We start from the raw sequence: 230,686 nt of genomic DNA on the forward strand, positions 1-230,686 counted from the left end.
CTCAGATCAAAGACATTGTTGCGCTGGTAGAACGCTCGAACGCCACCCGTGCGGCGGTAGTGCTGCGTCTGCTATCGCGTGATCGTTCCATCGCGGTTTTCGATGCCTTGGACGCTGCTCATCAGGCCGACGTGATTGGCGCGCTGGGCAATAAAGACGTCTATTCCTTCTTCGACGAGCTGGACCCGGATGACAGGGTTTCGCTGATCGACGAGCTGCCAGCGGAAATTGCCGACCGGCTGCTGAAGAACCTGGATAAAACCGAACGCGATGTCACCGGCGTCATCTTGGGCTACCCCAAGGGATCGATTGGCCGCCGCATGTCGCCAGAGGTGCCCGAAATCCATGAGGATATGACGGTAAATGAGGCCATGACGCTGCTGCGCAAAGAGGCTGATGACCTGGAAACGCTGTATTCCATTCCGGTGACGCGCCGGGACCGCCGCCTGGTGGGCGTGACTTCTTTGCGTGAGCTGTTCTTGGCGCATGGGGATCGCAAGGTGAAGTCTGTGATGGCGGATCCGATTTTTGCCCATGCGAACGACGACGCCGAGGAAACCGCGCGTTGGTTCTTGCCATTGGACTTGCTGGCGATGCCGATTGTCGATCACACTGACCGCCTGGTGGGCATTCTGACCTTCGACGATGCGCAGGACATCGTGGAGGAAGAAGACAGCGAGGACTCTGCCCGTGCCGGTGGTGCTGAGCCTCTGCAGCAGCCGTACATGTCAACGCCACTGGTGAAAATCATGCGTTCGCGTATCGTCTGGCTGCTGGTGCTGGCTGTGTCTGCGTTGCTGACAGTGCAGGTGTTGGATGCTTTTGAAGGCACGCTGGAAAAAGCCGTGGTGCTGTCGCTGTTTATTCCGCTGCTGACCGGTACTGGCGGTAACACGGGTAACCAGGCTGCGACGACGGTGACCCGTGCGTTGGCGCTGGGCGATGTGCGGAAACGCGATATCGCCCAGGTTATGTGGCGTGAGCTGCGTGTGGGCCTGATGCTTGGTATTACCCTGGGTACTTTGGGCTTGGTCTTGGCGACGCTGGTTTATGGCTCGGATATTGGATTCGTGATCGGCCTGACGCTGTTGAGTGTATGTGCGATGTCGGCGACCGTCGGTGGTGCGATGCCGATCGTCGCCAAGACCGTCGGTGCGGACCCAGCGGTATTTTCTAACCCGTTCATTTCGACGTTCTGCGATGCGACGGGCCTGATTATCTATTTCTTGATTGCGAAAACCATTTTGGGGATTTAGGCGTTGCTCATGGGTTAGGATTTAGGCACCCTAGCCCGTATGTCATAGATCAAGAAATGGACTCGTATGAGTACTCCTCACATACACGAGAGCACCTCGAAGGCCGAAGGCCAGGACTCCGAGGTTCGTGAGCGCCGCGAAACCACCCGCCAGTACACCGGCTTGCTCGTCGGTATTGCGCTGTCGGTTCTGGTGTATTTGATTTTTCCGTCGAATGCGGTGGAAACGCTGAGCCAATCCGCTGGTGCGGACCCGGAAGTTGATTACAATCTGCAGTCGTTGCGGTTGGTAGCCGCGGTAACGGTGCTGATGGGCAGCTGGTGGATGACAGAGGCCATTCCGTTGGCCGCGACCGCGATGGTTCCGCTCGTGGTGTTCCCACTGTTCCAGGTTGGCGAGTTTTCTGACGTCGCCACGCCTTATGCTTCGGCGACGATCTTCCTGTTCTTGGGCGGATTTTTGTTGGCCCTGGGGTTGCAACGCTGGAACGTGCACCGTCGCATCGCGCTCATGGTGGTGTTGTTGGTAGGCACCTCGCCGAAACGGCTGATTTTGGGCTTCATGATCGCGACCGGATTTTTGTCCATGTGGGTGTCCAATACCGCCACGGCCGTCGTCATGTTGCCGATTGGTATGTCGGTGCTGCAGCTGACCGCAGACGTGGTTGGCGGCATGCGCAAGCAGGCGAAATTCGCGACTGCATTGATGTTGGCCATTGCGTATTCGGCCTCGATCGGTTCGCTGGGCACCTTGATTGGTACTCCGCCGAACGCGCTGCTGGCTGGTTATATGAGCGAGGCGCACGGCTACACCATCGGGTTTGCGCAGTGGATGATGGTCGGTATGCCGATCGCGGTGGTTTTCGTGTTCATCGCCTGGGCGGTGCTGGTGACGGTATTCAAGCCGGAGATGACGGAAATTCCTGGTGGCCGTGAGCTGATCAAAAAAGAGCTGCACGAGATGGGTAAGTGGACCGGCCCGCAGATCAGCGTCAGCATCATCTTTGTGTTGGCTGCGGTGTCGTGGATTCTCGTGCCGCTGATTTTGGATCAGTGGCTAGAAATTGAAACCGGTTACGAGGATGCCATCGTCGGTATCGCTGCAGGCCTGCTGATGTTTGCTCTTCCGGCAGATAAAAAGGGCACCCGCCTGATGGATTGGAAAACCGCCAACGAGCTGCCGTGGGATGTGCTGTTGCTGTTCGGTGGTGGCCTGGCGCTGTCGTCCATGTTTACCAAGACGGGGCTGTCGCTGTGGATCGGTGAGATTGCCAAGGGGCTGGGCTCGTTGCCGCTGTTCCTGTTGATTTTCGCGGTCGCTGGGCTGGTGCTGGTCCTGACGGAGTTCACTTCCAATACGGCGACCGCGGCGACGTTCCTGCCGATCATGGGTGGTGTTGCCGTCGGCATTGGCCTGACCGCAAACGCCGAGCACAACGTGTTAGTGCTGGCCATCCCGGTTGCGTTGGCTGCTACGTGTGCGTTCATGCTGCCGGTGGCCACCCCGCCAAACGCAATCGCTTTTGGTTCCGGTTACGTGCGCATCGGCGACATGATCAAGGGCGGTGTATGGCTGAACGTCGTGGCCGTGATCTTGACGACGCTGGTGGTCTACTTCGTGGCCATTCCCGTCTTCGATATCGTGCTGTAGTTGTGCGGTAGTTGCGCCCTAGCCGGGCTCGAGCCGTGCTCTAGTTGTGCGGTAGTTGTTCGTGTTTATGTGTTCTGTGCTGGCGATTTGGCAAAAACTGGGATGGTTAGTAGAGTATATTCTCGTTGCACAGGAGAGCAATCGAAAGATTTTCTCAAAGTGTAGCGGGAAGCGCCCGTAGCTCAACGGATAGAGCATCTGACTACGGATCAGAAGGTTGGGGGTTCGAATCCCTCCGGGCGCACACAGAAAAACCCGGATTATCACTATAGCGTGGTGATAATCCGGGTTTTCGTCTGCCTTTCTTCAGGGGGGTAATTTCGGATTTTCGTTTAACTGTTGCGACGATAATCCGCAATAGAAGTGCGGGTTTTAGCGCGGGTTATTTATTTATGCTTTGTTGACTATCTTGCAAGGCTACGATAATTTGCTTTATGTCAGGTTAATCTAAGAAACCTGTGATGAACATTATGATAATTTGCCGGAACTCACAGTGAGAGTTCAGGAGGAGACCGATTAATGACTAAGACGACCGCGAAATTAGTGAAAACTATTGCGACTGTCTGTGCCGCCGGATTGGTAGTGGCAGGGTGCAGCAGCGCTGATGAGGCAAACACTACCGGTGAGTCCAATACGAGCGCTGATTCTGCTGCTTCTGCAGAAGGCAAATTTACCGTCACCGATAACAACGGTGAGGTAGAGCTGGACGCCATGCCAGAAAAAATTGTTGTCTTGGACTATTCCGTCCTGGACGTGATTGATTCTCTGGGCAAGGGCGATTCTGTCGTGCTCACTCCTACCAACAACAATCCACCAGCGTTTGCAGAAGAATATGCTGATACTGCAGAGGCCGGCGGAATGAGTGAGCCGGACTTGGAAGCTATCGCTTCTGCTGAGCCAGATGTCATTTTGATGGGTGCGCGTACTGCTCGCGAACCATCCCTGGTGGAAGAGCTGGGCAAGATTGCTCCTGCTTTGGACTACTCCACCGACTACACCGAGGGCAGCTTGGACCTGAACCTGGAGACCGCCCATAACTTGGCTGGTCTGTTCGGTGAGGACGTGCAGAAAGAAGCGGACGAAAAGATCGAGGCTATCCAGAAGCGTGCCGACGAACTGAAGGAGAAAGTTGAGGCTGAAGACCTGAACGCTCTGATCCTGATGACGAACGGTGGCGAGACCCACGCTTTCGCTCCGGGGTCCCGTTTCGGCGCGATTCACAATGCATTCGGCTTCAAAGAAGCTGCAGAAGTAAAGATGGATGGTCGCTACGGTGAGGTCGTCTCCTTCGAATACATTGCGGACGCTGACCCGGACTACATCTTCGTCATTGACCGTGACGCAGCCCGTGGTTCTGATGAAGCTACCGCCGAGGCAACCCTAGATAACCCACTGGTTCAGGGCACCAAGGCAGCGCAGAACGACAATATCGTCTACCTGTCGCCTGAACTGTGGTACTTGATGGGCGGTGGCATCAACAACGTTGACGCCATGATCGACGAAGTCGAAGCAGCGCTCTAGTATTTCCTGATGAAACTTTTGCACCGTTGGTGGGCTATGCCCCTGGCCATAGGCATTCTCATTGCCTTGGCAGGGGCTAGTATCATGATTGGCGCCGCTGACTTTGACTGGGAGCTACTACGCCAATCACGCTTGCCTCGCACAGCCGCAGTCCTGCTGGCTGGGTCTGCGCTAGCGATGGCTGGTTTGCTGATGCAATTGCTGACACAAAACCGCTTTGTGGAACCATCGACTGTCGGCACCACAGAATCAGCCGCGCTTGGTTTGCTGTTGATCACTATCTTTGCGCCAGCCTCGCCTATTTTTGTCAAAATGGCGGTCGCTTGTGTGGCTGCTATCGCCGGTACAGCGTTGTTCATTTTCACAATCGGTCGCCTGCGCCACCGCAAGGGCTTCATCGTGCCGTTGGTCGGCATCATGATCGGTACCGTTATCGGTGCGATCTCGACGTTTATTGCCCTGGACGTGGATCTCATTCAGTCTCTTAATGCCTGGCAATTAGGCTCTTTCGCCGGCACAATCGTTGGACGTTGGGAGCTGCTGATGTTGGTCGCGGTGATGCTGGTGATCTCTTATTTCGTCGCCGATCGGTTCACCTTGTTGGGGCTGGGTAAAAGCTACGCCATTAACGCTGGCATTAACTTCAAACGCACAGAAACTCTCGGGCTGGTTATTGTGGCGATTACCGCGGCGATCGTTGTTACGGTAATTGGTTCTTTGCCATTTTTGGGTTTGGTGGTGCCCAACATAGTCTCACTGTATTTCGGGGATAATGCGCGACGCTCCCTGCCATGGGTGATGATCCTTGGCGCCGGTTTTACTTTGGTCTGTGATCTGGCCGGACGCCTGCTGCGCTATCCATTTGAAATTCCGGTGGGTACGGTCGTCGGCGTCGTCGGTGGTGCGATCTTCTTGGTCATTTTGCTCCGGAGGCATCAGCATGCACGCTAACCACAAACGAACACTGACTTTGTCTATCCTGCTTGTTCTAGCGCTGGCGAGTTTGGGGCTGTTCCTGGCTTGGGATTTGCCGAAAGCTTGGCAGTGGGCCCTAGAACGCCGCGCCTACATCGCTGGTGGGCTCATCGTCGTCGCTACCTCCATCGGCTTGTCGACGGTGTTGTTTCAGACTATTACCGCCAACCGAATTTTAACTCCATCATTGATGGGCTTTGATGCCCTTTACATCCTGCTGCAAACCGCGTTGGTGTATTTTTTTGGGCTCAGCACGCTTTCGCCGTGGGAAGCACGGGGGCTATTCGCGGTGGAAGTTGGCATCATGGTTGGCTTTGCCATCCTGCTGTATGCACTGATGTTCCGCGGCGGTCGTACCAGCTTGGATCTATTGTTACTAGTGGGCATTGTCTTCGGAGTCTTTTTCCGTAGCGTGTCTTCGCTGCTGCAGCGGCTGATTGATCCGGGTTTGCATGCTGCGCTGCAAGATAGATTTTTCGCGAATTTTAGCTACGTCGACAAGAATTTGTTGTGGGTGACCACCGCGCTCACCATTGGTTGCGCGGCTGTGATGTGGCGCAAACGCCGCATTTACGACACGCTGTTGCTGGGCCGAGATATTTCGCTCAACCTGGGAATCAATTACCGACGCGAAGTCATTATCACTTTGGTGTTGATCGCGGTGCTGGTGTCTAGTTCAACGGCGCTCGTCGGCCCGGTTTTATTTTTTGGTTTGCTGGTTGCGCACCTGTCGTACCAGCTGATGCGCACTGATCGCCACGCGTGGACGCTTCCAGGTGCCGTGTTGATTGGTATCACCGCGTTACTAGCCGGCCAGTTTATCTTGGGCCAAGTCTTTGCGTTTAACACCGCGCTGTCGATTATCATCGAACTCTTCGGTGGCCTGGCCTTCTTATACTTGTTGCTCCGGAAAGGTGGAATCAACAAATGATCCGCATCGAAGAAGTCACCAAACGCTACGACGAGCACACCGTCGTCGATAATATTTCCACCACGATCCCGCGTGGTAAATTCACCTCGGTAATTGGGCCGAATGGTGCGGGTAAGTCCACTTTGCTGCAGATGATCGCTCGCCTGGAACCAATTACCGAAGGTGCGGTGTTGATTGATGATCTGGACGTATCCACCACTCCAGGTCCAGAGTTGGCACGGACTATGGCGATCCTGCGACAGGAAAACCACCTGGTGGTACGCCTGACGGTACGCGAGCTGGTGGAATTTGGGCGTTTCCCTCACACGCAAGGCCGACTGACTGCAGACGATAAAAAATACGTCGATGACGCCATTGAACAGATGGGCCTGGAGCACATGGCCGATCATGCGTTGGATGAGTTATCCGGTGGACAGCGACAACGGGCTTTCGTCGCCATGGTGTTAGCGCAGGATACTGACTATATTCTGCTGGATGAGCCGCTGAATAACTTGGATATGCGTTACGCAGTGTCCATGATGAAAATGCTGCGTAAAGCGTGCGATGAGCAGGGGAAAACCATCGTGGTGGTGATCCATGACATTAATTTTGCGGCGGCGTATTCGGATCACATTATTGCGCTGAAGCATGGTCAACTTGTGCATGCGGGATCGCCGGGTGAGATCATGAATAAAGAAGTCATGCGCTCTATTTACGACATGGATATGCAAATCGAACTGTTTAACCAGAACCCGGTGGCTATCTATTTCCGCTAAACTTGGGACAGGTTCACGAGTAAAACCGGCTGTGAGGAGCATATATGTTATCCAAGCAAGATGCAGGCATCATTATTGATGAATTGCGCCAAGAAAAGGGCTTGAGCTGGTCAGAGCTCGCCGAGCGCGCCGAGTGCCCGAATGTCTGGCTAGTTTCTGCTGTGTTGGGTATGCACCCAGTGCCAGAAGAGGTTGCGGAGTTTTTACGCAAAGAACTCGAGCTTGACGACGAGCTGGTTAAGGCTTTGCGCAGGCAACCAACCCGCGTTCCGGAGCGTGAAATCGCCACGGACCCGACCATTTATCGTTTCCATGAACTCATCGACGTCTACGGCCCGGCCTTGAAGGCGCTGATTCATGATGAATTCGGCGACGGAATTATGAGCGCGATCAATTGCAGTCTTGATTTCAAGCGCGTGGAACACCCTGGTGGTGACCGCGTACACATCACCATCGACGGCAAGTACCTGCCGTATGACTGGGTACAGTCGGATAAGCAGTAGATGTTAGTTTCTGCTGCGGGCTGGAATCTTTAGCAAGCCCGCCCGCGGTCCTGGCGCATCGGTAAAATTTTCCTAGAGGTGCCCGTGCGAAAGGACTCAGCAATGCACACTGACAGCACACATTCTGATAGTAACGTTCCCGGCCACCACAATTCTGCGCACCATGCGCCGTCGGCTGCTGCGATGGAGGATCGTTATGCCAGTAATGAGCGCGTGTGGTCTGGGGATCCGAATGCGGCGCTGCTGAACGCGGTTGCAGGCATGGGGCTGGATGTTGCGAGCCCGCGCACCGCGTTGGATATCGGCTGCGGCGAAGGCGCGGATGCCGTGTGGTTAGCGCAGCAGGGCTGGCAGGTAACCGCCATTGATCATGCCCCCACTGCCGTGCGCCGCGCGCAAGAATTGGCGGTTGACAACGACGTACAAATCAACGCGCAAGCGGTGAGTTTCCAGGACTTCGACCGGGCCATGTTTGACTTGGTCATCTGCTTTTTCGGCCAGCTTAGCGACGACGATGTGCCCAAGCTGGAATCGTTGGTCGCGCCGGGTGGTTGGCTGATTTTTGCGCACCACGATATGGAATCCGAGAAGTACCTGATGCCGGCGAGCCTGAAAGAGCAGCTCACGGAGTTGGAGCTTGTCGACGACTACGTATTTGAAAAGAACCTCGAATGTGGCGGCGGGGCGCACCATCATCGTGATCTGGTGTTGCGCGCGCGACGGCGCTAAAACGTGAAGCAGGATACACTGCAGAGCATGCGAGTATTTTCCCAACCTGAACGGCTCCTGTTTGCTGCTAGCTCGACGATTGCCACCGCTGCCGCGGCTAGCGAGCGGCACGGGTTGTTGCGGGTTTTTAAACCGCTAATCGGGGTTTCGCTAGCGGGTACCGTGGTGCGCGGCTGGAGGCGTCGGCAAGCAACGGACAATGTGCTTTTGCTAGGCGCTGTGGCGGGGTCTACCTGCGGTGATGTGATTCTGCAGAGCCCGAAGGCTTTGGGGGAGGATGCGAAAGCCTCTGGGAACAGCCTGAATTCCGCGGCTTTGGCTTTTGGAGTGGCGCATGTGTGCTATCAGGTGAGTGCGTGGCGGCAGGGGGCACGTGCGCATCCGGGGATGCTGGCCGTGCACGGCGCAGGGCTGGTGGGTTTAGCGAGCCAGGCTGCCCGGCATGATCCACGCGTGCTGCCCGCGGCTGCCGGGTACGGTGGCTTGGTTGCGATGACCTCAGTGTTGGGCACGTCCGGGTTGTTGGCGGCGCGAAATAAAAATTCCCGCTTTGCCGCTGGCTCTGTACTGTTTTTAGTTAGTGATGCGCTGATTCTGCTGCGCCGGATGTACCTGCAGCGCAACCTACCCCGCGCAATTGCGGAGATTGGCGTGATGTCGACTTACACGGTTGCCCAGCGTTTGCTTGTCGACGGCCTCGATTCGAGCCAATAAATCCCGGCCGAAACAAGGAAACTGTACCGGGGTTTTCAGAGCTGCTGGTAGTAAAAACCGGTGGGGGTAGTAGGTGCTGGGAAAGCTATTCCCGCACAAGCCGCCACCGCAGCCTAACCTAGGGCCTTGCTGTATTCCAGGGCCTGCGGGAATAGCTGGTTGTTCTCCTTGTGCACGTGTAGGTGCAGGTCGCTGCGGAATTTCGCCAGGCGTTCATTCATCATCTGGTACGACGGGCAGGCATCGTTGGGCGAGGTGAAATCGTCGGTGAGTTCCGCGATGGTGCGCATGAGCGTGCCAGCGGCGTCATGCTCGGACATGAGTGCGCGTAGTTCGTGGTCCAGGTTGGTGGCTGCGGTGCCGGTGCGTTCCATGGCGGAAATTGCGGGGAAGACGAAGCGTTCTTCGCGGCTGAGGTGCTCGGACATTTCCTCGACGACGGTGTCGAAGAATTCTTTTACTTTTGCCAGTTCTGGGTGTGCATCGCCGTGCACGCGAGCAACTTTATGCACGAGCTCCTGCAATTCCGGCATTTCGAGCCAGCAGTAGGAGTGGTGGATGTCGACGATGTCGTGCGCTTGTGCAGACAGCACCCGGGCGTTGGCATGCTGTGTAGCCTCATCGCTGTGCTTGCCGACGCCTGCCGCTGTGGCTGGATTAGCTTGGGTGGCTGGATTGGCAGGGTTGGCGTCGGCATGAGCCTGCTGGTTGGTTGGTAGCTGGGTATCCTGCAGCGTGCTGATGAGGTGCTCGACGGGGATTTCTGCATCCTGGGCTGCTTGCTGCAGGGTGCGGTGGCCGTTGCAGCAGAAATCGATGCGGAATTTTTCGAAAATCTGCGAGTAGCCATAGTCGGTGTTGACGATCTCGCGCAGGGTGGTCTCGGGGCGAAATTCCAGCGTGTTCATGGTTTCAATTTTACTCTGGTGGCCCGGGGCCGTCGCTGTGATTTTATGCGGCTTCAATTTCTTCACGGCTTTGTGAGGGGGTCGGGCATTGCGTTTTACCGTGTAGCGAGCAGCTCGAAAACGGAATTCCACTCTTTGCTAATTTTTGCGGCAGACTTTCGGAAGTCGGCTAGGGACGGTGCAGGATCGTGAGATCCCTGAGTCGGCATTTTCGGGGAAGGTTTGCCAGATTGAATATGGTTGGCAAACTCATCATGAATCGTTTGTATGCTCATCACTCTGTTACCTGGCTCCTCACGGTTCAGTGTAACCCTTGTCGCCTGCCAAGCTGCGGCTTCCGCGCTTTCTGAACCCTCTAAGGTTGTTGCTCCTTGTGCCCTTGCGTGTCGTTTCGGCGTGGGCGTTGCGAAACCATTACTAACCATTACTTAGGTACTTAGGTCAAACGCTAGTAAAGATCCAGAATGGGAGTGCTGGAATGTGCTTAATATCGAAAACTTATTCGTTTAATTCTTCGCCGTCATCTAATAATCATCACAAAACAATACGGAAAATAAGTAGCGTAGGGCGGGTAAAATAAGTAGCGTAAGTCCCGGAAAATTCGACCGATAGAATGCGGAAAATAAGTAGGATTAAGCAGTGGATTATTTATTTCGAGCGATTGACCAGCAATTAGATGCTTTATTGCCGTTTGCGTCGGCGGTGGCGATTGATGGCCCGAAGGGTGTAGGGAAAACGGAGACTGCACGTCGTCGCGCAGAAACAGAAATTCGGTTAGATACGACGACTGGCCGCGAGCGCCTCAGGGCAGATCCAGGGTTCCACTCGTTCGACGAAGGCACGATTCTACTTGATGAATGGCAAAAGCATCCCGAAAGCTGGGATTATGTCCGCCGCGCAGTCGATGATGGGGCTGGGGCCGGAAGGTTTTTATTGACGGGGTCGGCGACGCCGCAAATAGGAGTTGATACGCACAGCGGGGCAGGGCGGATTCTGAGTGTACGCATGCGCCCGCTTGCGCTCTTTGAACGGGAGGGTATGAATCCGTCTGTGAAATTATCCGAACTCTTCGAATCTCGCGCGCTAATATCGGGGGAAAGCACGCTTTCGCTGAGCGATTACATTGAACACATTGCCTGTAGCGGGTTTCCTGGAATTTATCGAGCTCCAGAAATCGTGCGTAATGAATATTTGGATTCTTATATTGAGCGAATTGTTGACCGTGATCTTCCCGATCAGGGTTATACAGCGCGAAACCGCGATGGCTTGTTGCGCTGGTTGACGGCGTATGCCGCTGCGAGTTCTACTACCACTGGGTATTCAGAAATTCTTGATGCAGCTACGCCGGGTGAAGGGAAGAAACCGGCTAAGTCCACGACCATGACCTACCGGGAAAAGCTCTCGGAGATCTGGATGCTTGATCCAGTCAAAGCCTGGTCGCCGCAGCGTGGGGCTTTTGCAGGATTGGCGCGAGCACCAAAACATCAGCTTGCAGACCCCGCCTTGGCGATGCGGTTGTTGCGGATACCGCGCGCGAAGCTGAATACTTCGCGGTTTGCGCATTTTTTGGGGCCTTTGTTTGAATCCTTGGCCACGTTATCCGTTCGGGTTGCTGCCGAATCGCAATTTGGAAGCATTGCGCACTGTCGTACGGCAAAAGGTGATCACGAAGTAGACCTGATCGTGCAAAACCAGGATGGTGATGTCATCGCCATTGAGGTGAAGCTAGCTGCGCATATCAATGACGATGATGTGGAGCACCTGCATTGGCTCAAGAAGAAACTAAGTGAAGACCTGGTGGATATGGTTGTACTAAACACCGGTGATCATGCTTATCGACGTGACGATGGGGTCGCTGTCATCCCATTGGATCTGTTTGGTGCATAAAAATCTTCACCAGCTTCAGCATGGGCCCCAGCACCAACCTTGGCCGGTTCGGCGGCGTTATCCAGTGCGGCATCATCCAGTGAGGCGGCGTCATCCAGCGAGTCGTCATCCTGAGCATCGTCATTCAGCAGATCGTTGACACCGCTTTCGGCGGCATCCCATACATCCATATCTTGGATGCCGGCGCGCTTGGCGACGACCGTCGCAGCCAGAATCTGACCGGTGACGTTCAGTGCGGTACGACCCATATCGACGATTGGTTCGACGGCTAGCAGCAAGCCCACGCCAGCCAGCGGCAGGCCTAGCGTCGACAAGGTCAGTGTCAGCATGACGGTGGCGCCGGTGGTGCCTGCGGTGGCTGCGGAACCAATGACGGAAACGAAGATGATCAGCAGGTACTGGGTGAAGTCCAGGTCAATGCCGTAGAACTGGGCAACGAAGATCGCGGCGACGGCAGGGTAGACCGAAGCGCAGCCGTCCATCTTGGTGGTAGCACCCAGCGGAATGGCGAAGGAAGCGTACTCGCGGGGAACACCGATGGCGCGTTCGCTGAAGCGTTGCGTTGCTGGCATGACGCCCATCGAGGAACGGGTGACAAAGCCCAGGGAAATAACTGGCCAGATGCGCTTGTAAAAACCAAGGACCGGGATGTTGTGCGCCTTCATGACGGCCGGGTAGACCACCAGGAAGACTAAGGCCAGGCCGATGTAGACGGCCAACACGAATTTGCCCAGTGAGCCCATTGCGTCCCAGCCGTAGGTGGCTACGGCTTTACCAATTAACGCAGCGGTGCCGATGGGGGCCAGGCGGATGATCCACCACAGCACTACCTGGATGACCTTCAAGAAGGATTCGGTAAACCGCAAAAATGGATCCGCGGCCTTGCCTGCTTTCACCGCGGCGATACCAATGGCCAGGGAAATTACTAGCAGCTGCAGGGCGCCGAAGCTCAAGGAGACTTCGCCGTCGCTGACGGAAGCATTCAAACCGATAAAGTTCTGGGGCAATAGTTGCTCGAAGAAGGCCGTCCACGAACCCATGCTGGATGGGTCTTGCGCCTGGGAGGCATCGACGCTGGTGCCGATGCCTGGTTTCGTGACTAGAGCGACGACGATGCCGACGATAACGGAGAAAAACGCGGTGATTGCGAACCAGAGCAGCGTGGAAAATGCGAGCGATGCTGCGTTGGCTACTTTCCGTAGGTTCGCCACAGAGGTGACCACTGCAGCGAAGATCAGTGGTGGCACCATGACTTTCAGCAACTGCACGTAGGCGCTGCCGACGCTGCTAAGGGTGCTGGTCAGCCAGCCCGGGTTCTCCGGGTCGGTGTCCATGTTGGAGGCGACTAATCCTAAGATCACGCCGATGATCAAACCGGCGATGACTTGTGCGCCGAAGCCGGTGGCCCAGCTGGGCAGCTTGTGCTTGCTTTCTGCGTGCTCGGGCGCGCTTGTCGACGCCTGCGCGGAGTTTTTGTGTGCCATAAGTGTTCCTTATCGCGTGGGTTTGTAGGGCTAAATTTCGTTCATTATGAACAGATCGGTCTATTCTTGGTGAACCATTCTGTTCAAGAATGTTCCCTTGACTGTACTCCCCCTAGTTTTCGGGGCGCAACACGACGTGAAAATATATTCTTATGCAAACGCAGAAGGGCGCGTGAGCTGCTGTGATGGTGCACACAATGGATCTGGTGATGTGGTGTGTGGGAGGGCTTCGCGGGTGGTTTTGATTCTGTGATGCCAAGGCTTGCCTTGCTGGATTTTTGGACTTGTGCAGAATACATTGAACGCATGTCTCGTTTTAGCCCCCTCAACTGGCCTGTTGTGCGCCAGATTCGCGGCGGAGACCCTTTTGGTAGGGACGTCAACACGCAGTCGCAAAAGAGTAAAGACAAGCGTGGCCGCATTGAGGAGGCGGACCGCGTCGTACAGTCCGTCTGCCCGTACTGTGCGGTGGGGTGCTCACAGCGCATTTACGTGAAAGACGATCGTGTTATCCAGGTGGAAGGCGACCCGGATTCGCCGATTTCCCGTGGCCGGTTGTGCCCGAAGGGCTCGGCTTCTGAGCAGCTGATTAACTCTGCATCGCGGTTAACCAAGATCAAATACCGTGCACCCTATTCCACCGAATGGCAGGAATTGGATGAAGATACCGCGATGGACATGATCGCGGATCGTTACCTGGAAGCCCGCCGTAACGGCTGGCAGGATATCGACGACGAAGGTCGCCGGCTCAACCGCACCATGGGCATCGCCGGGCTGGGCGGTGCGACGCTGGATAATGAAGAAAATTACCTGATCAAAAAGCTTTTTACCGCTACTGGAGCGATCCAGGTAGAAAACCAGGCGCGCATATGACACTCCGCCACAGTTCCTAGTTTAGGAACTTCCTTTGGCCGCGGCGGTGCTACACAACCGCTGCAGGATATGGCGAACGCCGACTGCATTGTCATCGAGGGTTCGAACATGGCGGAATGCCACCCGGTGGGTTTCCAGTGGGTAGTAGAAGCGAAAAAGCGGGGCGCCCGCATCATCCACGTCGACCCGCGCTACACGCGCACCTCGGCTTTTGCGAACCGCCACATCGGTATTCGCGGCGGCACTGACGTTGTGCTCTTGGGTGCATTGATCAAGTACATGCTGGACAATGACCTGTACTTCCACGATTACGTGGTGGCATATACCAATGCGCCGATGTTGGTTTCTGAGGATTACCAAGACACCGAGGATCTCGACGGACTGTTTTCTGGTTTCGACCCAGAAACCGGGAAATACCTCACCGATACGTGGCAGTACGAGCAGAAAGGCGACGGCTCGTCCTGGAACGTGGAACGCGACGACACCCTGCAGCATCCGCGCAGCGTGTTCCAGATTCTGAAACGCCACTTCGCGCGCTACACTCCGGAGCTGGTGGAAGAAACCTGCGGCATCTCGCAGGAAGATTTCTACTACCTGGCTAATTCGATCGCGGACAACTCCAAGCCGGATCGCACTACGTGTTTCGCTTATGCACTGGGCTTTACCCAACACACACTGGGCGCGCAGTTCATCCGCACCGCTGCAATTTTGCAGCTGCTGATGGGTAACGTGGGCCGCCCGGGTGCGGGCATCATGGCCTTGCGTGGGCATGCCTCGATCCAGGGTTCGACGGACATCCCGACGCTGTTCCATTCCCTGCCGGGCTACTTGCCGATGCCCAGCGTCGACAAGCAAAGCTGGCAGGAATACTGTGACGAGATTCGGGAGGAGTCGCAGAAGGGCTTCTGGCAGCTGGGCGAAAGCTACGCCGTTTCGCTGATGAAGTCCTACTGGGGCGATGCGGCAACGGCCGAGAACAACTGGGGCTATGACTTGATGCCGCGGATTTCCGGTGCGCACTCTACGTATCAGACGCTGGAGGCAATGCTGGAAGGCGCGGTGGAAGGCTACCTGGTCTTTGGGCAGAACCCGGCGGTGGCGCAATCCAACGGTGGTATGCAACGCCGTGGTTTGGCCGCGTTGAAGTGGCTGGTCGTGCGCGATTTTCAGGAGATTGAGACGGCGTCGTTCTGGAAGGATGCGCCAGAGATCAAAACTGGTGAGCTGAAAACCGAGGAGATCGGCACCGAGGTCTTCTTGTTCCCGGCCGCCACGCACGCGGAAAAGGCCGGTACGTTCACGCAAACCCAGCGCATGTTGCAGTGGCGGTTTAAAGCCGCGCCTTCGCCGGGTGATGCCAAGAGCGATTTGTGGTTCTTCTACCAGCTGGGCAAGAAGATCAAACAGCGCTTGGCGGATTCGACGGACCCGCGGGACCTGCCAGTGCAGAAACTCACCTGGGATTACGTGGAAACCGAGGAGGGTGAGCCAAACCCAGAGGACGTGCTCAAAGAGATCAACGGCTACTACCTGGATGGGCCGCACAAGGGCGAGTTGTTGCCGAGCTACACGGAGATGAAAGCCGACGGCACCACCTCTGGCGGCTGTTGGATTTATACCGGCGTGTACAAAAACGGCATTAACCATTCGCAGAAGAAGGTCCCGGGACGCGAGCAAAACGAGGTCGCGTTGGATTGGGGCTGGGTCTGGCCGTCGAACCGCCGCATCTTGTACAACCGTGCCTCGGCGCGACCGGACGGAACCCCCTGGTCAGAGCGCAAGAAGTACGTGTGGTGGGACAAGGACGCTGGCAAGTGGGTTGGCGACGACGTGCCGGATTTCCCGGTGGACAAAGCCCCGGACTACAAGGCGCCTGCCGACGCCGTGGGCCCGGATGCGCTGGATGGCACCGATGCCTTCATCATGCAGTCCGACGGGCGCGGCTGGTTGTTCGCGCCTAGTGGTCTGTCGGATGGGCCCTTGCCGACGCACTACGAACCGCACGAATCGCCGGTGGGAAATATCCTCTACACCCAGCAGCAATCGCCGACACGTATGCCAATCAAGCGTGCAGATAACCTCTCGCGTCCGGAACCGGGCAAGCCAGGCTCCGAGGTATTCCCGTTCGTCTTCTCTACCTACCGGTTGACAGAGATGTATACCTCGGGTGCCATGACGCGTCGCTTGCCGTACCTCGCGGAGCTACAACCGGGCTTGTTCTGCGAAGTGGATAAGGACCTGGCTGCCAAGCGCGGGCTAGAAAATGGTGAGTGGGCGACGATCATCTCACCACGTGGTGTGATCGAAGCACAGGTGCTGGTCACCGATCGCATGCAGATGCTGCAGATCAACGGCGAGGAATTCCACCAGATTGGTTTGCCGTTCCACTACGGCGAATCCGATACCACAGCCGTTGCTGGCGACGGCGCCAATGACCTGCTGGGCCTGACGCTGGAGCCGAACGTGTTCATTCAGAACTCCAAGATCGGTGCTTGCGATATCCAACCGGGCCGACGCCCCCGCGGGCAGGCGCGCCGGGATTTGCTGGTGGAATACCAGCAGCGCGCGCAGCTGACCGTGGACAGCGGCAACGAGTTGCTCACTGGCGAAGACGGCAGTGTTTCTGATGCCGCTTCGCGGCAGCAACGTCTGGATGCCGTCGGCAAGTCTGAGTATGGGCCGGAGAATCGCGCCGGTAAGGATAACTCTGACCAGCATAGCGTCGGCAAGGATAGCGCCGACAGTCACAGCCCCGATGAGAGCGAAGAAGGGAAGTAAAGGACTATGCTTCTGACCGAAAACGCCTCCTCGCATGGTTATGACGACTATCAGCGCATGGCATTTTTCACCGATACCTCGGTGTGCATTGGCTGCAAGGCCTGTGAGGTTGCCTGCAAAGAGTGGAACCGCAACCCCGTGGAAGGCTACGAGGTCACGGGTGATTCCTATGACAACACCGGCGCGCTGGGGGCGAATACCTGGCGGCACGTGGCGTTTGTGGAGCAGAACAACGACCGCATTGAGCAGTCCCGCGCAGAGGGCAAGAAGCTGATTTCGCTGGGCATGCCGACGATCGGTGGACAGGACGGGAACGGCGGCGCCACAACAGAGACCACCCCGCCGGATACGGATTCTTTCCGTTGGCTGATGTCCTCGGATGTGTGCAAGCACTGCACCAACGCCGGTTGCCTGGACGTGTGCCCGACGGGTGCGCTGTTTCGTACGGAGTTCGGCACCGTTGTCGTGCAAGATGATGTGTGCAATGGCTGCGGCACGTGTGTGGCTGGGTGCCCATTTGGTGTTATTGAGCGCCGCGACGACGGCGGAGTCACGCTCAAGCAAGACAAAACCGCCACCGTGGACTACCAGGATAATTCGCACGCCGGGGTGAATGTGCTGGCGAAGTTGAAGCAGCGTGGGCTGCAGGGCCCGAACAAGATCGACCACACCCCGGGCAAGTCCATGCCGATTAAAAATATTGGCGTCGCCCAGAAATGCACCATGTGCTATGACCGGCTGAAAGTCGGCGAGCAACCAGCCTGTTCGAAGACCTGCCCGACGGATTCCATTCAGTTCGGTACCTACGAGGACATGCTGGCTGCGGCGAAACAACGCGTGCGCGTGCTGCACGAACAGGGGCTGACCGAGGCCCGCCTGTATGGCGCGAATAGTGACGATGGCGTGGGCGGCACAGGTTCGATTTTCTTGTTGCTGGATTCTCCCGAGGTCTATGGTTTGCCGCCAGACCCGCGCGTGCCGACGGCGGATTTGCCGCAGATGTATAAAACCGCCGTGAAGGCCATCGGTGGCATGGCGCTGGCCGTGGCTGGTGCGTTTGTTATGGGAGGTCGGAAGTGAGCAATTTCGACGAATACCGCCCACCGCAGGGTGCACGACCGAACCGCTACCGCAAGTTCGATGGCACAAAGCCGAAGAAGAAGCGCAAGCGGCCAGGTGCGGGTGCACAGGACGGTTCCAAAGAAGAGCGGATGGCAGAAGACTTCGAGTTTTCTTCCTACTACGGCAAACCCGTCGTCAAGGCTCCGCCGTGGGAGTGGCCAATTGGTGTCTATTTGTTCCTCGGTGGTGTCAGTGGCGGCTCCGGCATGCTGGCGGCGGGCGCGCAAGCCACCGGCAACAAGCCGTTGTTGCGCACAACTCGCTTGACGACGCTATCTGCTGCCTCGCTCGGTTCCGTGTTTTTGATTCTGGACTTGGGCCGGCCGGAACGCGCGTTGAATATGTTCCGCGTGTTCAAGGTGACCTCGCCGATGTCTGTGGGCTCGTGGATTTTGATGAGCTTCGCCAGTGCTTCGGCGATCCCGGCGCTGGTGGAAATTGATGAGCTGGCTGGTCGTCGTGGTCTGCCGTTGCCGAAGTTCGCGCGCACTGCGCTGCGGAAACTCGCTGGGCCAGCCGGTGCGGCCACGGGTGTTTTGGGCGGCCCGCTGGCTGGTTATACGGCGGTGTTGTTGTCGAATACCTCGAACCCGGTGTGGAACGACATGAAAAACCATCTGCCGTATGTGTTTGTGTCCTCGGCCTCGGCGGCGGCGTCGGGGTGCGCGATGGTCACCACGCCAGTGGATAGCGCGGGCCCGGCCCGCGCGTTGGCCATGGGTGCGGCTGTGAGTGATCTGGTGGCCACAAAGGTGTTGGAAAACGGCATGGAACCGGAACCGCGCGAGGCCTTGCACCACGGCAAGTCCGGCAAGCTCATGAAAGCTTCGGAATACCTCATCGCCGCTGGTGGTGTGGGTGCTGCGGTGTCGGCGGTGACGAAATCCCGCGCGGTCTCGGTGCTTTCGGGCCTGTCGTTGTTGGCTGGTTCTGCCTGCACGCGCTTCGGGGTGTTGGATGCTGGTCTGGAGGCAGTGAAAGATCCGTCCACCACCATTGGGCCACAGAAGCGTCGTGCGCAGCGCCGCCGTGAGCAGCAGGGCTTAGCTGGCGACGTGGTGACGCCGGATTAGCGTACCTGTGGTGACACTGGATTAGCGTGCCCGCGGTGCCGTCGGATTAAAGGTGGTGCCGCCGGATTAAAGCAGGCCTAGCGTACCGAGATATACGCGGTGTTCTCGCCGGTGCCGCTACCACCGTTGAGTTCCACGGTGCCTTCCACAGTGGGTTCCACGGTGCGTTCTACAGTGCGGCCAATAACCGGGTAACCAGGCACTTCGCCGATGACCAGCAAGCCGCCGGAGGTTTGGGCGTCGGCCAGGAAGATCAAGTCTTCTTCCGAAATCGCCTCCGATTCCACCGACAAGTGCGGGCGCACCCAATCCAGGTTGCGGCGCGAACCGCCGGGAATGAAGCCGTCGGCAAGCGCTTCCTTGGCGCCGTCGATGGCAGGAACCGCGGAAAAGTCGAGTTCCGCGGCCACCCCGGATGCCCGGCACATTTTGTACAAGTGGCCCAGCAAACCGAAGCCGGTGACATCGGTGGCCGCCCGCGCGCCCGCCGCCAGCGCGGCCTGCGAAGCTTCGCGGTTGAGGGTGGTCATGGAAGCAACAGCCGCCTGGGATACCTCCCCGGTGGCTTTGTGCTTGTTATTCAGAATTCCGACGCCGATCGGCTTGGTCAGCGTGATGGGCAAACCGGGGTGGGCGGCGTCGTTACGCATGAGTTTTTCTGGTGCGACAATGCCGGTGGCAGCCATGCCGTACATGGGTTCGGGTGCGGTGATCGAGTGCCCACCGGTAACAGAAATGCCTGCTTGGGTGGCCACATCCATACCGCCGCGCAGGACTTCGCGCAGCACATCCAGGCCGAGTATGTCGTTGGGCCAACCCACCAGGTTGATCGCGGTCACCGGGGTGCCGCCCATGGCGTAGACGTCGGAAAGCGCATTGGCGGCTGCTACCCGGCCCCAGTCATAAGGGTCGTTGAGCATGGGGGTGAAAAAGTCCGCGGTAGAGATCACGGCTAGCCCGTCCTGGATTTTTACGGCCGCGGCATCGTCACCGTCGTCCAGTCCGACCAGCACGTTGGGGTCGGCTTTGCCGATCAGGCCCGCGACGGCTGATTCCAACTCCCCGGCCGGGATCTTGCAGGCGCAGCCACCGCCGGCGGCAAACGAGGTGAGGTTAACGGGCGTAGACGGTGCCCCGGACTTGTTCGCGTTGGTTGCAGAATTATTGGGTTCGGTTACTTCACTCATAGGCCCATATTACGTGGGACTATGACGTTGCTTGGTGCGTGCGAGCGATCTGTAGACTAGCCGACGGAGGCGTATGCGTTCCTGGTGGGCGCCCCGGTCTTCAAAACCGGTGAGGCCGAGCATCTCGGTCTGGCAGGTTCGATTCCTGTCCGTCTCCGCCACTAGTTTTGCCACAACGCAGGCAAGTTTACCGCCCCGCAAGGAGGTCGCCACGGTGCCTGATTCTTTAACGCCTGACAACGATCCCCGCCGGAATATCCCGAAGATGGATCAACTGTTGCAGCTTCCCGCCGTCGAATCGGCACGTGAGAAGCTCGCGGAGCACACCATCCGCGCGGCCATAAAAAACATTCTTGCCGACGCCCGCCGCGGGGCCATTGCCGCCGATTCCATCGAAGAGCGCATCACCGAGAACCTACGCGCGCAGCAACCGTTTGCCCTGCGCCCGGTCATTAATGCCACCGGGGTGATCATCCACACCAACCTGGGCCGCGCCCCGCTGCCACCGGCTGCCGTGAAAGCGCTGCAGGCTGCGGCGTCGTACACAGACGTGGAAATGGATCTGGCCAGCGGTAAGCGATCGAAAAACCGCGGGGCCGGAGCTACCCAGGCGTTGCTGGATGCGTGCCCGGCGGCGGAGGACGCGCTGATTGTGAACAACGGTGCTTCCGCGTTGTTGCTGGCGACGGCGGCGCTGGCGCCGAACCAAGAGGTGATTATTTCCCGCGGCGAGCTGATCGAGATCGGCGCCGGCTTCCGTTTGCCGGAGCTCATCGAATCCACCGCGACGCGTCTGCGCGAGGTGGGCGCGACCAATCGCACACACCTGGCTGATTACGAAAACGCGATCACCGCGGATACTGGTGCGATTTTAAAAGTGCACCCGTCGAATTTCCGCATGGAAGGATTCACGGCTGCGGTGGGCGTCGACAAGCTGCGCCAGCTCGCGCGCACCCACGGCAAGTATTTGCTTGTGGATCTGGGTTCGGGCCTGCTCACGCATGATCCAGCGTTGCCGGAGGAGCCGGATATTCATAGTCAGCTGGCTGCCGGGGCGGATGTGGTGATTGCTAGTGGCGATAAGCTGCTTGGCGGCCCGCAGGCTGGCATTGTGCTGGGGAGTGCCGAGGCGATTGCGAAAATGAAAAAGCATCCGTTGGCGCGGGCGGTGCGCATTGATAAGTTGCGCCTGAATGCCTTGCAAGCAGCGGTAACGACGCCTTCGAATGCCGTGCAGGATGCGTTGCATATTGATCCGCAGCGTTATCGCGAGCGCACACAGGCGCTTGCCGACGTCACTGGTGGCCGCGTGCTGGCCCATGACGGGCGCGTCGGCGGTGGGGGAGCGCCGGAGTATCCGCTGCCTGGTGTGGCGGTGGCTCTGCCGGAGTCGCTGGCTGCGCCGTTGCGGCAGGCTAGCCCGCCGGTGCTCGCGCGGGTGCATGATGGCCAGTGTGTGGTGGATGTGCGCTGCGTGCCGGAAGAACAGGATGAGCTGCTGGTCCAGACCATTCGGGGCGTGCAGGTTCAGCAGGTTCAGCACGCCAGCCAGGAGGCGAACTAAATGCACGTCGTTGCCACCGCCGGGCACGTTGACCACGGCAAATCTGCTTTGGTGCGTGCCCTGACGGATATGGACCCGGACCGCTGGGCGGAAGAAAAACGCCGCGGCCTGACCATTGATCTGGGCTTTGTGTGGACCACCTTGCCTTCGGGCACGGATCTGGCGTTCGTCGATGTGCCGGGGCACGAGAAGTTCCTGGGCAATATGCTCGCCGGCGTGGGCCCCGCACCGGTGGTTATTTTTGTGGTTGCTGCGGATGAAGGTTGGCAGGAGCAGTCGACGGATCACCGCGATGCCGTGTGCGCGCTGGATATTCGGCATGGGTTGATCGCCCTGACCCGTGCTGATCGCGCCGATGCCGCCCGTCGCGCCGAGGTCACCGCCCAGGTGCGCCATGAGCTCGCGGGCACCGCGCTTGCCGACGCACCCCTGGTTGAGGTTTCCGCCCATACCGGCGAGGGCATCGCGCAGATGCGGCAGGTGTTGGATGAGGTGCTGGCCAAGGTGCCTGCCCCGGATCTGCAGGCTCGGGTGCGTGTGTGGATCGACCGCGCGTTTTCCGTGAAAGGCGCTGGCACCGTGGTCACGGGCACGTTGGCGGCGGGCACGCTGCGGGTGGGTGATAAGTTGCAGCTGGCCAGCCCGGACGGCACTCGCGCGGTGGAAGTGCGCGGTTTGCACAGCGAAAATACGGCCCACCAGGTGCTGGAGCCGACTTCGCGGGCGGCGGTGAATCTGCGCGGGATCAGCGCCGATGCTATCCACCGCGGCCACAGCTTGCTCAGCTCGGATGCGTGGGAGTTGGTGGAACAGATCGATGTGCGCCGCACCTTTGGCCAGGATTTTTATGAGTTGCCGCAGAATATCGTCGTTCACATTGGCACTGCTGGGCTGGAGGCGCACGTGCGGCCGTTGTCCGCGGATTATGCGCGCTTGAGTTTGGCGTACCCGTTGCCGCTGCAGTTGTTGGATCGCTTCGTGGTGCGCAGCCCGGGCGGGCGGCATGTGAGTGCCGGGGTGCAGGTTATTGATGTGTACCCGCCGGAGCTGAACCGCCGTGGTGCGGCGCGTCGGCGTGCAGAAGAGTTGGCCCTGCTTGCCGACGTCAGCCCCAGCGATGCCACCACTACTGCCGCGGCCAGCCCGAGCCATGCCACCAGCACTCCCGCGCCCAGCCCGAGTCCGTTCACCGATCCCACCGCCTATGTGCAGCGCGTCGGTTACGTGCCCGTCGGCAAGCTGCAGCGCGCCGGGTTTGCCGTGGATGATCCGGCCGCCCCGCCGCAGGGCATTATTGCTTTCCGGCAGTGGTGGATTGCCGCTCGGCAGATCACGCGCTGGAAGAATCAGTTGCTGGTCGCGCTGGACAAGCATGCGCAGGATAATCCGCTGGCTGCAGGCATGTCGCGCAAGGCTGCGATGGATGCGCTGGACTTGCAGGAGGATGCGCTGTTAGGCATCGCGGTGGCCGCCGCCAAGGTGGAACAAACCGACGGTGTGCTTCGTGTGCCGGGGCACAAGGTGGATCTGGGGGCGGCCGAGGCGTCGGTGGCCAAGTTGGAGGCCTGGCTTGCCGACGACCCGTTTGCCGCACCGGAGGCGGATGAGCTGCAGGAACTCCGGTTGGGGGCCAAGCAGCTGGCCGCGGCGGAAAATGCGGGGCGATTGTTACGGCTTGGCCAGGGGATTATTGTGTTGCCGAGTGCGCCGCAGGAGGCGAAAAAGCGTATCGCGCAGTTAGAGCAACCGTTTACGCTGTCGGCGGCTCGGAAAGCTTTGGGCACGACGCGCCGGGTGGCGATTCCGCTGCTGGAGTATCTCGATGAGCAGGGTATTACCCGCCGCCTGGATGGTGGCTTGCGGGAGCTGCGGTAGTGTGTGCTCGGCCGAATTTCAAGCTACTGTAAAGCTACTCTAAAGTACTCTAACACTAGATGTTAGAGTAGAAAACCCCCGTGACCAGCCGAAACGGTCTACTATTAAATCTACTCTAAAGTTACTCTAACATTGTTAGAGTAGAAACTTAATAGCTCGCGATCCATACCACTCGTACGCACGTCTATTCCTCAATTGCGGCGAAGAATTCATTTTCTGTCATCACGGTCAATGTCGCGCCTTTTCCACGAGCGTTCGGGCTTTCACCATTTTGCTGGAGCCATCTATGCCCGGTCGCCACGTTGCCGTGGTGCTTGCGTTAGTGCGAAGGTCTTTACGAGCTGTTCCAGCGGCATCTCCAGGTATCGCAGCATCGCGAGGAACAGTTCGCCGGTAACCCGCGCGTCCTCGGAGGCGTCGTGGTGCGCGAAGGCCAGGCCGGGGCAGTAGTCGTGGATTAGGCTTTCGAGCCCGTTGGTTCCAGCAGGGCGTTGCAGCAGGTATCGGGCCATGCACAGCGTGCAAAGCCGAGGATTTATAAAATCGGGTAGATTCCCCAGTTCTGTGTGTGCTCGCCAGACGGAATAATCAAAAGCCATGTTGTGCGCAACGATGGGGTTCGTGCCGACGAATTCCTGGATGTCGTTGGCCAGTTCCCGCATGGTTGGGGCATCTGCGACGTCGGTTTCTCTAATGCCGTGTACCGAGATGTTGATGGGCTGGAAGTGCTCGTATCCAGGGTCTGGTTTGATGAGTGAGCTGTAGCGTTCAAGTGTTTCGCCGTGGTCGTTCATTCGCACGAGGCCGATCTGGCATGCGGACGCACGCATCTCGTTGGCGGTTTCGAAATCGAGGACAGTGAATTCGGTAGGAAGCGACATAGGAATAGTATGCACAGCTTAAGCTGTTTTGTCTGGGGAATTCACAGAAAATTTTCTCCATAGTAGCACTGCCGGTAGCTAAAAACTTCGATTTTTCATTGCAGTAATTTCGTTCCATATCGCGAAGATCTTGTTGAGCGAATTTGATGTATCACCGACGACGATGCGTCGGAATAAATAGGGAACAAAAAGACTTCAGCGAGCGCCGTGGTATGTTACCTAAAAAATTGGTCGATTTGTTGCCCCGAATTGGTGACAAGATCGTGACGCGTGGAGGTAAGCGGCGGAATGTCGGGTGTGCTGAAAGTTGTAGTTGGCCTGCTGGTAGGAATTGTTCTGACGGTGGGAGCTCTCTTTGGTCTCAATAAGATGAGCTTGTTGGAGGAGCCGACCCGCTCCATTACTTCGACTGGTATCGGTGGCACCCTCGAGGACATTTCGGAAATGGCCGTTGAGCAGTACTCGTATTCCGCCGTTGGCCGCTTCGAGGAGGACGGTTGGAGGGCATTGGGGCTGAGAGTCCCGTTGACGGGAAAGCATTTTCTTATTGCCTACGACGGCGTGGTGAAGGCAGGGGTCAAGAACATTGAGAAGTCGGATGTGAGCATCGACGACGTCACCAGCACCGTAACCATCAAGGTTTCTAAGGCGGAGATCCTCTCAAATGAAATTGAGCCCTCGTCCGTGACGGTATATGACCAGTCATTCAACCCTTTGAATCAGGTCAGGGTGGAAAATTATGCGGAGTTCTTGGACGGCGAAGAAAAGCGAGCTGAGGAGAAGGCTAAGCAGAATGGCTTGTTGGATCGGGCGCAGCAGCGTGTGACCGACTTGGTTAAGGCCCAGGCCGAGGCGTTTCTGGCTGGTTCGGACAAGGACGGCTACGAGGTGCAAGTGATAATTGCTTAAGGCACAGAGGTGGTGAGGTGTGTTTGAATTTCTTCATCGTTAGCTAGCTTCTTATTCCCGGAATATGGTCAGGCAGGGACCAAAACAAGCCATACCGAAGCCAGCGGCTAGTTCCACTGCCATAAAGCAGAAAGATCGTAAATAAATATAACCTGCCTCAGTATGGGGCTAGGAGTATGAATCCTGGGTTCCTCCGGGCGGAACTGCTAACAACGTAATGGGGAAGTCCTAGTTCTACCCGGAAAATACTATGGAAAAAGAAACCTGCAGATCACGGGGGTATTCTTTCAAGATAGATTGTTACTCATGTAAGAAGTCGGATTCGGCTGCCCAGAAAGGCAAATACCGCATAAGCTTCTTTCCTGCTTTAGGATCCTTGGGGACGATTTGTCCAGCTTCCAATGTTAGGGAAATGAGGGTTGATGCTCTGTTACTTTGCTTATTGCTCAATCCAAACCGTTCTCTAACGGATTGATTGCTCGTATCTTTATTACTTACACGCTGAAGACATGCATGCAAATAAACTGCTCTGATTTTCTCTTTGTCATCCATATCAGTTAATGGTTTTGGAGACGATAGTGTTACGGTAGTGTGCGGCTGGGTGATTTGTATGGATGGAGCTGGAAGTTGGTGGAACTCAATTGCTGCTGCGATTCTATCCCAGCCGCTTCCTCTCTCCTCACAAATGCGACAACGGCGCATCATGGCTGCGAGTCTTTCATTGCGCGAACGAGGCGGTGCATCGACAAACCGGTTTACATCGATAAGTGGTGTGCCAGGGTTTGTGATTTCAATCCTATCGGCATAGATTTCGATGATAGGTCCCGTACCAGTGATTGAAAAATCTTGATGAATTAATGCATTAGCTACAATTTCTCGAATGGCTACCGGCGGATATTGGCTTACGGTTTTCCGTAAGGCAGTTTCTATGTGCTCATTTGATGGAAGCTGATTTTGGATAAACTCTAAGAGCCCTTCGAAACCTGATGCATACCCCTTTATTCCAATTTGTTCCTTCTCAGCATCGATTTTATTGCTTCCGTTGTATTTGATTACGCGGGGAGCTTTCCGTGTGAGAAACTCAAAATTTCGAAGATCCCGAGCAAATAACAACGCGCCAAGATTGGTGATGGAGAAAAGTCCATCTGGTTGTTGAGAAATCAATTTGTCATGTAGAAAATCTTCTACTATTACACTCAATGTTGTTTCATCGGATCGACCCTGCAAGCGATAATAAGAAGATACGTCGAGCATACTAATAGCGTCTGTAGCAGGTAGACCTGTTAAAGCTTGCTGCAATTCATAAGGGGCGCGGTCGAGCATTTTGTAAAAGCGAATCTCTTCCGCGGGGTGATCTTGAAATTTTTTTAGGTGGCTCCCAATCCGAACCCATGAGATGCCTTTGAATCGAATAGCGTTGGACGATGCTGCTGAAATTTGGAGTATGGCGACTTTGGATCCGTCGATTTGCGTATATTTAAAACTGAATTCTGGAGCTGGTGTCAAAAAGGTTGCCAGCCACGGTTGGAGTGCTTGATTTCCTTTCGCGACGATCTCTTCGTGGTTGAAAGACGTTCCTACAATTTTGTGAGATGCATCTTCGATTCCCCAGATCAAATATGCGTAATCTTCTTGGGCTAGAGTCGCAGCATTAGCAAGTCCGGAAATGTACTGTCCGATTTTTTCTGGATCGCTTAGGTTTTGTTTGAACTCTAACCACGACTTTTCATATCGATTGTTGATGAGCCGTTCTACTAAAGATGTGAGCTTCTGGTCATCATGGGATCGGGATGTTGGCATTTCACACATGTAGAATTCCTTCTTCGTGCATTATAGAAAAATCAAATATATTAAGATAATCTTGAGTAATGTGCAAATAAAATCTCCTGTCGTTGACGGAATGAATTTATTTTACGAGGGGATCCGAATGCCTTATCGACTTCCTTGTCGAGGGCATCGTGGGCCTTAAGTAAAGCCGGATCCATGGCGAGCGGGTTGTAGTGGTCGGCAAGTGATCTCTCAGGATGTAGTTCGCGTGCTTTGAGAATTTTCTGGCCGGCTGTGATGATTCGTTGTTTACTAGTGATGTCGAGGTCCGGTACTGGAAAAGTATTCCAGGACAAAGTGCTGGAGAATCGTAGGTCTGATTTAAGCCGTCCCCCTACCGTTTGTTGCCATGTCAAGAACATTGATGACGAAATTAGCGCAAAGCTAAGTCCAGAAGGGTCACTAATAGTGAATGCGCTGTCACTGGTTATTGTTTCAGCAGATAATTGTGCTGCGGTGAAAAAATAACGGTTTTCACTTACTACGCGGGGAACGCAAAGATATTCTGATGTTGGCCGGTGCTTATTCCCTCGAAATAAATGCGGCGTATTGCGGTGTTTATAAGCATCACCACTTGGAGTGCTCGACTCACGAAATTCTTTGCATGCGGTAACACGGTCGTGGAGAAGCTTTGATTTTTGAAGATCAGAAGGGTCGAAGCTCTCGTCGGCCATCCACAAGCACCAGCGGTCAAGTCCTCGAATGAGTTCTTTTGAACCACGGAATGGACGAAGATATTTTGTGGCTACCGCATCATTCGCAAATTCAGCATAGTCTTCAGCCTCAACGATTAAATTGCCGCCGTCAATGGGCATTGTTCCAAAGCTCGCTTTCGGAAGCCCAGAAATGGATTTGCTGCTTTTTGTTACTAATACATTTGGACCATCGACTAAATAAGCGTTGATTGCACGGTCAACCGGTACTGTGATTGCTTCACCGCGAGATTCTGGGTAGTCCCATAGACGTGGCTTTACATCCGTATTGCGGCTGAATCCGACGATCACACAATGCACAGCAGCCTTGCCAGGGGCTTCTGAATCCCAGCTAAACGTACGGTGGGCAAACTTGATGCGCCAATGATCTCGGAAGATCGGGCCGAACAGAGCAGGAACCGGCTGGCCTTGTGTAATCGAATTCGTGGTTACGTAGGCGAACTCGCCGTGGCGCGTCTGTAGTACGTTTAGTGCTTGTGCGTGCCAGCCGGTGACGTAATCCAGGTAACCATCAAAGTCATCTTTCCAGACTGTTTTAAGATCTGCTCGTTGGGACTTCGTCTTTGTCTGGTGCCCAATAAACGGCGGGTTACCAAAGATATAGGTCTGACCACTGGTTTCTGGCAGAATCTCTGCCCAATCCAACTGCAAGGCGTTGCCGTGGTGAATGTGCGCGGTGATATTAATCGGCAAGCGTTCTGGAGCCAGACCGATGGCGTCGGCAAGCTCCCGGTTCGCCTGATGATCCACTAAGAACATGGCAGTCTCGGCAATCTTCGCCGGCCACCAGTTGATCTCAAAACCATAGAACTGGTCAATGGAAAGCTTCTGCTCCCACGAAATATCAAAAGTCATGCTGCCCGCGCTGCCCTCACGCTCACGGATAGCAACAATCATCTCCGTTTCAATCTTGCGTAACTCGCGGTAGGCCACAATCAGGAAGTTTCCGGAACCACACGCCGGGTCGCAGTAGATGTTGTTCGCCAGACTATCGCGGAATTCCCGCAGCTTCTTCACGCTCGCGGACTTCGAATTGATCAAACGGCGAGCCTCCGCGCGCAACTCATCCAGGAACAACGGCTCGATCGTCTTCAGAATATTCTTCTCACTGGTGTAATGCTCACCAGAATGCCGACGCGCTTCCTTCGACTTCACCAACTGGAACAAAGAACCGAAAATGGCGGGGCTTATTTGAGACCAATCAAACGAGCAAGCATCGACAAGCACTTGGTGCATCTGCTCATCGAAGTATTCCTTAGGCACATCACCAGCAAACAAACCACCGTTGACATACGGGAACTTCGCCAGATGCTCCGGCAAACGACGCGGACGCTGCGACTCCGGCTTATTCAACACATCATTAAACAACGTGTTCAGATCACCAGAAAGCTCACCGACGCCATTGGCATTAATCACCAAATCCGCGAACAAGCCCGGCTGCCACAAGCCCGCATTATCGCCGAAAAGCAAGAACAGCAGCCGCGTCAGATACATTGAGGTCTGTTCGACGCGCTCGTCTTCATCCTCCGGGTTTGTCGGGGCAGCATCGCCGACTGCCTCATCCACATCATCGTCGTTGAGCGCACGGAACAAGTTCGCCATGATCTCCGAAGCCGCAATGGAGGCGCGCTCTTGCTCGCGGTGGCTAACCGACTCATAGCCAGCCAGGAACATGAACTTCTCGGCATGATCTAGCAACTCATCCAAGCTGATGGTGACATCGAAACGTTCATCTTGTTCGCCCAAGCGGTTCAGCCGGATCTGCTCAAAATTCGTGCACATGATGTAGCGCGGCCACTGGTGCTCCTTGATGGTGCCGCCGCGTAGATAATCCAGCGCCTGCTGGTGGGCAGCATCCAGATCCACATCCAGCGACTTTGCCTCACCAATCAACTTGTTGGGCATAAAGAAATCAATACGGCCGTGCCCGCCGGTGCTGCTGCGCTTAGCAGTCTGCTCAAAAACATTGAGGTAGGTGGCGTTAATACCGAAGCAGGAAAAGAAATCTGTCCAATACTGCTGGGCGTATTTCTGCTCTGTGCCGGACTCATTGGTTTCGCGCCAGGCGGCGATTCGTTCGCGCCAGCGCACCACAAATTGCGAAAGGTTGTGGCGGATGGTTGAGCGTTCCAGGCGTTGCGTGGTGGATGTGGCGCGAGTCATTACTCCATTATCGCAAAGCTGGTGGGGTAGCGCAGGTTTAGCTCGGGTTAGGTGTGCTGTGAGCTGTCAGGGCCTGCGGCGTCGTCAAGGGGCACATTCGCGTCCCAGCTTCGGCTGATCGCTGTGACAATGCCCGGGGTGTTCTGCTGGAACAACGTGATCGCGGTATATGGATCATCCGCGCCACCGGGGTGGCGTGGGGTCTGAATGACAACCCATGTGGTGTAGAATCAAAATTGAATGGGAGTGATTCAGATGTCAGTTGTGAATATTGAGATCGGCCAACGGATCGTCGAGGCACGCAAGGTTGTAGGTGTGTCGCAGCGCGAGTTGGCCAAAGAGACCGGCCTGTCGCAGCCGACGATCCAGCGGATCGAGAAGGGTGAGCGGGCTGCGTCGAGGCTGGAACTCGTGCTCATCGCAGACGGTTGTGGTGTGCTGGTCGACGACCTGCTTGGCACGAACAGTATCGCTGACGAGGTGCGCTGTGCCGGGCGCACCGACGAGGATGGATCGAAGGAGCTTGCCGACTACCTGATCTACGCATTCGGAGTTTCACGTCGTCTCGACCAGCTGGGCATTCCGGAGTTTGTATGAGTAACGAGGCCATCGGACGGGCAGCCGCCGAGAGATTCCGCAAAGAGCACTCCCTCGGCTCAGAACCAATTACGAATCTGGTCAGGCTCATTGAGCGCAAGGTGGGAATCGGTGTCGCCTACGTCAGGTCTTCGGCTGCTGGTCACGGCATGACGATGCTTCTGGATGATATGCACCTCATGGCGGTGGGCTGCACGAGGCATCCTATGCGACTTCGCTCCACCCTTGCTCATGAGCTTGGTCATCATCAGCTCGACACTATTGACAGCATGACAGATGGTGCCGACTGGGCTCGGCGTAGCCCCGAAGAGATCCAAGCGGACGCCTTCGCCCGCCATCTGCTAGTTCCACTGAGTGGCGTGGCGGACATGGTCAAAGGTGAGGAAGTCACGCTCGCAACTCTTTCTGACATCGTGCAGACTTACCTCGCCTCTCCCCACATGGTTGCCATCCAGATGCGCGACGCTGGTGTGATCAATGCCGACACCTACAAGCAATGGGGCCAGATTACTGCTGGTGCGATTGCTGCTCAGTTCGGCTGGCGCCCCGATTACCAGGCGCTAGTCGAGCAGTCGAGCAAGCCTCGTGGTCCGCAGAGCCTCATGACACGGGCCATAGAGGGCTACCGCCAGGGGAGCGTGGCCTCCTCGACTATCGCTAAGCTCAGCGGCGATCCCAATGCCTCAGTCACGAAGGCAGCCCTGGCTGAGGAGGGAATCACTCCTGTCGAGGCGCCAGCCGTGTCGGCGCCCCGCCCTAAAGACACAGGTGAGCGGCTCACCTCTGAGGAGCTGTCGGCGCTTATGGGCGGCGCGGAGTAATGCACATCCTTGACACCGGACCGATTTTCAAGTTCCTTACCACCGACTGCGTTCCCGAGTTGCTTTGCGCTCTGGGACATAACAAGATTCACGTGCCTGAGGCAGTAGCGCTGGAGATATTGGATACTCCCACCCGGCATAGGCAGTTTGAGCGCGCACGTGAGGTCTGGCCCCGGTTCCCAGAACGCTTCAGGGAGATTATCCCGGACGATGCCACCGACGAACTCAGACAGTGCTGTCAAGCTGTCCTGGGAATGGAGTTCGAGGAAATGTACGCTGAACCCAAGGATCGTGGAGAACACATGGCGATCCTCCATGGCGTCCTCCGCGCTCGTGCGGGTGAACAAGTCATCCTCGTGTGCGACGAGACAGCCGGTACCAATGTCATCAAGAAACAGGCAAAGGTGCTCACCCAGGCGCAACGCAGAGGTCACTTTTCGCCTGGCGGGAGCATTCAGCACGCTGACACGATCCAGCTGCTGTGGTGGGCAATCGAGGGCGGCGGCTTCGACGGCAGCCGCGAGCAATTTCTCACCAAGTACAAGGCGATGGCTGCCTTGGATTCATCAATGCCGTTTACTGCGAAGGAAGTGGGGCTCACCAAGAGCCCACCATGGCCACCGGACGCGAAGCACTAATGTTAAAGACTTTCGTGGCGTGATCGGCAGTTTGTCGACATTGCAGCGGGCCGCCGCTGATCCCCAAGAGCGACTCACGCAGTCAGCGCAATGTCGCAGTGCAGCACCAGGTGGGGTCGGAACGCTACGAGTTCGACTCGTGCCTTCCGAGTTGCGCAACCTGTACTTCTTCATGCTGGGCTTACTGAGCGCACTGCCGAGCAATATGCCACGACACGCCCAGCTTCTGTGCGACAGCTTAGCACGCGGGGTACATCGAAAGGTTCTCTGCCAGAACGGTCTTCTACGAGACGAACCATTTAATCCTTGGCATCCTGGGGCATCCTGGGTAATCTTCTTGGGCAAGTTCGAAGATTTTCCCATCTACTCAGACGGAACAAAACTTGGGGCGTTCAGCCGAAACTTTAGCTCATTCCCGGCACTCCTTCTGGCATACGCCAAAGTTTTCTGCCGATAGGTGTGATTCTTGTTTCGGGTTTGATTTTTACGATGAAGTTTTCATCGCTTTCTGTTCGCGGCACGTAGGCAAACCCTGGCGTGTTCACCAGCCCAGGTACGGCTGGATAGCCGGGGTCGCAGTCGATCACGGTGTTGAAGTTTTGCAGCTTCCTTAGGACGCTGCGAACCCCGCGCAAAGTGGTTTCACGCACAGCTGTTGGATCAAGATTGAATGTTCCTATAGACCTCAACGTTGTGTAAAGGTGATTCTCGTAAAAGTCTGGCTTGATCGGCCACGGAAAATTCTCGGTAACAATCGTCCTCAACGGCTGGTGTCCAGCCTGTTTGGCCAGTTTGTGAATGTACTGTCGGGTCACCCCGTACTCGCGCGCCAGCTCGGTCTGTGTCATGCCCTGGGCAAGGCAATACCTGACTGTTGCTGGGTCTATGATGCTCATGTCTTTTCCTCTCAGTTTAATCTGTGTGCTTAGGCGGCGATTCGTTCGCGCCAGCGCACCACAAACTGCGAGAGATTGTGGCGGATGGTTGAGCGTTCTAGGCGTTGCGTGGTGGATGTGGCGCGAGTCATTACTCCATTATCGCAAAGCTGGTGGGGTAACCCAGGTTTAGCTCAGGTTAGGTGTGCCGTGAGCTGTCAGGGCCTGCGGTGTCGTAAAAATTGGTCTGCGCGTGTTCGCGGAGCAGCTGCATATCGCGCGCACTGAGCTGGTCTTGGGCTTCTTCCAGGATGGTGGCGACGTGCTGTTCTGCGCTTTGTGCAATCGCAGGATCTTTCGCGTTAGCACGGATGTGGTGGGCCAGATTCACGAGAGCCTCTGCCACAATCCGGAAGCCCAGGGCATGCGGGCGCACGTGGTCAAATGGCATATCGACGATCTCCTGGATAGTCACCGGGCGCAGATACACGCGGGGCGCGCCGGCGTCGTCAAGCAACACATTCGCGTCCTCGCTTCGGCTGACCGCTGTGACAATGCCCGGGGTGATCTGCTGGAACACCGTGATCGCGGTATACGGATCATCCGTGCCACCCGCCATCGCACGCAAAGCCAACTCCACCAACTGCTGCTGCGCAAAACGCAAATCCTGCTCCGTGGTGCGGGAAGCACTGAGGTGCACGTGATCGCGCAAAGCCTTGGCGACGGCGTCGGCACGCTGCTCCGGCCACACCTGAGCCAGCGGTGCACCTTTCACCATGTGATCGCCCGGCCGCGCCAGCAGGCTGACATTCACGTTGCAGCTTTCGGCATCGCGACGCAACATGTCGTAATCGATGCGAGTCAAAAACCCACTCTGATGTGCGGCAACCAGCCCGCCACCTTCCGTGGGCGCCGGGAAGCACTCCACACCGTCGTCGTCTGGATCATGCCAGGTGTTTTTAATCGTGCGTTCAAAATCCTTACACGCCTGGGTGCTGATAGTTTCGATCTGCACCGAACTGGCGATGTGATGGATAAACCAGACAAAAACGAAAACATCGATAACGCCGAAAATAATCGCGGCATTGACCGCCATGTGCGGGATGAAGGATTCGTCATCACCATAGTCAGCGGACTTGATGGTGCGCAACACGAGCAACGTATAAACAAACGTTGCGGTGAGAACCCCCAGCACAATTTGGTTATTGCGGTTACGCATAAAATTGCGCACCAAACGCGGGCCATACGTCGTCGACGCAGTACTGATTACCGAAATGGTGATAGAGAAGGCCGTGCCCGCCACACCCAGGAACGCGGCGACGGCAGAAAGCAGCGAACGCGCGCCGTCGGCACCAGTGGCGAACAACAGATCATGCAGGAAACCCGGCAGCTCATAGTCAATGTGGTCCAAGCTGACGAGCATCTGCGAAAGAACAATGGCCGCCGTGACAAACAAGGCCGGGACGAACCAGAATTGTTCTGGGATCGCGCGTACAAATGCCAGTATTTTACCCACTCGTCAAGGCCTTTTCTTTGGTTGTTATCTGGTCTGTTTTTCCCCGCCTGGCCGTGCATTTTCGGCGATGACGTCTGCTGCTGGGAAGACGGCATGGGCTTTCGCAGCATCCTCAGTTTCTTTTCAGCATGATACGGGATCTTCCCGTCTACTCAGATGGAACAAAACCTGGGGCGCTTCACCCCTAGAAACGACCGAAGAAAAATGAGGACCGGCCCTGGACTGCTACGAAGAGCAGCGGAACCGGTCTTGATAGTACAAGCCTATGTGATTGAGTCGTGCTTAAGCAACGTCTCCGAGATCAAACCAAGCTTCAAGACTTTCCCGGGGCATAGATTCAGCTCACGAAGGCTCGAGAATTACCGCAGCTCACGTGGCTGCTGGTTCAGGTGGCGCGGGCCATCGGCTTCCAGCACCACAATATCCTCCAGGCGCATGCCCCACTTGCCCTCGACATAAATGCCGGGCTCGATGGAAAACGTGAAGCCTTCCTGCACCTGCTGCTTATTACCCTCCAGGTAGAACGGATCCTCGTGCGTCGACAAGCCAATGCCGTGGCCTAAGCGGTGGCTGAAGTTCTCGCCATAGCCGGCCTCTGTGATGATCTCGCGGGCAGCACGGTCAATCGACTCCGCCGTCGCTCCCGGTTTCGCGGCCTCGCGGGCAGCATGGAACGCGCGGGTGACAACCTCATAGGCATCGCGGAATTCCTGCGGGGCCTTGTCGACGGCGCCATCGACCACATACGTGCGGGTGGAATCCGAGCGGTAGCCATCGCCAAAGGCACCGCCCAGGTCGACGACTACCGGCTCGCCCGTGCGCAGCACGCGATCCGAGAACGAGTGGTGCGGGTTCGCGCCGTTTTCACCACAACCGACGATGATGAAATCAATGCTGTGGTGCTCGCGCAAGATCAGATCATGCAGCTTATCAGCCACTTCGCGCTCGGTGACGCCATCGCGCAGCAACGCCGGAACCTGCTCGTGCACGCGGTCAATCGCGGCCGCTGCGGCTGCTAGCTGCGAGATTTCCTCCTCGCCCTTGGCTAACAGCAACTGGCTCATCGCATCCGAACCCAATTCGATGCTGTGATTCGGCAACGCAGCATCCAGGCGCAGAACGTGATCAGCCGTCATGGCATTGGCCACCGCTACGGCCTTGTGCTCGCTGTTTTCTTCCAACAGTTTGCGGGTGATCTCATACGGGGACTGCCCGTCGCGCCAGGCCTCGAAGCGGAAACCGAGCTCGTCCAGGTTTTCCTGCTGCAGCGTCAGCACGTCGGTCTCCGGGCACACAGCCACCGGATCTTTGCCCGCACGCAGCACCAGGAAGGTGGCGCGCTCGTGGGAACTAAACGTGGAACCAGTCAGGTACTGGAACTCTGGCCCCGGGCTGACCAGGAAACCGGCCAAGTTCTGCTCGGCGACGATTTTTTCCGCTTTGGCTAGGCGCGCGCGGAAATGATCCGCGGTGACGGGGATATAAGTGCTGTTAGCAGCAGCGTGAGCGGTGGCGTCAGCAGCAGAGTCAGCGGCGGTGGAATTATTGTGAGACGACAAAACCTAGGCCTTTCGATTCGTGGTGTTTTCTCGTTATCTATGAACGGGTTTTCCCGCCAGAATAACAGCGAATCGGGCCTAGGCTTCTGGTGTGTGAGGAGTATAAAACTCCCGGCAGGTGCCAGTTGAGAGCTAGTTGAGAGTTAGCCGAGCGCTAGTCGAGTGCTAACTGAGAGCCTCGAATTTGCCGATGGCATGCACCTTCTTCGGATCTGAACCCTTAGTTACCTGTGCGTTCCAGGTAGCTGGGGTGTTGGTCGCCGGGGCGTTGGTAGCGGATCCTGGTTGGGCGCCTTCGCCGCGGAAGGTGTAATACGCGATGCGGGCTGGCAGGATCACTGGCTTCTGGAATTCCACAGTGTAGCGCAGCGCGCCGGGCAGTTCACCTTCCAAACCAGCGACCATCTTCGCGGCAGTCCACATGCCGTGGGCAATCGGGGCCGGGAAACCGAAAGCCTTCGCGCCGATCCTGGACACGTGCAGCGGGTTTTTATCGCCCGAGGCTTCCGCATAATCGTCAATGGTGTCTCGGTCCACCTTCCAGTTCACCGTGGCGGTCTCGTCGGCAACGTCCAGCCGCTCCAGCAGGGAGCCGGAATCCTCGCCGCGGGTGCGCACCTCATTCGGCGTCTGCGCAGAAAACTTCGCACCCATGCCCAAAAACGTCGAAGTCTGACGCCAAACCAGCTCACCGTCGACAGAGACCTCACTGATGAAATCCACCAACAAGCCCTTACGGTGCGGGCGCAGGTTTTCCGCGTGCACGCGCAGGGGCAGTTCGTCGTCAATGCGCAGCGGGCGGGTCTGCTCAATCTCGTTGGTCAGATGCACCATACCGGCCGCCCGGCACGGGAAGTCCGGCGCCAGCATCACCTGCAAAAACAGCGGGAAGGACAGCACGAACGGGTAAGTAATCGGCAGTTCGCTGCTATAGCGCAGGCCAGTCGCGCGGGTATAGGCGGCCAGGTGCTCGCGGTCTACAGTGAAATTCGCGACCTCAAACGCCGCCTGCGGGTCACCAGTGGCGTGGCGCTTGGTGCCCAACACCGGCAGAGTGTCCTTGACGACGCCGCGCAGCAGCTTCGACATATCGGGGACTTCGGCCAGCTTGGTGTAGTTGCGGGAATTTTGTGCAGTCATAAACAAGACCCTTCCTATTCCTCTATGCCTTCCTAGGCGCCCATCATGTTCTGGCCGCACACGCGCACGGTATTGCCATTGACCGCGCGGGAACCAGAGCTAGCGAAAAACGCGACTGTTTCTGCCACGTCCACCGGCTGGCCACCCTGGCTCAAGGAACTGATACGACGGCCGATCTCCCGCGGGCCGGTAGGCATGGCGGCAGTCATCGCGGTTTCGATGAAGCCCGGGGCCACGGCGTTGACGGTGCCGCCAGCGGCAGCCATTTTCTCGGCCAAGGCGTCGACAAGCCCGATCATGCCGGCCTTGGTGGTGGCGTAGTTGGTCTGGCCACGGTTACCGGAAATACCCGCCATCGACGAGATGCCGACGATATTGGCATCGGCTGCCAGGCCGCCATTGTTCAGCATCTGCTCGGTGATGCGTACCGGGGCCACCAGGTTGATGTTTTGCACCATCTGCCACTGGCCTTCGTTCATGTTTGCCAGCAGCTTATCGCGGGTGACACCAGCGTTGTGCACGATGATGTCCACGGCTTTGCCGTAGCGCTGCTGCGCGTGCTCGGTGATGACTTCGGCGGCGTTATCTGCGGTGACATCCAGTGGCAGGGCAGTGCCTTTCACCTTGTTGGCAACCTCGGCCAATGCCTCGCCTGCAGGTGGGATGTCGATGCAGATGACGTCGGCCCCATCGCGGCCCAGCACCTCGGCAATGGTGGCACCGATACCGCGGGCGGCGCCGGTAACTACTGCCAGCTGGCCAGCCAGCGGGCGTTCCCAGTCCACGTTCTCGTTCTCGGTGGCAGAAACGCGAATGACCTGGCCGGAGACGAACGCGGACTTGCCAGACAGCAAGAAACGCAGCGTGGATTCCAGTGCAGTGATAGGCGCGCCGGGCTCAACGTAGACCAGCTGGCCGGTAGCGCCCTTGCGCAGTTCCTTAGAAATGGAACGGGAGAAACCTTCCAGCGAACGCGCGACGATGCGGGCGTCACCTTCCAGGTCATCCGGGTTATTACCGATAACGACGACGCGGCCCGAAGCGCCGAGCTTACGCATCTGCGGGTGGAAGAAATCGTAGAGTTCGTGCAGCTGTTCCGGGCGGGTGATGCCGGTGGCGTCGAAGACGATGGCGGCGCGCTTGGAATCCGCCTCGGCGTCGAGAAGCTGGTAGTCCACCTGCAACAAGGAACGGATGTCGTCGGCAAGATCGCCGCCACCTACCACTACGGGACCATCCAGGAAGGGCTCGCCAGGGGTGTAGCGGCGGAGCTTGGTGCCCTGGGGGATGCCGAGTTTTGCGCCAAAGTCTGAGTTAATGACGCGTTCCAACATGGATTTTTTCGCCATTATGGGCCTCCTGTAGGGGGTAGAGACGAATTGTACGAATGGTTATGCGTGATTAAGGTTACACGAAATTGTGTAAAGTGAATCCCGGCACCCTATCCTAGGGTCACGGAAAAACTGCAGCAAGCAGACTGTTTTCTGAGACAAAACAAGGGAGAAAATTATGACCCAGCGCCGAAAAGTCGCGATCTTGGGCGGCAACCGCATCCCGTTCGCCCGCTCGAACAAGGAATACTCCTCCGCATCCAACCAAGACATGCTCACCGCAGCCCTCAACGGCCTGGTAGCACGCTATGGACTGCAGGATGAGCGGGTCGGTCAAGTCACCGCAGGCGCCGTCCTGAAACACTCCCGGGACTTCAGCCTGACACGCGAATGCGTATTAGGCTCCCCGCTTGATTCGCAGACCCCAGGCACGGACATCCAGATGGCCTGCGGCACCGGCATCGCAGCAGCCGTACACGTGGCCGACGCCATCGCAGCCGGACGCATCGAATCCGGCATTGCTGGTGGCGTCGATACCACCTCCGACGCACCACTGGCCGTCGGTGACCGCCTGCGCCGCACCCTGCTGGAACTGTCCCGCGCCAAAACCACCACCCAGCGCCTGAAACTGATCGGCTCCATCCGCCCGAAAGACCTGGCACCAGAAACCCCACGCAACTCCGAGCCACGCACCGGTCTATCGATGGGTGAGCATGCCGCAATCACCGCCCGGAAATTCGGCATTTCCCGCCAGGCACAAGATCAACTGGCTGTGGAATCACACCAGAAACTGGCGAAGGCCTACGACGAAGGCTTCTTCGACGACCTCATCACCCCATTTTTGGGTGTCACGCGCGATACCAACCTGCGCCCAGACTCCACAGTCGACAAGCTGGCCAAGCTCAAGCCAGTATTCGGCAAAAAAGACGCCGAACGGCACGGTGCCCAAGCCACGATGACGGCTGGTAACTCCACCACGCTGACCGACGGCGCCTCCGTCGCCCTGCTGTCCAGTGAAGAATGGGCACAGCAGCACAACATCCCCGTCCGCGCATACCTGGTGGACTCCGAAGTAGCCGCTGTGGACTTCGTGCATGGCGACGACGGCCTGCTGATGGCACCGACCTACGCCGTGCCCCGCCTACTGGAGCGCAACGGCCTGAGCCTGCAGGACTTCGACTTCTACGAAATCCACGAAGCTTTCGCCTCCCAGGTGCTGGCAACCCTTTCCGCGTGGGAAGACGAAGACTACTGCCGCGAAAAACTCGGTTTGGACCAGCCACTGGGTGCTATCGACCGCGACAAGCTCAACGTCAAAGGATCCTCACTGGCAGCCGGACACCCATTCGCAGCTACCGGTGCACGCATCCTGGCAACCGTCGCCAAGACCCTGGAAGAAAACGGTGGCGGCCGCGCGCTCGTATCTGTCTGCGCCGCTGGTGGACAGGGCATTACCGCGATCGTTGAGCGTTAAACGCTGAATGCTTAGCGCTGAGTGCTGAGCGCTGAACCAGCGTGAGAACAACTTGAGTAAGACCCTCCTGGAAGGAGAACCCCCATGAACCGCATCGCAGAATTTGCCAAGAACCTGGGCAAAGACTCGGGCAAAGATTCGGGCAATGGAGTTAAAGGCAACGGTGTTAAAGACAACGGCTCTGCCAACGTCGGCAAAAACGCCGGTAAAGGCACTGACCTGGAGACCAACTCGGCCAAGGGTACCCCGGAGCCATCCTCGCCACGCACCCTGCCGACGGAACCAGACCATGCCGCCGCCGGAGAATTGCAGAAGCTTCTCGACGGTAAGGCTGCCCCCTACCGTAAAGCCGTGCGCGAGACTTTGGAAGAAAAAGACCTCAAGCTCGACCTCAACGGTGGCATCGATGCGGTGCGTGACCGCATGTATGACCACATCAAGTTCCTGGTGGAATCCGGCGAATCCCGCCACTCTTTTTCTAAGGAAAACGGTGGTTCCGGCAACGCGTTGGCTGCGGTGTCTGGAATTGAGACCATTGGTTCAGTTAACCCATCGCTGACCATCAAATCGGGTGTGCAGTGGGGCCTGTGGGGCGGTGCTGTCGACAACCTGGGTAGCGAGCGCCACCGCCACTACATCGAAAAGATCCAAAACGCGGAGCTACTCGGCTGCTACGCCATGACCGAACGCGGCCACGGTTCCAATGTGCAAGAGCTGGAAACCACCGCAACCTATGACCCAGACACCCACGAATTCATCATCAACAGCCCAACTGACTCGGCCCGCAAGGTCTACATCGGCAACGCGGGCCGTGACGGCCGCATGGCTGCTGTATTCGCGCAGCTCTACACCCCAGGCGAAGAAGAATCCCACGGCGTGCACTGCCTGATCGTGCCCATCCGTGACGAGGACGGCAACCCGCTCGACGGCGTCGAAATCGGTGACCACGGCCGCAAGGGCGGCCTGCTGGGTGTGGACAACGGCACCCTGCTGTTCAACAACGTGCGCGTGCCACGCGAAAACCTACTGAACCGCTTCGGCGACGTGGAAGAAGACGGCACTTACGTATCTGCTATTGAATCGCGGAATCGCCGTTTCTTCACCATGCTGGGCACGCTGATCCGCGGCCGCATCACCGTCGGTGGCGCAGGCCTGGCAGCCACCCGCACCGCCAGCGACATCGCCATCCGCTACGCCAACCGCCGTCGCCAGTTCGAAGGTGGCGAAAAGGGCGTCGAAAAGCGACTGATTGATTACCGTCAACACCGTCGCCGTTTGCTCATCCCGCTGGCGCGCACCTACGCGCTGACGCTGCTGCAAAACCGCATTCTGGAACGTTACGACGACATGCTGAATAAGCAGGCGAGCGGTCAGTGGTCGGTGACTGACCCCACCGAGGAACAGCTGTTTGCCTCCCGCGAGATGGAATCGCTGGCTGCCGCCGTCAAGGCCGCATCCACCGAGCACGCGAACAAGACGCTGCAAGAAATGCGCGAAGCCTGCGGTGGTGCCGGATATATGTCCGAAAACCTGCTGACCACCCTGCGTGCCGACGCCGACATTTACTCCACCTTCGAAGGCGACAACACGGTGTTGATCCAAATGGTGGGCAAACACCTGCTGACCGCTTTCGGCCGCGATATGCAGGACCTTTCCCCATGGGACATGGTCAAATACGGCGTGGAAACTGCTGCCGATACCGTCCGCCGCCGCACCGGCATCCGCTCCGGCGTGCAGTCCGTCATCGATCTGGTCTCCAACCGCGACGAGGACTCGCTGTTCGACGCCGGTTACCAGGTTAAGCTCATCGAAGACCGCGAGCAGGCCGTGCTGCGCTCGCTGGTGCGTCGCATCGCCCCGGCCCGCAAGGCAGACCGTGCTGAGGCCGCTGAGATCGTCGACAAGACCCAGGACCACCTGATTGCTGTGTCCTGGGCGCACGTCGATTCGCTGCTGATGCGCACCATGGTGGAAGCCGAACTGGAACTGCCAGAAGGCTCTGCTGCACGTCAGGTATTTGAGCAGGTACGCAGCTTGTTCTTCTTCGACCTGCTGATCAAGCACGCCGGTTGGTACCAGGAGCACAACATGCTGCCATCCGGCCGCGTGAAAGCCGCCCGCGCCGCCATCAACGACCTGGTCGATTCCCTGGGCCCATGGTCACAGGTGCTTTCTGAGGCCTTCGCGACGCCGAAGAGCGCATGGAATGTGCCAATGCTGAACGACGGTGGCGTCGACGGCGGCAACAACAGCGTTTCGGCTTAAAGGGGCTTGGGCCAGCGCGGCCTAAAAAATCTCCATCCGGCCGCCGGTAGATTCCGTTTGCCGGAGCTGGTTCACCCAGCCCGGTGAACCCGGATGGAACCGCAACACCGGGCGGGAAGAAATCTTCACCGGCGACACCGACTCACGGCGCGCGCCAGTGCGTGCCTCCAAACGACGCCGCGCCCGGTTGCCCGCCACAGCCAGCTCACGGATCGACGGCGGATCCTGCGACAGCGTGTCGTGCGCCTCGGCCAATAACTCGATGGCTTCTTCCAACGCCTCGCACAGCGCCACGGAGTTGGTTTCGCACATTGCCTGAATCAACTCCGGGTTCGTTCCCGCCACGCGCGTGGCGTCTTTAAAGGAACCAGCCGCCAACGACTGCGCCAAAATCCCGCCATTATCGCCGGTCACCGACAACGCCAACGCCATCAAATGCGGCAAATGCGAGACCCGGGCGACGGCGTGATCATGATTGACCACTCGTGCCGGGATGGCTTCGGCGCCGGTGGCGGAGGCCATGCGCACGACGTCGGTAAACAGCTCAATCCAGCCCGCATCAATGGGCTGGCCATTTTTTTGTTGCTGATCAGCGTAGTCATAGGTAATTGCCCAGGTGGCGCGCTCAAACAAACCCTTGCGGGAGGCATTCCACCCCGACTCCGAGGTTCCCGCCATCGGGTGCCCGCCGACGTAGCGCGCCTCCATGCCGCGCTTGCGGATCTCCGCATACACCTCCCACTTCACACTCACGACATCGCTGATGCCGCAGCTGGGAGCGTATTCCGCGATCTGATCCAACACCGCACCCACTGCAAACATGGGCACCGCGACGACGATCAGTGCGTTTTCTTCCTCCGCCCGGCGCAGCACCTGCGGCAAATCGTCAGAGACGTCATAGCCTTCCGAGACCGCTTTGCGTGCGCCGGACGTCGAGCGGTTATAACCGAAAGCAGTATCGCCAGCTGCGACTAAATCGCGCAGCAAAGAACCTCCGATCAGCCCGAGACCGACTAAACACACTGGACGCGAAATTCTGGAGGATAACACGGTATCAATTTTGCCAGAATGCGACTAGTCTCACGAGGTATGAACCAGCAAGATTTTGGACCGAGCTTTTCCGTCGTCGTCACCACCGTCGATGGCGCCTGGACTGTGCGCAGCTACGCGGATGATTTCGACGACATCGACACGTCCATCACGCAGGTGCGCAATCTGCGTTCGGAATCGGCTGCTTTCGCGATGCTCTGCGTTGACGACGACTACTTCGTGCTGGTCCGCCCCACGCCCGGCGGGGTGCGCCTGTTGCTTTCCGACGCCACGATGGCCGTCGACGACGACTTCGCTGCCTCTGTGCTGGACCGCATGGACATCGACGTGCCGGATATCGACGTTGACGAACTCGACGAGATCGAAGGCTGGGCCGACGGCGACTTCGCGATCCTCGCTGACCTCGGCATTTCCGAGCAGATGCTGGAAGTCATGACCGACAACCTGGACGAGTCCCCCAGCGATCAGCTGGTGCGCATCGCTGAAGAGCTCGGCTTCGACGAAGAATTCCTGGACGTCACCGGGCTGGATTAGAGGGCCAATTTCGTGCTTGACGACGCAGCGGCGGACGCAGCGCAGCGCCCAATGCGCCGGGTACCTGGCGACGCATCGCCGCGCCGGGTGCTTGACGACGCAGCGGTGCGCTCAGAGCCTGGCGGCGCACCGCCACCCCGAGTGCTCCCGGAACAGTCCGCGCTCACGCGCGCCCGTTCCCGCATGGAGCACGCTCTTGCAGTCGCGCGCGACACCCCGGCCGGGGACATCCCCGTCGGGGCAGTCGTGTTTGGCCCAAGCGGCACACCGATCGCGGCGGCCACCAACCGTCGGCAAGCGGACAATGACCCCACCGCGCACGCCGAAGTACTGGCGCTGCGTGCGGCGGCGGAAAAACTCGGGCGCTGGCGTTTAGAGGACTGCGAGCTCGTGGTCACCCTGGAACCCTGCGTGATGTGCGCGGGAGCTGCGGTGGTCGCGCGGGTGGGCAGCATCGTGTTTGGCGCGTGGGAACCGAAAACCGGGGCATGCGGGTCATACGTGGATGCGGTGCGCGCGCCAGGGGCTTTGTACGTGCCAGAGGTGCGTGGCGGGGTGGCAGAGCACGAAAGTCAGCGGCTAATTCACAGCTTCTTTTCAGACTTGCGGCGGTGATCTCCGGTACAGTGGTTCGTGTTAGCTTCACAAACGTTTCCTAGGAGGGAAAATATAATGGCTGATGCAGAAAGCTTCCTGGACAAGGCTAAGGCTAAGGGCAAAGAGATCGTTGGCGAGGTTCTCGACAACGATCAGATGAAGAACGAAGGCAAAGGCGAGGCTGCAGCTGCTGAGGCTAAAGGCACCGTTAACGACGCCAAGGACCAGGTCGAAGACAAGGCTGGCGACCTGAAGGACAAGGCTTCCGAGACCCTCGGCAAGCTGACTGACGACAAGTAAATCGTCTGCTTAAAACACCCGGTTAGCTGTGCTGGCCGGGGTTTCCGCCCGTTCGCGTGCGGTGCATTGTGCACCGTGTGCGGCGGGCGGTTTTTGCGTGTGCGGTGGGGCGGGAGGGTTTGCGTCTGTGCCGCACTTGGCGGTGCGGGCGTAGATGCGTGTCGACGGCTGCGCTGGAGTCCGGGTTCGGTGCTGAAGCTGGATTTGGGGTCTGTTTTGGTGCATTTTTGCAAATAGTGGTCGGTTTGGGGCCTGTTTTGACCGACTATTTGTAAAAATGCACCAAGATTCCTATTTGCCAGCCGTCAACCCGCCGCGGCAACTCGGCCGTCAACCCGCCTACACGCCCCACCCGGCCCAGATTTGGACACAGACCGCGGTCTGTTCTATTCTTATCGACGGTGGCGTGTCCGAGCGGCCGAAGGTGAACGCCTCGAAAGCGTTTGTTGGGTAACCCCCAACCGCGGGTTCGAATCCCGCCGCCACCGCCATTTTTCGAGCAGATCCTTAAACCAAGGGTCTGCTTTTTTAATATCGACAACAGTGCTCGCTAGCAGCATTGGCTTGATCATGACGGTGGCATGTGCACACCAACACCTGCGTACAACGCCATGTTCGAAACCGCAACGCGCTAGCAGCAGCGCACAAGATGAGGCAAGACGAGGTAAGGCGAACAACGTGGCAAAGTTTTTGTACCGGCTGGGATTATTCTCGTTTCGCCATAGCTGGAGCGTGATCATCGCCTGGATCGTGATCCTGGCGGCCTCCGTCGGCGCGGCATTGAGCCTGTCCGGTTCGTTCACCGGTGATTTCGAAATCGATGACACCCCGACGATCGACACCACCAAGCGCGTCGTCGAGCTGTTCCCGGAAGACGGAAACCCGGCCGCCGCAGCCACGGTGAACCTGGTCTTCCAAGCCCCGGACGGCGAAAAGCTCAGCGATCCGGACAACACTGCCGCGATTGACGAGGTCATCGCCAGCCTGGAAGAAAACCTGGTCATCGAGAACGAGCTGCGCTTCGGCAACCCGGTCACGCTCTCCCCGGAGCTGGTGGAAACCGTCGAGCGTATGGGCGTCGAGCAGGGTCTGCCGGAGGAAACTGCCCGCCTGGACGCGGAACATCTGCGCCTGCTGAACGACGATGAAACCATCGGCTGGACTACCTTCCGCTTCGATGCACCGAACGCCTATGAGGTGCAGCCGGAACAGTACGACGCCGTCTACCAGGCCATGGATATTGGCCGCGACGCTGGCTTGACGGTGGAAGCTTCTGGCGAAGGTTTTGGTGACCCGATCGAGATCGAGTTGTCCAACGAGTGGATCGGTTTGTCCATCGCGTTCCTGGTGTTGGTGGTGACTTTTGGTTCGCTGATCGCGGCGATTCTGCCGATTATCACCGCGATTGTGGCTGTGGGCATTGGTGCTTTGTGGGTCATCACGGCCACCGGGTTTGTTGAGTTAAATGACATGACTCCGGTGTTGGCGCTCATGGTTGGCCTGGCTGTCGGCATTGATTACGCACTGTTTGTGATGTCGCGCTACCGCAGCGAGCAGCAGCGCCTACCGAATGACAAGGCCATCGCCCTGGCTTGTGGCACCGCGGGTTCGTCGGTGGTTTTCGCGGGCCTGACCAACTTCATCGCGCTGGCCATGCTGTGGGTTGCACAGATCGAGTTTCTTACCGCGATGGGCTTGGCCGCGGCAGCGACCGTCGCGCTGGCTACCGTCGTCCCGTTGACCCTGCTACCAGCAATTTTGGGCTTGCTTGGCGATCGCGCCTTCGGTTTCGCACTCCCCGGTATTGCAGGCCGCCCGCGTCGTAACGGCAAGAAAAAGCAGGGCCCGACGATGGGCCGACGCTGGGTGGGGTTTGTGCAGCGTTTCCCGGCGCTGTTGTTGCTGCTGGTTGTGCTTGGTTTGGGTGCGGCTGCTACTCCGTTGACGCGCTTGGAGCTCGCGTTGCCGAACGACACCACTGGTAACCCGGAAACCACGCAGCGCAAGGCGGCGGATTTGAAGGCGGAGGGGTTTGGTCCGGGCACGAATGGCCCGTTGTTGGCGCTTGTCGACGCCCACACGGTCAACGAGGACGCTGTCGCGTTGCGGTCGCTGATCGAGTTGCAGGGGGACGAAGCTGCCGCTGAAGGGACCGTCACCGACGAAGAAACCACCGACGAAGAAACCACCGAAGGCGCAGCCCGAGAAACCGAAGCTCCGCTGACCCGCGAGGACAAAGCCGCCCGCGCGAGCTACCTGTACACCGTCAATCAGATCAACACGCTCTCCGCTGTCGACCATGCCCAGTTGGTTGCGCTTGCCGACGACGGCCGCGCCGCCCAGATCCTGGTCACCCCGAAAACCGGCCCGGCTGATCCCGCCACCGTCGACTTGGTGGAAAACCTGAACCGCATCAACGCGGAGGTCGAACGCGCCACGGGTGTCAGCGTCGGCCTGACGGGCCTGACCGCGGTGCAGGTGGATATCACCGAGCGCCTGGCTCAGGTCATGCCGGTGTATCTGGCGGTAGTCGTCGGCGTGGCTGTGCTCTTGTTGATCATGGTCTTCCGGTCCCTGCTGGTGCCGCTGGTCGCTGGGGCCGGGTTCCTGCTTTCGGTGGGCGCGGCTTTCGGCGTCACGGTGCTGTTTTGGCAGGAAGGCCTGGGCGGATTCGTCGACGCTCCGGGGCCGTTGATCTCGTTTATGCCGATCTTCCTCATTGGCCTGACTTTCGGGCTGGCCATGGATTATCAGATCTTTTTGGTTACCCGCATGCGGGAGGCGTTCGCCGCGACGCACGGGGATGGTCTGCAGAAATTCGCTCGCCACGACCCGGATGCGCGCGATTACAACCAGATCGACTATTCCACCATCGCTGGGTTTAGCCAGGGCGCGCGCGTCGTCACGGCGGCAGCTGTCATTATGATCGCGGTGTTCGTTGGTTTCATCGGCCAGCCGCTGCCGTTTATCAGCATTTTTGGTTTTGCGTTGGGTGTGGCGGTGCTTTTCGACGCCTTCTTCATCCGCATGACGTTTGTGCCCGCCGCGATGTTCTTGATGGGGCGCGGTAACTGGTGGTGGCCGCGTTGGCTGGACAAGGTGACCCCGCACCTGGATGTGGAAGGCAGCAGCCTGGAAGATGACGACGAGGTAGCGGCGCTGGATCGGGAAGAGCAACAGAGTGAGCATGCGATGCGCAACGAGCAACCCAGCAAGCATCGCACAATAAATTAAACACAGCACGATAAGTTAAGCGCAGCACGGCACATTAGCCGCAGCACGATAAACTAGCGGCTATGACCGATCTGAGTTTCACCGTCAACACCCACCTGGATCTAGCGGGAATGCAAGGCCGCACGGGCACGATCACCACCCCGCATGGCCCGATTAATACCCCGGCGTTTATCCCGGTGGCCACCAAGGCGACGGTGAAAACGCTGAGCCCGGAACAAATTCGGCTCACCGGTGCGCAGGCGATCCTGTCCAACGCGTACCACCTGTACCTGCAGCCGGGCCATGACATTGTCGACGAGGCTGGCGGCGTCGCCAAGTTTGAAAGCTGGCATGGGCCCACCTACACGGATTCCGGTGGGTTTCAGGTGATGAGCCTGGGCGTGGGGCATAAAAAGACCATCAAGATGGATTATGAGCAGGAGATGGCGGAGTTCACCCCGCGGAAGGTGAATAAGGACTCGTTGGCGATTGTCGACGAGGACGGCGTGAATTTCCGCAGCGTGTTGGACGGTTCGCGGCACCGGTTTACTCCGGAGAAGTCGCTGCAGATCCAGCACGGTTTGGGCGCGGATATCATGTTTGCGTTCGACGAGCTGACCACGCTGGTGGATACCCGCGCTTACCAGGAAGAATCTGTGGCGCGCACGCACCGCTGGGCGGAGCGGTGCTTGGCAGAACACGACCGGTTGACGCGGGAGCGTGCGCACCGGCCGAAGCAGTCGCTGTGGGGCGTGATCCAGGGGGCACAACATGAGGATCTGCGCAGGCAGGCCACCCGGGGGCTGGTGTCGTTATCACAGGAGGCCGAGGCTGCCGGTCGGCGTGGTTTCGGTGGCTATGGCATTGGTGGCGCGTTGGATAAGGGCATGCTGGGCACGATCGTCGGCTGGGTCTGTGAGGAGCTTCCCGACGATAAACCTCGCCACCTGCTGGGCATTTCCGAACCGGACGACGTGTTTTGGGCAATTGAAAACGGTGCGGATACCTTCGATTGCGTCTCGCCGACGCGCCTGGGCCGCCGCGGTGGTGTCTACACGCTGGATGGTCGGATGAACCTGAAAAACAAGCGCTTTGAGCGTGACTTTTCTGGTGTCGATGAGGAATTCGGCGGCTATGTGTCGCAGAATTACTCGCGCGCGTATATCCGGCATTTGCTCAAGGCCAAGGAGTTTCTGGCGGGCACGTTGTGCACGATCCACAACCTAGAATTCATGATTCGCCTGGTTGATAACATCCGGCAATCGATCGACGGCGGCTATTACCGCGAGTACCGCGATGAATTCCTTGGCCGGTACTATGCACACACCAAATAGGGGCCGCTACGCGCCGTCGCCCACCGGGGATCTGCACTTTGGCAACCTGCGCACCGCGGTGGCGGCGTGGTTGTTTGCGCGTGCCGACGGGCTGGGCTTTGTGGTGCGCGTCGATGATTTAGATTCGCAGCGGTGCCGGGAACACTTCGTCGACAGTCAGTTGGCGGATCTGCAGGCGATCGGCCTGGACTGGGATGATCGCGGTGCGGAATTGCGGCAGTCGGATCGGCAGGCGGCTTATGCCACAGCCGTCGACAAGCTGGCAGGCCAAGGGTTGGTGTATGAGTGTTATTGCTCGCGCAAGGAGATCCAGCAGGCCGCGTCCGCGCCGCACCAGCTTCCGGGAGAGTACCCGGGTACGTGCCGGGATTTGAGCGAGGCGCAGCGCGCGAAAAAACGTGAGGAACTTGCTGGTCAGGGTCGGGTTCCGGCGTTGCGGCTGCGTGCGGGGTGTAGCGAGTTCAGCATCACCGACCGGTTGCACGGCGAATACACCGGCCGGGTGGATGATTTTATTGTGCGTCGTGGTGGCAATGCGGCGCAGGCGCGTGATTATGCCTATAACCTGGCGGTTGTGGTCGATGATGCGCACCAACAGGTCACGCAGGTGGTGCGAGGGAATGATTTGTTGTCGTCTGCGCCGCGGCAGGCGTATCTGGCGCAGCTGTTAGGCCTGGCCGCGCCCGAGTATGTGCACGTGGGCTTGGTGGTTAACGCCGACGGGCAGCGGTTGGCGAAGCGCGATGGCCCGATTTCTTTGCGCACCATGCCTGCCGCTCGAGTCGTCGGAGAGATTTTCGCATCCATTGGCTGCGCTGGTGCGACGTCGTTGCACGAAGCTCTCGAGAGTTTCTGCCCGGAAGCGCTTGCCGACGACTACGTGTGGGCGGGAGGCTAGCAGCGCTAGTTCTCTAAAACTTCATCGTGTTTAAGAAGCATGGAGCTGAGCACGCCCAAGTGCTCAAATTGCGCCTGGAATGCATGAGCATGCCCGAGAGCGCAGACAAACTCGGCTGCTCAGTCGGCACCGTCCACTGCTACGTCACCGAAGCGACAAGTCGGAAAGCTCCCCCGAGATCGCCAACTGTTGCCCGGCTGGCGACACACGCCAACCATTATTTCAAGATTTTGCTGCTCGTCTCGCTACAGCTTCCCGCCCCAATATATAAGTAGCTCCTACGAACCCGAAAAACGCGATAACCCAAAGAAGGGTCGTAAAGCCTGAGCTGGGCAACGAAGTTGCCAGGAGTAGCAAAGCGGAACTCAATAGTGCAATTAGAATACTGAAGCGTCCTGGGTTTAGTTCCTACCTCAGCTAAGGAAGGATTGAACTATGCCTAGAAAGTATTCCGTCGAGTTCAAGGAGAAGGCGGTCCATCAGATCATAGAAATGATCCGCCTGGAGTCTTGCTCACTGCAACGTGCCTACACAGAGGTCGGTGAGCTGCTTGGAGTATCTCACCACACATTGCGGACTTGGTACCGTGACAGTGCTTCAGTACGTGATATTTCTGACGCGTCAGGCGGCGAAACAATGGAAGAAGAACGTGGGGCGTCTGCGCCGAGAAAATCGCGAACTGAAACGCGCAAACGGGATTGTCAAGACTGCTTCGGCTTTTTCGCATCGGAACTCGACCGACCCTAAGACCACATGATCTCCTACATCGACGCGTACAAAGATCAGTTTGGGGCCCGGGGCCATCTGCAGAGTCCTTAAACAAGCAGATCGTGGATTCATTACTTCACGCGGCTACCGCAAAGCCACCACACGCGCCCGCAGCGCAAGAGCCTTAAGCGATAGCCTGCTCATCCGAAGAGATACAGCGTGTGCATGCGGAACAATTTCTCGGGCTACGGCATCCGCACAATGTGGCACGCGATTGAGTCGTAAAGGCTTTTATATCGACCGTGACAAAACCGCACGCCTGATGAAGCTAGCAGGTGTTTCCGGCCGCAGACGCGGACGGACCCCCGTGACAACGATCATCCCGAAGACACCGGATCATCGCCCGGACCTGGTACAACGAGACTTCTGCGCACAAGCACCAGGCAGGCTTTGGGTTGCCGACATTACCTACGTTCGCACTCTGTCAGGATTCGCCTATACCGCGTGTGTCGTAGACGTCTACAGCCGAAAAATTGTTGGTGTTGCTACACGCTCGACGATGCGTACCGATGCGCTGCCCATGAAGGCTTTGGAGCATGCGTTAACGACTGCAGGGCGAAACCATGGAAACCAGCTGATTCACCACAGCGATCGGGGCAGCCAGTACGTGTCGTGGGAGTATTCGACCGCGCTAGCGGAATCCGGAATTCGGCCGAGTGTAGGAACAGCCGGCGATTCTTATGACAATGCTCTAGCTGAGACCGTCAACGGTCTCTACAAGGCGGAACTGATTCATGCTCAAGGCCCGTGGACATCGGCGGGGGAAGTCGAATTGGCCACCTTGCGGTGGGTGCATTGGTGGAACACTAAGCGGCTTCACGAAGCATTGGACTACGCCACCCCACAAGAAGTCGAAACCGAGTACTATCTTACCCAGCCCATCAACACAGGGTCGTAAAAAAGCGGAACTAAACCCAGGACGCTTCAGAAAGGCGCGCGGCTACGTCATGCACCCCAAAATTGAAGCCTGCACTGGTTCTAGCGCGCCAGGTAAAGCCACCAGAAGTGAGCGCAAGGCACTAGCCGCCATGGGGCGCAGAGGCGGTAAGAAAGCCGCAGAGCGCTGGAAAACAAACCCTGACGGTAAATATGCGCGGGGCCGACGTAAGGCACTCATCAAAGCTAATCAGCGTCGTTCAGCAGGAGGGCGCAGTCAGGGCATTATAGGAGCGCCGCATACTTTGACGATACTTTCTCTCAGACAGGGAAATACCCAACTGTGGCTGAGGCTGCGTCTGAGTTCGCAGTTTCAAACAGGACGGTGCAGTGTACAGCTTTCCAAAGCTGGAATCACTCTCCCCCTCAGGACGCAAAAGGTAACAAGCCATAGGTAATAGACGGTTCCCTGCCGTTAGGTAGTTAGATAAAACTCGTTAAGCACTATCTTGAAGCGTACTGGAGACAGAAGCCCTCTATTTGACGTGTTAAATCTGATAAAATCCGGTTCGTCAACTCGGATGAGTGACGAACCGGAGCGAATGTAATATTTTACTTATTTGCAAATAAAACTCGAAGGCCTTTTCCTTGGAGCTTTGGATTATTTTCCATTCGCTTTTTTAGACCAAGGGCATAACCAATGCTGCCCCCAGCAAAAACGACAATTGCGATGATCCACAGTGGCATGAGGTTCTCCTTTTAGCAGTGGGTAGACACCCATGTCCAGAATACTTGAAGTGTCCCAGGTTTTGTTCCGTTTGAGTAGATGGGGAAATCTGGAACATGCCCAGAAAATTTGACCAGGATGCGAAGGACCGTGTGGTCCGTCTCGTGGAAGATCGCATCGTGGCGGAAAATATGTCGATGCAAGCTGCGTGCCAGGCAGTAGCCCCAAAGCTGGGAGTTTCATGGCACACGGCTCGTCAATGGACTTAAGCCTGCTCGCCGTTCGGGAACCATCCCAGAACCTGTGGGTGAAGATTTGGCCGCCGAAAACGCAAGGCTACGCCGTGAAAACCAAGAGCTGCGAGATACCAACGAGTTGTTGAAGGCTGCCTCGGCTTTTTTCGCGTCGGAACTCGACCCGAAACGTCGGAAATGATCCGGTTCATCGATGAATACCGGGATCGTTTCTCTGCCCGAGTTCATCTGTACGACGTTGAAGAACAATCGCGAAGGTGGCTTCATTACCTCGCGTGGTTATCGCCAGTCCAAAGCTCGTGGGCAAAGCGCTCGTCGCCTTCGTGATGCTGGTCTGGTTGAACGTATTAGTGCTGTTCATCAAGCTAATTACGGTGTCTACGGTGTGCGCAAAATGTGGCATGCTCTTCGCCGTGAAGGAATCGATATCGGCCGTGAACATACCGCCCGGCTGATGCGTTTGGCTGGTGTTTCTGGTAAAGGTAAAGGCCGGTCACCGGTGACCACTCGTAGGTCAAAGACGGTGGATACGCACCCGGATTTGGTGCAACGTGAATTCAACGCCGAAGCACCGAATAAGTTGTGGGTGGCCGATATTACTTACGTGCGCACGAAGAAAGGTTTTGTCTACACCGCGTTTGTCACCGACGTGTACTCCAGGCGGATCGTTGGGTGGGCGCTATCGGATTCGATGCGCACCGAGGCTTTGCCGCTGCAAGCTCTCAACCAGGCGATAGTGTGTGCTGAAGAAACGACAGGTTTGGTGCACCATTCGGATCACGGGTCGCAGTATGTCAGCGTGGTCTACAACGAGCGACTTTCCCAGCACGGCATTACAGCTTCCACCGGCAGTGTTGGTGACTGGTATGACAATGCATTGGCTGAAAACGTGAACGGCCCCTCACAAAAACGAACTGATCCATACTCGCAGGTGGGATGACGTTATCGAGGTAGAAAACGCGACATTCGAGTGGGTGTCATGGTGGAACGAGACAAGGCTCCACCAGAGCTTGGGGTACCGCACCCCGGTTGAGGTTGAAGACGCGTTGTGGGAACAAGATGCGTCTCGGGAAATAATAGAGAATAGGGTAAATGCCTAGGAACGAAACTTAGGACACTTCACAGCGTTACACAGGTAGACTCTCCAGGCGGTAACGATTCCAGGAGCTCGGGATTCCGCAACCGGCCCATGTTCATCCTGTTCCTCAAACCCGAGCACCTCATTGCGATTCAAAACAGTCACTCCATTTGGGCTATTAATGGTGATCGTGTTCGCCGCAGCATCTTCCGTCAGGGTCGTAACACCATCAGGGCCACTGATTGTCGTCACATCCCCCTCTGTAGTGATAGTGGTTTCTTCGACATTCGCACCGATTTCTTCGGTAGCTTCCATTGTCGATTCGGCAGCCCCAGCCGAATGCGCTCCTCCGAGCGCAATGCTCAGAACAAGCACAATTCCCGTCACCCTCTTGGACACCTGAGTCTTCTGCAGGTGCAGGTTTTCCGGGGCGTAATCCTGCTTGCACGAAGCTCTCGAGAGTTTCTGCCCGGAAGCGCTTGCCGACGACTACGTGTGGGCGCCAGCATGCTAGCAGTGCCAGCGCGCTAGCGCTCCAGCACGGCTGTGCCGCTCATCGGGCGTTACTTACCCAATTGCGCCGCGTAGACCTTCGCGAGCGTCGCCAAGCTGGCATATAGGGTGGCGTCGTCACGATCGATCAGCCACAACTGCGCGGTGCCGAACAGCGCGCCGAGAATATTTTCAGCCAACATATCCGCTGGCTGCGCCCAGGTTTTCCCGGTGGCTGTGGCGAGGTAGTCCAGGATGCTGCCGATCAGTTCGCGATAGCTGGCGTTGGACTCTTGCATGATGACCCGCAGCTGCTCATCGCGGGCGCACATCAGCGCGAGTTCTTGCTGCGCGGCTTCTTCCCATGGGTCGCCGATCAAGTTATCGGCGTAGCTGGCAAAAGCGGCGTGCAGGATACCTTCTGGGGAAACGGCCTGCTCTGCCGGGCTGGCCGCTTGTTTCGGGGTTGCGGCTGAACCGGTGGCCTGCTCTGCCGGGCTTGCCGCATGTTCCGGGGTGTTGGCTTCCGGGGCGGCGAAGCGTCGAAAAGCGGCCGTGGAACGATCAATATCGTCCCGGACCACGGCACGGATCAGCTCGTCTTTCGAGTGGAAAGCGTAGTGTACCGAGCCATGCGGCACCCCGGCTTCCTTAGCGACGGCGCGCGTCGTCAAGCCGAAGGCCCCATCGCGGGCCATGACGGTGTGGGCGACGGCGGTGAGTTCGCGGCGGCGTTGCTCGGCGGGGATGCGTTTGCGGGACTGCTGGGAGTCAGAGTTGGGGCTAGAGCTGGCACTAGCGTTGGATTCGGTGTTCGGGTGTGTGCTGCTCATCGTGGTGAAATCTCCTGCGGGTGGTGGACGGATTCCTCGATGCGTCGGGAATATTCGCGGATGCCCCACCAGCCGGCGGCTGCCGCGCCCAGCGCGATGAGTGTGCCAGCGCCAGTGGCGACATTCATGCCGGTCAGGTAGGCGTCGTTGGCGGCGTCGATGAGCTGGCGTGCCTGGTCGGCGGGCAGGCTAGCGGCGATCTCGTGTGCCCCGCCGAGGGTATCGCGGGCACTGACGGCCTGTGCGCCCTCCAACCCATGCTCATCGGCATGCAGGTTCCGCGCATATACTCCCAGCCCCAGGGTGCCGAGCAGCGCGGTACCCATCGCGCCACCGAATTCGTAACCGGTTTCCGAAATCGCCGAGGCCGCCGAGGCGCGCGCCGGGGGAGCGGTGCTGAGCACCACCTCGTTGGTCAGCGTTTCCGAGAAGCCGATGCCGAAACCAACCGCGGCTGCCGCAGCCACGACCAGCAGCATCGTCGATCCGGTGTCCAAGAACGATGCCAGACCGAAACCAAACGCGGTGATCGCAGAACCAATGGTGATGACCTTCCGGATGGAGACCCGCTTGGCGACGGACGGTGAAACGAAGGTTCCGGCCATCGTCGCCACGGCCAGCGGCAGCATCCACAGGCCCGCGCTCATGGAGCTATGGCCTTTGACCAGCATGAGGTACTGCGGATAGAAGAACGTGAGCCCCAGTAGTGCGAGGGTGGCTAGCATGTTGACGGTGATCGCGGCGGCGAATCCGGGGCGCGCGAAAAGTTCCAGGTCGATCATCGGGTTGGATATACGACGCTGGCGGCGGATGAATAGCGCGATGAAAGTGATACCCGCGACTAACGCGACGACGCTCGCTACCGATGGTTGTTTGATCAGAGTTTTCAGCGCGTAGACGACCGGGAGCAGACCGGCGATGGACAGCGCAGCCGAAGGGTAGTCGAATTTCTGCGGGTTTGGGTCGCGTGATTCTGGCAGCAGGTACCACGCGGCGGGCAGGAATAGTGCCATGACCGGGGCGTTAATCAGGAATACTGAGCCCCACCAGAAGTGTTCCAGCAGCAGACCGCCGAGCACCGGGCCGAGCGCGCCACCGCCACCGAAGGCGGCTGCCCATACGGCGATGGCTAGGCGTCGTTCGTGCGCGTCGTCGAAGATGGTGCGGATTAGCCCCAGTGTCGACGGCATGAGGGTTGCCGCGGAGGCACCCAGAGCGGCGCGGGCGAGAATCAGCAGCTCCGGGTTGGGGGCGAATGCCGTCGCCAGGGAGGCCAAACCGAATGCGGGGGCACCGATCATGAGCATGCGTTTGCGGCCGAAGCGGTCGCCAAGCGAGCCTGCTAGCACCAAGAGCCCTGCCAGCAGGAAGCTGTAGATGTCGATGATCCACAGCATTTGTGCGGAAGTTGGGCCGAGGCCTGCGCTGATGGCGGGCACGGCGATGCTGATGACGCTCATGTCGATGCTCAGCAGCAGCACCGGGCCGACGAGTGTGGCCAGCGCGAACCAACGTGCCGCGGGGGATTGCATCGCTGTCATGGGTTTTCAGCACCGCCTTGAGAACTAGATGTGTGATTTCGGATCCTGAGCAGGTGCACAGGACTATTTGGCCGGGTGGCCAAGTCGACTTCCGCTAGTCTGCCATAAACTTGGCCGTCTGGCCAATAGTGGGGCGTGAATATACAACGTGATTTATGCGACAGGCTGTCTTATAGTTGCTTAGCAGTTATCTCGGAATTTGTTGAAAAATGCTGGGAACGGCAAAACAGCAAAGAGAACACACCCCAGAATTGAAGAACAGTTACAAGGAGAGCGGCGATGGCGGACAATGATGCCGAAGGTGCAGGCACGAAAGCCAAACGCATCCTGCGGGAGGTGACGTACCCGCACAATATTCACCCCGCGATGGTGCCGGGCGTGTCCGTGGAGGATCAAAAGATCCGCTATCGCGTCGACAAGCCCATGCTCACAGTGGTGGGCGGCTTGGTCGTAGCGTTCATCCTGTGGGGCGTGCTGGCGCCGGAGCAGGTTTTTGATGTCTCCTCCATGGCTCTGGATTGGATCATGACCAACCTGGGTTGGGTGTTCACCATGATCGCCGTGGTGCTGTTCTTTGTGCTGCTGGTGCTCGCGTTCTCCAAATACGGCCGCATCCCGCTGGGGTTGGACGATGAGAAGCCGGAATATTCCACGCTGTCCTGGGCAGCGATGCTGTTTGCGGCTGGCATTGGCATCGGCATTATTTTCTTCGGGCCGTATGAGCCGCTCAGCCACTATTTATCCCCACGGCCGGGCGCGTATGAGGCCGCCAGCGAAGAAGCAATCAAGGGTGCAATGGTGCAGTCGACGCTGCACTGGGGCGCGAGTGCCTGGGCGATTTACGGAATCGTCGGCTTGTGCGTCGCCTATGTTTCTTTCCGACGCGGCCGCGTACCGCTGATGAGCTCGATCATGCTGCCGCTGCTGGGCAATAGGTCGACGGATTCGCTGCCAGCGCGCATTATTGATGGTTTGGCGATCATTGCCACGCTGTTCGGTACCGCCGCCACATTGGGTATTGGATCTTTGCAGATCGCCAGCGGGTTTGAGGTGGTTTCTGGCTGGTCGACGGCTGGTAATACGGTGGCGCTGATCATCATCATGGTGCTGACCATCGCGACGATCGCCTCGGCGGTCTCCGGCGTGGCCAAGGGAATTCGTGTGCTGTCGAATATCAACTTGGTGCTCTCGATCGGCATCGCGGTGTTTTTCTTTGTCGTTGGTCCGACCGCGTTTTTGATGAATGCATTGCCAGCGGTGATGATCGAGTATTTCGCATCATTTGGCGACTCGATGTCCGCGCACATGGGCGAAGGCGAAGAAATGCAGGCGTTCTTGTCCGCGTGGACCACGTTCTATTGGGCGTGGTGGATTTCCTGGGCGCCATTCGTGGGGGTGTTCGTCGCCAAGATTTCGCGTGGGCGCACCATCCGCCAGTTTGTGCTGGGTGTGCTGTTTATTCCGTCGACCATCATCATGACGGCGTTTGCTGTGCTGGGTGGTACGACGATTTGGCTGCAAAACCGTGATCATTCGATCGCGCCTGATGGCACGGCTGATTCGATGCCGGCACCAGAAGAGATTTTCTTTGTGGTGCTAGACCAGTTGCCGGGCGCGCACATTATTGCGCCGATCATCATCGTGGTGCTGATTATTTTCTTCGTGACGACGGCCGATTCCGCGTCGTTGGTGAACTCGCAGCTATCGCAAAAAGGTAACCCTAACCCGAACCCGTGGATTACGACGTTCTGGGTTTTGTGCATGGCTGGTATCGCCGTGGTGATTTTGCTTTCGGGCGGACAGGACGCGCTACGCGGTATGCAGAATCTGGTGGTGGTTACGGCATTACCGTTCGCGTTCATTTTGATTTTGATGTCAGTGGCATTGTTTAAAGAGCTGCGGAATGACCCATTTACCGTGCGCCGGATTTATGGTGACCGCTTGGTGGCGAATTCGGTAAAACAAGGCGTGTCGAAATACGGCGACAACTTTGCGTTGGCGATTGAGGAGTGCCCACCGGATAGCGATTATTCTGCTGGTGGTAACTGGGATTCGCATGCCGCCGAGAATGTTGGTTGGTACACGCGCACCGACGAGCAGGGCCGCGCCATTGAGTACGACTACGAGACTGGCGAGTACTTGGAGGATATGGAGCCTTACGACGCCACCGAACGCGCCGCTCGGGGGATAGCCGAGCAGGTTGCGGTGGCTGATGAGGACGCTGACGACGCTGGTGATGCTGGTGAGGGCGCTGACGACGCTGGTGGCGCTGATGACGCTGGTGGCGCGAAGTCTGGAAACTCTAGCGGGTCTTAACGCCCATAGTGGTATCTGCAGGACGCAATGCGAACTTCATCGCCGAAAATTTTATAAACTAGCCGGTGCTCATCTGTGATTCTCCGAGACCAATAGCCCTGAAATCCGTGTTTGAGTGGTTCTGGTTTGCCGATACCGGAGTTTCCATTTCGTTGAATCTCTTTGATTAATCTGTTGATGCGTTTGAGCACCTTCCGGTCTTCAGTCTGCCACCAGGTGTAATCCTCCCAGGCTGATTCAGTCCAGACTAGTTTCATTCGAGTAAATCCCGTTGAGTGCCTTCGCCATTTTCGAGCTGTTCAATTGAGGCTAGTAGTCGGCGAGCATTAGCCGGGCTTTTGAGTAGGTATGCGGTTTCTTTTAATGATTCATAATCATCAAGGGAGACGACCACTACCGGCTCGTGTCCTGCGCGTGTAATGATGACTTCTTCACGGTCATCAGTCACGGTATCAAGCATCTCTGCATAGTGTGCTCGTGAGTCGGAATAAGACATGGTTTTCATAGGTGCCTCGCTCTTTCATCCATCTGTACAGAAAATTGTACGCTGGTGCTTTTCTGGCTGCAATCTGTGTGCTCCTAGAATGAAGCGAGTGACCGAATCGCCGCACCTGCACCATGAACCCCCCCCGCATCGCAGCGGGAAAGCGCTGGGCAGTCAACAACTCCGCCGAACCTGCCGCCAGCTGGGCCGAGCTGGGCTGCTGCGGTGATGGGAAGTGCCTCGCTTGCGCAGGTCGTAGAGATCTACTGGGGTGCCAGCGGTGCCGGACATCCCGCCGCGGTGGCGTGGTATTTCATCGCGACTGCCATGCTGGTGTGGATTATCGCGGGGTTTGTACGGCACCGTAACCCGCAGTTTGTGCCCGAACACCTTCCGGCGTGGGCGATGACGGCGATGGGGATTCTTGCGTTGTCGATGGCGACGTCTGTGGTGCTCGGCTGGTGGTGGTTACACGCCGTCTACTGGGCAATTGGCACGGTGCCGGCTTTCGTGGTTTCGATTCGTTATCTGTCCCACCTAGTGCATTTGCCCAGGGCTGAGTATTCTTCGGTGAATTTCACGTGGTCATTGCCGTTGCTCGCGCCGGTGGTGAACGCGGCGTCGGCGGGAATGCTCGCCCGGCACATCACCGATGCCGGTGGTAACGGCACGCTATCGTTTCTTGTGCACGCTATCGGCGTAGTCGGTTTGTTGCTGGTGTTGGTTACAGCTGTGCCGTTGTTGGTGGCGATTTATAGTGGGTTGAGGCTGAAGAAATTAAAAATACCGCCGAATTTCACCACTATTTATTGGATCCCTCTCGGGTTGGTCGGTCAGGCTACGGCCGCGGCGCAGTTGCTGGGGCGCAGCGAACCGTGGGGCAGTATTGCCTACGGTTTTGGCGTGGTCACCATGGCGATCGGCATTCCCGTTGTGATTATTGCGGCTTCGAAACACTGGCCACAAGTATTCCGTAATTCCATGGCGTATAACCCGACCTGGTGGTCCTGCGTGTTCCCGTTGGGAACTGTGGTCTCGGGGCTAAACCAAATGCATAACGCCAGCGGGCAAGTCGTGTGGATTGGCATCGGTAACGTGCTGTTGTTGCTGCTCATTGCGCACTGGTGCTGGGCGTTTTTCGGTGGTGTGCGGTATGTTCAGCAGCGGCGCGGCTAGTTCGAAGTGCCCGGGCCTGTGGACTAATTACTTTTGCCCCACTTGCCACCGCCGCAGACCAACCCATCCCAGCCCCAACACGACCAGCACCACGAACCCGCCGGAAGCCACCGCTGCCGCGCTATAAAAATTCACAAACACTGAGGCCACAGCTAATACCCCGATCGCCCCGATGCGCCCGACGACGCCCACCAGCGAGGTCACCGCGCCGATGCGTTCGACTGACGACGCCCGCCGCACCCCGAAGGCGGAATAGTTGGCAAAAACGATCAGCAAAAATGCCAGCGCCCCGTAAAACACCAGGTATACCCAGCCGTCGACAAGATACGACAGCCACGCCAAGCCCGGGAACGCCACTACGCAGGTAACCACGAGCGCGCGGCGCCGGAACAGCACCTCCGGGCGAATAAAAGACGCCCCAAACGCCATTCCAATAAACAGCAAATATAAAAACAGCAGGTTCGACTCCCCGAAGCCCTTTTCCAAACCGACGGCCTGCCACAATTGAAAATGCAACTGTAAAAACGCCTGAGCGACCACCGCAAGCAGCAAAAACTGCCGCAACGCCGCCGAATTCCGCATCTCCTCCACGGTCGCACGCGCGTGTGATCTCAACTCCTGCCACAGCCTGTGCGCACCGCCAATCCGTGTGGCATCATGCTTGTCGACGTTCGCTGCGGTTTCATTCCCGCCGACGCTCGCTCCGGCTTCATTCCCGCCGACGGTTGCTACCTTGTGCTGCTCCGGGATCCGGAAGAACAACGCGATCGTGACGACGGAAATCACCGTGGCTCCAACAGAAATGAAATAAATATTCGCGCCCACCGACAAATACAGCAGCGCGCCGATGGTGCTGCCGATCATCATGCCGAGGTACGCGCTTTGCCCTTCTTTGCGCACCAACCAGGAAATGCGTGATTCAACATGATCCGGCGTAGTGGGGCCCGCGGCGCTTTGCGTATCCGGCGCATCCACCGTGCTTGCTGATACGCCTTGCCGGTTTTTCGCATTGTTGATCAGCGCGGCATCCAGGGTGCCGGATTCTAAGGCCGTCGCCAAGCCATAAATGATCCAGGCCAGCAACATCAACGGAAAGCCGTGCCCGAAAATCACCAGCAGGAAGAATATGCAAAACACCAGTCGGGAAATAAAATACAGCGTGCGGCGGCTGATCATGTCTGCGATGGAGCCCGAGGGGAATTCAAAAAGCAATACCGCGACGCTAAAACCAGCCTGGACCAGCAAGATCTGCGACAGGCTTAATCCCTTGTCCAGCAGCAACGGCGTCAAAATCGCGTGCGGGACCGTCAGCGCGAGGTTCATGAGCAACTCGGCGGCAAAAAATGGCGTGGCGACGTCGGCAAGAACGCGCAGCTGCTCCCCGGACTGCATGCGCCCCTGCTGGCTGGTTTTTGGTCGTTCCACGGTGGTCCTTATCGCTGAGTTTTGCCTATCTTGATCATCTGATTGACAAAACAATAGCACTGTGACCGGGGCAAACAATAGTTGATGAAAATTGGACCCCGACCTTACTGTGATGTAGGTCGCGTCTAGAATGGGGTAAGTGACTGAATCGCCGCACTTGCACCACGAACCGCCCGCGCCGCGACCGAAACGCGCTGCACTGAGCCTGCCGCCCGCTGGCCCCGGGTGGGCGGCGTCTGTGATGGGTACGGCGGCGCTCGCACTGGGCGTCGAAGCCTACTGGGGAGCTAGCGCCGTCGGTCACGCAGCGGCGGTGGCCTGGTATTTCGTTGCGACGGCCATGCTGGCTTGGGTGATTGTCGGATTTGTGCGACACCATAACCCACCGTTTGTGGCAGAACACCTCCCGGCCTGGGCGATGACCGCCATGGGGGTGCTTTCGCTGGCGATGGCTACCTCGGCGGTTCTTGGCTGGTGGTGGTTGCACACCGTCTACTGGATTTTTGGTACTGTGCTCGCTTTCGTGGTGACTGTCCGGTACCTGGTTTATTTGCCATCTGCACAGTATTCGGCGGCGAACTTCACTTGGGCGTTACCGCTGCTTGCGCCTGCGGTGGCCGGAGCCCCGGCGGGAACCCTTTCCCAGCACCTCACCGATACCGGTGGTAACGGCACACTATCGTTTCTTGTGCATGCTATCGGCGTGGTGGGGCTGTTGATGCCGCTGATTACAGCGGTCCCGGTGCTGGTAGCGGTGTATATTGGCCTGGCCCGACAGAAATTAAAAATGCCGCTGAACTTCACCACCATTTATTGGATTCCCCTCGGCGTGATTGGTCAGACCACAGCCGGTGCGCAGTTGCTAGGGCGCAGCGCACCCTGGGACCATTTTGCCTATGTATCCGGTGTGGTGATCATGGTGATCGGCATACCGGTACTGCTCATCGCGGCCTCGAAACACTGGCCGCAAGTATTCCACAATTCCATGGCATATAACCCCACCTGGTGGTCCTGCGTATTTCCGGTTGGAACGGTGGTCTCGGGATTGAATCAACTGACCAACGCCAGCGGCCATAACGCCTGGATGATCGTCGGCACCCCAATGCTGCTCTTACTCATTGCGCACTGGTGCTGGGCGTTTTTCGGTGGTGTGCTGTATGTGCAGCAGCGGCGCGGGTAGCCCAGGGAATCTAGCCGACGTTTCTGCCACCTTTATTTCACAACCCCTACTTCACATCGCGCTTCTGGTTGGCGAGAAAGCCCAAGCCACACAGCACGACCAGCCAGCCAACCAACACTGCGGCGCCAGCCCAGCCGGTGTGGATGTAGTCGTAGAAAGCAAAACCGGTGGTCAACGAGCCAAAGGTGGTGTTAGGCAGCAGTTGGGCGACTGGGCGTAGGAATTCGTAGATCATCGCGGCAGAGCCCAGCAGTTGCTCAACGATCAGCATCCAGACGATCGGTAGTCCGACCGCCGCGATCTGCGAACGCACTAGCGCGGCCAAACCAACCGCAGCCACGGCATACAACGGGTAACCAATGAGCACAGCCCACAGGATGCTGGTGGCTCCACTGGAATCTAGGTGCAAACCAAAAATTGGCGCGACCACGAGCGATATCCCGATAGAAACCGCGAGCAACACCAGCACAAACACCCCGGTGACCAGCATTTTTGCCGCTAACCAGTTCCAACGTTGCGGTTGGGTCAAAAATGCCTGCCCGTGCATGCCGTGCGCCAGATCGCGTGAGGTCGATGCCGCAGCATAGATAATCGCGAGCATCTGAAACAGGTCCCCGGCAATCAGCAGGTCATTCCAATAAAAATCCGTTGTGGAATCCGAGGCGAACAGCCCCATCAACACGACGGGGCCAGCAATCGAACCCACCAGCAGGATCGCGTAGACCCACGTGCTGCGCAGACTCGTTAGTTTTGCAATTTCTGAGCGGACTACATTCATGGTTTAAGCGCCTTTCCGGGTGGAATATTCTTGGGCATCGGCGGTAGCAGTCAAGAAACGCTGCTCCAGGTTCTGCGATTCGGTGCGCAGGCCAATAATCGGGATTTGGTGTTCGGCAGACAGCTTGCCGACGAGCCGGCGGATTTCAATTTCCTCCGTATTTTCCGGAACCTCCAGCGCCAACGCGCCAGTATCCCGCGTCGACACGTCCAACCCGGCTGATTGCAAACGCTGCGTGAGCTTGTCGACGTCGTCGGCACCGGCTTCCACCACCACTTTGGTGCCGCCGCGCAGGAATTCCTCCATGCTGTATTCGCCGATCATTTCACCGCGACCAATCACCACTAGGCGGTCGGCGGTTTGCTCCATCTCGGAAAGCAAGTGCGAGGAAACCAGCACCGCGCGTCCTTCGCTGGCCAGGTGGCGGATGGTGTGCCGCATCCAGCTCACCCCTTCTGGGTCCAGGCCGTTGACTGGCTCGTCGAGGATCAGGTGCTTTGGATCACCCAACAGTGCGCCGGCCAAACCGAGGCGTTGTTTCATGCCCAGCGAGTATCCGCCGATCTTTTTGTTTGCGGCATCAGAAAGGCCCACGAGTTCCAGGCATTCGTCGACACGGGCAGCAGAGATTCCCGCGCCGTAGGCCAGCACCCGCAAATGCGCGCGCCCGCTGCGGCCCGGGTTAAACCAGGTGGCTTCCAGCAAAGCGCCGACCTGCGCGGGTTTGTTGCGCACCCGGGAAAACTCCGTGCCATCCACAAAGGCCTGCCCGCTGCTGGGCTTATCCAACCCGAGAATGCAGCGCATAGACGTCGACTTGCCGGAACCGTTGGGGCCCAAAAAGCCCGTGACCGCCCCGTCGGGGACCTGGAACGTCAAATCTTTGATGGCGGTTTTCGCGCCATACTTTTTGGTTAGTTGTTCAACTGTGATCATGCCACCAGTATGGCAGCAGGCGACGGCGGTGTATATAGTGCTGTGGGTGGAAATTCGTGCCTCATACCGGAGTATGAGGTTGTGCTTTGTGGGGCAGTGCGGTGCGTGCGGCCCAGGCACCCAGGGGCGGCCTCCAGGGCGGCCAGCCTAACCCAGCCCATGATGCACGGCATAGAGCACCGCTTGCACCCGGTCGCGCGAGTTGGTTTTCCGCAAAATGTGCGTGACATGGGTTTTTACCGTCGGCATGGAGACGAACAGCTCCTGCGAAATTTCCTGGTTCGACAGCCCACGGGCCATCAACTGCAAGATTTCTGTCTCGCGCGGGGTAAGCGGTTCTGTTGTAGCGTTGTCGCTTGCAGAGTTGTCGCTGGAGCGGTGCTGCTTGTCGACGCCCACACTGGCCGCGCCCCCAGCGTTGCCAGAGCGCATACTGCGCAACAGGCGGGCGGTGGCTTTCGGAGAGATGATCGCTGTGGATTCATCCACGGTACGCACTGCCTGCAGCAGATCTTCCGGTTCGCTGTCTTTCAGCAGGTATCCGCTGGCTCCGGCTTCGATTGCGCCGACAATATAATCGTCGTTTTCAAACGTCGTCAAGACGATGATGCGCGTATCCGGGTGAATTTTTAAAATTTCACGGGTTGCGGTGATGCCATCGGTGTCCGGCATTTGAATATCCATCAACACCACGTCCACCGGATCGTTCGCTGCCTGGTTAATAGCCACCGTGCCGTTGTCGGCTTGCCAGGCCACCGTGATGTCGTCCTGCGACTCCAGCACCATGGCAAATCCGGTGCGCACCAGCAGCTGATCGTCGGCAAGCCCGACTGTGATGGGGCGCGTCGTGTCCATGTTCATCCTTTGGCCGCTCATGTTGGAATCTCCACCGTGACGTTGAAACCGCCTTCATAATACTGCGAGTTGCCCCAGCGCGCGGTGCCACCATGGATGCGGGCGCGCTCACGCATGCCCTGCAAACCACGACCGGTAGAATCCACGGCCTCATACACACCGGTTCCTGGAGCATTGTCGACGCTCACGCGTACCGACGAAGCCGCAGACCAGTCGACTTCCAGGCGCGCGTCGGTGGGCCCGGCATGCTTCATGATGTTGGTCAGTGCCTCCTGCACGATGCGATACACCGTCAATCCACGGGCAGGGTCTAACTGCCGACGGGTGCCGGTTTCGTGCCAATCGATATGCACGCCGCCGCGCTGGGCCTCGTGCAACAATTCTTCGATGCGTTCCAGACCCGGCGACGAGGATGTCTCGCGGGTGTCGTCGTCACGCAAAACACTGAGCAACTGGCGCATTTGCGTCAATGCGTCCCGGCCGGTGTGCGAAATGGTGGTTAAAGCCTGCAGTGCGGCTTCGGGGTTATGGCGCGCGGCGTAGCGCCCGCCGTCGGCCTGCGCGATAACTGCGGTGAGCGAGTGGGCGACAATATCGTGCATCTCGCGTGCGATGCGGGTGCGTTCGGTAACAGCGGCGAGCTCCGCGCGGGCGTGGAGTTCTTCTAAGCGCAGGCGTCGACGGCGGCTACGCAGCCCCAATTGCCAACACAGCGCGATGGAAAGGAGGGTGATGAAGATGAGCGCGGAATACAAAACAAAAAACTGTTGCAGGCCAAGGGGGCTATCCAGCCCGAGAATCTGGTGTAGGAAGAAATAGCTGCGCACCGTGGACAGCACCAGCGTGCCGACGGCGCCGAGCAGCAGCAACGTCACCCAGAGTTTGCGGCGCACCGGCAGGTAGGCGGCGATGAAATATGCTTGCCAACAGACCACCGCATAGCCCAGCAACGAAAACCCATTGGTGGCAACCGCCAGTACGGTCAGTGTTGCCGCCAATAGCATCAGGGCTGGCTCCGGGCGGCGTCGCTGCCACAACAAACCCACCCAGAGCACCGCGGTGATAGCTGCGGTGAGCGCACCCGGAGGCCGGGGAGTAAGACCGGGATCGAAATCAACGTCTGCGAGTGACAGCAGCACCAGCAGAGGTGTTTGCACCAGTACTTGGCGCCACAAAGATTTATCCCGCATGAGGCTCATGCTGCCAGTCTAGAGCCGTGGCGCTTATCTAGACCCCTGGCGTGTACCTAGCGCATGAGTTTGGCGAAGCGCCGCAGGTAGTCAGCGACGAAGTCGCGGGTTTTGTCGTTGTTGAACGCGCCGGCGTCGTCAAGCAAGTTCGGTGATTGTCCCAGGAAGACCTCTGGCTGGCCTGGGGTGGGCATGTCGAAATAGGAGAGTGCCAGGCGCAGGTTCTTTTGCGAGCTGTAGCCGCCCATGCGCCCGACGGAGTGGCTGATGATGCCAGCCGGGAGGTGTTTCCAGGCGACATCTGAGTTTGGTTTGGAGCCGATGTCGATGGCGTTTTTCAGGCACGCCGGGATGGTGCGGTTGTTTTCGGAGGTCACGAACAAGATGCCGTCGGAGGCCTTGATGGTCTCACGGAATTCGGTGTAGGAGTCTGGGGTCTGCACATCAGTGACTTCTGGGTCGTCGTAGTCGAAGTTGTACAGCGGCAGGTGCCCAATTTCGACGATGCTGCCGGTGCAGTCTGCTGGTAGTAATTCGATGGCTTGTTTGGCGATTTTGCGCGCGAATGATCCGCCGCGCAGACTGCCGACCAGCACCGTGACGCATCGTTTATCGCTTGTCGACGGTACCTGGTTGCTTTTGGTTACTGGGGTGCTGTCAGTTGCTTGGTTGCTCATACGCAACATCCTTTCTATATGCCTAGTAGGCTGGCTAGCAATCAGAAGCTAGAACTTAATGAACAATTAAGTTCAGTAGCATGAAGTTTAACAAAGTTTGCGTGAACCAATCCCGCTTGCAAGGAAGGAGCCTGTGATGTCGCAAGCAGTCGACAAAGAATGCGCCTGGCTGGAAGCAATTAGTGTGTTCCAACAACTGCGCAAAGGTAATTACCAAGCTGGGGTGGATGCGCTCTGCCCGCAGAAAGCTGGGGCTGCAGGGGTCACCGGGAATTCCGGGGATCCTGGAAGTGAGCAGCAAGAAATAGCCCACGGCCTTATGCGGATGCTGGCGATCTTGCTGCGTGGCGAAGACCAGCAAAAACTCGACGACTTCGTGGACGTTGCGCTGGGAATGGCGCCGCCACCGCGGGGCTAATAGGTTAATTGGGGGTCTTCGCCCCGTCGCTGCGCTGATAAGCCATCCCATCGCCGGTGATCCTGTTTTGGTGCATTTTTACAAATAGGCCCGCTGAATGAACTGGCCCCCGAAAGTTGGACTGGTTTAATTCTAGGCAGTGACAGGCTTTAGGGTCTGGTTCCGGTACTGCATCGGAGTCAGCCCCTTGAGTCGTTGTTGGATGCGTTCGGTGTTGTACCACTGGATGTACTCGTCGATCGCCTGGTTGAACTCTGCGACGGTGTCGAAGACTTCTCCGTGGTACATCTCGGTTTTCAGGTGCCCGAAGAAGTTTTCCATCACCGCGTTGTCGTAACAGTTGGCTTTACGCGACATTGACTGAACACCACCGTTGCCACGAATCAGGTTGCGCCAGGACGAATGCTGGTACTGGAAACCTTGATCGGTGTGCATCATCCACCCAGGCTCAGGCGCACACGTTTTAATCGTCTTAGTTAAAGAATCGGCGGTAAACGCTGTCGACGGTGATGTAGCCACGGTGTGGGCAACGATTGAACGGTCGAACAGATCCATCACCGGTGACAGGTAGACCTTGCGGCCTGCAACCCTGAACTCGGTGACGTCGCTGACAAAGACAGTATTTGGCTTATCGGGGGTGAACTTGCGCTCAAGTGTGTTCTCGGCAATGTGGCTGGTCGTCCCGTTATAGGAAACATATGGCCTGCGCTGGCGGACCTTGGCTCGAAGCCCCATCTCGCACATGAGTTTGTAGACGAGCTTGTGATTGACCACCCACCCCTGGTTGCGCAGGTCAAGTAGCACTCGTCGGTAGCCGTAGCGATGCTTGTTACGCTCAAAGCTTTCCCGGATCGCGTCTTTGAGCGCAGCATGCTTATCCGGCTCGCTGAGTCGTTTCTGGTGGTAGAAGAACGTTGATCTCGGCATGCCTGCCGCATCCAAAAGGTATTGCAGACGATGCCGTGACTTGAGAATGACAATCGCCTGGACCTTCAAGCGTGTCCCTGATTCCTCAAGTCCTGCAATTTTTTTAAGTACGCATTTTCTGCCTGTAGCTTCTCCACCTCGCGGCGTAGCCGATCTTCCTCGGTGAGCGGTGTCGAGCTGGCGCTGCCTTTGGCTCGTCCCTTCGGTTTCGGCTGCAACGCTTGATCACCACCTGCACGCCAAGCCCTTACCCAATGAGTGACAAGTTGATCCGATGACAAACCAAATTCCCTAGCCAGGTCCATCGTGGACTGGCCGCCAATGAACCGATCGACAACTTCCTTTTTCGTCTCGAAGGAAAACTGCTGCTTTGTTGGTTTTTCCACAAGACATAGTCTGCCATGCAGCTGGAAACGACGTTCAAGCTTTCGCACTGGATTATGACTAACACCAAGCCGATTTGCCGCCGCCGCATAACCCAACCCCTGTTCAAACAAATCAACGAGCTGCTGGCGTTGAGATTCACTCAAAGAACTGCGTGGGTGCTGTTGCAAAGTTGGGGCAGTAGGAAGACCGGCGTGGAATAATCAGGTCCATGGGCATCTTCTCCGGTCGGCAGTTCCCTCGTGAAATCATCCTGTGGGCGGTGCGGTGGTACTGCCGCTACGGCGTGAGCTATCGCGACCTCGAAGAGATGATGACCGAGCGGGGAGTGCCGGTCGATCACACCACGATCTACCGCTGGGTCCAGAAATATGCTCCTGAGCTGGATAAGAAGACCCGGTGGTATCGGCAAGTTCCTGACTGGCAGGCCAGGTCCTGGCGGGTGGATGAGACCTATATCCGGGTCGGGGGAAAGTGGTGCTACCTCTATCGGGCAATCACCGCAGGTGGCCAGACCCTGGACTTCTACCTCTCACCAAAACGCAACGTCGCGGCAGCGAAGCGTTTCCTGGCGAAGACGCTGCGGTCGAATAAATCGGCAGGCTATCCGCGGGTGATCAGCACCGACAAGGCCCCCTCACTCGCCAGGGCAATCTCTGAGCTGAAGGCGGAAGGCGTCTGTCCATCGACGGTCGAGCATCGTCGGGTGAAATACCTCAACAACGTCATTGAAGGCGATCATGGCCGGTTAAAGCGGATCCTGGGGCCGAAAGGAGCATTCAAAAACCAAACGTCTGCCTACCGGACGTTGAAAGGGATGGAAGCGATGCACTCATTGCGGAAGGGGCAGGGCACGATGTTTGCCTATGGTCACCCGAATCCGGATGCAGTGATTGTTAGCCGGGTATTCGAGACGGCCTGACAACACAGGCACATAGCGTTGATCACACAATAAAAACGGAGCTTTCTTGGCTCCCGCCCCAAGTTGCAACAGCACCTTTAAATGGATATAATTAGACCCATGTTGATTTCAGGTACCGCTTTCTTGCGGTTGCGCACCAACCGCTAAGGCGGTTTCCTACCCCGTAGGTTAAAAACCGCTCCGGTCCTTTAGCCGGGCGGCTATTTGTCATGCCCGGCTCCCTTTCAAATCCAAGGAGCACACCTGATGTCTGCATACGGACACGGCCGTCACGAGCATGGCCAAAATTTTCTCACCAACCACAAGATCATCAACTCCATCATCGACCTTGTGAAACAAACCTCCGGCCCCATCATTGAGATCGGACCAGGAAGCGGTGCCCTCACTCACCCGATGGCCCACTTGGGGAGGGCGATAACGGCAGTTGAAGTGGACGCAAAACTAGCTGCCAAAATCACACAAGAAACCTCCTCGGCGGCGGTCGAAGTGGTCCATGATGATTTCCTTAACTTCCGGTTACCCGCCACTCCCTGCGTCATTGTGGGAAACATTCCCTTTCACCTCACCACTGCCATTCTTCGAAAGTTGCTGCATGCGCCAGCATGGACTGACGCTGTACTCCTCATGCAGTGGGAAGTCGCTCGCCGCCGGGCCGGGGTAGGCGCAAGCACGATGATGACGGCTCAGTGGTCCCCATGGTTCACATTTCACCTGGGTTCTCGGGTACCAAGGCCTGCTTTCCGGCCACAGCCAAACGTTGACGGGGGGATCTTAGTGATCCGCCGGGTGGGTGACCCGAAGATTCCGATAGAGCAGCGCAAAGCCTTTCAGGCGATGGTGCACACCGTTTTCACTGCCCGGGGACGCGGGATAGGGGAAATTCTCCGAAGGGCAGGGTTGTTTTCATCACGTTCAGAAACACAATCATGGTTGCGCTCGCGAGGAATCGACCCCGCGACCCTACCTCCCAGATTGCACACCAACGACTGGATCGATCTCTTCCAGGTGACTGGTTCCTCTCTACCTCACCATCGACCCATTTCACCATCGGGAAGTAGTCAACGACCTCCTCAACGGAAAAACCGAAGCCGGCGGCGTTAATCCCCACCAAAACCGAAATCCACCAGTAGTACTAAAAGGGCTCTTCCGGTTTTAGAGTGCATTGATTAGTTCGCCGGGGGTTCGGGCGTGGCACAAGATATTGGGGTCCTTGGCTTTGTAGGAAAAAGGTATCTAATCCATCCGTACAAAACTAAGGACCTACTGTGCAGCCTAACGGAAATGTCATCGTCGATACCATCTGCCGCACCGCAAAACTAGGAACTACTATCACCGGTGCCACAGAAAACGGTGACGTCACTGTTATTGAAGCCGAACCCGTCGAGCCGATCAATGAATGCCCTACCTGCGGGCAGCCTGGAGTATTCCGCGACCACGTCATCCGCAGCCTGGTCGATCTGCCCATCGTCGGCCACCCAACAACTTCATGTGCGCCTTCCACGCTACCGGTGCACCAACAAGCGTTGCTTGCAGAAGATCTTCCGTGCTGGCCTTGCCTGCACGCCCGACAATTCAAAGACCACGGACCAGGTGACCCACTGGATCCTGCAACGACTCTGCCTAAATCGGATGAGCGTTGCCGCTGCACCCAAGTCATTAGGCCTGGGGTGGGATATGAAGTGTCCCAGGTTTTGTTCCGTTTGATGAAACCCGTTTTTGAAACAACGTACGGAGCACAACGCACGCCGATGCCAAAGCTTCCGCAACATCGACTACCTCATCAAACCCACGACAGTGGGATTCACACCCTCAATCCCCACGCGTGCAATCTTCGCACCTCAAAGATTGAAAAATGAAAGAAACCGGAGGTAACATACCCTTTCGAGTTTGTTACTTCCGGTGGTGCAGTTTGTTCAACTGCTCACTGTGCCCGGGGCGGTGTCTGATTCCATGACATCGTTCCGCTCTGTCTCACGACATCCTTCCGCCCCTCAAGGCTCTGATGTGCCACAACATCGTTCCGCTGTTCCCACACAACCACCCCAACAGGCAAAATGAGGACACACGCACCACCTTAGGATGTAGCGAGACATACTTCCGCCCAAAATAGAACATGGGCAAGAAACACACTTCCAACAAAGTCATCGTCGAAACCATCCTCGCGACCGGCATGAGTCATAAAGATGCCGCCGCACTCTTTAACGTCAGCACCCGCTGGATCCGCGAACTACTCCACCGCTATCGAGAAGGTGGCTACCAAGCACTACAACCACGCTCCCGGGCCCCGCACTCCAACCCCAGACAGGTACCAGAGAGCACAGTCAAAACCATCCTCGAAATCCGACAACACCTTGAAAACACCGGTCAAGACAACGGCGCCCACACCATCCGATGGCATCTTCAACAACAAAAAATAACCCCACTACCAGCAGCATCGACTATCCACCGCATACTCAAACGCCACGGCTACGTCATCGAACAACCTCACAAAAGGCCACGCAGTTCCTGGAAACGATTCGAAGCAGACCAACCAAACGAAACCTGGCAACTCGACTACAGCCACTGCTACCTCAACAACAACCAACGCGTAGCCATCCTGACCATCATCGACGACCACTCACGCTTTGTCATCGCTTGCAAAGCCTTCGAACACGAAACCGGCACCAACGTCATCGACACCTTCATATCCGCAGGTAACAAACATGGATTCCCCAAATCCACCCTCACCGACAACGGCAGCGTGTTCACCACAAAGCTCTACAGAAAAGCCGACACTCGCAACGGCTTCGAACAGCTACTCCTCCAAATGGGCATCCAACAAAAGAATGGAACTCCATACCATCCCCAAACCCAAGGAAAAGTCGAGCGCTTCCACCAAACACTCCAAAAAGCCCTGCACGCAAGGCCATTCGCCCACAACATCGGCGAGCTAAACCAACAACTCGATGACATCATCGACTACTACAACAACCACCGACCCCACCGAGCACTCAACAGACAAACACCAGCACAGGCCTACAACCGACTACCCAAAGCCCAACCACTCGACATCCCCATTGGCACCGACAATCGCCTACGGCGAGACAAAGTCGACAACGACGGAAAAGTAACCCTTCGCTGGGCCGGCAACATGCGCAAACTCTACGTCGGAAGAAAACACCGCACCAAAGAAATCATGCTCATCTGCATCAACAACGACATCACCGCCATTAACCCCCACACAGGCGAAATCTGGGGCCGATACCACTTAGACAAAACCAAAAAATACCACCGCAACCAACTCGGTGAAATCTAGAAAACGAACCCCCAAAACGAAGAAAATCTCGAGACACCGAAATAGGAACGATGTCTCGAGACTTCACATTGGCGGAGGATGTGGGATTTGAACCCACGAGGGTCGTGAAACCCGCACGCGTTCCAGGCGTGTGACATAGGCCGCTAGTCGAATCCTCCAGCGAGAACTAAGTCTAACAGTAGATTGCTAGAAAGCAAAACCGGGAGGAATTCAGGCAACTTCAGCGCTTTCACCTGCGAGTTTTCTGGGCCTTGTAAGCTTTCCTCGCCTTGCGAGTTTTCCCCGCCTTGCGGTTTCGCAGCTGCCACCACAGCACGAGCAACCAGGCGCCGAACCAACCGGCATGCCACCCCCACGGCAGTGGTTCTGGCTCTGCACCGGTTTCCGTGATCACACCGTCGGCATAGACCACCCCAATGCCCAAGCTGCGCAGGCGCTCGCGATCGCCGTCCTGCCACGCCTGTTGCGCCAGGATATAGCGCCGCGATGGCTTGTCGACGAGCGCGCCGTCGACCTCTAGCTCCCCGGAATAGACCACCGGCAAGGCCTTCGTGTACGGGTTGATGCTCACCCAACCCGGCGCAGAAACCACCGTCGGGGCATCCGGTAAAAATACCGTGCGGCCGTCGGCACGCTGCAATAAATCTTGATCCAACCCGGCGGTGACCTCCCGCGGGGCCAGCACCGAGACCTCAGCAGGAGCATCGACGACCTGCAGCACAGCACACAAGAGAGCCAGATATGCCCACAACCGCGGTACGCCAGCAGCGGCGCAGCAATACGCGGGAATCGCCAACATCACCAGCTTCTGCGAATCCCGCAACACGCCCGGATCAACCGCAGACAACAGCTCCGGGGCCAGCCAGCCCACCATCGCGCCCCCGAGGCCCAACACCGCCAACGCCAGCACCGCACGCGGCACCGCGCGACGGCCTAGCCACAGCACGGCAAACAACACCACCCCGAAAATCGCAAAACCTGCCGACCTCGACGCCGGAACTGCCTGCCCATTCCATATTCCCCCCAAGCCCAGCAGCGAACCTAGCGTGCCGATGTAGGTTTCTGCCCGCGGGCCAAAGGCGAAATAACTACTCGTGGCCGCATGCGGGATATCCTGCAACGATGGCACCAGCCACGGCAGGCTGGCCAAGCCTGCACCCACCAGGGTGAGCACGCGCGAATGCCAGCCACGCACGACGAACAACGCAGTGAGCGTGGTAAACAGTGCGCCGGTAGGCGTGAGAGAGGACAGCAGCACCGCCACCAACACCCAGACCACACGGGTGCGCAGAGCCACGATGACCGGCAGCAGCCAGGCTGCCAACACCAACGACCACTGTCCTTGCAATAAGCGCTCGACGACGAACGGGTTGGCCACCGCGATGGTCATTGCCGTCAGCTGCGCGGGCAGTGAGGCAGAACGCTCGTGTGCCAATAGCGCCCCGGCATACGCAGCGGCCGCCGCGCCACCGATCAGCAAGACCCGAACTATCCATGAGACCGGAAACAACACCCCGAGGATCGCCAGCACGCCATCTTGTGGGGCATTGCGCGCGGGCAGATCCCCAAAACCAAAGGCCGAGGGCGACAGGGCTGGTGAATCCAGCACGAGCATATCCCGCCAGGCTAGTTCGCCAGCTGCAAAAAATGGCCAGGTGAGAGCGCCAACCAGCAGGCTGGCCCACAACCCGAGGATCAGCAGGCGTGTGTTCATGTGCTAACTGGCGCTGGGATCGGTGTCTGTGTGGTTGGTGCCAGGGCGGCTCGTGTCGGCGTCGTCGGTGGTGGAGTGCTCGGTGCCGGGGTGGCCGGTGCCGGACTGGTTAGCGTGGGCGCGTTTCTGGCTGTGCCGGTGCCGCCAGATCATCCACACCGCAGCTGCCAGCAAGGCGATGCCGAGGGCAGTGGTCAGAAAACCAATGGCCTCCCAACGTTCCACCACGCGCACTGTCTTGCTGGCCAGGTCTTGTGCTTCCTCGCGGGAGGCGGAATCATATTTCGCGTGCGTGGACAACACGGTGCGCTCCGGGGCTGGCTGCGCCGGGGTGCCATCGGCAGCGAGAAAGACTTCGTAGTGTTCATCGCGGTTCACGATCTGCCCAGTGATCGGTTCTACCCACACCAAGCGGTCCACAGAATAATAGGGGCGCATGGTCACGGTATCTGTGGCGGAAAGATCGCCGGTGACGCGCTCGTCGGCAAGCTCGTCGGCGGTATAAAAATCTGTGGAGGGGCCGGTGATCTCCATGGCGTCGAAAAGCTGCGCGGCTGGCTCGTCGAGGATTTTCGGTGACAGTGCCGAGACCGGGGTGGGTGGGCTGAGCAAATCCTGCGGCTGCGAATACGCGCGCAGCAAGGAATTGTGCAGCGGGTGGGCCGTAATGGTGTGGCGGTATTCGTAAAACTCCGCGGTGGCATCGCCTTCTTCATCTCCGCCCTGCTCGATGGTGTCGGCGAAGTCGATGGGCAGGGGTTCTTGGGTGAAAAGATCAAAGAAATTATAGGAACGCTTCTGCGTATCCGGTTCGAAGGCATAGTAGATGCCTGGGCGGGCAAACAGGCCCGTGTCGACGACGGGGGTGTCTGTGTTGTCGTTTCTGCTGTCATCATAAAACCGCACGCGCGAGGTCGGGTCTGGGATGCCGATGGCGGATTCGCGGTTGATGGTCACGTCGTTATCCACATGACCGAGGGGGCGCGCGTTGGTGGCGTCGTCGCTTGTGGATGAGCCTGCGCCGTCGTTGGCAAGCAGCGTGTGGCGTGCTGTAATTTCGGAACGACGTGCTGGATCGTCCGCATCCTGCGTGGTGCGCAGCAGCGTGATTTCACTGTCGACGTGCGTGGTAGTGGTGCTGATATAACACGAAAAAGTTGGTGTCGCTTCCGGGCAATCGTCGGGGCGGGGAAGCGGCTTGCCAGCCCCGGCGCTGCTGGCTGCCGCAGCAAATTCCGCCGTGTCTAGCAGCTGGGTTTTCGCGTCTTCTGTGCGCGTGTGCACCGTGGTGCCTTCTGGCCAGGAATCGTGGAAGGCCATCACCAGCGGCGGAGCGGCGGCGCCAACCACCAGCGAGAAAGCAGCAGCGGCCACCGTTAATGTGACACGACGGAACATAGTGCTAGCAGTATACCTGCGGCGTTAGCTTCTGAGGGCGGAGGCCCAATTTCTCATATTGTGGATGATGGTTTATAAGCCATCGTTCGCACGCAAATTGCGAGACTTGCCTGCTAGCCTGAGCGCATGGTCGCCACCAGTGTCTCCGCATCGGTTCCGCAGCGTATTGACTGCCTAGAAGGTGTTCGTGCGCTTGCAGCCGTCGGGGTGCTGATCACTCACGTGCATTTTCAGACTGCTTCTGGGCCAGTGGTGCTGGAACGTTTTGATTATTTCGTGGCTGTGTTTTTTGCGCTCTCCGCATTTTTGCTGTGGCGTAGGCCGATCGGCCCCGGTTTTTTACGTAAGCGTGCCGCGCGCGTATTACCCGCTTATCTTGTTTGCGTCGCGGTGGTGGCGTTGGCGTTGCCAGCGGCTAGCACGATGAGCTGGCAACAACTACTCGCTAACCTGACCGCCACTCAGATCTATATTCCCGATGGGTTGGCACCAGGACTGACGCATTTGTGGTCGCTGTGCGTGGAATTCGCTTTTTATTTCACTCTGCCACTGATCGTCTGGGTGCTTCTGCGCTGGCAGGCCCGCACGCGAGTACTCGCGCTGTGTGTGGTGGGGGTCATGAGTTTGGGCTGGGCTTTTTTACCGTTTGTGGCTGGTTTCGACGGTAGCGACGGCGCTAGCTGGGCGGCAAGTGTGAACCGGCAGATTTGGCCGCCGGCCTATACTCTTTGGTTCGTCGTCGGCATGCTGGCTGCCGAGGCGGAATCGGCGGGCATTGCCAAGCGCCCAGGTGCGGTACGACGCATCCTGGGCATGAAACCGCTGTTTTGGGCACTAGCCACTGCCTGTTTATTCCTGGCCAGCTGGGAAGCCATCAGCCCACGCGGCCTTACCCATCCCAGCCCACTGGAATTCGCCATCCGCATCAGTCTGGGCACTGTCTTCGCGGCGTGCATCGTGGTGCCTTATGCGCTGCGGCCTACCCAGTCTGGCCTGCTGCTGAGCCAACCGGTGCAAGCCGTGGGGCGCTGGTCTTATTCGCTGTTCCTGTGGCATGTGGCGGTGCTGTCCATCGCCTTCCCGCTGGCAGGAATCGAGATGTTCAGCGGCGGTTTTGTCATCATTCTGGCACTTACCCTGGGGCTTTCTGTAACGGTCGCGGCTATCAGCTACACCTTGGTGGAAGAACCTGCCCGGCTTTGGCTCAGGCAGGCTACCGCACCGGCAGCCAAACACGCCGCGAGCAAACTATCACCGGCATAATGCGCGTCCGGCCACGGTGCGCGCGCCAACCACAACCCGCAAATCCCCAGCAACGCTGGTGCTAAAACCACCGGTCGGATCGTCGTCCAGCGCGTGATCGCCCACGCCACAGCTGCTGAGACCGCTCCTGCTGGGCCCACCACCGCACCCGAGACCGCAACGGCGGCCACTGGGAATGCCCAGGCAGGCAGTGTGGGCTCGGTGGCTAGCAAGCGTCGCGCGTGCCGACGTCGCGCGGTTGCGAATTGGGGGTTGGCCATCGGGTGTGCGAGCGGGAACAACACCAGCGCGGCTAAGGTCACCAGCGATACCCCCGCACCCAGAAATAAGGATGTGCGGTACGCAGCCTCACCGGCAAAACTCATGCGAAACTCGCCGGATGCGCCTGCGGGCAGCACAAATGCCTGGGTAGCGGCATCGATGCTGGTAGGTTGCAACTCGGTGACGGTGCCGGAGGCGTCGACAAGCTCGCCGCGTAAACCCTCATTGAATGCCCGTCCGGTGACGAGCAGGCGTTCGGCGTTTGTGCTTGCAGCACCCGGCACCGTGCGGCCATCGACCGGCTCATAACGCGCGGCCGGGGCAAAGCCAGGCTCGCGCAGGCTGACCCACGCGGCCGCAGTAGATATGGTGTGCGTGCCGGATAGTTCCACCGTTTCACCTGCGGAATATTCCGTGCCGTCGATGGTGACCGGCTGCTCATCGTCGGTACGGATCTCCAGCTGCATTGTGCGCGGAACCTCGAAACTGCGCTGTACAACACCCGTCTCCACCGCCAGGCGCTGGAAGACGAACTGCCGAGCATTCGCGGTAGCTGGCACGTGCACCAGGCGCGACAACTCATGGCCAGCCAGGTGGATATCGGAGACCCCGGTTCGGGTTTCCGGATTGAGCTGGACTTCTATGCGGCTGGCACGGAGATCATCCGGGAAAGCAACGCGGGTATCTTCCCCGGCTGCAGTTTCCACGGTGATGGTGTGGGTCGGCTCGTCGCTGGGACGCGAATCAGCGTCCGCATCAGCAAAAGCCAGTACTCGCAGGCGTGCATCTTCCGTGGTGGTCAGATGTAGTTCCGGCGCGTGGACTGTGCCGTCGGTGCTGCGGAGCTGCAACGTTCCCGGATCACCCGGGGCTGGCCACCAGGCTTGGTCCGTACCATCGACCGCTGCGTTGATCGAGCGCGCCGGATCCGCGCCCCCAAAAGCGGTGGCATCTGCAGCCGAAGATGAGGCCTGCAGTTGCACATCACCGCGGGTACGCACCGGCAGCGGCGTGGCGACGCTCGGGTAATCCACACTCGGGTGCTTCGTGGTGGCCTCATCCGAGCTGGCCAGCGGGCCAGAGACCGCCCCCTGCAGGGTGCCGAAATTACGATCGACCAGCAGCGGGGTATCGGTGACGATCTCGGCACCGGGTTCAGCACTGGGGTCTTCAGCGCCAGACCCTTCCGCCGCCGCCCCCGCACCCGCATGGTCCACCAACCGGCGCGGAGCCGGGCCATCGATAGCATCCAACACAGCCAGCGCCTCACCGCCACCAGCCACCGTGACCGGATCATGCGCGATGTGCATATCCCGCTGCGCATCTATAACAAACACCGAGACCTCCCCGAAATCATGGCGCTGCGCCCAGCGGTCTAAGGCGCCGGCAAGCTCGTCGGCACGCTCCCTCTGGGCGGAAGAATCTAGGTCATGGCGCACCAGCACCGCACCGATGCCCAAACGCAACAACGGATCCACCGAGTGATCGAGCGTGGCCATCACCCCATCCAGCCCGCGGATCGCCTCCGGCGGCAGCAGCGGCACGGCATCGCGTACGGCCCAAGGCACATCCAACAACGGCTGGGCGGGCTCATCGCGGGTCCATCCCCATTCCTGCCTGGCGAACGAGGTTTCTGGAACCAGCAGGGTACGCGTGTCGACGTTGTCGTTGAGAAAATCCGCGGCCTGCTGCCAGTAATCCGGCACCTCGCGGTACGCGCCCGTCGGCAGCAACCGCCCGGACCACACCGGTGCCACCGCGATCACCGCGATCACCGCGACACCCAACCCTGCGGCCGCGCGCCGGGTCAACGGATGCCTGAGACGCGGAACCTCTAGCACAGCGCCCAGGTTCGCCACCCCGAGTAGCAGCGGGATGCGCACCAGGGGGTCGAATTTGTGCAGGTTGCGCAGCGGGGCCAGGACGTCGTCAAGCAACTGCCCGTAAGGCGCGGCTAGGACGGCAATGCCGACCAGCAGCATCACCAGCCACAGCCCGTGGTAGCGCAGGCGAGCGCTAGAATCCGTCGTGCTCTGCGTGCTCAGCGCCAACCCGGCTAGTCCACAGGCAGCAATAGCGACAGTGGCCAGCACAAACACCGGCTGGGAAACCAGCAGATAACCGGCCTCGCGCTCGGTATCGGCAAACGGCGTCCAGTGGGTGGTTCCGCGCAGGATTTCCAGCAGGTTCAGCCAGCGAGTGGTCACATAGGATGACTCGATGAAATCCGTAAATGGCGGGGAGTATTTGCCCAGCACAAGCAGCGGGCCGATCCACCAGGCGCTGACGGCGATGGCTGCAGGGATCAGCAACCAACCTTGCCGACGCCACAGAATTACCAGACCAGCCGGGATGCAGGCGGCCAGGGTGGCAGTCGCGTTGACCGCTCCCATCAGCGCGATGGGGATGGTAGCCGCCGCGATTTCCCGGCTGGTGATTTTGTCTGTGCGCAGCAGCGGAACCAGCACCCAGGGCGCAAGCATCACTGGCCAGGACTCAGAGGAAATCGCGGTCAGCGTGGTCAGTGCGCGCGGTGACAGCGCGAACAGCAGCGCGGCGATGATGTGAAAGGCGCGGATGCTTGCCGACGCGGTGACCGCGCGGCCGGAATGCGGGGTTACGCACTGGCAGAGCCGATAAAAACCGGAAAAACCAACGCCTGCGACGATGGTCCACCACAACCGTTGCGCCACCCAGGTGGGAAGTAACCAGTCCGGGATGGCGTCGGCAAGCAGGAAAAACAGGCCCTGCGGGAACAGGTAGCCATAGGCCTGGTTTTGCAGCTGCCCCAGCGGGAAGACATCCGTCCAGGCGTGGGTGGCCGCGGCCATGAAACCGGCGGGATCGGCCGTGAGATCGTGTTTAGTATCCGCGGCGATAAGCCCGACAGGTTGGGCAAACATCGCGGCGGCCAGCACCAGCCATACTATGGCGTGGGTGTTAAGTGGGTGAGTGGCGTGGGCGCGAATGCGCAGGCGGGCGCGCACGGCAGGCCTACTCACGTGAGCCGTATTCGGCACCACCTAACAGGGCATCATCCGGCGGGGTGGTGCCAGAGATGGTGTCTTGGCCGGAAAACTGCGCGATGCCCAAAATCGCGACGACGCCCAGCGCGACGCCGACGACAGCGCTGCCCAGAGCCGGGCCCAGGCTGCGGCGGTTCAGTGACTGGTGGTTTGGTGACTGCCGGTTGAGCGAGCGAGAAGAATCAGCGGCCATAGATAATTGTCCTTAATCCTGGGGATGAATCATCCCTTAATTTAGTCGTCCCTGGTAAAGTATTCCGGATCGTCGTCCTCGTTTTCCGGTGGCACGACCAGCACCGGAACCCCGGCATTTCTCACGATCGTCTCAGCCGTCGACTGCGACCACAAAGCGCGGAATCCGGTCAGCGCGCGAGTGCCAGTGATAATCACGTCGACGTCGAGTTCTTGGGCCGCATCCACGATCGCCGAGGCGATGGTCGTGGCTGATTCCACCAGGTGCGCCTTGCCGTACATGCCGAGCTTTTCAGCTGCGGCGATACCCTGACGGCACACCTGCACGGCTTCGGCGTAGGCGGGATCGTCTTCCAGATTATCGGAGGTCATCGTCGCCTGGTGCATGCCGGTGCGCGAGGCAGCGCGGGCTTGCTGGCGGGCGATCGGCTCCCAGGCAGTCAAGATTTGCACGGTGCCGGGCTTGAGCAACTTGGCAGCGTATTCGAGCGCACGGTCGGCGTTTTCGGAACCGTCGTAGGCAATCAGCATGGTCTGTTCGCGGGAATCGGAACTCATAGCTTTCTATCCTAATAGCGTTGCGGGTCGAATTGCTGCAACCAAACTAGTACCAAGCTGTGTGAGCGGTTAGTCTATAAAGCGTGAATTCGGCTAAATCGAGAAGTCTCAAAGGTGTGGCGATTGTGCTCGGCGTCTTCGTCGGGCTTTTCGTCATTGCTGGCATTGCCTACGCCATTGATGTCTCCACGAATCAGGGCAAAATCCCGCGTGCGACGTCCGTGGGTGGCGTCGATATTTCCTCCCTGGAGCGCGAGGATGCTTTGGCCAAGCTTGACGACGAACTCCGCGAGGCAGAAAACGAACCCGTGCGTGTTACCGCAGGCGAAAAAACCACGGAATTCGTGCCAGCGCAGGCGGGGTTGCGTCTGGACTTGGAAGGCACGATTGCCGCTATTCCCGATGAGTCGATGAACCCACTTGTGCGCCTAGCCAGCTTCTTCCGCTCGACGAAGGAAGTCGACGTACAAACCGCCGAGGATCCGGCCGCGCTGAACCCGGAGCTAGACCGCATGGTCGGCGAGCTGCACCGGGACCCAGAAGATGGTGCGGTGTTCCTGGAAGCCGGCAACGTGGAACCGCGTGATGCCGTACCGGGCCAGGAAGTTGATCGCGCGCAGCTGCGAGAAGAGGTTGCTAGCTCCTGGTTGGATCCGGAAGGCATCGCGGTAGAGCCGAATGAGATTGAGCCGGTGATTAACCAGGATCAGGTGGATGCGATCGCCGAAGGCCTCGCTGCCAAGGCTGTCTCCGGCCCGCTGAAGGTGCACGGCCGCGAGAATATTACGGGCACGATTGAACCTGTGCGCGTCGGCGAGTTCGTGCATTTTGAAGCCCACGAAGGGCACTTGGAGCCGCGTGTCGACGAGTCCAAGGCCCGGGACATCCTGGGCGAAGGCCTGGCGGAATCTGAACGTCCGATGAAAAATGCTCGCTTGTCCATGTCTGGTGGCCAGCGTCAGGTCACCCCGCACGTGGACGGGGAAGTCATTGACTGGGAACAGACCATGGCCGGTTTCGCCGAGCGCGTGCTGGGTGATGACCGCGAATGGGATGCGATTTATCAAGACAAACCAGCGACGTTTACCACCGCGGATGCCGAGGCCTCGACCTTTGACCAGGTGGTCGGTGAGTTCACCACCAGTGGTTACTCCCCAGCCTCGGGTACGAATATTTCGGTGATCTCCAACGCGCTCAACGGCACCATCGTGTCGCCGGGCGAGACCTTCTCCGTCAACCAGGCCACCGGCTCGCGCACCGCCGCGCAGGGCTATGTGGAATCCGGCGTGATTTATGAGGGCCGCGCAGACACCGCCGTCGGTGGTGGCATTTCGCAATATGCCACCACTTTGTACAACGCGGCCTACTTCGCAGCCATGGAAGATGTCGCGCACACTCCGCACAGTTATTACATTTCTCGGTACCCGGCGGGGCGCGAGGCCACGCTGTACGACGGCGTGATTGACCTGAAGTTCCGCAATAATTCCAACCACCCGGTGCGCATTGAATCGAGCGTCGGCGGTGGTTCCGTGACCGTGCGTTTGATGGGCGTGAAGGAATACGAGGTGGAATCCATCAGTGGCGGTCGTTGGGCGCACACCAATCCACCGAAGCAGAAAGTCAGTGGATCCAACTGCATACCGACTTCCGGCATTCCGGGCTTTACGACGTCCGATACCCGGGTGATCCGTACCTTGGGCGGAGCGGAGGTATCGCGTAATACTCAGACCACCGTCTATGATCCGCAGCCGATCGTGACCTGCGGCTAGAGCTAATGTTTGAGCCAGTACCTGCCGGGCGTCGGCAAGCACTGGCTAGATAGGATAATTGCTATGTTGCTGTCTGATCGAGACATCCGTGCCGCCATTGATTCTGAACGGCTGGGCATTAGCCCCTGCGATCCGGAGCTGATTCAGCCTTCCTCCGTCGATGTGCGGCTGGACAAGTTTTTCCGGGTGTTTAATAACTCGCGCTATACCCACATTGATCCGAAATTGGAGATGGAGGATCTGACCACGCTGCGCGAAGTTGGCGACGACGAAGGTTTTGTGCTGCACCCCGGTGAGTTTGTGTTGGGCGCGACGCTGGAGGAGTTCCGCTTACCCGCAGATCTGGCTGGCCGTTTGGAAGGTAAATCTTCGCTGGGGCGGCTGGGCTTGCTGACACATTCGACGGCTGGGTTTATTGATCCCGGTTTTTGCGGGCACATCACTCTGGAGCTGTCGAATGTGGCGAATTTGCCGATCACGCTGTGGCCAGGCATGAAGGTGGGGCAACTGGCTTTGTTTGCGATGACCTCGCCTGCAGAATCGCCGTATGGCGCGGGAGCGTTGGGCTCAAAGTATCAGGGGCAGCGCGGGCCGACGCCGTCGAAGTCCTATTTGAACTTCCGCTAAATGGCCTGCGCTGTAGGCCGGTTCTAACTGGGGTTGTTGCGTGCGTCTTACTGTTTTTGGCCTGGGATATTTAGGGGCTACGCATGCCGCGTGCATGGCAGAGGCGGGGCACGAGGTGCTCGGCGTTGATATTGCGCCCGCGCGCGTGGCGCAGTTGCAGGCTGGGCGTGTGCCGTTTTATGAACCGGGGTTAGCAGAGTTGGTTGCCCGTGGCGTGGAATCGGGGAGACTGCGGTTTAGTTGCGATTACCAGCAGGCTGCGGAGTTTGCGCAGTTGCATTTTATTGCCGTGGGCACACCGGAACGCGCGGATAGTCCGGCGGCTGATACCAGTGCGGTGGAGGCGGTCGTCGGCAAGCTGGCGCCGCTGCTGCGTGGTGAACACGTGCTGGTGGGCAAATCTACGGTGCCGGTGGGTACGGCCGCGCGGCTGCAGGAACAGGCCACCAGTATTAGCCCGGCCACCGTCGACGTCGTGTGGAATCCTGAGTTTTTGCGCGAAGGGCACGCCGTGGCTGATACGCTGCGCCCAGACCGGATCGTGGTGGGAACGGGGGCAGAAAGCACTCCGAAAGGGGCGGACGCTCCGAATGGGGTGGGTTCAGCGCCAGCGTTGCAGAAATTGCGTGAGGTGTACCGGGCACCGTTGGAGCGTGGAACGCCGTTTTTGGTGATGCCGTGGGCGAGTGCAGAACTGGTGAAATCCGCAGCGAATGCCTTTTTAGCCACCAAGATTAGTTTTATTAATGCCATCGCGGAGGTCTGCGAAGCCGTTGGCGGCGATGTTGCCGCGGTCGCTGAAGCGCTGGGTTACGACGAGCGTATCGGACACGAGTATTTGGGTGCTGGCCTGGGCTTTGGTGGTGGCTGTTTGCCGAAGGATGTGCGGGCTTTTCGGGCGCGTGCCGACGAGTGCGGCGCCGGTGATGCGCTGGCGTTTTTGGGGCAGGTGGAGTTGATTAATGCCCGTCGGCGGCAGCGCGTGGTGCAGCTGGCCAGCGAGCTGGTGGCGCAGTCTTCGCTGGTGGCGCAATCTCCGAAGGCGGCAGAGCCTGCGGGGTCGGCACGGCCGGGATTGTCGGGCGCGGTAATCACGGTGCTGGGGGCGGCGTTTAAGCCGAATTCTGATGATGTGCGCGATTCCCCCGCCTTGCATGTTGCCGCTGAGTTGGCGCTGCGTGGTGCGCGGGTGCGGGTGTGCGACCCGCAGGCAGTGGAGAATGCGCGTCGGGTGTATCCGGGCTTGGAATATCCGGCTTCGCTTGCCGACGGTGTGGCTGGGGCTGATCTGGTGATTCTGGCGACCGAGTGGCCAGAGTACCGGGAACTGGACCCGGTGTGGGCGGCCGAGTTGGTGGCGGAACCGGTGCTGCTTGATGCACGCAATGCGTTGGACCTCGCGCGCTGGCGGGATGCCGGTTGGCAGGTTCATGCACTTGGCCGTGGCGACTGAAGTAGTTCCGCACGGCAGGAACTAGGAACGACGAGACCCGCGCACCTTTGAAGAATCCCCCCGAAATGGGGTGGTTTCCGGCGCGATTTTCGGTGGCGCTCGGCGTTGGCAAAAGGCTAAAAATGGTGCCGAGTGAGCTATCAAACCATGCGGAATTACTAATTTAGGTACCCCTATTTAGGGGCTGACTAGCGGATTTTGGGTTTCCTTTGTTAGGTATTCCTGCAGGTAGCAGGGTTGTATGCCCTAAGGTGGATTAGTAGAACCTATTGATTTATCTAGAATTCATAGGGTTAGCATTTCACGACATTGTTGGTAGTCTGGGAATCACAACAAAGCACACGGAACCGGATAGACGGTTTCGAAATTGATTTTCTTAGAAAGGTGTGATCGTTCCATGAACGAGAAGCTATTCAACTTGATCAACAAGCAGGTTACTAACGAGCACGGCGCTGCTTTGATTTACACCCAGCTGGCATACGAGCTCGACGAGCTGTCCCTGCCTGGTATGCGTGACTGGATGTTCAAGCAGGCTGACGAGGAGCGTGAGCACGCACAGAAGTTCGCTGACCACCTGCTGGATCGCGACGAGAAGCCACAGATCGGCGAGATTAGCGTTGATGATCTGAAGATCGAGAAGCCAATCGATGCTTTCAAGGCCGCCCTGGAGCACGAGAAGAAGGTTTCCGGCCAGATCCGCGACATCGTTCGCTTGGCTGACGAGATCGACGATGTTGACTCCCGCACTCTGCTGAACTGGTTCTTGGATGAGCAGATCGAGGAAGAAGCATCTGTTTCCGAGATCATCGACCAGCTTGAGCTGGTAGGCGACAACGGTTCCGGCATCTTGCGCATCGACGCTCAGCTGGCAGAACGCTAAAGTTTCCAAGAGCTAGTAAAAACTGGCTCTGAGAGCTCTGCTTGAAGACCTCAGGATTTTCCTGGGGTCTTTTTGCTGCTTGGGACCCGTAGTGGAATTTAAGGCTGGGGATCCGCAATGAAATAATTTAACTTACGGTAGCCTGTGCAATCATGAATGTGCTGCCGGGAAATGAAGATCAACTCCGACAAGAGCTAATACCTGCCGTAGGTGATCCCGCAGCATTGCAGCAAGCCTGGGAAAGAATTGCCGCTGGAGGGTTTCCGCGGCGCAGCACCGATGGGCAGTCTTATGTCTTCGCGGTGCGCTACAGCGAGTTGCAGGCTATGACCATGCAGTCTTTGCCGGCCTTAGTCGAGCAGAGAGAAAACGGGGTGCACCTGCACATCAATCGGTTGACGGACAAGCTGAAATACGAGCTGGGAATGATGAATCATCTGCCTGGTACAGATATCTGGACGCTCACAGTAGATGTCTCACAGCACTACCAGGGAAGCTACGGGTTCCAGCTGACTCACGGCCAGAGGACGCCAACGATGTGTGACCCGCATGCCATTCGCACGTTGTGGAATGAGGACGGCTTCGGACTCTCGGAGATCTCGCAACCGCTTGCGGTTTCTGACACCACAATGCAGGTGAGGAGAACCCATTGCGCTGGGGTGGATGTGTTGGTGTATCTGCCAGGAAAAGGCAGCCGTGCAGGGTTGCTCACGCTTTTCGACGGCGACAAGTGGTGCAAAACCAACCTGGTTGCATGCATTTCTGCGATCAACGAAGAAGCTGAGCTACCCGTCGCGGCAGCGTTAATTTGCAATGATTCTAACTCGCAGCGTGTGCAGCGGCTGGGCCTTGATGCAGAATTCTTAGCGGCTGTGTGTATGCAAGTGCAGGATCACGTCGGCAAGCTTATGGGAGAACTAGGGGTGGAGTTCGTTCCGGAAAAGAGTATTCTGGCAGGCCAATCACTCGGTGGGCTTGCGGCGTTGTACATTGCGCAGAAACACCCGCATGCTTTTCGTGAGTTGATTGTGCAGTCGCCGTCGCTATGGTGGAAGCCTGATAAAACGGCAGTGCCCACGGACAATAACCTGCAAAACAGCAGTTGGATTACCGAGCAGTTTTCGAAGCAACCAGTGATGCCGCGCTTGCGCATTGATGTGGGGGCGCGCGAGGATGTCGGGGTGGCGAAAGCTCATCTGCTCGCGTGCAAACTCAGCGATTGTGGGTGGCCACACCAGCTGCAGATATATGAGGGTGGGCACGATTATGTGGCGTGGAGGGCGCAGTTAGTGGCGCATCTCGGGGAGATTACTAGCAGTCGAGCGTAGCTCCACCGTCGATGCGTAAATCGTGCATCGTGATATGGCTAGCGGCTGGCGAGGAGAGAAAGTAGCAAGCCTGGGCGATTTCTTTGTCGGTCGCGACTTTCTGCAGTGGAATACCTAGCCGGAATTGCTCGGGGCTGCCAGCAATGATCGCGGAAAAATTATCGTCAGGTGATGAGTTTTCGCTCCACATGCTGCGCAGCATAGCTGTATCAGTAGAGCCTGGCGATACGATATTGCACCGGATGTGGTGTGGTGCCAATTCTAGCGCCAATGATTTTGCGAACGATGTCGCTGCTGCCTTGGACGCAGCGTAACTAGCCATAGTGAGCCGGGGTACTGCGGCAGCATTAGAACTGACGATCACAAGATTTGCTTGTCGACGAAAGTCTGCTGATTGTTCCAGCATGTGGCGTGTAACCACATTGGCGGTGTTGACTAACCCTATGACGTTGACTTCGAGGTGTTCTCGGATCGTAGCGGAGCTATTCAATGGAGTATCTGGGTGTAAAACTCCAGCGCAGTGCACAAGGCAATTAACCGGGCCATGAGCATTGACTGCGGTTGTTAACGCGCGGTTTAGCGCGGCGGGATCAGTGACATCTACTTCTGGTAGATCCCAGCTGCTAACTGCGTAATTGTGTGAACGGAAGAGTGTGGCGCAGGCGCGCCCGATCCCGCCGGTGGCTCCGGTGATAACTGCATGCATGTGTTCAGTTTCGATAAAAGCTGGCTGCGGAGCAACGTAATCTTGATCATAGCTGTGGCTAGCCTGACCTGTTTTCTATTTCGAATGGCGATTGTGGGGAGTGCAGCTTGTGGCGGGCGTTGTGTCGTGGTTTACCCCCACAAATTAACCCCTTGTTAAAAATTGTTCAGGCACCTGGCATTTAGGTGTTGATTGCCTTACTTATGATCTGAGCAGCGGAAATATCTCAATCTTTAGTTGGATATACAGGTTGAACGTTTTGGGGGTTATTGAGGCAAGGCTGATGTCATGAATTTAAGGTGCGGCAAGCCTTTATTGAATCGAGTTTGTGGTTTAACCTGTTCTCGACTTGGAAACTGCCAGAAGATTTTCAACCACTTCAGGCTATTGCCAGTTCTTAAAGATTCTCTTACAGGAAACCTTGCTGTGCGAGGGGGCCTGTTGACAGAAAGGTTTTGTGTGAAAAATCAGACCCCGAAAAAATGGGCCACCCAGCGAGCTCTCGCTGGTCTGATGGCAGCCAGCGTCGCCTTCGGTGGTTTGGCAGTTGTCCAGACCACCCCGGCGTTCGCACAGGATGCACAAACGTGCTCGAGTTTTACTCCACGCCCGGTCCGTGGCGCGGGAACTCTCACGGTAGAAGAGAAAAACTATAAACCTGGTGATGTGGTCACCGTCAAAGGAGCGGGTTTCACTCCGCGCGGTCAAGGCGGATTCCTCACTTTCAAGCTCAACCTGAATCAGCTGCACTGGGCAGCAGATCAGACTGCAGGCGCGGGCCTGCAACGAACTCCAAGTGAAACCGATCTACAATTCCAAACTGAACTGGTGGACGGTTCTTTCGAGACCCAGGTAGTGCTACCAACTACAGATACGCAAGGTAACCCACTGAAGTCTGGGAAATATGAAATTCGTGTGCTCGGTGGTGGAGATGGTAAAGACGTAGCGAGCATTGCCACGGAAATCCACGTGCTTGCCGAAGGCGATCAACCAGGCACCTGTGGAACTCTCGCAGAACCAGCTGCTCCTCAGGATTCGCAACCAGCGCCAGGTGCTGTAACTCCTCCAGCTAACCAGGATCCTGCCCCTGCTGTACCACCAGTACAAACCGACAACGCTGCCAAGGTTGTCGACGTACAAGCCACCACTTTTGGCGCCAACGGCCGTGGCACCAAAGCCGGCCAGGTAAATGTGAAATTTAAGCTGGAAGGCTTCCCAGCTGGCCAGGACGTTGTCGCCAAGATTGGTGATTCCAAGGTGAAGTTTGCTGCTGGCCGTGAGACCAAGGATTCCTTGCAGATTGGTGAGGATGGCACTGTCGAAGGCACCGCGATCTTGCAGCCTGGTCAGGCGCTGGAAGGTGAGCACACGATTGGTTTCCGCTCTGGTACCGAGAACCCTGTGCGTGCCGTAGCCACCGTGCAGGTTCAGTCAGCTGGCAACGTGACCAACGATGCCGCGCAAGGAGCCAAAGTCACGTTCACCGGTGTGAACCTGAAGCCAGGCTCAAAGATCACCGCCGTTGGCACCGCAGATACGAATTGGCTGGCAGAAGGCCAAAACGCTGTCGCTGACGACAAAGGCGTTGTCGAAATCAAAGACGTGCAGATCCCAGCCGACGCACCGTTCCGCGCACCAGTGCAGTTCAGCTACGAAGTTGACGGCGAAACCAAAACCCGTGAGCTGACCCAGCGGATCTCGGCCTCGCAGGCCACGCACAACGAGCAAAGCTACGAGATCAAGACCTCGGAGACCGCTCCTGGCTTGTACCAGAGCGCGGTTAACGACAAGGGTGAAGTCTTTGTCGCTCGCAGTGATGGACGTCCGCCAAAAGAAAGCGGTTCCATCTACAAGCTCGACGCCGCCACCCTGGAAGTCAAAGCAGAAAAGAAGCTGGAAAACGGCACCCCTGCTGCTTATGGCATCGGCCTGGACAATGAGAATGGCCTGGTGTGGATCACCAATACCCGTAGTGACCAAGTAGCTGTTTACCGCCAGGACAACCTGGAACTGGTGCACCAGTGGGATAAAGGAATCACCACTCACCCACGAGATGTCGTCGTCGACAAGACCACCGGTCTGGCTTATGTCTCGGTGGTTGACCGTAAAGCAGATGCCGGACGCATTGATGTCTTCAGCGCCAAAGAGAAGAAGCTGGTCCGCTCGATTGATGTTCCTGGCATGCCATCTGTGATGTCGATGGAGCTGGATCAGGAAACTGGAAACCTGTACACCGTTTCTCTGCAGAAGCCGAAGGCAGCCCGCATCAATGTACGTAACAACGACGAGGTCCAGGTTTTTGACCTGGGTGACAAGGTCGATCGTGCATCCGGTGTGGCATATGTTCCGGGTAAAGACCACCTCTACGTGGCTTCGCAGGGATCCGGCAATGTCGTGGTCATCAATGCAAAAGATGGTGCATTCATCAAGGAAGTACCAACTGGTGCTGGCGCATTGAACGCTGCCTACAACGCGAAAGACAACCGCGTATACGTCACCAACCGGGCGGCTGCGACCATCACTGTCATCGACGCGAATACGCACGAGGTAGTGGCTAACTTGCCAGCCGGTGCCAACGCGAACCACGTTACTGTCGGCCCGGATGGGTATGTCTATGCCGTTAATAAGCGCTCTCGTGCAGAAGGCGTGGACAGCGATCAAATCCATCGCTACAAGTTCACCGGGACCCCGAGTGATCCGGCTGCAGCCGCTGGAAACACGGAACAGCCAGGCAACGTGACGCCTCCGGCACAGGGACCTGCTGCGGGTGAAAATCCTCCGGCGGAGAACCCAGGAGCGCCAGCAGACCCGAAGGACACCAAACAGACATCTGGATCTTCGCTTTTCAAGCTGCCGCAATCGAAATCTTTCGATGACTTCGTCAAGTTGTTAGTAGGCGTAGCTAGCTTCGGTGGCCTGGTATTTGGTCTTGGTCAGCTGGTCAAGCACCTGGTGCACATCGGAATCATCCCAAGCCACCTGGTTCCGCCACACCTGCGCTAAAAACTAGCCAGTCTGTTTACTGCGTAACCGACCACCGCTTGCCGGAATGAGTGCTTGTCACTGTTACAGCGCAGGCACTTGTTCCGCGGTGTGTTCTAGATCTACTACCGTTCCTCCCATTACCACTGCGTTGCGGGGATAGTGCCGTCAATAGCGTGCATATCCCAATCCCCACCCCGATTATTTTGAACATGCGAAAGGCTATTGCGTTGCCATGAAAATACGCTCACATGCTATGAGTGCTCTGGTTGTGCTGGTACTCACCTCGTTGGGGCTTGGTGCCTGTTCGTCTGCATCGGGTGATTCTTCGGCTGCGGCAGTCGACGGGGAAAGTCGAGTGGTAGTAGATGTAGAAGGCACCGAAGTTGTCGTCCCGGAACACCCGGAACGTGTCGTCGCATTATCTGAACCTACTTTGGACGGCCTGCTTGCTTTGGGCGTGCGACCCGCAGGCACGGTGACTGGACGTGGCCAAGGCACGGTAGCGAACTACCTGCAGGAACAAGCCGGTGATCTCGAGTTGCTTGGTGCGGTTGCCCAACCAAATTTTGAAGCCATTGGTGCTGTTAATCCCGATCTGATTTTGGTCGATGCCACCTCCATCAATAACAACCCGCCGATCATTGCTGCTTTGCGTGAGATCGCACCAGTAGTCTTTACTGGCTACGCAGGCGGGGACTGGCGAGAAAACTTCGAACTGACCGCCGAAGCGATGAACATGGAAGAACAAGGCCAACACGTACTCGATGCTTACGACGAGAAGGCTGCGCAACTCAAAGAAGCATTGCACGAGTATCGCGACTCCACGTTCTCCGTGGTCCGGTGGCAAGGAAATTCCCCAGCTTTGATTTTGAAAGACCTGCCTGCCGGGCGAGCGCTGGACGATCTTGATCTATCGCGTCCGAGCAATCAGGATCGTGAAGGCCGTGGCCACTCCGAGCCGGTATCGCTGGAAAATCTGAGTGATATTGATGCGGATTATATTTTCTTCGGAACCCTGGGCGGTTCTTCGGTGGATAACCCAGAAGCCGGCGGAAACGCCGACGTCGACGATGCCATCAAGAGCATCCAGGAAGCGCAAAAAGTCCCTGGGTTCACGGATTTGAAAGCCTTCCAAGCCAACCGCATCATCCCGGTTGATGGTTCGGCTTGGACGTCCACCGGTGGTCCGCTGCTTATGCACAAAATTCTGGACGACATCAACGCCGCTTTGGTCTAGCACCCAGTAAAGCTCGCGCCCACACTGGCCCTCATTTAAGGATCGCCTCCCATGGTTTCTTCTCAGCTTTTTCTTTCCCGTAATCGTTTCTTTGCCCGCCCTGCTGTACTGGCTGGATTCTCCTGTGTACTACTTGCCGGATTGCCCGCGGTCGGGTTGGGTCCCAATACGCCACTGACCCCGCACGTCCCGCAGGCCCAGGCACAAACACAAAACCAGACCGATACTGGCACCATCACCGTGGTGCAGGCAGAAAAAGACGGCACCGTATTGCAGGTACAAAAAGACGTCGCTCCCGGTGGCCAAGCAGTGATCCGCGGACAGAAGTGGGGTGCCGGTTCCACCATCACCGTAAAACTGAACGTGGAAAACAACGCGCAGCTCACCCGCACCCAAGGCATCATTAACCACCCGGGTAATGGGCAGCCGGATCACACCATCTGGGCGCAGTTTACTGCCGATAGCAACGGCAATTTTGAAGAAAAAATCACGTTGCCCAGTAACCTGCAGGCCGGGCAAGCCCTGCGCGTCAACGCAGCCAGCGGCCTGATTGCAGGGCAAGAGCAGCATTCGTTGACCAGCCCGTGGTTGGTAGTCGGCGGGGTGGAATATGTGCCACCGAAAAAAGAAATCATTGAATGCACCAACACCACACCAAAACCAGAAATCAAAGCCGCAAAGCTAGCCGTGGACGGCAAAGTAAAAATCACCGGTACAGGTTTTTGTAATACCGAATCTGGTGGCGCGCGCGTGGCTTTCAAATTCAATGCCGGACAGGTAACCCGAACCGATGGCAAATACGCCAACGCCACGATCTGGCACGTAGAACAAGCTGATCCGAAAAACGGCACCCTGGACCTGGAATTGGACTTGCCGACGCCTGCGAACTCGAAAAATATCCTGCAGGAAGGTGAACACAGCATTCAGGTGTTGTCTGGGTCGCTGCAAGAAAACGATCCGGTTTTTACCACCCGGGTGCCTTTTGTCGTCGGTGAATACCGCCCGTCGGTGCCCCCGGAACCCGTCCACTATGAAGAGGACATTCCGAAAGGCAGCGAACATGACCTGAGCATCACTGAAAATAAAAATTCCCTGCGCGTAGCCGTCAAAGGCGGCAAAAAGGGCGACTGGGTTTTCGCCAGCACCTATATCGCTGATGGTTCACCACGCTTGCCCTGGGGAAATTATTGGGCACGTCTGGACGAAAAAGGCGAGATCACCCTGCCGCTGGACACCGTCAATGACAAACCAGTCCGTGTGCCGGAAGGCACATTGAAACTGGTGATCCAGAGTGGAAACCAAGACAATAAAAACGCGGTGCTGGGGTGGAACTGGTGGGAACCGAAGAATCCGACGGTTTCTGCACCGCGCCCAGGTACCTCGGGTAACTCGGGTACACCGGGTACTGGGAATAACGGCACGGCAAACCCAGGCACTGCCGGTACTTCCGGTACTTCCGGTACCGCCGGAACTGCTGGAGCAGCGGGTGGCACTACTGGAGGCACAGGTGCTGCCGGTCAGGCGGCGACATCTAAATCTGAGACTAAGCAGATCGATGAATTTACCGCTGCCGTAGGCACGCTGGACGGCGAGCTGAAAAAACTGCTGACACAGGTGGAAAACTCGAAACTCGTCACGAAACCCGACCCGGCAGATGCGGGCTATGCAGAAACGGCGCACTATGACGATGGCGCGTTAGCTACTGATGCCGCTTATGCCGATGAGAACTACCGGGTAGTGCAGGCTTCGACGGCCGATAACGTCAGCGCAGGTATCGCGCAGGCTCCGGCAGCCGGACAGGCTAGCGCTGCGAATAGCGGTGGTGCCCAAAATTCAGCGGGAACAAACTTCGCGGTTGATGCCTCGGCGATCCAGCAACCGGACAACCCTGCCAGTAATTGGCCAGCTAAGCCTGAGCACGAACCGAACCAGCCCGTCGACAAGCGCGAAGACCTGGATGAGAGCAACTCGGGTGGCCTGGCTGCTGTCTTTGACGGGGACTTGGTCTACATCCAACTGCCGACCAAGCAACCTGGTGATTGGGTATTCCTGCACATCTACATTGACGACAAAACAAAAACCACCCCGGTTGGTTGGGCGCAGGTCGACGAATTTGGCGAGATTGCCTTCGATACCTCTGGGCTTCCCGACGGCTCGTACACGCTAGCCATCAGCGACGATTCCGGACTGCTTGGCTGGGTGGACCTGGACCTGGGCAACCAGCTGGCGGAAAACAGCATGGGACGCACTGCAGCCAGCCCACGCTTGGCGACGGCCAGTGCTTCAGCCATGAGTGCAGAGGATTGGGGCTTGATTGCGGCTGGCCTGCTGATTTCGGTAGTCGCGGCGGTCGTAGTGGGCTTCGTGGCCCGAAAGAAACGTTGAATTGGCGCAACTCAGCAGCAAGCCAACAGCACAGTCAATCAACACGAGAGTCGCAAGACCGGATTTTAAAGAAAAGATGATCATGAGTGGGCAGAAAATCCTGCAAGCAGTACGCCGAATTAGTCTCGTCGCGGTGTTGTCCGGGGCAGTAGCAGCCACGGCTTTCCCCGCGGCGGCATTGCCACCGGGAGGAGCATCCGCGGATACGCCGGGTACGTCGACAAGCGTGAGCCCGCGGACAGTAGAACAATGCGGCACGCTCAACTGGAACGTCGCGGGTTTTCCTGCTGGCGAAACCGTACACATCAAAATTGACGACGGCGACGGAACCGATCAAGCCACCCATGGCGCGGGGGTCGTGCAGACCCAGCGCATTGGTAGCGGTGGTACGGCTTCTGGCTCGTTGCAGATTCCGTGCAACATGGCACCCGGCGGACACTGGTTGCGTTACCTAGCGACTGGTGGGGAAAACAACTTGGGGTATACCGCCCGCGCCGGTTCTGATTTCACCGTGGTGGCACGCGCTGGAGGTAATGCTGGTGGTGCTGGTGCGGCTGGGCAGCGCCCGCAAAGCCAGGCTGGTGGTGCTGGCCAAAACCAACCGGCACGCAATAACCAAGCCGGTGCGGCCCAGGCCAACCGTAACCAGCCAACACGCAACCAGGGACAAGCTCCGGCTCGTGGGCAAGGTCAACCGGCTGCGCGGAACCAAGGGGCAGGTGCTGCGGCACCAGCACGCTCCGGAGGCAATGCTGGTGCAGGGGGTGCTGCCGCCGGAGGTAGCGGAGCTGGATCTACGGCTGCAGGAAGCACTCGTGCTGCTGCGGGTAGCGGTGGTGGCGGTGGTGCTGCTGGCCGTGCGGCTGGTGCTGCCGCGCCAGCTGGAACAAACACTGGCGACGGCGGCGCCGCTGGTTCTGCTGGTGCAACTGGTACAGGAGCGATCGGCATCGACGGTGCATTCTTGGCCCAAGACGCGGGTACCGGTACCGCTGGCGTCTTCGATAAAAATGCGGATGATCCCTCGCAACCCAGCGCTATTTCCCAGGCCGCTGCCCAGCAAGCTTCTGGTGCCCGCGCACCAGTCATCGGCTTGTTCGTCGGTGGCGCGATTTTGCTGGTGGGACTCACCGCGATCAATGTCTGGGTGTTGTTACAACTGCGCCGTGACCGTCGGGAAGAGCAACATCAGCGCCCAACGCAGTATTTCCACGGCGGGTAGTGCGCATACATAATGACGAGAATCAGTTTTCTTCCAGCCACTGTGCTCGCGGTGGCTGTTTTGGGCGTGGCGATCGCAGCCTCGCTGTTTTTTGGCTCTAACAACATTAGCCCTGGTCAAGTATGGGCGTCGTTAAGCAATAACGGCGATACCGCCACGGATACCTTGGTATTGCAGCAGCGGCTTCCGCGCACGATCGTGGTGGTGCTGGTGGGGGCTGCACTCGGGGTCGCCGGTGCGTTGATGCAGGCGTTAACGCGCAACCCGCTGGCCGACCCGGGAATCCTGGGCATTAATGCCGGCGCTTCTATCGCGGTGGTTGCCGGGGTGGCGTTCGCTGGCGTGCAGGGGATAAATAACTATATTTTCTTGGCCATTGTCGGTGCTTTGCTGGCCAGCATCATGGTCTATCTGCTCGGCGGTGCAGGCAGTTCGGTACCCAGCCCGGCACGGCTGACCTTGGCCGGTGTGGCGATTTCCATGGCAATTAGTTCTTTGGTGCAGGCCATTATTTTGTCTAACGCGAATGCGTTCAATGAGTTCCGCTATTGGGCTGCTGGCTCCGTGGAAGGACGCGGGTGGCCGGTGCTGGAGCATATTTGGGTGTTTATTGCGCTGGGTTTGGTTTTTGCTTTTGCTTCGGCACCGTCGTTGAATGCTTTGTCTTTAGGCGAAGAAATGGGCACTGCGTTGGGCGTGAAAGTCTGGCGCACCCGCGTGCTGACGTTTAGTGCTATCACCATTTTGGCTGGTACTGCCACTGCTGCCGTTGGCCCGCTGATGTTTGTCGGTTTGGCCGTTCCGTACGCTGCGCGCGGGCTATTCGGCCACGATAACCGTGCGATCCTTGCCGGATCTGTGGTTATTGGGCCTGTGTTTTTGTTGGCTGCCGACGTGTTGGCGCGGTTGGTGATCATGCCGCAGGAAGTACAAACTGGGCTGTTATCAGCGGTGCTGGGTGGGCCGATTTTTATTGCAGTGGTGCGCATGAAGAAGATTGGGGCGGTGTAAATGCGGCACAGAATGCATACCAGCGCACCGAGTCGTTATGTCCACCTTGCCGGAATCCGTTTTTATCGTGCCAGCTTGTGCACTTCTGCCGTGCTCAGCCTGGTCATTATTGCCGCAGCTATTGTGGGTTTATTGTTGGGCGATTACCCAATGACGTTGGGCCAAACGGTCGCTGGTCTGTTCGGTCTTGGCGATGATCCTTTGATTAGGTACTTTGTGCAAGACCAGCGTTTACCCCGCGTGTTTGGTGCGCTCATGGTGGGGGCAGCACTAGGGTTGGCCGGAAATATTTTCCAGCGCCTGTCCAATAACCCGTTGGGCAGCCCGGACATCATTGGCTTTAGCACGGGCTCGGCATCCGGAGCGTTGTTCGCGATCATCATCCTGCAGGCTGGCCCGGCGGCGATCGGGGTAGGAGCAATGCTGGGGGGCGTGGCCAGTGCGACGCTGGTTTACCTGTTGAGCATCAAAAACCGGAAGGTCAGCGGCACCCAATTGGTGCTGGTGGGTATTGGTGCGGCTGCGATTTTGCAAGCACTCAACTCAATTTTGATCGTCCGCGCGGAACTCGGCCCGGCACAAACCGCGGCACAGTGGCTAGCTGGTTCATTGAATGCCACCACCTGGCCAGAAATCGGTGTGCTGGTGGCGATCTTGGTGGTGGTAGTCCCGCTCGCATTGTTGCTGGCGCGTCCGCTGCAGATCATGCTCAGTGGCGATGACTTGGCTGCTGGTTTAGGCGTGCGGGTGCACCGGCGACGCCGGGAGATGATCGCGGTGGGGGTCGTGCTAACGGCATTATCTGTCGCTATCGCCGGTCCTATCGCCTTTGTTGCGCTGGCTGCTCCGCAGCTGGCCCGCCGCTTTGATCCCGGTGTTGCCATGGTGAATTCCGGGTTGATGGGTGCGGTGTTGGTGTTGCTCAGCGACATCATCGCGCAACGTTTGCTCGCTCCGGTGCAGCTTCCTGTTGGCGTGGTGACGGGCAGCCTCGGCGGAGTGTATTTGATTTGGTTATTACTGAGAAAGTGGCACACGAATGACAAGTGATGTGATTCTGGCGGGAGAAAACCTGCGGGTCGGCTACGGCGGCATCCCGATTATCGACGGCGTTGACATCGCCATCCCGCGCGGAGAGATCACGGTGATCGTCGGCCCGAATGCTTGCGGTAAATCGACGCTGCTGCGTGCACTTTCCCGAGTTCTTCCCAGTTCCGGAGTGATTACTCTGGGTGGGAAAACTTTAGCGGAGATGGGGGCGAAAGAAATTGCGCGCACCATGAGCATGCTTCCGCAATCGCCGGTAACCCCGGATGGCATTCGTGTCGACGAACTCGTTGCCCGCGGGCGTTACCCCTACCAAAACGTCTTCGGCTCCTGGTCCGCCGCGGACGAAGATGCCGTCGCCACTGCTATGGAACAAGCCGGGATCAGTGAGCATGCTGCCCGGCGCGTCGATGAATTGTCTGGGGGCCAGCGCCAACGCGTGTGGCTGGCGATGGTGCTGGCACAGGATACTCCGCTGGTGCTGTTGGATGAGCCCACGACGTATCTCGACATCACCCACCAGGTTGAAGTGCTTAACCTCAGCCGAAAATTGCAGCAAGCTGGCAAAACCGTGGTGATGGTGCTGCATGAATTATCCATGGCGTTTCGCTATGCCACCAACTTGGTGGTGATGAAAAACGGCGCCATCCAAGCCCACGGGCCGGTGGGCGAGGTGGTGACCCCGGAGCTGATCTCTGCCGTCTACGAGTTGGATTGCATTTTGCTCGAGGACCCAGAAACCGGCCGACCCATTGTGGTTCCGAAAGATCACTCAGTCCTGAAAGATAACCCAGTCTCGAACAGATAAACCAGTCTCGAAAGAGCAAGAAGAAAGATAGTTGTGTCTATTCCCTCGATTTCTCCCTATTCGCTTGCCGACGCATTGCCCACAGAGCCAACAAAGCCAACAGAGCCCACAGGCACCCCGGCGGTACTGAATTGGCAGGTAGAACGCGACCGCTCGGCGTTGTTGGTACACGATATGCAGCAGTATTTTCTTGCTGCCTACCAGCAGGACGTCGAACCCATCAGCACGGTGGTGCGTAATTTGCAGCAGCTGATCCGCCAGGCGGACGCTGCTGGTGTTCCGGTGTTTTATTCCCAGCAACCACCGGCACAGGCTGCGATTCGCCGCGGATTGTTGACTGACCGCTGGGGCGACGGACTGCAAACGGAAAGCCAAGCTGCCATCATTGACGCCATCGCCCCACAACCACAGCACCATGTGTTGACGAAGTGGCGGTACTCCGCTTTTGCGCGCACAGATCTCGCTGAAGCACTCCGTTATGCAGGCCGTGACCAGTTGCTGATTACCGGCGTCTATGGGCATATTGGCTGCCAGGTGTCTGCCGCCGATGCCTTCATGCGCGATATTCAGCCGTTCGTGGTGGCTGATGCTATCGCGGACTTTTCTGCGGCCAAGCACGCCGGAATGCTGGAGTGGGTAGCAGCGAACTGCGGCGTTGTTGTCCGCACTGCGGATGTGGCGCAACGACTCGTGGTGCAACAGCTATGAATAACGCAACTACCCCACAATCTGCGTCGTCGTTGCCGCAGTTCGTGTTTAACCACGCCACTGCTTCGGTGACGGCCACCGGTATCGCGCGTCGTTTTTCTTCGGTTGATGCCGCGCTGGAATTCGCCCACCGTGGCGAGCATGCCTTGGTGGGGGCGATGCCGTATCACCCGGGGGAGTCAGCTGCGCTGTTTATCCCTTCCCGTATGGAACATTCCGACACACCATTTTTGGGAGTGCAAGCGCAGAGCACTAAGCAGATGCGCGCGGTGCGTCAGTTGCAGAAGACCAGCTACCTGCCCAGCCTGACAGAACACACCGCCCGGGTAGCGCAGATGCGCCAGCGCATACGCGCCGGTGAGCTGGACAAGATCGTGCTTTCGCGCCGGGAGGTCTACCAGTTCGCAGACACCATTGATCCCTGGCAGGTCTTTGGCGAGTTAACTCGCAATTCCACGGACTGTTATAGCCACTTCGTGGATCTGGGCGCTGGCCGGTACTTCCTGGGCAACAGCCCAGAGGTGCTGATCCGAAAAACCGGCTCTGTTATTTCTTCGTTCCCACTGGCAGGCAGCGTGCGTCGGCAAGCAGACCCAGCCGCGGATCAACACGTAGCCCAGCAGTTGGCGCAATCCAGCAAGGACCAGCACGAACACGCGTTTGTCACAGAAGGGATCCGCGAAGTACTAGCGCCCCTGTGCACGTCGTTGACCGTGCCCGATGAGCCGTCGCTGATGCAGACGTCTCATACCTGGCATCTGGGAACTCGTATTCTCGGCGAACTCCGTGACCCGTACCTTAGCGTGGTGGATCTCGCGCGCATGCTACACCCAACGGCCGCCGTTAACGGGGCACCAGCGTCGGTAGCCCAATCCATTTTGGCTGCAGACGAACCTGACCGTGGTTTATACGCCGGAACCGTCGGCTGGGCGAATGAAAACGGTGACGGCGAATGGCGGGTGGCTATCCGCAGCGCACTGCTCGACGGCGACACCGCGACCGCCTATGCCGGCGGCGGAATCGTCGCTGATTCTGACCCGGACACTGAGCTGGAAGAAACCACATTCAAATTAGGTCCAGTGCGCGCAGCACTGGGGATTTCAGGAGAGAGAACCCATGGAGCATGATCCGCTGTATCCTGCCGACGTCGTCGATGCTTATCGACAGGCAGGATTATGGACAGACGATACTTTCGCGCACTTTTTCCACGATGCTGCGCGGCGCTACCCGCAGCGCGAGGCAATCTGCGGGCCCGATATGCACGGCAATTGGACGTCGTTAAGCTACCAAGAACTCGCTACTGCTATCGACGCCACCGCGGCAGCATTAACCGAGCGTGGAATTCGCGGTACTGATTACGTCGTGATCCAGCTTCCCAATATCGTTGATTACGTCGTGTATGTGGCAGCGGTATTCCGTGTGGGAGCAGTGCCGGTTTTTAGCCTGAACTCGCACGGTTTGGCAGAGATCACTCACTTCATTCGCACGACTTCTGCTACTGCGTATATCGGTTCCGCTCGCGCCGGGGCAGATGCTGCGGTGTTGCAGGAGACCTTCCCGGATCTGCTCATGATCACCGAGCCTGCACCAGGTCATGCACAGGCTTCGACTGCACAGGTCTCGAATGCGTCGGCATTCCACCCCGCTGCGCCGAGCGCGCTCGATCTAGCATTCCTGCAGGTATCAGGAGGGACCACCGGAACCCCGAAGTTGATCCCACGCACCCATGCGGATTATCTGTATTCGGTGCGTGAATCCGCGAAGATCTGCCAATTATCACCCCAGACCCGCTTCTTGGTGGTTTTGCCGGCTTCACATAATTTCACTATGTCATCGCCAGGAATCTTAGGGGTGCTGTATGCAGGCGGAACCGTCGTCATGTGTGATGAACCAGCGCCGTCGGCAATGATGGCCATGATAGCCCAGCACCAGGTAACCATGACTGCGTTGGTCCCACCGTTGGCTCTGATGTGGGCGCGGTTGCAGCCGATGCTGCAGTGCGACCTGGATAGTCTGCAGTTATTGCAGGTTGGTGGGGCGAAATTGACTCCGGAGGCAGCCCAGCGGGTAAGCCAAGCCATTGGATGTCAATTGCAGCAAGTATTTGGCATGGCAGAAGGACTGGTCAATTACACCCGTCTGCACGATAGCCACGACCTAGTGATCAATACCCAGGGGCGTCCGATGTCGCCTGCCGATGAAATCATTATCGTGGATGACAACGGCAAAGAAGTACCGCTGGGGGAAAGCGGGCGGCTGTTGACCCGCGGTCCGTATACCATTCGGCGGTATTTTAATCATGCGGATCCGGGGTCTTTTACCGAAGACGGGTTTTATTGCACTGGTGATATAGTCCGTCAGCTGCCCACCGGGCATTTGGTGATTGAAGGGCGGGAGAAAGATCAAATCAACCGCGGCGGGGAGAAAATATCCGCGGAAGAAATTGAAAATCACCTACTGGCGCACCCAGGGATCAACGACGCAGCCGTGGTCTCTGTGCCGGATGACTACTTGGGTGAGCGTTGCGGTGCGTTCATTCTGACCGAACAGCTGACAGAACCCGAAATTCGGGAGCATCTGCGGAAACGCGGCGTGGCGGAATACAAAATCCCGGATGTCTTCCGCATTGCAGTGGAATTCCCATTTACTGGCGTCGGCAAGATCAGCCGGAAAGATCTGCGGCGCCAACTCCAGCACCAATTCGTCTAAAAACTATTTTTCTAACCTTAAGGAAGTAAGCCAAACCATGTCTAAACCTTTTTCTGAACCGACTGGCCAACCGACCGGCCAATCGACTGAGCAACCCACGATGACGCTTTCCCAATTGCGCGCCGATATCGCCGCGATTTTAGATTGCGACCCCGATGCGCTTTCCGACGACGTCCCGCTAACCGACCAGGGGATGGATTCCATTCGTTTAGTTACCCTGGCGGAAAACTGGCGGCTGGCGGGCTACAACGTGCAATTCCACGTACTTTTTGAACAGCCGTATCTGCACCAGTGGTTAGCAGCTTTTGCAGAAAACTAAGGATTGTGGTGCAGAATTTTTATCTTTCCGCCACCCAACGCGATATTTGGTTGGCGCAGAGTGCACACCCGGATAGTGCGCAGTTCCAATGCGCCGAGTTGCTGCACTTTTCTGGCGAGCTGGATCGCTACTTGTTGCGCGCATGCATCCAGGAATGTTTGCAGAAACTCCCGGTGGTCTGCGCCGATTACCACAGCGCTGAGCAGGCACGTTATGCCCAAGCACCCGATGGGCTCCACCAGCATATCCCGGTGCATATCACAGACAGTGAGCTGAATTATGGGCCGGAATTGTTCACTTGGTCATCGCGCACCGTCACGGTGTCCGGGAAAAACCCACTGACTGAGCATTATCTGCTGCGGCTTGCCGACGGCACAACTGCGTGGTTGGCGCGGTTTCACCACCTGGTCGGTGATGGCTATTCCATCCACCGCATGCTCGAGTTTATCTGTGCCACCTACAGCGCACGCGTAGCTGGGGACCCAGACCCAGTTATTCTGTTTGCGCCTATAAGTGTGGGCGCTCATGACCAGCCGCCAGCAGAATTTCAACCTGCTGATTCTGAACAGCAATCTGCTCTACTGCTGGGGGTAACACGTGGGGTCGACGAGGTCGTTGTTACCGGACATGCGCGTATTAGTGCACCAGGGCCAGTGCATAACATTGTGGCGCAATATTGTGCCAGCCTGGGTAATTCTCCGGAAATCTTGGTGGGATTTCCTCAGATGAATCGTCCCATGGGGCAAGTGGCGGTGGATATGCGCCCGCAAGTGAGCATTACCACCCGCAGCTTCGATGCTCGTACGGATGAATTCCGCGAGACTGCGTATTCCGGAACCTGCCCGCATATTAATATTCGCCCTTTTAGCACCCAGTTTCGTTGCGGCGGTGTGGTCGGCTCACTGCGTACCATCAGCGTGGGGCCTATCCCGGATATAGAAATCATTGTGCAATCTTGCCTACGTGGTGAGCGCGATATTTTCGTCATGGCTCGGGGTAGCAACCTGCAGAATGTGGTGGATAAGCATGCCGCGCGCCTTGCTTATGCCATTGAACACCCAGAGGAACCAGATTTTTTGCTGCCGGAAGAACGCCAAGAAATCGCTGCTTTTCAAGGCCCAACGCGTGCGATTGCCGCACCCACATTGGGTGCACATCTCGCGGATGTTTTGGGAAGTGCGCAGTGCGACACAGTGCAGGGCGATGCGGTGCTGCGCGGACAGAAGATTCTGTTACGCACGAAGCGGGAACACCTCACCACCGTAGAGTTAGCGGGAAGAGTTTTTGGCCTGGCCAACGCATTGTTGACGGCTGGGGTGCAACCGGGGCAGTCGGTGGCCATTCACTTAGAACGAGGCGTGGATTTTCTGGTGGCTGTCGGTGCCGTGATCACGGTGGGTGGGGTTTTTGTCCCTATCGATCCGCAGCTTCCTGTTGAGCGTCGACAAGCGATGGCGGAGACTGCGCAAGCGCGAGTGCAAATAGGTGGGCCCAGTATTGTTGGTGAGTCCAGCGGCGGTGGTGTAGTTATTGCTCCTGCCCAGCCAGCACACTCGCCGATTTCGCCGGTACCACGGGAACCTGACGACGCCGCCTATATTATTTTCACTTCTGGGTCGACGGGCACGCCGAAAGCCGTGGTGAATACGCATGCGGGAATTACCAACCGTCTGGCATGGATGGCGGAGAAATATGATTTGACCAGCGAGGATATCCTTTTACATAAAACCCCGTCGTCGTTTGATGTTTCCATTTGGGAATACTTATACCCATTGACTTATGGCATGTGCGCGTGGGTGTTGGACCCAGAAGAGCACAAAGATCCGCAGGCCGTGCAAGCGGCGTTGCATAACTCGCGGGCAAGCCTGTGCCATTTTGTTCCCTCGGCATTGCAGGGTTATTTGAGCGCGCATGATCCCCAGGTGCCGGTATATCTGCGCAACGTTATGGTCTCTGGCGAAGCGCTGCCCGCCAGCCTAGCGCAAGCAGCGCGCGTGCAGCTTGGTGCGCAGGTACACAACCTTTATGGCCCGGCAGAAGCTGCGATTGATGTCACTGCACACACCGTCACTGATGCTGACCAGCTGTTTGTTCCTATCGGTGCGCCAGTGTGGAATACCAAGATCGCGATTGTCGATTTTCAGTCTCGGCAGCTGCCTATCGGGTTTGGTGGGCGACTGATTATTGGCGGCATGCAAGTTGCCCGCGGGTACAAAGGGCTGGTGAGCCAGGCTTTCCAGAACGGCACCTACGATACCGGTGATTATGCGGCATGGCTTGCCGGCGGCCAGCTGCATTATTTGGGCCGGAAAGATGCACAAGTAAAACTGCGTGGTCAGCGGCTTGAGCTTGGTGAGGTGGAAACAGTCATCCAACAGCATCCCGCAGTGGCTGGCGCAGTGGCGCTGCTGCGGGAATACCGCGGCCAGCCCGCGCTGGTGGCATATGTGGTGCTGGACGAGCTAAATGGTGATCTCAACGGTGATCTCAGTGGTGCGCTAAGCGATAAGCTCCGTGCGGACATTCTTGCGCAGTGCCGCGCCCAGTTACCTGCGTATATGGTGCCGAGCCAGATCACGCGCATTGCTGCTATTCCCGTGACCATCAATGGCAAACTTGACCGCGCACAATTGCCGGATCCTAATGACAATCCGAAGCTGGAACAGCCTGTGGACAGGGAGAAGCAGTGTGGTGCAGATTCATGCATGGTTCCAGATTTGGTGTTGGATGCTTTTAGTCAGGTCTTACATTCTGATATCACTGACCCGAATACGCACTTTTTTGAAGCTGGTGGGAATTCTCTCACTGCGATCCAATTAGCAAAGAGGCTGCATCTGCGGGTCGCAGATGTCTTTGCTAATCCGACGCCTGCGGGGTTGTCGCGGGTGCGGCGGAATGACGGCTTCAGTGAATTTTTGTGGCTGCGTGAGCCCAACAGCGTTGGTAGCAGTGCCTGCAGCAGCGTTGGTGAGGAGCTCATTGTATGTTTCTATCCCGCCGGTGGATTGGGGTGGTCATATTTTCCATTAGCATCCTTGGTGCCGCACGACGGCCGCGGCATTGTGTGTGTGCAAGCTACAGAGCCGGAAGTGAGCTTGTCAGAAAAGGTGGCTGGAGTGTGCGAGATGCTGCGTGCGCGTGGGGTTGCGCGTGTCCAGTTGTTGGGCTGGAGCGTCGGCGGAGTTGTGGCGCAAGATTGTGCGGCGGCGTTAGCTGGAAGCGATATTGCGGTTTCTGCGGTGGTGCTACTCGATTCCTATCCGGCGGAGATATGGAAGCAGCTGCCGGCCCCGACTGAGCAGGAATTGTTGACCGGGGTATGCGACATGGCTGGTGTGAATGCCGTTGTGGAATCCACCAGCGATGTAGTGCGTTGCCTCCGCGAGTCCGACGGCGTATTCGGCCAGCTGAGCGACGAGGAGGTCAAGATGATCGTCACCATGGTGCAGCATAATTCTGCACAGATGCGTAGCCATAGCACTCGGTTTTATCCGGGCACAGTGCATTGCCTGGTTGCAGCAGCGGAAGCAGACCAGCGTTCACCGTTATTAGACGCAGAAGCCTGGAAACCGCATTGCGCCGAGGTCACTGAGCATCGTGTCGACGCTACGCATCCGGGAATGGTGGCGCCAGAGGTGTTGGAGTTCGTCGTCAAGCACCTCTTGGTGATGGGTAAATAACTAGATGTCTAGATATAGGAAAATAAAATACGTCTTACCATTGCCTGAAACTTATCTGTGAGGTTAGACTATCCAATTAAGTTGTGGTTTAGCTCATGTGGATTGAGATTCAGATCCAGGTGCAGATCCAGATTCAGATACAGAAGGAAGAAAAATGAAAATTCGTCGTCGCGTACAGATTATTGGAGTCGCTCTCACCGCAAGCAGCTTAGTGCTCGTCAGCTGCAGCCAAGCTGACGAATCCGCCAATGGATCGGATGCCGCAAGCACCAGTGCGCACGCCACGAGTTCGGAGACTGCTGGAGAAACTGCTGGCAGTGAAGATGATGCCACCTCGTGGCCGCGGACTGTGGATTCACTCGTTGTGAACAACGGCGAGGTCACTGGTGATACCGAAGAAATTGAAATTACCGAGCAGCCGAAGAATATTGTGTCAACTTCGGTGACTTTGACCGGTTCCTTGCTGGCAATGGATGCGCCCATCAAGGCAACTGGCGGTGCGGCGGCCGGCGGTTTGGCCGACGAGCAGGGATTTTTCCTGCAATGGGCGGACGAAGCCACAGAACAAGGCGTCGAAAGCCTGTACAACCTTGAGGTCGATGTGGAGGCAATTGCAGCGCAGGATCCGGATATGATCGTTGTGAGCGCCAGTGGCCAGGATTCGGCGGTGGCTGAATATGACAAGCTCAGCGCTATCGGTGTGCCCGTCGTGGTGGTTGATTATTCTGACCAGGGGTGGGACGAGATCATGAGCCTGCTTGCAGAGGCCACAGGGCATGAAAAGGATGCTGCTGAGGCGATGCAAAAGTATGAGGATCGCCTGGAAGAGGTCACCAAGGCCATTGAGCTGCCAGCGCAGCCGACGAACTTTGTCATGCCGCTGCCTGGTGATCGCGGTTTGAACTTCTGGAGCGCGGAGTCAGCGCAGGGGCAGCTGTTGGAAGATATCGGTTTTGAGGTCGCGGTGCCGGACGACGAGATCGTTGATACCGCCGGTCCGCGTGGTGCGCGTAAAGACGTCAAGACCGTGGTCCCGGAAAATGCCCCGAAGGCCATCACCGGTGAAACCGTGTTGACCATGAGCACCACCGGTGGCGACCCAGTGGAGGCCTTGAAGAACAACCCACTGTTGGCCAACAATCCGGCCATCGCGAACGACGCTATCTACTTGTTGAGCCCAGAGCTGTTCCGCCTGGACTTCTACAGTGCGATGATGATGCTGGACGAGCTGGAGAAGCATTTCGCGAAGTAGCGCGAAGTAGCTTGTACGGCGTTGCTTTTCGATGCATCATCGGCAGAAGCGCACGCAGTTAGGGCTAGGCCAGCGGTGCAGAGAGCGGTAATTAATGTGCGTGACGGCTGGAAAATCATGCCGAGGGTGGGACGGTTCATGTGTTTCACCTTGGTTATCCTGCAGGAACTATATTGTCTGGGATCATCTGACTGGGGACGAGATGATGTGTAATCTATCGCATAGCGCACAGAAATATCAGGGAATTTCAAAATTAATGTGTTATCCGGGGCTGAACATCGTCGAGAATTCATCCATTGCGCAAGCCATTGTGGCGTGAGTCGATAAACTCAGTCCGGATTCTCGCAGACCAGCAACTCTGGCGTGGATTGCGCGCAATTGGGGTTGGAATTGCTTCATGTTGTCTGCATTAAAACTCCACATGTTCAAGGCACGCTGCAACCAGGTGAGATCGTTGTGCCAGAGCTGTTGTTCTTGCGTGTTTGTGAGTTGCTCGTGCTCCTCTTCACCTGGTGCCTTCTGCTTTTTGGATTGTTGAGACTGCTCCCATGGGTCGTCGACCGGAGTGTTTATGCCACCGTCATTGCTAACGTCATTGCTGACCTTACTGCCAATATCACTGGGGCTCTCAGTTTCATCGCCATGCACAGTACTGTGTTGTGTTTGCTGCTGTGCTTGTTCAGCGCTCTGCTTTTCTTGCCGATGTTTTTCCTTTTGTGCTTCCTCCCGGTGAGCTTTGCGCGCACAGGCCATCTTTTGGCGCAGCGTTTGTACCCAACGGCGGTTTGGCTGAGCTAGTGGGCCTTCTGCTTCGGTGGATTGCCAGGTGCCGTCGGCGAATAGCCACACAACGGTTCCGGTGGCTGGTTCGAAGATGGGGCGGGCGCGTTTGTCGGTTTTGATGTTGTGGTGGTGTTGGCATAGTGAAATGAGGTTGGCTGGGGTTGTTGGTCCGTCGTCGTTGTATTCGATGACGTGGTCCATTTGGCATATGGTTGCGGGTTCCTCGCAGCCTGGGTAGCGGCAGTGTCCATCGCGTCCGGTTACGGCTGCGCGCATGGTTGGTGTGGTGGCATAGCCTGCGACTTCGTGGTTCGCAGCGGCATCCATGTCGTGGTGCTTGCTCGCCTTATCGGCGAGGTTGTCGGCAGCGGTGCCAAACAGTGTGGTTACACCGGCACCGGTATCCGTGGAGATGAACAGTGGGGCGTCGGCAATATCGTTGGCGCGGTAGCAATTCAGGGTCACGGATGTGTGCGCGTTACCTAGTAGTAAATCCACGACGGCGTCGCGAAGCGAAATGCCTGCTGTTTTCGCATGCTCATGCACGTGGGCATCGATCTTCACGGCGGTAGCGGCGTCGGTATCGAAGTGAAACTCGTGGGTATCGTTGTCATTGCGGCTGCTCAGCGGAATATCGTGGACTTCATAATTTTTCCGTGTCGGATTCTTTTTCTGCTTCTGACGAACAGAGGAATCGTGGGCTTCAATTTCGCGATTAATGCGGTTGATGATGCTCCGTCTGGACGGCATCTGCTGCGCAGGTTTGGTGGGCGTGAGGTATTCGACCAACAAGTTATCGATGACAGCGAACAAGTGTGCGTTGACATCGCCGGCTTTAACCATTGCGCGGTCAATCGCGATCCACCGGTCTATGTCGATATGCCACATCGTCGTCGCTAAATCACGCAATTTAGGCAGATCAGTCATGCGATAAAACGCGCCGATGATGTCGCCAACCTTGTGGCTGCTCAGGCCGGTCGTTTCCATGAGTTCTTTGAGTAAAAGATCGTAATCGTAATGCTCAAAATCAATGAGGGAATCCCAGGCATGAAACTCTTGTCGACGCAGACCCAGCATGGTTTGAGCGTCTTCATCGTGAGGGTTGCAGTGCGTGAAATAAGCGGTGGCCTCGGCGTTCACGGATTCCCTCCCCGAATATGCTTGCTAACTGGAATGTTTCTAGTTTAACGCACGCAACGTAAAAACACAACAGTGTTCGAATAAAAATGAGCCCTTAAAATTTGGGGCAGCAACCTACGGAACCTCGAAATAGGGCAGTGTGGGAGTATAATCGTCCCAGTTCATTGAGTTATATAGCATGATTTTAGCCTTGCCGCAATCGAACATTGCAAAGTATAGTGTGCAGGTGTTGTCTATCGATTTAATTTTCGCATTGCACGATCGGCGGGTCGGTGAGTGGGGGTTCTCATGTTCACCCAAAGTATAAGGAACGTAAAAATTGTAAAGATTGTAAAAGTTATAAAAGTTGTAAGAGTTGTAAGCAGTAGTAAGGAGTTATAAAACCGGGAAGCGGGCGTGCCCGGTAAAGCACACCCGCATCAGTAACCACGATCCATTAACCCCGCGCGCGATTAATCGCGGCCATGATTTCCAACTTGCGTGGCAACGCTAAACGCCCTGGGTGTTTGCCCTTGCTGCCAGACGCGCCGCCACCCGAAAAACGAGAAACCGCATCGATTCCGCGACGTTTGACCTGCTCCAACACCTCGTCGACAAGCGCAGCAGACTCACCGTGCTGCGTGCTCAAACTATCCAAAATCGCCGCAATCGCGCGGGTCTGCGAACCGTCCACCAGCTGCGATATCGCCGACAAATCAATAAAACCCTTGCCGACGCGAATGCCCGCACCTTTTGCCTGCGGCGGCTTCTTCGCACGGAAACGCTTCGCCGGCAGTGGCCGGTGTGCAGGCTTCGGAAACGGCTCCTGCTTGTCGACGGCGCGCGCCAAACCAGCCGCACGCTCCGTGATGTCATACGGATGGTAGGAATCCATGTGGATCACGGTGTCTGCGACATCAATAAACGCCGCGGAACCACCCGCGACCAGCACCGTCGACACGCCAACTTCAGCCAATCCGCGTACGCGATCAACCAAGGGAGTGATCGGTTCCTTCTCCGTCGGAATCAACTCGCGCATGCGCTCATCGCGGATCATGAAATTCGTCGCGGAGGTGTCCTCGTCGATCAGCAACGTCGATGCCCCGGCCTCTAACGCCTCCATCAGCCCCGCGGCCTGGGAAGTAGAACCGGAGGCGTTATCCGTCGAAAAGCCCGTGGTATCCGTCTGCGCTGGCAGGTTAGAAATGAACTGCGAAATATCTACCCCAGTGATCGCGCGGCCATCCTCCGCGCGCAGGGAAGCAGCGGAATCGACGGTGATCGCAAACTCGCGGCCATCACCAGCAACGTGGTTGTACACGCCACGTTCCAGTGCTTTCAGCAACGTAGACTTTCCGTGATAACCGCCGCCAACAATCACCGTGACACCAGCGGGAATGCCCATGCCGGTGACCTCGCGTCCCGACGGTAACTGGAACGTGGTGCGCAGCGAATCCGGTGAGCGGAATTCCACCGCATCCTTCGCCGGGGTATCGCGGTGGCCAGCAGCGCGCGGCAAACACGAGTCATCGCCGATAAACGCGATCAAGCCTCGGCCCGGCAGTTGTTCGCGCAGGTAGTTCTGGTCGCGCTCTAGCAGCACCGCTTCGCACAGTTCGTCGGCAGGAAAATCGAGCGCCTGGTCCAGGGCTGCCGGAAGCACGTCGCACAGCAAAGCCCGTGCCTTGCGCCCCAGGATCTTGCGGCCGCGGGCTGGCAGTTGCACCTCGATGCGCAGGGTAGCGGTGCTAGAACCGTCGGCAAGCACGACGCTGGCCCGGTCCAATACCTGCTGGCCCGGCTGGTCAATGTGCAAGTCGCGGTCACCGGAAAAGGCCTGGGCAATGCGGCGCGTCAGGAAATCACGCGCGGCCACCCCCGCCAACTCTGCAGGAACCGGGTTGGGCACGTCGACCTGCATCAGTGACAGCGGAGCAAAAGGATCAGACTGCACTTTATCCACGCGCAGCTGATATTCGCCCAGCTCATAGCTGCCGTGCAATTTCTTGTAGGCACCGTAACCAGCGCCGTCGAGGGAAGTTAATAAACGTGCAAGGCTCATGCGCCCCAGCCTACGTATTGGGCGGGGTGTCGTGGAAAGGCACCGAAAAACTTTCGGTATACATAAGATATGACTGCCACTACCGCGGACTCTGCCGACTGCTCGACGAAACCCGCCCCAGCCTCCAGCAAATCCATGATTGCCAGCTGGTTCCTCTGGAGTTGGGGCAACGCCTCGGTGTCGGCGGTGATGGTCACCTTCGTCTTCGGCACCTACCTGGCCTCCGACGTCTTCGGCCCCGACGAACGCGGCACGCAGTGGCTGACCAGCGCCAACGCTATCGCCGGTATCATTATTGCGGTGACCGCCCCGGTGATCGGGCAGCGCGCGGATAAAACCGGCAGGCGCAAGCTGTGGCTGATCGTGCACACCGTGCTGGTGGTGGGGCTGATGGCGGCGTGCTTCTTTGTGCAGCCAGAACCAGGATTTCTGCTGCTCGGGGTGAGCTTGTTGGCTGCCCTGACGCTTTTCGACGAATTCGCCAACCTGAACTACAACGCCATGATCGTCGACATCGCCCGCGAAGGGAACATGGGGCGGATCTCTGGGATCGGCTGGGGCTTTGGTTATCTGGGCGGTATTGGGCTGTTGATGCTGGTGTACCTGAGCCTGATCGCGGGCGAACCGCCGCACATTTTTGGTATTGGGGAAGACGAAGCGTTGAATATTCGCGCCGTCGCCGTGGTATCTGCCGCCTGGTTTTTAATTTTCGCGCTGCCGCTGCTGCTCCACAAAGAAAAAACCGCAGATAAAAATACCATTGAGCACGTCAGCATCGCGCAATCCTACCGGCGCCTGCTCGCAGTCATCGTTCGACTGTGGCGCGACGACCGCAACACTTTCTGGTTCCTGGTGTCCTCGGCGATCTACCGCGATGGCCTTTCTGCAGTCTTCGCCTATGGCGCCATCCTGGGCACAACGCTGTACGGCATCTCCCCGGCCAATGTCATCATTTTCGGCATCGCGGGAAACGTCATCTCTGCGCTCGGGGCGTTTTTGGGCGGCTGGTTGGATGACCGGCTGGGGCCTAAATTCGTGATCAGTGCGAGTCTCTGGGCACTTTTGGCGACGGCCGTGGTGCTGCTCGTTTTTAGTGAAGAGCGTGGGCCGATCACTCCGACGCTGGCATTTTGGATTTTCGGTCTTGGACTCTGTTTGTTCGTTGGGCCTGCACAGGCGTCGTCGCGTGGATTTATTGGGCGAATTGCCCCACCAGAAAAAGCCGGGGAATTATTCGGCCTGTATGCCACGGCCGGGCGCAGCGTGTCCTTTCTCGCGCCGGTGTTGATCAGTATCTTTTTGGCGGTGTTCCACAGTAATATCGCGATTATTTTAGCGATTGCGACGATCCTGGCTCTAGGCCTGGCGCTGCTGTACAAGGTGAAAAACCCGCGAGAGCACGCGCGGATTGGATAAGAGGTACGCGGGAGATGGATTTTCACTGTTAACCATCCCTAATTGCGAGACTACTTGTGAATAATGGGGGTAGTCAGGGGTGTTGTTTTTGGTTTTATTGATTGTTTTTGTTGAAAGGTATTGCTATCTGAATAGAAAGCTTTACTATGATCTTAATCATTAGAATAGAAAAAAGTTATTTGAGCCATGTTAAACGTTTTTCGACGCAGAATGGTTTCGACTGTGGCTGTCGGGGTATTGTGTTTCGGTGGTGCGGTTTCTCCCGCTGCGGTGGGGCAGGGGTTATCGAGTGAAGATGGTGTGGTTTATGGGCATGTCCAGGGTGAACAGGCGGCGGGGACTGAACGGGATGGTTTGGATGGTTCTGAGCCGGGGTTTAATGACTCTCAATGCCTATGTTCATGTAAGTTGGGATGGGTATCGATTAATACTAGATGATATTGAGAACTTTAATTTACAGTTTTTCTTGATTTGGTCGGGTATATTTCTTTTGCTACCTATGTCCGTAGGAGTCGCTGTAGGATATGCACTCTTTCAAGAGTTGCCTTCAGATGAATTGAAAAACTATTCATATTGGGAAGGCTTTGCAAAAGTCTTAAAATCTGGGGTGCCAGGTTATTGTGTGGGACTTATTTTACCTTTTGCTTGGTTAAGTTGGTCTGGGTATGTAGAAAATAATATGCCCCGTATCGGCCCCCCGGGTGAATATTCGTATTGGCAAGCATTCGGGCTAGTTGGGACTGCAATAATTATCTCGGTAATACTTAATCTTAAGAACCGTCTTTTGCTCGTACCTGGGATAACTGTGCCATTGGGAATTACGATGGGAATGGCTACAGTGTTCGTTGTTATTGAATCTACTGTGCCCGACAATATTAGCGGTTTAGCAACGGCTTACACTTCTGTTGTTGGCACTCTAATTTTAATAGTGGTCAATCTCCCTCTTTCGATATGGAAGTTTCGCAAAAACAAGCCAAGAATAGAGGGTAACGCCCAGTGAAACTACTATGCTATTTGCGGGCAACGCCAATTTCCGCACGTGAGTCATATTTCGCGGTGGTTAATTTTGCTCAGCGTGATAACCTTTAGCAAAGTTTGAGGACAAAATGGACTTTCACGTAGAACGATTTATCAATATCGCAGGATTTGCGGTTGTTTTGCCTACTGCAACTGCTTTGTTGGCGTTATATCTTGCTTTCCGTTTCTCTGTAGAAAACCGAAATATCATAGACCAACTGAAATGGCCGTTTTCCGTATTTTTATTGAGCCGTTGGTTCGCTGGTTTTATTTTGGGGCCTGTGCTTGCTGCAGCCTGGCTAAGCTGGTCGGCTAGCCCAGGTTTAGAAGGAGCGGGATCTTTTCCGGGAACCTATCCGTACTGGCAGATTGCGCTTTGCATTCTGAGCGTAGGGGGAGTTTCCATCATGATTAACATGTGGTGCGCGATCCCCTTATTGGGTGGTTTTCTCGCACCGCTTGCGATGTCCTCGGGAATTGCTTTCGGCGAAGCGTATTTGGAATCATTCGGAGTGGCAAGCCAACAAGGTATCGGCACCGTGATGGCTTTTGTTGGCTCATTTATCGGTTTGCTGGTCCTCAATTTCCCGGTAGCGATCTGGCGGGACAAGCGAAAGAACCATGCTACTGCCGATAACTAGCCAAGAAATTACCCAAGCGCTCAATCGCATTCTCGAGCTGTGACGCCCACGGCAGCGTGACCACGCGGAAGTGATCCGGGTGCGGCCAGTTAAATCCTGTGCCCTGCACCATCAGAATCTTTTCTTGTTTCAAGATATCCAGCATCAGCTTCGCGTCGTCATGAATCTCATGCACATTAGGGTCCAACCTCGGGAAGCAATACAATGCACCCTTGGGCTTGACGACGGACACGCCCGGGATTTCACTCAGCTTTTCATAAGCAATATCGCGTTGCTTCAACAACCGCCCGCCTTGGCCGGTCAATTGGTAAATCGATTGCTGCCCACCGAGTGCTACCTGGATCGCGTGCTGCGCTGGCACATTCGGGCACAAGCGGGTACCAGCCAGCATCTCCAAGCCTTCGATCAAACCAGAGGCGTGTCGCTTCGGGCCAGTAATTACCATCCAGCCGGCACGGTAGCCGGCCACACGGTAAGCCTTCGACAAACCATTAAAAGTAATACACACCAGATCCGGTGCCAAGGACGCGGTGGAAATGTGCTTGGCGTCGTCGTAAAGAATCCGGTCATAGATCTCGTCGGAAAGCAAAAGCAACTGGTGCTCGCGGGCGATATCCACCAGCTGTTGCAACACCTCACGCGAATACACCGCGCCCGTGGGGTTATTCGGGTTGATGATCACCAGTGCCTTGGTCTTCGGGGTGATCTTGGACTTCAGATCTTCAATATCCGGGTTCCAGTCGTCGTCCTCATTGCCCAGGTAGTGCACGGGAACGCCACCAGCCAGGGAGGTCGCCGCCGACCACAGGGGATAATCCGGGGCCGGGATTAACACCTCGTCGCCGTCGTTCAGCAGCGCCTGGGTGGTCATGGTGATCAGCTCAGAAACCCCATTGCCCAAAAAGACATCGTCAATATCGAACGCTGGGAAATCCTCCAACTCATAGCGGGTGACGATCGCCCGCCGCGCCGGAATAATGCCCTTGGAAGTGGAATAACCCTGGGCGGTCGGCAATGCCGAAATCATATCCCGCATGATCACATCCGGGGCATCAAAACCAAAGGTCGCCGGGTTGCCGGTGTTGAGCTTCAGGATGCGGTGGCCGTCCGCCTCCATGCGCTCGGCCAGATCCGCGACGGGGCCACGGATCGCGTAGGCCATATTCTTGATCTTGTCGGATTGATCAAAAATGCGCGCAGGGTGACGTGGATGACTCATTCTTCCATCTTGCCAAAAACGCTAACGCTTTTTCCATTTGTTCAACTGTTCACGCGCTGCTTTTTGCGCCACATTGAAAGCATCGCCGCCCAATTCTGCAGCTTGCGCTCGGCGCTCCGCCCACTGCTGGCGGGTCAGCTCTTTTTCCTCGGCGCGGCGATCAGCCTCGGCCGCGCGTAATTCTTTGCGACGCTGCCGCTCCAGTTGCGCAGGCGAGGGGCGGTGCCACGAGTCTGGCCCGATTTTCAGAATATACAGCGCGATCCACACCGCTGGCACCACGAAAGCCGTCAGCATCGCCAGCCCGCCGAACAACATCGCAGTGCCGGTGCTTCCCGCCTCGAAGGCCAACGCGACGAAACCCGGAAACGCGATCATGCCCGCCAGGGACGTCAGAATCGACGTGCCCAGCCGCGGCTTTTTCGCGGCCTCTCGTGCGCGCTGCACCTGGGATTCGGAATAGTACTTCTCGACGGCGCCGCCGGTGGCTTGCTGCGTAAACGGGATATCCACGAATACCTGATCCAGGTCGCGCTGGTATTGCGCCTGGGCGACGGCCGCGCACCGATCGTCAAATTCGTCGATCTGCAAACGGCCTTCCGCTAAGGCGTGGCCCAGGGCGTTCATCGCCTGGTCGCGGTCTGCATCCGACAGGCGCATCGACGCATCACTCTGATTGAACGGGGTGCTCATACCGCCATCTTAGCCGGATGCTCTAGTCCTGCGTCCTAGCCGGATGCTCGCGCGATTTTTGCTTCGGTAACCTCCGCATACGTTGCCACATCCTGTAATAACGTGGGATCGTGGCAGGTCATGATCACCACCGCTCCACCGGAAAGGCATTCGTGCAACAGGGTGTGCAGCCGCCTGCGATCAGCCGGGGTGAGCCCGACATCCGGTTCGTCGAGCAACACCACCTGCCGACGTTGCGCGATCACCGCAGCCACCTGTAGCAAGCGCAGTTGTGACGGGCTGAGATCCAACGGGTGGGTATCGCCGGTGAACTCTGGGGAAGGGTGCGCGGTGGTATCCGGGTGGGGGCTGATGATTTTCCAGAGTGTGTCGTCGTCCAGCATGGCGCTTGCCGACGCATCCAGCACCTGCGCTGCCGGATCCTGCAACGCCAGCGAGACCGTTGCTTTGGGGTTGGGCGCGGCGTGGGCATCGGGGTTGGTATCTGCACCGGTATTCGCGGTGATGCCAGCGAGTTGCCGCAGCAAGGTGGTTTTTCCGGCGCCATTATCCCCGCGTAACCAGCACACCGCACCGGCACGAGCCTGGAGATCCACCGGCTCACTAGAAAACTCGTGTGCGGGATTAGTGTTTTTCGCAAACTGCCACCAGCGTCGCTTTGGTGTGCGATGACGGGCGCGGATTCCGGACCACTCCGCGACGATGGCGCCAGGTTGGAGGCGGGGCAGACGGAGACGGGGCAAACGGAATTGCTCGCGATCGGCGGAACGCTGATAGTCCAGGCACAACACCATCCCGGCACCGCTTACGGCGAAGTTGCGCAACGCAGCTAAAACCGACTGGGCGGAATCTGGATCTAGCCCCGCTGCGGGTTCGCAGGCGATGATGACATCCGGGCAGGCAGCTAAAAAACTGGCCACCAGCATCCGCCGAGTCTGCCCACCCGAGAGCTGCGCGGGGTGAGCATGCGCGAACTCTTCGAGCCCGAGCTGGCGCAAAATTTCTTGACAGCGTGGTTCCATGTCTGCAGCTGCAATCCCTTGCTGCTCCATGGGCTGCGCGATTTCTTCGATGACCGTGTCGCGCTGGTGTGACACCACCGAGCCAATCTCATAACCCAGCATCACAACACGGGGAGCCGGTGCAGGTTCGCCGCGCAGAAATTCGTAATAAGTGTGGGCGATCTGCCAGGCATCATTGTTTGCGGTGTCATGGTCGTCGGCAAGCATGATGTGGCTGAATTTTTCGGTGCAGACTTGCCGGTGTAACGCGTTTATATCCATGCGAATACCACCAACCCGATGGCTGCGGCGGGGAAGGTGAGTCGCAATAAGATCTCCCAGCGGTGTGCGTGGACCGGGTAAAGCACAGTCCGCCGGCCAGGTGCGTCGTACCCCATGCCCTGAAGAGCGATTCCACGGTCGGCGCCCCGGGTTAAAAGCCGGGTGATCACGGGGATGATCATGCGAGGAATCACGGTGGTGAGGGTGACTTTGCGCCCAGCTAAGCGGTTGGCGGCGGCGACTTCGCTGATTAAAGCGCTGGCCTGCGGGAGCTGCTGCAAAGAGGCGCCCAAAACATAGACGACGGAATGGGGCAGACCGAGGTGCTGGAGAGTTTTCAGCAGATCCGGGATGTGTACATTCGCCATAGCTGCCAGCAGGGAAGTCATGAGTGCGCAGAAACGCAGCGCGAGTTCACCCGCGGTAACCAGCCCGTCGGAAGTGAGCAACGGTGCGATCTGGTGTTCGCCGTGCGGGGCGTGCACCAGCAGCATCGACAACCCCGCGGGAATGGATAACGCGATGGACGTCGCCGGGACCGCTAAGCTGCGCGAACCAGCAATACCCGCGAGCCAACCCAAGGCAATGATCGCGGCATGCAGCAGCGGCCAGGAAATAGACAATGCGGCCACCCACGCGGATACGCCAATAATGATGACCGTGAGCGGGTGCAAAAAATGCACTGGCTTGCCGACGGGCACCTGAGCCGTACTAGCTGTGCTCTGCTTCATCGCGGTGTTGCGGAGGAAGCAGCTGGCGCAGGGTGCGCTTCGGCAATGCCTTCCAGGCAGCCCAGACGATGAGCAGCACCAAAATCTTATCCAGCGGGTCCGAGATGAACGACTGCAACGTTACCGAAGCCAACAGCGACTGGCCCATCTCGCGGAACAAGGACACCACCGCGCCGGTACCCACACCCGCGGTACCGCCGTAGACGAAGGCGGCGACGGGCGCGGCGATCGCACCAGCGATAATGCCGATGATCGCACCAGAGACAATCAAGCGCCACAGCTGGCGGAATGCCCCGAATTTGTGGATGGCCACACCGGACATCCAGCCGACGGCAGCCGAACCCGCTGCGAATGGCAGGGCAGCAGGGGCAATTAAAGCCCAGATGAGGTTGCTGAGAGCGCCCGTCGCCAAGCCCGCATATGGCCCGGCGAGAGCCGCGATGAGCACCGTGCCGACGGCATCGAGGTACAGCGGAATACCAGAGGCGCCGATGATCTGGCCGACGAGAATATTAAGCACCAACGCCACCGGAATAATCGCGAGTGTGCGCGCCGGGATATACGGCACGGTGGAAATCAGCAGCAAAACAGTGCCGAGCAAGTATCCACCCATGGTGAACAACGCGGCGGTGGAGCCGACGGATTCCCATTCTGTCGGGCGCGCAAAAACCAGGATCAGCCAGGTTGCGGCAATGGCGGCGACACCCAACCAGCGCAGGATCAGTGCGTTACGAGTGGGACTGCCAGAGGATCGGGGAGAGGACCCGGCAAAGGAGCGGGAAGAGGGGGAAGATGAGGACGAAGATTTCGCAGGTGACATGAATACTCGTTTCTAGCGGATCAACAATGCACAGGCTGTGGTGGGCCGATGCTATTTACACACGCAAATCCGCCCGGTATCCCTATGTCACCTCGGGAGGACGGACAACAAATCGTGCCGAAGGACGACTTGATCGTGCAATATCGTGCAATAGTGTAGCGGCTGCTATTGAGAACTAGTCCAGCGGCACGCCGTTATTATCGGTGCCGTAGCCACCGCTGCGGGTCAGAATGAGAATAAACTCCACGAACACCCAGAGATGCAGAGCCAAGAGCACTGGAATGCCGATCAAAATAATCGCTGTTGCATAGCCCATCACGAGCATCACCAACTGGATAATACCCTTTTGCTTATTACCCAGGTAGAAATTGTGTACGCCGAGCGTGCCTAAGAAAAAGGCCAAAAGCGCGGACAGCAACATAGATTTTTGCTTGTACCCAGGGTACGGCAGCTGCGGATCACCATACTGGATATTCTGCTGCATACCTTGGCCTTGGTAGCCATAGTTGTTGTGCTGTGCAGGGCTGTACTGTCCGGCATCATGCGCGGAATAGTTCCCAGTATTGTTAGCAGCATCGAAAGAATAACCTGAATTGTTCGAATATTTCGAATAATCCTGCTTCGGCAGCCCGTCGTTATCGTAGGCGCTGTATTTGTTGTATCCGTGATCCTGCGAGTTCATGACGCTCAAGCTTAGTGGATTTTATTTCAGCGCAGGTAACCCGCGGCCAGTCGTGCGGCACGGTTAAGCTCGGCGAAGGCAGCCGAAATATCTGCCTCACGGATCACTCGAGCGTTGGGCTTCCGGCCCCAGTGGTTTTTAAAATCCGCGACGCTGGTGCCACGGAACAGCTCGGATTCCGCCTCGACAGCCACGCGCGTTTTCGTGCTGATGGTATCGACGGCACCCACAGCGATCATGACCGTGAGCAAATCATGAATCTGTGCCTGGTAGCCTTCGCCGACGCCATCGTGAAATTCAAAATAAAACCGCGTGATCTCTTCTAGCAGCCCAGACCACGTGGTGCCGGGCATCTGATTTTGTAGCTCCCGCAGCCGTGCCGGGGTGAGCAGCATCTGCTCGGTAACGCCCAAGGAACACAGGGTGACCGGAACGGGGGCCACCTCGAATAACTTTTGCGCGGCGTGGGGGTCGACCCAGAAATTCCACTCGGCAGTCGGGGTCGTATTGCCCGGATAATTGAGAGAACCACCCATCACCGTGATGGCAGAAAACCTCGCGAACAGCTCTGGGTGCTCCTGCGCAAATATTGCGGCATTGGTGGCGGGGCCGGTAACGACTAGGTGGACGTCGTCATGCGTACGTAGCGCATGCTCCCAGACTTCCCGCCACTGTGAGCCCAAGCGCACCCCGTGGCCAGGGGCATCGCTGCCCATGGTCCCCGGCCAGGTGCTGGTGGCATAACCCAAACCAGTCAGCCCGTGGGTTTCCGGGGTGGTCTCCAGCTCGAGTTCTAGCGGGGTGGGGTGGCCCATAGCAACAGGGACTGGGGAGATTGCGGCCGCATGCATTGACGTTGTACCTGCTGGCGCACCCCGAGGCGCAGTGGGGGAGCAGTGGCCAAGCACCCAAGCGGCATTACGGGCAGTGTTGTCCACCGTCGTGTTTCCGGCGGTGGTGGTCACCCCGACCAGATTGATTTCGCGTGTATGGTGCAGCGCAGACAGATAAAACAGCGCGTAGGCATCATCGATACCAGGATCACAGTCGAGGAGAATCGTCGGCAGGCCAGAACGAGATGCATGAGTTGTCATGGTGCCGAGCTTAACTGCTTAGTGGCTAGTTGTTGGTTGCTTGGCGGGTCTTGCGCGCACGAGTAACCATATCCGTGAGCGCTTGTTTCACCTTGACGAAGGCAGATAACGACGATTTCGCATCTTCGTCGTCCTCACTGGAAGCGATTTCGATGTCGTCGATGGTCAGGTCACCGGCACGCAGTCCCACCATCTCCGAGTGGTAACGCATAATTACCGCGACGGTAGCGGCAATTGGCACCGCCAAGAACGCGCCAATAATGCCAGCCAGAGCAGAACCCAAAGTGATAGACAGCAACACGATTGCGGCGTGCAGCCCCATCGAACGCGACTGCAGTACCGGCTGCAAGATGTTGCTTTCCAGCTGCTGCACCAAAATAATCAAGCCCAAAACCAGCAGAGCATTGGTCAAACCGTTGGACACCAGCGCGATTATGACGGCTAAGGTACCGGCAGTAATAGCGCCGATGATGGGGATGAAGCCAGCGAAGAATGTAATTGTCGCTAGTACAAATGCCAGTGGCACATTCAGGATCCACAAGCCCAAACCGATGAAGATGGCATCGACAAACGAAACCACCGCCTGGGTACGGAGGAAACCTGCGAGGGTGTTCCAGACGCGGGTCAGTAACTCCGTGGCATGCCAGCCGATATCGTGGCCGGTGTATTGGCGCAGCCACGGCAGGAACTTCGAACCATCTTTGAGGAAAAAGAACGTCAGCACGAACATGATCACGATGGTGATTACCAGCGTGCTGGCCACCGAAACGCCCGAGACCAGGCTCGAAGCGATAGTGCCAGACTGATTGCGCAAGAATTTCACAATGCTATCGGAAAATTCCGAAACTTTGCTGACGTCTACCTCAAACGGCAGCCGGTCCGTCATGGATAGCAGTTCGCGCGCGCCATTTTCCGCCTCATTGACCAGAGCAGAGCCCTGGGAGCGAATCGTCGGGCCCATCGCGGCAAAAATACCGACGACTGCACCGATAGAGCCCAACAACGTGGTTAAAGCGGCTAAGGCTGGTGGGAACTTCACAGCCTTTAGCAGCTTCGCCACTGGTGCCAGCAAGGAAGTCACCAAAACTGCCAGAATCGCGGGAAGGATCGCCCTCCAGGCGAAGTACACGATGACCAGAGCCAGCGCCAGGGCAGCGATAGAGATAATCATCCGCCATGCCCATGCGGCCATAGTTTTCCCATCACGTGCCCAGATGACAGAGCGGTCTACATCCTCGACTACCACAGGGGTTTTTCGGTCCGGCGTAATATTGCTCAGCCCGGGCTCTGGTGCCGCGCCATCATTCGCGGTGATTTGGTTGGCCGGGCTGGCAGGGCGTGATGCCATTTCGGCTGGTTGGCCTTCGCTGCTGGCACTGGCAGAAGTGTCATCGTGGTTAGTCACAACGTTGACTATAACTTACTAGGGCAAACAAAAACGCCCCGGAGGGTACCGGGGCGTTGCGAAGTCTACGCAGCTAACTTAGTGCGTGAACTTAACGCTGGATGTGGCCGGTTGGGCGGACGATGCCGAAGCGGTGCATCGTCACAGACACAGCCTGCTCCAGCAGGTAAGGAAGCAGCTCGCGACGGCCGTCGGCAAGAACTTCCCAGTCAATGATGACGGACTCGGACTTCACGGCCGCACGGTAAGCCTCTGGCTCTACCTCACCGATAGCACGCACGCGGGTCGATGGCACACCGCCGAGCTCAGCAGCGAACTCATTGGTGTTAGCGACCTGGCATTCGAAGCCCATGTCTTGCAGCTCTTCGGCGATCTCGCGGGTTGCAGACATGTTCAGCTTCACGCCGGTGATCTCGGAAGCCAGGATCTGGCGTGCTACCTCGCGTGGCTTGTAGCCCTTGCCGACGCGCACGCGCAGGCGCTCCCAGAATGGGCGGTAACGGAAGATATTGGCCTCCGATACCAGACCGGTGTAGTCGTTGGAGCGGCCGAACTCGTTGTGCCAGTTCTTCGCATCCAGCTCGGCAGCGCGCCACAGCCAGTTGATGTCGTCGTCAGACAGCTGGGAGTCCAAGCGCTCGGACAGGTCCTTGAGCAGACGGGTGATCCGTGGGGAGATTTCCACCTTGTGGTGCTCCAGCTTGCCCTCGGACCAGGTACCGAACTGACGGACGTAGTTTGGTCCACCAGCCTTCGCGCCAGGTCCCAGTACGGAGTTCTTCCAACCACCGAAGGACTGACGCTGCACGATAGCGCCGGTGATGCCGCGGTTGACATAAGCGTTACCAACCTCGACGTTTTCCATCCAGTACTCGACTTCGTCGTCGTTCAGCGAGTGGATGCCGCCGGTCAGGCCATAGCCAGTGGAGTTCTGCCATTCGATGGCTTCTTCCAGGGTCTCGGCGTACATGATGCCCAGGACTGGACCGAAGCACTCGTTCTGGTGGTACCAGGAACCCGGCTGCACGTTGTCCCGGATACCAGGCGACCACAGGGTGCCTTCTTCGTTCAGCTTCTCTGGTTTCAGCAGCCACTTCTCACCAGGCTCCAAGTAGGTCAGGCCGCGGTAGAGCTTCTCGGTTGGCTCTTCGACCAGACCATTCATGGTGACGGAGATGTCAGTACCGAAGCCTGGCTTCAGGGTCTTGACGGCGTCGACCAGCTGGTTCTTGATGCGGTCGGAATCCTTCAACGAACCAACCAGGATCGCCAGCGAGGATGCCGAGCACTTCTGGCCGGAGTGGCCGAAGGCGGACTTGTAGAGGTCCTGCACAGCCAAGTCTGGGTCGCAGGCCGGGGTGATGATCATGGCGTTCTTACCGGAAGTCTCGGCGTAGATGTTCATCTCCGGCTTCCAGGAACGGAACAGCGCACCGGTATCGGAGGCGCCGGTCAAAACGACAGCATCCGTCTTGTCGTTCGAGATCAGGTGCTTACCAGCTTCGCCTTCGTCGGCGTTGACCAGCTGTACCAGGTCAGGGTTCTGGCCAGCGGCTTCCAGGCCGGCGCGCACGGCGTCGACGACGACCTTGGCACAGTGCACTACCTGCGGAGCAGGCTTGATGATGACCGCGGAACCAGCAGCCAGAGCAGCGGTGATACCGCCGACTGGGATCGCGATTGGGAAGTTCCATGGCGGAACGATGACGGTCAGCTTGTTCGGAGTGAATACCGACTGGGTGCGATCCAGGGCGATAGCCTGCTGGCCGTAGTACGTAGCGAAGTCGATGGCCTCAGAGATTTCTGGGTCCGTCTGATCGACGGCCTTGCCAGCTTCCCACGCAGCGACGGAGATCAGCTTGCCGCGGGCTTTTGCCAGCTCATCGCCGACGGAGTTCAGGACCTCGCAGCGCTCAGCGCCGGATAGGGCTGCCCAGTCGTCGGCAAGACCCACTGCGGTGTTGATGGCCTCATCAACCTCGGAGGTTTCGGTGACGGACTTGACGCCGTGCTCGCCTGGGTTGGACGCCAAAGCTTCCAAAGCCCATTCGCGGTTCGCGCGCAGAGATGGGTCGGTGTCTGGCTCGTTGATGAAACGGCCAGTGTTCGGGGTTTGGCGGCCGGTTTCATTGTTGCGGTTCTGCTGACGACGCTGGCCAGCGAAAGTCTTCCAACGATCACGCACGGACGCATGGAAGCGTTCCTGCTGATCTTGCATTGGGGTTTTGCCCTTGTCGCTGGCTTCGTCCGGCGCGAACAGAGCGTAGAGGAAGTTCTGCGATTCGGCGTTTTCTTCCAGACGACGCACCAGGTAAGACACGGCAACGTCGAAGTCCTTCATGTGCACAACTGGGGTGTACAGGATCTGACGGCCAACGACGTCGTGGACAGCCTTGGCCTGTGCTGGGGACATACCTGCCAGCATCTCGGCATCGATCTGGCGGGATACGCCACGCTTTTCGGCCAGTTCTACGGCCAAGCCCATGGTGAATAGGTTGTGGGAAGCAACACCAATGCGGATGGCGTCGGCATATTCCTCACGCAGGATGTAGTCCAGCAGACGGATGTAGTTGGCATCGACTTCTGCCTTGGACAGGTAAGGAGCCAGTGGCCAGCCGTGTACCTCGGACTCAACGCGCTCCAGCGATAGGTTGGCGCCTTTGACGATGCGCACCTTGATCGGAGCACCACCGTTTTTCACGCGCTCAACTGCGAATTCTGCAAGTTCCTGCAAAGCTTCGAAAGCATCCGGCAAATATGCCTGGACGACGATGCCAGCCTCCAGGTTTTTGAACTCGTCTTCGGAAAGGAGTTCCTTGAACAAGCGGATGGTCAGGTGGAGGTCGTGGTATTCCTCCATGTCCAGGTTGATGAAGACCTGCGGCTTGCGGCTAATGGCCTCGCGGTACATCGGACGCAGACGGTCCTTCAAACGCTCCACGGAACCATCGTGATCCCAGTGGTTCAGCTGGGCACAAAGCGAAGAAGCCTTGACCGAAACGTAGGTAACGCGTGGGTTGCGTACCAATTCCATGGTGCGGTCAAAGCGGGACTTGGCTTCTTCTTCACCCAGTACGGCTTCGCCCAGCAGGTTCAGGTTCAGATCCTGGCCGCGCTCAGCTGCGTCGTCCAGCATCTTGTTCAGGGCGTCGGACTCTGCATCCAACACCAGGTGGCCGACCATCTGGCGCATGCGGCGACGAGCGACCGGCATAACCAGGTTAGGCAGGATTGGGCCGAAAAAGCCGCCGGCGCCGACCATGAGGGCGTCGATCTTGCTCAGGAATTCTGGGGATTCTGCCAGCTCAGCCAGTGCTTGTGCGGCGACCTTATTGTCTTCTGGGCGCATGACGCGGTCGACGAAGTCCATGGTGAAGCTGACGCCATCCGGGTCACGCACCATGTCTGCGAGCTGCTCAGTGGAACGCGAGGACTCGCCCTTGGTGACTTTCAGCCACTCATGCGCGCGCTCTACTGCAGCGTCGACGCAAGCCTCGACGTCTTGGCTGTCTTGTGGGGGAGTATAAGCAGTGTCGTTTGCAGTCATTATTTGTCCTTCTCAGTTGTTCTCGGTTATCGAGGTCTCAATCAGCCCTGGAAGCACCGGGAAATCTGGCTGACTTCGGGCGCTCGTGCGTATTTGAGAAGCAATGTGTACGGAGAATATGGCAGTTACTTATGCCACCTATCGGCTACTCTACTCACACTTTTGACTGTGATGGGAATTTTGGAAACGTGTGATTTTTCACCCTTTTCGTGGGGTTTTTTGCGATTTTTCCGTGCCCGGAATAAAACCTGAGCGGGATTGGTTATGAAAGGTGAGTGAGGTTGACTCAAGAAAGTTGGCATGACGAAAAACCGTCTGCTACAGTCTCGCTTGTAGTTGAGTCACTGACAATCAAGTTCAGTAGTTTCACGTAATTCGAACGCACAATTCGCACTAAGGAGAATTCAGTAATGGGACGCGCAGTAGGTATTGACCTCGGAACCACGAACTCCGTTGTTTCCGTCTTGGAAGGCGGAGAAGCGAAGGTTATCGCGAACTCGGAAGGTGCTCGCACCACCCCATCGATCGTCGCTTTCGCAAAGAACGGCGAGATCCTGGTTGGTCAGTCCGCCAAGAACCAGGCGGTTACCAACGTTGATCGCACTATTCGTTCGGTCAAGCGCCACATTGGTACAGACTGGACCACCGAAATCGACGACAAGAAGTACACCCCGCAGGAAATCTCGGCTCGCACCTTGATGAAGCTGAAGCGGGACGCGGAAGCTTACTTGGGTGAAGACGTCACCGACGCTGTTATTACTGTTCCTGCTTACTTCGAGGACGCACAGCGTCAGGCCACCAAGGAAGCCGGCCAGATCGCAGGCTTGAATGTCCTGCGTATCGTCAACGAGCCAACCGCTGCCGCACTGGCTTATGGCTTGGAAAAGGGCAAGGAAGAGCAGACCATCCTGGTATTCGACCTGGGTGGCGGCACCTTCGACGTTTCCTTGCTGGAAATCGGCGACGGCGTCGTCGAGGTAGTTGCTACCGCCGGTGACAACAGCCTGGGTGGCGACGACTGGGACCAGCGCATCGTCGACTGGTTGGCAGAGAAGTTCAAGCAGACCAACGGCATTGACCTGACCAAGGACAAGATGGCCCTACAGCGTCTGCGTGAGGCTGCTGAAAAAGCCAAGATCGAGTTGTCCTCGGCACAGCAGGCATCGATCAATCTGCCATACATCACCGTCGACGGTGACAAGAACCCACTGTTCTTGGACGAGACCCTGACCCGCACCGAGTTCCAGAAGATCACCCAGGATCTGCTGGACCGCACCAAGAAGCCATTCAACCAAGTCATCAAGGACGCAGACTTGGGCATCGGCGACATCAACCACGTCGTTTTGGTCGGTGGTTCCACCCGTATGCCAGCGGTCGCTGAACTGGTTAAGGAAATGACCGGTAAGGAGCCAAACAAGGGCGTCAACCCAGATGAGGTCGTTGCTTCCGGTGCTGCCCTGCAGGCAGGTGTCCTGCGCGGTGACGTCAAGGATGTTCTGCTGCTGGATGTCACCCCACTGTCGCTGGGTATCGAAACCAAGGGTGGTGTGATGACCAAGCTGATTGAGCGCAACACCACCATCCCAACCAAGAAGTCCGAGACCTTTACCACTGCGGAAGACAACCAGCCTTCCGTGCAAATCCAGGTCTTCCAGGGCGAGCGCGAGATGGCGCAGCACAACAAGCTGCTGGGATCCTTCGAACTCGGTGGTATCGCCCCAGCTCCACGCGGTGTCCCACAGGTGGAAGTCACCTTCGACATCGACGCCAACGGTATCGTCTCCGTTTCCGCGAAGGACAAGGGTACCGGCAAGGAAAACACCATCAAGATCCAGGAAGGCTCCGGCCTGTCCGATGAAGAAATCGATCGGATGGTGAAGGACGCCGAGGCACACGCTGAGGAAGACAAGAAGCGTCGTGAAGAGCAGGAGACCCGCAACAACGCGGAAAACACTGCTTACCAGACCCGCAAGTTCCTCGACGAGAACGGCGAGAAGATCGATGAAGAGACCAAGAACAAGGTCACCGAAGCCGCTGATGCCGTTGACGAGGCACTGAAGGGCGACGACATCGAGGCCATCAAGTCCGCCGTCGAGAAGCTGTCCACCGAATCCCAGGCTATGGGCCAGGCTATGTACGAGGCTGAAGCCGCGCAGGCCCAGGCTGATGGCGACGCCGGCCAGGCTGGTGGCAACGATGACGTCGTCGACGCTGAAGTTGTCGACGAGGACGATGCCGACAACTCCGACGAGAATGCAAAGGGTGACAAGTAAATGAGCAACCGGGATGAGATGCCGGATAACCCCGGTTCCCCGGACGCGACCGACCCGGAGGCTACCTCTGCCGCACAGGCAGAAGCCGCCGCGGATGCCGCCGAGGCAACCCAGCAAGAAACCGGGCAGCCTTCCGGTGGTGCCGGAGCAGAGGGTCTTGCCGACGACGTCGCAGTGGAACCAGAGGTTGACGAGGTCGAAGAGCCAATCAGCACTGCTGAAGACGAAGCAGCAGAAGCCGAAACTCCTGAACAGGCACTGCAGCGCGAGCTCGATGAACGCACTGATGATCTCAAGCGACTGAATGCGGAATACACCAACTACCGCCGCCGTAGCGACCGGGAGCGCCAGAGCGTTTCTGAGTCCGCGAAGGCTTCGGTTTTGTCCGCACTGCTGCCAATCCTGGATGATCTGGAACTGGCCAAACAGCACGGTGACCTGGAAGAAGGATCCCCTCTGGAGAAGTTCGGATCCAAGTTCCGCGAAACCTTGAAGGGTCAGAACCTGGTGACCTTCGGTGAACCAGGTGAGGCTTTTGACCCGGAGATCCACGAAGCTGTGCAGGATCTCTCCAGCGGTGGCGAACAAGTCGTCGGCACGGTTCTGCGTAAGGGCTACAAGGTGGGAGACCGCCTGGTGCGCAACGCCATGGTGATCATCGCTGATCCGGAAGGCGCACAGTCTAGTGCGGACGAGTCCGCACAGGCAGACGACAATCAGTAAACAATGAGGAAGGAGGGGACGAACCATGTCCCAGAGTGAATGGGCCGATAAGGATTATTACGGGGACCTAGGCGTTTCCTCCGATGCCTCAAAAGCTGAAATCCGTAGCGCCTACCGCAAAATCGCCCGGGAAAACCACCCAGACACCAACCCGGACGACGAGCAGAAACTGGCCAAGTTCAAGGCGGCCGCTTCTGCCTACGATGTGCTTGGCGACGAGAAGAAGCGCAAGGAATACGACGAGTTCAAAGCGATGCTGCGTGCCGGTGGCGGCAGGTTTGGAGGCGCCGGCTTTCCCGGCGGGTTTCGCCGCTCGTCGCAAAGCCAAGACGGCTTCTTCTCGGGCGGGGCGCCCGGGGCTGGCGGATTTGGAGGAGCATTTGAAGACGGCGGTCTGGGTGACATCTTCGGCGGCCTCTTTAACCGCGGCGGTGCTGGTGGGCACCAAGCTCGGCCGACGCGGGGCGCCGACGTCGAAACCTCCATTACGCTCGACTTTCGAGAAGCTGCGAAAGGCACGACGATCCCGCTAGAGTTGCGGGGCAACGCGCCGTGCACTACCTGCCACGGCTCCGGATCTAAATCCGGTAAACACGCCACCTGCGGGCAGTGCAACGGCACCGGCTACACCAGCGAAAACCGGGGAGCGTTCGGATTCTCCCAGCCGTGCTCGAACTGCGACGGCACTGGTTCCAAGATCCCCGACCCTTGTGAGACCTGCTCGGGAAGCGGAACCGTGAACCGGACCCGTTCGATTACCGTGCGGATCCCGGCGGGAGTCGTCGACGGGCAAAAGGTGCGCTTGGCAGGCCAGGGCGAAGCCGGGCCGCAAGGCAAACCATCCGGCGACCTGTTTGTGTCCGTGAGCGTGCGGGAAGACAAGGTCTTTTCCCGCGAAGGCGATGACCTGCTGGTCACGGTGCCGGTGTCCTTTGCGGAGCTAGCACTCGGCGACACGATCACGGTGCCGACCCTGGATGCCCCGGTTCGCGTGAAAATCCCGGCAGGTACTGCTGACGGCCGCACCCTGCGGGTTCGTGGGCGCGGCATACCGAAATCCTCAGGAAAACACGGTGATTTGCACGTGAAAGTTCAGGTCACGGTGCCGACGAATTTGGATGATGCCGCAAAATCCAGCTTGCGCACCTACGCACAAGCAGAAAAAGATTCCGGTTTCGATGCCCGCGCCGGTTGGGCCGGAAACCCAAATAAATAACGACAAGCAACCACAGGAGGTGACAACACCATGGCGAACGATTCGCACGAGGAATTCCGTGAAGAATATCGCGAGGTCTTCGTTATCTCCGTGGCGGCTGAATTATCCGGCATGCATGCGCAAACCCTGCGCACCTATGACCGGATGGGGCTGGTCTCACCCGCGCGCACCCGTGGTGGCGGGCGCCGGTATTCGCAGCGTGACATCGCGATGCTGCGCAAGATCCAGCAATTATCGCAAGATGATGGCGTTAACTTGGCCGGAATTAAAGCCATCATTGAACTGACCGAACAACGTGATGCGCTCGCCGAAGAGCGTGACGCGTTAGCGGCAGAAGTCGAAGAATTGCGCGGACAGCTGCGCGCTGCGTCCACAGCAAACCGTGCGCCTACAAATGCACGCAAGGGAGAGCTGGTACACGTTCCCCGGTCATCCGCTGTGGTGATGTGGGAGCCGCGCTCATCGCGCCGTGGACGTGGACGAGCATAAACGGGGATAGTTCAGAGGTAATTGGGGATAGCCAAAGAGAGCCCGTCGCACTGAGCCCTTATCAGAAATTAGTGGCCTGGTTACTGCGGCCCGGCCAAGCCCCGGCGGCGCGCGAGTTCTGCAAAACCGTCGAGGTAGGCTTCATCATTGAAAAACCCGCTGTGATCGCGAACCCCTTCTCCAGGCCACGGCTGGGCACCAAAGGTGGGTGCGGCTGGGTTTACCCCAAATAACCCGCCATTGGAATAAGCCATCCCGCTGATCGGATCTAGTGCGCGCCGGGCAGCATGAACCTGCGGATTATCACCCCGCAGGTTCATTTCTTCTGTGCTGGCCAGACCCGTGCCAGGCGAACCAACGAATAACACGTCGTCGGCACGCATCGGTGCCTGGCCACCAGCTGCGTTGCCGACCACCACCGATCCATAGGAATAGCCGACGACCGTGACGTGGTGGTTTGGGTAGCGCTGGTCGACGTCGGCAAGAAACTCCCGCAACTGCGGCCCCGCGGTTTTTGCTGCGCCTGTAGACGTACCGGTGAGCAATTGATCTGGGGCATCGTAGCCGTAGACCACACCCGTGCCGCCCATCGCCGCTGCTTGGGTGCGGGCGCGCTCGATTTGTCCACCGATGCTTTCATTGCCGTCCGAGCCCACGCCGGGAACGAATACCACCAGGTTATCGGTCTCCTCCGGCGGTGGGCCGACCATGCCTGCCCAGTGCTTATCGGATACTTCCAACAAGCGGAGATCAGGGTGATCCACGGTTTGCGCTAAGAGCGGATCGGGCGCACGGCAGGCTTGGATAGTGTGAATATCATCAATGTCCAGGTCGACGGCACCGTCAGGTCGGGAACCGCCAAGTGCGGAGGGCAAAAAATCTCCCAAACGGTGCGGCAGGTGCTGCGAGCCGAAACAAGCGGCCTCAATGGATAAGGCACATGCGGCATCGATACTTTTGCCGATGAGCTGAATGGCCTGCAGTACTTGTGATATCGCCGGGCCGGCAGGTAACGCATTCATGGTTGCGGTCGCGATGCGTTCCAGGCGCTCGGCCCATTCCATGTGCCCAGCGAAGGTTTCTACGATCCCGGCGATGGTGCGCATGTTGCGCGTTGCCGTGGTGATGGTGTCGATGATCTCACGGGCACGAGCAATACCGGCTCTGGCTGCATCGCCGTCGAACTCTAAACCCACCATGCTGGTGATGTCACCGGAAAGTTGCTGGTGGTCGTGCTCGAGGGCGCTGGCGCGGGAGCGGATTCCGGCGGCAGCGGAGTACATTTCTTGCGCGGTAGTGGTCATGCTGGCCTGTGCGGCGGTGGTGAGAGCCATGATCAGTATCCTTTCGATGCCGACAGCGTGTGGTTGAGGTGATACGCCATGGCCTCGTCGTCTTCAGCGAGTGCGCAGAAGGTTCCGCGCATCTCTGTGAGGTGGGCCTGGAGCCGACTATCGATGTCCACGGCGGTGTCATACCAGCTGCCTTCCGCATGACGCAGCGCAGCCAGGGTTGGGGTGGAAGCCGCTGTGTTCGTGGAAGCCGCACCTGCGATGCGCGGGGCGAATCCATGCCGGGCGTGCGATGCGAGTAAGTCAAGTGCAGAATCGGTGAATTGCAGAAAGTTCATGGGTGCGATTCTGCGTGTTCGGGTGCATCCCGGCCAGCCGATGCGAGCCATGCCTGTGGATAAATGGAGTTATCCACAATACAGCGTGGTGGCGCGCTATTAGACTGGCACCATGAAGATCGCACTAGTACAGCTGACCTCTGGACCCGACGTGCAAGCGAATTTGGCACTGGCCAAAGATAAAATTACCGAGGCCGCAGACAGCGACGCGCAGCTGATCGTGCTGCCGGAGGCGACGTTTCAAGCCTTCGACGCCGGGCGCCTGGACGGCAACGCCAACGAATATGCCGAGCATTTCGTAGAAGAAATCACCACGCTTGCCGACGAACGCGGCGTGACCGTCGTCGTCGGCATGTTCCGCCCCGCCGATACGGTGGAGGTCGACGGGAAAACCATCAACCGTGTATACAACTCCGCCCTCATTACAGGCGGTGGCAGCAGCGAGTTTTATGACAAGATCCACACCTTCGATGCTTTCGCCTACCGCGAATCCGATACCGTGCGCCCGGGGGAGAGCACCGTGGTGGTCGATGTTGCAGGGCACAAAGTTGGCGTAGCGACCTGCTACGATGTGCGATTCCCGGAGCAATTTAAAAAGATGGCCGATGATGGTGCCCAGCTGGTTGTACTGCCTACTAGCTGGGCGGATGGCCCGGGCAAGCTGGAGCAATGGCGGGTGTTGACGAGCGCCCGGGCACTCGATGCCACGGTGTATCTACTGGCGGCTGGTCAAGCCCGCCCCGGTGGTGCAGATAAAGGTGGGGAAAAATCCGGCCCGACCGGGCTGGGGCATTCGCGGGTGCTGAGTCCTACTGGAGAATTGTTAGCCGAAGCTGGTTACGACGACGAGATCTTGTATGTGGAGCTCGACGATATTGCTGGCGAAATAGCGAAAGCCCGGAAAGCACTGCCGGTGCTGCGTGGCACGCGTGAGCTATAGCCAGTTAGAGCTGTATTTCTGCGTCACTGAATTCGGTGACGGCGGGATCATGCGTGGAGATGATTACGGTCGCGCCGTCGTCGGCAAGAGTGCGAAGATGCTTGAGCACGACGTCGCGGTTGGCAGCGTCTAAAGCGCCGGTGGGTTCGTCGGCAAGAATGAGCGAGGGGGTGCGCAGCAGTAGCCTGGCAACAGCGACGCGCTGCTGTTCACCACCGGATAATGCATATACTTCCCGGGACGCATAACCTTCGAGGCCTACCGCGGTTAAGGTTGTGTCGATAGCGTGCAGCCCCGGCTTTCTAGCGCTGCCCAGCAGAGTTCGCTGGTCGCGCGGAAGTGCAAGAATAAGATTGCTGCGTACGGTTTGCTCGGGGATGAGGGCGTAATCCTGGAATAAATAACCGATGGTATTCCGTCGCAAGGCTCGAAGTTTGCTTTTCGACAGTCCGGTGATGGCGGTGCCTGCAAATTCGATAGAGCCAGAGTCCAGAGTATCGAGTCCACCTATGCAATTAAGCAGAGTGGATTTTCCAGACCCGGAAATTCCTGTTAGAGCGGTGATACGTCCAGTAGCAGCTGTGGCAGTGAAATGACGGAATAGATCTTTCGGGCCGAAACTTTTATTCGCATTTTTGATTTCAAGCATGGGCGATTTCTTTTCTGGTAGCAGGCTTTGAGGTGGTAGCTCGGCATCAGCGCGGCATTAGCTAGGCATTACGTGCGGTGGCGGATTTGGGCACGTTCACGTGCAATGATGGTGAAAAATACAGTAAGTGTGGTGCAAACGGGAATGGCAAAAACGGATAGGGCAGTAAAAATCGACGGTGCTTCCAAACGTAATATCCAGCTCATCGGGGTATTGATGGCTAGATAATCTTGGTACGAGAAATACCTGTGAATTAGCCAGATAGCAATGGCGAACACATAGAGAAGTTCTGTGATAATTAACCCGCGGAATTTTCGTACTACGGGATAGCCCAGAATCTCATAAACCCGGAGTTGGTGGTGGCGGCGGTTGAAAAACAGCACGGTGCTAGAAATTGCGGCAATGATGATAATGAATATCGCCACCAGTGTGGAAAAAGTCGTGTTGCGCAGATCAGAATATAGCGACTTGTTGGACTTCCCCCAATAATCAATCATGGGGCGGCTGGCTAAGACGTACTTTCCGGCAGGAGATTCATGGCGTAATTGTTCTACGGCACCGTGGTCAGTGAATAGAATTTCGGTTCGGGTGAGAGTTGCACTGATGTTGTGGTCGCTGAGCGGCTGCAAGCCAGGAGGCAAAATTACGAGTTCTGGTGAATGCAGCAATGGAGACTTAGTCAGCGAACCGCTAGGATTGAAATAATCAAAAACCGTAAATGGTTGGCTATGGTATTCGACCCTGGTGTGTTGTACAGGATCGTAGTCGGTGTTCTCTGCGAATTCTGCTTCCCCGGCGAGACCTTCGCGAATTTCTGTCACTACTGCTGCATCAGCTGCTGCGGGAAGATAAATAATAGTTTCATTTTTCTTGGCAGCATCGGAAAGTACTTCCTCAGAAATCGGGGTTTCTTGTCGCGCGAACTCCTGGTTCACCAGTATCCGACCGGTTGTGGAAAATTCTAACGAAGACTGCCAGAAGCTATTGATGAATAGTAGTTTTTGCTGGTGATCGAGCCTGCGTAATTCGGGCCCCAATTGCTTCATATCATCGCCAATTCCGCCGGATACTAAAGTGCTGAATACATCGCTACGCTTGGCCCATTCCTCAGAATATTCCGCATGACGGTTGGCTTCCTGGATAAACATGACAAGTGATGCGATTGACGCTAAGCCAAAAAACAGTGCGACGATGCGAATGCCATGGGCGGAAAAAGACAGTGGGCGGGAAACAAGGTTGCCCTTGAGCGCACCAAGAACGTTGGTGCGTGTGATGACGACAAATGCTGCAACATAACCTGTTACAGCACAGAAAACTCCCATGCCTGCGAAGATAAACACGTTTGCGGAATAGAGCTGCCATTGTGCGAAGCCATTGTAGCCGTGAAGGAAGAAGGTGGTGCCAGCACTAACTACCACGGCGGTGCCAGCAATCGCGGGGACGCTGGAGCGCCAATCACCGAAAATGCTGAAGCTGTGCGGTAACCCGTGCACATTGTGGATTGCATAACGGCGACTGCCGAGAATGACATGCAGCCCGGCAAGGATAAAAGTCAATAAGCCAATGATTACGGCCGTCAGTTTCACCGGGGTTGGAATTGTTGCCAACAATGAACCATCATCCGTTGGCACGGTAGTGTATCCGTGTTCGTGTGCTAGATCTGCAAATTTCTCTTTGATATCTGGTGGTCCATTGAGGTAATAAATTCCGCGAACGTCATCGCTATTCAGGCGAGAAAAACTGGTAATGGTTCTGGTTTTTTGTGGATCAAAGGGCTGCGGATTTCTCGTTCCCGCTAACCATTGTGCAACCTGGTTGTCGGGTGCATCACTACCTGTGGCAATAGCTAAATGAGTGTGTTCTGCAGCGAGATCACCATCGACGACATCAAAGGCGATTGTTGCGTCATGCTCGTCGACGAAGTTGTGTAGGTCATTGCGAAAGTCAGCGGCGATGGGAAGCCCAGAGGCACCGTCGATGACCACAGCGGCTTCGTTGAATGGCAGCAGTCTATCGTCCAGAAAGCTCGTTGCGGAAAATGCGGCGATCGGACTAAGCAGCAAAGCGAAGCTTAAGCTTAACGACAACAAATTGAATTGTGGTTTCATGTAGTCATCTTTGGTGAGTCAGGGAACTTGTAGGCTAGTGCTGTTCGTTTTTCGCTGTGAATAGGGTTTTCAGAATGCGCCTAAAGGATCCCATGCGAATTCCCTTTTGTGGTCCGATGGTGTCGAATGTCGGCACGGTTGATGATACTAGATTATTAAGGTTAGTCTAGGCTAAATGTGTATTGATCTAATCAATGCTTTTCGGCTGCTCGACTTGCGCTATATGCTGGTTCGTGTGCAGTGGCTGAACATCTTTAAATGACACTGTTGCTGTGTGATGAGTCTGGATGGTGAGTAATGAAGTGGTCGCATCCGAAACCGCGTGTGCCACCCAAATGGGTTTCTGTGGTGCTGGTTCCATCGTCTTTGTTATTTTATTTTATTTATACGAGTCTGACTGGTTATCGGCATCGTGCGGAGAATGTAGAGCCTGTGCCCTGGGAGGAAATTGATTGGTCTGAATTTCCTTTTTATTTCACGGCTTCGGTTGTTGTCTATTATTTCATTTATCTGCCTATACAGATATGGCGTCTGCGTCGATGGCAGCGCAAACACGGTGACTAACCTTTGCTTTGTGCACCCGGAACCGATGAGGTATCCACACCCGTGCGGCCCCAGCTTTGGGTCTGCACGGTAGCTGGATCCAACCCAGCAGCAGCGAAAGCTGCCAACATGCCGTCAACCTCTGCTTCTGGCCCTAAGACCAGCACATCGTGGTTGGACCAGTCACGGTAATGAGCGATCGTAGCCTCCGGGTCCTTGTCCACCGACAAGCTGGCAGATGCGTGTGATGCCTCGGGGCCGGTGCCGTCGGCAAGGGCTTGCCGCAACTCACGTTGACGCTCGCGCTGCGGTTTCAACCAATGCGGGTCAGCATCATGACGGGTAAAAGCATGCACATCCAACCACGGCGTGAGATTATCCAGGCTGTTAAGCGTGGCCATCTCATAATGCTGGCCGGGAAAATCATTAATCACCAGCGCTTGCACCGGGGCATGCTGCTCGCCGTGGGCATCAAAAGCAGCGAATAATAAACAGCGCAGGGTAGCCACCGCGGTCCCAAAAGCAATGATCAGGCTTTCACGATGCGGATCCAGCTCCAGCTGGCCAGCCGGGTTGCCCAGTGTCCACTGATCTCCGGGGCGCGTCATCATAAACCTCCGCGAATACCCCGACGCGCCAGGAAGCAGCGAGACATCGCGAACGTGAAATTCCAGTGTGCCGCAGCCATCAGCAGGGCGGGCAGCCGCCAAAGTGCGCCATACACCCGGCATCAGCGTGGTAGCTACAGAAAAATACTGCCCGGGCTCATAATCAACCGGCAGACCACATTCCAGGCGCACGATGCGGGTATGGGCATCAACGCGCTCGACATCGACCACCTGCCCCATGTGCGCAGGCGGAATACCAGCGAGATCGGCCTCGTGTGCGGCGGCAGACATGAACTCGATGATGTCGTCGACAAGCACTCCTGCCTGCTGTAGGACGTCGTCGGCAAGATCGATTTCTGCTAAAGCCTGGCGGGTGGCGGTGGCGAAAATAGGGTAGGTATCCGGTGGGAAGCCGTGCCGACGGTGCGAGCGGCCCAGGTCAGCGAAATACTCATCGAGGTCCGGGGCATCGAAGGCTGCGGCGAAAGACTCGGCGAGCCCGCGGTGGGCCTGCGAAGCATCCATGGGGAAGGACTGGCGGGCGTCGGGAAGAGCCGCGAAAAAATGGCGGTGCACCGCATCCCGGAACGTCGCAGGGTGGGCGCGCAGGTGCGTGGCGAGGCTGGCGAGATCCCGGATAGTCATGTCCTCCACAATATCGCGCGGACCGGGTTGGGCAGGCTGGGCTGGCTGTGCGGTGTTGGTCGAGCTGGGCTGGTTGGACCGTGTGGTCGCGCGGTGTTGGCCGTGCAGTGATGGTTGGTGAGCGCTGAGCGAGTAACGGATAGCGGTGGGTAGCACAATTACGGCATGGGTACTATGATCATCTCGTCCTCGTGCTGTGTTTTGATCGCCGTATCAGGCGCGGCTTCGTCTAGATCACACGATATTGCTTCCAGACGCAAGCATCGCACGATCTCGTTCACGCTCACTCTGTAAGGCAGGTGTTTCATGGAAGGCTTTTCCGCGTACGACCTCATGCTCGACGTTGGCTTTATTTCGTTGCTGATGATTATCGGTAACGTATTGCGCCACCGCATCAAATTCTTCTTCCAGGACCTGCTGTTGCCCGCACCGGTGACCGCTGGTCTGCTGGGCTTGTTGCTGGGGCCCAACGTTTTGAATATCGTCGGGTTTTCCGAAAACCTGGGCAGCTATACCTCGATCCTGATCGCCGTGGTGTTCGCGTCCATGGCTTATTCCATGGAACTGGGCGGCTCCGTGCGCAAGGGTGCGCGCAATATGTGGGCCTATTCCACCTTCATGTTCACCGCGCAGTGGGGCCTGTTCGTCGTGCTGGGCGTGTACCTGTTCGCGCCGGTGTTTGACACTCCGGACTGGTTTGGCATGATGCTGCCGGTTGGTTTCACCGGTGGGTTCGGTACCGCAGCGGCCGTCGGTGGCGCGCTGGAAGGCGTGGGTGCGGCGGAGGCTTCGTCGCTGGGCTTTACCTCCGCCACCGTGGGCACTTTGGCCGCGATTATCGGTGGTGTGGTCGCTGGTAACTGGGGTATCCGCCGGAATAAGGTTTCTCAGCTTCCTGGTGAGCTACCTGAAGAACTGCGTCGCGGCTACATCAAAAACCTCAGCGAGCGCCCATCGATTGGTCGCGCTTCCACCAACCCATCGGCGATCGAGCCTCTCGCACTGCACCTGGGCTTTATCATGTTGACGGTGCTGACCGCCTACGGCATCAACGCCGGTATCAAGGGACTGTGGGAAAACGTCTCTATCCCATTGTTCGCGATGTCCCTGGTGGTGGGCCTGATTTTCCGTGCGGTCATGAATGGTATTGGTGCCGGAGAATACTTGGACAAAGATACCGTGTCTTCGGTTTCTGGTGCATCGACGGACTACTTGATTGCCTTCGGTATTGCGGCGATTGTTCCTGCTGCCGTGGCTTCTTACTGGCAAGCGCTGTTGCTGCTGTTCGTGCTGGGTACTGTCTTCTGTACTTTCTTCTTGCTGTGGTTCCCGTCGGAATTCTTCGGCGCTGCCTGGCTGGAACGCGGCATCTTTGGTTGGGGTTGGGCTACCGCGACGGTGGCAACGGGTATCGCGATCCTGAAGATCGTCGATCCGAAGCTGAAGTCCGGCACCCTATCCGAATACGGCGTGGCTTATGTGGGCTTCGGCCCATTTGAGATTGGCATGACGGTGCTTGCACCGCTGGCGGTGATTTATGGAATGACTGCCGGGCTGGGTTGGTTGGCGCTGGCGATTGCCATTGGGGTGTACTTGACCGCCAAGTTTGGTGGTTGGATGCCGGTGCGCGGCGCGATCATGGCCAAGGGCGTGGTCGATGTCAACGGCAACGGGCCGGATCCTGCGATGTCTGGGAAAGTCTAGGCGAGGGCTAACCGTATATGGTTGCCCCGCGCGGGCGTTGCCCTAAAACTTTAGCGACCATCACTCAAGTTTCTGGCAAAAAATCCCACCAAATCCTAACTTGAGTGGAATAGACTCAACTCATGGTGTGTTGTATCCAGTGAAGCCCCTGAAACGGTGTCACAATAACGGTGACGAAAGCAGGGAAGAACAGGGAGGATATGACACACCATGAGTTCTTTTAACCCCACGACAAAAACCCAAGAAGCCCTACAATCCGCGCTGCAAACCGCCTCGGCGGCAGGCAACCCGGACATTCGCCCAGCACACCTGCTGCAGGCGATCCTCAGCCAAGAAGAAGGCATCGCCACCCCGGTATTGAAGGCCACCGGAGTAGACCCCGATACGGTGCGCAAAGAAGCCACCGAATTAGTAGAGGGCTACCCCAAGGCCGAAGGCGCGGGCGTGGCCAAACCGAACTTCAACCGCGATGGGCTCAACGTTCTCACCAAAGCCCAAGAGTTGGCCGGTGAGCTTGGCGACGAATACGTCTCCACCGAGGTGCTGTTGGCTGCCATCGCGGCCTCGAAAACTGATGCCGCGCAGCTGCTGACCTCCCGTGGTGCTACCTACGACGCCATCAAAGGCGCATTCCCGGCCGTGCGTGGAGCCGCGAAGGTGACCACGGAAAATCCGGAAGACTCCTTCCAAGCACTGGAGAAATACTCCACGGATCTGACCGCGCAGGCCCGCGAAGGCAAGATTGACCCTGTCATCGGGCGCGATTCGGAAATCCGCCGCGTCGTGCAGGTGCTATCCCGCCGCACGAAGAACAACCCGGTGCTCATCGGTGAGCCGGGCGTCGGCAAGACCTCCATCGTGGAAGGCCTGGCTCGCCGCATCGTCGGTGGTGACGTACCAGAATCGCTCAAGGGTAAGCGCCTGGTCTCGCTGGATCTCGGCTCGATGGTTGCGGGCGCGAAATACCGCGGTGAGTTCGAGGAGCGGCTCAAAGCCGTGTTGGAAGAAATTAAATCTTCTGACGGCGAGATCATCACGTTTATCGACGAGCTGCACACCCTGGTTGGTGCTGGCGGTACCGGCGAAGGCTCGATGGATGCCGGCAATATGATCAAACCGATGCTGGCCCGGGGCGAACTGCGGCTGGTGGGTGCCACCACGCTGGATGAATACCGCAAGTACATCGAAAAGGATGCCGCGCTGGAGCGTCGTTTCCAGCAAACCTACGTCGGCGAGCCTTCGGTGGAAGACACCATCGGTATCCTGCGTGGCCTGAAGGAACGCTACGAAGTCCACCACGGCGTGCGCATCCAGGATTCTGCGCTGGTGCAGGCCGCCGAGCTGTCCAACCGGTACATCACTAACCGCTTCCTGCCGGATAAGGCCATCGATCTTGTCGACGAAGCCGGCTCCCGGTTGCGCATGGAGATCGATTCCTCGCCGCAGGAAATCGACGAACTCGAGCGCGTCGTCCGCCGGATGGAAATCGAAGAGCTGGCGCTGAAGAAGGAATCCGATGCTGCCTCCAAGGAGCGGCTGGCGCGGTTGCAACAAGAGTTGGCGGACCAGCGCGAATCACTCGGTGAGCTGAAAGCCCGCTGGGCGAACGAGAAAAAGGCCATCGATGATGTCCAGGCGCTGAAGGAAGAGCTTGATGATCTGCGTCGGCAAGCAGAAATCGCCGAGCGTGAAGGTGATTATGAGAAAGTCTCCACGCTGCGCTACGGCCGCATCAACGAGCTGGAACGCGAAATCGCCGTGGCCGAGGAGAAAGCCGCTGAGCAGGCGCGCAACAACACCATGCTCAGCGAGGAAGTCACCCCGGATACCATCGCCGAGGTAGTCTCCGCCTGGACCGGCATCCCGGCTGGCAAGATGCTGCAGGGTGAGACGGAAAAGCTACTGGATATGGAGAATATCCTGGCTCGCCGCGTCGTCGGACAGAAAGACGCGGTGGTGGCGGTCTCCGATGCGGTGCGTCGTTCCCGCGCGGGCATCGCCGACCCGAACCGGCCAACCGGCTCGTTCCTGTTCCTGGGGCCCACGGGCGTCGGCAAGACCGAGCTAGCGAAAGCGCTGGCGGAGTTCATGTTTGATGACGAATCCGCGATGGTGCGCATCGATATGTCTGAATACGGCGAGAAACACTCGGTTTCGCGGTTGGTCGGTGCCCCTCCGGGATACGTCGGCCACGATGCGGGCGGCCAGTTGACTGAGGCCGTACGACGTCGCCCCTACACGCTGGTGCTTTTCGACGAGGTAGAAAAGGCCCACTCGGATGTTTTCGACGTGCTGTTGCAAGTACTCGACGAAGGACGGCTGACCGACGGGCAGGGTAGGACCGTGGACTTCCGCAACACGGTGATCATCCTGACCTCGAACTTGGGCGCTGGTGGCGATCGCGAGCAGATCATGGATGCGGTGAAGGCCGCGTTCAAGCCGGAGTTCATTAACCGCCTGGATGATGTGGTGACCTTCGAGCCGCTGTCCAGTGAGCTGCTGGAAGGCATTGTGGATATTCAGCTGGATACGCTGCGCGAACGCCTGGCTGGCAAACGCCTAAGCCTGAGCGTGGATGCGGCGGCGAAGGCCTGGTTGGCTGAGCGCGGTTACGATCCCGCCTACGGTGCGCGTCCGCTGCGCCGGTTGATCCAGCAGGCCATCGGAGACAAGCTGGCGCGGCTGGTGCTGGCCGGTGAGGTCGTGGAAGGCGATGCCGTGCAGGTTTCGCTTGCCGACGGCGGCGAGGAGCTGGAGATCTCCAGTTAGCAGTCATTGTGGCTGCTAGCACACACCGGGACGCTTTTACCTTTAAACTGGGTAACTATGAGCGTCCTGGTCAGTGCCGAAGAATTACACGAGAAAATCCACCGCGGAGATAAACTCACCCTGCTTGCCACCACTTGGGTGCCCGGGCAGGGGAACAGCTTCCGCCAATTTCGTGCCGGGCATATCCCCACAGCCCAGCACGTGAACCCAGCAATTGCGCTGGCTGGGCTTCCTGGGTCGAAAGCTGGGCGCAACCCGTTACCAGATCCGGCGCGGCTGCAAGCCAACGTCAACCGCTGGGGCTTACGGGAAGACCGCCCAGTGGTGGTCTACGACGATGGCCAGGGATTTTTCGCCGGCCGTGCCTGGTGGGTGCTGCGCTGGGCAGGAATTAAAAACGTCTCCATTTTGGATGGCGGCTTGGCGCAGTGGCATCGCGCGGGCTTCGATACGATGTGCGGCCCGGGCAATATCGCGATGGGTTCCGCGCTGACTATTCGGCCTGGGTCTATGCCTGCGGCCACTATCGACGAGGTACGTAATTTTGATGGCACGCTCGTCGACACGCGCTCTTTCTGGCGTTATTCGGGGCGCCAAGAAAATTTGGACTTGAAAGCCGGCCATATTCCTGGCGCGGTGAACGCCGCTATGCGGGATTTGGTGACCCCGAATCGCCTGGCCAAGTCAAAAGAAGAAATCCGCGAAGTCTTTGCCCAAGCTGGTGTGACCAGGGGTGAAGGCACGGTGTTTTATTCCGGTTCGGGCAACCATTCTGGCCTGGCCCTGGCCTTGGCGGAGCATGCCGGTATTACTGGAGCCTCGCATTATGTGGGTGGTTGGTCGCAGTGGTCGGCGAATGCTGCCAATCCTGTGGAGACTTCGCGTTAAACTGACTGCATGCCGTATGTTCTACTGACTCTGGCCGTCATCGCCGGTGCCGCTGCCATATTTTTGTGGTACCTGGATTCGAAGCAGCGCCGCGCCCAGCAGGCTGAGCAACCCCCTGCTGCTGTGGAATCGCCTGGTCAGCCGGAGCAAACTGGTGCGAGTGGGGAGCTTGCCGACGCTCCTAGCGCCGACATCGCTCGTGCCAGTATCCCTAGCGTCGACATCCCAGACGCAGAAGAATCTGTTGCCACCGATACTGAATGGTCAGCGCAAGCCACTTATGGTGATGCGCTACGCCGGGGCCGGGTGCTGGATGATGAAGAACTGGCCATTGCGGAACAATTGCCACAGCAGGATTTGCCACAGCATGATGAGGAATCCGCTGCAGAATCCGCCGGTGACCCGATAGCGGAGGCGAACGCTGAGGTAGATAATGCCGAGCTAGATACTGAACTGGATACTGAGGAAGGTTCTGAGCTGGATGCTGAGCCACATGTTGAGTCGGACTTAGAGAACGATGCTGAAACCGATTCGGCGCTGGTATCTGAGCGGCAGCCAGAGCCAACAGAGGCCTCAGAGAAGCCAGAAGCAACAGAGAACCCAGAAACAGCACCGAAACCGGAGCCAGGTTTAGCATCCGATGAGCTGCTTTCTGCTGAAGAAAACCGCAGTGATGCCAGTGATGCTAGTGATGCCAACGATCTAAGCGATGCAGCTGCTGTTCATGCAGATGGTGTCAACGGTGCAGATCATTTCGAAGAACGCGACGATGCAGCTGAGCAGCCGACCCCCGTCGCCAAGCCTGCAGGACCACGCCGCGATTCGATCATCCCGGGGGCGTTGCGCAGGGAACGTCGTCAGTGGGCGGAAAAGAATGGGTTCAGTTTTAGCAAACACGACGAATATCTCGTTGATGAATGGACCCGTGGCGCTGCAGCTGGTGGGGCAGCACCGAAAGATATCGTGCAGGGTTCGGCTTATGGGCATGAGATGGTGCTGATGGATCTCGGCGGCGTCAATGTCATGGCTATGCGCACCGGAGCCGCCACGGAAATCGTGGTGGATTTTCGCCGTGTGGACCGTGATCAGCGCAATGACCGTACAACCGGGGAAGCGGTTTTCGATGATTTGCTGGAAGTCGGACACATCGCGGATTTCACGGTCTATGCCACTGATGCCGCCGTTGCTAGCCGCATGATTGATGCGCGCGTGGTCACTGCCTGCGATAGCCTGCCGGAAATCGTCACCGCGGTGTGGATGGAATCGGATTGGGTGCTGGCGCAAACCGATAAAGGCTCGCACGCTTCAGATTGGGACGAAATGTTGGCGCCGCTCGGCCTGCTTGCCGACGTCGCCCGTGTGCTACCACCGCGTTCCATGGCGAACCAAATTTTAAAATTCGAAGGGGCGGACCCCACCCGGATGATGGGGCCGAAACAGCCCCCGGCCTTTGAGAACAACCAGTTGCTGCACGTCGTCCCCGACCCGCAGGATCATCCGCCAATCCAACGACCAAGCGAGCCCGTCGAATTACCGACCCGCAGCAAAGCCGAGGCCCGTGGGTACCTGGAACCCTACGCTCTTGGGGTAGATGAAGTGGATGTGATTGCCGATGGCGTCGACAAGTCACAAGAGGGCGGCCACCGGAAGCGCCCGCACGTTAAACGCGACTTGTCTGCCGGGCCATCTATTTTTGGCGACGAGTGAGGACTACAGTGGTAGCTATGACTGAGCAGCAAAGCACCCCCTCCAGTACTGATCTTTCCCGCCTGGCTGAACTCGTCCGCGAACTCGCCGTGGTCCACGGTCGTGTGACTTTATCGTCCGGTAAAGAAGCGGATTACTACGTGGATTTGCGTCGCGCGACGCTGCACCATGAGGCTTCCCGCCTGATTGGCTCGTTGTTGCGGGAAAAAACCGCGGACTGGGATTACGTTGCCGCCGGTGGTCTGACCTTGGGTGCAGACCCGGTGGCCACCTCGATCATGCATGCCGACGGCCGCCCGATCGATTCATTCGTGGTGCGCAAAGAAGCCAAAAAGCACGGTATGCAGCGCCGCATCGAAGGCGTGAATGTGGAAGGGCAAAAAGTGCTGGTGGTGGAAGATACCACCACTACTGGTAACTCCCCGCTGACTGCCGTCGCTGCGTTGCGTGCGGCCGGAGCGGAAGTTGTTGGTGTGGCCACCGTGGTAGACCGCGCTACCGGTGCTGCTGATGCGATCCGTGCCGAGGGGCTGGAATATCGCAGCCTGTTGGGCTTGGATGACCTGGGGCTGTAATGGGCGAAAGCGCAGCCGAAAACGAGCCGGTGACTAAGCCGGAACGCGCCACCGCACCGGAGGACAAAGGCCCAACGGAATGGGCCGAAGGTCGGCATGGTGTGGGCCCGTGGGAAGGGCGGTTGCCGGATGATCCACGCCTGGATCCGGAGTTGCTTGCCGAAGGCGACCGCCGCAACGTCGTTGATGCTTATCGCTATTGGAAGCGCGAGGCGATCATCGAGGACATTGATACCCGCCGGCATGAGCTGCATATCGCGATCGAGAATTTTGAAAACGATGCGAATATCGGCACGGTGGTACGTACAGCGAATGCTTTTGCTGTAGATACAGTACATATTGTCGGTAGGCGCCGTTGGAATCGTCGTGGTGCCATGGTTACGGACCGCTACCAACACTTACAGCACCACAGCGACGTTGCCGGGCTAGTGGCCTGGGCGGCAGACAATGATCTGACCGTCGTGGCTATTGATAACACTCCCGGATGCGTGCCATTAGAAACCGCCGACTTGCCGCGGCGTTGCTTGCTGGTATTCGGCCAGGAAGGCCCTGGGGTGAGCGCGGAGACAAGTCAGGCGTCGGTGATGACGTGTTCGATTGCGCAGTTTGGTTCGACGCGCTCAATTAACGCAGGGGTGGCCGCAGGTATCGCAATGCACGCGTGGGTGCGGCAGCATGCGGATCTGCGCCAAGCCTGGTAGGGGTGCTGGTTGCATCAATAATTTGGCACTTATCCCTCACCAGAGAACCGTGATGTATGCTACAAATGATTGTTTTCTCCGGTTTATAGCTCTGTGAGTGATGGAATAATAGTGCAAGAAAAATGGTCCCACCGGGCGGATCTCGCAGAGACCGCCATCAACGATCGGCATGCTGGCCCACTATGGTCGCTGCCTCGCACCAATCTCGCCCGAGTGAGCTGGCCGGCGCTTTTTAAAGAGCGCCTGTTTATTCATTGGCACTATTGGTGGCAGGCGCATTACCTGGATTGCCAGGTTGATGCTGCGCTGCGGCAACCCACAAAAACCCGCAGCGCACGCATTGCTAATACCATGCGTGGCATCAAACTCCGGCAGCTGCGCGGGTTGGAACGCAACAAATACTACGATGACAAAGCTTGGTTGGCACTAGCTTTCGGTCGTATAGAGAAGGCGGAAAAGCTGGGTACCCCGCCACAGTTGCACGCGTTGCGTTCTAATCTGCGTGCCGGGTTGGATGAGTCCCTGGGGGTCGCGCCCTGGCGCGATAGCCGATCGACGTTTTATAACGTGCCCACTAATGGTCCGGTGGCGATCATGTTGGCGCGTACCGGTTATTGGCAGGAAGCCATTCACATCGTCGACTGGGTTTTCGATAACCTGCACAATGATGATGGGCTGATCATGGACGGGATGCGTATGCGCATGAACGGACCGGAGATAGTGCGTGATATTCACCCGTACTGCCAGGGGGTGATGCTTGGCGCCAGCCTGGAAATTGCGCTCAAGCTGCGCGAGGAACACGGCATCCAAAGCTTGGAAGATATTCAGTCTGTGCATGAGGCTGAGCGTGCCGACGAAGCCATGCCATATATCAGCCGCATTCGTGGCTTGGTGCACGCGATTGCGCAGCACATGGCTACCCCGGCGGGAGTGATCGACTGGGATACCGGCGACGGCGATGGCGGCTTGTTCAAGGGGATTTTGCTGCGTTATCTTGCCGACGTCGCGGTGCGTTTGCCTGATGATTCGCCAGCGAACCGCGCGACGCGCAAGCTTGCTACTCGGTTGGTGCGGGCGTCGGCGGAGTCGGTATGGACCCACCGTTTGGAAGTCGACGGACTGCCCGTGTTCGCGACGGACTGGACCAGCGATGCGCTACTGCCACATAATTTTGGCCTGGGCCCGATGTCGATCCGGGAGAAAGTCGGCGTTGTGCGTATTGCAGAGCGCGATTTGTCGGTGCAGCTTTCCGGGTGGATGGCGCTAGAGGCGATGGCCCGGGTTGCGCTGGCCGAAGGGGATCCGGCTGCAGGTTAGTGCTCGCTCAGGCATAATTGGGCTTCGAGACTGCAGATCCAACGTTGGAGGATGTTTTATGCCTATCGCCACCCCTGAGGTTTATAACGAGATGCTTGACCGCGCGAAGAAAGAGCAATTCGCTTTTCCCGCGATCAACTGCACCTCTTCCGAAACCATTAACGCCGCACTACAGGGGTTTGCAGAAGCCGAGTCTGACGGCATTATCCAGTTCTCCCTGGGTGGTGCGGAATTCGGCTCTGGCCAAGCAGTGAAAAACAAAGTTGCCGGTGCAAAAGCCCTGGCCGCATTCGCGCACGAGGCTGCTTCGCACTACGGCGTGAATATTGCGTTGCACACGGATCACTGCCAGAAAGAGCGTCTCGATGACTTCGTGCGCCCATTGTTAAAAATCTCCCGTGATCGCGTAGAAGCCGGCGAGCAGCCACTGTTCCAGTCCCATATGTGGGACGGATCGGCCATCCCTATCGACGAGAACTTGGAAATCGCCCAGGAACTGCTGGCACAGTCACGCGCAGCGAATATCATCCTCGAGGTGGAAATCGGCGTGGTCGGCGGTGAAGAAGACGGCGTGGAAGCCAAAGCAGGTGCCAACCTGTACACCACCCCAGAAGATTTTGAAAAAACCGTCGATGCGCTAGGCACTGGCGAAAATGGCCGTTACCTGCTGGCCGCCACTTTTGGTAACGTCCATGGCGTCTACAAGCCGGGCAACGTCAAGCTGCGCCCAGAGGTACTGCATGAAGGCCAAAAGGTCGCTTCCCAGAAGCTGGGTCTTGCCGACGGTTCCCAGCCCTTCGATTACGTCTTCCACGGCGGTTCCGGTTCCGAAGCCGCCAAGATCGAGGAATCCTTGCGCTATGGCGTGATCAAGATGAACATCGACACCGATACGCAGTATGCGTTCACCAACCCGGTTGCGCGCCACATGTTTAGCAACTACGACGGCGTGTTCAAGATTGATGGAGAAGTCGGTAACAAGAAGGTCTATGACCCACGTTCGTACCTGAAGAAGGCAGAGCGTTCCATGGCTGATCGCGTCATTGAATCCTGCCAGGTGCTGCGCTCCGCAGGCCAGACCACCGCCCGCTAAGCTGCTCTCGGCTAAGCTTTGAGCAGGTATTTTCGACACCTATGGCAAATAGCAGGGTCTCCACCCGCGCACGACTGCGGCATTTAGACTATTCGCTGACCTCCCGTATTCTGCGCGTGCGCAAACGCTTGATTTTCATTGTGCAAGCCGCGTTTGGTGCGGGGTTGGCGTTTTGGGTTGCGCAGACGTTTTTCGGCCACGAGATCCCATTTTTCGCCCCTATTTCCGTGGTGGTGGTACTTGGCATCTCCGGTGGCAACCGCCTGAATAAAGCCCTGGAAATGTCGGTCGCTGGTGTGGTTGGTGTCGGGGTTGGTCAGCTTCTGGTGCACACCCTGGGTACCGGCGATTGGCAGATTGCCGCTGGGGTGGCGATCTCACTGGTGGTCGCGGCATTTCTATCGAAATCGCTGCTGGTGAGTAACCAGGTGGCTATTGGTGCGATCTTGATTGCCACGATCATGCCGCAAGGTGGTGGCACCGAACGCATGATTGACGCCGCCATTGGTTCGGTGATTGGGATCATTTCCATCGCGTTGATTCCTAATTCTGCGTTGCGTGATGCCCGGCATGAGATCGCGAAAGTTCTCTCCGTTGCATCGTCGGTGCTGCATGATGTTGCAGAGGGTGCGGAAAAGGGAGATTCAGAGCGTATCGAAGATGCACTCCAACAGGTGCGCGGTACGCAATCGAATATCGATCACATGCTGGAAGCCACGGCTTCCGGCCGGGAAATTGCGGGACTTTCCCCATTTCGCTGGGGCTCGCGCAAACACTTGCGTTCCATCGAACGTATTCTCACGCCCGTCGACAATGCCACCCGGAATGTGCGTGTGCTGGCCCGCCGCTGCATGGTCTTGAGCGTCGATGGCGACAAGATCACCCCGCGGTTAATCAATATTATTGATGAGTTGGCGGAGATCGCGTTGGAGCTGTCGCGAATTTATGAAACGAGCGCGCGGGTTAGCCAAGCCCATGAAATTCCGGGGATTGTCAATCGCCTGCGCATCATCGGTGCGCGCACGGACCTTTCCGTGATTAGCGATGATCCGGTGCTTTCGGAATATGCGATCCTGTCGCAGGTGCGGTTTTTAACCGTGGATCTTTTGATGGTCACCGGAATGTCGCAGGAATCGGCGGCAGCGGTGCTGGCACCAACCTCGTCCACACCGGCCTACCCGCCGGAAGTCTGGGAGATCGAAGACATTCAGGATAACGCGCACAATGCGGCGGATCGTTACGACGATTCCGAGAACTCCCAGAAAGAGTAGAAGAGAGTAGCAGAGGGTAGAGGACGCGGCGCCCCCGGAACTTATGGACGGATGATTTGTAAATCCCGCAAATGCCGGTAAAAAGTCACTCGTTTTTGCGGGCGTTTGCTGCGCACTCCGTCGACGTGTACCGCCATTTCCGGTCCACCGGCTTGTACCGCACGCCCAGTGACTAATGAATGCGGATCCAGCTGGCTGATGCTCGCCCCGGGGTTCTTTTGCTTGCGCCAGCGTGCAAACAATCCGCGGGGTTGTGGTGCTGCGGAGTGCACTGCCGCAGCAATGCCAGGTGCGTTGAGCATTGGCACTAAGCGGGCGCCGTACGCCAGGGAACGGCCGGCGTTATCCGTGGTGCCCCGTGCATCTTGCTGCAGCAAGGTGGCATCGTCGACGATAATTTCCCCGGTCATGGCGGATGCGTCCCACTGGCTGATAGCAGCGGAACCAGCCACGGCCTGTCCGGCATCGTTGCGGATCAGCGGGACGGGTTTGACCTCGCCAGTCAACGCCAGCTTGAGCGCGGCAGCCGGGTCAGTGGGAATGGACCAGTTTTGTGCTGCAGTGCTGGCGGCGCTACTAACGGCGTCGTCGGTGGCCGGGCCAGAAACTTTTGTGCTGCCGGTAGTGCCTACCGCGCTGTTCGTCGGTTCCGCCACCGGGACGAATCCGATCTGTGGCCACAATTGATCCGCCCGCAGCAAGCGAGTGAGCACCGCAGACAGGGCGGCATCTGAACCAATCACGATTATCCGCAGCGGCATCACCGGCTGTTGGGGTGCTAGTTGTGGGGCAGCCATGTGCTCTACGCGCGGTTGCGCTTGGATCTCCTCCAACGAAGGAGTGGGATCTACCGGCAATAATTCCGTAGCATGCTCGGATAAAAACTTCAGATCACCCCGGCCTGGCACAGCTGGCAGCGTAAAAATCTCCACCCCGGAAGAACGATATAAAGTCTTGGGCAAAACCAGTTCGGCTGCAGCTTCCCCGCAACGCAGAATCAGCACACGCATGCCAAGCATCGTAACCGACGTTAAAAAAATTATCGCAGGTGGGGCAATTCCTAGTAGGCTATGAGGCTGATCAAACTACTGACCGCAGGGAAGTGATGAGGCAGGTATGGCAGCGATCGTCATCGTCGGCGCCCAATGGGGCGACGAAGGCAAAGGAAAAGCCACAGACATTTTGGGCGGCCAGGTGGATTACGTCGTCAAGCCCAATGGCGGCAATAACGCCGGCCACACCGTCGTCGTTGGCGGTGAAAAATACGAGCTCAAGCTGCTTCCGGCAGGAATCCTATCGGAAAATGCCACCCCGGTGCTGGGTAACGGTGTGGTCATCAACCTGGAAGCATTGTTTGAGGAGATTGACGGCCTGGAATCCCGCGGAGCAAACGCCTCGCGGTTAAAGATTTCCGCCAACGCACACCTGGTTGCGCCGTACCACCAAACACTCGACCGGGTGCAAGAGCGCTTTTTAGGCAAACGTGCAATCGGCACCACCGGCCGCGGCATTGGTCCGACGTACCAGGACAAAGTCGCCCGCGTCGGCATCCGCGTGCAGGACATTTTTGATGAGTCCATTTTGCGGCAAAAAGTGGAATCGGCGCTGGATGTGAAAAACCAGATGCTGGTGAAAATGTATAACCGCAAGGCCATTGAGGTCGAGGACGTCGTCGGCTACTTCCTGTCCTACGCCGAACGCCTGCGCCCGATGGTGATTGACGCCGAACGCGAACTCAATGAGGCCTTGACTGCCGGGAAACACATCCTGATGGAAGGCGGCCAAGCCACCATGCTGGACGTCGACCACGGCACCTACCCGTTTGTGACCTCATCAAACCCTTCGGCAGGTGGTGCGTGTGTCGGCTCCGGCATTGGCCCGACCCGCATCGATACCTCACTGGGCATCATCAAGGCCTACACCACCCGCGTGGGTGCGGGACCATTCCCGACGGAACTTTTCGACGAATGGGGTAATTACCTGCAAGAAACCGGTGGTGAGGTTGGCGTGAACACCGGCCGACGCCGCCGCTGTGGTTGGTACGATTCCGTGATTGCACGCTACGCCAGCCGCGTTAACGGGTTTACGGATTACTTCTTGACCAAGCTTGACGTGCTCACTGGAATCGGAGAAATTCCGATCTGTGTAGCCTACGACGTCGACGGCGTGCGCCATGACGAAATGCCAGTCTCGCAATCCGAGGTACACCACGCCAAGCCAATCTACGAAAAAATGCCAGCTTGGGACGAAGACATCACGGGCTGTTCCACCTTCGAAGAGCTGCCACAGCGCGCACAGGATTACGTGCTGCGCCTAGAAGAACTGTCCGGAACGCGCATGTCGTATATCGGCGTCGGCCCGTCACGTGAGCAAACCATTGTGCGCCACGACGTGCTGGCGGGAAAATAGGCTGTCATGAGTGAGAAAACGGAAGCTGCCGAGACCACGGACACGTCTAGCACCATCGGTACACCGCTGAGCTCGAATGCCACCCGGGTGTTGTTGCTGGGCGCGGGCGAGATTGGTCGCGAGCTAGCGATCAGTTTCCAGCGGCTGGGCTTGGAAATCCATGCCGTCGACAAGCGCAACGGCGCGCCGGGCCACCAGGTTGCGCAATATTCCTACGTTGCAGATGTCACTGACGCTGCGGCCGTGCTGGAATTGGCAAAGCGTATTGAACCGGATTATGTGATCCCGGAAGTGGAGATCGTCGCGGTAGAAGCGCTGCGAGAGATCGAAGAAGCAAGTTCTGCCGTGGTAGTGCCTGGGGCGCGGGCTTGCGAGCTGACCATGGAACGCGAAGCTATCCGTCGTACCGCTTCGGAACAATTGGGCTTGCCGACGACCGCCTACGATTTCGCTTCCAGCCCGGAAGAACTAAAAACCATTTTGGATGAGATGGGCTACCCGTCCATCGTGAAACCCGCGGTTACCTCAAACGGACGCGGGCATATGGTGGTGCGCTACGGCGATGATGTGACCGAGGCTTGGCAGACCGCTTCTGCGGAAGCGCATTTCGACGGCCGCGTGATAGTGGAGCGCTTCGTCGACTTTGATTTTGAAGTTACCCTGCTAGCGGTGCGTTCGATTGACCCGAAAACGGGCGAATTAGCCACCTGGTTTGCTGAGCCTATCGGGCATGATCACCGCGACGGCGGACTGATTGATTCCTGGCAACCGCTGCAGTTGAGCCAGGTAGCGATGGAAAATGCGCGCTCTATTGCCGCCCGGATTTCTAATGAATTGGGTGGACGCGGAGTTTATGGCGTGGAGTTGTTCGTCGCTGGTGATGACGTGTATTTCTCTTCGGTATCTCCACGGCCGACGGATACCGGCATGGTTACCATGGCCACGCAGCGCTATTCGCAGTTTGATTTGCATGCACGGGCAATTTTGGGTCTGCCGATCGATGTGACACTCACTTCGCCGGGAGCTGCCCGCATGTTGTGTTCTGAGGTGGACGCGGACACGTTGTCTTATGGCGGGTTGCAGGATGCCTTCGCGCACCCAGAAACCTCCGTGCTGTTGTTCGGGAAAGCAGGTAGTTACCCGGGCCGACGCATGGGAGTGGTGTTGTCGACTGCCGATAACACCGATGCTGCGCACTTGGTGGCGCGGGAGGCCAGTATGGAAATCACCATTGCTGCTGACGATGATTCTGTCACTGCTGGCACCGAGGGCTCTAGTGCAGGAGAAGCTGGTGCAGAAGATGCTGGTGCAGCTGGCTCCGTTGCAGATGCTGGTGATGACGGTGGCGCTGATACTGATGCTGGAGGTGGCACTGGCACTGCACAGGAAACAAGCGCTGCAGCTGCCACGACGCCGGAATCACGTGCCACGGCAGACGGTGCAGCTGCGGTTGAATCTGGGAGCAAGACTGGGCCCGAAACCGCTGCGCTAACTGAAACTGCCAGCGACAGCAGCCCTAACAACGACAGCAGCCGTTAGAACCAGGTCGCCGGGCGGATCATATTCGCTAAATCCACCAGCGCGTAGCGGTGCCGCGGAAACGGAGCCACTCGTGCCTGCGCCCGCAGCGTGTCGTACAAGCCAGAGCGTAAACCGTGCTGGCTAAACGTGTGCTCGAAAAGCTCGTGCGGCGAGGCCGACTGCTCCAAATCTGCTTCCCGCAAGAAGTTCAGTGCGGAAACCAATACCGCGGTTTTGATTTGTAAAAAGCGCGGCTCATTCGTTGGGATGGATTCCAGCCGACGCGCAGCCCGCCGAATATACGGTTCATTCAATGGGCTGGCCAACAGCTGCAAGATCGTCGTCAAGACCGCCATGCGGTGGTGCCGGGAAGCAGGGGAAACCCGATCTAAAACCTGCACTGCCAATTCCACTTGTTTTTCGGCCATTAACTGCCGTGCCAAACCGAATGCCGAAGACACCGTCGCCGGGTTAGTTTCCCAGACTATGGAATATAAACGTAGTGCATGAAAGCGCAGCGAGGCCGGCTCATCGGTGCGGTGCTCCCAAATTTCGGGGCGTGCTAAGAAAAACTCATTGGGGATGTTTGATAGCGAATCCGGGGTGCCCGTTGTGGCACGTGACAGCTCCGGCGGAAGCAAACTCAAATGGTTCCGGCCTTGCTCTTCGAGCAATAACTCATCGACCGCGGCCAGCGCGAGCTTCGGGGCTGCCTCGCCGGGAAGCAAAAACATCACCGAGGAAAAATGGTCTTGCGCGTCGCGGTAATCGTCCAGCAGGGTTGCAGTAACCCCGGAATACCAGCGGAAACGCCAATCGCTAGCCATATCTTCTTCTAAGGAACGCAACCATTCCCGCGCCTGGGTAGTCAGCCCCAAGTCCAGCATCGCTCGCACCACGCCCAGCGGGATTTCCTTCGAACCGACGTATTCATTAGTGTGCATCGCTTGCCTTAAGGTTTCTAGCGCTTCCTGCGGCTCAGTATAGGAAGAACCAGAAAGCATAGACGCGCCTGGGTCGCTGCGGTCGATCAACGGGACGGGTAGGGCAGAGACAACCTCGGCCGCGGTGATGTGCACGGACCGTTCGATGCCATCGATGAGTTGATCGGTGCGGAATACGGCGTGCTTGGTGCCAAAAGTGGTACGTTGCGGGGAAAACAACGAGTGCTGCGCTGGGTGCTGGATGCCGTCGCGAATGGCGATGACTTCCCGCAACACCCCATACAACTGGGTGCGCAGTTCTTCGATGGAAGAAAACCGGTGTTTGGGATCGTGTGCGGTTGCCCGTTGCAGTAGGCGATAAAACGACAAATAGCGCCGCAGCGTGGGTTCTTCCGACGGTCCGGGGAGCCCGGGAAGGTAGATGCCGTCTTCCGAGGGTAGGTTGAGCGTGAGTGCTGCCAAGGTGCGCCCAATGGTGTAAATATCACTGGCGATGGACGGTCCTTGCGTAGACACCTCGGGGGCCTGGAAGCCCTTGGTGCCGTAGATATAGCCGTAGGCGCCAATTCCGGAGACCGCACCCAGGTCGATGATTTTTACCTGGTCTTCGCTGATGATGATGTTATCCGGTTTCAGGTCGTTGTAGACCACGCCGCGAGCATGCAGGTATTCCAGCGCAGGCAAGATTTCTAGGATATAAGCGATGGCGATATCGATGGCGACGACGTGATTGGGCTGCGAATTCCGGCGGTGGCGCAGCGAAGGCCCGCCGACGTATTCCATGACGATAAACCCGCCGGGCACGCGATCGTCGTCAATGAAATTGAAGATCTTCACGATGCCGGGGTGGGTAATATCTGCTAAGAACTCGCGCTCGGCTTCCGCGGCGGCGGTTTCCTCGGCCGATTTTTGCGATTGCATCCCTTTGAGCACCACGATGCGCCCGGAAACAAAATGGTCGTTGGCCAGGTAAATCCAACCCATGCCACCGTGGGCGATCACGCCCAAGATTTCGTATTGCTGGGCGACGATATCACCGGGGTTCAGCTGCGGTGCCGGGATTTTCTTTTTTTCGATCGCCTCGCGTGGGTCAATCAGGGCTTCCTGCGGATCCGTTGGCACCACGAAGGGCAGGCGCACCATGCGGTCGGCGACTGCGCGTGCGGTGCGTTGGGCACGGCGACGTTTGCGGAAGGTGGATAGTGCTTGCCGACGAGCCCGTGTGGAGGTGTCTTCTTGTCTTTTAGCACGCTGCTTTTGGGCTTTTTCATCGCGGATTTTCTGCAAGTCTTGTAGCAGCGAGGCGATATTGTCGTCGTCGCCACCGCTGTAACCGCCGTCGCTGTCGCCGTTGCCGTCCTCGCTGCCGTCGTCGTTGTCATCCTCAGCGAAAGGATCAAACGGGACCGCGGAGGTCGCCGGCTCGGCCTCGGGCACACGGCTGGCTTCCGTGTGCGCGGTCGCCTCTGTATGTTTCGTGGCCTCAGTATATTCCGCAGCCTCGGTATGTTCTGTGGCCTCGGTGCGGGCAGATTTCTCAGTCACTTATTCACCATCCTCTGGGCGGTAGTGCAGCGGTGGCGGACCCGCCGTCGGCAAGCGTCCCGCAAACCAATGACGGAACAATTCCCACCAGGTGCCATCGGTACGGATGCGCTCGAGCGTGGAATTGACCTGACGCACTAGCCCTTCTGCCTCAGCAATCTCGTCGGCATGTGCGCTGCGAGCTGGTTTGGGCATGCCAACGCCGTAAATATCAGAGTTCACCGCAGGGCCCACGATTTCCGTGTATGGATCCTGGATTTCCAAGCCGGAAAGGATCACATCATCCACCAGAATCGCATCAGCTTGGTTATGCTGCATCGCATACAAGCAATCGGCCCAAGTTACGGCCTTTAAGATATCGGCTTTCGGGGAGTGCAAGCGCGCAAGGTTGATGCCGGTGGAATTATCCGTCACGCACACCGTGCGCGAGGCGAGATCTTCCAGCCGGTTGACCTCAGAATTCCGGTTGACCAGCAGGCGAGTATTCGTCGACAAGTATGGCGTAGAAAACTCCACTTCCTGTTGCCGCTCGGGGGTGATGGTGAGCGTGGAGAGCAAAAAATCTACCTTTCCGGTGCTCAAGGTATGCACGCGGTGTTGCGATTCGACGAAGCGGAAATCGACGGCGTTGCGGTCACCGAAAATATCCTCGGCTATTTCGTGCGCGAGGTCGACTTCGAAGCCAGACAACTGCCCGGTGGTGGGATCACGGAAAGACAACAAGTTTTGCGATTGCTGGATGCCGACGATCAAATAGCCACGTTCCACAATCGACGGGATGCGCTCTGCCGCGGTGCGACCGTCTGGTTTCAGCGAGCCACGGAGAGCATATTCTTCGACTTCCGTTCCCTGACGGGTACCGGCTTTTTCTACACGTGCGCCGGCGGGTAGCGGGATGCCGGTGGCGCTATCGCGCGGGATGCTTAGGGCGTCGTTTCTGGGGGTGAAGTCTGGCACAGCGCAGGCGGATAATACCAGCCCGAGCGCGGTGAGAGCCGCGACCAGCCGAAGCGGACGGAAGCGGTAGTGGTCAGTATCGGAACAACTCGCCTGGCAGTGAGAAGCACGGTGGCGAATAACACGGTCGATCATAGGTATTCCACCATTCGTGGACGAATTCCCAGCCAGATGGCAATTGCCGAGAGTACCGAAAACAGGCTTACCGCAGCTGCTACCAAGTTCAGCGCGGCTAGGCTCTCGCTCAGGTAAGAGCGCATAGAATCACGCGCCGTTGCGATCAGCTCAGCCAAGGCAGCATCCAGTTTCTGGAAGGCAGCCGCCGAGCTCATGGTTTGGTTCGTCCCGGTGCCTGCTGCGTCCGGTGACGAATCCGTCGCTAAGGCCAAAGCTTGCTCGTAATTACCGGAATCTAATGCCCGCAACAGGTGGGCTTTAGCCTCATCCCATTCCTGCAAAGCCGTCCGCGCTTCGTCGATAGTGGCGGCATCGGATGAATGCAGCGCGGTGGAATTGCTGAAATCAGCCAGTGCGTCCGAAATATGCTCATTCGTGGAGGAAAATTCCAAGGAAGGGTTGTAGTTCGTCCGACGCTGCACCAAGGCCAGAATCTCTTCCGTGCGGGTTCGCTGGGCATCAATCCGGGCCTGCGTGAGAGAATCCCAGGGAGTGGATGATTCCGCGAAACCCTGGCTGCCTAAATGCCAGGTGTAAACGTTGGTGCCAGAAACCCACGCCAAAGCCAGTGCCATCAGCAACGTTGCCCCCAAGAAACCGCGGTTGAAACGACGCCTGCTAATCCGCCACAACCAGTACTGGGCCAACCCCAAAAACACCAAGGCCGCGACTAAACCGGACAGCGGAACCCACTGTGGGCGAGTCAACTGATCCTGTTGCTCCGAGACGTTCTTGGCCGATAGCCGGAACAGTGAAGCCGCAGCGGGGAGGATGTCATCGCGCATCATCGCCGAGGCATTCGACATATATGCCGCACCGACGGCATTTCCGGCGCGATTATTAGTGCGTGCGGCTTCCACCAACCCGGTGTAGACCGGCAGCTGGCGCTGGATCTGCACAGCTAATTGCCGGAGGTAGACATCCTCGTCGTCCGAATCCAACACAGCAGCGGTAGCTTCGCTGGCAGCGGAATCCACCGCCTGCAAGTATTGTTTGCGGGTTTCTTCCGGCTCTACTCCTGCTTGCACAAAACCAGTGGTGGCGATGGTGTCGGCCAGTGAGAGCGACATATACAAATTGTGTGCCGAATTGCTCATCGGCTCAGTGGAGGTAAGCAGATGGTTGAGCTCGGTTTGTCGGTTGGCCACGGAATTTGCCATCGACAACCCGGCAGCGAGCAGTGCGGCGGTGAGCACAATCATGCCGACGGCCATTTTGCCCGGAGTAGTACCGAAAAACCCGAAGATGCGGGAGATGATCTGCGTAGAACCCGAAAAGGAGGAACGGAAAAACCGCCGCAGAAAGGACATGCCCGGCGCGTCGGTGGTTTTGGCTTCATCGAGCCAGTGGTCCTGGGCGTGGGCGGGAACGGGTTCGACGCGCAGCGACGGGCCACGGGAGGTGCGGGCAAAGTTGGCCGACATCTCATCTTCTGCATCGATTGGGCGATCGAGGCTTGTCGCGGGCCTATGACCGTTCATTACCCTAGACTAACGCACGCGATGTGTGCTGGGCTACTAAAATAGGCGGCATGTCTGATACACACCGGGGAAGTGGCGACGGCTGGGCGGCCGGGCCGAACGGCAGCAAGCTGTGGGGACGCTTCGGCGCTGCCGGGTTGTTTTTGCTTTCCGACGATTCCACCGTGTTGATGCAGCTGCGTGCGCCGTGGACCTCTCAGGGCGGCACATGGGGCCTTCCCGGGGGAGCCCGTGACGGACACGAGACCGCCAGTCAGGCTGCGGTGCGGGAGACTTTCGAAGAATGCGGTATCGAGGAAAGCGCGGTGACCGTGCTGCGAGAAATCGTGACCGCGGGCCCGCTGCCAGGGGATCCGGAACGCCCGGAACTAGCCGGGGAATGGACCTACACGACGGTGCTGGCGAAAACCGCTGATGGCAGCGAGTTGCCGACCTTCCCAAATGCAGAATCCGATGATTTGCGTTGGGTTCCGGTAGCGGAGCTGGAACAGCTGGATCTGCTCGTGCCGTTTGCTGATTCCTTGCCCGTGCTGCGCAAGGCATTGGCGGAGTTGCGTTAATGCGTTTGCGCTAACGCGCTTGGCTAGCGCGGTTGGCTAACTCGGTTGGTTAGGGGATCTGCCCTGGTCAGCCGGTGCTACTGCAATGCGGAAGTCAGCCGCATGACATTATCCACGTAACGACGGATAAATCCGCGCTGCTCCCACTTTTCTAAAGTCAGTGGGCGGCTAACCGCACGGTACGTCGCGGCTAGTTCATTGAGATCATCAATCAGCGAACCAGACACCACAAACAGTGTGGATTCGTAGTTCAAGCCAAACGAACGCATATCCATATTCGACGAGCCCAGCATGCCAACAGCATGGACGCTATCGCAATGATTGTCTTCCGGGTCCGCCAACGCGAATTTTGAATGCAACACATACGGCGCAGGGAATTGGTAAATATGCACCCCGGCTTCCAACAAAGCTTGGTAATACGATGATTGCGCATGGTGCACCGTGAACTGGTCGGCGCGTTCCGAGACATACAATTCCACGCGCACGCCACGGAAGGCAGCGCTGGTCACGGCTTCTAACAGGGATTCGTCTGGAATGAAATACGGCGAACATAGCACCAGGCGGTTTTTTGCGTGATGTACCACCTGGTTAAACATCCGCAGGTTCGGCTCTGAGCTGTAGCCCGGCCCCGAAGGAATCATCTGCAAAACATTGGCGTCTGAAATATATTCGGTGTGCGCGAGTGCTGCAGGTGGCGCTGTGGGTTGGCGCGTTTCGGGGTCCAGCACCTCATCGGATTCCAGATACCAGTCAATGGCAAACACCGATTCCATCGAAGTGACAATTGGACCGGATAACTCGACCATATAATCAATCCATTGCCGACCCGCACGCACGTTCTTGCGAATCCGGTAACTGCGGTCAATCAGGTTCAGCGACCCCATAAAACCGACCTTGCCGTCAACAATGATGATCTTGCGGTGGTTGCGCAGGTCAGGGCGGCGAAAACGCCATTTCCATGGCTGTAACGGCATCATTAAATGCCAGTCGACGCCGATCGCATCCAAGCGTTTGCCTAACTTCCGGTAGCCCGGATATTTCAAACTACCAATCTGGTCAAATAACAAGCGCACCTTCACCCCGCGGGCGACGGCGTCGGCAAGCGCCTGATAAAACACGTCGGTGGTCTCGTCCCAGGATTGGATATACACCTGCACGTGCACATAGTCGGTGGCGGAATCAATGACCTCCGCCATGCGCTTGATTGCCTGGTCATAGTCGGCGAGCAAACCACGTTGGTCGCCAATGACCGCCGGGAACCCAGTCAGCCGACGATTGAGAGCGATCATGGACGCGACTTCGCGGGAGTTGCACAGGTGCGGCGGCATATCCGGCAATTGCCCCTGCGCGTCGTTGAGCTGTTCATTCGCGTTTTTGTATACCTCGTGCCGGCGCCGGTTAATAAACGGCGAGCCCATCAGGAAAAACAGCGGTAGACCCAAAAATGGAATCAACAGAATTGCTAGCAGCCAGGCCGTCGACGATGATGGGCGCCTGCCTTCTGGTACAAAGCCAACAGCCAGGATTTTGATGGTGTAATCCAGGATAAAAAACGCGGCCTGCCACCACGTCACATCGATCGACAGCGCCGGTTCCACGGTTTAACGAACCTCGTCGAAGTCACTCGCTTGAAAATCCACCACCACCGGCGCGTGGTCAGAGGCACCTTTGCCGTGGCGCTCATCGACATCGACAAACCCAGAACGAGCTTGTTTCGCTAACTGCGGTGAGGCCAGCTGGAAATCAATGCGCATGCCCTCGCCCTTGGCAAACCGCATGGAAGTGTAATCCCAGTAGGTGTAGCGCGCGTCGGTGAGTTCGCGGGTGATTTCCCGGGTACCGGCTTCTTCCAACATTTGGAAAGCCGCTCGCTCTGGTTCGGTGACGTGGGTGGCGCCGTCGAACACACGCAGATCCCACACATCCTCGTTGCGGGGAGCGATATTGAAATCGCCTGTGAGCAGGATTTTTTTGTCAGCGTCTTCGCTAAGCTGGCCGCGGACGTAATCGCGTAAGGCGTAGAGCCAGAACAGCTTGTATTCGTAGTGACGGTCGGTAATCTCGCGGCCGTTGGGCACATACAGCGACCAGATTTCGATATTGGTAGCACCGATGCGGGCACCAATCGCGCGGGCCTCAATGTTTTGCGGCTCACTCGGGTCTTTATGAAACCCCGGTTGGCCAGGAAACTCGCGGCGGACGTCGTGGAGTTCGTGGCGCGAAATCAGTGCCACACCATTCCACTGATGAAAACCGCAGTGGGCGACGTGGTAACCGGCTTCCTCGAACGCTTGGTAGGGGAACTTGTCATCGGCGCATTTGGTTTCTTGCACGGCCAGCACGTCGATCTTATGGCGTTGCAAAAAATCCAACACACGGTCGGTGCGTGTGCGAATAGAGTTCACGTTCCAGTTAGCGATCCGCATGGCGCCTTATTTTACCCGCGCACGCGCGTGGACGCTCAGCGCGGGCTATCGCCCAGCCACAGTGCGCAACGATGTCGGTGATGCTCGATGAACCCCAGCTTGTGATACAGCGCAATCGCGGGGGTATTTGTGGAGATGACCTGCAGATAAGCCGAATCCGCGCCGTGGCTTTTGCCCCAAGCCAGCATGTCCGCCCCGAGCCGGGTAGCCAAGCCACGGCGGCGCCAATCCGCGGCGACTTGCACAGCAGAATAGCCCAGCCATTTCTGGCCGTTTTCGGATTCGGTGAGCGTAGCACGCGTGATGGCCACTGTTCTGCCGGTTGCTGGTTCCAACAATCGGGCAAATCCCATAGTGCCCGCGATGCGCCCGGCTAGCAGCTGCAGTGCGTGTTGCGGAAGCGCGGTGCCGCGGAAGGTGTACAGGTCAAACCATTCCTGGTCGGGGGCGTCGTCGACGCGGAAGAGGAGCTTGTCGACGGCCGCAGTGCTTGGTGATGCAGGTTCGGCGTCGGCAAGCGAGCGTGTCATCACCAAGATTTCGGGGCCCAGATCCCATTGTCCCTCTGGTGCGCTGCGCAGCAGACGCTCGGCGGGGGCACCGATGCGCTCGGGAATGAGTAGGCGCGGCGGCAGGCCATGGGAACGGTAGAACTCAAAGATTTCGGAGATCGGCACTGGAACGAAACCGGCCGAACGCCCAAGCGGAACCGCAGAATTTGAGCGTTCGGTAATGCCATCACCAGCACGCATGAGCCACTGGCCATCGAAAGAAACCTGGTTGTGAATACCCGGGAAGGCAGCGGCGGTCGCCTCTTCCACGGCACGGATTTCCGAATTTCGGATCCGTCGTGGTGAGAGACGTTTGACCACATAGATCTCCTCGTTGGGAATGGTCACCGAGGGTTTTTCCGAGGGATAACCGCCGATTTCTTGGGGGCGTACCACCAGTGGTTCTAATTCCAGCACATGCCCGGTGACATCGGAATACACCGGGGCATTGCGGTTACCCAGCGCGCGCCGCACGATGACGCGATCACCGACAGACACCTCGTCACTGCGGAAAATCCGCGACTTTGTGCTGCGTGGGGCGTTCGGGTGGTTCATGGGCGGAAGTTACTGCTCGTCGTGGCCGAAGGGGTCGCGATCTTCACCTGGCATCCAGGTCAACCCCGGTTCGGTCCAACCATTGGCCTTGATGGTCTTTTTGGCTGCTCGCTTATAGCGTCCGGTGAGCATATCGGTATACAGGAAGCCATCGAGATGTCCGACCTCATGTTGCAGGCAGCGAGCGAAAAAGCCGTAGCCTTCGATGGAAATTTCCTTGCCGTTTTCATCCAGCCCGGTCACCCGCGCCCAATCCGCGCGGCCCGTCGGGAAGCCTTCACCCGGCACGGACAAGCAGCCTTCGTCGTCGCTGCCGTCGGCGGCGGGCATGGTCTTGGGAATCTCGGAGGTTTCTAGCTTGGGGTTGATAACACAACCACGGCGCATGCCGCCGTCTGGCTTATCGCTGCCGTTTGGTCCGTCAACATCAGGGCATCCGTAGACGAAGATACGCAGGCCGACACCAATCTGGTTGGCAGCCAGGCCGACGCCGCGGGCAGCATCCATGGTCTCATACATGTCTTTGATCAGCTGCTGGATCTCTGGGGTATCCAGTGGGGTATCGACGATGGTCGTGGGATTATGCAGCACGGGATCGCCGTGGATAACAATGGGGCGCACAGTCATGCCTTACAGTTTAACTATGACCGATCACCAAACGCTCACAGACGGTGGCCTTTCCGATTGTGACAGGGAGCTTTTGGATTTCACCGAACACGCCCCGCGGGCAGCCGGGGCGAAAGAAGAAGCCATCCGAACTCAGTTGGGAATGACCCCGGTGCGGTATTACCGCCGGCTGAATATTTTGTTGGATTATGCTCCCGCGATGCAGGAATATCCCTTGTTGATAAAGCGCTTGCGGCGCGTGCGTAATCGGCGCGCCGTGACCAGTTCCGATACTTCGGAATATTAGAGTGGCTAGTGTGACGAATGTATACCACGGTGATGAGGCGAACATGAACTATTCCGACGCTCGCGGCCCGGAAAACGCTAGCGGGGCAGGTGCTGAGGGAGCTGCCGGTTTTGGGACTGCTGGATCAGGCGCGAGATCTGGTCTGCCATTGCGTGGCCTAGCGATGGTGTTGATTTCCGTTGCAATTTTGCTGGGCCTATGGGGCATTTTCGCGCTCACCAGCTCTGACGAAACCACCGCGACGAATACTGCGAACAACGCGCAAGACTCCGCCGCAGAGCAAGCCGGAGGCGACAACAACGGCACTCCTGCAAACGGCGGCCAGGGCGATGGCCCCAACGGGGCGCCTGCCGACGGCGATCACCGCGACGGCGCACACCCAGGTGATGCTGGCCGCGACGGTGTTGAAGGCCCAGCCGGGGCACAGGAGCACCCCCATGAAGGCGGCCACCCAGAGGGCGCGCCGGGAGCAGAGCGTCGAGAAGCACCAGCTGGCCGTTCCGGTGGAGCCGGCGCTGGCGCAGGCGCTGGTGCCCCGCAGACTTTCGACGTCACTGTCTTGAACAACTCGACGGTGCCTGGCCTAGCCCACCGCGTGACCCAATCACTAGAGCGTGAAGGCCAGAAAACCCGCGAATCCGGTAACCTGCCGGGCGGAGAAAAAGTGCTGCGCGAAAACACCGTCTTCTTCCCAGCTGGTAATGCTGCGGCAGAGCAGCGCGCCCGCGAACTTGCCGACCGCGTCGGCGGTGTTGCCCGGGAAAACACTGCTTATCTGCCTGGTGAAGCCACCGAGAATAACGGCTTGACCATGGTCCTTATCGGAGAGGTTGCTCTGTAATGGCAAGTTCGTCTGAGACACCGAGAGAGGTGTTCAAACGTTCGGAGCGGCCCACCGTCGGCATCGAATGGGAAGTCGCACTTATCAACCCAGAAACTTGGGATCTTGCGCACCAAGCTGAAGCGGTGATTAATACTGCACAGCAGATTCAGCCGGACATTCATCTGGAAAAAGAATTCCTGCAAAACACTATCGAGCTGGTCACCGGAATCTGCGATACCATTCCGCAGGCCGTGGCGGAACTCGATTGTGATCTTGCAGTGATCCGGCAAGCAGCCGAACAACACGGGTTATTGCTGTGGGCGTCGGGGGGACACCCGTTTTCTGATTTCCGCACCAACCCGGTGAGCGCGAAGATGACTTACGCCGAGATCATCGAACGCACCCAGTACTGGGGCAGCCAAATGCTGATTTGGGGCACGCACGTGCACGTTGGCATCCGGCATGAAGACCGCGTGTGGCCCATTATCAATGCCCTGATGACGAAGTTTCCGCATCTGTTGGCGCTGTCCGCGTCTTCGCCGGGATGGGATGGCATTGATACTGGTTATGCCTCCAACCGCACCATGCTGTATCAACAATTGCCTACCGCGGGCCTACCACCGGCGATCACAACTTGGGAAGAATGGCAGAGCTACATGCACGACCAAGCAGCCTCCGGAGTGATTAGCCACACTGGTTCGATGCACCTGGATATTCGCCCGGCCTCCAAATGGGGCACGATCGAAGTGCGGGTTTCTGACGCCTCGTCGAACCTGCGCGAGCTATCCGCGGTGGCTGCGCTCACGCATTGTTTGGTGGTCTACTACGACCGGATGCTTGACGCTGCCAACGTTGATACTGACACCGCTGGCGGTGACACCAGTGCTAGTGCTGGTGCTGTTACTGAAGCCAATAACCCATTGCCCAACCTGCAGCCATGGCACATCGCAGAAAACAAATGGCGCGCCGCCCGCTATGGGCTGGACGCGCTGGTAATCACCTCGCGGGATACACACGAGCGCTGGGTGAAAGATGAACTAGCGGACCTGGTGGAAGAGCTAGCACCCATCGCAGAAGAACTCGGTTGCAGCCGGGAGCTACAGCTGGTCAGTGAGATCGTCGACAAGGGCGCTGGCTACCAACGCCAGCGGCAACGCTTCGCACAATCCGGGGGAGACTGGAAGCAAGTAGTGGCTGCCACCGCAGAAGAGATGACAACCTGGCGGCCGCTGGAAAACTAGGCTGCGCGTTAGCTTTTGCGGGGATCTTTTTTGCGCAGCGTGCGCTTGGCCGGGCGGTCGTTGCGCGCCATCGTGGCATCCGCACCGTAAAGGCCTTCACGGCGTCCAATGCGCCCCAGGCGTTGCGCGGTAACCGGGCTGGTTAAGAGCGCGAAAATCACCAACAAGAACAGCACCCCGATATCAGATTGCCACCCGGTGTTATAGCCGTCGCCAGCCACCGGCAAGTGGATACCCGCACCGACGATGCACATGATCAAACCGACGGTCTGCGGTTTCGTGACCGCATGCACCCGCGACATGGTATCGCCGAAACGAGCGACACCCACCGCAGCAGAAAACACGAAAAATCCACCCGTAGTGAGCAATACCAGGGAGACGACGTCGGCAAGCAAAGCCCAATTCATAATTAGCTCACATCCCTTTTCCGGAAACGGGTGACAGCCACGGTAGAAATAAACGCGAGCATTGCGATCACCATCATCGCGTAAACCACCGTGGAGTCCGAGGTCCATGCGATGTAGGTGGCGGCCGCGCATTGCATCATCGCGACCATTCCGTCGAGGCCCAGAAGCCGGTCCAATGAGTTCGGGCCGACGATGATGCGCCAGACCGTGATCGCCAATGCTGCGCTGATCAACAGCGCAGGGATGATCAGCAGCGTGGTATATAACTCTGGATCCATGGGCTAGGTCCTTTCGAAAATCTTGATCATCCGGGCCTCCAGGGCTTGCACCCGGGCCAGCTCTTGCTCGATGCGCTCGTCGTTATCCGCGTTGAGTAAGTGAATCGTCAACGTACGGTTCGCAATATCAATATCCGTCACCGCACCGCCCGGTTGCAGGTTGTATAACGTCACCGCTAGCACCAAGATGAATTCGTTGGACACCCGCATCGGGGCCGTCACGATAGCGGTTTTTGGCAGCTTCTGCGGGCGCAATGCCAGCCAGGCTACATTCAGCGAGGCGACGAGCAGCTCAAAGAAAAACTCCACTAGGAACCAGGCCAGTTTGTGCCAAGAGATGTGCAAACCAGCCACGGGCATGGCCGGCAGTGGTAGCAAGTACACCACGAGCGTGCCGACGACTAGCCCAGCGACGATATTTCCCCAACTAATCTCGCCGACCAAGATGATCCACATGACCATCAGCCAGGTGATAAACGCTGGGCGGAAGCGGTTGCGTAAACCTTTCGGGACGCGCTTTTTTAACCGGGCTTGCCGGGCTTTTTCGGCTGCTCGTTTTTCTCGCGTGTTGGTTCCCATTAGGAATCGCCTCCCTGAACGGATTCAGTGGCAGCCGGGCTGGAGCTTGGGGTGGTTTGTGAACTGGTGCTGGAGTTGGTGTGCCCGGCCCCTGCGTTGCCGCTTTCTTCGCGGCGGTCTTCGCCGTCGTCCAGCCGCTCTAGTTCCAAGTTGCGCGTCGGCTCGCCAGGGTCCGTGCCCAGTACCGCGGTGCGGTAGATGTTGACGTCTTGCGCGGAGTTCGCCGCGCGATCCGTGATGCTGGCGATGGGGCCGGCAACCACACTGATCGCGCTGGATGCGATGACCAACATTGCGGTAGCCGCGAGCATGCCAAATGGTGTGCGGCCCACCGATTCGCGCTCTGAAAATTCCACTTCCTGGGTGATGTCCGCCAGTGGGGCAGGCCGGGCCATCGCCATATTGCCTTCCGGGGCGTCCTTGCGGTCACGTACAAAGCCTTTGGACCAGACCATGATCATTACGTACAGCGTCAACAGCGATGTGATCACCGCACCCCCGATCAATACCCAGGACATCCAGGTATTGGCCTCGGCACCAGCATGGAAAAGCATGACTTTGCCAAGGAAACCGGAAAACGGTGGGATGCCGCCCAAGTTCAGAGCCGGGATCAGGTACAGCACGGTAATCACTGGTGCTGTATACATCAGCGAACCCAGCCGGCGCAGCGACGAGGTGCCGGCGTGGCGTTCGATCAGGCCAACGACTAGGAACAGTGCGGTTTGCACCAAAATGTGGTGCACCATGTAGAAGATTGCACCGGATAACCCTTGCGAGCTGCCCAGACCAATGCCGAAGATCATATAACCGATATGCGAGACCAGCGTGAAGGACAACAAACGTTTAATGTCATTCTGCGCCATCGCGCCCAGAATGCCGATCAGCATCGTGGCTAACGCAACCACCATCAGCAAAACGTCCAGGCTGCCATCGGTAAACACAGTGGTGCGCATGCGGATGATTGCGTACACACCGACCTTGGTGAGCAGCCCCGCGAATACTGCCGTGACCAACGACGGAGCCGTAGGGTAGGCGTCCGGCAGCCAAGAATCTAGCGGGAAGACCGCAGCTTTAATGCCGAAGGCAACCAGCAACACACCAAAAATGGCAGCCTGGGTGCCGCCTGGAACATCTTCCATGCGCTGGCCAATCTGGGCCAGGCTGACCGTGCCCACCGCCGCATAGGTCACGGCAATGCCGAACAAGAACACCATTGAGCTGGCCATAGAGACCATCACATAACCCACTCCGGCACGCACGCGCGAAGGTGAAGCGCCGAGAGTCATCAGGACGTAGGAGGCGACCAGGAAGATTTCGAATCCAACGTACAAGTTGAACAAGTCTCCGGCCAGGAAAGACAGGTTCACGCCCATCGTCAACAGCATGTAGGACGGCAAGAAGACCGCTACGGGTTCATCCTTCGTGTCATCACGGATGCCCTGCGCGATGGCGAACCACATCACAGCGAACAAAATGATGGAGCTGACGAACAGCATCATCGTCGACAAGCGGTCAGCGACCAGGGTGATGCCGAGTGGGGCGTCCCAACCACCGATCTGCAGGGTTTGGATGCCTTCGCCGTCGACGACGATGAGCATGGTGGCCGAGAGCACAGCGAGCGCCAACAGGGTGAAGAACACGAAGGCACGCCGTACGTTGAGCATGCGTGGAAACAGCAGACACCCGGCCGCTGCAAGCGCGGGGAGGATCACCGGCAGCGGAATTAAATAGGGCATGTACGGCAGTACTGCCTCGGTGAATGGTTCTAGTCTAGTCATCGGCGCCTTCCGTTCCTGTGGCGTCTTCGACGGGCTTTTCAAATGACTCCGGGCCGAAGCGGTCGCCTTCTTCGGTGGCTCGGCCCGTCTTCGGGTCGTCGGAGGCATCGTGGTCTGGGCCAGCGGCCGCGTTGATCGGCCGGGCGGCAATTGCTGCGTCTTCGTGGTCGTCTTCGACGACGTCGGCAGAACGGTAGCGGTACTGACGGTAAGCCAGGGAAAGCAAGAATGCTGTGAGCGCCATGGCAATCACGATCGCCGTCAGGATCATTGCTTGGGCCAGCGGATCGGCTTCTTGCTCGCCGTACAGTGAGGACTCACTACCTGTAATGGGAGGCGAGCCGGCGGGGCCGCCAGCTTGCAGGATCAGCAGGTTCGCGGCGTTCCCGATAAGCAGCAGGCCGAGCACAATCTTGGTGACTGCACGGTCAAGCATCAGATAGACCCCGGCGGCGACCATCACCCCGGAGGCGAGTAGCAGAAATAGGTTCGCTTCCATTAGCTGCGGCTCCTTTCTCCGGATGTAGTGCGGGCTGTAGTCGATGTTTCGGTTCCTGCTTGTTGGTTCTGCTCAGCTCGAGCTTTTTGCTGCTTGCGTTTGGCAGCCTTTTGCTCGTTCCTGCGCTGCAGATTTTTGCGCTGTAGGTTCTTGTGCTGCAGGTTCTTCGCGCGATCGCGCGCACGCTGCTTACGTTCTTCTTCTTCCAGATCCAGCTGCGTACCCAGAGCTGTGAGCACATACATGGTCATGCCGATCACGATCAGGTACACCGCGGCGTCGAAAATTAACGCTGAAGGTAGTGAGACTGCACCGATCACTGGGACATCAACTGACGCATAGTATGAGGTCAGCGGGGGATCACCGAAGGCCATCGGCACCAGTGCAGAACCTGTCGAAAGCATCAGGCCGACGAAGAACAACCGTGCTGGGTCGACAGGCAAGGTCTCTTCCAATTCCGCGCGACCACCGGCGACATAACGCAAGGTCAGCGCAAGAGCCGCGACCAATCCACCAGCGAAGCCGCCACCGGGCGCGTTATGACCGGCGAAGAAGAAGTAGACGGACAGCGCCATCATCGATGGGAAAAGCACGCGTGTGGCCACATCAACCATGATCGAGCGGTTTGCTGCACGCTCGGTTTCCACCTGTGCAGCCAACCAACGGCGGGATACCGCGGTGAGGATTGGTCGGCGTGAACGCCTGGTGAAGGAGTTCGTGCGGTAGATCAACGATGCCACACCTAGCGAAGCAATGATCAGCACAATGGTCTCGCCCATGGTGTCCCAAGCACGGAAGTCCACCAGGATCACGTTCACGGTGTTTAAACCGTGCGAGATTTCTTCTGCCAGCTTCGGCATTGGCTCGGAAATTGCTGGGGCGGTGCGTGCGTTCATGGCGAACAATGCGACGGTGACCACGGAGAATGCGACGGCGATGGACAACCAAGCACGGAAGCGGTTGAACTGTGGAGTGCCACGCCATTCCACGTTGGTGGGCATTTTCCGCAGCACCAGCATGAAAATGACCATCAGCACGGTTTCCACCAACACCTGTGTCAAAGCCAGGTCCGGGGCGCCGTACATGGCAAAGATAAACGCCAAGAAGTATCCAGTAACACCAACCAAAACGACAGCTGAGAGACGGTTGTGCATAACCGTTGCTGCAATTGCGGCGGCGATAATCGCGATTGCGGCTCCTGCCTGCCAAGCGGATTCGCCGAGGTTAAGGCGGATATTCGTGCGATCACCTAGCAAGAGCGCTATCAATGGCACTACGGCGAGGACGGCAAAAATGACGCCCAAGTTGTACTGCAGCGAACCGCGCTGGGTAGAAGCCGTCAAGCGCAGCGAAATTCGGCGCAGTTGGTTCAGGATGGCGTAATAAGCATCGTTGGCATTACCCAGTGCCGGGTAATCGAAATGAGCTTTGGCCAGGGCGCGACGTTGCCAGTGCAGGATGCCACCGACAGCCAAAATACCGGCAGAAATAGCCAGAGGCAGCGTCCAGCCGTGCCAAAGAGCCAGATCTGTGGCGTGCCCGGCAGCTGGGTCACCGTGGCCGGTGGCAGCCAGGTGTGCAAATTCTGAATCCAGGTGCTGGTTAATCGCATTCGAGATAATGCCTGGTTGTAGGCCGAAAAAGATCGTCAAAGCGACCAGTATCGCCGGTGGGCCCCACAGCAGCACCGAAATTGGTGCCATTGTGGCGACTTCCTGGCAGATGCCACCACCGGTCGGGTGCGTTGGTTTTTTGCTCGCGAAGGCGCCGTAGATCACGCGGATCGAATAAGCCACCGTGAGCACAGAACCAACCACGATGAACACCAAGATTAGCTGGCGTGGGGTGCCGACCAGTAGTTCTTCATGCAGCACGGCTTCCAAGGCAGCTTCCTTGGCGACGAACCCCAGCATCGGGATCACCCCGGCCATCGAAGCCGCAGCCAGAATTGCGATGATTGCCAGCAGCGGTTGTTTGCGCCCCAAGCCAGAAAGATCGAAAATATCGCGGGTTCCGGTGGAGTGGTCAATCGCACCGACGACCATAAATAGAGTGGCCTTAAATAGCGAGTGCGCCACCGTGAGCGCTAAACCTGCCAGCAGGGCCTCACGGGAGCCAATGGCAACCACCGAGGTGATAAAGCCCAATTGAGATACGGTTCCGTACGCCAAAATTAGCTTCAGGTCGCGCTGTTTCAACGCCATCCAGCCACCGAGCAGCATGGTGAACAAGGCCAACGGAATGATCAGAGCGTGCCAGGTGGCAACCTGCGCGAAATCTGGGGCGAGCCGGGCGACCAGATAAATGCCCGCTTTTACCATCGCTGCCGAGTGCAAGTAGGCCGAGACGGGAGTCGGGGCCGCCATCGCGCCCGGCAACCAGAAGTGGAATGGTGCGATCGCGGATTTAGACAGCGCACCAACGATCACCAGCACAATGGAAATGCCGATGTGCGGTACATCCGTGAGTTCTGCAGAGGCAGCAAATGCGCTGAGCTCGGAAAAACTCCAAGTTCCGGTGGTTTGGCCGAGCAATACGATGCCAACCAGCATGATCAAACCACCGAGCACGGTGACCATCAAGGCCTGACCCGCAGCACGGCGAGACGAGGCGCGCTCGCCGTAATAAGAAACCAGCAGGAAGGACAGAATAGAGGTGGCTTCCCAGAAGATATACAGCAACAGGAAGTTGTCCGAGCTGACCAGGCCGATCATGACGGTGGCAAAAGCCATCATCTGCCCGGCGAAAAGGGCAAGCCGGCGGGGAGTGGAATCAAAATAGCCCCAGCAATACAACATCACCAGAGCGCCCACCCCGGTGATGATCAGCCCGAACAAACCGGATAAAGCATCAAGCCGGAAATCCAGAATCAGTTGAATTTCCGGCACCCAGACCAGGGAATATTCTAGTGTGCCCTCTCCGGCAAAAGTGCCGTGCACAAAGTGTTGCAGTAACCAGAAAAAACCCACTGCGGGTACGGCCGCGAGCAAGGCGAAAGCCGACCGGCCCAACCAGTGGATCAGAAGCGGCGCCAGAATTGAGGCGCAGGCTAGGGAACCGAGCAGGATGAGCACAATTATTCCGCCTCCCAGTTATTGCGCGTGGGCTAAAGACTTGTTCAAGCTTAGCGGAAACGGAGACGCGTCAACAGCAGTGCTTCTGCAAAAGCCAAGCGTTCAATTTCTTCCGGATCCACGGATTCGTTACTGGAGTGAATGGCTGAAGCCGATTCCGCTACCCCATAGAGCCCAAATTCGGCGTTCGGGAATTTTTCTGCCAATTTCACCGTCAACGGGATCGAGCCACCCGTGCCGATCATTTCAGTGTCTTGCTCGTAGGCCTGCGAGATGCAATCGCTGAGTAACCCAAACAGAGGGCCGGAGGTATCGGCGGCAAAAGATGGATTCGCCGAGGTGATATCAACATCGATGTGCGCGCCCCAGCTGATGTGCGCGCGCAAGTGTTCCGCGACCTTTTCTGCGGCGTCTGCCGTATCAACCCCTGGTGGTACCCGTAGGTTGAGCTGCGCCGAGGCAGTGGCAGGTACGGCGTTGATGGCTTCTTCTACCGGAGTAGAACTAAAACCGGTGATGGTCACCGCCGGGCGGGCCCACACCAAATCCGCCATCTCGTCGTCACCAGCGCCCAGCATGTCGACGCCATCGAGCAGACCAGCGGCATCGCGCGCTGCGTCATCTTCAGCCGGATATGGGCTGCCTTCCCAATGACGATGTTGCCCCAAGCCGTTGACGGCGACTTGCCCGTCGTCGTCATGCAGCGTGGCCAGCACCCGCACCAGCGCGGCCACCGCATCCGGAGCCGCGCCGCCGAATTGCCCGGAATGCACCGGTGCTTCCAGGGTGTTCACCGTGACGGTCAGCTGCCCACCGCCACGCAGGCTGGTGGTGAGCGTCGGCAAGCCAGCTTGGCCAGAGGCAGTATCGGCGATGCAGATTAGGTCGGCGTCGAAAAGCTCCGGACGGTCGTCGACAAGATCTTTCAGCCCCTGCCCGCCGCGTTCCTCAGAACCTTCGCAAACTAGGATGATGCCGGCATCGCAGCCGCCGGTGGCATCAACCGCGCGGATCGCAGCCAGGTGCATCAGCACGTTACCTTTGCAATCCGCCGACCCACGCCCATACCAGCGCCCGTCACGCTCGGTGAGGATGAACGGATCAGATTCCCACTCGTCCGGGGTGGAAATATCGACGACGTCGTGGTGGCAATACAACAGCACCGTCGGGGCATTGTTCTTGGCGGCGCGCTTGCCGACGACTGCCGGCGAGCCGTCGCTGGTCTCGATGATTTCGGTGACCAGCCCACGCTCCACCATGAGATCGCGGATCATTTGGGCCGAACGAGCCATGTCTTTGGCGTGGTCGTCGTTGAGCGCGAGGGAAGGGATCGCGCACAGCTGCGCAAGATCACCGAAGATGCGCTGGCGCTGGCCACCGATGTGATGGCGCAAAGCGTGCTCCAGGTGGCCGTGGTTCGGGTTCGAAGGGTCGTGGTAACTGGACACGATGTAATCCTTGTGATTTTTGCTTAATTTTGCGCTGGTTTTTGTGCTTGTGCTTGTGCCTGTGCGCTGAAGCGGGTGATAAACAGCGCTTCCGTGGTGGCCAGGCGAATGATTTCTTCTGGGTCCACGGATTCATCTGGCGAATGGATGGTGGTTTGTGGTTCGCACAGGCCGTAGACGGCGATATCGGCATCCGGGTTGGCTTCGGCCAAAGCAGTGGTCAGCGGAATGGATGCACCGTTGCCGGTATTGCGCACCTCTGCACCAAAAGCAGTAGCCATAGCGGATTCGAAGGTTTCGAAGGCCGCGGATTCCGTGCTGGTAGAAAACGGGCTGAAGACATCTTCTGCCGTGACCTCAATCTGGGCGTCGAATGGCACCGCATCGCGGATCTGCTGGGCAGCAGCATCGACGACGTCCTGGGTGTGCAAGTGGAATGGCACGCGCAGGTTCACCACGGCCTCGGCGTGGTGGGTAACAGCATTGACGACGTCGCTGGTGGGGCGTGAGCTGAACGCGGTGACCGTCGCGGCTGGTCGAGCCCACAGCTGGGCTGCGATTTCTTCGTCCGTACCCTGGCCGTGCAGGCCGACGCCGTCGAGCACGCCAGCATCAGAGCGGAAGGTGTCTGCATTGTAGCTGGCGCCGTCCCAGTGCCACTTCGCATCGTCGGTTGGTTCGAAACCGCGGATTACCGTGTGGCCGCTGTCGTCGAAAAGCGAGTTCAGCGCGCGCATCAGCGCCAAAGTAGCATCCGGGGCTACACCGCCGAACAAACCGGAGTGCACTGGGGCACGCAGCGTGTCGACGGCTACCTTCAGCTGCGCACCACCGCGCAAAGCAGTGGTGATGGTTGGGGTGCCAGCAGCGACGTTGCCGCCATCGGCAATAAGCATGACGTCTGCCTGGAACAGCTCCGGGCGCTGCTTGATCAGCTTGTCTAGGCCTTCGCCGCCTTGTTCTTCCGAGCCCTCCACCAACACGCGCAGGTTGATGCCCAAGTTTTTCAGCCCCACGGTGTCATCGACTGCGCGCAGTCCAGCTAGGTGCATAGCCAGCGAGCCCTTGCAATCGGCGGCGCCGCGGGCATACCACCGGCCGTCGCGCTCGGTGAGGGTGAACGGATCTGCAGTCCATTCGGCCGGGTCGCCGGCCAGGACGACGTCGTAATGCGAATACAACAAAACGGTGGGTGCACCGTCGATCTTTGGGGTGGACGCCAGGTAGGTCGTGGAACCGTCGGCGGTGGGGATAGCGCTGACTTCGAGCCCGGCGTCGGCAAGCGCGGCATCGACCCAGTTCCCAGCGTTGGTGTGTTCTTCTTTCAGCTCTGGGTTCTCCGGTAGGTACACAGAATTAAAGGCAATGATTTCGGACAACTGCGAAAAGATCTCCGCGCGTTGGCTGCGAATATGTTCTGCGAGGGCGGTTTCGGTGTTGTTGGGCTGTGCGCCAGCGTTAGTTTCGGTGCTAGTCGTATTCATGCCCGCTAACCTAGCAGGAATTGCTGGGCGAAACGCCGGGTATAACCTTGCACTCGCCGGGCCCGAGTGCCAGAATGGTTGCTAGCACTTCCGGTAGTGGAGTGCTAAACCACTACTAATAGACCTATCACGCAGGTGAGAATGGTGCACACTCACACCATTCGTGCCGTCGCGGGCGCCTGGCGTGATCATTACCGTGAGTGTTGTCCTTCACCAATAAAAGGAGCACATAACACATGGCAAAGCAGATCGCTTTTGACGAAGAAGCACGCCGTGGCCTAGAGCGCGGCCTGAACACCCTTGCCGACGCCGTCAAGGTCACCCTCGGCCCAAAGGGACGCAACGTCGTTTTGGAAAAGTCCTGGGGCGCGCCGACGATCACCAACGATGGTGTCTCGATCGCTCGCGAAATTGAGCTGGATGAACCTTATGAAAAGATCGGCGCCGAGCTGGTCAAGGAAGTAGCCAAGAAGACTGACGACGTCGCCGGTGACGGCACGACCACCGCCACCGTGTTGGCGCAGTCGCTGGTGAAAGAAGGCCTGCGTAACGTCGCTGCTGGTTCCAACCCAATGGGGATCAAGCGCGGCATCGAAACCGCTACCAAGGCGGTTGTGGAACGTCTGCTGGAATCCGCCAAGGAAGTAGAAACCCAGGAGCAGATTGCAACCACCGCGGGTATTTCCGCAGCGGACCCTGCCATCGGTGAAAAGATCGCCGAAGCCATGTACACCGTGGGCAATGGCCAGGTGAACAAGGATTCCGTTATTACCGTCGAAGAATCCAACACCTTTGGCGTAGACCTCGAGGTCACCGAAGGCATGCGCTTCGATAAGGGCTATATCTCCGGTTACTTCGCCACCGACGTTGAACGTGGCGAGGCAGTGCTGGAAGACCCATACATCCTGCTGGTTTCCGGCAAGATCTCGAATATTAAGGAACTGGTTGGCCTGCTGGAAAAGGTCATGCAGTCCAACAAGCCACTGCTAATCATCGCCGAGGACGTTGAGGGTGAGGCTCTGTCCACGCTGGTCGTGAACAAGATCCGCGGCACCTTCAAGTCTGTGGCTGTGAAGGCGCCAGGCTTCGGCGACCGTCGGAAAGCCACCCTGCAGGACATGGCTATCCTCACCGGCGGCCAGGTCATCTCCGAAGAAGTCGGCCTGTCCCTGGAGACTGCCGACATCGCTCAGCTGGGTACCGCACGCAAGGTTGTTGTCACCAAAGACGAGACCACCATCGTGCAGGGTGCTGGTGAGCAGGCACAGATCGACGGCCGCATTAAGCAGATCCGCGCGGAAATCGAGAACTCCGATTCCGATTACGACCGGGAGAAGCTGCAGGAGCGTCTAGCGAAGCTGTCCGGCGGCGTTGCCGTACTGAAGGTTGGTGCTGCTACCGAGGTTGAACTCAAGGAGCGCAAGCACCGCATCGAGGATGCCGTGCGTAACGCGAAAGCTGCCGTCGACGAAGGCATCGTCGCTGGTGGTGGCGTTGCCCTGCTGCAGGCCGCTTCCGCACTGGATGCGCTGGAGCTGACTGGCGACGAAGCCATTGGTGCCAAGATTGTCCGCGAAGCACTGTCTGCGCCACTGAAGCAGATCGCCTACAACTCCGGCCTGGAGCCTGGCGTGGTTGCAGATAAGGTTTCCCGCCTGAACCCAGGCGAGGGTCTGAACGCCGCTACCGGCGAATACGTCGACCTGATGGCTGCCGGCATCAATGACCCAGTCAAGGTCACTCGCTCGGCTCTGCAGAACGCTGCGTCGATCGCAGCCCTGTTCTTGACCACCGAGGCCGTGGTTGCGGACAAGCCAGAACCAGCCGGTGCTGATGCCGCTGCTGGTGCTGATCCAATGGGTGGCATGGGCGGCATGATGTAAAACAGTCGCTGTTTAGACTGGCAACGAGCTAACGGTGTTAGCGCACCCCGGGCACGTTGTGTTTTTGGGGTGTTGTTGTAGTCGAAATCGCGTAGGCGCCGTTTCCTAGGGAATCCAGGGAGCGGCGTTTTTGCGTGTCGGTTGGGTTTTTGCGTGTCGGTTGGGTTTTTGGATTCTAGGGGGCGTTGCGCCACTACCACTCCACCCATAATGGGGTAAGTCACAAGAAGTTAACGGTTGGGCGGAAAGCACTCGAGTTTGTGATTTGGAACGTAAAGTGATTGCGGTGGCTTGCTGGAAAGTTTCTGAAAGTTAAATAAAATAGGCCTGTGGGCTGGGGGTTTTGTTTTGGTTAGCGTTTCCTAGTGTCGTGGAGGTGTCGCTGGTTGCTGTGCAAATAATCAGAGAAGGAAAAACTAATGGGTACGACACCTTTTTTGGGGCCGTATAACCTAATCTGAAGCTTGACAATTTATCATTCTGTGACACAATGATTCCCATGACGCTCTGGGGCGTCGGGAAATTGAACATCCACCCCTGGGATTGCCGGGGAAATTCTCATGAGGAGAAATTCATGAACGTTGAAATGATTCAGGATCAGCTGAACAACGCAGTTACCTTCTTCAAGGCTTTCGAGAACATCAGCAAGGGCTTGGAATTCTTCTACACCCCACAGGCTGAAGGCAAAGAAGCTACCGGTATCTATGGGGCTATCAAGGGTGCCTTTGAGCCACTGAGCTCCAGCTCCTCGAACGCTCCAGCTGCTAAGTAATAATCTCACGGCCAAGCTGCCGGTAATTCTTGTGAGTGATTAACCATCACTCATTTCACTTCATATTTCTTCCAAGGAGATAAACATGAACACTCTTGTAGAGACTTCCTCCAACTTCGTTCAGATGTCCGTTAACTTCAAGGACATCTTCGGCGCTTTCAAGAACATCGTTGAAGGCTTCGAGGGCCTGGCGAAGCTGGCTAAGTAATCCCACAGGCTAGATAGCCACCAGGGTTAAGCTCTCTCTCCTATCCGGAGGGGGAGCTTTTTGCATGCCAGAGAAATTTGCAGTGAACAATGTGTAAACACTTAGTGTTTATCCCAACACTTGCGACAGAAAACACACAGCGGGCTAGACTGGCACCATGGCAGCCGATTTTGAAGATGAACTCCCCACCATCGACCTCGCAGAAACCGACGGCTACATCGTCGATGACTCCGACGAAGACGATCCCTCACTGATTACCCCCAGCGGTGAACCCGTCGACACGTGGCGGGAAAACTATCCGTATGACGAGCGCATGACGCGCGAAGAATACGAACGCACGAAACGTGCACTGCAGATCGAACTGCTGAAATTCCAAAATTGGACCAAAGAAACCGGCCAGCGCCACATCATCCTTTTCGAAGGCCGCGACGCCGCAGGTAAAGGCGGAACGATCAAACGCTTCAACGAGCACCTCAACCCCCGCGGCGCACGCACCGTCGCGCTCGAGAAGCCGTCGCCACGCGAATCCACCTCCTGGTACTTCCAGCGCTATATCCAACACTTCCCAGCCGGCGGCGAGATGGTATTTTTCGACCGATCTTGGTACAACCGCTCCGGCGTCGAACGTGTCATGGGATTTTGTACAGAATCCCAGCACGCCGAATTCCTGCGTGAAGTACCCATGCTGGAAAACATGATCCTCGGCTCTGGCATCTCGTTGACGAAGTTTTGGTTTTCAGTGACGAAAAAAGAACAACGCACCCGGTTTGCCATCCGCCAGATCGACCCCGTGCGCCAGTGGAAACTTTCCCCCATGGACCTGGCGTCGCTGGACAAATGGGACGATTACACCAACGCCAAAGAAGAACAGTTCCGGTACACGGACACCGAAGAATCACCGTGGATCACCATCAAATCCAACGATAAAAAACGCGGCCGCATCAACGCCATGCGGTATCTGCTCTCCAAATTCGAATACACGAACAAGGACCACGAAGTAGTCGGAGAACCAGACCCGCTGATCGTCAAACGCGGCCGCGACCAGATCGGGGACTAGCGCTAAAAATTAGCGCTCCATCGGAAGCTCAGCGTCCTTCCATGCCATCGTGCCCCCGGCAACGCTAAACGTGGTGGCGCCGGTTGCCTGCGTTAGGTATTCGCAGGCCTTGGCAGAACGGCCACCGGACTTACAAATGATGTAGACATCCTGGTCAGTGTTGATCTGGCTGGCATACTCTACGAACTCGCTCAAAGGAAAGTTCACCGTGCCGATGGCATGCCCCGCGGCGTACTCGTCGCGTTCACGCACATCAATAAATTGCGCGTTGGCAGGAACCTCGTGCACAGAAACTTCATTGACAGTTACTTCTTGCTTGTTGCCTTCGTTGCTCATGACACCAGCCTAGTGCGAAAAACTTGCTCTCGCGGTGTAACCGTGCGGTTACCGCCGGGTTCAGGTACCGGGTGTGGCTTGGTACCACGGGTGGTTTGGTGGTGCGGGCGGTTACCGCCGGGCGCAGGTACCAGGCGGCAGGTACCGGATGCGGCTTGGTGGTGTGCGTGGTGGGTACCGCGGGTGGTCTGGGGGTGTTCGAGCCCGCGTCGGCTCAGTCCCACAACCGATGCCACAACCATGGTGGGCGCGCAAACGGGCGCTTGCGTTTGGCAATGGCTCGCACGTGTTCCGCCACGAACTTCGGGTAATGGCTAATCGTCGTCGCAGTGTAATGCAGCGGCGTCCATCCGCGATGGACGGCATCGTTGAGTTTGTGGCGGTCCAACTCAAACTGGCGGCGGTTTTCCGCATGGTGATAGGCAAAACCGTCGACTTCGATGGCGATTTTGTAGTCCTCGAGTACCAGATCCCAGTGGTAAGGGCCGATCTTTACGTTATTTCGGACTGTGAAATGCTGCTCTAGGGCGCGAGTGAGTTGACGCTCCGGCACGCTATCGGTGCCGATAATAGCGTCATCGAGAGCGCGTTTTACTTGGTGTGGGAAACGCCGGAATTCCTGCTTGCTCACGTGCAATCTCCGGCGCCCGTCCTTGCCGGAGTAAAAGGCTTCCAGGAAGGCGACGGCGTCGTCATGCGGCATTGCTTCCACGGCTTGTAAAGGGTTGCAAACGCGCACTCCGTCCCAGTTCAGGGTCCCTTTCGGGCGAGCGCGTCGAGACGTGAAATAACTGCTTGCTGGCAGCGACGATTCACGCAGTAGCTCCAACGGGAAACTCAATGGTTGGTCGAGGTGTTTGCAGGCAGCCGATGCGCCGTCGAGCGCACAGTCCGGCCACTGCTCGCTCATGATGCGCGCGAGTTGCTCTGGCGTGGGCTCTTCTGACAGGTAAAGCCCGTTGGCGATGCGGATTGCGCCGTGCCGTGCCGCTTTTTGGCCGGCATTCCTCCCCCGAAAAATGTGCACTCGTATTCCCCCGAAAGCTTGTGAATTTGCGTTTTTGGTGCATTTTTACAAATAGTGGGCCTGAAACCCCCGATTTTCGCGGCCTATTTGTAAAAATGCACCAAACTCACGAATCAGGCCGCACGAAACGCACGAAACACATGAAACGCGCCCCCGACGCGCCCCGTACGGACCCAAGCTGGCTACAACCTAGCCCTTGTAACGCTCCAGCGCTTCAGCGTGGATCTTTTCTGCCTCAGCCTTGTCGCCCCAACCGGAACCGGTGACTTCCTTGTTTGGCTCGAGGTCCTTGTAGCGGGTGAAGAAGTGCTCGATTTCGTCCTTGGTGTGTTGGTCGACGTCGTCGATGTCCTGGATGTGCGCCCAACGTGGGTCGTCGACCACGGCCAGCAGTTTGTCGTCGCCACCGGCTTCGTCGGTCATCTTGAATACGCCGACGATGCGCGATTCCACAACCACGCCCGGGAACACTGGCTCTGGCAGGATGACCAGCGCATCCAACGGGTCGCCGTCTTCGCCGAGGGTGTGGTCGATGAAGCCGTAGTCAGCCGGGTAGGCCATTGGGGTGAACAGGTAGCGGTCCAGGTAGACCTTGCCCGATTCGTGGTCGATTTCGTATTTGTTGCGGGAGCCGCGTGGGATTTCAATGGTTACTTCAACGCTCATTGCATCCACCTTTCCTGGTGCGAGTTAGTGAGAATTCAACGGTCATCTTCAATCACTTCTGCAGCCGACGTGCTTGCCAGCTGGCGGGATCAGTGATTGCAGTCGTTTGCACAGTTTACCTGCCTTGGCCAGCCGGGCGGGTGTCGTGCGGTATCCGCGCTAGAATCGAACGCCATGAAAGTTTTCTGGTGGGTATCGGTAGTAGTCGCCGTCGTTGTTGTTGCTGCTACGGCGACGGTCGGTGTGGCTTACCACCAGGCTTATAGCGAGGTGGAATCTGCGCCGGCCTACGAGCTCGCCCCTGCGGAGCTGCCGGTTACGCCCGTCGACCCTGCGCTTGCCGACGCCAGCGGCAACGCCAGCCCTGCCGCTGGTTTTCAACCACCGGCGATTGCTGGTTCGGTGGGCGCGTCCGTATTTGATCTGAACAGCCAGCACTTGGTTTATGAGCACAATGCACAGCAGCAGTTTGTGCCTGCTTCGTCTACGAAGGTACTCACCGCGACTGCTGCGTTGGCCACTATGGACCTGGATAAGCGCCTGCACACGGTGATTGAGCAGGACGGCGGGCGCGTGGTGATTCGTGCTGCCGGTGATGTGTGGCTGGATGATGCTGATTTGGATGCCGCTGCGGCGGTGATTGGCCAGGCCGATTCCGTGGAGATTGACACCAGTTTGTGGGATGGGCCCACGCAGGCGGAGGGTTGGGATCCGGCGAATGTTGCCGAAGGTTATATTGCCCCGATGGAACCAGCCATGTTGTATGGAGCACGCATTGGGGCGACTACCGGTGACGTGCCGCGTTCGACCTCCCCAGCGTTTGACGTTGCCCAGGCGTTGGCGGATCGGGTTGGGGCAACCCAGGTGGGCATTCACGACGGCGCGCCGTCGATGCCGGAGGTTGCGGTGATGAAATCACCGATCTTGCGCGAGCGGCTGGAGTTGATGATTAAACACTCCGATAACGTCATGGCAGAGGCCATCGGCCGCGAAATAGCCATTGCTCGTGGTAAACAACCGGCGACGTTTGCGGATGCTACCTCTGCTACTTTGCAGGTTTTGAGTGAAATCGGCGTGGATGTCACAGGTGCAGCTCTGCGGGATAATTCTGGTTTGTCTTCGGATAATCGCTTGACCCCGGCGACGTTGCTGCAGTGCTTGCAGGTGGCGGCCCGTGGTTCGGGTGCGGATGCGGCCGAAACTACCGATGTTGCATTTACTACCGACGCTGCAGCTGCGGGTTCTGGCAATGTTGGGGATTTACGTAGTTTGTTGGATTTGTTGCCCGTCGCTGGTGGTGATGGCACGCTGGACGATCGTTACGCTGAGCTTTCTGCACGTGGTTATGCGCGGGCAAAAACCGGCACTTTGACTGATACTTCGGCGCTGGTGGGTATTGTCACAGGAAAGTCTGGGCATACTTATGCCTACAGTTTGTTGGTTAATGATGCCCCCATTTTGCCTGCTCGGGCGCAATTGGATGAATTCGTTTCTGCTTTGCGTGAGCATTAGGTGGGGGAGAATATGCGTGACGACGGCACAGGACTGGATGGCAGAGTTGCGCCGTTTTGGCCCAGGCGGTCTCCGCATTTTCTGCAGGTGCGCACTGCGCTGCGGGGTGCTGTGCAGCGCTGGAGGGACGAGCACGGGGGAAACAAACACTGGGCGGATAAACACGCCACGGATGAGCGCTGGGCGGACGAGCACGGGGGAGCCGAGTTTGTCATCGCAGTCAGCGGCGGCCCCGATTCGCTGGCTTTAGCGGCCGCCGCGGCGGCTGAAAAACTCCCGGCACACGTCGTGAGTATTGATCACGGCTTGCAGGACGGCTCCCGCGCGGTCAGTGAAGGCGCCATTGGCCAGGTTGGTCAGTGGGGGCTGAGCGGGCAAGTGGTTTCTGTGCGCGTGGTCGGCGAACCGTTGGAAGCCGCCGCTCGTCAGGCTCGCTATCAGGCTTTGGGCGATCTCGCAGGCCGCCGCCCGATTTTGCTTGCGCATACTGGCGATGACCAAGCAGAAACATTGCTGCTCGGCTTGCTGCGTGGCAAGGCTAGCGCAATGGGGGAGGTGTCTGATTATCAAGGGCACACGTTGTTGCGCCCGCTGCTGGGTATCCGCCGTGCGCACACGGTTGGTGCGTGCCGGGAACTCGGGGTTGCTGCGTGGAATGATCCGCACAACACTGATGAGGCTTTTCGTCGCGTCGCTATTCGTCGGCAAGTGCTTCCGTTGTTGGATCAAATTATCGGCGGCGATGCCACGGCTCCGTTGGTGCGCGCAGCCGAGTTGTTACGGGAGGACGACGACTACTTGCACACACTTACGCCGAAGCCCGAACGTTCAGCGGCTGCTACTGAGCTAATTACTGAGCCAGCCACGCAACCATCCACCGAGTCAGCTACACAGCCAGCCACTAAGCCCTCCGCGCAACCAACCACAGAGCAATGCACTGAGCCCTCCACACAGCAACCGCCGGCTCTGGAAATCGCCGAGCTAGGCGCTCCACCACTGGCGCGCCGGGCCATCGCGAAGTTTTTGCAGCAGCATGGGGCGCGAGTTAGCGCGAGCACATTAGCGGCTAGTATTGCCTTCATCCACGACTGGCATGGGCAAGGTGCTGTTTCTGTTGGCAACGGGTTGGAACTGGCACGCCAAGCTGGCAAACTGGTGCTATTACACAGCTCGCTTGGCGACGACAGCCAGCCGTCGGCAAGCAGTACGTGATACAACAACTTCATGAAAGCCGCAGCGCTTCCCGCGCTAGGCGCTTAACACGCTCAACCGCACAGCCTCACCGAAAGGCCAACCATGGCAGATCACACTCACACCACGGTGGAAAAATCCGTCGACGATAAATTCTACGACGTCCCGGAAAATCGCTACGGCCGCGATGTTGAATCGGTGCTGATCAGCGAAGAAGAAATCAAACAACGCATCAAGGCACTGGCGGACAAGGTGTCCAAAGACTACGCGGGCAACGATTTGCTGCTGGTGTGCGTGTTGAAGGGCGCAGCGGTGTTTTTGACCGATTTCGCCCGTGAGCTTTCCATCCCGAGTGAGATGGAATTTATGGCGGTGTCCTCCTACGGCAACTCGACGACGTCGTCTGGCGTGGTGCGGATCTTGAAAGATCTGGATCGCGACATTGAAGGCAAAGACGTGTTGATCGTCGAGGACATCATCGATTCTGGCTTGACGCTGTCCTGGCTGGTGCGCAACCTGCGTAACCGGAACCCGAAGTCGCTGAACGTGATCACCCTGTTGCGTAAGCCGGAGGTCGTCACCGCGAAGTTAGATCTGTACGACGTGGGCTTCGACATCCCGAACGAATTTGTCATCGGTTACGGGCTGGACTACGCGGAAAGCTACCGCGACCTGCCTTATGTTGGCACGCTGCACCCGGACGTTTATTCGTCGTAATCGCACCTGGCACACCATTGTCATTGTGTACTGCTCGTAAATAGGATTCATGAAAAACAAACGCATTATTCAAATCGGAGCCGGCGCGGCCGTGCTTTTGATGCTGTTGTTCACCGTTACTCGGCTGAGCGACGATACCCGTCACTTCCTCGATGTGGAGACTTCGCTTGCGCTGGAGCAGCTGCAGGACGAAAACGTCGAGAAGGCACAGATCGACGACCGTGAGCAAACGCTGCGCCTGGAGTTGCGCGAGCCGATCACTGTGGACGAGCAAGAAGGCGTCGATTCCGTTATTGCCCAGTACCCAGCGCGTTCGGCCCCTGAGGTTTTTGGCGCGGTGCAAGAAGGCAAAGTCGACGAATACGACACGAACGTCACCAGCGACAGCTTCTTGATGAGCATGCTTTCGTTCATGCTGCCGATGCTGCTGCTGTTTGGTCTGCTGTTTTTCTTCCTCACACGCATGCAAAAAGGCAGCATGTTGGGCATTGGCGGCAACAAGGCCAAAGAGCTCACCAAAGACATGCCCACCAACACTTTCCAGGATGTGGCGGGTGCCGACGAAGCCGTCGACGAGTTGCACGAGATCAAGGACTTTTTGGAAGATCCCACCCGCTACCACGAACTGGGTGCGAAGATCCCACGCGGCGTGCTGCTGTATGGCCCGCCGGGCACCGGTAAAACCTTGCTGGCACGGGCTGTTGCCGGTGAGGCCGGGGTGCCGTTTTATACGATTTCGGGTTCGGACTTCGTAGAAATGTTCGTCGGCGTGGGTGCTTCCCGCGTGCGCGATTTGTTCAAAACGGCGAAAGAAAACTCGCCGTGCATCATCTTTATTGATGAGATCGACGCAGTGGGACGCCAGCGTGGTTCCGGCACCGGCGGCGGACACGATGAGCGTGAGCAAACGTTGAACCAGATGTTGGTGGAAATGGATGGTTTCGGCGACCGCGAAGGCGTGATTTTGATCGCTGCGACTAACCGTCCGGACATCCTGGACCCGGCCTTGCTACGCCCGGGCCGTTTCGACCGGCAGATCCCGGTAACCCCGCCGGACCTGAAGGGACGTGAGGCGATCTTGCGCGTGCACTCCGAAGGCAAGCCGTTGGCTAAGCACGTCGACGTGACGCAGCTGGCCAAGCGTACCGCGGGTATGTCTGGTGCGGATTTGGCCAATGTGCTTAATGAAGCCGCGCTGCTGACCGCGCGCATCGGCGGCAACGTGATTACTGCCGATGCTTTGGAAGAAGCCACCGACCGCGTGGTGGGTGGGCCGCGTCGTTCCTCCAAGGTGATTTCCGAACACGAAAAGAAGGTCACCGCTTACCACGAAGGCGGCCATACCTTGGCTGCTTGGGCGTTGCGCGATATTGAGCGTGTGTACAAGGTCACCATCCTGGCTCGTGGGCGCACTGGTGGGCACGCGATGACCGCGCAAGAAGACGACAAAGGCATGTACAACCGCGAAGAAATGTTTGCGCGCTTGGTTTTTGCCATGGGCGGACGCGCAGCGGAAGAGCTGGTGTTCGGTACCCCGACGACGGGCGCATCCAGCGATATTGAACAAGCAACCAAAATCGCTCGCGCTATGATCACCGAATATGGTTTCTCGCCAACACTGGGCACAGTGAAATATGGCGAAGAACAAGGCGATCCGTTCTCGGGGCGTGGCGGCGGTGGCACCTCGGGCTATTCCGAGCAGGTCGCGCAGACCATCGACCAGGAGCTGCAATTCCTGTTGGATAACGCGCACCGCAAGGCTTATTCGATTTTGTCTGAGCACCGCGGCTACCTGGATAAGCTCGCGTTGCAACTGCTGGAAAAAGAAACTTTGCGTCGGCCGGACCTGGAAGCCATTTTCGACGGCATCGACCCGCAGCGGGTCGACATCTTCGATACCGACGTGCGCTTCCCGCAGCAGGCTGGTTTTGAACCGGTGAAAACCCCAGCGGAATTGGCAAAAGAGCGTGGTGAGGAACCGCCGAAGCGCTTGTCTTTGTTGGAGGCTTCGCTGCTGGCTCGTCAGCGTCGACAGCAAGCACAGGCGCAAGCACAAAAAGGCGGCAACGCCAACGGTGTAGGCGCGGGGTCTGGTGAGCACGCTGGCGAAGAAGGCGAGATCGGTTTGATCTTTGGCGAAAACAACGCCGTGGGGGTAACCGGCTTGCCGAAGCTGGAAGAACTCCAGGCGCTCGAGGAGCTAGAAGCTGCAGCGGATAAGCAAACCGAAAAGCAGGCGGAAACGCCGGAGCAGAAGGCAGAGTCCAACACGGAGTCAGAGGATTCCGAGCAGAGCGGAAAGCACCGGAAAGCCGAGCAGAGCGAGACCTCACGCGGCACCGAGGCGCGTAAGGAAAATCAACACAACGGGGAATACTACGATGACTAACGCTGAAACCACCGGCGCCTCCGGCAGTTTTGATCAAGAACGCGCAGAAGCCGCCGTGCGCGAGCTGCTATTTGCAGTTGGTGAAGATCCCGACCGCGAAGGCTTGCGCGATACTCCGGCTCGTGTCGCGCGCGCTTATAAGGAATCCTTCGCTGGCCTGCACGAAGACCCAACTTCCGTGCTGGAGCGGACGTTCTCGGAAGACCACCAAGAACTAGTGCTGGTGCGCGATATTCCGATCTACTCCACTTGCGAACACCACCTCGTGCCGTTTTTTGGCACCGTGCACATTGGCTATATCCCAGGGCGCAACGGTGATGTCACCGGCTTGTCCAAGCTCGCGCGCCTGGCGGATTTGTATGCGAAACGCCCACAGGTACAAGAACGCTTGACTAGCCAAATCGCTGATGCGTTGATGGAAAAACTGCAAGCGCAATCGGTTATCGTCGTCATTGAATGTGAACACCTCTGCATGGCGATGCGCGGCATCCGTAAGCCGGGTGCAGTGACCACAACTTCGGCGGTACGCGGCGGCTTCCGTGTGAACGCATCGTCGCGCGCAGAAGTGATGAGTCTTATTAGGAGTTAAACGGCGAATATGAATACCCCGGAGAACTCGCAAAATCTGGCCCAGCCTTCGCCGATCCGCCCGCCGGCGTTGGTGCTGCCGAATAATCGAGAAGCTAGTCGCCGGGCTCGCTGCCAAATCATGGGCATTGTGAATGTCACTGATGATTCCTTTTCTGATGGCGGGCAGTACAACACTGTCGACCGCGCCGTCGAACATGCTCATCGGCTGATTCACCAGGGCGCTGACATTATTGATGTGGGGGGAGAATCCACGCGCCCAGGGGCCACGCGGGTGGATCCGGAGCAAGAAAGACAACGCATTACCCCGGTGATTCGGGAGCTGGCTGCCGCGGGTATTGTGACCTCGATCGATACCATGCGCGCTGTCACCGCAGAAGCGGCTGTGGAGGCAGGCGTATCCATGATCAACGATGTTTCCGGTGGCATGGCGGACCCGCACATGTACCGCGTGATGGCGGAATCTGGGTTGCCGGTGTGCCTGATGCATTGGCAAACACTGCAATTTGGTGATGCCAGCGGCGAGCACGACGGTGACGTCGTCGCGGACGTGCACTCGAGCCTGGACCGGCTCGTCGACAATGCCCTGGCAGCCGGGGTAGCGGAGCGCAATATTGCGTTGGACCCGGGGTTGGGGTTCGCGAAATCCGCCGAAGACAACTGGGCGTTGCTGCACTCGCTGCGCAGTTTTACCGACGGGCGGTTCCCCATTCTGGTGGGGGCTTCGCGTAAGCGCTTCCTGGCTGCTATTCGTGGGGCGCGCGGGCTGGAATCTGGTCCGCAGCTCGCGGATCCAGCCACAGCCGCTGTGACCGCACTTTCGGCGCAAGCCGGGGCATGGGCCGTGCGTGTGCACGAGGTCGCGGTATCGCGGGATTCCGTCGACGTGGCCTACGCCTGGCAGACTGGTGGCCAGCAAACCCTAGATAAGCAGAACTGCCAAAAGTAAAACCGCCAGAAAAGTAAACGACCAGCGAGCAGCAAAACGGGAAGGTAGCACTGGGATGGACCGGATCGAACTGAAAGGCGTGGAATGCTACGGCTACCACGGCGTGCTGGAAGAAGAGCGTCGGCACGGGCAAACTTTTTTTGTGGACTTGACGTGCTGGCTGGATTTTTCCCAGGCCACGCAGCTGGACGATACCGTCAATTACGCAGAGTTAGCACAGCTGGCACAGGATATTGTTACCGGTGAGCCGGAAGACTTGATCGAAACCGTTGCTTATCGCATCGCGAACCAGGCATTAGCTGATTATGAACAGCTCGCAGCCATCGAGGTCACCGTGCACAAGCCGGATGCCCCGATCCCGCTGCCGTTCCGGGATGTTGCCGTAGTAGCAAGGAAGCGCCGATGAGCATTACCGCAGTATTATCTATCGGTTCCAACATGGCGGATTCTCGCGAGCTGTTGGATTCTGTCTACCGTGACTTTGCTGAGCAGGGGCAGTTACGCGCGGCTTCGTCGATTTACCGCACCCCGGCTTGGGGAGTAACAGACCAGCCGGATTTCCTGAATGCCATTTTGTTGGTCCAGGTCGACCAAACGCCGCTGGAGTTATTGCACCGCGGCCAGAAATTGGAAAACGCAGGCGGTCGAGTGCGGGTGCAAAAGTGGGGGCCGCGCACCCTGGACGTCGATATTATTGCCGCGTGGGAAGGTGCCGCGCCGATGGCCACAGAAACAACGCACATCACCAGCGATACCGAGGAATTGCGCCTGCCACACCCGTACGCTCATCAGCGTGCCTTTGTGCTGCAACCCTGGCTGGAGATTGATCCGGACGCTGTGCTGGGAGGTCGTCGGGTAGCGGAACTGGTGGAACAGCTTGCCGACGAAGACAAAGCCGGCATTACCCGTGGCGAGGCATTCCGGTGATCGGGCTATGAAAACCACCTCGATTCCATGGTTAGTAGCGAGCGGGGGATTCGCGGCTGCCTGTACCGCGATTGTCGCCTGGCAACTGTATGGTCGTCTGCCCGCGGTGCCACTGTTAGTTGCGGTGTCGTTGTGGGTGATGGTTTTGGTGTGCGTGATGCTGGGCCGTCGGGTGTCGAAATCCCGGGACGACCACGGCATTGGTTTGGACCGCAGCCAACTTGATCCGCTCACTGCCGCGCGTTACTTGGTTTTCGGGCAGGCTTCGGCCTGGACCGGCGCGATTCTGGGTGGGGGCTATGCCGGAATCGCTAGCTATGTGATTCCAAAATCTGGGGAATTGCTCGCCGCTCGTGAGGATTTGCCGGTGGTGGTTGCCGCGGCCTTGGGCGGGCTGGCGCTAGCTGCAGCCGGGGCATATCTGGAGCGTGCCTGCCAAACCCCGATGCCACCGAAGGCGAGTTTTTAGCTAAAGTGAACCCCATGGAGCAGGAGAACTCGTCGAACACCGCTCATAGTGGTCCTAGTCAGGTTGATCGTGGCCAAGTGGGCGTGATCGTGCTGATTGTGCTGGCGGTCATCGCGACCGTCGTTATGCTGCTGTCGAACTCCGAGGTGGCGCTGCGTCTGGCGCTGTTGGCGTCGTTGTGGTCTGCAGTCATTGGGTTTTTCCTGGTTACGCGTTACCGTCGGCAGGCGCAATCTGCTGAGCAGCGCGTGGCAGATCATGAGCGTTTCATGCGCCAACAGCAGGAATCGGCAGAAGACGCAGTTTCTGGTCTTCCGGCGCAGCAAACGCGTGCCGACGGCAGCACCGGGGTTGACGCTGAGCGTTTTGAGGAAATGTGGGCGTCTATCCGCGCTGAGCTGACGGTGATTCGCACGCACCTGGAAGAGCTGCAGGAGCGCGAGTTCGGTTATGAGCCCGCTGCACTGCAGGCAGAGGCGCGCCGGATCCGGGAGTTGGAACAGCAAACCGACCGGGCTGGCTCTGAATTTGCTGGTTCTGAGTTTGCGAGTTCTGCGTTTTCCTACCAGCAGCCTGGTGGCCAAAACAACGGTGGGGTTGGCTTCGCATCTGGTTCTGGTATCCCAAGCCAGGAAGCTATCGCCGGAAAACTGGGGAGCCAGCCGAGCCAGCCGCAGCCGAACCCTTTGTCTGCTCTGATTAGTGAGCGGGAGCAGGAAAAACGCCAGCAGCAGGCCCGCCAGCAGACTGCGAAGCAAGCATCTAAACCGGCGGATCAGCAGACAGAAAAGCGCAAGCCAGCTGCGAAGCCGCAAGCAAGTGCAGGGAAAGCTGCGAGTGCAGCGGCGGAGCCGAAACGCAGTGCAGCCAAGCAGCACGACGCTGCGCATACCTCAGATCCGGTCTTCGATACCTCTCGCTTCCACGCGGTGCGCTGGGATTCTGTTGGGGAAGAACGCAAGGAGAACCCAAGCCAGAGCACCGGTCAGAGAACGTCGGCAGTGAAATCCGAGCCGGAGCAGTCCGCGGCTACTAGCGCGCGTACTACCGCTGCACGGACTAATACCGCGCGAACTACCACTGTGCGCGACGATTCCAACAAACAGGGCGCTGGTTCACACGCCGCACCACAGCAGCCCCAGGTGGCGGCTAACGAGCAGCGCAACGATGACGAATCGCGCACGCGCCGTCGCCGCCGGGACGAAAACACCGGAGGTATTTCTGTGGCTGAATTGCTCAAGCGCTCTAAGAAATAGGCCGGGTCAAAAATAGCCTGGGTGAAAAATTAATCTCGGCAAGGAACAAACGACAGGTAGATCATTTATGAGTTTTGCTTTCGGGCAAGCTACGCACTTTCACCTCGCGGATATCGCGAGGTTTTCGCGTGTCATGCAGAAAACTGGGAAATCTCTCCACCTGGTGGTGTTGGGCCAAGACATTCACGCGGGCCACCGGGTGTTGTTGCGTACCGCGCAGCAACTGGGTGTTGTGGTGGTGGCAGTTGAGCTGCCTCATGTTGGCACTGGTGACACTACCAAGGCTGTTGGCACTACCCCTGGTGCTGGTGACACTGCCCCTGGCGCGCAGGCGCACGCAATAAACCAAGGAGCGCCATCCCGGCAGCTGAACCCGGAGCTCATGGATGTTTTGCGCGAAGCTGGCGTCGACGCCGTCGTCTCGTACACTCGCGAGCCTGGGGAAAAAGATAGTCTTTGGCCGCAGGGGCTGCGCACGCAGATCACCCCGCCGGAAGGGCTCGAAGACAGCTCTGCATTGGCAGAGGCCTTGACTGTGCATTTGAGTTTGCTGCATGCCGTAGGCCCAGACAGCATCATTGCGGGGGAAAAAGATTATGAATTTTTGTTGCGTCTGCAGCAGGCAATAACTGACCTGCACCTGGCAGTAAAAGTGCAGGGGGTGCCGACGGTGCGCATGCCGGACGGCTTGGCGGTGAGCTTGCGTAATACCGAAATTCCTGTGGAGCACCGAGAAAAAGCTGTGGCGCTATCGGCAGCGCTGACTGCCGGGGCGCATGTGGCGGAACGGGGAGCACAAGCCGTGCTCGAAACCGCGCAGGATGTGTTGGATGCCGCCGGGGTGCAGCCGGATTATCTGGAACTGCGTGCCCGCGATTTTGGCCCGGCGCCACAGGAAGGCGATGCGCGCTTGTTGGTGGCAGCAACTTTTGGTGGGGTGCGGCTGATCGACAACGTCGGTGTGCCTGTCGGGATTGGCTTCCGTAACTTGGATGGGGATAATTAGCCCACTAGCCGTGTCCCAGGTGCGCAGCAATTTCTGCCAAGGCAGCCGGGGTACCGACCTCTGAATCTAGCAGTGGCACTTCCGTCACGCGCACCTGCGGCAACCGGCGGTGCAGATCGTCTAGTGCGGCATCTTCCAGGCGACGTCGGTTTGCCAAAAATTCGCCTTGATCCGCCGGTGAGCGCCGGTTTACCACCGCGCCACCAACGCGAATCCCAGTTTTCGCCAGCTCTGCATACAGTTCCGCGGTTTCCAGAACCGGCACCTTTTCTGCTGTGAGCACCAAATAAAACACTGATTGTTGCTGCAGAGCATCCCGCAGACGGGCAAACCTTTGTTGGCGTTTGTGCAAGATGGAGCGCAGCTCCTGGTTGCGGCGGTCCACTGCGTCGGTGGCAGTGTGTTTCGGGTCCATCCCACGGATCAGCTCTGAAAACCGTTCTGATTTCTCCCGCCGGTTCATCAGGCCCTGGGTCCAGGCGTTCATCAATTCCGGCACCGCTAATAGCCGTGCAGTGTGCCCAGACGGCGCGGTATCGAAAATCAGGAAATTATGGTCGGAATCTTCCACTACCTGCGCGATCGCCTCTACCATCGCGGCTTCGTGCGTGCCCGGCGAATTACGAGCCAGGTCCAAGTGTTTGGCCACTTCGCCGTGTAGGCGCTCTGGCATCATCCGCCGCATGGTGTCTTCCACTTGCGCGATGTGCGCTTTGGTGGTGGCTGCTGGATCCAGTTCCAGCAGGTGCAGGTTTGCGCTTGCTTGTGCAGTTACACTGCGCGCGCCGACGGCTTGTTGCCACATATGCCCCAGGTTGTGCGCTGGGTCGGTGGAGACCAATTGCACGGAATAGCCATCTTCTGCCAACCCGAGGGCTACTGCAGAAGCAATTGTGGACTTGCCGACGCCACCTTTGCCGCCGAAAAACACGATGCGGGGTGCATCTGGGTTAGCGTCCGCCGGGCTGCTACCTGCCGAACTGCCGCCTGCCGGGGTGCCGCTCGCAGAGCCACTGCTCGCCCGGCTGCCGTCGGCAAGCGCTTTGATCTGGTCTAACAACACTGGATCTCCTCCAAAGGCGAGCGCAGCATCCCCATCCGGCGGTGCCAGGCATGGAAATCTTCGTAAATGATGGGCAATAATTCCAGCGTATAAAAGCTGGCCGGGTTGGGAATGCCCAGGGCTTCGGACATCACCAGCAGCTGGAACAGGTCATCTTCTTCCTGCCGTGCGCGCGCAAACGTGGCCCGGTACGGCGCGGAATAATATTCGTTTAAGCCCTGCCCGAAGGCTTTTAGCTTGTCGACGATAGACATGACGCGTGCTTCCGGCCCGTGTTATTTCCCGCGTTTGATGGCTTGCACTTGCGGTAGTGGAGCATCGGTGTCTTCGTCGGTCCAGACCACCTTCGGGGTGTTTTGCGCGCGCCGGTAGGCGGCGGTGGCTTCGATGACCACCCAGCTTGCGCATACCAGGATGACGACGTCGATTAGCACGAGTAGCCAGTTGCCATCGGAAATGAATGTGCCCAGTTGCGAGATAGCAGCCCACAGGGAAGCGACCATGACGAAGATAGCCGGCACAACCACCAGCCAGGACGGGCGGCGAAGGTGCGCCAGGATGATGGCGATGATCGACAGCGACAACGCCGCCATGATCTGGTTGGTGGTGCCGAACAGCGGCCACAGTGTCATTCCTCCGGAACCGTCGGCACCTGCGGAGAAGGTCAGGACTAGCGCGATGCCCACGGCAATGATCGTCGCGGAGAACGCTTTCAGGCGAATGCCCGCAACCTCAGCGATTTCCTGCACCACCAAGCGTTGCAGGCGCACACCGGTGTCCATGGTGGTTGCGGCGAACAGCACGGCCATCGTCGCCAAGATCGTCGTGGAGATGCCTACCGGAATGCCCAAGCCAGCGTTGACGATGTTGGTGCCGCCGTCGACGAAAGCGTTGATGCCGCCTTCGTTGAACGCGCTGTAGATTTCTTCCCATTCAGCCAGGCTTTGGAAACCAGCAGAAACTGCGATGATGGTGCCCAACGCCAACAGACCTTCGCCGACGGCTCCGAAGTAGCCCACGAAGCGGGAATCGGTTTCTTTTTCCAGCTGCTTGGACGAGGTGCCGGAGGAGACCATGCCGTGGAATCCGGAAATGGCACCACAGGCGATGGTCACAAACAGCAGTGGCCACATCGATGGGGTGCCTTCCGGCACGTTGCTGTTCAGTTGCGGTGCGACGATCGACGGCGCGGAGAGCAGCATGGAGCCGTAGAGAATACCCAGGGCGATAAACAGTTGCAGGCCGTTGATGTAGTCGCGTGGTTGTAGCAAGACCCACACTGGCAGCAGTGAGGCGATGGCGGCGTAGATGAACAACAGGATGATCCACACGCCGTTGGCTGGGATGCCCCAGACGGTTTCTGGGAGTGCGATAGGGAAACGGTCGCCGATCAGTACCAGCGTGTAGAGCGCGATGACGCCGAGGATGGATACCACCGGCAGGTTCCATTGCATGCGGTAGACGGCTTGGCCGATGAGCAGGGCGACGACGATGGCGCCCCAGGTTGGGATCACTGCAGATGGGTTCGCGATGAGCAGGTTGGAAATCACTACGGCGAAGGCGGCCACGACCATCAGCAACAGCAGGAAGATGACGACGAGGAACAGGTTGCGCCCGCGTTTGCCGATATAGCGGCCGGACAGTGTGCCGATGGATTGGCCGCGGTGGCGCTGCGAGGCCCACAAAATACCCATATCGTGCATGCCTGCGATGAAGATGGTGCCCAGGGTGACCCACAAGAATGCCGGTAGCCATCCCCAGATGATCGCCACGGCCGGGCCGACGATGGGGGCAGCGCCAGCGACGGAGGTGAAGTGGTGGCCCCACAGCACGAATTTGTTGGTTGGCACGTAGTCCACGCCGTCGTTCATGGCATGTGCGGGGGTTTTATAGCGATCGGAAAGTTGGAAGATTTTCTTCCCAAGGAATTTTGCATAGATGAGGTATCCACCGATGATCATCGCGAGGCCGATGACAACTAAATACAGTGAGTTCATCGTTGTAATCTCCGTAGTCTCCTGCTTGGCTGAAAGTGTGGCGTGTCACAGTTATTCTTGCATGAGAACACAGAAACGCTGTCATTGGGCTGGCTGGCTTATCCTTTGCGATGTTTTTCGACTACCCTGGGCCGGGTGAGTCAGCAGAAAAATTCCCCCGATGCCCCTGATAGCCTGCCGGAACAGTTGCGTATCCGGCGGGAAAAGCGCCAGCGCTTACTCGACCGTGGTGACCAGGCTTACCCGGTTGCGGTCAAGCGCACGATGAGCCTTGCCGAATTGCGCAGGGCTTATGTTGTGGTGAAACCGGAGGAGACCGATACCGACGCTGCACCGGCTGCGCCAGAACAGCTAGTCACCCGCGAGAACGGCGTGACCTATATTCAGCCGGGTGGTGATTCCGGCGATGAAGTTGCCATCGCTGGTCGCCTGCTGTTCAAGCGCGATACCGGCAAGTTGTGCTTTGCCACCCTGCAAGATGGCGACGGCACCCAGGTGCAGGCGATGTTGTCTTTGGCAGAAGTCGGTAAGGAAGCACTGGATCAGTGGAAAGCTGACGTCGACATGGGCGATTTCGTCGCGGTGCAGGGCAAGGTCATTTCTTCCCGGCGTGGCGAGCTGTCCGTGTTTGTAAATTCCTGGCAGATGGCTGCGAAGTCGATTCGTCCGCTGCCGGTGTCGTTTGCAGAGATGGCGGAAGATACTCGTGTGCGTCAGCGCTATAACGACCTGATTGTGCGCAAGGAAGCCCGCGAGAATGCGATGACCCGCATCAAAGTGATCCGTGCGCTGCGCAATTACTTGGAAGGCGAAGATTTCGTCGAGATCGAAACCCCAATGCTGCAGACCATCCACGGTGGTGCTGCCGCGCGTCCGTTCGTGACGCACTCTAATGCGTTGGATTTGGACTTGTACCTGCGTATCGCGCCGGAGTTGTTCTTGAAGCGCGCCGTCGTTGGTGGCATCGATCGCGTTTTTGAGATCAACCGTAACTTCCGCAATGAGGGCATTGACCGCTCGCACTCACCGGAATTCGCGATGTTGGAAACCTACCAAGCTTGGGGCGACTACAACACTGGTGCGACGATGATTCGCGAGGCTGTCCAGCACATTGCCCAGGAAGTTTTCGGTTCGCAGGTAGTGACGCTTGCCGACGGCACCGAGTACGACCTGTCCGGCGAGTGGCCAGAAATCGAAATGTACCCGTCTTTGAACGAGGCCTTGGCCCGCAAGTTCCCGGGCCAGCCGGAAGTCACGGTGGATTCCACCGTCGACGAGCTGCTGGCAATTGCCGACGTCATTGGCCTGAAGGTTCCGAAGGACGGCGGTTGGCAGCACGGCAAACTGGTGGAAGAAATCTGGGAGTTGCTGTGTGAAGATCAGCTGGATGGGCCGATCTTTGTCAAGGACTTCCCGGTGGAAACCTCGCCGTTGACTCGTGATCACCGTTCGAAGCCGAAGGTCACGGAAAAGTGGGACCTGTATGTGCGCGGGTTCGAACTGGCAACTGGCTATTCGGAGTTGATCGACCCGGTGATCCAGCGCGAGCGTTTCGAAGACCAAGCGCGTTTGGCTGCCGGTGGTGATGAGGAAGCCATGGTGCTGGATGAGGAATTCCTGGCGGCCATGGAACAAGGCATGCCGCCGACAGCTGGTACCGGCATGGGTATCGACCGTTTGTTGATGGCGTTGACTGGCTTGGGCATTCGTGAAACCGTCCTGTTCCCGATTGTGAAACCGGAACAAAGCTAAGCGAAAAATAATACTGGTTCGGAGGGATCGAGGTCCGCAACGATATGAGTGAAAACCGAGTTAATGCGCAACCGGAAAAGATCCCGCCGGATGTCGTCGCCGTCTTGGCGGTGCTAGTGGCTGCAGCAACCGTCATGATCTTGAATGAGACCTCGTTGTCGGTTGCGTTGCCTGCGGTTATGCAAGATTTTGCTATTAATGCCGCCAGCGCACAGTGGTTGATCACGGTGTTCATGCTGACCATGGCCGTGGTCATTCCGACCACTGGTTTTTTGATTCAGCGGTTTAGCACCCGGCAAATTTTCTTTGCCTCGGTGGGGCTGTTTATTCTTGGCACGATCATGGGCGCGGTGGCGCCAGTATTTGCGGTGCTGTTGCTGGCCCGCATTGTACAAGCTGCCGGTACCGCTTTGATTGTGCCGCTGTTGATGACGGTGATGCTGCAGCTGGTGCCGCTTGAGCGTCGGGGCACCGTTATGGGCTTTATTGGTGTGGTGATTGCGGTGGCACCGGCGACTGGCCCGACCGTCGGCGGCGTGATCTTAGAGGCTTTTACCTGGCACGCTATTTTTCTGTGCATGTTGCCGCTGCTGGTGGGCGTGCTGTTGCTGGGGGCGAAGCTGCTGACGAACGTCGGGGAGAACACCGGGCAACCGATTGATCTGCTTTCTGTTGCGTTGTCGGTGGTGGCGTTCGGGGGCATTGTCTATTCGCTGTCTTCTTTAGAAACTGCGCTGGATACCGGCGAAAACGTTGGTCTGCTCGTCGGGCTGTTGGTGGTCGCGGTTATTGCGCTGCTGGTTTTTGGCATACGGCAGGTGCGTTTGGGCGCGAAGGGTCGGGCTTTGTTGGATCTGCGGCCGTTTCGGATCCGTAATTTCACTTTGTCGGTGTTTATCGCGTTGTTTTCTTTTGCGGTGCTGATCGGCACCGTCACCATGCTGCCGATTTTTGTGCAAAACGGTTTGGGCGATGGCGCGCGTACTGCCGGTTTGATCGTGCTGCCCGGTGGAGTGTTGCAGGCAGTGATGTCGCCGATCATTGGGCGTATTTATGATTCTGTAGGGCCAAAGCCGATCATGATTCCCGGCGCCTTCTTGATGGCTGCCGGTACGTGGTTGTTTAGCACCATCGGCACTGATTCCCAGAGCTGGCAGCTGGTCATTTTCCATGTGATTTTCGCTTTTGGTTTTGGCCTGTTGATGACGCCGATGATGACCACCGCGTTGAGTTCATTGACAGGGGAGCTTTACAGCCACGGTTCGGCGATCTTGACGACACTGCAGCAATTGGCTGCTGCCGCCGGTACTGCGTTGTTGATGGTGGTGTTGACTCGGGGTACCGAGTCTGGTTTGGGTGCCGGGCTGGCGGAAGCGGCTGCTACGGCCGAGGGTGTGCGGGCAGCATTTGTGGTTGCTGCGGTTATGGTCACGGCGATGGTTCCGGTGACATTTTTTATCCGCAGCCCACGCACAGTTGTTGCGTAATGTGAGCTAAACTGCACAACCCCGCGTAGAGTGTGAGTATGAGCTTCGATTACGCACCATATACTGAATTGATCAATAACTTGCCTACCAAAATTTGGTTGGGCAGCGAGCAAGTTGCCGGGGTCGGCGGCGCTTATTCTGAGGTGGAAGATCCGGCCACGGGTCAGGTGTTAGCGCAGGTCTCTGATGCTGATTCCACTCAGTGGATGAAGGCTTTGGATCTTGCCGACGCCGTCCAGGACACGTGGGCGAAGGAGTTCACTGCTCGTCAGCGCGCGGATGTGCTGATGGATATTTATGCCGCTGTGCAGGACCGTGCCGAGGATTTCGCCACGGTGATGACCTTGGAAATGGGCAAGACTTTCGCCGAAGCGAAAGGTGAGGTCGGTTATGGTTCGGAGTATTTGCGTTGGTTTGCGGAAGAAGCCGTGCGTATCGACGGCCACTATGGCAAGTCCCCGTCTGGTGCTGGCACTATCCGCGTTACCCATACGCCGGTGGGCCCGTGCTTGGCGGTGACGCCGTGGAATTTCCCATTCGCTATGGCCACTCGCAAAATTGCTCCGGCGCTGGCGGCGGGCTGCACCATGATCGTGAAACCGGCCAAGGAAACCCCGTTGACCATGCTGTTGCTCGGTGAGGTCATCGCCGAGGTTTTCGCTAAGCACAACGTTCCGAGCGGTGTGGTCTCTATTGTGCCGACGACGAAGTCTTCTGCGATGTCGCGTGAGTTGATGGCGGATGCTCGTTTGCGCAAGGTGACCTTCACTGGTTCCACTGGCGTCGGCAAGATTTTGGTGGAGCAATCGGCGAAGAACCTGCAGCGCACTTCGATGGAGCTGGGCGGTAACGCGCCGTTTGTTATTCACAAGGATGCGGACTTGGACAGCGTGCTGGAATGTGCGTATGCAGCGAAGATGCGCAACGGTGGGCAGGCGTGCGTGTCGGCCAACCGTTTTATTGTGCACGAGGATGTGGCTGCGGAATTCACTCGTCGTATCACGCAGAAGCTGGCGCAAGTAAGCACTGGTCATGGCTTGGATGAGGGCGTCGGCCTGGGCCCAATGATTACTGCGGCGCAGCGCGATGGCATCGCTAAGCTGGTTGACGATGCCCGCAAGGCTGGTGCTACCGTGCACACTGGTGGGGAAGTGCCGGAAGGTGCGGGCTACTTCTACCCGGCAACCGTGTTGTCAGATATTCCTGCTGACGCGGATATTTTGCGTGAGGAGATCTTTGGCCCGGTGGTGGCGATTACTACTTATTCCAACCTGGACGACGCCATCGCCGCAGCTAATGACACTTCTGTGGGCTTGGCTGCGTATGGCTATAGCGAGAATGTGCATACGGCGGAGCGTTTGGCGCATGAGTTGAATGCGGGCATGGTGGCCATCAACCGCGGGGGTGTTTCTGATGTTGCCGCGCCGTTTGGTGGCATCAAGGAATCTGGTTTTGGTCGCGAGGGCGGTGCTGAAGGCATCAACGAGTATTTGGATACTCGTTATATCGCGACTCCCTAAAATCTCCGATACTATGGTGTTGCACATCACAAAATAAGAAAATTTACGTGGTGTGCTATAAGATTCTAACGCATTTGCTAGGGAAAATAAACTAATTGTGGATCGTAAAACTTCGCTCTTGTAAGCAATTATGTTTTGTTTTCCAAGCAAGTGTGAAGCTGGTGTGTAGCACTGCAGGTGGATGCCACAGGCGGAGGCACAGCACTGGCAGTACCTATTAACTCTCACAGACAGATAGTGGAGGTGTCTTCTTGTGAGTACTGCTGATCACGCTGCAGGGGAGAAAAACCTGTGGCACAGGATGCTCGACTGGCGTCCGAAATCAACCATCACGCGCATCCTGGTGGTGCTCACGCTCGTCCTGCCGCTGGTTGGTGCAGCGACTTTCATGTGGGCGATGTGGGACCCATCGAAATACCTGCGGAATGTTTCGCTGGCGGTTGTGAATGAAGACGCAGGTGTCGACCGCGACGGCAAATACATTAACTACGGCGACCAGGTCGTAGAAGGCCTGCTGGAAACGGATTATCTGAACTTTGCGGAAGTTGATAGAGAGCAAGGCGAAAAAGGCCTGACCCGCGGCGATTACCTTTTTGTGGTCACGATTCCGAAAGAATTCTCGGATGATGCCGTGACTATCATTAGCGATAACCCGCGCCAGCCTAATATCCATTTCGCGGAAAACGACTTTTATGGCACCAACGGTGCGGTGATTACCAATAGTTTGATCCCGCAGGTGCAAAACAAGGTCGCCGATGCGATCTCCAAGAAATACGCCACGCAGGTCATTGATGGCCTGGGGCGCATGAGCGAGGGAATAACCAAGGCTGCCGACGGCGCCGGGCGTTTGGATGCCGGTGCTACCCAGCTGAAAGACGGTGGTGAACGGGCGGTTGACGGTATCTCGCGCTTGGATAAGGGCGCTTCTGACCTGCAGGATGGTGCCGGACGCCTGCACCAGGGAACCACGGATTTGAAAGCTGGCACCACGCGCCTGACCACCGGCGTGGGCGAACTGAGTAATGGTGCTGCCCGCCTGCAGGATGGCTCTTCCCAGTTGGCCAACGGCATGGATCAGTTGCTGGCTGGCACTGACCAGCTTGCCGACGGTGCCGGGCAGATTGATGCCGGCGTGAACCAGCTGACCGGCATGTTGTTGCCGCTACTGGAACAGGTGCAAGGTGCACTGCCGGATATGCAGCCAATTATTGATGTGCTGCATACCTTCGGTGCTCACGCGGAGGCAGAGAAACTGGCGGGGATTGTCAGCCGCTTGGATCCTGCTAATCAACAGAACATGGTTAACCAGCTCAACCGCCTGCGGGAGGGCACTGGCCAGCTGCACTACAACCTGGCGGACCCGAATGCGCGCTACCGGGCTGGTGTGTTGCGCCTGCACGATGGTGCGCACCGTTTGGACGATGGCATCACGCAGCTCAACGGGGGTGTGGGCCGTTTGGCCGATGGTGCTAGTCAATTGGATAACGGGGCAACCCGCCTGAACGAGGGCACGGGTTCGCTGACCGAAGGAGTCGGTCGCCTGAAAGACGGCACCACCAAACTAAACGATGGTGGCGGCCAGTTGCTGGACGGCATGACTCGTTTGCAAGATGGTACGAATGAACTGTCGACCAAGCTGGCGGAAGGTGCTGCGAAGGCACCGAAGATCAGCAAGCCAGAAGCTTCGGCTGCCAATATTGCGGTGCCGATCAACTTCACCGCGTCGAACGTGCACCCAGTGCAAACCGTGGCTGATGAGTCCGACCCAACCGTCAAGAACATCACTGCTGGTGCCGCGATCTTGGTCATCGTCGTCTTTGGCTACCTAGCCATGGCGTTGCTGTCGACGCTGCTGCCACACGTCGTCGGCAAGCGGGCAAACAGCTACACCGTGCTGGGGCCTGTGTTGCGGGCGCTGGGCTTGATTTCGCTGGTGAACTTCGCGGTGATCGGCTTTTTCGCTGGTTTCTCCGTCGCTCTGGGCTGGTCGCCAGATAATTGGGTAGCCGCTATCGGCGTGCTGGCGCTCACGGCCGTTACTGGTTCGGCAGTGTTCCAGTTCCTGCGCATCTTGTTCGGCCGTATGTACGGCGGGGTGTTCTCGTTGGGTCTCTTTGCGCTGGGGTTGTTCGTTTTCGGTGGTATCTGGCCGCTGGATACCACGCCGGCTCCGCTGCGGTTGCTGCACAACTTCCACCCAATGAGCTACACGCGTGATGCCTTTATGCGCGTGACGGATGGCCTGTACGACGCTACCTTCTGGGGCGGGCTCGGTGGTCTGCTGGTCTTTGCGCTCTTGTCGACGGGACTGTCGCTGGTAATTTACGCGTCTCGCCGTCGGGGTGCGGCCAATGAGCTGGATGAAGAGATCGAGTACGTAAAGAAGGCGCGTTTGGGCGAAGAGCCCGCTGCTTTGGCGAACTAAAATCTGTTCCTGTTGGCCGCCTGGAACACGAGCGACGCCCGGATTACCTCCACTCCGGGCGTCGCTTTTTGCTGTGCAAAACCTCTGCAAACGGGGTGTTCGCTACGGGCGAACAGGCCCTTAGCCTGCGGATATGCCGAAATCCGGCGAAACGATTCGCAAAACGGGAAGGGTCGGTGATAGTTGCGCGTTATGGTGGGTGGAACATATCGCAAATCGGTTAGGGAGAACTCAGAGCACATGTTTGAACGGTTTACGGACCGAGCTCGTCGCGTCATTGTTTTGGCGCAAGAAGAAGCTCGCATGCTTAACCACAATTACATCGGTACCGAGCACATTCTGCTTGGTCTGATCCACGAAGGTGAAGGGGTTGCTGCCAAGGCCCTGGAATCGATGGATATCTCCTTAGACGATGTCCGCAATGAGGTCGAAGAGATTATCGGACAGGGATCCCAACCGCACAGCGGACATATCCCATTTACTCCACGAGCAAAGAAGGTCTTGGAGCTTTCCTTGCGTGAAGGCCTGCAAATGGGCCACAAATATATCGGTACTGAATTCCTGCTGCTTGGCCTGATCCGCGAGGGCGAAGGCGTTGCCGCGCAGGTATTAACCAAGTTGGGCGCTGATCTGCCGCGCGTGCGGCAGCAGGTTATTCAGCTGCTGTCTGGTTATGAAGGCGGCAACCAGGATGGTTCCGGTAGCGGTTCTTCTTCCGCACCTGGCGGTGGTGGCCTGGCAGGTGCCGGTGCTGGCCCGTCCATGGGCGGCGGTTCCAGTAGCGGCGGCAAGGGCGACCGCTCCAATTCGCTGGTGCTGGATCAGTTCGGCCGTAACCTCACCCAGGCGGCCAAGGAAGGCAAACTGGACCCGGTTGTGGGCCGTGATTCTGAGGTCGAACGCATCATGCAGGTGCTTTCGCGTCGTACCAAGAACAACCCGGTGCTGATTGGTGAGCCTGGTGTTGGTAAGACTGCCGTCGTAGAGGGCCTGGCCCTGGATATCGTTAACGGCAAGGTGCCAGAAACCCTGAAGGATAAGCAGCTGTACTCACTGGATCTGGGTTCGCTGATTGCTGGTTCGCGTTACCGTGGTGACTTCGAAGAGCGCCTGAAGAAGGTGCTGAAGGAAATCAACCAGCGTGGCGACATCATCTTGTTCATCGACGAGATTCATAACCTGGTTGGTGCAGGCGCTGCCGAAGGTGCCATTGATGCTGCGTCGCTGTTGAAGCCGAAACTGGCGCGTGGTGAGCTGCAGACCATTGGTGCCACCACCTTAGAGGAATACCGCAAGCACATTGAAAAGGACGCTGCTCTGGAGCGTCGCTTCCAGCCGGTGAAGGTTGAGGAGCCGTCGCTGGAAGACACCGTGCTGATTCTCAAGGGGCTGCGTGATAAATACGAGGCGCACCACCGTGTTTCCTACACCGATGATGCACTAGAGGCCGCGGCGAAGCTCGCGCACCGTTATATCAATGATCGCTTCTTGCCAGACAAAGCCGTCGACTTGCTCGACGAGGCCGGTGCGCGCATGCGCATCAAGCGGCTGATCGCTCCAGAAAGCCTGCGTGAGGTTGACGAGCGCATCGCCGAGGTTCGCCGTAACAAGGAAGCCGCAATCGACGGCCAAGACTTTGAAAAGGCTGCGCGTCTGCGCGATAGCGAGCGTAAGTTGAACGAAGAGCGCGCGGAGAAGGAAAAGGCGTGGCGTGAAAACGATCTGGAAGATATCGCCGAGGTAGGCGAGGACCAGATCGCGGACGTTCTGTCGCACTGGACCGGCATTCCGGCGTTGCGCATGACCGAAGCAGAGTCCAGCCGTTTGCTCAACATGGAGCAAGAGCTGCACAAGCGCATCATCGGCCAGAACGAAGCCGTCAAGGCTGTTTCCCGTGCGATTCGCCGTACCCGTGCGGGTCTGAAGGATCCAAACCGCCCATCCGGTTCCTTCATCTTCGCCGGCCCATCCGGTGTGGGTAAAACGGAGTTGTCGAAGTCGCTGGCGAACTACCTGTTCGGTAACGACGACGATCTGATCCAGATCGACATGTCCGAGTTCCACGACCGCTTCACGGCCTCCCGCTTGTTCGGTGCTCCTCCGGGATACGTGGGCCACGAAGAAGGCGGCCAGTTAACCGAGAAGGTTCGCCGTAAACCGTTCTCCGTGGTGCTTTTCGATGAGATTGAAAAGGCACACAAAGAGATCTACAACACCTTGCTGCAGGTATTGGAAGAAGGTCGCTTGACTGACGGCCAGGGCCGTGAGGTGGACTTCAAGAACACCGTGCTGATCTTCACTTCTAACCTGGGTACCTCCGATATTTCCAAGGCTGTTGGCCTCGGCTTTTCTTCGGAGTCGGAACTCGACCCGGATTCCCAGTACGACCGCATGAAGAACAAGGTCGACGAAGAGCTGAAGAAGCACTTCCGCCCAGAGTTCTTGAACCGTATTGACGAGACCGTCGTCTTCCACCAGTTGAATCAAAAGCAGATCGTCGAAATGGTGGACTTGCTCATCGGCCGCGTCGCCAAGCAGCTGCATGACCGCGACATGGACATCGAGCTGTCTGAGAACGCGAAGAAGCTGCTGGCTCGCCGTGGTTTCGATCCCGTACTGGGTGCTCGTCCGCTGCGTCGTACCATCCAGCGGGAGATCGAAGATCCAATGTCGGAGAAGATCCTGTTCGGCGAGTTGGGTGCCGGCGAAATCATCTCTGTCGACGTGGAAGGCTTCGACGAAGACAACAAGAAGAAGGGCACGTTCACCTTCAGCCCGCGTCCAAAGCCACTGCCGGAAGAAGAATTCGGTGAGTTGGACGAGGATGACGTGCGCGAAGTTGAGAACCCAACCGAGTCGGACGATGCTGCTTCCGACGACCAGGACGGTAACGACGGCAAGGGTGGTTCTGGTTCCGATGGGGATAACCCAGATGATCAGCCGGGCACCGTTGGTGAACCGAATGGTCAGCCAGATACGTTGAGCCCAGATACGCCAAACAATGGTGGTTCCGGCGCCTTGCTGGAACGCCCAGAAGACGAGCGTGGTTCGGACGACTCCGATGATTCGGATGGTTCGGCTGGCCCACAGCCACAGCCGCAGCGCGACTAAGCACGGCAGCACGGCGTTGGCCCGCCAGCTCGGGGTTTACTTGGCAGCTCGGCGGTTTGCTCGTCGTAGCCCGAACAGCACCCTAACGACATACTAACGGCGAAACAGCTGGCCTGCCCCTCGAGAAGAGGTGGTAGGCCAGCTGTTTTCTTTTGGCAAAACTTGAGCTTGTCGTAATAGCGCCGTAACAACACCGCAATAACTAGAACGTGCCGCAATCGTTGCGCGGTGCGATGCCATGAAAACGATCAATCAGATACTGCAAACCCTGGGGCATATCCGTGAATAACGGCAGGGCATGGTTAACGCCTGCCTTGAGTTCCGGCAACACAGGCGGGACATCCGTATGTAAAAACTGCACCTGGCTACCTTGCGCACAATATTGGCGCGCCATTGTGGTGGCTTGGGCGAAGGGAATCAGATCATCGTCGCCAGAATTCGAAACCATGATGGGCCCGGATACAGGCTGGGTGCCCAGCTTTTGTGCCTCGACTAAATTGCTGAGTTCGGGGTGGCGGTTGATCACCTCTGAAAAGGAGTCGCCGCTTTTGGTTAGCGTGCGGGTATCTGTAAAACCCCAGTTGATGGTGGCGTCGCCAATGCAGCTGATTTCTGCATCGTGTAAAAAGCGTTTGCCTTCTTCGTTGAATTCTTCGTCGATGATCCGTTGCAGCGCGGGGTAGCGGTCTACAAATCCGTTGAGCGTGTAACCCAAGGCAGCCACGATGGACGAATTGTCGACGGCTTCCAACACCTGGCGCAGATCCGCGGGCGGGGCGCCTGCGAAGGTTCCCACCAGGTTCAGCTCTGGCGCGTAGTTGGCTTTGTGTTCTGCGGCTGCGGCAGCCGCGCCTCCGCCTTGGGAATAACCGGCGAAGCCAACCGGAGAATCTGCTGGGGCCCCGGCTGCCTGCAATCCGGCCCGGGCGGCATCCAGGACGGCGTGGGCTTCTTCGACTGAATTTACGTAAGTGTGGTGGTCTGAAGTTCCCATGCCCATGTAGTCGGTGCTGATAATGCGAATCCCCGCGAGATTGGCTAGATACTGCAAGGGCAGTTCATAGTTCGCATTCACGCTGAGATAAGGCAGCCCGTCGGCATTAGTGCGGATCTCGAGCCCCGAGATCAGGTCGGGCGCAGCGGATGGTGCGCATAGATCACCCGCTCCACGGGTTCCGGGTGCCATGACGATAGTGGGGGTGGGGCCGTCACCTTGCCAGGGGGTAATGGGGTCGATGACGTAGCCGGTGACCTCTACGGGTTCGCCGTTGGAATTGATTGAGGCGTAGCGGATACGCTGCGCGGAACCGGGAAGGTGCTCACCACCGGGGTTGAGCAGGTGCGGTGCCGCGGTTGCTTCTAGCAGCGCACCGGGTGCTGTGCCGGGTCCTGCGCCAGGTGGCGACGCTGCTGCGCCGGGTGTTGCGCCGACTGCTGAGCCAGGTGGCGGTGGTGCGGGAATGTTGACGGCGGGACTAGGAGCACCTGCTTCATTGGCGTATGCCGTGGAAGTGCTTACGCTGGCTAAAAGGCCTGTAGTCAGGAAACTGGCGGCCATCAGACACAGCCCTTTGCGGATGCTGCTGCCAAAACCCGTGTGAGTGAGGGTGGTTGGGCTGTCAGAAGTACTACTTTTTTGCTTAGGAAACTGTGACGTGAAATACATGCAAGACAGCTTAGAGCATGAACGTCACTGAGTCACGTATCACATTTGCTTCTGGGTTTAATAACTGCTCAAGGCCTAAGAATTCTTCTGATCAATAGGATGCTTGACCAGCAAAAACGGTATTTCATCTGCGGTGTATTCCAGCTGCCCTTTTACTTCAAATACCGTGCTTAACATTTCAGTGGTCAGCACTTTTTCGGGGGGACCATCCGCCTGGAGCTTGTGATTGTGTAGCAGAAGAAGCCGGTCGCAGTATCGTGCTGCTAGCGCTAGATCGTGGATTGCTAGAACCACGGCAATGTCGTGTTCCTTCGCAAGATGGAGCAGAAGATCCATTAATTTGTGCTGGTGGTGCAGGTCAAGGTGATTGGTCGGTTCATCGAGAAGCATTATGCTTGCTTGCTGTGCCATTGCCCGTGCAACCATGACGCGTTGAATCTGCCCGCCAGAAAGCTCATGCAGCCGCATATCAGAAATGTCTTCTAAGCTGCAATGAAATAACGCGCGATCTACAATTTCTGCGTCGTCAGGTTGTGGCGCCGAAAAAGGCATGCGGCCTGCATCGCGGCCTAGTTTCACGACCTCGCGGACGGTGAGTGTGACCCGTTGGCCTGATTTTTGGGCCACATAGGATAAGGCATGAACGCGTTGGGACTGCGGATAGGATTTTAATGGTTTTCCTGCGAAGTGAATGGTTCCGTTAAAGGGCTGCACCCCAGCAATGGATTTGAGAAGCGTCGACTTGCCACAACCATTGGGGCCGATGAGGCCTACCAGGCCGGGCTTTGTGATCTCGAAAGACACGTCGTCGAGTACGGGTTTATTAGGAAAGCCCGTTTTGAGGTTCTCTACCTTGAGCATTAGTGCTTTCTCCGCAAGATTAGGAAAAACATCGGTACGCCAATGAGGGCGGTAATTACGCCCACAGGCAGTTCTTGGGGTGCAAAAATGGATCGCGCGAAGGCATCTGCGATCACCAGAGTGACAGCGCCAACCATTGCGGACAGCGGTATGAGGCTGGCATGTTTTGGTACGTTCAGCATTCTTACGGCGTGGGGGATAATCAGCCCCACGAAACCTATCGCGCCGACGGAAGCCACAGTCGTGGCGGTCATGAGCGAAACACAAATCAGAACAATGTAACGCAATGCGATTACAGGCACACCCATTGTTGAGGCGGTATCCCCACCCAAAGAGAGCGCATCTAGATGGCTGGAAAGCGCCCAAAGCACCAGCATTCCGATGGAGCCAACAATCATCACCGCAAACAGCGTAGGCCAGCGTGCTGCCCCTAGAACTCCGAGTAGCCAGAACATAATGCTGCGAGTAGATTCCGCGTCGCCCGAGGCTGTCACGACTAGAGAAGTCAGAGATTGGAAAAGAAAGCCAATGAGGACGCCGGTGAGCACTACCTTTGTTGCGTCTCCTCCGGTATTGCGGAGTAAAAGCATCAACAGAGCAAAAGAGGCGAGAGAACCAATAGTTGCGCCGAAAATGATTCCGTATTGCCAAGTAGAAAACAGGATCGCAATGACGGCGCCTGTCGACGCCCCCGAGGATACACCGAGTAAGTATGGATCTGCGAGGTCATTATGCGTAACTGCCTGCATTGCAACACCGCATACTGCCAAGATTGCTCCGACGAAGGCTGCCATCAGGATCCGCGGGATCCGAAGCTCTGTCAGGATCGATGTGCGCAGCGGGGAAGGGCTTGGTTGCGAAGGAACAACCAGCCCAATGAGTTCGGTGAAGGACATGGAGCTTGAGCCCACGGTGAGCGAGCCAACTAATGCTACGAGGAGGGTCGCAGCACTAATTCCAGCGATAGTCCAGGTCTTACGCAATATTATTCGCTCTTATTTGCAAATAGGTCGTCCTTGATAGCCTTGGAAACTTCTTCGACGACTTCATAGGACCGTCCCGACGCGGATGTGGCGACGCCTGGGACAACGACATAGGTGCCGTTCTTTACGGCTTTCATCTCTTTGGTGCCGGGGGTGGACTCCAGGTCGCTGACCTTTTCTTCCCACTTATCGCCTGGTTTTCCACGCCCGGGAAGATTCGCGAGCAAAATGACGTCTGGGTCTGCCTCAGCAACGGCTTCCCAGGAGATTTGTGGCCACTCCTCATCGAGGTCACCAAAGACATTTTTCATGCCGGTTGCTTTTCCTACTTCGGTCACGATGGAAGGGCCGCCTGCTACGTAGGGGGCGCCGCCGATGGAAGAATAAAGCAGCATGAAAGTGGTTCCCTCTGGGGCCTGGGCGGTGTTTTCGAGGGCTTCGTTTTGTTTTTCAATGAGGGACTTGGCTTCGTCTTCGCGGTCGAAGAGGGTGCCGAGTTCCGTGATGTCTTTGGCTACGAGGTCGAAGGTTGATTTCTCGGCGTTGTCAGCATAGTCCGGGCACTGGACATTTGATTGGTAGGTTGCTACGCCGAGGTTTTCCCATTCTTCGCGAGTTCCGGCATTGTCTGCGGTCCAGTTGAGTGCGAACGGAGAGTAGATGAAGTCCGTGTCTGTGTCTCGTAGCTGCTCAGAGTTGGGGGCGCTAGGGCTAATTTCTTTTATGCCTTCGAGATCGTAACCTTCAGGAGGCGCGTCTTTTTGGTGGCCGTAGCCTACCATTTGGTCTTTGGCGCCGAGTAGAAGGAGAGTGTCAGTGGCGCCTTGTTCAAGGGTTGTGGCCCGTTGCACCGGAGTATGAGCGGTTAGCTCGAAGCCACAGTTATCGAGGGTGATAGCGGAGCTATTATTCTCTGTGCTGGCAACGGTGTCTTCAGCGTCCCCAGTACTGCAGGAGGACAGGATGAGTCCAGTGGTGAGGATGAGGACGGGTGGAAGGAAACGGCGCATGATAAACCCCTATTCAAATAATCAATTAGACATTTGAAGATTATCAGGTTGGGGGTGGTTCCGATAATCAAAAAGAGGTGGTCTGGGGCACTTTTGGTACTCTGATCCACCCACCGGCCGACCAGGTCGCTCAGGCAGTGGCGAAGCTATTTTTGCTGCATCATTCCGGCAGCGCGAATTCGCCACCACGGGCAACCTCACGCACCAAACCGTCGGCAAGCAAAGAACGCAGGGCTCGCTCGCGCTGATCATCTTTCGGCCACACGAGATCAATTTCCGGCTTCGGCACCGGCGCGGAAGCTTCCCGCAACACGGCCATAATCTTGCCGCGCACCTGCCGGTCAGTGCCCGCGAATTTCTGCACCCGCTTTTTCTGCGCCGCGATCTCTGATTCACTCGGCGCCGGTGAGCCAGCACGCACCCAGGCACAACCGACACGAAGTGGACATACCGAACACTGCGGCGAGCGCGCCGTGCACACCAAAGCGCCCAACTCCATCAAAGCCACCGACGTTTGCGGGCCGCGGCCGTCGGCAAGCAACTCACCCACCTGAGCCAACTGTCTTTTCGCTGGCTGCGGCGCCAAGAACTGCCCAGACCATGCACGCGAGTACACCCGGCGCACGTTCGTATCCACCACCGGGACATTAACACCAAAAGCAAAACACGCCACTGCCCGCGCGGTGTAATCGCCGATGCCCGGAAGCGCCAGCAGCTCATCCACAGCACTCGGCACCGTCCCGCCGTGCTGCGCAACGATAGCCTGCGCACACTCCCACAGCCGCAACGCCCGTCGCGGATACCCCAACCGGCCCCACGCGCGCAGCACATCTGCCTGGCTGGCCGCGGCAAAATCCTGCGGGGTGGGCCACCGCTCCAGCCACTCCAACCACTGTGGTGCAACGCGAGCCACGGGGGTTTGCTGGCTCATGACCTCGGAAACCAAAACACCCCACGCGGTGGTTTCTGGCGCACGCCAGGGCAAATCACGGCCGTGCTCGGCGAACCAGCCACGCAGCTCGGGCAACAAGGCAGTTGCGTCTGGGGCGGCAGCACAAGTATGTGTGGCAGAGATCAGTTCCGAATGATTCGTCATCGCGCATAGTTTAGGACAAAATAGAAGCTGTGAGTATGCAGAATGTGGCCAAGACTCCGCAGGCAGTGTGGGAGGCCCTACGGGAGGGCAATGAGCGGTTTATCGCGAACCGCTCCGAGCGGCCAAATCAAGACCCGGAATACCGTTCGTTGTTGAGTGTTGGCCAGTCGCCGCGCGTGGTCATCTTCTCGTGTTCTGATTCGCGAGTTCCCGTCGAAATGGTTTTTGACCTGGGGCTTGGCGACGCCTTCGTGATCCGAACCGCTGGGCAAATCATTGACAGCTCGATCATTGCTTCGGTGGAATACGCCATCGAGAAATTCGACGTCAACTTGCTGGTAGTCATGGGGCACGAATCTTGCGGCGCGGTGCGTGCGACCATGGAATTTGCCGAAGGCGGTTCCGCACCGAATGGTTTCCAGCGCACCATCGTCGAACGCGTATTGATGTCGGTGACCGAGGCGAACAAGCGCGGGCTAGTTACGCGTGAGGACGTCGAGCGCCAGCACATCACCGAAACTGTGTACCAGTTGATGGCGCGCGCGCCGGGGCTGGGCCAAGGGTTGATTCGCCAGTCTATGGGCATCGTTGGTTTGCGCTACAACTTGAGCGAGGGCCGGGTGGAGCCGGTCGTGCTCAACGGCGTGCACTAGCAGGGGGGCGTGCACTAGCAGGCGCTTGTCGACGTTTGGCTAGCTGCATGTCACGGCAGCTGTAGTTACTCGCCGGATGACGTAGGACACGCGCGGTAGTTGCCCCAGCCCAGCGGTGTTTCGTTATAAATTAGGAACTGTGACTTCCCCAAGACAACCTCGCCTCCCAGAAGAAATTTACCGACGCCGCCGCATGGCAGGCCTGGCGGTTCTTCTCTTGCTTGTGCTTTTGTTGGTCTGGATCTTCAGCGCCATTTTCGGTGGTGGCAGCGAAGAAGATCCGCAATCTGCTGCGGATTCGGCGGCTAACCAAACCGCCACGGCCACCGCAGCGCGGGAGGAAAAAGACGGCAAAGCCGATAAGGCCGCAGACAAAGACGCTGACGAGGCAGCCAACGACAGTGCGGCGAAAGAAGCCGATGACATCGATGCTGCTGACGATTCGCAGGAATCGGACCGCCCGAAGAAGGGCAGGGAAGGCGCGAAGTCTGCAGACGAGCGCCCATCGCCGTACCCAGAAGCTGACGAGGCCACGGCAGCTGCTGGCGCCTGTGATCTACACAATTTGCAGGTCACCGCGCACAGCGATAAGGCCTATTACGCCGGTGGTGACCAGCCGACGTTCTACATGTCTATCGAAAACCCCACCGGCCACGACTGCGCGGTCAATCTTGACGAGAACCCGCTGCGCTTCGAGGTTTATGATCTGAACACGAACCACCGCATGTGGGCAGATACCGACTGCTACCCAGCCGTGATTACTGGTAATCAGGAATTCAAGGCTGGCCAGACCCGTCACTTCGAGGCCGTATGGTCGAAGACGAATTCCGCGCCGGGCGAGTGCAATCACCGCCCAGCTACTCCGGAAGGCAATTACTTCCTGCACGCAGTGGTGGGCGATAACGCCTCCGACGCACTGACCTTCGCGCTGCGGGCGTAATTTTAACCGCGCAGTTCACGCACCACGGCCAGTGCCTGGCGCAGGGTGCTGACACTGTGCAGATCGAGCCCGTCGGCGGCGAGTTCTTTCGCCAACGCGCGGTCTTCTTCGTTATTGCGGCTGGGGGCGACCGCGCAGCGATAACCGATCCGCGCGGCTTCTTGTAAACGCCGCCGCAAATTCGGCACCGTGCGCATCTCGCCGGCCAGACCAATTTCTCCAATGAACACGGTTTTGGCCGGCAGTGGTGTTTCATGCAGCGACGACCACGTCGCCAAGGCCACCGCCAGATCCGTGGCGGTTTCGGTGATGCGCACCCCGCCGACCGTCGCCACGTAGGCGTCTTTTTCATTGGTGCGCTCACCGGCGCGTGCTTGCAACACGGCGAGCACCAGTGGGATGCGGTTTTGATCCAATCCGGTGACCACCCGGCGGGGATTCTTGGCGACGGGATCGACCGTCAAAGACTGCACTTCGGCCACGATTGGGCGCACCCCGTCCATGGCTACGGTGACCGCGGAACCGTTGGGTGTTGCGCCGTGGTGGGACAGGAACAGCCCGGATGGGTCGGCGACTTCCCGGATGCCGTCAGCAGTTTGCTCAAAACAGCCGACCTCGTCGGTGGCACCAAAACGGTTTTTAATTCCGCGCAGCATCCGCAAGCTGGATTGCCGCTCGCCTTCAAAATTCAGCACCACATCAACCAGGTGCTCCAGCACGCGCGGACCGGCAACGTTGCCGTCTTTGGTGACGTGGCCGACCAGCAGAATCGGAATACCGGTGGTTTTCGCCAGTGTGGTCAGTGCCGCCGTGACCGCACGGGATTGCGCCACGCCGCCAGCTACGCCTTCCACGCCGGTGGCCTGCATGGTTTGCACAGAATCGACGATGATCAGCGATGGTCGTAGCGCCTCGACTTGCTGGAATACGACATCCAGGTCTGATTCTGCAGCGAGATACAGCGTGGGGGACAACCCGCCGGTACGCTTCGCCCGGGAGTAGACCTGTGCTGCGGATTCTTCTGCCGTCACATACAACGCCGTGCGGGTGGCAGGCTGTGTTTGCTGGTCTGCAGCGTTTTCGGTAGCGGCAGCGGAGCTTTCTCCGCTGTCTGTCTGGGGTTCTGGTACCTGGCTCCAGCGCGCGGCTACCTCTAACAGCAGGGTGGACTTGCCGACGCCCGGCTCGCCAGCCATGAGCACGACGGAACCGGCGACGATGCCGTCGCCCAACACTCGGTCGAGCTCCCCGATGCCCGTGTGCATGCTTTGCGCAGATTGCGCGGAGATCTGGGTAATCGGTACCGCGGCACTGCTCGGGGCCAGCCCTCCGCGACGCCCACTGCTAGAAGCCCGCGAACCCGCACCCAAACCACCGGCGCCCCCGCGCGCAGCTGAAGCTTTCGCGCCAGAACCCAAACCGGCTGCGAGGCCAGCGGAAAAGATCGGGGCAGCTTCTTCCAGGGTGCCCCACGAACCACACTCCGGGCAGCGTCCCAACCATTTTGGGGAGGAGTAGCCGCATTCGGAACAGGTGTGGATCGCCCGCTGTTTTTTCGCCATGGCACTCATCCTAAGGCAGGTGCCGCACACCCCGCCCAATCCAAAAACAAAATTCGACAATATATTCGAGCCGCCGGGTATAAAAATCCACCCCGTCGGTAGCGGAGCGATCAGCTAATAAGTGCTGTGCAGTGCTGCCGTGCAGGGTGGTGGATCAGCGGGGGGAGCTGCAGGAGGCTGCTGCCTTTAGTGGTGGCCGCCTTCGCTGTGGCCGCCCTCGCCGTGGCTGTGATCATGTCCGTGGCCGTGATCGCCACTGATGGAACCGTCACCGCGTGGTGCGTAGCCTTCTTCCCAGTCGCGGTCGTGCTCGCCGGTAGTCAACGGTGCAGCTGCAATGGCAGCGTCGACGGTGATGGTGACCGAATCGAAGACGAATTCCACTGGACGGTGGCCGCCCGGTGCGTAGTCGTCGTTGTCTAGGGTGGTTTCGATGTACTGGATGCAGGCTTTTTCTGCCTGTGGGGTGTCCTTCAATGCCAACGCGCTGTCGCCAAAGACTGAGCATCCTGGCTCGATTGGGTCCAGGGTGCCCAAGGAAACCTGGTTGCCGTCGACTGAAATTGATTCCAGGGTGTGGGCCTTCATGGAAGGATCCTGGTTGGTGGCGGTGAACTTCAGCGCCGCGGCGTTATCTTCCACGGTGATGGTGACATCGCGGACCGAAAGCTCGCCGTTTTCGCTGTTCGCGCTCTGCCCATCGACGGTCGCGACCTGCGAAGAAGTCTGGGTAATGTGTCCTGCCGAGCAGGCAGCCAGGGTAAGGCTGGCCAGGGCAGCAGCGGAAATGGTGCCGCCGCGACGAACAAACGATTTCAGGGACGTCACTGTGGGGTCCTCCAACAACTCATCGAGCATAAAGATTTTTCAGACTTTACCTTAGCTGTTTACTCCCGGCGGTACACAGTTTCCGGTTTGTACCATCGCTCATGCGGGGCATTCGGGGGCAAACTTTTTATGGGTGCGGTCCGGTAGGTGCCGTGGGGTGCTTGCCGACGCTCACCTGAGCCGCTCCCGGGCGTCGGCAAGTACTTGTTGCGTGTTAAACTGGTGGCTTGAAGTCTGCCTGTTAAGCCTGTTAAGCGAGGAGTGGGAATGGAAATCAAGGTCGGCGAGGTTGTTGTCTACCCGCACCACGGCGCGGCGAAGGTCGAGGCCATTGAAACGCGCGAGATGGGCGGGGAAACGCTCGAGTATGTCGTGCTTTCCATCAACCAATCTGACCTGGTGGTTCGCGTCCCATCCAAGAACGTGGAGCGCGTCGGCGTGCGCGATGTCGTCGGTAAGGAAGGCCTGGAGAAGGTCTTTTCCGTATTGCGTGAGACTGACGTAGAGGAAGCCGGCAACTGGTCCCGTCGTTATAAGGCGAACCAAGAACGTCTGGCTTCCGGTGATATCAACCAGGTTGCTGAAGTTGTGCGGGACCTGTGGCGCCGCGATCAGGATCGGGGCCTTTCCGCAGGTGAAAAGCGCATGCTGGTGAAGGCGCGCCAGATTTTGGTCGGCGAGCTCGCGTTGGCAGGCCCAGTAGATGAGGCCAAAGCCGATAAGATGCTGGCTGAAGTCGATGCCACCATCGAGCGCCACCGGGCTGCTGGTTTGATCGGCAACACTGGCCCAGAGGTGGATACCAAGGTTGATGTGGACTTGGATGATCTCAGCTTTGACGACGAAGACTAGATAGCTGAAGACTAGATTACTGAAGATTAACCGCTGAAAACTAGTTGTTGATGAATATTTCGAGCTCTCGCCCTGCCCCAGTAATTGCGATTGTCGCCGCTGCCGGGCAGGGCACTCGTTTACGTGCGGATAAACCGAAGGCGTTTGTTGAACTCGCAGGAATATCCCTGCTGGAACGCAGCATTAGTGCCATGCACGCAACCGAGCTTGTCGACGAGATCATTGTTGTTGCTGCGCCGGATATGTTGGATGAGGCTGCCGACGTGATTTCCCGGTGCGAGTCCGCTGACGCCACCCGCGGCGCTGGCGCCGATGCTAGCGATGGGCGCACGATCCGCCTGGTTCCTGGCCGTGGGGAACGCGCGGATTCCGTCATGGCTGGGCTGGAAGCGATTTCGGTGGAGCCAGGCGTCGATCCGATCGTGCTGGTTCATGATGCTGCGCGGGCTCTGACCCCCGCGAGCATGATTGACCGGGTAGCGTGTGCAGTGGCAGATGGCGCTTCGGGGGTGGTTCCCGTGGTGCCGGTTGTGGACACGATCAAAGCTGTGACGGAAACCGCTGGTCACGGCGAAGCGCGCAGCCAGGCGCAGATAACCAAGACCGTGGACCGCAGCAATGTGCGTGCCGCGCAGACGCCACAGGGCTTTCGCTACAGCGCGCTGCTTTCTGCCAACGAGATGTATTACGCCAGCGTGCAAGCGGATGCTGAAGCCGGGACCCGCAGTTTTGTGCCCACCGATGATGCCTCGTTGTTGGAGTGGCAGGGCGTGCCCGTCGTGTGCGTCGACGGCGACGAGCTGGCTTTTAAAATCACCACGCGCAAGGATTTGCTGCTGGCCCAGGCGTTTCTTGCCGACGGCCCGGTGACGCGGCCACAACCCACGCAGCCACCGGCCATGCCCATCCCGCGCGTCGGCATCGCTAGCGATGCGCACCAAATTGAGGCAGGCAAACCGTGTTGGATCGCCGGGTTGCTTTTCGACGGCGTCGACGGCTGCGAAGGCCACTCGGATGGCGACGTTGTCTCGCACGCCATGGTGGATGCGCTGCTGTCGGCCTCTGGTTTGGGAGATCTGGGCTCGTTTGTCGGTGTCGGCCGACCAGAATACGACAATGTCTCCGGTGCGCAGCTGTTGCGTGAAGTCCGTGAGCTTCTCGACGATAACGACTTCCGCATCGGCAACGTCGCGGTGCAACTGATCGGGCAAACCCCGAAGTTCAGCCCGCGTAGGGAAGAAGCCCAACAGGTTTTAAGTGAGCTGCTGGGGGCCCCGGTTTCGGTGTCGGCAACCACCACTGATCACCTGGGATTTACTGGCCGCGAGGAAGGCCGCGCGGCAATCGCGAACGCAGTGGTATGGCGTGCGAACTAGTGCGGGCAGGAGTGCGTAAACTAGTACCCTGTGAGCTTACGGATTTTTGATACCGCGACGCGCCAGACCCACGACTTTCAACCCCTGCGCGAAGGCCAGGTTTCTATCTACCTGTGTGGAGCTACCCCGCAGGCGAAACCGCACATCGGCCACCTGCGTTCCGGGGTGGCTTTTGATATTGTGCGCCGTTGGTTTCTGGCCAAAGGCTACGATGTCGCATTCGTGCGCAATGTGACGGATATCGACGATAAGATCCTGACTAAAGCCGAAGCGCATTCCCGCCCGTGGTGGGAGTGGGTTTCCACTCATGAGCGCGAATTCACCCGCGCCTATCAAGCACTTGGCGTCATGGCCCCGAGTGTGGAGCCGCGCGCAACCGGGCATGTTACCCAGATGGTGGAGTATATGCAGCGCTTGATGGACCGCGGTTTTGCCTACGATGTGGACGGCTCGGTGTATTTCGACGTCCTGGCTTGGCAGCAGGCGCAAGGCTCGGATTATGGCCACCTTTCGGGCAACCGCCCAGAAGAGATGGAGCAAGGCGAGACCGACAACGCGGGGAAGAAAAACCCGCTGGATTTTGCTTTATGGAAGGCTGCGAAACCGGGTGAGCCTGCCTGGCCTACACCGTGGGGTGCTGGTCGCCCGGGTTGGCACTTGGAGTGCTCGGCGATGGCCACGTATTACCTGGGCGCGGAGTTTGATGTGCACTGCGGCGGGCTGGATTTGCAGTTCCCGCACCACGAGAACGAGATTGCGCAGTCGCACGCTGCCGGTGATGGTTTTGCTCGTTACTGGATGCACAACCACTGGGTGACCATGGCTGGCGAGAAGATGTCCAAATCGCTGGGCAACGTCCTGGATATCGACGCTTTGTTGGAAAAGGTCCGCCCGGTGGAGTTGCGCTACTACCTGGGTAGCGCGCATTACCGCAGCGTGTTGGAGTATTCCGAGGCCGCGGTGCATGAGGCCGCCGCTGGTTTCCGCCGCATTGAGGATTTCGTTAACCGCGCGTCGAAGCTGGCGGGCGCACCCGTCGACAAGCTGGCGGTGGAACAGGGCATGCTTGGCGACGCCGGTGTGGCTGGTGGTGCTGGGCTTGGCGGCGTTAACGCTCAGGACAGCATTGCCCAGGAAGTTTCCGAGCACTGGCAGAAGTTTGCTGCCGCGTTGGATGATGATTTCGCGGTGCCGCGTGCGTTGGCCGTTATTCACACCACGGTGAAGGCAGGCAATAATGCACTGGCTGGTAAGGACACAGGCAAAGATGCTGCCAAGGCCAAAGCCGTGGCGTTGGCGTCGTTGGTGCGTGCGATGACTGCCATTTTGGGCATTGACCCGTTGGATGCGCAGTGGGCTGGTGGTACGCAGCAGTCCGCAGATGGTGGTGTGCAGCAAGCGCTTGCTAGTTTGGTAGAACACGAACTCGCGTTGCGGGCTGCGGCGCGCAAGGACAAAGATTTCGCTACTGCCGACGGCGTGCGGGATCGTTTGGCTGCGGCTGGCATTGAGGTTATTGATACCCCGGATGGCGCGGAATGGAAGCTGCGTTAGGCGGGGTATCCGAAGTGAAATCGCGTGGTGCAGCGCCGAGGAAGTACAGTAAATTCGAAATACTCGAAATTGAAATTTTTACAGCAAGGATAGTGAATTTTTATGGCACGTACCCACGGTAGGGGCGGAGCGGGCATCCGCAAGACCAACAAAAAAGGAGCCACGAAGGGGTCTGGCGCTGTGCGTCGTCGTGGCCTGAAAGGCAAAGGGCCGACGCCGAAGGCAGAAGATCGGGTTTATCACCAGAAGCATAAGGCGAAACAGCAACGGGAGCGTTCCAATTCTGGCCGGCATGAAGCGACGACGGAGCTGGTCGTCGGCAGGAACCCGGTGGTGGAATGCTTGAATGCGAAGGTTCCGGCGAGCATGTTGTTCGTGGTGGCTGGCACCGGTTCGGATGAGCGGCTGACGCAAGCTGTGCAGATGGCGAACAGTCGTGGTATTCCGATTACCGAATTGCCGCGGCATGAGATGGATGTGAAAACCGGCAACGGCATGCACCAGGGTATTGGTTTGCAGATTCCGCCGTTTAAATACGCTGAAGTAGAGGATTTGCTTGCTGATGTGCAGCAGCGCAATGAGACCGGCATGTTTGTCATTCTGGATAACATCACCGACCCACGAAATTTGGGTGCGGTGATTCGTTCGGCGGCTGCTTTTGGTGGACACGGTGTGATTATTCCGGAGCGTCGTTCGGCTTCGGTCACGGCTGTTGCTTGGCGTACTTCTGCTGGTACGGCCGCGCAGTTGCCGGTGGCGCGGGCGACGAACCTGACGCGCACGGTAAAGGAATTTCAGAAGAACGGCTACCAGGTTGTTGGGCTGGAAGCTGGTGGAGAGCACACGCTGGATACCTACGACGGCGGCACAGATCCCGTGGTTATTGTTGTTGGCTCGGAAGGCAAAGGTATTTCGCGTTTGGTGCGCGAAAACTGTGATGTGTTGATGTCGATTCCGACCGTGGGGTGGGTGGAATCGCTGAACGCGTCGGTGGCAGCCGGTGCGGTCTTGAGTGAGTTCGCGCGCCAGCGCCGCGTCGGCTAGCTCGTCTGATTTGGTTCGGGCGGCAGGTTTGCTGTCGTCTCGTCGTGTTCAGAAACCAGTTGCGGGCTTACCCTTGAAGTGTGGTGCGCATAGCATTATTCTCTATAATGTAAGTTGACTCACAAAAAGGAGCGCGCCACGATGATGTATCAGTTGAGCATTGGATAAAGTCATCCTAAATGCATCTTTTTAGAGGTAGTGGCGGCGAAGGATTTCGTTCAATTTATCTTTTGGTCGCCATCTATTTTTTGCTGTCCCTGTGTGGGGCAATGACCAGCTTGTCAATTTCACTCCACTTCGCTGCTCTTAACCAGGGTGAACTCTTAGTAGCAAGCATCTTTGTTTCTGCAGCCTGCGCCCAGGTTTTTGTAGTCCCGCTCCTGAGTCCACTCTTCAACAAATTCAGCAGTTATCACATAGCACTTTCTGCTCTCTTCTTGGATCTGCTGGGCCTATTAGCAATGGCTGCTTACCCGGAGCCGTTGATTCTCATCCTTGGAAATCTCGTCACCGCATGTTTAACCGGACTGTCAATTCCATCCATTTTCACCATCGTTGACTCCCAGGTCAGCGAAGGACAGCAAGCGAAAGCCTTCTCCTTTTTGGATACAGCACGTCTTGGGGGCGGATTCATTGGGCCGCCGCTAGGAGGGTTAATTCTTGATCAAAAGAACCTCCAGACAGCGCTTTTGGTAGAAGCTTGTGCTGTAGTGATCTCGTTAGTTGCCTTTCTAGCTCTCGACAAAACTGCGGCGCAGGACGAATCCTCGCAGGCGCACAACAAACAAACTTCGTCGAGTTTTTTCCACAAGGTACTCGAAGCGCCTTCTCTCTTATTGAAAAATAGAAGTTCTCGTTTTGCGATAACCAGCATTTGGGGTGCAATCATTTGCACGTCGATTTTCAACATTGCTCTTGTCTTTTATGCGACGACAACGCTTCAAGCAAGCGGTACGTTATATGCAATTATTGCCCAGGCTTTTATCGTGGGCCGTATCTTTGGGGCACGGTTGTCAGCCCATCTTGGTGCACACAACGCCAAGAAAGCACTGACCGGAGCAGGTGTCGCTATGGGCTGTTTTATAGCCTTACCTGGGCTAATTCCCTCATTGTGGCTCTGCATACCATGCTTCTTCCTCGGCGGAGTCTGCAATGCCGTCCAAGTGGCCGCTCTGCGCATTATTGTTGTTGGAACCGTATCTGGTGAGGTTAAGCCCAAAGCACTTTCTACGATGGGGTCAATAAATAGCTCCGCAATGCTCATTGGATACATCGTCGGAGCGCCCGTTGTCAGTGCTCTCGGCCCGGCTGCGGCACTTGTCGTATCTGGAATGGGGACTTCCGTGCTCACGATAGGGTCAGTCGTGAAGCGCCGTCTGCAAAAATAACCGTATATGTAAGTATCGAAGGACGGCACCGCGACGTAATCGCATTCATGTTCGAGCAGTGTGCTACCCGGCTGCTACGCTCGTGAACATGACACATAAGCCAATAGAACTTGCCCCACGGGTTTTATCGTGGGCCAGCATTATTGATCAGAACACCGCAGACCAAGCTGCTGGGTTGGGGCAGCTGGATTTTGTTTCTCCGCATATCGCGTTGATGCCCGACGCGCACAGCGGCAAGGGCACAGCCATCGGCACGGTTATTCCCACTAAGGGGGCTGTGATTCCGGCTGCTGTCGGGGTGGATATTGGTTGTGGAATGGCTGCAGTGCGCACCATTTTTACTGCCGACGACATCGCGCAGATTTCCCTGGAGCAGCTGCGGGACGAGGTTGAGCGTTCCATTCCGCTTTCACCGGGGAACTACAATAAGAAGATTCACCGCGAGCACACCAAGGCGCGCATTCAGGAACTCGAGGAATTAGCCGAGCGTGACGACGTCGACCTGTCGCATTCCCCGAAGTGGCGCGAGCAGCTAGGCAGCTTGGGTGGCGGCAACCACTTCATCGAGTTGTGCCTGGATGGTGACGATAATGTCTGGTGTTTCCTGCACTCGGGTTCGCGCGGGGTGGGGAACAAGATCGCGCAAAAGCATATTAAGATCGCGACGCGAGAAGTCGCAGAAGCGGGTGTCGAGCTTGCAGAAAAGGATCACGCGTACCTGCGTGAGGGCACCGAGTCCTTCGATACTTACCTGCGGGAACTTGCTTGGGCGCAACGGTTTGCACGGCTGAACCGCGATGAGATGATGGATCGCTTCGTTGATCAGCTGGCCCGCATGATGCGCCAGGCGCATGACGACGGGCGTATTTCCATGAAGGTGCCCGCAGATAGTGCAGATACCGAGGTGGAACGCGTGAACTGTCACCATAACTACACCGAAAAGGTGACCATCAATGATGAGTCCGTGTGGCTTACCCGCAAGGGCGCGATTGATGCCAGCGTCGGCAAGTCTGGGTTGATTCCCGGTTCGATGGGCGCGCGATCATATGTTGTGCGCGGTCGCGGTAACGCTGCGGGCTTGAATTCTGCGCCGCATGGGGCTGGGCGAGTGATGTCGCGTCGGCAAGCAAAGAAGCAGTACACCGCAGAAGATTTGGCGAATCGCATGGGTGGGATTGTGTACCGGCCAGGTGAGCAATGGGTGGATGAAATTCCGGATGCGTATAAGCCGATTGACCAGGTGATGGCTGATGCCGCGGATCTCGTAGAAGTGGTCACGGAACTGCGGCAGGTGCTGAACGTTAAGGGTACGTAGCGGTCTGGCGCTTTATCCGGGAAGAAACGCCGCGGAGTCAATAGGTGACGTGGCCACAAACAGGTTAGACTGGTGATATGACTGTCATCAGAGATATTTTCCTGCTTATCGCCCGCATCATACTGGGCGGCGTGCTCATCGCGCATGGCTGGCAGAAGTTTAATGAATGGACCATCGACGGCACCGCAAGCTCCTTCCAGGAAATGGGTGTGCCTTCCCCAGAGATTTCCGCACAGGTTGCTACCTGGTTTGAAATTGGTGGTGGCGCAGCCATCATCCTCGGCTTGCTGGTGCGCCTGGTTGGCCCGGTACTGTTCGTGCAGATGGCCGCTGCTGCGTGGTTTGCGCACCGCGATTCCGGCATCTTTGTTTCCGACGGCGGCTGGGAGTTTGTTGCCGTAATCGGAGCTGCTGGTTTGGCACTGTCTGCTGCCGGTGCTGGTCGGGTCTCGCTGGATCACTTGTTTGTCGCGCCGTTCCGTAAGCGCAAGGAAGAAAAAGAAGCTGCTGCTAACCAGCAGGCTGTCGGCGCTGGCGCTGGTGTTGCCGGTTCTGGCGTTGCTGGCTCCGGTATCGCCGGTGCTGAGCAGAACTTCGGTGCTGAACAGAACTTTGGCGGCGAGAACTTCTCTAGCCAGAACTCCACCCAGAACTACGGCCAGAGCTCCGGGCAGGAATACTCTGACGACCAAGACTTTTCTACCCCGAACTTCGATAACGCAGCTGGCAACAACTCCACCGCTGATGGTGTAGATGCCAACGCAGAAACCACCCAGTGGAGCACCGATAACCAGTGGGACAACGGGAAGAAGTAAAAACTTGCACTAAGCGATAACCACTACGCCCTAGGCACCGCCACGCTCTAGGCGAAAACTTATCGCGAATAACAACCGGGGCTTGCAGCCACCACCAGCACTAGCTGGCAGGCTGCAAGCCCCGGTTTTCTGTTGTTTTATTGCCCGCTACCCGCGCCGGGCCGAGACCCGCGCCGTTAGCTCTCAGCCCCGGTCATCTTTTCCATCGCCGCTGCCATCCTGAGCGCCACCAGCATCCTGCGCGACGTGGTGCGGATTCACAGTGGCGTCGTTTCCTGCACCCAATGCTTTCACGCGGCGTGCATAAGCGACCTCATCGCGGGAGGTCTTGCGGCTGCGCAGATTGCCAATAATCCGGCACACCAGGTAAATCACAAACGAAATCGTCGTCACGAATACCGAGACTGGCAGCCCAGGAGCCAGGGAAGCAACCAAACCGCCGACGGCAGCGATTTCAGCGAACACCACCGAAAGCACCACGGATTTCACTGGCGACGACGTCACCTGTACCGCGGCTGCACCTGGGGTAATCAGTAGTGCCATCACCAGCAACGCACCGACGATCTGCACGGATTGCGCGGCCGTCAAACCCACCATCACCGCGAACAACACGGCCAGCCCGCGCACGGGAACACCGGCGGCTTGTGCCATCAGCGGATCCACAGAGGCAAACAGCAGAGGGCGCCACAGCACGATGATCAACGCCGTGATCACCACCGTTGTTGCCGCCAGCATCCACGTCGATGCGCCGGAGACACCGACGATCTGCCCGGTCAGCAACGACATCGCCGTCGTCGTGTTGCCAGGGTACAGGTGGATGAACAGCACGGATAGGCCCAAGCCGAAGCTCATAACCACGCCGATTGCAGAATCTTGGTTACCCCGCAGCCCGAGTACCGCCAGGATCACCGCCGCGGTAATCGAGCCGATGATCGCGCCGAAGCCGATATTGATGCCGAACAATAGCGCGGCCGCCGCACCCATCAGTGCCAGTTCCGAGGTCGCGTGCACGGAAAAAGACATATGTCGCAGCACAATCAAACTGGTGATCACACCGGATAAAACCCCGAGCAGGGCAGAGGCAATCAGTGCCTGTTGCACAAAGCCCACCGAGAGCAAATAGACGGTATCGTCCCAATAACTCACTAGACCACCACCAGCTTCCCGTTGACGGTTGCTACTTCTACATGCGTGCCGTACAGCTCGCTGAGCACCTGGGTTTGCATGACCTCGTCGATCGTTCCCAACATGTGCCCGCGGGGTGCCAGGTACAGCACGCGGTCCACAACATCCAGGATCGGGTTGATGCCGTGGGTGACAAACAGGACCGCCGCGCGGTGTTTATGCAGACGGGCGACGGTATCGTGCTCGCGGGCCATATCCAGCGAGAGCAGAGGTTCGTCGGCAAGCACCACGTCCGGGTCCGTGCCAAAGGCTTGGGCCTGGCGGATCAGCTGCTGTTGGCCACCGGAAAGCGTGCCGACGGAACGGTCCGCGATGCCTTCTGCGCCGACGTAGGCCAGTGCCTCGTCGACGGCGCGTTTGCTCGGCCGACGCCCCGAAAACACCCCGTGGCCGAGAGATAGCGAGACCAAGTCGCGTGCTCGAACCGGCAGGTGCTTATCAAACATGTGCTGTTGCGGGATGTAGCCGATGCGCCCGTCGACGCGCACGGAGCCAGAGGTCAGCGTGCGGGTGCCCAGGATTGTGTTCAGCAGCGTCGATTTGCCGGAACCATTAGGGCCCAGGATGGCGATGAATTCACCGGGTTTTACCTGCAGGTCCAGGTCTTCCCAGAGTGGTTCCACACCGGCGTTGGAAAACTGAAGCGGCATTGCGGTTTATGCGCTCGCCTTTGCGGCGGCTGCTTCCAGGTCATCGACGACGGAGTGGAAGTATTCCAGGAAGTTTTCGCCATCCAGTGGGGTTTCACCGACCGGAACCATCGGAATGTTTTTGGCTTCGGCGGCTTCGCGGATGCGTTTGGTCAGGTCGGTTTCGGTTTGCGGGTTGTAGATGAGTACGTCGAGTTCGTCGTTTTCGATGAGTTCCAGGAATGAGGCCAGGTCAGCGGCGGCGGCATCGCTGTGGTTCAGCGTGGCGTGCCGGTATGACTCTGGGGTGACTTCGTCCATCTTGGTGTGGGTGAGGATGTAGTCGGCGATCGGGTGCGTTTGCGCGATGTTGATGGCTGGCAGGGCTTTGATTTGCGCGGCGATCTCATCTAGTTCGGCGTTGAGTTCGTCGATTTTCAGTGGCGCATCTGGGTGGGTTTCTTTGATGCGGTCGGCAACGCCGTTGGCCACGGTGGATAGTGCTTTGGTGTCGAACCAGACGTGTTCGTTGTTGGCGACGTCGAAGGTGTTGTTGTCGCCGTAGTACTGGGCGTGTGCCTCGGTGCCTTCTGGTTTTTCGTTGCCGGAGTTGTGCTCGTGCGGGGTTAGTGGCAGGGCGTGGATGACGATGTCTTCGTCGAGAGGTTCGTAGAGCCAGGCGTCGTATCCGCCGCCACCGGCGACGACGACGTCGGCTTCGTTGGCGCGTGCCAGGTCGGCTGCGGTGGGTTCGAAGTGGTGGGGGTCGGTGTTGGTATCGCTGATGATGGTGCGGATATTTGCGACGGATTCGTCGTCGATGACGGCTTTGGTGAGATCGCCCCACACGCTGGTCGAGGCTACGATTTCGATGGTGCCTTCGCCGCCCGCGGCGGTATCGCCGTTGCTTGCCGACGTGGCAGCGTCCCCGGAGCCTCCTGTTTCTCCCGATGAGCAGGCTGCCAGGAACATCATGGCGGCGGTGGCGGTTGCGGTCAAGACTCCTCGACGTTTCGTGATCATAGTTAACACTATGGTGGTGGTGAAAACAGTTGTCAATTGAAAATCTAGTGAAAATAAGCAGCGTGACGGCGTCTTCCTGGCCTGCAACGGGCCGTAAAACCGGAGTGCTCGCTCGTCGTTAAGGCCGTGAAGAATGGCCTGGCCGAAGCCCGGTAGAATCACCCGCATGGCACCGCGATCACGGGCTGGGCTCAGCAAAGGAACTTTGGCATCGATTGCCGCCGATCTGGGCGTGTCCCGTACGACGGTTTCTAATGCCTATAACCGCCCGGATCAGTTGTCCGCGGCCACCCGTGACCGCATCATGGCGGCTGCGAAAGCCCGCGGTTACCCGGGGCCGGATCCGACGGCGCGTTCGCTGCGCACGAAGCACGCCGGTTCTTGGGGTGTGGTGCTCACCGAGCATCTTTCTTATGCCTTCGAGGACATGGCTTCGGTGGATTTTTTGGCCGGGATTGCCGAGTCCACCCACGGCACCGATTTTTCGCTGACGTTGATTCCCGCGGGCCCGGACACGCTTGCCGACGCCACCACTAACGCAGCCACCGCAGCCGTGAACCAGGCCGGGGTGGATGGTTTCATTATTTATTCTGTGGCTGCGAACGATCCCTATTTGCGGGCGGCCTGCGCGCGTGGGTTGCCGGTGGTGGTGTGTGACCAGCCGACGGATTCTGGCGCGCCTTTCGTGGGTATTGACGATGATGCTGCGATCCGCCCGGCTGTCCGTGCTGTGTTGGAGGCGGGCCACCGGCGCATCGGTGTGTTGTCGATCCGGCTGTTCCAGCAGCGTGTTGATGGGGCTGTGGCTGCCGCCGATATTCCTGGGGCAGACATGCACGTGCAGCGCGGGCGGGTGTCCGGGGTATTGGATGAGTGTCGGCGCGCCGGGCTGGATCCCGCGCAGATCCCGGTGATTTCACGGCATATTAACGACGCCGATAATGCGCGCAGTGCCGCCCGCGAGATGCTGGATACGCACCCAGAATTGACTGCGATTGTTTGCACCACGGATTCCATGGCTTTGGCGGTGTTAAATGAGGCCCGTGAGCGCGGGATTTCGGTTCCGGAGCAGCTTTCGGTGACTGGTTTCGACGGTATCGCGGAAGCTCGGCATGCAGGTTTGACGACGATCATCCAGCCGAACAAAGCCAAAGGGGCTGCGGCCGGGCGTGTGTTGCGTGGGCTGATCGACGAGCCGGATAGTACGCCTGTGCGCAGGATTTTGGGGACTTCGCTATATCCCGGTTCTACGGTGGCTCCGCCACATAATTAGAACTCGCGTTCTGTGGAAATTGCGCAGAATCTGTAGTTATGTGAGCGGTAGAAGGCAGAATATCGACGTGATGGAAAGGAGGAAATGATGGCCGTTCGCCATATCCATCTGACAGAAGAAGAAGCCGCCCGGCAATTAGAGGATTTAGAGGCAAGCGTGGAAGGTGGAATCGAAGAATTTGAAGCACGTGCTTACACGTATAGTCTTTCGCCGAAAGAAGCGGGTGTGTGGGACCGGATTGAAACTTTAAGGTGGTTGCTTGGCATTGAGTAGTGCTGATGAAAAATTGTTAGAGGGTAAAGCTGATGAGCTGGCTTGGACATTGACGGATGCGCTGGAATATTTTGCTGACAATGACTTTGTTCTTGAAACCGTGATTGCGCAATCCGCACGCGGTAATTCCATTGTTATTCAGTTCGCGCAGAAAGAAGACTTACCCAAAGTGGTGAAGTTGAAGTCTCGGGGATGGCCGGTTTTAGGCCTGGGGATGAAGATTAATTGCACTTGGGATTCTCAAGGGAAGCATCTAGCGGTTGAGAAGTCCTCGATTCGTGTGATGCCTTATGGCAGTGATACCGAAGCACCGTTGTTTCGTGTGGAGTACGTCAAGGATCAGGATTCTCACCGCCCGAGTTCGCACATTCATGTCCATGCGCATCGTGATGAATTCACGCATCTCATGGGCTTTGCTTCCAAATTTGATGTTGAGCGGACAAAGAAAGTGCGTAATTATTTTCGGCGGGGCACGCGGCTATCAGAATTGCATTTCCCTACTGGTGGGCATCGCTTTCGGCCATGCTTGGAAGACGTCTTGGAAATGCTGCGCGTGGAGTTCAAGCTTGATGTTGATAACAGTAAATGGCAGCAACACCTACGTACAGCGCGTGAAAACTGGCGCAGAACACAGCTGGCTGCAGCGGTAAGGGATTGCCCGGATGAGGCGCTCCGTGTACTTGTCGACGAATACGGGATGCCGGAGCCAATTGGTTGGACATTGCCGGAATTCGACACGGCTTGGCAGAAAAAGTTTGCCCGCAGCTAAGCGGCTGCGCGTAGCAGATTGCATAAAGTTGCCGTGTCAACTGCATTTTCCTGGCTTGTCATTCCTTATTGAAAATTGCACCCAGCCCCAGTGTGTTGCGCTTCTTAGAATCGGGATTCTGCACAAAAGCAGAAATCCAATCATGACAAGGAGAGTGCACATACATGCGCGCTGTAACTATCCATGCTGCCGGCGATATCCGTGTTGAAAACGTCGCCGATGCACAACTAGAAAAACCTACCGACGCCGTCATCAAAGTTGCGGCGGCTTGCGTGTGCGGCTCTGACCTTTGGCCGTACCGCAGTGACGAAGAGGTAGACCCAGGTGCTCGCATGGGCCACGAATACGTCGGCCAAGTCACCGAAATCGGTTCTGAGGTTCAGGATATTCAGGTTGGCGACTGGGTTGTTGGTTCCTTTGTTGCTAGCTGCGGTAAATGCGAAATCTGCCAGGCGGGCTACCCCTCTGGCTGCTTAAACCGCGAATTTATGGGCGGCGTGGGCACCCAGGCGGAATATGCTCGTGTCCCGCTTGCCGACGGCACCCTGGTGAAATTGCCTGCCGAACCAAATGAAGATCAGTTGCGTCACGTGCTGGCTGCCTCTGATGTGCTGGGTACTGGCTGGTATGGCGCAGATGTTGCCGGTGCTGGCGCAGGCAAGATTATCGGCGTGGTCGGCGATGGTGCCGTGGGCTTGTCTGCGGTTTTGGCTGCCAAGCAGTTGGGCGCGGAGCGCATTGTGGTCTCTTCCCGCCATGAATCGCGCCAGGAGCTGGCGAAG

General features: G+C 57.8%; 192 protein-coding genes, 4 tRNA genes and 5 pseudogenes (2 of these 201 running past the window's edge). 121 read left to right on the forward strand and 80 right to left on the reverse strand.

The window, feature by feature from the left end; all coding sequences use genetic code 11:
• The 10 genes from mgtE to L9H78_RS00805 form a co-directional block, all read left to right on the forward strand.
• Positions 1-1,256 carry the 3' portion of a magnesium transporter gene (gene mgtE / locus L9H78_RS00760; RefSeq protein WP_021353155.1) on the forward strand. 109 nt of this gene lie to the left of the window's left edge, so the window shows 1,256 of its 1,365 coding nt (coding positions 110-1,365); its start codon lies off the left edge, out of view; its stop codon occupies positions 1,254-1,256.
• A gap of 66 nt (positions 1,257-1,322) precedes the next feature.
• On the forward strand, positions 1,323-2,906 hold the full coding sequence (locus tag L9H78_RS00765; RefSeq protein WP_249620174.1) for an SLC13 family permease: 1,584 nt from the start codon (positions 1,323-1,325) through the stop codon (positions 2,904-2,906).
• 171 nt (positions 2,907-3,077) lie between these two features.
• Positions 3,078-3,150: transfer RNA gene (locus L9H78_RS00770), tRNA-Arg, on the forward strand.
• Positions 3,151-3,425: 275 nt separating this feature from the next.
• On the forward strand, positions 3,426-4,427 hold the full coding sequence (locus L9H78_RS00775; RefSeq protein ID WP_249620175.1) for a siderophore ABC transporter substrate-binding protein: 1,002 nt from the start codon (positions 3,426-3,428) through the stop codon (positions 4,425-4,427).
• A gap of 9 nt (positions 4,428-4,436) precedes the next feature.
• Complete coding sequence (locus tag L9H78_RS00780) at positions 4,437-5,378, forward strand: ABC transporter permease (protein ID WP_198010699.1); 942 nt, start codon at positions 4,437-4,439, stop codon at positions 5,376-5,378.
• Positions 5,368-6,333 (forward strand): iron chelate uptake ABC transporter family permease subunit, encoded by a 966-nt coding sequence (locus tag L9H78_RS00785; RefSeq protein ID WP_249618067.1) that lies wholly within the window; start codon positions 5,368-5,370, stop codon positions 6,331-6,333. Before L9H78_RS00780 ends, L9H78_RS00785 begins: the two co-directional genes overlap by 11 nt.
• Positions 6,330-7,088, forward strand: a complete 759-nt coding sequence (locus tag L9H78_RS00790; RefSeq protein ID WP_249618068.1) for an iron ABC transporter ATP-binding protein — start codon at positions 6,330-6,332, stop codon at positions 7,086-7,088. The genes L9H78_RS00785 and L9H78_RS00790 overlap by 4 nt, the downstream gene beginning before the upstream one ends.
• Positions 7,089-7,132: 44 nt before the next feature.
• Positions 7,133-7,591 (forward strand): cyanase, encoded by a 459-nt coding sequence (gene cynS, locus L9H78_RS00795; RefSeq protein ID WP_021353147.1) that lies wholly within the window; start codon positions 7,133-7,135, stop codon positions 7,589-7,591.
• Positions 7,592-7,693: 102 nt separating this feature from the next.
• Positions 7,694-8,320, forward strand: a complete 627-nt coding sequence (locus L9H78_RS00800; RefSeq protein WP_249620176.1) for a class I SAM-dependent methyltransferase — start codon at positions 7,694-7,696, stop codon at positions 8,318-8,320.
• A gap of 27 nt (positions 8,321-8,347) precedes the next feature.
• A complete protein-coding gene (locus L9H78_RS00805) occupies positions 8,348-9,034 on the forward strand; it encodes a lysoplasmalogenase (protein WP_249620177.1) in 687 nt (228 codons plus the stop codon).
• 113 nt (positions 9,035-9,147) lie between these two features.
• Here L9H78_RS00805 and L9H78_RS00810 read toward each other — a convergent pair whose 3' ends face one another.
• Positions 9,148-9,942: a DUF542 domain-containing protein gene (locus L9H78_RS00810; RefSeq protein ID WP_249620178.1), complete on the reverse strand. Its 795-nt coding sequence runs from the start codon at positions 9,940-9,942 to the stop codon at positions 9,148-9,150.
• 639 nt (positions 9,943-10,581) lie between these two features.
• Between L9H78_RS00810 and L9H78_RS00815 the strand changes: the two genes are divergently transcribed.
• The gene (locus tag L9H78_RS00815) at positions 10,582-11,829 is read left to right on the forward strand and encodes an ATP-binding protein (protein WP_249618072.1); all 1,248 of its coding nucleotides are present in this window, start codon (positions 10,582-10,584) and stop codon (positions 11,827-11,829) included.
• On the opposite strand, the gene L9H78_RS00820 is transcribed toward L9H78_RS00815, so the two are convergent.
• Positions 11,775-13,313 (reverse strand): dicarboxylate/amino acid:cation symporter, encoded by a 1,539-nt coding sequence (locus L9H78_RS00820; RefSeq protein ID WP_249620179.1) that lies wholly within the window; start codon positions 13,311-13,313, stop codon positions 11,775-11,777. The genes L9H78_RS00815 and L9H78_RS00820 overlap by 55 nt on opposite strands.
• Before the next feature lie 306 nt (positions 13,314-13,619).
• On the opposite strand from L9H78_RS00820, the pseudogene fdnG reads away from it, so the two are divergent.
• From fdnG to nrfD, 3 genes and pseudogenes are all read left to right on the forward strand, one after another.
• Positions 13,620-16,796: pseudogene (fdnG, locus tag L9H78_RS00825) on the forward strand (formate dehydrogenase-N subunit alpha); the annotation flags it as partial.
• Positions 16,797-16,970: 174 nt separating this feature from the next.
• Positions 16,971-18,044 carry a 4Fe-4S dicluster domain-containing protein gene (locus L9H78_RS00830; RefSeq protein WP_249620180.1) on the forward strand — a complete coding sequence of 358 codons (1,074 nt, stop codon included), beginning with the start codon at positions 16,971-16,973 and terminating at the stop codon, positions 18,042-18,044.
• Positions 18,041-19,159 (forward strand): NrfD/PsrC family molybdoenzyme membrane anchor subunit, encoded by a 1,119-nt coding sequence (nrfD, locus tag L9H78_RS00835; protein WP_249620181.1) that lies wholly within the window; start codon positions 18,041-18,043, stop codon positions 19,157-19,159. The genes L9H78_RS00830 and nrfD overlap by 4 nt, the downstream gene beginning before the upstream one ends.
• A 77-nt stretch (positions 19,160-19,236) precedes the next feature.
• On the opposite strand, the gene selD is transcribed toward nrfD, so the two are convergent.
• Positions 19,237-20,346: a selenide, water dikinase SelD gene (gene selD, locus L9H78_RS00840; RefSeq protein WP_249620182.1), complete on the reverse strand. Its 1,110-nt coding sequence runs from the start codon at positions 20,344-20,346 to the stop codon at positions 19,237-19,239.
• Positions 20,347-20,411: 65 nt separating this feature from the next.
• Between selD and L9H78_RS00845 the strand changes: the two genes are divergently transcribed.
• From L9H78_RS00845 to selB, 3 genes are all read left to right on the forward strand, one after another.
• A tRNA-Sec gene (locus tag L9H78_RS00845) sits at positions 20,412-20,507 on the forward strand.
• Positions 20,508-20,560: 53 nt separating this feature from the next.
• Positions 20,561-21,910, forward strand: coding sequence for an L-seryl-tRNA(Sec) selenium transferase (gene selA / locus L9H78_RS00850; protein WP_283775217.1), 1,350 nt, complete (start codon positions 20,561-20,563; stop codon positions 21,908-21,910).
• Positions 21,911-23,785: a selenocysteine-specific translation elongation factor gene (gene selB / locus L9H78_RS00855; RefSeq protein ID WP_249620183.1), complete on the forward strand. Its 1,875-nt coding sequence runs from the start codon at positions 21,911-21,913 to the stop codon at positions 23,783-23,785.
• Positions 23,786-24,069: 284 nt separating this feature from the next.
• Here the strand turns inward: selB and L9H78_RS00860 are convergent, their stop codons facing one another.
• Positions 24,070-24,666 (reverse strand): exonuclease domain-containing protein, encoded by a 597-nt coding sequence (locus tag L9H78_RS00860; RefSeq protein ID WP_249620184.1) that lies wholly within the window; start codon positions 24,664-24,666, stop codon positions 24,070-24,072.
• 270 nt (positions 24,667-24,936) lie between these two features.
• On the opposite strand from L9H78_RS00860, the gene L9H78_RS00865 reads away from it, so the two are divergent.
• Positions 24,937-25,575, forward strand: a complete 639-nt coding sequence (locus L9H78_RS00865; protein WP_027017376.1) for a DUF4230 domain-containing protein — start codon at positions 24,937-24,939, stop codon at positions 25,573-25,575.
• A 300-nt stretch (positions 25,576-25,875) separates the two neighbouring features.
• On the opposite strand, the gene L9H78_RS00870 is transcribed toward L9H78_RS00865, so the two are convergent.
• A complete protein-coding gene (locus tag L9H78_RS00870; protein ID WP_249620185.1) occupies positions 25,876-27,384 on the reverse strand; it encodes an ATP-binding protein in 1,509 nt (502 codons plus the stop codon).
• A gap of 41 nt (positions 27,385-27,425) precedes the next feature.
• A complete protein-coding gene (locus L9H78_RS00875) occupies positions 27,426-30,278 on the reverse strand; it encodes a DNA methyltransferase (protein ID WP_249620186.1) in 2,853 nt (950 codons plus the stop codon).
• Between the two features lie 240 nt (positions 30,279-30,518).
• Here L9H78_RS00875 and L9H78_RS00880 point away from each other — a divergent pair, with 240 nt between their 5' ends.
• From L9H78_RS00880 to L9H78_RS00890, 3 genes are all read left to right on the forward strand, one after another.
• Positions 30,519-30,875, forward strand: a complete 357-nt coding sequence (locus tag L9H78_RS00880) for a helix-turn-helix domain-containing protein (RefSeq protein ID WP_249620187.1) — start codon at positions 30,519-30,521, stop codon at positions 30,873-30,875.
• Complete coding sequence (locus L9H78_RS00885) at positions 30,872-31,696, forward strand: ImmA/IrrE family metallo-endopeptidase (protein WP_249620188.1); 825 nt, start codon at positions 30,872-30,874, stop codon at positions 31,694-31,696. The genes L9H78_RS00880 and L9H78_RS00885 overlap by 4 nt, the downstream gene beginning before the upstream one ends.
• Before the next feature lie 92 nt (positions 31,697-31,788).
• A complete protein-coding gene (locus L9H78_RS00890; protein WP_249620189.1) occupies positions 31,789-32,334 on the forward strand; it encodes a PIN domain-containing protein in 546 nt (181 codons plus the stop codon).
• A 404-nt stretch (positions 32,335-32,738) separates the two neighbouring features.
• On the opposite strand, the gene L9H78_RS00895 is transcribed toward L9H78_RS00890, so the two are convergent.
• The 5 genes from L9H78_RS00895 to L9H78_RS00915 all read right to left on the reverse strand — a co-directional run bounded on the left by L9H78_RS00895 (position 32,739) and on the right by L9H78_RS00915 (position 38,773).
• Entirely contained in the window at positions 32,739-33,230 is a 492-nt protein-coding gene (locus tag L9H78_RS00895; protein ID WP_249620190.1) for a helix-turn-helix domain-containing protein, read from the reverse strand.
• 178 nt (positions 33,231-33,408) lie between these two features.
• Positions 33,409-34,725, reverse strand: coding sequence for a DUF2254 domain-containing protein (locus tag L9H78_RS00900; RefSeq protein WP_249620191.1), 1,317 nt, complete (start codon positions 34,723-34,725; stop codon positions 33,409-33,411).
• A 359-nt stretch (positions 34,726-35,084) separates the two neighbouring features.
• On the reverse strand, positions 35,085-36,284 hold the full coding sequence (locus L9H78_RS00905; RefSeq protein ID WP_249620192.1) for a M24 family metallopeptidase: 1,200 nt from the start codon (positions 36,282-36,284) through the stop codon (positions 35,085-35,087).
• A gap of 165 nt (positions 36,285-36,449) precedes the next feature.
• On the reverse strand, positions 36,450-37,424 hold the full coding sequence (locus tag L9H78_RS00910; protein ID WP_249620193.1) for a MaoC family dehydratase: 975 nt from the start codon (positions 37,422-37,424) through the stop codon (positions 36,450-36,452).
• Positions 37,425-37,456: 32 nt separating this feature from the next.
• The gene (locus L9H78_RS00915) at positions 37,457-38,773 is read right to left on the reverse strand and encodes a 3-oxoacyl-ACP reductase (RefSeq protein WP_249620194.1); all 1,317 of its coding nucleotides are present in this window, start codon (positions 38,771-38,773) and stop codon (positions 37,457-37,459) included.
• Positions 38,774-38,933: 160 nt separating this feature from the next.
• Between L9H78_RS00915 and L9H78_RS00920 the strand changes: the two genes are divergently transcribed.
• Positions 38,934-40,229 carry an acetyl-CoA C-acetyltransferase gene (locus L9H78_RS00920; RefSeq protein WP_249620195.1) on the forward strand — a complete coding sequence of 432 codons (1,296 nt, stop codon included), beginning with the start codon at positions 38,934-38,936 and terminating at the stop codon, positions 40,227-40,229.
• A gap of 84 nt (positions 40,230-40,313) precedes the next feature.
• Entirely contained in the window at positions 40,314-42,494 is a 2,181-nt protein-coding gene (locus L9H78_RS00925; RefSeq protein WP_249620196.1) for an acyl-CoA dehydrogenase family protein, read from the forward strand.
• 21 nt (positions 42,495-42,515) lie between these two features.
• On the opposite strand, the gene L9H78_RS00930 is transcribed toward L9H78_RS00925, so the two are convergent.
• A complete protein-coding gene (locus tag L9H78_RS00930) occupies positions 42,516-43,544 on the reverse strand; it encodes a prephenate dehydrogenase (RefSeq protein WP_126856761.1) in 1,029 nt (342 codons plus the stop codon).
• 39 nt (positions 43,545-43,583) lie between these two features.
• Here L9H78_RS00930 and L9H78_RS00935 point away from each other — a divergent pair, with 39 nt between their 5' ends.
• The 9 genes from L9H78_RS00935 to L9H78_RS00975 all read left to right on the forward strand — a co-directional run bounded on the left by L9H78_RS00935 (position 43,584) and on the right by L9H78_RS00975 (position 52,086).
• Positions 43,584-44,078: a tRNA adenosine deaminase-associated protein gene (locus L9H78_RS00935; protein ID WP_249618146.1), complete on the forward strand. Its 495-nt coding sequence runs from the start codon at positions 43,584-43,586 to the stop codon at positions 44,076-44,078.
• Between the two features lie 12 nt (positions 44,079-44,090).
• Positions 44,091-44,693 carry a nucleoside deaminase gene (locus tag L9H78_RS00940; protein ID WP_347276367.1) on the forward strand — a complete coding sequence of 201 codons (603 nt, stop codon included), beginning with the start codon at positions 44,091-44,093 and terminating at the stop codon, positions 44,691-44,693.
• Between the two features lie 57 nt (positions 44,694-44,750).
• Entirely contained in the window at positions 44,751-44,975 is a 225-nt protein-coding gene (locus tag L9H78_RS00945; protein ID WP_144737275.1) for a CsbD family protein, read from the forward strand.
• A gap of 400 nt (positions 44,976-45,375) precedes the next feature.
• Positions 45,376-45,466, forward strand: a tRNA-Ser gene (locus tag L9H78_RS00950).
• 187 nt (positions 45,467-45,653) lie between these two features.
• A complete protein-coding gene (locus tag L9H78_RS00955; RefSeq protein ID WP_249620700.1) occupies positions 45,654-48,209 on the forward strand; it encodes an MMPL family transporter in 2,556 nt (851 codons plus the stop codon).
• A gap of 62 nt (positions 48,210-48,271) precedes the next feature.
• Entirely contained in the window at positions 48,272-49,522 is a 1,251-nt protein-coding gene (gene tgt, locus L9H78_RS00960; RefSeq protein WP_023018501.1) for a tRNA guanosine(34) transglycosylase Tgt, read from the forward strand.
• Positions 49,506-50,420: a tRNA glutamyl-Q(34) synthetase GluQRS gene (gluQRS, locus tag L9H78_RS00965; protein ID WP_249620197.1), complete on the forward strand. Its 915-nt coding sequence runs from the start codon at positions 49,506-49,508 to the stop codon at positions 50,418-50,420. The genes tgt and gluQRS overlap by 17 nt, the downstream gene beginning before the upstream one ends.
• A 435-nt stretch (positions 50,421-50,855) precedes the next feature.
• On the forward strand, positions 50,856-51,167 hold the full coding sequence (locus L9H78_RS00970; RefSeq protein ID WP_249620198.1) for a transposase: 312 nt from the start codon (positions 50,856-50,858) through the stop codon (positions 51,165-51,167).
• 40 nt (positions 51,168-51,207) lie between these two features.
• Positions 51,208-52,086, forward strand: a complete 879-nt coding sequence (locus tag L9H78_RS00975; protein WP_249620199.1) for an IS3 family transposase — start codon at positions 51,208-51,210, stop codon at positions 52,084-52,086.
• 590 nt (positions 52,087-52,676) lie between these two features.
• Here L9H78_RS00975 and L9H78_RS10525 read toward each other — a convergent pair.
• Entirely contained in the window at positions 52,677-52,811 is a 135-nt protein-coding gene (locus L9H78_RS10525; RefSeq protein ID WP_256364857.1) for a hypothetical protein, read from the reverse strand.
• Positions 52,812-52,861: 50 nt separating this feature from the next.
• Between L9H78_RS10525 and L9H78_RS10575 the strand changes: the two are divergent.
• The 4 genes and pseudogenes from L9H78_RS10575 to L9H78_RS10590 all read left to right on the forward strand — a co-directional run bounded on the left by L9H78_RS10575 (position 52,862) and on the right by L9H78_RS10590 (position 54,145).
• A pseudogene (locus L9H78_RS10575) lies at positions 52,862-53,060 on the forward strand (hypothetical protein).
• Positions 53,061-53,094: 34 nt separating this feature from the next.
• Positions 53,095-53,226 carry a hypothetical protein gene (locus L9H78_RS10580; RefSeq protein WP_347276369.1) on the forward strand — a complete coding sequence of 44 codons (132 nt, stop codon included), beginning with the start codon at positions 53,095-53,097 and terminating at the stop codon, positions 53,224-53,226.
• Between the two features lie 12 nt (positions 53,227-53,238).
• On the forward strand, positions 53,239-53,985 hold the full coding sequence (locus L9H78_RS10585; RefSeq protein ID WP_347276370.1) for an IS3 family transposase: 747 nt from the start codon (positions 53,239-53,241) through the stop codon (positions 53,983-53,985).
• Positions 53,986-53,989: 4 nt separating this feature from the next.
• On the forward strand, positions 53,990-54,145 hold the full coding sequence (locus tag L9H78_RS10590) for an integrase core domain-containing protein (RefSeq protein WP_347276375.1): 156 nt from the start codon (positions 53,990-53,992) through the stop codon (positions 54,143-54,145).
• Here L9H78_RS10590 and L9H78_RS00985 read toward each other — a convergent pair.
• The 3 genes from L9H78_RS00985 to L9H78_RS00995 all read right to left on the reverse strand — a co-directional run bounded on the left by L9H78_RS00985 (position 54,142) and on the right by L9H78_RS00995 (position 56,989).
• A complete protein-coding gene (locus L9H78_RS00985) occupies positions 54,142-54,498 on the reverse strand; it encodes a hypothetical protein (protein WP_249620200.1) in 357 nt (118 codons plus the stop codon). The genes L9H78_RS10590 and L9H78_RS00985 overlap by 4 nt on opposite strands.
• 188 nt (positions 54,499-54,686) lie before the next feature.
• Positions 54,687-55,448, reverse strand: a complete 762-nt coding sequence (locus L9H78_RS00990; protein ID WP_249620201.1) for a TetR/AcrR family transcriptional regulator — start codon at positions 55,446-55,448, stop codon at positions 54,687-54,689.
• A complete protein-coding gene (locus L9H78_RS00995; protein ID WP_249620202.1) occupies positions 55,445-56,989 on the reverse strand; it encodes an MFS transporter in 1,545 nt (514 codons plus the stop codon). Before L9H78_RS00995 ends, L9H78_RS00990 begins: the two co-directional genes overlap by 4 nt.
• A gap of 279 nt (positions 56,990-57,268) precedes the next feature.
• On the opposite strand from L9H78_RS00995, the gene L9H78_RS01000 reads away from it, so the two are divergent.
• Positions 57,269-59,305, forward strand: a complete 2,037-nt coding sequence (locus tag L9H78_RS01000) for a BCCT family transporter (protein ID WP_249620203.1) — start codon at positions 57,269-57,271, stop codon at positions 59,303-59,305.
• Here L9H78_RS01000 and L9H78_RS01005 read toward each other — a convergent pair.
• Both L9H78_RS01005 and L9H78_RS01010 read right to left on the reverse strand, forming a co-directional pair.
• The gene (locus tag L9H78_RS01005; RefSeq protein WP_249620204.1) at positions 59,302-59,562 is read right to left on the reverse strand and encodes a Txe/YoeB family addiction module toxin; all 261 of its coding nucleotides are present in this window, start codon (positions 59,560-59,562) and stop codon (positions 59,302-59,304) included. The genes L9H78_RS01000 and L9H78_RS01005 overlap by 4 nt on opposite strands.
• On the reverse strand, positions 59,559-59,810 hold the full coding sequence (locus L9H78_RS01010; RefSeq protein ID WP_249620205.1) for a type II toxin-antitoxin system Phd/YefM family antitoxin: 252 nt from the start codon (positions 59,808-59,810) through the stop codon (positions 59,559-59,561). Before L9H78_RS01010 ends, L9H78_RS01005 begins: the two co-directional genes overlap by 4 nt.
• Positions 59,811-60,017: 207 nt before the next feature.
• Here L9H78_RS01010 and L9H78_RS01015 point away from each other — a divergent pair, with 207 nt between their 5' ends.
• Complete coding sequence (locus L9H78_RS01015; RefSeq protein WP_249620701.1) at positions 60,018-60,965, forward strand: SLAC1 family transporter; 948 nt, start codon at positions 60,018-60,020, stop codon at positions 60,963-60,965.
• Between the two features lie 27 nt (positions 60,966-60,992).
• On the opposite strand, the gene L9H78_RS01020 is transcribed toward L9H78_RS01015, so the two are convergent.
• Positions 60,993-62,390 carry an MFS transporter gene (locus tag L9H78_RS01020; RefSeq protein WP_249620206.1) on the reverse strand — a complete coding sequence of 466 codons (1,398 nt, stop codon included), beginning with the start codon at positions 62,388-62,390 and terminating at the stop codon, positions 60,993-60,995.
• A gap of 139 nt (positions 62,391-62,529) precedes the next feature.
• Here L9H78_RS01020 and L9H78_RS01025 point away from each other — a divergent pair, with 139 nt between their 5' ends.
• On the forward strand, positions 62,530-63,570 hold the full coding sequence (locus L9H78_RS01025; protein WP_249620207.1) for an SLAC1 family transporter: 1,041 nt from the start codon (positions 62,530-62,532) through the stop codon (positions 63,568-63,570).
• Between the two features lie 46 nt (positions 63,571-63,616).
• Here L9H78_RS01025 and L9H78_RS01030 read toward each other — a convergent pair whose 3' ends face one another.
• From L9H78_RS01030 to L9H78_RS01050, 5 genes are all read right to left on the reverse strand, one after another.
• Entirely contained in the window at positions 63,617-64,348 is a 732-nt protein-coding gene (locus tag L9H78_RS01030) for a DUF2705 family protein (protein ID WP_049167580.1), read from the reverse strand.
• A gap of 3 nt (positions 64,349-64,351) precedes the next feature.
• Positions 64,352-65,284 (reverse strand): ABC transporter ATP-binding protein, encoded by a 933-nt coding sequence (locus L9H78_RS01035; protein WP_249620208.1) that lies wholly within the window; start codon positions 65,282-65,284, stop codon positions 64,352-64,354.
• Between the two features lie 147 nt (positions 65,285-65,431).
• Positions 65,432-66,139, reverse strand: coding sequence for a response regulator (locus tag L9H78_RS01040; protein ID WP_249620209.1), 708 nt, complete (start codon positions 66,137-66,139; stop codon positions 65,432-65,434).
• A 17-nt stretch (positions 66,140-66,156) separates the two neighbouring features.
• Positions 66,157-67,338 carry a sensor histidine kinase gene (locus L9H78_RS01045; RefSeq protein WP_249620210.1) on the reverse strand — a complete coding sequence of 394 codons (1,182 nt, stop codon included), beginning with the start codon at positions 67,336-67,338 and terminating at the stop codon, positions 66,157-66,159.
• Between the two features lie 47 nt (positions 67,339-67,385).
• Positions 67,386-68,006 (reverse strand): NADPH-dependent FMN reductase, encoded by a 621-nt coding sequence (locus L9H78_RS01050; RefSeq protein WP_430622739.1) that lies wholly within the window; start codon positions 68,004-68,006, stop codon positions 67,386-67,388.
• 133 nt (positions 68,007-68,139) lie between these two features.
• Here L9H78_RS01050 and L9H78_RS01055 point away from each other — a divergent pair, with 133 nt between their 5' ends.
• Positions 68,140-68,424 (forward strand): hypothetical protein, encoded by a 285-nt coding sequence (locus tag L9H78_RS01055; protein WP_126925965.1) that lies wholly within the window; start codon positions 68,140-68,142, stop codon positions 68,422-68,424.
• Between the two features lie 132 nt (positions 68,425-68,556).
• On the opposite strand, the pseudogene L9H78_RS01060 reads toward L9H78_RS01055, so the two are convergent.
• Positions 68,557-69,853: pseudogene (locus L9H78_RS01060) on the reverse strand (IS3 family transposase).
• Positions 69,854-69,946: 93 nt separating this feature from the next.
• Here L9H78_RS01060 and L9H78_RS01065 point away from each other — a divergent pair.
• The 5 genes and pseudogenes from L9H78_RS01065 to L9H78_RS01080 all read left to right on the forward strand — a co-directional run bounded on the left by L9H78_RS01065 (position 69,947) and on the right by L9H78_RS01080 (position 73,952).
• Complete coding sequence (locus L9H78_RS01065) at positions 69,947-70,657, forward strand: IS6-like element IS1628 family transposase (RefSeq protein ID WP_011069225.1); 711 nt, start codon at positions 69,947-69,949, stop codon at positions 70,655-70,657.
• A 99-nt stretch (positions 70,658-70,756) separates the two neighbouring features.
• Complete coding sequence (locus tag L9H78_RS10625; protein WP_011116968.1) at positions 70,757-70,804, forward strand: erythromycin resistance leader peptide; 48 nt, start codon at positions 70,757-70,759, stop codon at positions 70,802-70,804.
• Positions 70,805-70,903: 99 nt separating this feature from the next.
• Positions 70,904-71,758: a 23S ribosomal RNA methyltransferase Erm gene (gene erm, locus L9H78_RS01070; protein WP_016459102.1), complete on the forward strand. Its 855-nt coding sequence runs from the start codon at positions 70,904-70,906 to the stop codon at positions 71,756-71,758.
• A gap of 164 nt (positions 71,759-71,922) precedes the next feature.
• A pseudogene (locus L9H78_RS01075) lies at positions 71,923-72,340 on the forward strand (transposase family protein); the annotation flags it as partial.
• A 430-nt stretch (positions 72,341-72,770) separates the two neighbouring features.
• Positions 72,771-73,952 (forward strand): IS481 family transposase, encoded by a 1,182-nt coding sequence (locus tag L9H78_RS01080; protein ID WP_126925997.1) that lies wholly within the window; start codon positions 72,771-72,773, stop codon positions 73,950-73,952.
• A 69-nt stretch (positions 73,953-74,021) separates the two neighbouring features.
• Here the strand turns inward: L9H78_RS01080 and L9H78_RS01085 are convergent.
• The 3 genes from L9H78_RS01085 to L9H78_RS01095 form a co-directional block, all read right to left on the reverse strand.
• Positions 74,022-74,110: transfer RNA gene (locus L9H78_RS01085), tRNA-Ser, on the reverse strand.
• A gap of 71 nt (positions 74,111-74,181) precedes the next feature.
• Positions 74,182-75,666, reverse strand: a complete 1,485-nt coding sequence (locus L9H78_RS01090; RefSeq protein WP_249620212.1) for an MmpA family trehalose lipid delivery protein — start codon at positions 75,664-75,666, stop codon at positions 74,182-74,184.
• Between the two features lie 3 nt (positions 75,667-75,669).
• Positions 75,670-77,064: a porin PorA family protein gene (locus L9H78_RS01095; protein ID WP_249620213.1), complete on the reverse strand. Its 1,395-nt coding sequence runs from the start codon at positions 77,062-77,064 to the stop codon at positions 75,670-75,672.
• Positions 77,065-77,190: 126 nt separating this feature from the next.
• Here L9H78_RS01095 and L9H78_RS01100 point away from each other — a divergent pair, with 126 nt between their 5' ends.
• Complete coding sequence (locus tag L9H78_RS01100; protein ID WP_249620214.1) at positions 77,191-78,327, forward strand: acyltransferase family protein; 1,137 nt, start codon at positions 77,191-77,193, stop codon at positions 78,325-78,327.
• On the opposite strand, the gene L9H78_RS01105 is transcribed toward L9H78_RS01100, so the two are convergent.
• Genes L9H78_RS01105 through L9H78_RS01115 form a run of 3 tightly spaced genes read right to left on the reverse strand, consistent with a single transcriptional unit; the run spans position 78,234 to position 82,364 of the window.
• Positions 78,234-81,590 carry an alpha-(1->3)-arabinofuranosyltransferase domain-containing protein gene (locus tag L9H78_RS01105; protein WP_249620215.1) on the reverse strand — a complete coding sequence of 1,119 codons (3,357 nt, stop codon included), beginning with the start codon at positions 81,588-81,590 and terminating at the stop codon, positions 78,234-78,236. The genes L9H78_RS01100 and L9H78_RS01105 overlap by 94 nt on opposite strands.
• Complete coding sequence (locus tag L9H78_RS01110; RefSeq protein WP_249618163.1) at positions 81,583-81,807, reverse strand: DUF2613 domain-containing protein; 225 nt, start codon at positions 81,805-81,807, stop codon at positions 81,583-81,585. The genes L9H78_RS01105 and L9H78_RS01110 overlap by 8 nt, the downstream gene beginning before the upstream one ends.
• 41 nt (positions 81,808-81,848) lie before the next feature.
• Positions 81,849-82,364: a universal stress protein gene (locus tag L9H78_RS01115; RefSeq protein WP_249620216.1), complete on the reverse strand. Its 516-nt coding sequence runs from the start codon at positions 82,362-82,364 to the stop codon at positions 81,849-81,851.
• 83 nt (positions 82,365-82,447) lie between these two features.
• Between L9H78_RS01115 and L9H78_RS01120 the strand changes: the two genes are divergently transcribed.
• The 5 genes from L9H78_RS01120 to L9H78_RS01140 all read left to right on the forward strand — a co-directional run bounded on the left by L9H78_RS01120 (position 82,448) and on the right by L9H78_RS01140 (position 88,421).
• Complete coding sequence (locus tag L9H78_RS01120) at positions 82,448-84,133, forward strand: VanW family protein (RefSeq protein ID WP_249620217.1); 1,686 nt, start codon at positions 82,448-82,450, stop codon at positions 84,131-84,133.
• 63 nt (positions 84,134-84,196) lie between these two features.
• On the forward strand, positions 84,197-84,760 hold the full coding sequence (gene dcd / locus L9H78_RS01125) for a dCTP deaminase (protein WP_021352870.1): 564 nt from the start codon (positions 84,197-84,199) through the stop codon (positions 84,758-84,760).
• Between the two features lie 40 nt (positions 84,761-84,800).
• Positions 84,801-86,213, forward strand: coding sequence for a UDP-glucose dehydrogenase family protein (locus tag L9H78_RS01130; protein ID WP_283775218.1), 1,413 nt, complete (start codon positions 84,801-84,803; stop codon positions 86,211-86,213).
• A 397-nt stretch (positions 86,214-86,610) separates the two neighbouring features.
• Positions 86,611-87,093 (forward strand): ferritin, encoded by a 483-nt coding sequence (locus L9H78_RS01135; protein WP_049168537.1) that lies wholly within the window; start codon positions 86,611-86,613, stop codon positions 87,091-87,093.
• Between the two features lie 152 nt (positions 87,094-87,245).
• Positions 87,246-88,421 carry an alpha/beta hydrolase-fold protein gene (locus L9H78_RS01140; RefSeq protein WP_249620218.1) on the forward strand — a complete coding sequence of 392 codons (1,176 nt, stop codon included), beginning with the start codon at positions 87,246-87,248 and terminating at the stop codon, positions 88,419-88,421.
• Here L9H78_RS01140 and L9H78_RS01145 read toward each other — a convergent pair.
• The gene (locus tag L9H78_RS01145) at positions 88,405-89,127 is read right to left on the reverse strand and encodes an SDR family oxidoreductase (RefSeq protein WP_249620219.1); all 723 of its coding nucleotides are present in this window, start codon (positions 89,125-89,127) and stop codon (positions 88,405-88,407) included. The two genes, L9H78_RS01140 and L9H78_RS01145, sit on opposite strands and share 17 nt — an antisense overlap.
• 459 nt (positions 89,128-89,586) lie before the next feature.
• Between L9H78_RS01145 and L9H78_RS01150 the strand changes: the two genes are divergently transcribed.
• The 13 genes from L9H78_RS01150 to fepB all read left to right on the forward strand — a co-directional run bounded on the left by L9H78_RS01150 (position 89,587) and on the right by fepB (position 108,490).
• Entirely contained in the window at positions 89,587-92,130 is a 2,544-nt protein-coding gene (locus L9H78_RS01150; RefSeq protein ID WP_249620220.1) for a YncE family protein, read from the forward strand.
• A gap of 235 nt (positions 92,131-92,365) precedes the next feature.
• On the forward strand, positions 92,366-93,349 hold the full coding sequence (locus L9H78_RS01155; protein WP_021352876.1) for an ABC transporter substrate-binding protein: 984 nt from the start codon (positions 92,366-92,368) through the stop codon (positions 93,347-93,349).
• Positions 93,350-93,400: 51 nt separating this feature from the next.
• The gene (locus tag L9H78_RS01160; protein ID WP_249620221.1) at positions 93,401-95,734 is read left to right on the forward strand and encodes a hypothetical protein; all 2,334 of its coding nucleotides are present in this window, start codon (positions 93,401-93,403) and stop codon (positions 95,732-95,734) included.
• An 82-nt stretch (positions 95,735-95,816) separates the two neighbouring features.
• Positions 95,817-96,956, forward strand: coding sequence for a hypothetical protein (locus L9H78_RS01165; protein ID WP_249620222.1), 1,140 nt, complete (start codon positions 95,817-95,819; stop codon positions 96,954-96,956).
• A 12-nt stretch (positions 96,957-96,968) separates the two neighbouring features.
• Entirely contained in the window at positions 96,969-97,967 is a 999-nt protein-coding gene (locus L9H78_RS01170; protein WP_249618173.1) for a FecCD family ABC transporter permease, read from the forward strand.
• Positions 97,968-97,979: 12 nt separating this feature from the next.
• Entirely contained in the window at positions 97,980-99,017 is a 1,038-nt protein-coding gene (locus L9H78_RS01175) for a FecCD family ABC transporter permease (RefSeq protein ID WP_249618174.1), read from the forward strand.
• Positions 99,007-99,822 (forward strand): ABC transporter ATP-binding protein, encoded by an 816-nt coding sequence (locus tag L9H78_RS01180; RefSeq protein ID WP_249620223.1) that lies wholly within the window; start codon positions 99,007-99,009, stop codon positions 99,820-99,822. The genes L9H78_RS01175 and L9H78_RS01180 overlap by 11 nt, the downstream gene beginning before the upstream one ends.
• A gap of 33 nt (positions 99,823-99,855) precedes the next feature.
• Positions 99,856-100,530 (forward strand): isochorismatase family protein, encoded by a 675-nt coding sequence (locus tag L9H78_RS01185; protein WP_249620224.1) that lies wholly within the window; start codon positions 99,856-99,858, stop codon positions 100,528-100,530.
• Entirely contained in the window at positions 100,527-101,657 is a 1,131-nt protein-coding gene (locus tag L9H78_RS01190; RefSeq protein ID WP_249620225.1) for an isochorismate synthase, read from the forward strand. Before L9H78_RS01185 ends, L9H78_RS01190 begins: the two co-directional genes overlap by 4 nt.
• Positions 101,647-103,239, forward strand: a complete 1,593-nt coding sequence (locus tag L9H78_RS01195) for a (2,3-dihydroxybenzoyl)adenylate synthase (protein ID WP_249620226.1) — start codon at positions 101,647-101,649, stop codon at positions 103,237-103,239. Before L9H78_RS01190 ends, L9H78_RS01195 begins: the two co-directional genes overlap by 11 nt.
• Positions 103,240-103,276: 37 nt before the next feature.
• Complete coding sequence (locus L9H78_RS01200) at positions 103,277-103,558, forward strand: phosphopantetheine-binding protein (RefSeq protein WP_249620227.1); 282 nt, start codon at positions 103,277-103,279, stop codon at positions 103,556-103,558.
• Positions 103,559-103,563: 5 nt separating this feature from the next.
• Positions 103,564-107,238, forward strand: a complete 3,675-nt coding sequence (locus tag L9H78_RS01205) for an amino acid adenylation domain-containing protein (protein WP_249620228.1) — start codon at positions 103,564-103,566, stop codon at positions 107,236-107,238.
• A gap of 154 nt (positions 107,239-107,392) precedes the next feature.
• Positions 107,393-108,490 carry a Fe2+-enterobactin ABC transporter substrate-binding protein gene (gene fepB, locus L9H78_RS01210; protein WP_249618181.1) on the forward strand — a complete coding sequence of 366 codons (1,098 nt, stop codon included), beginning with the start codon at positions 107,393-107,395 and terminating at the stop codon, positions 108,488-108,490.
• Between the two features lie 261 nt (positions 108,491-108,751).
• On the opposite strand, the gene L9H78_RS01215 is transcribed toward fepB, so the two are convergent.
• Both L9H78_RS01215 and L9H78_RS01220 read right to left on the reverse strand, forming a co-directional pair.
• A complete protein-coding gene (locus L9H78_RS01215) occupies positions 108,752-110,413 on the reverse strand; it encodes an HNH endonuclease signature motif containing protein (protein WP_249620229.1) in 1,662 nt (553 codons plus the stop codon).
• Positions 110,414-110,849: 436 nt separating this feature from the next.
• Positions 110,850-112,454, reverse strand: coding sequence for an ABC-ATPase domain-containing protein (locus L9H78_RS01220; protein WP_249620230.1), 1,605 nt, complete (start codon positions 112,452-112,454; stop codon positions 110,850-110,852).
• A 69-nt stretch (positions 112,455-112,523) separates the two neighbouring features.
• Between L9H78_RS01220 and L9H78_RS01225 the strand changes: the two genes are divergently transcribed.
• From L9H78_RS01225 to L9H78_RS01235, 3 genes are all read left to right on the forward strand, one after another.
• Entirely contained in the window at positions 112,524-113,870 is a 1,347-nt protein-coding gene (locus L9H78_RS01225; RefSeq protein WP_249620231.1) for an MFS transporter, read from the forward strand.
• Between the two features lie 379 nt (positions 113,871-114,249).
• Entirely contained in the window at positions 114,250-114,870 is a 621-nt protein-coding gene (locus L9H78_RS01230; protein ID WP_249620232.1) for a hypothetical protein, read from the forward strand.
• A 106-nt stretch (positions 114,871-114,976) separates the two neighbouring features.
• Positions 114,977-115,528 carry a hypothetical protein gene (locus L9H78_RS01235; protein ID WP_249620233.1) on the forward strand — a complete coding sequence of 184 codons (552 nt, stop codon included), beginning with the start codon at positions 114,977-114,979 and terminating at the stop codon, positions 115,526-115,528.
• On the opposite strand, the gene L9H78_RS01240 is transcribed toward L9H78_RS01235, so the two are convergent.
• The 9 genes from L9H78_RS01240 to L9H78_RS01280 form a co-directional block, all read right to left on the reverse strand.
• Positions 115,512-116,747: a pyridoxal phosphate-dependent aminotransferase gene (locus L9H78_RS01240; RefSeq protein ID WP_249620234.1), complete on the reverse strand. Its 1,236-nt coding sequence runs from the start codon at positions 116,745-116,747 to the stop codon at positions 115,512-115,514. The genes L9H78_RS01235 and L9H78_RS01240 overlap by 17 nt on opposite strands.
• 21 nt (positions 116,748-116,768) lie before the next feature.
• Positions 116,769-117,440 (reverse strand): DUF1707 SHOCT-like domain-containing protein, encoded by a 672-nt coding sequence (locus L9H78_RS01245; protein WP_249620235.1) that lies wholly within the window; start codon positions 117,438-117,440, stop codon positions 116,769-116,771.
• A 35-nt stretch (positions 117,441-117,475) separates the two neighbouring features.
• Positions 117,476-118,723, reverse strand: a complete 1,248-nt coding sequence (locus L9H78_RS01250) for an ATP-binding cassette domain-containing protein (RefSeq protein ID WP_249620236.1) — start codon at positions 118,721-118,723, stop codon at positions 117,476-117,478.
• The gene (locus L9H78_RS01255) at positions 118,714-119,454 is read right to left on the reverse strand and encodes an energy-coupling factor transporter transmembrane component T family protein (RefSeq protein WP_249620237.1); all 741 of its coding nucleotides are present in this window, start codon (positions 119,452-119,454) and stop codon (positions 118,714-118,716) included. The genes L9H78_RS01250 and L9H78_RS01255 overlap by 10 nt, the downstream gene beginning before the upstream one ends.
• The gene (locus L9H78_RS01260) at positions 119,435-120,274 is read right to left on the reverse strand and encodes an ECF transporter S component (protein ID WP_249620238.1); all 840 of its coding nucleotides are present in this window, start codon (positions 120,272-120,274) and stop codon (positions 119,435-119,437) included. The genes L9H78_RS01255 and L9H78_RS01260 overlap by 20 nt, the downstream gene beginning before the upstream one ends.
• 175 nt (positions 120,275-120,449) lie before the next feature.
• Positions 120,450-120,956, reverse strand: a complete 507-nt coding sequence (locus tag L9H78_RS01265; protein WP_249618191.1) for an NINE protein — start codon at positions 120,954-120,956, stop codon at positions 120,450-120,452.
• A gap of 26 nt (positions 120,957-120,982) precedes the next feature.
• Positions 120,983-122,050, reverse strand: a complete 1,068-nt coding sequence (locus tag L9H78_RS01270; protein WP_249620239.1) for a nucleoside hydrolase — start codon at positions 122,048-122,050, stop codon at positions 120,983-120,985.
• 25 nt (positions 122,051-122,075) lie between these two features.
• Complete coding sequence (locus tag L9H78_RS01275) at positions 122,076-123,455, reverse strand: AI-2E family transporter (protein ID WP_249620240.1); 1,380 nt, start codon at positions 123,453-123,455, stop codon at positions 122,076-122,078.
• A 91-nt stretch (positions 123,456-123,546) separates the two neighbouring features.
• Positions 123,547-127,002 carry a proline dehydrogenase family protein gene (locus tag L9H78_RS01280; RefSeq protein ID WP_249620241.1) on the reverse strand — a complete coding sequence of 1,152 codons (3,456 nt, stop codon included), beginning with the start codon at positions 127,000-127,002 and terminating at the stop codon, positions 123,547-123,549.
• A 410-nt stretch (positions 127,003-127,412) separates the two neighbouring features.
• Between L9H78_RS01280 and dnaK the strand changes: the two genes are divergently transcribed.
• The 4 genes from dnaK to L9H78_RS01300 are packed head-to-tail and all read left to right on the forward strand — an operon-like array spanning position 127,413 to position 131,703.
• Positions 127,413-129,275 carry a molecular chaperone DnaK gene (gene dnaK / locus L9H78_RS01285; protein WP_249620242.1) on the forward strand — a complete coding sequence of 621 codons (1,863 nt, stop codon included), beginning with the start codon at positions 127,413-127,415 and terminating at the stop codon, positions 129,273-129,275.
• A complete protein-coding gene (grpE, locus tag L9H78_RS01290) occupies positions 129,276-129,998 on the forward strand; it encodes a nucleotide exchange factor GrpE (RefSeq protein ID WP_126856462.1) in 723 nt (240 codons plus the stop codon). It abuts the gene before it with no gap.
• 25 nt (positions 129,999-130,023) lie between these two features.
• Positions 130,024-131,214, forward strand: a complete 1,191-nt coding sequence (dnaJ, locus tag L9H78_RS01295; protein ID WP_249620243.1) for a molecular chaperone DnaJ — start codon at positions 130,024-130,026, stop codon at positions 131,212-131,214.
• A gap of 30 nt (positions 131,215-131,244) precedes the next feature.
• Positions 131,245-131,703, forward strand: coding sequence for a heat shock protein transcriptional repressor HspR (locus L9H78_RS01300; RefSeq protein WP_249620244.1), 459 nt, complete (start codon positions 131,245-131,247; stop codon positions 131,701-131,703).
• 80 nt (positions 131,704-131,783) lie between these two features.
• On the opposite strand, the gene L9H78_RS01305 is transcribed toward L9H78_RS01300, so the two are convergent.
• A complete protein-coding gene (locus L9H78_RS01305) occupies positions 131,784-133,037 on the reverse strand; it encodes an alpha/beta hydrolase (protein ID WP_249620245.1) in 1,254 nt (417 codons plus the stop codon).
• A gap of 2 nt (positions 133,038-133,039) precedes the next feature.
• Complete coding sequence (locus L9H78_RS01310; protein WP_249620246.1) at positions 133,040-133,333, reverse strand: hypothetical protein; 294 nt, start codon at positions 133,331-133,333, stop codon at positions 133,040-133,042.
• Between the two features lie 112 nt (positions 133,334-133,445).
• Here L9H78_RS01310 and L9H78_RS01315 point away from each other — a divergent pair, with 112 nt between their 5' ends.
• Complete coding sequence (locus L9H78_RS01315) at positions 133,446-134,273, forward strand: carbon-nitrogen hydrolase family protein (RefSeq protein WP_249620247.1); 828 nt, start codon at positions 133,446-133,448, stop codon at positions 134,271-134,273.
• Between the two features lie 4 nt (positions 134,274-134,277).
• On the opposite strand, the gene L9H78_RS01320 is transcribed toward L9H78_RS01315, so the two are convergent.
• From L9H78_RS01320 to L9H78_RS01330, 3 genes are all read right to left on the reverse strand, one after another.
• Positions 134,278-134,922, reverse strand: a complete 645-nt coding sequence (locus tag L9H78_RS01320) for an ABC transporter ATP-binding protein (protein WP_249620248.1) — start codon at positions 134,920-134,922, stop codon at positions 134,278-134,280.
• 68 nt (positions 134,923-134,990) lie between these two features.
• On the reverse strand, positions 134,991-137,030 hold the full coding sequence (locus tag L9H78_RS01325) for a hypothetical protein (RefSeq protein WP_249620249.1): 2,040 nt from the start codon (positions 137,028-137,030) through the stop codon (positions 134,991-134,993).
• Between the two features lie 560 nt (positions 137,031-137,590).
• On the reverse strand, positions 137,591-138,826 hold the full coding sequence (locus L9H78_RS01330; protein WP_249620250.1) for a hypothetical protein: 1,236 nt from the start codon (positions 138,824-138,826) through the stop codon (positions 137,591-137,593).
• Positions 138,827-139,132: 306 nt separating this feature from the next.
• Between L9H78_RS01330 and L9H78_RS01335 the strand changes: the two genes are divergently transcribed.
• The 9 genes from L9H78_RS01335 to L9H78_RS01375 all read left to right on the forward strand — a co-directional run bounded on the left by L9H78_RS01335 (position 139,133) and on the right by L9H78_RS01375 (position 150,851).
• Positions 139,133-140,530, forward strand: coding sequence for a sodium/glutamate symporter (locus L9H78_RS01335; protein WP_249620251.1), 1,398 nt, complete (start codon positions 139,133-139,135; stop codon positions 140,528-140,530).
• A 210-nt stretch (positions 140,531-140,740) separates the two neighbouring features.
• Positions 140,741-143,299, forward strand: coding sequence for an ATP-dependent chaperone ClpB (gene clpB, locus L9H78_RS01340; protein ID WP_249620252.1), 2,559 nt, complete (start codon positions 140,741-140,743; stop codon positions 143,297-143,299).
• 57 nt (positions 143,300-143,356) lie between these two features.
• Positions 143,357-144,187, forward strand: a complete 831-nt coding sequence (locus L9H78_RS01345; RefSeq protein ID WP_249618204.1) for a sulfurtransferase — start codon at positions 143,357-143,359, stop codon at positions 144,185-144,187.
• A gap of 9 nt (positions 144,188-144,196) precedes the next feature.
• Complete coding sequence (locus tag L9H78_RS01350; protein ID WP_249620253.1) at positions 144,197-145,894, forward strand: hypothetical protein; 1,698 nt, start codon at positions 144,197-144,199, stop codon at positions 145,892-145,894.
• A gap of 17 nt (positions 145,895-145,911) precedes the next feature.
• Complete coding sequence (gene pyrE / locus L9H78_RS01355; RefSeq protein ID WP_021351990.1) at positions 145,912-146,469, forward strand: orotate phosphoribosyltransferase; 558 nt, start codon at positions 145,912-145,914, stop codon at positions 146,467-146,469.
• On the forward strand, positions 146,469-147,170 hold the full coding sequence (locus tag L9H78_RS01360) for a TrmH family RNA methyltransferase (protein WP_249620254.1): 702 nt from the start codon (positions 146,469-146,471) through the stop codon (positions 147,168-147,170). The genes pyrE and L9H78_RS01360 overlap by 1 nt, the downstream gene beginning before the upstream one ends.
• Positions 147,171-147,281: 111 nt before the next feature.
• The gene (locus L9H78_RS01365; RefSeq protein WP_249620255.1) at positions 147,282-148,487 is read left to right on the forward strand and encodes a glycoside hydrolase family 76 protein; all 1,206 of its coding nucleotides are present in this window, start codon (positions 147,282-147,284) and stop codon (positions 148,485-148,487) included.
• A gap of 58 nt (positions 148,488-148,545) precedes the next feature.
• Positions 148,546-149,580, forward strand: a complete 1,035-nt coding sequence (fbaA, locus tag L9H78_RS01370; RefSeq protein ID WP_249620256.1) for a class II fructose-bisphosphate aldolase — start codon at positions 148,546-148,548, stop codon at positions 149,578-149,580.
• Positions 149,581-149,621: 41 nt separating this feature from the next.
• Positions 149,622-150,851: an FUSC family protein gene (locus L9H78_RS01375; protein ID WP_249620257.1), complete on the forward strand. Its 1,230-nt coding sequence runs from the start codon at positions 149,622-149,624 to the stop codon at positions 150,849-150,851.
• Positions 150,852-150,892: 41 nt separating this feature from the next.
• On the opposite strand, the gene L9H78_RS01380 is transcribed toward L9H78_RS01375, so the two are convergent.
• A complete protein-coding gene (locus L9H78_RS01380) occupies positions 150,893-151,861 on the reverse strand; it encodes a hypothetical protein (protein ID WP_249620703.1) in 969 nt (322 codons plus the stop codon).
• A 106-nt stretch (positions 151,862-151,967) separates the two neighbouring features.
• Between L9H78_RS01380 and L9H78_RS01385 the strand changes: the two genes are divergently transcribed.
• Together L9H78_RS01385 and purT are read left to right on the forward strand one after the other, a co-directional pair.
• Positions 151,968-153,260 carry an adenylosuccinate synthase gene (locus tag L9H78_RS01385; RefSeq protein WP_249620258.1) on the forward strand — a complete coding sequence of 431 codons (1,293 nt, stop codon included), beginning with the start codon at positions 151,968-151,970 and terminating at the stop codon, positions 153,258-153,260.
• A 6-nt stretch (positions 153,261-153,266) separates the two neighbouring features.
• Positions 153,267-154,799, forward strand: coding sequence for a formate-dependent phosphoribosylglycinamide formyltransferase (purT, locus tag L9H78_RS01390; protein ID WP_347276371.1), 1,533 nt, complete (start codon positions 153,267-153,269; stop codon positions 154,797-154,799).
• Here purT and L9H78_RS01395 read toward each other — a convergent pair.
• The 3 genes from L9H78_RS01395 to L9H78_RS01405 are packed head-to-tail and all read right to left on the reverse strand — an operon-like array spanning position 154,796 to position 159,885.
• Positions 154,796-157,270: a serine/threonine protein kinase gene (locus L9H78_RS01395; RefSeq protein WP_430622740.1), complete on the reverse strand. Its 2,475-nt coding sequence runs from the start codon at positions 157,268-157,270 to the stop codon at positions 154,796-154,798. The genes purT and L9H78_RS01395 overlap by 4 nt on opposite strands.
• The gene (locus tag L9H78_RS01400) at positions 157,271-158,362 is read right to left on the reverse strand and encodes a glutamate ABC transporter substrate-binding protein (protein WP_249620259.1); all 1,092 of its coding nucleotides are present in this window, start codon (positions 158,360-158,362) and stop codon (positions 157,271-157,273) included. It abuts the gene before it with no gap.
• Positions 158,359-159,885 carry a hypothetical protein gene (locus L9H78_RS01405; protein ID WP_249620260.1) on the reverse strand — a complete coding sequence of 509 codons (1,527 nt, stop codon included), beginning with the start codon at positions 159,883-159,885 and terminating at the stop codon, positions 158,359-158,361. Before L9H78_RS01405 ends, L9H78_RS01400 begins: the two co-directional genes overlap by 4 nt.
• 50 nt (positions 159,886-159,935) lie before the next feature.
• On the opposite strand from L9H78_RS01405, the gene L9H78_RS01410 reads away from it, so the two are divergent.
• Complete coding sequence (locus L9H78_RS01410) at positions 159,936-160,445, forward strand: NUDIX domain-containing protein (protein WP_249620261.1); 510 nt, start codon at positions 159,936-159,938, stop codon at positions 160,443-160,445.
• Positions 160,446-160,522: 77 nt separating this feature from the next.
• Here the strand turns inward: L9H78_RS01410 and L9H78_RS01415 are convergent, their stop codons facing one another.
• The 4 genes from L9H78_RS01415 to L9H78_RS01430 are packed head-to-tail and all read right to left on the reverse strand — an operon-like array spanning position 160,523 to position 164,604.
• Positions 160,523-162,043: a phospholipase D-like domain-containing protein gene (locus L9H78_RS01415; protein ID WP_249620262.1), complete on the reverse strand. Its 1,521-nt coding sequence runs from the start codon at positions 162,041-162,043 to the stop codon at positions 160,523-160,525.
• A gap of 3 nt (positions 162,044-162,046) precedes the next feature.
• Positions 162,047-162,871 carry an exodeoxyribonuclease III gene (locus L9H78_RS01420; RefSeq protein WP_249620263.1) on the reverse strand — a complete coding sequence of 275 codons (825 nt, stop codon included), beginning with the start codon at positions 162,869-162,871 and terminating at the stop codon, positions 162,047-162,049.
• A gap of 35 nt (positions 162,872-162,906) precedes the next feature.
• A complete protein-coding gene (locus L9H78_RS01425; RefSeq protein ID WP_249620264.1) occupies positions 162,907-163,977 on the reverse strand; it encodes an N-acetylglutamate synthase, CG3035 family in 1,071 nt (356 codons plus the stop codon).
• 9 nt (positions 163,978-163,986) lie between these two features.
• Positions 163,987-164,604 (reverse strand): peptide deformylase, encoded by a 618-nt coding sequence (locus tag L9H78_RS01430; RefSeq protein ID WP_249618217.1) that lies wholly within the window; start codon positions 164,602-164,604, stop codon positions 163,987-163,989.
• A 16-nt stretch (positions 164,605-164,620) separates the two neighbouring features.
• Between L9H78_RS01430 and L9H78_RS01435 the strand changes: the two genes are divergently transcribed.
• The 3 genes from L9H78_RS01435 to L9H78_RS01445 are packed head-to-tail and all read left to right on the forward strand — an operon-like array spanning position 164,621 to position 166,954.
• Complete coding sequence (locus L9H78_RS01435) at positions 164,621-164,890, forward strand: DUF3263 domain-containing protein (protein WP_023018432.1); 270 nt, start codon at positions 164,621-164,623, stop codon at positions 164,888-164,890.
• A gap of 10 nt (positions 164,891-164,900) precedes the next feature.
• On the forward strand, positions 164,901-165,731 hold the full coding sequence (locus L9H78_RS01440) for a LytR C-terminal domain-containing protein (RefSeq protein WP_249620265.1): 831 nt from the start codon (positions 164,901-164,903) through the stop codon (positions 165,729-165,731).
• Entirely contained in the window at positions 165,731-166,954 is a 1,224-nt protein-coding gene (locus L9H78_RS01445; protein ID WP_249620266.1) for a glutamate--cysteine ligase, read from the forward strand. The genes L9H78_RS01440 and L9H78_RS01445 overlap by 1 nt, the downstream gene beginning before the upstream one ends.
• Before the next feature lie 8 nt (positions 166,955-166,962).
• Here L9H78_RS01445 and L9H78_RS01450 read toward each other — a convergent pair whose 3' ends face one another.
• Genes L9H78_RS01450 through L9H78_RS01485 form a run of 8 tightly spaced genes read right to left on the reverse strand, consistent with a single transcriptional unit; the run spans position 166,963 to position 176,501 of the window.
• A complete protein-coding gene (locus L9H78_RS01450; RefSeq protein WP_249620267.1) occupies positions 166,963-167,361 on the reverse strand; it encodes a monovalent cation/H(+) antiporter subunit G in 399 nt (132 codons plus the stop codon).
• A gap of 2 nt (positions 167,362-167,363) precedes the next feature.
• The gene (locus L9H78_RS01455; RefSeq protein WP_021352012.1) at positions 167,364-167,639 is read right to left on the reverse strand and encodes a monovalent cation/H+ antiporter complex subunit F; all 276 of its coding nucleotides are present in this window, start codon (positions 167,637-167,639) and stop codon (positions 167,364-167,366) included.
• Positions 167,640-167,642: 3 nt separating this feature from the next.
• The gene (locus tag L9H78_RS01460; protein WP_283775219.1) at positions 167,643-168,218 is read right to left on the reverse strand and encodes a Na+/H+ antiporter subunit E; all 576 of its coding nucleotides are present in this window, start codon (positions 168,216-168,218) and stop codon (positions 167,643-167,645) included.
• Positions 168,218-169,996, reverse strand: coding sequence for a Na+/H+ antiporter subunit D (locus tag L9H78_RS01465; protein ID WP_249620268.1), 1,779 nt, complete (start codon positions 169,994-169,996; stop codon positions 168,218-168,220). Before L9H78_RS01465 ends, L9H78_RS01460 begins: the two co-directional genes overlap by 1 nt.
• Positions 169,989-170,495, reverse strand: coding sequence for a Na(+)/H(+) antiporter subunit C (locus L9H78_RS01470; RefSeq protein ID WP_021352015.1), 507 nt, complete (start codon positions 170,493-170,495; stop codon positions 169,989-169,991). Before L9H78_RS01470 ends, L9H78_RS01465 begins: the two co-directional genes overlap by 8 nt.
• Positions 170,495-173,569 carry a Na+/H+ antiporter subunit A gene (locus tag L9H78_RS01475; RefSeq protein ID WP_249620269.1) on the reverse strand — a complete coding sequence of 1,025 codons (3,075 nt, stop codon included), beginning with the start codon at positions 173,567-173,569 and terminating at the stop codon, positions 170,495-170,497. Before L9H78_RS01475 ends, L9H78_RS01470 begins: the two co-directional genes overlap by 1 nt.
• Positions 173,570-173,619: 50 nt before the next feature.
• On the reverse strand, positions 173,620-175,017 hold the full coding sequence (locus L9H78_RS01480; RefSeq protein WP_249620270.1) for a M20/M25/M40 family metallo-hydrolase: 1,398 nt from the start codon (positions 175,015-175,017) through the stop codon (positions 173,620-173,622).
• Between the two features lie 23 nt (positions 175,018-175,040).
• The gene (locus tag L9H78_RS01485) at positions 175,041-176,501 is read right to left on the reverse strand and encodes a M20/M25/M40 family metallo-hydrolase (RefSeq protein ID WP_249620271.1); all 1,461 of its coding nucleotides are present in this window, start codon (positions 176,499-176,501) and stop codon (positions 175,041-175,043) included.
• A 236-nt stretch (positions 176,502-176,737) separates the two neighbouring features.
• Between L9H78_RS01485 and groL the strand changes: the two genes are divergently transcribed.
• The 4 genes from groL (at position 176,738) to ppk2 (ending at position 180,421) form a co-directional block, all read left to right on the forward strand.
• Complete coding sequence (gene groL / locus L9H78_RS01490) at positions 176,738-178,384, forward strand: chaperonin GroEL (protein WP_249620272.1); 1,647 nt, start codon at positions 176,738-176,740, stop codon at positions 178,382-178,384.
• A 574-nt stretch (positions 178,385-178,958) separates the two neighbouring features.
• Positions 178,959-179,156 (forward strand): hypothetical protein, encoded by a 198-nt coding sequence (locus L9H78_RS01495; protein WP_249618225.1) that lies wholly within the window; start codon positions 178,959-178,961, stop codon positions 179,154-179,156.
• An 85-nt stretch (positions 179,157-179,241) separates the two neighbouring features.
• Positions 179,242-179,364, forward strand: coding sequence for a hypothetical protein (locus L9H78_RS10530; protein WP_283775220.1), 123 nt, complete (start codon positions 179,242-179,244; stop codon positions 179,362-179,364).
• A 157-nt stretch (positions 179,365-179,521) separates the two neighbouring features.
• Positions 179,522-180,421 carry a polyphosphate kinase 2 gene (gene ppk2 / locus L9H78_RS01500; RefSeq protein WP_249618226.1) on the forward strand — a complete coding sequence of 300 codons (900 nt, stop codon included), beginning with the start codon at positions 179,522-179,524 and terminating at the stop codon, positions 180,419-180,421.
• A 9-nt stretch (positions 180,422-180,430) separates the two neighbouring features.
• Here ppk2 and L9H78_RS01505 read toward each other — a convergent pair whose 3' ends face one another.
• From L9H78_RS01505 to L9H78_RS01515, 3 genes are all read right to left on the reverse strand, one after another.
• The gene (locus L9H78_RS01505; RefSeq protein WP_249618227.1) at positions 180,431-180,757 is read right to left on the reverse strand and encodes a rhodanese-like domain-containing protein; all 327 of its coding nucleotides are present in this window, start codon (positions 180,755-180,757) and stop codon (positions 180,431-180,433) included.
• A gap of 214 nt (positions 180,758-180,971) precedes the next feature.
• Entirely contained in the window at positions 180,972-181,784 is an 813-nt protein-coding gene (locus L9H78_RS01510; protein WP_249620273.1) for a hypothetical protein, read from the reverse strand.
• Positions 181,785-181,973: 189 nt separating this feature from the next.
• Positions 181,974-182,450, reverse strand: coding sequence for an inorganic diphosphatase (locus tag L9H78_RS01515; protein WP_018120783.1), 477 nt, complete (start codon positions 182,448-182,450; stop codon positions 181,974-181,976).
• 174 nt (positions 182,451-182,624) lie between these two features.
• Here L9H78_RS01515 and dacB point away from each other — a divergent pair, with 174 nt between their 5' ends.
• From dacB to L9H78_RS01570, 11 genes are all read left to right on the forward strand, one after another.
• Positions 182,625-183,962 carry a D-alanyl-D-alanine carboxypeptidase/D-alanyl-D-alanine endopeptidase gene (gene dacB / locus L9H78_RS01520; protein ID WP_249620274.1) on the forward strand — a complete coding sequence of 446 codons (1,338 nt, stop codon included), beginning with the start codon at positions 182,625-182,627 and terminating at the stop codon, positions 183,960-183,962.
• A gap of 12 nt (positions 183,963-183,974) precedes the next feature.
• A complete protein-coding gene (tilS, locus tag L9H78_RS01525) occupies positions 183,975-185,174 on the forward strand; it encodes a tRNA lysidine(34) synthetase TilS (protein WP_249620275.1) in 1,200 nt (399 codons plus the stop codon).
• Positions 185,175-185,258: 84 nt separating this feature from the next.
• A complete protein-coding gene (gene hpt / locus L9H78_RS01530) occupies positions 185,259-185,870 on the forward strand; it encodes a hypoxanthine phosphoribosyltransferase (protein ID WP_021352027.1) in 612 nt (203 codons plus the stop codon).
• A gap of 49 nt (positions 185,871-185,919) precedes the next feature.
• Complete coding sequence (ftsH, locus tag L9H78_RS01535; protein WP_249620276.1) at positions 185,920-188,259, forward strand: ATP-dependent zinc metalloprotease FtsH; 2,340 nt, start codon at positions 185,920-185,922, stop codon at positions 188,257-188,259.
• Positions 188,252-188,848, forward strand: a complete 597-nt coding sequence (gene folE / locus L9H78_RS01540; protein ID WP_249618232.1) for a GTP cyclohydrolase I FolE — start codon at positions 188,252-188,254, stop codon at positions 188,846-188,848. Before ftsH ends, folE begins: the two co-directional genes overlap by 8 nt.
• Positions 188,849-188,968: 120 nt before the next feature.
• On the forward strand, positions 188,969-189,796 hold the full coding sequence (folP, locus tag L9H78_RS01545) for a dihydropteroate synthase (RefSeq protein ID WP_249620706.1): 828 nt from the start codon (positions 188,969-188,971) through the stop codon (positions 189,794-189,796).
• 55 nt (positions 189,797-189,851) lie between these two features.
• Positions 189,852-190,202: a dihydroneopterin aldolase gene (folB, locus tag L9H78_RS01550; protein ID WP_249620277.1), complete on the forward strand. Its 351-nt coding sequence runs from the start codon at positions 189,852-189,854 to the stop codon at positions 190,200-190,202.
• A gap of 2 nt (positions 190,203-190,204) precedes the next feature.
• Complete coding sequence (gene folK / locus L9H78_RS01555; RefSeq protein ID WP_249620707.1) at positions 190,205-190,723, forward strand: 2-amino-4-hydroxy-6-hydroxymethyldihydropteridine diphosphokinase; 519 nt, start codon at positions 190,205-190,207, stop codon at positions 190,721-190,723.
• A 7-nt stretch (positions 190,724-190,730) separates the two neighbouring features.
• Entirely contained in the window at positions 190,731-191,192 is a 462-nt protein-coding gene (locus L9H78_RS01560) for a DUF3180 domain-containing protein (protein ID WP_249620278.1), read from the forward strand.
• Between the two features lie 14 nt (positions 191,193-191,206).
• A complete protein-coding gene (locus L9H78_RS01565; protein ID WP_249620279.1) occupies positions 191,207-192,448 on the forward strand; it encodes a DUF6779 domain-containing protein in 1,242 nt (413 codons plus the stop codon).
• 67 nt (positions 192,449-192,515) lie between these two features.
• Positions 192,516-193,454, forward strand: a complete 939-nt coding sequence (locus L9H78_RS01570; RefSeq protein ID WP_249620280.1) for a pantoate--beta-alanine ligase — start codon at positions 192,516-192,518, stop codon at positions 193,452-193,454.
• Positions 193,455-193,458: 4 nt separating this feature from the next.
• On the opposite strand, the gene L9H78_RS01575 is transcribed toward L9H78_RS01570, so the two are convergent.
• Genes L9H78_RS01575 through L9H78_RS01585 form a run of 3 tightly spaced genes read right to left on the reverse strand, consistent with a single transcriptional unit; the run spans position 193,459 to position 196,514 of the window.
• Complete coding sequence (locus L9H78_RS01575) at positions 193,459-194,517, reverse strand: ArsA family ATPase (RefSeq protein ID WP_430622741.1); 1,059 nt, start codon at positions 194,515-194,517, stop codon at positions 193,459-193,461.
• The gene (locus L9H78_RS01580; RefSeq protein ID WP_027018201.1) at positions 194,508-194,771 is read right to left on the reverse strand and encodes a cory-CC-star protein; all 264 of its coding nucleotides are present in this window, start codon (positions 194,769-194,771) and stop codon (positions 194,508-194,510) included. The genes L9H78_RS01575 and L9H78_RS01580 overlap by 10 nt, the downstream gene beginning before the upstream one ends.
• A 21-nt stretch (positions 194,772-194,792) precedes the next feature.
• Complete coding sequence (locus tag L9H78_RS01585) at positions 194,793-196,514, reverse strand: carbon starvation CstA family protein (RefSeq protein WP_249620281.1); 1,722 nt, start codon at positions 196,512-196,514, stop codon at positions 194,793-194,795.
• Positions 196,515-196,649: 135 nt separating this feature from the next.
• On the opposite strand from L9H78_RS01585, the gene lysS reads away from it, so the two are divergent.
• From lysS to L9H78_RS01610, 5 genes are all read left to right on the forward strand, one after another.
• Positions 196,650-198,266, forward strand: a complete 1,617-nt coding sequence (lysS, locus tag L9H78_RS01590) for a lysine--tRNA ligase (RefSeq protein WP_249620282.1) — start codon at positions 196,650-196,652, stop codon at positions 198,264-198,266.
• 44 nt (positions 198,267-198,310) lie between these two features.
• Positions 198,311-199,753, forward strand: coding sequence for an MDR family MFS transporter (locus L9H78_RS01595; RefSeq protein WP_249620283.1), 1,443 nt, complete (start codon positions 198,311-198,313; stop codon positions 199,751-199,753).
• A 38-nt stretch (positions 199,754-199,791) separates the two neighbouring features.
• On the forward strand, positions 199,792-201,273 hold the full coding sequence (locus L9H78_RS01600; RefSeq protein ID WP_249620284.1) for an NAD-dependent succinate-semialdehyde dehydrogenase: 1,482 nt from the start codon (positions 199,792-199,794) through the stop codon (positions 201,271-201,273).
• A gap of 253 nt (positions 201,274-201,526) precedes the next feature.
• A complete protein-coding gene (locus tag L9H78_RS01605; RefSeq protein WP_249620285.1) occupies positions 201,527-203,698 on the forward strand; it encodes a YhgE/Pip domain-containing protein in 2,172 nt (723 codons plus the stop codon).
• 240 nt (positions 203,699-203,938) lie between these two features.
• Positions 203,939-206,809: an ATP-dependent Clp protease ATP-binding subunit gene (locus L9H78_RS01610; protein ID WP_249620286.1), complete on the forward strand. Its 2,871-nt coding sequence runs from the start codon at positions 203,939-203,941 to the stop codon at positions 206,807-206,809.
• Positions 206,810-207,011: 202 nt separating this feature from the next.
• Here L9H78_RS01610 and L9H78_RS01615 read toward each other — a convergent pair whose 3' ends face one another.
• The 5 genes from L9H78_RS01615 to L9H78_RS01635 form a co-directional block, all read right to left on the reverse strand.
• Positions 207,012-208,367 carry a lipase family protein gene (locus L9H78_RS01615; RefSeq protein WP_249620287.1) on the reverse strand — a complete coding sequence of 452 codons (1,356 nt, stop codon included), beginning with the start codon at positions 208,365-208,367 and terminating at the stop codon, positions 207,012-207,014.
• Positions 208,368-208,550: 183 nt separating this feature from the next.
• Entirely contained in the window at positions 208,551-209,336 is a 786-nt protein-coding gene (locus tag L9H78_RS01620; protein ID WP_249620288.1) for an ABC transporter ATP-binding protein, read from the reverse strand.
• The gene (locus L9H78_RS01625; RefSeq protein WP_283775221.1) at positions 209,336-210,319 is read right to left on the reverse strand and encodes a FecCD family ABC transporter permease; all 984 of its coding nucleotides are present in this window, start codon (positions 210,317-210,319) and stop codon (positions 209,336-209,338) included. The genes L9H78_RS01620 and L9H78_RS01625 overlap by 1 nt, the downstream gene beginning before the upstream one ends.
• A gap of 2 nt (positions 210,320-210,321) precedes the next feature.
• The gene (locus L9H78_RS01630; protein ID WP_249620290.1) at positions 210,322-211,329 is read right to left on the reverse strand and encodes an ABC transporter substrate-binding protein; all 1,008 of its coding nucleotides are present in this window, start codon (positions 211,327-211,329) and stop codon (positions 210,322-210,324) included.
• 160 nt (positions 211,330-211,489) lie between these two features.
• Entirely contained in the window at positions 211,490-212,425 is a 936-nt protein-coding gene (locus tag L9H78_RS01635; RefSeq protein WP_249620291.1) for an HhH-GPD family protein, read from the reverse strand.
• 35 nt (positions 212,426-212,460) lie between these two features.
• Here L9H78_RS01635 and L9H78_RS01640 point away from each other — a divergent pair, with 35 nt between their 5' ends.
• Positions 212,461-213,078 (forward strand): carbonic anhydrase, encoded by a 618-nt coding sequence (locus tag L9H78_RS01640; protein WP_249618776.1) that lies wholly within the window; start codon positions 212,461-212,463, stop codon positions 213,076-213,078.
• A gap of 139 nt (positions 213,079-213,217) precedes the next feature.
• A complete protein-coding gene (locus L9H78_RS01645) occupies positions 213,218-214,018 on the forward strand; it encodes a hypothetical protein (RefSeq protein WP_249620292.1) in 801 nt (266 codons plus the stop codon).
• 2 nt (positions 214,019-214,020) lie between these two features.
• Here L9H78_RS01645 and L9H78_RS01650 read toward each other — a convergent pair whose 3' ends face one another.
• Both L9H78_RS01650 and L9H78_RS01655 read right to left on the reverse strand, forming a co-directional pair.
• Positions 214,021-215,580 carry a DNA repair protein RadA gene (locus L9H78_RS01650; protein WP_249620293.1) on the reverse strand — a complete coding sequence of 520 codons (1,560 nt, stop codon included), beginning with the start codon at positions 215,578-215,580 and terminating at the stop codon, positions 214,021-214,023.
• Between the two features lie 186 nt (positions 215,581-215,766).
• Positions 215,767-216,408 carry a hypothetical protein gene (locus L9H78_RS01655; protein WP_347276372.1) on the reverse strand — a complete coding sequence of 214 codons (642 nt, stop codon included), beginning with the start codon at positions 216,406-216,408 and terminating at the stop codon, positions 215,767-215,769.
• A gap of 267 nt (positions 216,409-216,675) precedes the next feature.
• Between L9H78_RS01655 and L9H78_RS01660 the strand changes: the two genes are divergently transcribed.
• The 8 genes and pseudogenes from L9H78_RS01660 (at position 216,676) to L9H78_RS01695 (ending at position 224,752) form a co-directional block, all read left to right on the forward strand.
• Positions 216,676-217,260 carry a CarD family transcriptional regulator gene (locus L9H78_RS01660; protein WP_023018394.1) on the forward strand — a complete coding sequence of 195 codons (585 nt, stop codon included), beginning with the start codon at positions 216,676-216,678 and terminating at the stop codon, positions 217,258-217,260.
• A 50-nt stretch (positions 217,261-217,310) separates the two neighbouring features.
• Positions 217,311-218,105 (forward strand): annotated as a pseudogene (locus tag L9H78_RS01665) (IspD/TarI family cytidylyltransferase); the annotation flags it as partial.
• Between the two features lie 54 nt (positions 218,106-218,159).
• On the forward strand, positions 218,160-218,636 hold the full coding sequence (ispF, locus tag L9H78_RS01670; RefSeq protein WP_249618777.1) for a 2-C-methyl-D-erythritol 2,4-cyclodiphosphate synthase: 477 nt from the start codon (positions 218,160-218,162) through the stop codon (positions 218,634-218,636).
• 30 nt (positions 218,637-218,666) lie between these two features.
• Positions 218,667-220,190, forward strand: a complete 1,524-nt coding sequence (gene cysS, locus L9H78_RS01675; protein ID WP_249620295.1) for a cysteine--tRNA ligase — start codon at positions 218,667-218,669, stop codon at positions 220,188-220,190.
• Between the two features lie 102 nt (positions 220,191-220,292).
• Complete coding sequence (gene rlmB / locus L9H78_RS01680; RefSeq protein WP_021352436.1) at positions 220,293-221,234, forward strand: 23S rRNA (guanosine(2251)-2'-O)-methyltransferase RlmB; 942 nt, start codon at positions 220,293-220,295, stop codon at positions 221,232-221,234.
• Positions 221,235-221,413: 179 nt separating this feature from the next.
• A complete protein-coding gene (locus L9H78_RS01685; RefSeq protein WP_249620296.1) occupies positions 221,414-222,622 on the forward strand; it encodes an MFS transporter in 1,209 nt (402 codons plus the stop codon).
• Positions 222,623-222,710: 88 nt separating this feature from the next.
• Entirely contained in the window at positions 222,711-223,937 is a 1,227-nt protein-coding gene (locus tag L9H78_RS01690; RefSeq protein WP_249620297.1) for an RtcB family protein, read from the forward strand.
• Between the two features lie 77 nt (positions 223,938-224,014).
• Positions 224,015-224,752, forward strand: a complete 738-nt coding sequence (locus L9H78_RS01695; RefSeq protein ID WP_249620298.1) for a DoxX family protein — start codon at positions 224,015-224,017, stop codon at positions 224,750-224,752.
• A gap of 183 nt (positions 224,753-224,935) precedes the next feature.
• Here the strand turns inward: L9H78_RS01695 and L9H78_RS01700 are convergent, their stop codons facing one another.
• From L9H78_RS01700 to L9H78_RS01710, 3 genes are read right to left on the reverse strand one after another with little or no spacing between them, the layout of a single operon-like run.
• Positions 224,936-225,898: a metal ABC transporter permease gene (locus tag L9H78_RS01700; protein ID WP_249620299.1), complete on the reverse strand. Its 963-nt coding sequence runs from the start codon at positions 225,896-225,898 to the stop codon at positions 224,936-224,938.
• Complete coding sequence (locus L9H78_RS01705; RefSeq protein WP_249620300.1) at positions 225,898-226,587, reverse strand: metal ABC transporter ATP-binding protein; 690 nt, start codon at positions 226,585-226,587, stop codon at positions 225,898-225,900. Before L9H78_RS01705 ends, L9H78_RS01700 begins: the two co-directional genes overlap by 1 nt.
• Before the next feature lie 6 nt (positions 226,588-226,593).
• Positions 226,594-227,589: a metal ABC transporter solute-binding protein, Zn/Mn family gene (locus L9H78_RS01710; RefSeq protein WP_249620301.1), complete on the reverse strand. Its 996-nt coding sequence runs from the start codon at positions 227,587-227,589 to the stop codon at positions 226,594-226,596.
• Positions 227,590-227,755: 166 nt separating this feature from the next.
• Here L9H78_RS01710 and L9H78_RS01715 point away from each other — a divergent pair, with 166 nt between their 5' ends.
• From L9H78_RS01715 to L9H78_RS01730, 4 genes are all read left to right on the forward strand, one after another.
• Positions 227,756-228,862 (forward strand): LacI family DNA-binding transcriptional regulator, encoded by a 1,107-nt coding sequence (locus tag L9H78_RS01715; RefSeq protein WP_249620302.1) that lies wholly within the window; start codon positions 227,756-227,758, stop codon positions 228,860-228,862.
• An 84-nt stretch (positions 228,863-228,946) separates the two neighbouring features.
• Positions 228,947-229,135 (forward strand): hypothetical protein, encoded by a 189-nt coding sequence (locus L9H78_RS01720; protein WP_249620303.1) that lies wholly within the window; start codon positions 228,947-228,949, stop codon positions 229,133-229,135.
• Positions 229,122-229,904: a hypothetical protein gene (locus L9H78_RS01725; protein WP_249618257.1), complete on the forward strand. Its 783-nt coding sequence runs from the start codon at positions 229,122-229,124 to the stop codon at positions 229,902-229,904. The genes L9H78_RS01720 and L9H78_RS01725 overlap by 14 nt, the downstream gene beginning before the upstream one ends.
• A 164-nt stretch (positions 229,905-230,068) precedes the next feature.
• A protein-coding gene (locus L9H78_RS01730; protein WP_249620304.1) for a zinc-binding dehydrogenase crosses the window boundary here: on the forward strand, positions 230,069-230,686 show its 5' portion. 405 nt of this gene lie beyond the right edge of the window; 618 of the gene's 1,023 nt are visible here — the first part of the coding sequence; its start codon is at positions 230,069-230,071; its stop codon lies off the right edge, out of view.

This window comes from Corynebacterium pseudodiphtheriticum, assembly GCF_023509295.1.
Classification (GTDB): domain Bacteria; phylum Actinomycetota; class Actinomycetes; order Mycobacteriales; family Mycobacteriaceae; genus Corynebacterium; species Corynebacterium pseudodiphtheriticum.

Coding starts and splice junctions, on each gene's coding strand:
- L9H78_RS00765 (WP_249620174.1), top strand. CDS start 1,323: ATGAGTACTCCTCACATACACGAGAGCACCTCGAAGGCCGAAGGCCAG.
- L9H78_RS00775 (WP_249620175.1), top strand. CDS start 3,426: ATGACTAAGACGACCGCGAAATTAGTGAAAACTATTGCGACTGTCTGT.
- L9H78_RS00780 (WP_198010699.1), top strand. CDS start 4,437: ATGAAACTTTTGCACCGTTGGTGGGCTATGCCCCTGGCCATAGGCATT.
- L9H78_RS00785 (WP_249618067.1), top strand. CDS start 5,368: ATGCACGCTAACCACAAACGAACACTGACTTTGTCTATCCTGCTTGTT.
- L9H78_RS00790 (WP_249618068.1), top strand. CDS start 6,330: ATGATCCGCATCGAAGAAGTCACCAAACGCTACGACGAGCACACCGTC.
- cynS (WP_021353147.1), top strand. CDS start 7,133: ATGTTATCCAAGCAAGATGCAGGCATCATTATTGATGAATTGCGCCAA.
- L9H78_RS00800 (WP_249620176.1), top strand. CDS start 7,694: ATGCACACTGACAGCACACATTCTGATAGTAACGTTCCCGGCCACCAC.
- L9H78_RS00805 (WP_249620177.1), top strand. CDS start 8,348: ATGCGAGTATTTTCCCAACCTGAACGGCTCCTGTTTGCTGCTAGCTCG.
- L9H78_RS00810 (WP_249620178.1), bottom strand. CDS start 9,942: ATGAACACGCTGGAATTTCGCCCCGAGACCACCCTGCGCGAGATCGTC.
- L9H78_RS00820 (WP_249620179.1), bottom strand. CDS start 13,313: ATGGCACACAAAAACTCCGCGCAGGCGTCGACAAGCGCGCCCGAGCAC.
- L9H78_RS00830 (WP_249620180.1), top strand. CDS start 16,971: ATGCTTCTGACCGAAAACGCCTCCTCGCATGGTTATGACGACTATCAG.
- selD (WP_249620182.1), bottom strand. CDS start 20,346: ATGAGTGAAGTAACCGAACCCAATAATTCTGCAACCAACGCGAACAAG.
- selB (WP_249620183.1), top strand. CDS start 21,911: ATGCACGTCGTTGCCACCGCCGGGCACGTTGACCACGGCAAATCTGCT.
- L9H78_RS00860 (WP_249620184.1), bottom strand. CDS start 24,666: ATGTCGCTTCCTACCGAATTCACTGTCCTCGATTTCGAAACCGCCAAC.
- L9H78_RS00870 (WP_249620185.1), bottom strand. CDS start 27,384: ATGTGTGAAATGCCAACATCCCGATCCCATGATGACCAGAAGCTCACA.
- L9H78_RS00875 (WP_249620186.1), bottom strand. CDS start 30,278: ATGACTCGCGCCACATCCACCACGCAACGCCTGGAACGCTCAACCATC.
- L9H78_RS00880 (WP_249620187.1), top strand. CDS start 30,519: ATGGGAGTGATTCAGATGTCAGTTGTGAATATTGAGATCGGCCAACGG.
- L9H78_RS00885 (WP_249620188.1), top strand. CDS start 30,872: ATGAGTAACGAGGCCATCGGACGGGCAGCCGCCGAGAGATTCCGCAAA.
- L9H78_RS00895 (WP_249620190.1), bottom strand. CDS start 33,230: ATGAGCATCATAGACCCAGCAACAGTCAGGTATTGCCTTGCCCAGGGC.
- L9H78_RS00910 (WP_249620193.1), bottom strand. CDS start 37,424: ATGACTGCACAAAATTCCCGCAACTACACCAAGCTGGCCGAAGTCCCC.
- L9H78_RS00915 (WP_249620194.1), bottom strand. CDS start 38,773: ATGGCGAAAAAATCCATGTTGGAACGCGTCATTAACTCAGACTTTGGC.
- L9H78_RS00920 (WP_249620195.1), top strand. CDS start 38,934: ATGACCCAGCGCCGAAAAGTCGCGATCTTGGGCGGCAACCGCATCCCG.
- L9H78_RS00925 (WP_249620196.1), top strand. CDS start 40,314: ATGAACCGCATCGCAGAATTTGCCAAGAACCTGGGCAAAGACTCGGGC.
- L9H78_RS00935 (WP_249618146.1), top strand. CDS start 43,584: ATGAACCAGCAAGATTTTGGACCGAGCTTTTCCGTCGTCGTCACCACC.
- L9H78_RS00945 (WP_144737275.1), top strand. CDS start 44,751: ATGGCTGATGCAGAAAGCTTCCTGGACAAGGCTAAGGCTAAGGGCAAA.
- tgt (WP_023018501.1), top strand. CDS start 48,272: ATGACCGATCTGAGTTTCACCGTCAACACCCACCTGGATCTAGCGGGA.
- gluQRS (WP_249620197.1), top strand. CDS start 49,506: ATGCACACACCAAATAGGGGCCGCTACGCGCCGTCGCCCACCGGGGAT.
- L9H78_RS00970 (WP_249620198.1), top strand. CDS start 50,856: ATGCCTAGAAAGTATTCCGTCGAGTTCAAGGAGAAGGCGGTCCATCAG.
- L9H78_RS10525 (WP_256364857.1), bottom strand. CDS start 52,811: ATGCCACTGTGGATCATCGCAATTGTCGTTTTTGCTGGGGGCAGCATT.
- L9H78_RS10585 (WP_347276370.1), top strand. CDS start 53,239: ATGAATACCGGGATCGTTTCTCTGCCCGAGTTCATCTGTACGACGTTG.
- L9H78_RS00990 (WP_249620201.1), bottom strand. CDS start 55,448: ATGAGCAGCACACACCCGAACACCGAATCCAACGCTAGTGCCAGCTCT.
- L9H78_RS00995 (WP_249620202.1), bottom strand. CDS start 56,989: ATGACAGCGATGCAATCCCCCGCGGCACGTTGGTTCGCGCTGGCCACA.
- L9H78_RS01000 (WP_249620203.1), top strand. CDS start 57,269: ATGGCGGACAATGATGCCGAAGGTGCAGGCACGAAAGCCAAACGCATC.
- L9H78_RS01005 (WP_249620204.1), bottom strand. CDS start 59,562: ATGAAACTAGTCTGGACTGAATCAGCCTGGGAGGATTACACCTGGTGG.
- L9H78_RS01010 (WP_249620205.1), bottom strand. CDS start 59,810: ATGAAAACCATGTCTTATTCCGACTCACGAGCACACTATGCAGAGATG.
- L9H78_RS01015 (WP_249620701.1), top strand. CDS start 60,018: ATGGGAAGTGCCTCGCTTGCGCAGGTCGTAGAGATCTACTGGGGTGCC.
- L9H78_RS01030 (WP_049167580.1), bottom strand. CDS start 64,348: ATGAATGTAGTCCGCTCAGAAATTGCAAAACTAACGAGTCTGCGCAGC.
- L9H78_RS01035 (WP_249620208.1), bottom strand. CDS start 65,284: ATGATCACAGTTGAACAACTAACCAAAAAGTATGGCGCGAAAACCGCC.
- L9H78_RS01040 (WP_249620209.1), bottom strand. CDS start 66,139: ATGGACACGACGCGCCCCATCACAGTCGGGCTTGCCGACGATCAGCTG.
- L9H78_RS01045 (WP_249620210.1), bottom strand. CDS start 67,338: ATGAGCCTCATGCGGGATAAATCTTTGTGGCGCCAAGTACTGGTGCAA.
- L9H78_RS01050 (WP_430622739.1), bottom strand. CDS start 68,006: ATGAGCAACCAAGCAACTGACAGCACCCCAGTAACCAAAAGCAACCAG.
- L9H78_RS01065 (WP_011069225.1), top strand. CDS start 69,947: ATGGGCATCTTCTCCGGTCGGCAGTTCCCTCGTGAAATCATCCTGTGG.
- erm (WP_016459102.1), top strand. CDS start 70,904: ATGTCTGCATACGGACACGGCCGTCACGAGCATGGCCAAAATTTTCTC.
- L9H78_RS01080 (WP_126925997.1), top strand. CDS start 72,771: ATGGGCAAGAAACACACTTCCAACAAAGTCATCGTCGAAACCATCCTC.
- L9H78_RS01090 (WP_249620212.1), bottom strand. CDS start 75,666: ATGAACACACGCCTGCTGATCCTCGGGTTGTGGGCCAGCCTGCTGGTT.
- L9H78_RS01095 (WP_249620213.1), bottom strand. CDS start 77,064: ATGTTCCGTCGTGTCACATTAACGGTGGCCGCTGCTGCTTTCTCGCTG.
- L9H78_RS01100 (WP_249620214.1), top strand. CDS start 77,191: ATGGTCGCCACCAGTGTCTCCGCATCGGTTCCGCAGCGTATTGACTGC.
- L9H78_RS01110 (WP_249618163.1), bottom strand. CDS start 81,807: ATGGCCGCTGATTCTTCTCGCTCGCTCAACCGGCAGTCACCAAACCAC.
- L9H78_RS01115 (WP_249620216.1), bottom strand. CDS start 82,364: ATGAGTTCCGATTCCCGCGAACAGACCATGCTGATTGCCTACGACGGT.
- dcd (WP_021352870.1), top strand. CDS start 84,197: ATGTTGCTGTCTGATCGAGACATCCGTGCCGCCATTGATTCTGAACGG.
- L9H78_RS01135 (WP_049168537.1), top strand. CDS start 86,611: ATGAACGAGAAGCTATTCAACTTGATCAACAAGCAGGTTACTAACGAG.
- L9H78_RS01140 (WP_249620218.1), top strand. CDS start 87,246: ATGAATGTGCTGCCGGGAAATGAAGATCAACTCCGACAAGAGCTAATA.
- L9H78_RS01145 (WP_249620219.1), bottom strand. CDS start 89,127: ATGCATGCAGTTATCACCGGAGCCACCGGCGGGATCGGGCGCGCCTGC.
- L9H78_RS01155 (WP_021352876.1), top strand. CDS start 92,366: ATGAGTGCTCTGGTTGTGCTGGTACTCACCTCGTTGGGGCTTGGTGCC.
- L9H78_RS01160 (WP_249620221.1), top strand. CDS start 93,401: ATGGTTTCTTCTCAGCTTTTTCTTTCCCGTAATCGTTTCTTTGCCCGC.
- L9H78_RS01165 (WP_249620222.1), top strand. CDS start 95,817: ATGAGTGGGCAGAAAATCCTGCAAGCAGTACGCCGAATTAGTCTCGTC.
- L9H78_RS01170 (WP_249618173.1), top strand. CDS start 96,969: ATGACGAGAATCAGTTTTCTTCCAGCCACTGTGCTCGCGGTGGCTGTT.
- L9H78_RS01175 (WP_249618174.1), top strand. CDS start 97,980: ATGCATACCAGCGCACCGAGTCGTTATGTCCACCTTGCCGGAATCCGT.
- L9H78_RS01180 (WP_249620223.1), top strand. CDS start 99,007: ATGACAAGTGATGTGATTCTGGCGGGAGAAAACCTGCGGGTCGGCTAC.
- L9H78_RS01190 (WP_249620225.1), top strand. CDS start 100,527: ATGAATAACGCAACTACCCCACAATCTGCGTCGTCGTTGCCGCAGTTC.
- L9H78_RS01195 (WP_249620226.1), top strand. CDS start 101,647: ATGGAGCATGATCCGCTGTATCCTGCCGACGTCGTCGATGCTTATCGA.
- L9H78_RS01200 (WP_249620227.1), top strand. CDS start 103,277: ATGTCTAAACCTTTTTCTGAACCGACTGGCCAACCGACCGGCCAATCG.
- fepB (WP_249618181.1), top strand. CDS start 107,393: ATGAAAATTCGTCGTCGCGTACAGATTATTGGAGTCGCTCTCACCGCA.
- L9H78_RS01220 (WP_249620230.1), bottom strand. CDS start 112,454: ATGAGCCTTGCACGTTTATTAACTTCCCTCGACGGCGCTGGTTACGGT.
- L9H78_RS01225 (WP_249620231.1), top strand. CDS start 112,524: ATGACTGCCACTACCGCGGACTCTGCCGACTGCTCGACGAAACCCGCC.
- L9H78_RS01230 (WP_249620232.1), top strand. CDS start 114,250: ATGACTCTCAATGCCTATGTTCATGTAAGTTGGGATGGGTATCGATTA.
- L9H78_RS01235 (WP_249620233.1), top strand. CDS start 114,977: ATGGACTTTCACGTAGAACGATTTATCAATATCGCAGGATTTGCGGTT.
- L9H78_RS01240 (WP_249620234.1), bottom strand. CDS start 116,747: ATGAGTCATCCACGTCACCCTGCGCGCATTTTTGATCAATCCGACAAG.
- L9H78_RS01245 (WP_249620235.1), bottom strand. CDS start 117,440: ATGAGCACCCCGTTCAATCAGAGTGATGCGTCGATGCGCCTGTCGGAT.
- L9H78_RS01250 (WP_249620236.1), bottom strand. CDS start 118,723: ATGGATATAAACGCGTTACACCGGCAAGTCTGCACCGAAAAATTCAGC.
- L9H78_RS01255 (WP_249620237.1), bottom strand. CDS start 119,454: ATGAAGCAGAGCACAGCTAGTACGGCTCAGGTGCCCGTCGGCAAGCCA.
- L9H78_RS01260 (WP_249620238.1), bottom strand. CDS start 120,274: ATGTCACCTGCGAAATCTTCGTCCTCATCTTCCCCCTCTTCCCGCTCC.
- L9H78_RS01265 (WP_249618191.1), bottom strand. CDS start 120,956: ATGAACTCGCAGGATCACGGATACAACAAATACAGCGCCTACGATAAC.
- L9H78_RS01270 (WP_249620239.1), bottom strand. CDS start 122,050: ATGACAACTCATGCATCTCGTTCTGGCCTGCCGACGATTCTCCTCGAC.
- L9H78_RS01280 (WP_249620241.1), bottom strand. CDS start 127,002: ATGACTGCAAACGACACTGCTTATACTCCCCCACAAGACAGCCAAGAC.
- dnaK (WP_249620242.1), top strand. CDS start 127,413: ATGGGACGCGCAGTAGGTATTGACCTCGGAACCACGAACTCCGTTGTT.
- grpE (WP_126856462.1), top strand. CDS start 129,276: ATGAGCAACCGGGATGAGATGCCGGATAACCCCGGTTCCCCGGACGCG.
- dnaJ (WP_249620243.1), top strand. CDS start 130,024: ATGTCCCAGAGTGAATGGGCCGATAAGGATTATTACGGGGACCTAGGC.
- L9H78_RS01300 (WP_249620244.1), top strand. CDS start 131,245: ATGGCGAACGATTCGCACGAGGAATTCCGTGAAGAATATCGCGAGGTC.
- L9H78_RS01305 (WP_249620245.1), bottom strand. CDS start 133,037: ATGGCTCTCACCACCGCCGCACAGGCCAGCATGACCACTACCGCGCAA.
- L9H78_RS01310 (WP_249620246.1), bottom strand. CDS start 133,333: ATGAACTTTCTGCAATTCACCGATTCTGCACTTGACTTACTCGCATCG.
- L9H78_RS01315 (WP_249620247.1), top strand. CDS start 133,446: ATGAAGATCGCACTAGTACAGCTGACCTCTGGACCCGACGTGCAAGCG.
- L9H78_RS01320 (WP_249620248.1), bottom strand. CDS start 134,922: ATGCTTGAAATCAAAAATGCGAATAAAAGTTTCGGCCCGAAAGATCTA.
- L9H78_RS01325 (WP_249620249.1), bottom strand. CDS start 137,030: ATGAAACCACAATTCAATTTGTTGTCGTTAAGCTTAAGCTTCGCTTTG.
- L9H78_RS01330 (WP_249620250.1), bottom strand. CDS start 138,826: ATGACTATCCGGGATCTCGCCAGCCTCGCCACGCACCTGCGCGCCCAC.
- L9H78_RS01335 (WP_249620251.1), top strand. CDS start 139,133: ATGGAAGGCTTTTCCGCGTACGACCTCATGCTCGACGTTGGCTTTATT.
- clpB (WP_249620252.1), top strand. CDS start 140,741: ATGAGTTCTTTTAACCCCACGACAAAAACCCAAGAAGCCCTACAATCC.
- L9H78_RS01345 (WP_249618204.1), top strand. CDS start 143,357: ATGAGCGTCCTGGTCAGTGCCGAAGAATTACACGAGAAAATCCACCGC.
- L9H78_RS01350 (WP_249620253.1), top strand. CDS start 144,197: ATGCCGTATGTTCTACTGACTCTGGCCGTCATCGCCGGTGCCGCTGCC.
- pyrE (WP_021351990.1), top strand. CDS start 145,912: ATGACTGAGCAGCAAAGCACCCCCTCCAGTACTGATCTTTCCCGCCTG.
- L9H78_RS01360 (WP_249620254.1), top strand. CDS start 146,469: ATGGGCGAAAGCGCAGCCGAAAACGAGCCGGTGACTAAGCCGGAACGC.
- fbaA (WP_249620256.1), top strand. CDS start 148,546: ATGCCTATCGCCACCCCTGAGGTTTATAACGAGATGCTTGACCGCGCG.
- L9H78_RS01375 (WP_249620257.1), top strand. CDS start 149,622: ATGGCAAATAGCAGGGTCTCCACCCGCGCACGACTGCGGCATTTAGAC.
- L9H78_RS01380 (WP_249620703.1), bottom strand. CDS start 151,861: ATGCGTGTGCTGATTCTGCGTTGCGGGGAAGCTGCAGCCGAACTGGTT.
- L9H78_RS01385 (WP_249620258.1), top strand. CDS start 151,968: ATGGCAGCGATCGTCATCGTCGGCGCCCAATGGGGCGACGAAGGCAAA.
- purT (WP_347276371.1), top strand. CDS start 153,267: ATGAGTGAGAAAACGGAAGCTGCCGAGACCACGGACACGTCTAGCACC.
- L9H78_RS01400 (WP_249620259.1), bottom strand. CDS start 158,362: ATGATCGACCGTGTTATTCGCCACCGTGCTTCTCACTGCCAGGCGAGT.
- L9H78_RS01405 (WP_249620260.1), bottom strand. CDS start 159,885: ATGAACGGTCATAGGCCCGCGACAAGCCTCGATCGCCCAATCGATGCA.
- L9H78_RS01410 (WP_249620261.1), top strand. CDS start 159,936: ATGTCTGATACACACCGGGGAAGTGGCGACGGCTGGGCGGCCGGGCCG.
- L9H78_RS01420 (WP_249620263.1), bottom strand. CDS start 162,871: ATGCGGATCGCTAACTGGAACGTGAACTCTATTCGCACACGCACCGAC.
- L9H78_RS01425 (WP_249620264.1), bottom strand. CDS start 163,977: ATGAACCACCCGAACGCCCCACGCAGCACAAAGTCGCGGATTTTCCGC.
- L9H78_RS01430 (WP_249618217.1), bottom strand. CDS start 164,604: ATGACTGTGCGCCCCATTGTTATCCACGGCGATCCCGTGCTGCATAAT.
- L9H78_RS01435 (WP_023018432.1), top strand. CDS start 164,621: ATGACCGATCACCAAACGCTCACAGACGGTGGCCTTTCCGATTGTGAC.
- L9H78_RS01445 (WP_249620266.1), top strand. CDS start 165,731: ATGGCAAGTTCGTCTGAGACACCGAGAGAGGTGTTCAAACGTTCGGAG.
- L9H78_RS01450 (WP_249620267.1), bottom strand. CDS start 167,361: ATGAATTGGGCTTTGCTTGCCGACGTCGTCTCCCTGGTATTGCTCACT.
- L9H78_RS01455 (WP_021352012.1), bottom strand. CDS start 167,639: ATGGATCCAGAGTTATATACCACGCTGCTGATCATCCCTGCGCTGTTG.
- L9H78_RS01460 (WP_283775219.1), bottom strand. CDS start 168,218: ATGGGAACCAACACGCGAGAAAAACGAGCAGCCGAAAAAGCCCGGCAA.
- L9H78_RS01465 (WP_249620268.1), bottom strand. CDS start 169,996: ATGACTAGACTAGAACCATTCACCGAGGCAGTACTGCCGTACATGCCC.
- L9H78_RS01470 (WP_021352015.1), bottom strand. CDS start 170,495: ATGGAAGCGAACCTATTTCTGCTACTCGCCTCCGGGGTGATGGTCGCC.
- L9H78_RS01485 (WP_249620271.1), bottom strand. CDS start 176,501: ATGAATACGACTAGCACCGAAACTAACGCTGGCGCACAGCCCAACAAC.
- groL (WP_249620272.1), top strand. CDS start 176,738: ATGGCAAAGCAGATCGCTTTTGACGAAGAAGCACGCCGTGGCCTAGAG.
- L9H78_RS01495 (WP_249618225.1), top strand. CDS start 178,959: ATGAACGTTGAAATGATTCAGGATCAGCTGAACAACGCAGTTACCTTC.
- L9H78_RS10530 (WP_283775220.1), top strand. CDS start 179,242: ATGAACACTCTTGTAGAGACTTCCTCCAACTTCGTTCAGATGTCCGTT.
- ppk2 (WP_249618226.1), top strand. CDS start 179,522: ATGGCAGCCGATTTTGAAGATGAACTCCCCACCATCGACCTCGCAGAA.
- L9H78_RS01505 (WP_249618227.1), bottom strand. CDS start 180,757: ATGAGCAACGAAGGCAACAAGCAAGAAGTAACTGTCAATGAAGTTTCT.
- L9H78_RS01515 (WP_018120783.1), bottom strand. CDS start 182,450: ATGAGCGTTGAAGTAACCATTGAAATCCCACGCGGCTCCCGCAACAAA.
- dacB (WP_249620274.1), top strand. CDS start 182,625: ATGAAAGTTTTCTGGTGGGTATCGGTAGTAGTCGCCGTCGTTGTTGTT.
- tilS (WP_249620275.1), top strand. CDS start 183,975: ATGCGTGACGACGGCACAGGACTGGATGGCAGAGTTGCGCCGTTTTGG.
- hpt (WP_021352027.1), top strand. CDS start 185,259: ATGGCAGATCACACTCACACCACGGTGGAAAAATCCGTCGACGATAAA.
- ftsH (WP_249620276.1), top strand. CDS start 185,920: ATGAAAAACAAACGCATTATTCAAATCGGAGCCGGCGCGGCCGTGCTT.
- folE (WP_249618232.1), top strand. CDS start 188,252: ATGACTAACGCTGAAACCACCGGCGCCTCCGGCAGTTTTGATCAAGAA.
- folP (WP_249620706.1), top strand. CDS start 188,969: ATGGGCATTGTGAATGTCACTGATGATTCCTTTTCTGATGGCGGGCAG.
- folB (WP_249620277.1), top strand. CDS start 189,852: ATGGACCGGATCGAACTGAAAGGCGTGGAATGCTACGGCTACCACGGC.
- L9H78_RS01560 (WP_249620278.1), top strand. CDS start 190,731: ATGAAAACCACCTCGATTCCATGGTTAGTAGCGAGCGGGGGATTCGCG.
- L9H78_RS01565 (WP_249620279.1), top strand. CDS start 191,207: ATGGAGCAGGAGAACTCGTCGAACACCGCTCATAGTGGTCCTAGTCAG.
- L9H78_RS01570 (WP_249620280.1), top strand. CDS start 192,516: ATGAGTTTTGCTTTCGGGCAAGCTACGCACTTTCACCTCGCGGATATC.
- L9H78_RS01580 (WP_027018201.1), bottom strand. CDS start 194,771: ATGTCTATCGTCGACAAGCTAAAAGCCTTCGGGCAGGGCTTAAACGAA.
- L9H78_RS01585 (WP_249620281.1), bottom strand. CDS start 196,514: ATGAACTCACTGTATTTAGTTGTCATCGGCCTCGCGATGATCATCGGT.
- L9H78_RS01595 (WP_249620283.1), top strand. CDS start 198,311: ATGAGTGAAAACCGAGTTAATGCGCAACCGGAAAAGATCCCGCCGGAT.
- L9H78_RS01600 (WP_249620284.1), top strand. CDS start 199,792: ATGAGCTTCGATTACGCACCATATACTGAATTGATCAATAACTTGCCT.
- L9H78_RS01610 (WP_249620286.1), top strand. CDS start 203,939: ATGTTTGAACGGTTTACGGACCGAGCTCGTCGCGTCATTGTTTTGGCG.
- L9H78_RS01615 (WP_249620287.1), bottom strand. CDS start 208,367: ATGGCCGCCAGTTTCCTGACTACAGGCCTTTTAGCCAGCGTAAGCACT.
- L9H78_RS01620 (WP_249620288.1), bottom strand. CDS start 209,336: ATGCTCAAGGTAGAGAACCTCAAAACGGGCTTTCCTAATAAACCCGTA.
- L9H78_RS01630 (WP_249620290.1), bottom strand. CDS start 211,329: ATGCGCCGTTTCCTTCCACCCGTCCTCATCCTCACCACTGGACTCATC.
- L9H78_RS01635 (WP_249620291.1), bottom strand. CDS start 212,425: ATGACGAATCATTCGGAACTGATCTCTGCCACACATACTTGTGCTGCC.
- L9H78_RS01640 (WP_249618776.1), top strand. CDS start 212,461: ATGCAGAATGTGGCCAAGACTCCGCAGGCAGTGTGGGAGGCCCTACGG.
- L9H78_RS01650 (WP_249620293.1), bottom strand. CDS start 215,580: ATGGCGAAAAAACAGCGGGCGATCCACACCTGTTCCGAATGCGGCTAC.
- L9H78_RS01660 (WP_023018394.1), top strand. CDS start 216,676: ATGGAAATCAAGGTCGGCGAGGTTGTTGTCTACCCGCACCACGGCGCG.
- ispF (WP_249618777.1), top strand. CDS start 218,160: ATGCCCATCCCGCGCGTCGGCATCGCTAGCGATGCGCACCAAATTGAG.
- rlmB (WP_021352436.1), top strand. CDS start 220,293: ATGGCACGTACCCACGGTAGGGGCGGAGCGGGCATCCGCAAGACCAAC.
- L9H78_RS01685 (WP_249620296.1), top strand. CDS start 221,414: ATGCATCTTTTTAGAGGTAGTGGCGGCGAAGGATTTCGTTCAATTTAT.
- L9H78_RS01690 (WP_249620297.1), top strand. CDS start 222,711: ATGACACATAAGCCAATAGAACTTGCCCCACGGGTTTTATCGTGGGCC.
- L9H78_RS01695 (WP_249620298.1), top strand. CDS start 224,015: ATGACTGTCATCAGAGATATTTTCCTGCTTATCGCCCGCATCATACTG.
- L9H78_RS01705 (WP_249620300.1), bottom strand. CDS start 226,587: ATGCCGCTTCAGTTTTCCAACGCCGGTGTGGAACCACTCTGGGAAGAC.
- L9H78_RS01710 (WP_249620301.1), bottom strand. CDS start 227,589: ATGATCACGAAACGTCGAGGAGTCTTGACCGCAACCGCCACCGCCGCC.
- L9H78_RS01715 (WP_249620302.1), top strand. CDS start 227,756: ATGGCACCGCGATCACGGGCTGGGCTCAGCAAAGGAACTTTGGCATCG.
- L9H78_RS01720 (WP_249620303.1), top strand. CDS start 228,947: ATGATGGCCGTTCGCCATATCCATCTGACAGAAGAAGAAGCCGCCCGG.